The organism is Pontibacter liquoris (genome assembly GCF_022758235.1).
Lineage (GTDB): Bacteria > Bacteroidota > Bacteroidia > Cytophagales > Hymenobacteraceae > Pontibacter > Pontibacter liquoris.
On sequence record NZ_JALEBG010000001.1, the window covers coordinates 1324383 to 1555068 of the forward strand.

Genomic DNA, 230686 nt, shown 5'->3' on the forward strand with positions numbered 1-230686 from the left:
TCTGGTCGTCCAGGATGATCATCGTGCCCGTACCTAGCCGGCTTCCGGCTGCCTGAATGGCGCCATAATCCATGGGCAGGTCGAGGTGTTCAGCAACCAGGAAGTCGGTGGAGGCGCCGCCTGGCAGCAAACCTTTGAAGAGGTAACCGTCCTGCATGCCGCCGGCATAATCTTCGAGCAACTCGCGGATGGTAATGCCCATGGGCAGCTCCCAGCAGCCGGGCGTTTTCACGCGGCCGCTTACACCGTAGAGCTTGGTGCCGGCATCTTCGGTTAAGCCCAGCTTTTTAAACCATTCGGCACCCTTGTTCACAATATGAGGTAGGTTGCAAAGCGTCTCCACGTTGTTGACGATGGTGGGCTTGCCAAAAAGCCCGCTGACTTGCGGGAAGGGCGGTTTGGCTCTGGGGTTAGCGCGCTTGCCTTCCAGGGCATTGAGCAGGGCCGTTTCCTCGCCGCACATGTAGCGGCCCACGCCGGTATGCAAATGCATTTCCAGGTCGAAGCCGGAGCCAAGTATGTTTTTGCCCAGGTAGCCTGCTTCGTAGGCCTCGTGTATAGCTTTTGTAATTTCCTGAGCGGCCAGTTTGTAAGCCCAGCGCAGAAACACGTAGCTTATACTTGCCTGAATGGCATACGCCGCCACGATCATCCCTTCGATGAGCTGATGAGGATTGCCCTCCAGCAGCAGGCGGTCTTTAAAGGTGCCGGGCTCCATTTCGTCGGCGTTCGCGACCAGGTATTTTGGTGTGGCTGCGTCCGGCCCCATGGGCACAAAGCTCCATTTTAGGCCCGTGTTGAAGCCCGCACCACCACGGCCGCGCAGGTTCGAGTCTTTCACCAGCGTCTGCACCTCGGCAGGCGTCATTTCTTTGAATACCTTACGCACCGACTGGTAGCCGCCCACCTGCTCATACTCTTTTAAGCTGAGGGGCTGGCGGCCCGGTACAATGTGTTGGGTAAGGGGCTTCTCCATAGGCGCCCGCTTTGGTTTTTAGGTATACTTGTTCAGGATCTCATCCAGTTGTTCCACCGTCAGGTTACGGTACAGGTCGTTGTCGATCATAAGGGCAGGAGCACAGTCGCAGGTGCCCAGGCAGCAGTTGGGGAGCAGGGTGAAGCGGCCATCCGCAGTGGTCTGTCCATATTGAATGCTGAGTTTGTTGTATAGGTGATCGCGGAGGTCTTCGTAGCCCATTACGTAGCAACTGATACTGTCGCAAAGAAGTATGACATGGCGGCCCACCGGTTGCCGGAAGATCAGGTTGTAAAACGTCGCTACGCTGTCGAGCTCTGCTGTAGACATGCCCACGTACGCGGCCACGTCCTGCAGGCGCTCATCTGATACCCAGCCGTCGTTTTGCTGCACGATCTTCAGGGCCTCAATGCAGGCGTTCTTCGGCGAAGGCACCTGGCTGATCTCGTGGTTGATCTTTTGTATTTCCTCGGTGGTCAGCATACTTTAGATGTTAGTATCAAGACGTTAGACGCTAGACTTTTTAGTTTTTTCAACTCAGAACTCGGCACTCAGAATTCGTGCGCTTATCACCGGTCAATATCGGCCAGCACATAGTCCATGGCGCCCAGTATGGAGAGCAGGTCGGCTACCGAATAGCCTTTGCTGATGTAGGGCAGCATCTGCATATGCGGGAAGGAAGGCGTGCGGATGCGTACCCGGTAGGGCGACGTGTTGCCGTCGCTGGTTAGGTAATAGCCGTTAGCGCCTTTGGTGGCTTCGATGCAGCTCATGGCCTCGCCGGGCGGAATGACCGGCCCCCAGCTCACGCCCAGAAAATGGGTGATCAGCGTTTCAATATCGTGCATGGTCTGTTGTTTGGCAGGTGGTGTGGCCAGCGGGTGCGTGGCTTTATAAGATCCTTCGGGCATGTTGTGAAGGCACTGGTCGATGATACGCAGGCTCTGGCGCATTTCCTCCACCCGCACCAGCGCCCGGTCGTAACAGTCGCCGTTCGCAGCCACAGGCACTTCAAAGTCAAACTGCTCGTAGCCAGAGTAGGGACGTTGTTTACGGAAATCCCATTCAAAGCCGCAGGCGCGCAGGTTCGGGCCGGTTACACCCCATTCAATGGCCTCGTCTTTCGTGAAAATGCCGATGCCTTTGGTGCGTGCCTTAAAGATGCTGTTCTTCATCACCAGGCCATCATACTCTTTCAGGCGCTTAGGGAAGTAGTCGAGAAAGCTTTGCACCAGCGTCTCCCAGCCCTTGGGCAGGTCTTGCGACAAGCCCCCAATGCGGAACCAGTTGGGGTGCATGCGCCCGCCCGTGACGGCCTCCACAATATCGAAGATCTTTTCGCGGTCGGTGAACATGTAAAACACCGGCGAGAGCTGGCCCACGTCCTGGGCAAAGGTGCCATACCATACCAGGTGACTGGCAATCCGGAAAAGTTCACAGAGCATCACCCGGATCACCTTCACGCGTTCGGGCACCTCGATGCCGGCCAGTTTTTCCACGGCCAACAGGTAGGCCAGGTTGTTCATCACGCCGCCCAGGTAATCCACCCGGTCGGTATAAGGAATGTACGTATGCCAGGATTGCCGCTCGCCCATTTTCTCGGCTCCACGGTGGTGGAATCCGATGTCGGGTACAGCATCCACAATATCTTCGCCGTCCAGCTGCAAAATGATGCGCAGCACGCCGTGTGTGCCGGGGTGTTGTGGCCCGATGTTGAGGAACATGAAATCGCTGTCCTCGCTCTGCCGCTGCAGGCCCCATTCCTCGGGGTGAAACTGCAGGGCGGCCTGTTCCAGGTCTAGTTTGTCGTCGTAAAGCTGGAAAGGACCCATTTCGGTGGCGCGCGCCGGATGCTCTTTGCGCAGCGGGTGGCCTACCCAGGTGCGTGGCATCAGAATGCGCGCCAGGTGCGGGTGGCCTTCAAAACGGATGCCGAACATGTCGTATACTTCGCGCTCGTACCAGTTGGCATTGGCCCACAGGCTGCTGATGCTGGGCACAGTCGGGAACTCATGGCGGAAACCCACCTTTAACCGGATAAAGCTGTTGCGCTCAAAAGAGAAGAGATGGTAGATGATGGTAAACGCGTAGGGAGCGTGGCCGTTCTCTCTTTTGCGGGTCCGCTCGTCTATGGCCGTCAGGTCGAAAAGCAGGAGGAAAGGCTGCGGGATCTCTTTTTTAAGGTAGGTGAGCACCTCCATGATTTTTTCATGAGGCATCCAGAGGGTGAGGATCTCATCCCGGGTCGTTTGTGGGGTAAACGTATCTGCCCCGAACCGCGACTGCAATTGTTCAACAATGCCGCTTCCGTTTTCCATTGGTAGGAATTAGTAAATGCCCGTAAAATGCTAACTCATGCTACACTTTCCTGTATTTGATAATTTATGATAAGTAGAGTAAAGTAATCTAAGGCAGCTATTCAGCCGTTGTTGGATCAATGATGGCCTTTACCTGGCTGACGCTGTTGGCCGGAAATCCCCCTTGCCGGGCATGTTCCTTCACCATCTCTTCATTGGGTGCGTTGTAAATGCAATAGATCTTATCGCCGGTCACATAGCTTTGTACCCACTGAATCTGAGGACCCATGTTGCTGAGCACGCCACACGAAGTTTGCGAAATACCTTTTAACTGGTCGGCTGTCAATTTGCCCGCGTCGGGAATTTCCCGTTCAATTACATACTTTGGCATACTTGATTTATAGTTTAAATATTGCCTTAAAAACTACTGTTATTAGTGATTTGCAGATTCCCTTTTTACTTTGAGCGCTTGCTTTTGCTCTTGCGGATCACAGATCCGCGGTTACTTTACTTTCGGATTGCAAATCCAAAAGAGCAGTGAACCAAGTAGAACGGAACCCTTCACTCTTAACTTTTAACTCTCAACTCTTAACTGATTTCAAATTTCGTCCGGGGAGCGAAAATCGGTCATACTGTCCCAGCGTTCGCGTTTGCGGGCTTTTACTTCTTCTTTCTCCGGCCGTATCACGCCTTGCTCACCAATGGTCCAGCTGAGCGGGCGTCGCTCTTTGCCTACCCGTTCAGCTAACAGCATCAGGCCTTCCATAAAGGCATCGGGTCGGGGCGGACAGCCGGGCACGTACACATCTACCGGCAGAAATTTGTCCACGCCCTGCACCACGCTGTAGATATCATACATGCCGCCGGAGTTGGCGCAGGAGCCCATCGAGATCACCCATTTTGGTTCCATCATCTGCTCGTGCAGGCGTTTGATGATGGGGGCCATTTTAATGAACACCGTGCCGGCGATGATCATCACGTCGGCCTCGCGCGGGGTGCCGCGAATTACTTCGGCTCCAAAACGGGCCAGGTCATACTTGGGCGTCATGCTGGTGGCCATTTCCACAAAGCAGCACGAAAGGCCAAAATGGAAGGGCCACATCGAGTTCTTCCGGCCCCATGCCAGCAGATCCTGCACGGTGCTCAGCATCACGCTCTGCTGCACCGTTTCCTCGTAAGAGCTGGTGCCGGTTACCGGGGTTACCGGTTCATTGGGTTTGGTGAGCCACCATTTCATGGTTTTTCGTTGTTAGGTGTTCGTTATTAGTCCAGACAAAATAAAACCAGTGGAATTCTGTCCTATGTCAAATCGTCTTTTTTCAAACTTAGGCCGTCGGCTTTTGCATCAGCTTCTTATAGGCCTGCAGGATCTTTTGCCCGTCCGGGCCGAAATCCAAGGCGCCGTTGCGCCACTCATAGACCAGCACCACACCCAGCAGCAGGATAAAGGCCAGCACGCCCAGGTAGCCGTACCAGCCCAGGTCGCGGAATGCGATAGCCCAGGAAACGATAAAGATCGTCTCGACATCAAATATGACAAAGAGCATGGCGACCAGGTAAAACTGCGAGGAGAAGCGCAGGCGTGCCCCGCCGGTGCTCAGGATGCCGCCCTCGTAAGGCTCGCCGGTGGCGCGCGCATTGTGGCGCTGGCCCAACACGTAGGAGAGGCCCAGTATAACCAGCACCAGGCTCAGCACAATAGCCCCATACACCAGCAGGGGCCACAATACCGTCGTATTTTGAATGGCAGCATACATCACTTCTCCGCCTCCCGCGGGATAGATTTAACGAAACTGAATGAAAGGTTTTACAGCAGTGCGAACGTGTATTACTGGCCTGATATGTAGTGCTCCAGGTTCTCGATAATATACTTCTGTTCGTCAATGATATATTTTACAATGTCGCCGATAGAGACCAGGCCGACAAGGTTGTCATTTTCCAGAACGGGTAAGTGGCGGATGAACTTGTTTGTCATCAGCTGCATGCATTTCTCTACCGTGTCGGCAGGTGAGACGGCGAGGGGATGCTCGCTCATGATCTCTTTCACCAGGGTCTCCCGGGAGGCTTTGCCCTTTAGGATCACTTTGCGGGCGTAGTCGCGTTCCGTGAAGATGCCCACAAACCGGCCGGCATCTACCACCAGCAAGGCGCCCACATTATTTTCCACCATCGTTTCAAGTGCTTGATAAACAGTTGAAACCGGTTCAACAGAAACAATCCTGTTGTTCTTCATTTGCAAAATGCTCCTGACGGTGCCCATTTTTCCTCCCTTCCGGCTAAAAAAGTGGTGTATTCAAATAATTTAATTTTGTATACGGATAATTATTTTAAGTAGGTAATGAATTTTGGTAAAATTTTATATTTTTATTTAATTATTTACATATGAAAATGCCTGGATGTGAATGGGATAGGTGCAGTAAGCGCCGTCTGAACAGGATAGGAGAGAAGCAGAACCGGGGTTTATACGTCTGTAGCTAATGTACAAAAGTATAAACCCCGGCTTATTAGGGGTACTGCTACAAGTATGGAACTGGCTTAATCCAGCAGCGGTTGCCGGGCATCCATCAGTTTTTCGGCCCGGAACACGTCGTCGGCAGCCTGCAGTATTTTGGCTTTTAGCTTCGGGTTATAAGCCGGGTGCTCCTGCAAAAACGTACGCACCACCTGCGCGGCAGCCGGACTTTGGTACGCGCCCAGCGTTGCCTGCAGCCAGCTATAGGGAAAGAAGATGTCGCCGGTGAGCTGTATCTCTTCGAGCACGTCGAGGCTCTGGCGCAGGTATTTTTCCGAAGTGGCCGTGCGTAGCGGGTGGTGCAGATACGCCAGCGCGCCTAGCACCCATGATTCTTTCTCCCGGTTACGGGCGTCCAGCAGCGAAGCAAAAAAAGCATCGCGCACCTGTTCATCGGACGAGAGTGCAGGCAGCATAAATTCCAGCCGCTTTTTACGGTCCGGGTTTTTGATGCGCGCCAGCTGCGTTTCAAGTATGGCTTTGGAGTCCGGGTAGTCCCGCACGGCCAGCGTCAGGGCCAGCGAGGTATAATCGTCTTCGGCAAGCTTTACGCCGGCGGGTGCTTCCTGCTTTTGCCATACCAGGTAAAGGCGCTGCTGGGCCTTTGGCGTCAGCGCGATACTCTGGTAAGTTTTAAACAGCAGCTTTTTAGCGTTGGCGGAGGTGGTGTGCTGCAGGGCGTTCCAGAGATCCTGCTCCAGGCCGGCAGCCAGCTGTTGCCGTTGCGCGGGCAACAGCAGCTTCCAGTAAATATCACTAAGCTGGCCGGTGAGCAGTTTGAGGTTTAGTTCTTCAGTTTCTTTGGCTAAGCCGCCCCGGTACAGTTGCAGCAACTGCGCAGGTTTGATGTAGCGGCCATTGAGCATGTTCTCATAAAAGCTAATATACGCCGATGCGCGCGCCACCGGGTCTTGCAGTGCGTAGAGGCCCCTGGTAAGCTGCGCATCTACCGGAAAAACGCCATAACCCTGCCCTGACGAATTAAAAAGGATGAATTGCGGCGCCGGGGCTCCTGTCGCTTCCGCCAGGTGCACAGTTTGCTGGTTCATGTTCACGGTCAACTCCCGGGTGTGGTCGGGGTACACAAGAGAAACTTCAAAGAACTGCGGCCACAGGCGCGGCGCCCCGGCCTCGGGCTGCTGCGAGAGGGTAAGGTCCGCAATTTTGCCATCCTTCAGCACAAGCTTATAGTCAAACACAGGCCGGCCGGGCTCGTTCACCCATACCTGGTTCCAGGCCTGCAGGTCAGCGGGCGTGTTGGCATCTAGTATCCCGATCAGGTCGGGCCAGGTGGCATTGCCATAGGAATACGTTTGTAAGTATTGCTGCAATCCTTTCCGGAAAGCCTCCTGGCCCATGAGCCGCTCCAGCTGCCGCATCATCACGGGTGCTTTGTGGTAGATGATGTTGCCATACATGGAGCCTGCATCCTGCAGGTTGTCAAGCGGCTGGCGGATGGGGTTGGCACCAGTAGTGCGGTCCACGCCGTAAGCAGCCGGAAAATGATCAACCAGGAACTTAAGGTCATAGTTGGCATCGGCCATTGACACCTGCGTGATCTTGTCGGCCATAAAATTGGCAAACACCTCTTTGGTCCATACATCATTGAACCACTGCATCGTCACCAGGTCGCCGAACCACATGTGCGCCGTTTCGTGCGAGATGAGATTGGAGCGGGCTATTTTCTGATCCTGCGTCGCGCCTTCGTCCAGGAAAAGCGAGGAGGCCCTGTACTGGATAGCGCCCACATGCTCCATGCCGCCGTACTGGAAATCAGGTATGGCTACAAAGTCGAATTTTTTGAACGGGTACGGAATGCCGGTATAATCGCCCATAAACCTGAGCGCATCCCGGTGAATCCGGAAGATAGGCGTTATACTTTGCGCGATCTTAGCAGAGTCAGTTTCGCGGTGGTAAAAGTGCATGGTGCTGCCCTTTTCCGTCTGTGTCAGCTGGCTGAATTTGCCTGCTGCAAACGAAAAAAGGTAGGTGCTAATGGTGTCGGACGGGGCGAAGTGGTAGGTTTTACTTTGCGCCTGCACCACCGAGTCCTGCAGCGGTCCGTTGGCTAGCGCGTGCCAGTTCCTGGGCAGCGTGAGCGAAAAGGTGAAGGTCGCTTTCAGGTTCGGCTGATCGAAGCAAGGGAATACCGTGCGTGCGCGGTCGGGTACGAGCAAAGTATAAAGATAGTCGTCGCTGCGGTTGAGCGACAGATCGCCGGCTACAAACCGGATAGCGACCTGGTTGGTGCCCTTTTTTAGGTACTGCGCCGGAATAAGCAGGTGCTCCTGCTGGTGCACAATAGCGATCGCTTTGTTGTTGACAACCACTTGCTGCAGGTGGTCGGTCTTTTCTTTAAAGTCCAGTTGGAGCGGCCTTTTGTTATCCAGCAAAGTGAAGGTGATGGTTTCGGTGGCCGGAATAGGGGCTTCTTTATTTTCCGGAACCGTGAAGGCCAAAGTATAGGCCACGTGGCGCAGCCGTTCTTTGCGGTCTGCGGCCAGTTGCTCCGAAACGCCTGCTACCACCGGCACGGGGCTGGCAGCCGGCATCTTGTTTGTGCAGGAAGCAAAAGAAGCGACACCAAGCGCCAGCAGACCTATCGAAATCGATTTACAAAAGCTGTTTATCATACCTGGCTAAAGTACGAAGTTATACTTATATCTTGCAAGCACTGGCGGACCCGCGCCGCCACGAAACCGTACAATAGGGAGGCGGTTCCGGGAGCAGCAATTTTATGTGCGGTACTTTAAAATAAATTGCTTTATTTAAACTTTGCCTGAATACGTACTACGTTATGAATAGAAAGACGCTCCACGTGGTGGTTGCCTCCACCAACCCGGTGAAAGTTAAAGCGGCCCTAGGTGGTTTTGAAAAGATGTTTGCTGACAGAACAGTTGACGTAGTGCCGCTTTCGGTTCCATCCGGTGTGGCCGACCAGCCCATGACGGATGCCGAGACGCTGGAAGGCGCCCTGAACAGGGTGCAGCAGGCCCGTTATATTTACCCGGAAGCAGATTTCTGGGTGGGCATCGAAGGGGGCGTGGAAGTAATGGGAAACGAGCTGGCTGCATTTGCCTGGATAGTAGTTCGCTCTGCCACGGGTATACTGGGCAAAGCCCGCTCAGGCACTTTCTTTTTGCCTCCTGCCGTGGCAGGGCTTGTGGCGCAGGGAATGGAACTGGGGCATGCTAATGATAAGGTTTTCAGCCGCCATAATTCCAAGCAGCAGGGCGGCGCTATCGGTAGCCTGACCGATCAGGTGCTGGACCGCCGCCAGTTGTATGAGCCCGCGGTAGTGTTGGCCCTGGTGCCGTTTAAGAATCAGGCCTTATATGCTGCTCCTGCCGGTTACGCGCTTCCTGCCTGCCCGGAGAAGGAGTGATTTGTAAAACAGAGAGAAGCTGTGTATGAAACAAAGTGACCTGCGTCCGATCCAGTTATACCCTTTAGGAGATTCCGCTATTACGGTGCAGTTCGGCGATGCTGTTTCGGAACACACGCTGAGCCTTGTCCGCAACTATACTGCGCACCTGGAGCAGCAGCCTTTCGCCGGGCTTATCGAATTTGTGCCGGCTTATACCACGGTTACCCTCTACTACGACCCCTGGGTGGTAAGCGAAAAAGGCAAGTATAACCCCTATGAGCGGGTAGTGGCCATTATTGAGCAGGCGCTGCCCCGCACCGGGACGAGTAAGGAAAAGCAGCCCCCGAAAATACTGGAAGTGCCCGTTTGCTACGGTGGGGAGTTTGGCCCCGACCTGGCCTTTGTTGCCAGCCATACCCGCTTATCCGAAAAAAAGGTGATCGCCCTGCACAGCAGTGTGGAGTATCTGGTGTATATGATCGGGTTTGTGCCGGGTTTTCCGTACCTGGGCGGGATGAAGGAGGAAATTGCCGTGCCGCGTAAAGAAACGCCTGGCCCCTGCATTCCCGGTGGCTCGGTGGGGATAGCAGGTGTGCAGACAGGCATTTACCCCATGGAAACGCCCGGTGGCTGGCAACTTATCGGCCGCACACCACTTTCGCTCTTTAATCCTTATCGTACACCGCCCGGTCTGCTGAAAGCGGGAGATCTGGTCCGGTTCCGGCCCATTACCAAAGCAGAGTTCCACAAGCAAAAGGAGCTGGCGTATGAGTCTTAGCATCGAGAGCCCCGGCCTGCTGACCACCATCCAGGATGCGGGCAGGCTGGGCTACCAGAAAGATGGCATGGTTGTGAGCGGCGCGATGGATGCTTACGCCCTGCGGCTAGCGAATATGCTGGTAGGCAATCCGGAATCGGCAGCAGCCCTGGAAATAACGCTGCTGGGCCCAACCATCCGTTTCAATACTGACCTGCTTATTTCGCTGACAGGCGCCGATCTGTCGCCCACCATAAACAATGAGCCTGTAAAAATGTGGCGCCCGGTGTTTGTGGCTGCGGGAAGTATACTGGCCTTTGGCGCGCCGCGGGCGGGTTGCCGGAGCTACCTGGCTGTGGCCGGCGGCTTTGCTATACCCAGCGTGATGGGCAGCCACGCCACGTTTCTGCGTGCCGGCATCGGCGGGTGGCAAGGCCGGGCCCTGCAGTCCGGTGATTTGCTTCCTGTAAAAGGGATTCCGGCGGAGATCACTTCCTTTGTGGAGATCTTGCGCGCAGACGCTGCAGCCGGCGGCTGGCAGCAGGCAGACTGGTCGGCCATACCGGATTTTTACCTGAACGGAGTACCAGAAAATGTTATCCGGGTGGTGAAAGGGCCCGAGTATGACTTGTTTGCCGGCAGCAGCACGGAAGATTTCTGGCAGTCTGATTACAAAGTATCATCACATTCCGACCGGATGGGCTACCGCCTGAACGGGCCGACGCTGGCACTGGCTACGCCGGCAGAGCTGTTGTCGGGGGCTGTGACGTTTGGCACCATCCAGGTGCCTCCGGATGGCAATCCCATCGTGCTGCTTGCCGATCATCAGACCACCGGGGGCTATCCGCGCATTGCGCAGGTCGTCACGGCCGATTTCCCGAAACTAGCGCAGGTTCCCCCCGGCCGGGATATTCGCTTCGAAGAAATTTCATTGGAAGAAGCCCATTTGCTGTATATTCAGCGCGAAAAAGCGATCGAATCGCTCAGAAGTGCGCTACACCTTAAGCTCACCCGTTAACATGCACTACACCGTGGACCTAAACTGCGATTTAGGAGAAAGTTTCGGCGCCTATTCGATCGGCAACGACGAAGCCATTCTGCCTTATGTGACTTCGGCCAATATTGCCTGCGGCTTTCATGCCGGCGACCCTGCCGTGATGCGCAAAACAGTACAACTGGCGCTGGCACAGGGCGTCGCGATAGGCGCGCACCCCGGCTTGCCCGACCTGGCAGGCTTCGGCCGCCGCGAAATGGCTATTACCCCGCAGGAAGCCTATGACATGGTGGTTTACCAGGTCGGTGCTTTGGCTGGCTTTGTGCAGGCGCAGGGCGGCACCCTGCATCATGTAAAACCCCATGGCGCTCTCTACAACATGGCGGCTGTACGTCCGGCATTAGCTGCTGCCATTGCCGAGGCGGTGTACAAGGTATGGCCGGAGGCCGTGCTGTATGGCTTGGCAGGCAGCGAGTTGATCAAAGCAGGAAAGGAAGTTGGCCTGCAGACGGCCGGCGAAGTATTTGCTGACCGCACGTACCAGCAGGATGGTACCCTCACACCTCGCAGGCAGGTGGATGCCCTGATCTCCAATCCGGCAAAGGCAGTGCAGCAGGTAGTGCGCCTGGTAAAAGAAGGCCGGGTGCGCTCGCAGCAAGGCCCCGACGTCGTGCTTACGGCCGATACCATTTGCATCCACGGCGACGGGCCGCATGCGGCGGAATATGCCCGTTTGATCCGGGAGGCGCTGGCCGAAGCCGGGATTACAGTTCAGCCTGTAAACGGCCGCAGCGCATGAGGCTAAAACGCAACGTGAGTATCCTGCTGGGCGCTGCTTTCCTGATGGCCACCTCGGCCGTGGGGCCCGGCTTTCTGATGCAGACCACCGTTTTTACCCAAACGCTTGGTGCCAGCTTTGGATTTGTGATCTTGCTTTCCATCCTGCTCGATATCGGGGTGCAACTGAATGTTTGGCGCGTGATTGCCGTGTCGGAAAAGCGGGCGCAGGATATTGCCAATGCCGTGCTGCCGGGCCTCGGTGTTCTGATCGCGGTGCTGATTGTGCTGGGCGGGTTGGCGTTCAATATCGGCAACGTGGGGGGCGCCGGACTCGGGTTCAACGTCTTGCTGGGCCTCTCAGCCGAAGCGGGTGCCGTGGTAGCAGCCCTGATCTCCATTGCCATTTTTATGGTGCGGGAGGCCGGCAAAGTGATGGACCGGTTTGCCCAGGTCATGGGCCTGCTCATGATCCTGCTTATTGTGTATGTGGCCATCACCTCGGCCCCGCCACTGGGTGAGGCGGCCGTTAAAACCATTCTGCCTGATAAAGTAGACCTGATTGCCATCATTACGCTGGTGGGCGGAACAGTAGGAGGCTATATTACCTTTTCGGGTGGTCACCGCCTGCTGGATGCCGGCATAAAAGGACCTGAGGCTTTGCCGCAGGTAACCACCAGTGCCGTTTCGGGCATTACGATCGCTTCCGTTATCCGCATTTTCCTGTTCCTGGCTGCATTGGGTGTGATCAGCAAAGGGCTGGCGTTGGATGAAAGTAACCCGCCGGCTTCGGTCTTTCAGCTGGCAGCAGGGCAGGTGGGCTACAAGCTTTTTGGTATTGTGATGCTGTCTGCGGCGATTACTTCTGTGATCGGCTCGGCTTATACTTCGGTTTCGTTCATCAAATCCTTTCATCCGGTTATTGCCCGAAACGAGAACAGGGTCATCATCGGCTTCATTGTGTTATCCACGCTTATTTTCATCACGATCGGCAAACCTGTGCGGCTGCTCATCCTGGCCGGTGCACTCAATGGCTTGATCCTGCCTGTTACGCTGGGTACTATCCTGGTGGCTGCCTACAATCGTAAAGTGGTGGGTACCTACCGGCACCCGCTGTGGCTGACCATTTTTGGCGCGCTGGTGGTACTGATAATGGCCTGGTTGGGCGCCTACACGCTATGGCAGCAGCTACCACAGTTGTTTATCTAAGTAGGGAGCTTTTCCGAAGTCAGGGTCAAACTATAGTTGTTATACTTGCTGTGGCAGGTAGATTTCTCCTTTGAGGTAAGTTACGGCCTGTCCACTGATGTATACCCGGTCTTTGGCCAGTTCGCATTGCAGCGTACCCACCCGCCGAGAGACCTGCCGGGCAATTAGTTTTGTTTTCTGCAGGCGTTCGGCCCAGTAGGGGATAAGCGAACAGTGCGCCGAGCCCGTCACCGGGTCTTCGAAAATACTGGCCTGCGGCGTAAAGAAACGGGAAACAAAATCCACCTCCCGGCCTGGCGCCGTCACCACAATACCGCCAGGATCCAGGTTGATGGTATGAAGCAGGCTAGTGTCAGGGGCTAGATTCACTACGTCTTCCTCGGTTTCATATACCAGCACATAATCCCGGGCTTTCAGCACTTCTTTCGGCAGCTTCCCAATGCCTTGGCGGATTACCTCGGGCAATGCGGCCGGCAGCGGCTTGCGGGCCGGGAAATCCAGCGTCAGCAACTCCCCGGTTTTGGTTACGGTAAGCGGGCCACTCTGGCTCTGAAAGGTGATCTGCTCGCTACCGTAACCCAGGTGCCGGAAAAGTACGTGCGCAGCGGCCAAGGTAGCATGGCCGCACAAATCCATTTCCAGCTCCGGCGTAAACCAACGCAAACGGAAACCCTCGCCCTCCGGCACAAAAAAAGCCGTTTCAGATAGATTGTTCTCGATCGCGATCAGCTGCAGGGTCTTATCCGGAAGCCAGGATTGCAGCGGGCACACGGCGGCCGGGTTGCCTCCGAAGATGTTGCCGGTAAAAGCGTCGATCTGGTATAAGGGTATGGTCATTCTGTTGTAGGGTTAATAGTTGGTCAGGTAGGTTTTCCTGACTCAAGTATCTTTTATTGCTTTAGAGTAGGGCTACTATACGTAGGCCTTCACGCTGCTACTATCTTTTGTTCTCTGTTAGTTCCTGCAGCCGTTAAAAGGCCAACACAGTTTTCAGAAATCAGATAAATATTTGACCACTCTTTAGCGATACTTTAGCATTCTTCCTACCCCACTTACTTAAAAGTACTTGTTATAGAAGGCTAAATTCCTGAATTAGTTATATTTGTTATATCCAAGCCTATATAATACAAGTATAATAAAATAGGTAGGCCGGCCATCCGTATCCTTATGTAGCCGTCCCTTCTTTCTCACCCTGCTGCTGCCAATATACTTACGTTTGCTGAAAATATTTAACATACTTTAATATAAGTATTTGAATTTCAGGCCTACACCGTTCTGCGCTACGCTTCAAAAGCAAGCATATAGGTCAGGTTTTAAGCGACATGCGCCATTGCTTATTCCTTTGATCATACTAACGCCACACCTATGAAAATAAAATTATCTCCATGTTTATTCCGGTCAGCGCCTTCCGGCACTTTTAATACTGCACTGCAGTGCACAATGCTTGTTTTCTTCTTCCTTTTTCTCCTGAGTTTTCAGGCACCGGCAGTTGCTCAGAACCCGGCGTGGGCACACCAAATGGGTGGTGAATTTGCCGACCGTGCCGCAGCTGTTGCTGTCGGGCCGCAAGGCAGTGCTTTTGTAGCGGGCAGCTTTCGCGGCACCGCCAGTTTTGGAGCTACCTCCCTCACCAGCAGTGGTGATCTGGATGGCTTTATTGCCAGGTACACGCCTGAAGGCACTTTAAAATGGGTAAAAAACCTGGGGAGCAGCGGTGCGGACCAGGCCAGCGCAGTAGCTGCCGACAGCAACGGAAACGTGTATGTGGCCGGTAGTTTCAGCGGCACCGTCAACTTCGGGAGCAGCAGTCTGACCAGTAACGGAGCCGAGGATATTTTCCTGGTTAAGTATGACGCCGACGGGGAGTTATTATGGGCAGGGTGGAGTGGCGGTGCAGATAGCGAGCAGGTGTTGCAACTTTTTCTGGATGCTTCCGGCAAGGTGCACCTTGCCTTCTTATCGAGCAGCGTTCAGAATGGCTCCGCTTTCGCCAATACTTTTGTAGCCATCTGGGATTCCTCCGGCAGTTTCCATGGGGCCCTGAATGCAGGTGGCATAGGCGGCCACGTTTCAGATATTTCCTTTGATGCGGGCGGCAATACCTACGTTACAGGAGATTTCACCGGAACGATGACGATTGGGGATCAGGACCTGATTTTAAAAGGTCCAACCTCTCCTTATCTGACTTACTCCTCCATCTTTACGGCCAAGTTCAATCCGGAAGGTGGGCTAGATTGGGCCAGGGAAGCGTATGGCTTAGAGAAGTACACCCAGGAGGGGTATCCCGCATCTGTTGAATCACCCCAAATAGCTACGGATAAAGCTGGAAACGTCTACATTTCAGGCATTTTTTATAGCGGTATCCTGCTTGGTGATGTTATACTTGATGATGGTTTTGATACACAAGGTGAAATGCCAGAAAAAATCTTTCTGGCTCAGTATGATAATGCCGGTAATCCGGTATGGGCCAAGTGGGTTGCCAGCAAAAATGGCGGCGTTGATATAGTTGATCTAGTGCCCGATGCGGAGGATAACCTTTACCTGGCCTATCATCCGCTGGGTTTTATGGCTACAGACCCAACTGCCAATATCAATAAATACGACACAGAGGGGAACCTGATCTGGCAAATAGTAGAAGATGCCGATTATGACAACCCTACGCCCATCCATCATATTGCGGTGGATGAAATGAGCCGGCTTTATATGACTTTTTCTTTGATCGGAGAACTTTACCTAATCGGCACTACCGGAACCGAGGAGAATACCACCCCCATCACCAGCGACGATCTGACTAACCGCTTTACAGCCGTATACGACAACAATGGAAGCCCGCTGTGGGTGAAGCAGGTGGAGACCACAAGTGTAGCCAGTTCGGAAAAGGGCGCTTATGTAGCTGGTTCTTTTAAAGACACGGTTACCTTGGGCAATATTAGCCTAAGGAGCAAGGGCGAAACGGATGCATTCCTGACGAAAGTAATGTATGAGCCGGACCAGGTAGCCGCGCCCGTCTTTACCACCTTTTCACCACGCGAGGGCTTGCCCGGTGATACCGTGCGACTGCGTGGCACCGCACTCGCTACCACCCACACGGTACTCTTCAACGGCGTGGAGGCTAATTTCGAGGTCATCAGCGACACACAGCTGCGGGCGGTGGTACCAGCTACGACTACTACGGGCCGGATCACGATCCAAACTGCCGGTGGGAAAGATGTGAGCGGCAAGCTTTTTACTGTGCTGCAGCCCCAGATCGCTTTCTTTGCGCCCTGGTGGGGACACGCAGGCTCCGCTGTCTACATTGCCGGCCGGTACTTATCTACGACCAAAGCGGTGCGTTTTAACGGCGTAAAAGCTAAAAATTTCAGCGTGTACAATGATTACCTGGTGCGGGCAGAAGTACCGGCCGGAGCCACCACCGGCAGGATCAGCCTAGAACTGGAAGGAGGAGCAACAGCTACCAGCGCCTGGAATTTCCAGGTAACAGGCAACCCTTGGGCGCTGATCGCCTTCCGCGCCACAGCGGATAGTACGGCAATTATACCAGGCGCCTTAGCGCAGGAAGAGGCGCCGCTGGCCTATCCTAACCCGTTCACCGGCAGCGTTCGCATTACGGCTAATCTGGGCAAAGCCGCGCCGGTGCGATTGGTGATTTACTCGGAAGTGGGGCAGGTGGTGCGCGAGATCAGCTTTGGCCAATTGCCCGCCGGGCAGCATGACTTGCTCTGGGATGGCAATAATAGCCAGCACACGCCGGTAGCGCCCGGTTTATACTTCTATCATGTGCTGGTGGGAGATAAGCAACTTCGCGGAAAACTGCTTAAGGCAGGCAGCACCCTCAGGTAAGCACCATGAAATATTATTTCGTAGCTGCATTAAGAAGAGGGCCGGGCTACTATTCCCGGCCTTCCTTTATAATTGGATATTCCGTGGGGCTTATGCCACAGCGAACATTACACGGAAGCCAATTACTCTTCTTTCTGTTGCCTACGGAACTGAAGCCGGCTTTCGAAAACTCTAATACGTGCAATCGTACTTCTACCTATAGTGGGACGCAACTATACATGTCTTCCGCTGGCAGCCAAAAGCTCTGGTTCAGCAGACAGCATACCCTTATTACTTCAATCCTATTTTAATAAATCATCCACTTTTAATATTTCTAAAATTATGAAAACAAATCTATTATTTCCTCAAGCGTGTACTATTTCCTTATCCAGCTGGCTTCGGTTGTTTTGTATACTTCTCTGTTGGTATAGTTTTATACCGCCGGCACAGGCCCAGACAAAAGTATGGGACCAGACGTATGGCGGCATTGTTTCTTCGGTAGATCCCGAAGTACCGGTAGATGGAGTGGACGATGAAGAATTTAAACTCGGCAGGTCTGCCTTTGGGGCCATGGTAGCGCTACCGGATGGCGGTTACCTGCTGGGTGGCTCCTCCGACTCAGATAAAGGGAATGATAAGAGCCAAAGTTGGATCGGAGATCGCGGTAGCACCAGTTTCTGGCTCGTGCGAATTGATGCTGGTGGCAACAAGCTTTGGGACAAAGCCATTGCAGGTAGTAATCTAAACGCCATGATTCCCACATCAGATGGTGGTTTTTTACTGGGCGGCCGTGCAAGTGCCGATTACCTGATCGTTAAAATTGATGCTGATGGGAATGAGCTTTGGCGCAAAAGTTATGGAGGCAATGGCAACGATCAGTTGAACGCGCTGGTAGCTACTGCCGATGGCGGGTATCTGTTAGGAGGCCAGTCGTCGTCAGGCAAAAGCGGGGATAAAAGCGAGCCGGTGCGGGGGCCTGCCAACGACTCCGATTTCTGGGTGGTAAAGATCAACGCAACAGGTGACAAAGTATGGGATAAAACTTTTGGCAGTTCGGATGTAGATGTACTGACAGCTGTGGCCGTAACCGAAGACGGCGACTACCTGCTGGGTGGCTGGGCGAGAGGGGAAAGTATAAGCGGGGACAAAACCCAGGCTAACAGAGGACAAGACGATTATTGGGTGATCCGGATCAATGCAAGGGGTAACAAAGTATGGGACAAACGGTATGGCGGGAAATCAAGCGACCACCTGGAGGCGATGCTGGTTACCCCCAATGGCGGGATTTTGCTGGGCGGAACTTCCGGGTCCGGAAAGGAAGGAGACAGAAGCGAGGCAAGTAAAGGAAGCTTCGATTACTGGGTTATTATGCTGGATGCGCAGGGAAGCAAAGTAGGGGACAAGGCCTATGGCAGCGAAAGCTTTGACACCTTTCAAGACTTGGTCGCCACGCCCGACGGAGGCTATTTGCTGGGAGGGTATGCGGGGTTCGGAAGGAGCAGCGGGGATAAAAGTGAAGGCAGCAGAGGGGAATTAGATTTTTGGATCATAAAAGTAACAGAAAGCGGAGAGAAAGTATGGGACAAGACCTTTGGAGGCGGGGCAGTGGATGTGCTTCGGGATATCGTTGTCTCTCCGGATGGAAACTACCTCTTGGGCGGTACCTCTAACTCCTATGCCAGCGGCGATAAAACTGCTGCTAAAAAGGGACTGGAAGATTATTGGGTTGTAAAAGTACACGACCAGGGGAAACCCTATTGCATTCCGGCTATGACCCAGGGCTGCGCCGATGATCATTATATCGCGAACTTCAAATTTGGAGAGGTGTACTATAATGCGCCGGGGCAAGGCTGCAAGAATGAGGACGGTTATACCCTTTTTAGACCATTCTTTGATATTTACAGCGATGCACGATATACGACCACCCTCAGGCAGGGACAAAGCTATCCTGTTAGTTTCGCGTCCGAGTCGCCAAGCGGCTATGTAGCCAAAGAACAGGCCTACGGGGTTTGGATCGACTATAATGATGACAAAGACTTTGAGGACGCCGGGGAGTTTGTGTATGGTTCACCGGCTGTTGGCGCCGCCTTTTCCGGCACCGTAGTTATACCTGCCGATGCTGCCGCCGGCGTGAGGCGCATGCGGGTGAGGAGCAGGCCAGACGGTGCATTCGCCGCCTCTGAGTCCTGCTCCGCTGGCAGGTATGGCGAAACACAGGATTATACCCTGGCCATCGGCTACTGTGCCTCCTTTGCGGCAGACGGCTGCGGTAATGGTGCGTATATCGATAATTTCAGCTTCCATACCCTTGTCAACGAGGGCTCCGGCTGCAATGGCAACCTTGGCGGCTACATCAGTTATGATACCACTGGTACCCTGACCACTACCGTGAAGAAAGGCCAAAAATATGATATCAGCGTGCAGGCGGGTTCGGTGGCACAAACCTTTGGCGTGTGGATAGATTTTAACAACGACCAGGATTTTGAGGATGAAGGAGAATTTGTGTACCGCTCTCCCCTTGTGGAAGGTGAAAATTACAATAATGGCAACGGCTTCTTCTCGCCGTCCGCCAGCACCGATCGGTTTACAGGAAAAGTAAGCATACCGTCTTCTGCTATCACCGGGCCTGTGCGGATGCGGGTGCGGTCCAACAAGTTTAATTTTTATCAGAGTGGAGCATGCGCAGAGTTCTTCCCGGATGATGCGACTGATCAGGAAGACGCCTTTGCCAATGGCGAAACAGAGGATTATACCATTACCATCGAAGCCCCGGACCAAGTAGCCGTGCCCACGTTTACCTCCTTTTCACCACGCGAGGGCTTGCCCGGTGATACCGTGCGACTGCGTGGCACCGCACTCGCTACCACCCACACAGTGCTCTTCAATGGTGTGGAGGCTAATTTCAAGGTCATCAGCGACAAGGAACTGCGGGCGGTGGTCCCGGCCTCGGCCACTACGGGCCGAATCACGATCCAAACCACGGGCGGCAAAGATGTGAGCGGCAAACTTTTTACCGTGCTGCAGCCCCAGATCGCTTTCTTTGCGCCCTGGTGGGGACACGCAGGCTCCGCTGTCTACATTGCTGGTCGGTACTTGTCCACCACAAAGAATGTTAGTTTCAATGGCGTAGAGGCAAAAAGCTTTAGCGTGTACAACGATTACCTGGTACGGGCAGTAGTGCCGGCCGGAGCCACCACCGGCAGGATCATGCTCGAACTGGAAGGAGGAGCAACAGCTACCAGCGCCTGGAATTTCCAGGTAACAGGCAACCCATGGGCACTGATCGCCTTCCGCGCCACAGCGGATAGTGCGGCAGCCATAACAGGCGCCTTGGCGCAGGAAGAGGCGCTGCTGGCCTATCCTAACCCGTTCACCGGCAGTGCCCATATTGCGGCTAATCTGGGCAAAGCCGCGCCGGTGCGGCTGGTGATTTACTCGGAAGTGGGGCAGGTGGTGCGCGAGATCAGCTTTGGCCAGCTGCCCGCCGGGCAGCATGACTTGCTCTGGGATGGCAATGACAGCCAGCACACGCCGGTAGCGCCCGGTTTATACTTCTATCATGTGCTGGTGGGAGATAAGCGGCTAAGCGGAAAACTGCTTAAGGCAGGCAGCCCTGCCCGGTAAGCGGCGCATGGCAGCAATGCATTGGAACTTCAAAAGCAAAGGCCCGGCAAACTAACCGGGCCTTTACTTTTCCGGAGGCTTCCGCGGCTCTTATACCCTGGGACCCGCACTGCCAGGCGCATTGGCTGGAAAACCCAACTATTTGTTTGCTTTGAAGTATAACAAGGCATTTGCCGGCTGCCTGCAAATTGGTAGAACTGCTTGCGTTTTTTGTGCAGAGCGGCAGCCGGGATCCTCATTTAATCGCTTTTTATTAGCCATACATAAGATTTATGAAAGTAACAACATACCTGGGCAGCCCATACCCTTTAGGCGCTACCTGGGACGGGAAAGGAGTGAATTTTGCATTGTATGCGGACAACGCAACGGGCGTGGAGCTTTGCCTGTTTCATTCGACCGATGACAAGAAAGAATATGCGCGCGTGAAGATGGCCGAACGCACTCATCAGGTATGGCACGTATACCTGCCTGATGCAAAGCCTGGCCTGCTCTACGGCTACCGCGTGCAAGGCCCTTATAACCCGGAAAATGGCGAGCGCTATAACCCGCATAAGCTGCTCATCGATCCCTATGCCCGGGCCATATCAGGTACTATCGAATGGCACGATGCCCTCTTCGGGTATAAAATGGGCGATAAGAAACAGGATTTGACCTTCTCCAAAACCGATAGCGCGCCCTTTATTCCCAAATCCGTAGTAATTGACCCTGCTTTTGATTGGGAGGGAGATGTGGCTCCCAAAATACCTTACCATAAATCGATTATTTATGAAACGCATGTAAAGGGCTTTACGCAGCTGCACCCCGATATTCCGGAAGAGATCCGGGGCACATACCAGGCGCTGGCCCATCCGGTTACCATCAACTACCTGCAGGAACTCGGTATCACAGCCGTCGAGCTGTTGCCGGTGCATCATTTTGTGACCGACCGCTACCTGCTGGACAAAGGCCTGACCAATTACTGGGGCTATAACTCGATCGGCTTTTTTGCCCCTGATGTGCGGTATGCCAAAAGCAACAAGATCGGAAGCCAGGTGCAGGAGTTCAAGCAAATGGTGAAGGAACTGCACAAAGCAGGCATCGAAGTGATTTTGGATGTGGTGTATAACCACACGGGCGAAGGCAATCAGATGGGCCCCACGCTCTCGTTCCGGGGCATTGATAATGCGTCGTACTACCGGCTGGTAGAAGACAACAAGCGCTATTACATGGATTATACCGGTACCGGCAATACGCTGAACGCCAACCTGCCCAGTGTGCTGCGCCTGATCATGGACAGCCTCCGCTACTGGATCCTGGAGATGCACGTGGATGGTTTCCGGTTTGACCTGGCCTCGACGCTTGCCCGCGAGCTGCACGAGGTAGACCGGTTGAGCTCCTTCTTTGACATCATTCACCAGGACCCGGTTATCTCGCAGGTAAAGCTTATTGCCGAGCCTTGGGATGTGGGCGAAGGCGGTTACCAGGTGGGCAACTTCCCGCCCGGATGGACGGAATGGAATGGCAAGTACCGCGACTGCATCCGGGATTACTGGCGCGGGGCAGATAGTATGCTGGCCGAATTTGCCGAGCGCTTTACCGGCAGCTCCGACCTCTACCGCGACGACTACCGCAGGCCTACCGCCAGCATTAACTTTGTGACGGCGCATGACGGCTTTACCCTGAATGACCTGGTCTCTTATAACGAAAAGCACAACGAGGCCAACGGCGAAAACAACAACGACGGGGAGAGCCACAACCGCTCCTGGAACTGCGGGGTTGAGGGGCCAACCGATGATCCGGCTATTCTGGAACTGCGGCAACGGCAGAAGCGGAATTTACTTACCACGCTTTTCCTGAGCCAGGGAGTGCCCATGCTGGTGGCAGGCGACGAGATAAGCCGCACCCAGGGCGGCAATAACAACGCCTACTGCCAGGACAATGAAATATCGTGGCTCAACTGGGCTGCCGCCGACAAAGAGCTGCTGGCCTTTACCCAAAAGCTGATACAGTTGCGCAAAAGTCACCCGATGTTCTGCCGCCGCCGCTGGTTTCAGGGGCAGCCGATAAAAGGCGTTGGGGTAGAAGATATTGCCTGGTTTTTACCGGAAGGCACCGAAATGACGGACGAGAACTGGAGCCATGATTTTGCCAAATCGCTGGGCGTATACCTCAACGGCCGTGGGGTGCATGCCCTGGGGCCAAAAGGGGAGCAGATCCTGGACGATAGCTTCTACATTATTTTTAATGCCTATTACGGCGAGCTGGAGTATACCTTGCCACCCGAAAAGTATGGCACTAAATGGACCAAGGTGCTGGACACTACCTGGAACCTGATCGAAGATGGCGAAACGTATAAGGCCGGTGATGTGGTGAAGGTACAAGGAAATTCGGTCGTGCTGCTGCACCACCCGCTTGCAGCCCACCATAAAGCAAAAGCCAGTTAACAAAAAAGACCTCCGGTTACGAATAGCCGGAGGTCTTTTTTGTTAGGTATACTTGCCAGCCCAGGTTATCTCCCTGATAGGAAGTATAAAGGGCCGGGATATACTTGTTTTGGCACAATCATAACTGCGCTACCTGGTAGTGGCGTGCTTCCGTATCGTAGCGCACCATCATTTTGCGGGCTTCTTCCGGAATAACCGCCTTGTCCGGGTCATCGCCTGCAAATTGCCGGATCGCCTCCATGGATGTCCAGTGGGTTATTACCAGAAACTCCACCGCATCTGTCACCTGACGCCGGTAAACGGTAGTGCTTATATATCCTGGCAGCTGCTTTAGCTCGGGGAACAGGTGTTGGGTCAGGTGCTGTTCATAGTTGGCTACCTCCCCGGGTTTGAGCCAGCCCGTCCAGTGTCTTGCAATCATAAACTGATTTCTTAGGTAAGATCAAAATAAAAGCGCCCGGGCAATGTACCCGGGCGCTCTTTAAGTATAAGCCTTTTAAACAACGCTGCGGCTGTTTAAAGGATACGTTACCAAAGTCTGATACGGTCCTCCGGTTTCTTATACAGCTTGTCGCCAGGCTTCACATCAAAGGCCTGGTACCAGGCATCCATGTTTACCGGCGCGCCAATGGTTCTGTACTGGCCCGGCGAGTGTGGGTCTGTAACCACCTGCTGGGCAGCTGCCTCTGGAAGGATGTTGGTTCGCCATACCTGTGCCCAGGCCAGGAAGAAGCGCTGATCCGGCGTGAAGCCATCGATCTTCTCGTTCGACTTGCCTTGCTTCGTCATCTTAAAGGCTTCGTAAGCCGCGTTCAGGCCACCCAGGTCACCAATGTTTTCACCCATCGTCAATTTGCCGTTCACGTGTACCGTGTCCAGGATAGTATAAGCGTCATATTGCGCCTGCAGGGCATTGGCTTTCTTCTGGAACTGCGTACGGTCTTCTTCGGTCCACCAGTTGCGCAGGGTACCGTCTTTATCATACTGACTGCCGGAGTCATCGAAACCGTGGGAGATCTCGTGGCCGATCACGGCACCGATACCACCATAATTCACGGCATCATCCGCATTCGGGTCAAAGAACGGGAACTGCAGGATACCGGCCGGGAACACGATCTCGTTCATTACCGGGCTGTAGTAGGCGTTCACCGTTGGAGCAGACATACCCCATTTGGTTCTGTCAACCGGTTTGCCCAGCTGGCTCACCATGTCGTTATACGCCCATAAATCAGCGTTGCGTAGGTTCTGGAAGAATGACTTGCGGCTGATCTCCAGGCCGTCGTAGTTTTTCCAGTTGTCCGGGTAAGCGATCTTTGGAGTGAAAGCGTGGAGTTTATCCAAAGCTTTTTGCTTGGTTGTAGCGCTCATCCACTCCAGGTTGTTAATACGGATCTCGTACGCTTTGATCAGGTTACCGATCAGCTCCTGCATGCGGGCTTTCGCCTCAGGCTTAAAGTATTTCTGCACATACAACTGGCCCAGCAATTCGCCAATGGTGCCGTCGGTGAGCGACGACATACGCTGCCAGCGCGGCGTCTGTACTTTCTGGCCGCTCAGTGCCTGCGAGTAAGCAAAGTTGGCATCTACAAAAGGCTGGCTCAGGTATGGGGCCGACGATTTGAGCACGCTCCACTGCAGGTATGTCTGCCAGTCGGCAACCGGAACGCTCTTTACCAGGCTGTTAAGCTCTTTAAAGAAAGCAGGGTTGTTTACCAGCACCGTGTCCTGTCCGGTTACTTTCATTTTGGCCATTAGCGGCTGCCAGTCAATGTTCGGCGTGGTTTTGCTCAGGTCCGCAACAGCAAATTTATTGTAAGTTTTATACGGATCACGCATTTCCACGCGGCTCATTTGCGCAGCAGCCAGTTTTTTCTCCAGGTTGAAGATGGTTTCGGCATTTTTCTCGGCAACGGCCGGCTTGGCACCGGTTAAGGTGAAGAGCGTGGTGATATACTTTTTATAGGCTTCCTGAATTTTGGTGCTGCGGGCATCATTTTTCAGATAGTAATCGCGGTCAGGCAGCGTAGTGCCGCCCTGGCTAAGCTGGGGCACCATGTTCTCCACGTTCTTGCGGTCCTGGCCCACATAGAATCCGAACATCGGCGAGCTGTAACCCACGGTACGCAGGTAAGCGGCCTCGTTGAGCACGTCCTGTACATTCTTTACTTTACCGGCTCTTTTCAGGTCGGCTTTGATCGGCTTGTAACCAAGTTTGTCGATGGCAGCGCTGTCCATGGCCGCTGCGTAAAAATCACCTACGCGCTTTTCAATAGAGCCGGTAGCGGCGCTTTTGTTGCCAGCCGCTTCGTTCAGAATGGATTTAACAGCATTGATGTTAAAGTCGCGCAGCTCGTTAAAGCTTCCCCAGCGGGTTTCCTTTGCCGGAACAGGGTTGTTCTTCAGCCAGGTGCCGTTGGCATACTCGTAAAAGTCGTTGCCGGGCTTCACCGACAGGTTCATGTTCGTCTTATCGATGAAAGGAGTTTTTCGGGCACCAGATGGGTCAAACTGCGCCGAGGCCTGTACGGCATACAGCGAAGCCGCACCAAACAAAAGGATTTTGAGGTGGTTCTTCCAGTTCGACACCGGAGCTTTAGCGTTTTGGTTAGTCATAGAGTTGTTAAAGTTGATAAAGTAATTCAGGGTAGTAGGTTTTTAACTCTTAAAGATAATGATAACATGCAATAAAAGTAAAACTTTCTGGGGAATACAAATTTATTGTTTGAACTTTAATGCAAGGAGAAACGGGCGCTCCAAAAGGTGTTTTGATCTGACTGCCCCAGCAAGACAGCTTGCTTGTTTCGGGCTCTGAAACTGCCTGGATAATCGTCCTCACCAGACTCAGGGGAGGTTGCCGGCAGAGGCGCTTTTTGCTTGCCGCACAAAAAAAGTTGTTTGATGCTGAAATAGTGTAAAGACATGCCTAAATTTGAGACTTCACAAAACGTACTTCCAGGGTGTGCCGCAAGGCGATCGTAAAATGGCCAAAACAAAAAAAGACCTTATATTAGAATCAGCCTTAATCCTGTTTGCAGAGAATGGCTACAATGCAACGCCAACCAGCATGATAGCGCGCAAAGCCGGTGTTTCGGAAGGCTTGATCTTTAAGCACTGCGCAAGCAAAGAAAATCTGCTCGACATGGTGGTGAAGGCAGGCTACCGTCGCATTATGGAACGGAGCAAGGGACTGATGATGGAGGACGATCCGCAGAAGCTGCTGGCCAATGTGCTGGACATGCCCCTGAAACTGGTAGAGGAAGAGCGTGTTTTCTGGCGCATGCAGTTTAAGTTAACCAACGAGGAGATCGCCCAGAAACATCACCTGCGGTATTCCAATTCTATTTCTACAAAATTGGTCGAAGCCTTTTCGAAACTAGGGTATAAAGAGCCGGAGCTGGAAGCCGAATTTCTGCTGCTGACAGTAGAAGGGTTGTGGCGCCTGTTTTCCGTAAACGACGACAAAGACCGGTTTGTCCGCCTGCTGGACCTGATCAAATCAAAGTATTAAGAACAGGCTGTTTTTTGCAGCTGCCTGCACTCAGGAGGTTTTATACTTTACCACCGACGCAGCTGTAGCCGCCCGGATGGATTGCATGGTCTTTGGGTTGAGCAGCTCGATCTTTCCCCGGTCGCGCAGCAGCTTAAAAGCCTCCACGTAATTGAGCAGGATGTAGGTCGTGCCGATGTGGTGCTCTTCGTATATTTTCTCGATCGCTTTATACTTGTACAGGCTGCTTTTGTCTTCCAACTCCGCGGCCAGGTTTAAGACCGTATACTTGGGTGCTTCGATAAACAAAGCAAGTTGGTCGGGCTGTTGCTGGTTGGTGTGGAGCAACGGCACGCCATCCTCCTGAAAAACCGAGTAGGGGAGCAGCATTTCTTTAAAACTCCGGTACACAGCTTTTTGCCTGGAAGCAAGCAGCAGGTAGTAGCTGGCTTCGGCGCTGTTAGGGGCATTGATGTCGAATTTGAGGGCGAGATAATCTCTTTCGGCAAGCACTTCCTGCAAAACAAGCAAGGTATACCTCACCCGGCGGCAGGGTGCTTTCTCCCGTTTAAAATAGCCGCGCACCTGCGTAAGCCGCTCTCCGAACAAATCTTTCATACTTTGGCTGGCTTTCCCGCTCATTGCGCGCAGCAGTGTTTGTGGCTGCAGCAGCAGCACCAGGTCCACCCCGGCTGCCAACAGCTGTTCCTGTCGCAGCCCGCCGGTATGGCTCAGGTTAAAAGGATCCAGAAAGGCAAGGGCCGGCACGGGGCTGGCAAGCATGTCGGCCACATCGGCCTGTGCCTGCGGCGAAGAGAGGAAAGCCGGTTGATGGATAAGCTTCTCGTAAAAGGCAAGCGCGCTCAACTGCTCTTGCAGATGCCCGAGTGCCGGCGCATCAGGGTCGCTGAAAAAAGTATGGATGATTTGATTCAGGTCCGTCCGGCTGCCTGTGCTGCGGTAGAGCTGCTGCAACAGTATGGCCTGCGGTACGTATTCGCCGGCAACAGGGGCGGCGTTCAGATCAAGGAGCAGCGCTTTTTCGGGCAGCCCGGGTAGTGTGAATGTGGCGGCGCACCATGCCTCGAAGCACTTGCCCAGCAATTCATACTTTGTCTCTGCTGGGGTGCGCTCCTGTTTAAAGAAATTACTCGGTACAATGGCCGTCATATATTGTAATTGTTCAATTTACTCTTGGCGCCGGGGCCGGGCTCCAAAGATAAGGCATCTGGGTTAATGTTTTGCACGGAAATGGCTTATCAAGTCCTGGTTAGGCGATACTATACCATGACTGAAACGGCCGGTCGCTAGAATAGGCAGGGAAAAAGTATAACACCACAGGATTTCTTTTTTGCACTGGCGCAGCGGATCAAATCTGCTTTGTGCGGCCGTCCCCGGAACGGCACAGGAAGTTAGTCGCCCAGTCCGGGATTATTCTCGTAAATCAAAAAGGGAAGCTGGCTTTGTCACTGCCACAGGGTAGTTACTTTCCCACGTTGCGGCGTGCCGTCGCTATACTCCTTAAAATTAAAATACAACTAAGTATGGAAGATAAACAAGAACTGACCGCCCTGGTGACCGTTTTGTCGCAGCTTCGCCAGGAAGGGTATACGGAGGATTTTACCGTATCAGACGATGGCTTTTTATGCACGATAGAGGGCGATGGACGGTTTACCCCGGAGCAGGTGCAGATCGTGAACTTTTACCGGTTCGAAGGTGAATCGAACCCGGACGATATGGCCATACTCTATGTGGTGGAAACTGCCGACGGGCGTAAAGGAACCATCTCGGATGCCTTTGGAACATATTCGGACGAAACGGTCTCAAATTTTATGAAGCAGGTAGAAGACCTGGGCAAAGACCTTGACAAAGCTGGGAAAAAGTAAACTCTGGGTGCGCCCTGCTTTTGCATCCGTTTGGCTCTGCTCGGAATTTGGCGATAAAAAAGAAGCGCTTCTGCAGCATACGTATGCTGCAGAAGCGCTTCTTTACTGTTCATCATTGCTGGAGTTAAGCAGCCCCGGGGGCACTGAGAGCTTCCCGGTTTTGGGGTCGATCAGCCCATTCCGCTCATCTTCAATATCCGTGGCCTGGGTATACACGTCGCCGGCTATGGGGCGTTTGCGCAACTCCTTTTTATACTGGCGGATGCGCTCGGCCCGTTCATCCAGACTCTGCGGGCCGCCATAGTCTGAGAAGCCAAACCCTCCCCATTCGCTCACGATCAGTGGGGTTTGCCCACGGTAGAAATAGGGATCGCCTACTACCAGCGGAAAGGCCGCCACGCCCACCATTTGGCCTGCCGCCAGCTGATCGAGCAGTTCCTTCCATCGCGCCAGATCGGGGGTATAGAGGTGGGCGGTCAGCAGGTCGGATTTTAGTTTTCCCTCATAGGAAATATGCTGCCAGCCATCGTTGTCCACTACCAGGAATTGCGGGTGCCGTATTTTCATGTAGTGGTAGGCATCCATAATGTACTGGCGGGTTTCGGGGTTTACGGCAATGTCCTGCGCGCCCCAGTCCTCGTTATACAGGCTCCAGATCACCACCGAGGGGTTTGTTTCGATCAGGGCCAGCATGCGGCGCAGTTCGGCGGCATGGTTCTCGCGGCTTCTGGGAGTAGAACTATGCGGGCTGGGGACCTCCACCCACAAGAGCATGCCTATTTCATCAGCCAGGTTGTAAATGCGCGGGTCTACGCCAGCAATGTGTACGCGCACCAGGTTGCAGCCCAGATCCTTCATGGCAAACATGTGGCGCCGCATTTCCTCGTAGGTAGCTGTGCCCGGCTGGTAAAGTATGCCGTCGATGTATATTTCCTTGTTGTTGAGATACAGGTGGCGGCCCCTGGACTCAAACTTCCGTAATCCGAAGTGCGCTTCAATCTCAGCTGCGTACCCGTTGGCATCCACCAGTTGGGCGACCAGCCGGTAGAGGTGCGGGTTCTCCGGGCACCACAGCTCCGGGTCTGGCATCTTGACCACCACATACTGGCGCCGCTGCCCTGCTTCTAGGTGCAGGGGGAAATCCGAAACGCAGAGGGGCTCGTCCTGCGGGGTGTCAAGTTCGAATATTTTCAGCTTCAGGGTATATTGGCCGGGGTCGTGGATGCGGGATGTGAGCACAAATCGCACCAGGGCGTCTTCTATCTCGCTGATCACACCCACCCTGGAACGTAAGCGGTTGCGCTCTACAACTTCCAGCCATACACTTCGTGTGGCGCCGGTATAGGTCTGATACCAGATGCCGCCCCGCTTAAACACATGCGATTCCTGCTTGCCCCGCGTGGTTTCGGCGTCCATGGTATCGGCAATGCGCACGGTCAGGTAATTTACCGGGAGCAGGTGCTCCTCGTCGAGCTCGTAGGAAAATGAGGTATACTCCCCAAAATGCACGTCTTCGCCCTCGATGGTGCGCAGCAGCCGGCCGTTCAGCCACACACGGGTCTCGTAGCCGCAGGCACCAAACGTGATCTGAAAGATAGAAGGCGCTGATTGGGTATTGCGTTCAGGGCGCGGAAATTCCCGCTCATACCAGGCAATGACATTATCCTGCCAGGCAGGCCCTTGCTTGCCCCGGGAGTTGGCCATGTGCTCTTCCACAGAGCCGGGCCAGTGGGCCGTATGAGTATAGCGGTGGCCCAGGTACCAGGCTTCGCGAAGGCCGCGGTCATTCGGGTCATGTTCAAATTGCCATTCCCCATCCAGCAGATAATGCATGTTTGGCCGCAGCACGGCCCTTGGCAAGGGGTTTTCCTGTTCTTTGCCGTTGTGAAGTTCCTGGGTGCCTTCAGTAGAACTGAAATTCTGATGTGTTGTTCCCATAAATGGCCTGTTAGGTAGCGCTGATAAATTAAGTTTTCAATGTATAACGGTAAAACGCAGCTTACAGATAAGAATTGTTGCCGGAAGCCCGCTGCCATAAGCCCATTTTATAAGACTAACTGCCGGCACCGGCATCGCCCAATATGCGGTTGGCTGCCTGCAGGCCGCTGGCCAGCGCTGCCTCCACGGTACCCATGGCGTGCCCCTGGTAGAGTGCCTCTCCGGCAAAGTATACGGTTTCCTGCACAGGTTGGCAAAGCACTTTCATCGCTTCTGTGGCGTTTACAGTGGCGTAGGCATAAGCTCCCCGGGCATAAGGATCCGCCACCCAGTTCACCACTTTTTTTGCGACCAGTTGTTCGTTAAGAAAATCCCGGCTGGTGGCAAAAATATACGCCAGCGACGCCAGGGCCTGCTCAACAAGGGCATCTTCTGCCAAATGATGCAGGTGTAGCGCCTGCGGCCCGGCAAGCCAGCCGGTCAGCAGCGGCGTGTTGTCAGGAAGGTGCGTCCACCAGGTCGGCACCGGTGTGGCATCGGAGAGCAGGAAGCTAAGCGCTGGCAACTGGCGTGCCTGCGCCTGCAGAGCTTCGTTTTGCCAGAAGGCGTGCCGAAACTCGAGTATAATTTTTATCACCGGGCCAAAGCCCAGCTGTTGCAAGGCTGCAGCATGCTCGGGCAGGGCAGGAGCGAAGCGGATGTACCCTTCGCTGCCAGGCTCGGAAAGCAGCACCCCCAGGGGTACGGTGACCAGCACCCTGGCGGCAGTGAACTGTTGCCCTGAACGGCAGCTGATCCGTACCTGGCCTGCCTGCCAGTGCACTGCCTCCACCACCTGCGCAAGGTGAAAAGTAGCGCCCGCGGCTTTTGCGCGTTGGTACAGGAAATCAAAGGCCTGCCCATACCCACCATGCGGAAAGGAGGAATTAAGGGCGCCTCCGCCCAGCCATTCTTCCCGGAAAGCCATCGCACTCAGTTTCTGTATGTCGGCGGCATCGTAGCCCTCAGCAAATTTTGTGACTGACTCCCGGAGCGCTGCATAAGTTTCTCCCTGAAAGTACTGTGCCAGGAATGCCGCTAGCGACATGTCCTGCGTTAGTTCCTGCAACCGGGCGAGCATCTCATCGAAGCCAGCTAGAAAGGCTTCTGATTCCAGCACCATGCCCTGCTGCACCTCGTAAGTGCTGCCAGCCATGGCTTGAAACGTCATGTGGGCTTCCTGCAACAGGGCATTGGTCAGGGGCAGGTCGCCATGTATAAATTCCGCTCCAGCTTCTATCGGGACAGAGAATCCATCAGGCTTAAAGGTATAAACGCGGCCCCCGATCCGGTGACGGGCTTCGAGCACAGCTACCTGCCGGCCTGCTGCTGCCAGCGTACGGGCCGCCTGCAGGCCTGCAGCGCCGGCTCCGATAATAAGGATATCCGCTTGTATCATAGGTTATACTTTGCCGGCAACCCATTAAAGCCGCCGGGTGGTTTAATGGAGCTAAAATTATTCTTATCTCGAAGCTTGTGTTACGATAAACAGGCAGGGGAAGGCCGCCGGGATAGTGCCGGGCGAAATGGAAGCAGAAGGAAAGTGGTTTGTAACGATCAGCATGTGAGTTGATTAATTGACCTAAGAGCGTGTTAAAAAGAAACAGCCGCTATACCTGAAGTATAGCGGCTGTCCTGGCAAGGAACATCCTTTAATCCCGCAGGTTATTAATCAGTCCAGCGCCACTCGCCGGCAATTCTCAGCGGCTCTTCCAGCTTATTTTCGATCAGGAAGGCTCTTGTTTCTGCATCGTTGCGGCGCTTGGCCGGCAGTTGGGGCGTATCGGCCAGGCCGTACAGCAGCATGGCACTAAACCGGACAGTATTTTTCAATCCAGCTTCGTCTACCAGGTTAAACGCGTCGCAATCGGCGTGGTAGCAGCCACCGCTGTTATTGGGCAGCTTACCGCCAAACGAGCCGCCTGTTGGCACGCCATGCAGCATAAAAGGCTGATGGTCGGAGTGCAGGCCGGCACGCGAGGAGAACTCATTCTTAAAGGTCGTATCGATTTTGGCAGCAATGGCCCCGATCGACTTGAACAACTCCTTACAGGATGCATCGCTGGCATTATACCCCTTCGGATCGTTCGTCATATCGTAGTTGAGCATGAAAGCCACGTTCTCGATCGACTTGTTTTTGATAGCATCCGCGATATAGGCTTTGGAGCCCAGCAGGCCTTCTTCTTCGCCCATAAACATTACAAACTCGATGGTGCGGCTGGGCTGCAGCTTCAGGGTTTTAAACGTACGCGCCATGTCCAGCACCGAGAAAGAGCCGATGCCGTTGTCGATCGCGCCGGAAGCCAGGTCCCAGGAGTCGAGGTGGCCGCCTACTACTATCTTTTCATTCGGCTTCGATTTGCCTTTCAGCGTGGCCACCACATTGCGTGCCTTGATCATGCCCGATGTGTTGGTCATGGCGATATGGGCCTGCAGGGGAGCGGCTTTTAGTTGCTCTTTCAGCTTAAAACCATCTTCCTTGCCAATGCAAACCGCCGGGATCGGGATCAGCTTGCCCGTCACGGAGGCAGTACCTGTCAGCAGCGTGCCCCCTTCCACAGTATTGATAATGATGATACCAGCTGCGCCATACTTGATGGCAATCGCTGTTTTCTCGGAACGGTGCAGCGAACCGGTGCCTTCCGGCGAGCCGGGCAGCACACCCAGGTATACGAGCGCTATTTTGCCTTTTACGGCAGCAGGCCGGGCAGCATAATCAACTTCCAACCCATTGCCCATGTCTACTACTGCTGCTGTCAGGTCGGCTTTCACCGGCGAGTGCGCCAGCGAAACGGATTTAACCGGGGCAAGCTGGCCGGCCTTTGTGCCAACTTCGACTTGCAGGGTGCCGCGGCTCCAGCTTTCTACTTCAAATGGTTGGTAACGCACGTCTTTAAAGCCATACGAACGGAGCAGGTTGTAGGCATATTCTTCCGCTTTCTTGCCGTTTTCTGAACCCGTGAGGCGGTGACCGATCGTAGACGTGGCATCTCCGAGGGTACTATAGGCTTTAGAGTTTTGCTGTACTTCGGTGTTGATCTTTTTAAAGATAACGGGCCAGGTAGGGTTTACTTGGGCAAAGCCCGTGCAGGCTAACAACAGGGCGCACGCACTGGCAATTAGTTTTCTGTGCATAAGATTGGAATAGTTGTACGCCTCCAAAATAAGCATTAAATGCGGAAAGTTGCGCCTTGCCGGCTAATTATCTGTTACATAGCCTATGCAAGTATAAAACATCTCGTGCTGGTTACCGGCTTCTTGCTGTGGGAGTGGATTACAAGTGTAGGTAAGTATAAGGTGATGATGACTACTTCAGAGGGCAGTAGCGCTTCGGCAGGTATGGGAGCAATTAAGTCGTATCTTTGCAGGGGCTACTGCCCCGTTTACTTTTAAAATTCAGTCATTCTTATGTCGTTTTACTCTCTAGGTTTATCCAAACCGCTTTTAAAAGCGATCGAAGCGAACCACTATACGCAGCCATACCCCATCCAGCAGGAAGCGATTCCGGCCATTCTGAAGGGGAAGGATGTTCTGGGCATTGCGCAGACCGGCTCCGGTAAAACGGCTAGCTTTGCGCTGCCTATTCTGGAGCTGTTTCAGCAGGCTAAGCCTGCCCGCAGCCGCAACGTGAAAGCGCTGGTACTGGTGCCTACCCGGGAGCTGGCCTTGCAGATAGGAGAGGTGATGCAGGCATTTGGGAAAGCACTACCCCGCCCGGTAAAAACCCTGGCTGTGTATGGCGGGGTTTCCATTAACCCGCAGATGATGCAGCTGAATGGCACGGATGTGCTGGTCGCCACGCCGGGCCGCCTGCTCGACCTGGTTTCGAACAATGCCGTGCGGCTGTCGGAAGTAGAGATATTGGTGCTGGACGAGGCCGATAAGATCCTGCACCTGGGCTTTAAGGAAGAAATGGACAAAGTGCTGGCGCTGCTGCCCGCCAGGCGTCAGCATATTTTATTGTCGGCTACGCTGGGAGCGGATGTTGAAAAATTGGTAGCCGATCTGTTGCAGGACCCGGTAGTGATCAGGGTGGAGGAGGAAGCGTCGGTGCCTGACCTGATCACGCAGGTAGCCTACCAGGTCGGGCCCGAGAAAAAAGGCCCTTTGCTCCGGTACCTGATCCGGGAGAAAGATATGCAGCAGGTGCTGGTCTTTACCTCTTCGATCCGGACAGCGGACAATGTAACAGGAAAACTGCTGAAACACGGCATACAGGCGGCCGCCCTGCATGGTGATAAAAGTCAGGGCGCCCGCACGGATGCACTTACAAAATTTAAAGCAGGCAAGCTGCGGGTGTTGGTTGCCACCGATCTTGCCTCCCGGGGCATCGATATCAAATTTTTGCCCTACGTGATCAACTACGAGCTGCCGCGCTCCCCGAAAGATTATGTGCACCGTATTGGCCGCACGGGCCGTGCGGCTGCGCAGGGCGAAGCCATTTCGCTCATTTGCCCTGAGGATGCGCATCATTTCAAGATCATCCAGAAAAAAATGGGCAAACAAGTGCCCCTGCTCCCGACAGACGAGCTGGACCTGGCGGGTCAGTAAGAAGGGCGCGGTTGCTGCCCAGTGGAGGCATGTCTAAGTATAAGTATAAGAATTCCTACCAACCTTTGGGGCAGGCAAAAAAAGAGGAAGCGAAAGCTTCCTCTTTTTTATTTCATACTTTATACGTTCATCCTTAAAAAGCTGTCGGGCCTTTGTCTTTATAGTAGCCCTGCTCTTTTACGATTTTGTTGTAAACTCCTAAGATCAGGAAAGAAGGTGCCCACTGGCCGACAAACAAAGCTGTTTTGCTGTTATTCATGATCTTTAAAGTGGCAGAAACTGCCATGGAACCAAGTGCGGCCCACAGGTATACATCAGATGGTATTTTAGAAGTATACTTCTCGATAGCGGCTGCTACCGGTCCTTCTTTATGTTGGGGATTATAGTTATCCGCTTTTGTTTTTAGGTCTTTTAAGTCTTTTGTTTCCATAGTTATATGTTAGTTTATTAAAAGCATAACGCTCCTATGAAAACGTAGAGACGAATTTTAATGTTTGCTTAATCTTCAAAAAATTTGAATTCCAGCTTTTTCTGCCGCTGCCACAATGCGAAACCCTGGGTAGGATTAGCCTTATTGCGCTTTGTTATACTTCCGGAAAAGGGCAGCATTATACCCTGGGCACAGCCCTGTTTCGAGCACTGTGCTCTCGTGCCTCAACAAACCCTACTGCGGTCTTTTCTTTGTGCCGCGGGTAGGCGGGGCGGAGAGCGGATCGTCGGGCCAGTGGTGTTTGGGGTAGCGGCCGCGCAGATCTTTGCGCACCTCAAAATACCCGTTGCTCCAGAAACTCCGCAAATCGCGGGTTACCTGCACCGGCCGGGAAGCAGGGGAGAGCAAATGCAGCAGCAACGGCACCTTGCCCCCGGCAATGCGCGGGGTATCCAGCAGGCCGAATACTTCCTGCAGCCGGACGGCCAGCACCGGCGTAGTTACTTCGGAATAGTCCAGGGCAATGCGGGAGCCGCTGGGGACCTGCAGGTGCGTCGGGGCCAGCCGGTCCATTTCCTGCCGCTGCTCCCAGGATAGGCCTCCCAGCAGCATCTCCTCAAAATCGAGCCGGCTGACCTGCTCCAGAGATGAAAGCCCTATGAGGTGGGGTCTCAGCCATTCGGGCATAGTGGCTGCTAACACTTCATCCGAAACATCAGGCCACTGCCCGGGTGCCAGCTGGTGCAGAAAGGCCAGCCGCTCGCGGGTTTTCAGGGCCTGCTCCGGCCACGGCAGTTGCCTGATGCCTTTGTCCTGCAAGGCCTGCAGCAGCGCTTCTGCTACTAGCGCCAGGTCGGGTTTTGGCAGGGTTGCTTCCTCCAGCAGCAGCGCGCCCAGCCGCATAATTTGTCGGGAATTAACACGGCCTTGGGCGGCATTCCAGCGCACTTCCTGCAGCTGTTCCAGTTGTTCCGAAAAATAGGTCAGGATGTCGTTTTTGGACAGGGGTGCCGCCAGCATGACCCGGGCCTGGTTGCCTGCCTCCAGGTGCGCTACGCCATAAAACTCCGCTTCGGTAAATAGTTCTGTGGCTAATGCTGCCCGCTGCCCGGTTATCAGCCTCACCCGCCCCGACGATTCGCGCTGCGCCAGCCGGTCGGGGTAGGCCAGCGCCGTGAGCAAACCCGCCATCTCCGGCAAAATAGTGCTCTCGTTGACGCGTATCCGCTGCTTTAAGTTGTTGGCTTGTTCCCGCACCCGGCGCAGGGCATTTTCGTCAAGTACAAAACCCGGCATAGGCGGGCGCTTGCCGGCAAGAATTTCCAGGCGCAGCTGCAGGTCCGGCAGGGGCGCTCCGAAAGGCACCTGCATAGGTTTTAAAATATCGCGTTCGGAAAGCAGCGCAGCCAGCGCACAGGCAGTGGCCCCAGCGCCCATCTCATGGCCGCACATGACAAGGTGGCCTAGCCTGGGGTGAATGCCCAGCGAAGCCAATGCTTTGCCGTGGGGCGTGGGGTTAAACGTTGCATCGATCGCCTGCAGGCGCACCAGCAGGTCACGGGCAAGGGCAAGCGCAGCGGCCGGCGGGGCATCCATCCAATGGAGTGCGGCAGCATCTTTTACGCCCCAAATGGCAAGCTCCAGGGCCAGGCCGGTCAGGTCGGCTTCACAGATCTCGGGGGATTGCCGTGCCTGCAGCTGCAGTTGGTCGGCCGAAGACCATAAGCGGTAGCACACACCGGGGCCTAAGCGGCCGGCACGTCCGCGGCGCTGGTCGGCAGCCGCCAGCGATACAGGGATGGTGACTAAGGTAGTGAGGCCGGTGCGGGGAACAAACTTGGGAACCCGGGCAAAGCCGCCGTCCACGACCACTTTTATACCTTCTATGGTTAAGCTGGTTTCGGCAATGCTGGTAGCCAGTACAACCTTGCGTTTGCCGCGGGGTGCCGGTTGAATGGCAGCCAGCTGCCGCGACAGAGCCAGCTCGCCATGCAGCAGGTGCAGGTCGGTGGCGGGTGGCAAAGTGCCGTCCAGGTGCTGGGCAACTTTGCGCATTTCGCCCATACCGGGCAGAAAAACAAGGACATCGCCCTCCGGCTCTTTTTGCAAAGCCTGCCGGATGGCCTTAGGGACCAGGTTTGCCAGTCGTTCGGCCGGGCGGTGACCGGCAGCGGCTACAGCTGCAGGCGTGAGGTAATGCGTCTCGACCGGGAACTGACGGCCTTCGCTCCGGATAACGGGTGCGTCGAGCCATTGCCCCACCGCCGTGGCATCCAGCGTGGCACTCATCACAAGCAGGCGCAGGTTGGGCCTTAAAACATCCTGCGCATCCAATGCCAACGCCAGTCCCAGGTCTGCCGCCAGGCTACGCTCATGAAATTCGTCGAAGATAACGGCGGCCACGCCTTCCAGCGCCGGGTCTTCCTGCAGCAACCGGGTAAGGATGCCTTCGGTCACCACCTCGATCTTTGTTTTAGCGGAAGCCACATGCTCCATCCGCACCCAGTAGCCTACGGTCTGGCCCACAGCCTCGCCCAGCAGGTCAGCCATGCGCTGGGCGGCGGCTCTTGCAGCCAGGCGCCGGGGCTCCAGTACAATGATCTTGCCCTTGGCTCGCCAGGATGCCTGCAGCAGCGCCAGCGGAACAAGGGTAGTTTTACCTGCGCCGGGCGGCGCTTCCAGCACCGCCCGCGAACCGGCCTCAAAAGCAGCCAGTAACCGGGGGAGCGCTTCTTTAACCGGCAAAACAGGCAATTCGGAAAACATTTCAGTGGAAGACATAGCGCCGCAAAGGTCGGTATTCTAATCGAAAGAATGTATGCGGACACAGGTGTTTTCGTGTTTTCAACCGCATGCCTCAGCCAGGTAAATTCTTTAGGGAAGAATGCAGCAAGAGACAGGCAAAGGCAAGTATGCGCCGACTTTTGTAGCCGGCACAAAGGTCAAAATAATTATTTAGAGGGGATGGAGGGTTTATTCTTTGTAAGGCGTGATTTTGCCATCCTTCACTAGGAAGGCTTTGGTCGCTTCCTTCAGGATGGCTTCCTTGCTGTCGGAGTAAGCTTCCTGCAAATGGAAGGGTTTACCGTGGAAGTGTTCGTTTATCCTTTTCAGTTTCTCTTCTTCTTTGCAGGCTTTGCCTTCCACTTTGTAAGTATGCTGCACGTAAGTAGCTTTTGTGCCCGCAAAGCCGTCCACGGGGTATAACTCAAACAAAGGCTTTACATATACTTCCAGGGCGCCGGTGGCGCAAAAAAGCTGCGTACCCTGGGCTTTCAGCGCATCAAAATGGCTTTTTAGTTCCTGGTTAAAATTCTCGGGGTATTCCTTGTTCCAGAACTCTACGGCATAGGCTTCTACCTGCTCGGGGGGCAGGTTGTCGAGGTAATTGAAAAAGTTCTCTTTAAATTCGGTTTGCCTGATCTTGTGCAGTTTCAGCAAGAGCTTATAGTAGGCCATCTGAAAAAAGAACAAAGCGTTCTGAGGTTTTTTAGTGCAAACAAATTTAAAGAATTCATCCTTGGAACTCTTGTTATAAAAAGTGCCGTTCAGATCGAAGACAACAACATTTATTTCTCCTGCAGTATCAGCCATCAGTTTGTTTTGCCTAAATTATCACCGTGGGGCCCACCGGCCGCTGCGTGTTTGCAAAGAATAGGTACGGATAACGGTGAGAATGGGTAAGCAGGGTTGTTAGATAAATTTCTGTAAAGGTGAAAAAGGAACTGAAGTGGCTGGTGCTGCGGGGCCTGGTGCTTTGCCAGGCTTACGGCCTGCCAACAGAGCTACTTGCTGATGGAATGCTTTTGTTATGATAGAGTCGTCATTGTTTGCCCGCCTGCCCTCCTGGAGCCAGGCGGAGGTTTTGATGAAAGATGGGATTTTGCTCTCGCAACGGCAACAGAGCGACTGGACGGTCACGCTCTATTCTTTCCAGCACGAGTTTTTCGAACGCTGGGAAAAGAACGGCATGCAGGTAATCGGGCAATTCGCTAAAACGGCCAGTACGCTGCAAATTGCAGAGCCATACTTCGATATGATCGACATGGGAAGTATGCTGGACGCTTAAACGGCACACCAGGTCTTTAATAGGCGTGGCTTGCGCCTGAAAAGACTGGTGTGCCGCTTTGCAGCCGGAAAGTAGCGCGATTATTTCTGCACAAGCACTTTTGCCGTTTTCACGCCCGATCCGGTTGAGAGCCGCACAATGTATAAGCCACCGGGTAAATTGCGGCTGTCAAAATCATACTTGTATTCATTTCCGGCTATGCCCATCCCCTCGCTGATGCGGCGAATTCTTGCGCCACTTATTGTATAAACGTCCAGCTCGTACGGCTCATGTTTTGTCATCCAAAAAGTGATGGCCGCTTTTTCGCTGACCGGGTTCGGGTAAACGGCAACCTGCAGCGCCTTTGCGGCGCCCGGATCAGGCACTTCACTGGCAAGCAGGGTGGCAGCCGTGTTGGGCTGGTGTGCCCCGATGCTGAAGCTTGTCAGCAGCGTGATGTTATTGCCAAAGAAATCCTGAGATCCCACGCTGATGCCGAGCAGGGTTTTCAGATCAAGTCCTTTTCCAATGAGCGCCGAAGTGGATTTTAGTTTATAGCCGCTCAGGGTATAAAGCAGTTTGGGGTTGCCGATGGTTACGCCTTTGCCCGGGTCAGTCAGGCCCGGATCAAGCGAATAGCCGGTATTTACGCCGCTGCGCTTTTCCTGGCCAGTAGCCGTGCGCCAGGTGCTCAGCGAAGTATAGGTCTTTCCGAGCCAGAGAATCCGGAACGTGCCGCCTGTCGGCCAGTAGTCATTCCCTTCAAAGCGCACGTCGGTGGAATAATTGAAGCGGATGAGCTGCACCCCACCGGTTGCCTGCACAATGTTGTTTCGGAACCGTACATTCCGGAACCCGGCGCTTCGGACCATGATGGCTTTGGGAGAGGCATTGAGAGAAGGAGTGATATAGACGGTGTTGTTGTAAATGTGCGCATCCTGAATGCCGCCGTTCGAGCCCGAGGACCAGATGTGAATGCCGCCGTAATCATTTTTGCGACCATCATTTTCAGTGATATTGTAGCGCACGGTCAGCCCTTTCATAGTGGGTGCCCCCACATACTGTCCCAGCAAAAAGCCGGCGCCATCGTTGTTGTGGGAATAGTTATACTGCATGGTGCTGTTGGTGCAGCCACCATCCAGGTCAAAGCCGCCGCCATCTTTGGTGGTGCCCGTCTTGTTGTGGTGCGACTCGTTGCGCTGGATAACCAGGTTGTTGCAGCGGTAGCCCCAGATGCCGATCGGCCCGTTGCCGGTCGAGGCATTCAGCCAGCCATTGTTATAGGCCTCGCAGTACTCGATGGTGGCGCCATCCACATCGCTGAGCAGGATGCCGCTACCTGTTTGCTCGGTGGTGATGTCCGGCCGGCCGGCATTGTTATATACTTTGGTATTGCGGACGATGACGTTCTTATGAACCAGTCCTAACTGGCCATACACCGTAATGCCTACCTCTGCGTTATCATGCACCCTGCTGTCGCTGATGGTTACGCTCCCGAAACCGGCTGTCAGGCTGGACCAACTCCCGATGATAATGCCTGCGCCCCGGTAACCGGACACGTCTACATTAACGATATTGATATAAGTGAGCACTGTACTGGGGACATCGGTATAAAACTCGATCCCATTCTGGCTGGTCAGCGTGCGGCCGGGGCCTTTAAAAATGAGGTTGTTGATCTTAAAACCGGCTGTGTTGTAGCCTTTAAACCCACTGACTGTTCCGCTGCTGATAATGGCCCGGCCGGTGCCATACGAGCCGAATACGATGGGTTTGGTGGAGGTGCCCTTTACTTTGCCAGCAACACCTGCGGAAGAGCCAAAGTATAGCCCGCCTGTAAACGTTTTACCACCCTCGAACAAAATAATATCGCCGGGCAGGAACACGGTGCGGTTAACCTTCGCTATACTTCGCCAGGCACTGGTCATGGAAGTTCCGGAATTGGTGTCTTTTCCTAAAGTGCTTACATAATAAGTAGCCGCCTTCAGGGAGCCGGTTGCGAGTACCAGCAGTAGCCATAAGGTAAGTAAAAATCGGCGCATGGTAAGTGGGGTTAAGCGTATTTCACATCAGCAGAAAGGGAGAGGGTTGATGCAGGGATCGCTTGGGATCAGGGAAAGTGAGGAAAGGCTTTTAGACGCCAGCACAAAAGTTGCTTTTTGAGAGAATTTCTGCCCTTTCAGATTGGGCAGGCAAAGAAGGTAGTATAAATTGCTCCCCGGGCAGTAAAGTTAAGCTAGTAAGTATAAGAAGTATAAAACAGTAAGCACGGTCCGCAGGAAAAGCCTGCCACACAATGTCAAACGGAGGCTTCATGACCTCAAGCGCACGGAATACGTAAGTCATTTACCTGCAACACTATACTAAGAGTATACTCGCTTTAAAGTAAGGGGTTGCTGGCATTTGAATCCTGCCAATAAACAACGTAACTTTAAGTGGAACCACAAAGAGCAACTATAACAAAAAGATAAAATGATGAAAAAATTACTAGTAACTGCGGTTATGGCCCTGGCCGGTTTCTGGGCACAGGCACAATCAGGTGTTCCTTCGACGGAAGCACAGATAAAAGCGGCTGTTTTAGCTGCGCCGGCAGAGCTTCGGGACGGCGCGGCTGTGCTCGGGTATAATGCGAAAGGCGAATTGATAGAGCTGCGCAAAGGCACCAACGAGCTGATCTGCCTGGCCGATGATCCTAATCAGAAAGGATTTTCAGTGGCTTGCTACCACAAAGACCTCGAGCCTTTTATGGCGCGGGGGCGGGAGCTGAAAAAGGCCGGTAAAACATCGGAAGAGGTTTTTGAGGCCCGCGAGCAGGAGGCAAAAAGCGGTAAGTTGCCCATGCCCAAACAGCCGGCGGCCCTGTATGTGTTCTCTGCGCCCGCCGAAAACTATAACGCCGGCACCGGTGTGGTAAAAAATGGCTACCTGCGGTATGTGGTGTATGTACCCTACGCCACAGCCGAAACAACCGGCCTATCGCTCAAGCCCGAGGCAGAAGGCATGCCTTGGCTCATGCATCCGGGTACTGCTGCTGCCCACATCATGATTAGCCCACCCATGGAAAAAGCGAAGCCGGCGGCTAAAAGCAAGCCCTAAAGCAACAACCCTGCCCCGGTAAAGGGCAGGGTTGTTGCTTTAGGGCCGCAGGGCGATAATGCTTGATTCATACTTGCGTATGGGTTAGCGCTTTCCTTTTTTTGATTTGCCGGCCTTGGCCCGATCGGTTTTAAGCTGCTTGAATTCTTCGTTCGAAATCGTCACCACGTACGAAACAGAGGAGAGGATTGTCAGCTGCTCATCAAAATCATAGGCTGTCGTAATGGCAAGCGCTTTGTTTTCGTTGAGCACATACGCATCGCCTGTTTTGTCGAATACCTGGAATTCATATTCCCCTTCCTCCAGGTAGGTGTTGGGGATGCGTGCCAGACAATCGCCGGTGATAACAAGCGGGGCAGGCAGTTCATCCTCAAATTCAAAAGGCTGGTAATACTTGCCATCCTTTTTATGCGTCACGTAGGCGATCTTATTTATGGCAAGGGCGATGTCCTGGTTTGAGTTATCGCGCTTCTGCTTGATGGCAGTAATATTTCCTGTTAGTTTCATACTTTATCTACTAGACCTGCTCTCTTATACTTCACTTTAAAAGGAGGGCGGTACTGTTTTGCCTGCGAAGATAAGCAGGATATCGCTAATGCCGCACGCTATTCCCAATGCGGCAGGGCGCAACCGGGTACACTTTAAGAACTGCAGGACAGCATCGAACAGCCCGCTTTCTGCGAGGCCCAGCCGGGCCGGGCCTGGAAGAACTCCTCAAAGTTTTTGGAATACGGATCTTTCAGGGCTTGCTGCAGCTTTCGGAACAAGTCCTCTTTTCCGCTTTCCAGCTCCTCAATGGCCTGGTGCAGCAGGTAGTTGCGAAGTATAAATCGCGGGTTTGCCTGGCGCATCAGCTGCTGGGAATCGTCCCGACGGATCGTATTTTTATTCAGCCGCGCCAGGTAGTTTGTCAGCAAGGTATAAAGGCGGGTGCGTTCTTCGGGTTTCAGTTCGTCATATAAAGCGTCCTTAAAATGCGATTCCGCGGCCTGCTCGTTTTCCAGGCTGAGCGGCAGCTCAATGAGCAGCTGGTAGAAGATGGTCATGTCGGGCTTGATCGTGGCCAGCGTTTCTTCCAGCTGTTTGATCAAGGGGATATCAGTCGCAGTAACCTGGTCGAGCCCGAGTTTTTGGCCCATCATGGCATAATATTTCGTCCAGTAAAGGGTGTTATAAGTTTCCAGGGCTTCCAGCAAAGCATCCTTCCCGATAACCGGCAGCAAGGCCCCTGCCAGGCAACCCAAATTCCATTGCGCAATGGCCGGCTGCCTGCCAAAAGCATACCTTCTGCCGGGCAGGTCGGTGGTGTTTGGCGTAAAATCCAGGTCGTAATCATCCAGGAAGGAGTAGGGGCCATAGTCGATGGTGAGGCCAAGTATAGACATGTTGTCGGTGTTCATTACGCCATGCACAAATCCCACCCGTTGCCAGGCCACCATCAGCGTGGCCGTGCGCTCGATCACTTCTTTAAACCAGGTCAGCACCTTGTCTTCGCCCGTAATATGTGGGAAGTACCGGGCAATGGTCCAATCGAGGAGCTGCTGCAGGTTGTCAGTTTCTTTGCGGGCGTTGAGCAGTTCAAAGTTGCCGAAGCGCAGGAAACTGGGCGCTGCCCGCAGCACTACGGCACCGGGCTCGTGGGCCGCATTGCCGTTATAAAACATGTCGCGCAGTACCGGCTCGCCTGTCGTTACAAGGCTCAGGGCCCGGGTGGTGGGCACGCCCAGGTAATGCATGGCCTCGCTCATCAGGTATTCCCGCACCGAAGAGCGAAGCACTGCCCGGCCATCGGCCCGGCGGGAGTAAGGCGTAGGCCCGGCCCCTTTCAGTTGCAGTTCCCATACCTGGCCTTCGGTAATTACCCACTCGCCCAAGGTCATGGCACGGCCGTCGCCCAGCTGGCCGGCCCAGCTACCAAACTGATGTCCGCCATACCGGGCCGCATACGGCTGCATGGACTCCGTTACAAAATTGCCGCCCAGCACATCTATTTCCTGTTGCGTAATTGGTTTGAGGATGCCTAGCTGCTGGGCCAGCTCCTCGGACCAGGCCAGCAGCGCAGGCTTGCTGACCGGAGTGGGGGCGACGGTACTGTATAAAACGCCGGGTGTCTGGCGCGGCGTCAGATCGCCGGTTTTATCTCCAGCAAAGGTGGTTACAAAGTCGTTCTTATAGGTTTTCGAGATAAGGCTCTCCATAGGTATACTTGCAGTTTCGTGTTTATGCCGGTAAAAGAATCCGTGGGATTGAATTTCCAGTGCAATTCATCAACATAAACAAGGGGAGAAAAGTTGATTTTGGCAAAGGTGGTTAAAAGGCAGCAGCAATTGGAATTTTTACCTTATTTTGTTCCCTGCTTCGGCCTATGCGCCGGGGTGGGTTGGCCAGGTATAAACGGCTGCAATATGCCTGCTCCGTAGCTTGAGAAACCACTGTTATAGTCATAATACAGAAACGATAGTCAATCCTTTAAAGGCGTTACGCCGCAAAAAATGCAAGAGGTAAAACTTTTTATGCTGATGCTCGGCTGCCGTCCGGCGGGCAGAAACACAGAGCAACACGACATGTTCTTTGGCATTGCGCCTGCGCTAAGAGACCTGGTGCCGGCCATAAAAGACTTCTGGCCCGAAGCGAAAGGCAACATCCATGTGGATGCCTGGCGGGAAGTAACGGCTGTGGACGGTTACCGCGTGCAGGTGGTTCCCAGAGAAGAAGCGGTTGCAGAAGCAGAAGGCCCGAAACTGTTTTTCCTGAACCTGGGCGGTTATAGAGCCGGCGAGTTTGATGAGTTTCATTATAAAATGCTGGCCGTGGCGCCCGATAATGCCACCGCTATCAAGCAGGCCAAGCAAACGGCTTTTTATCAGCACACGGGCTTTGCGGGGGCTACGTCGCATATCGATGATAAATTCGGGGTAGATGTGGACGAGCTCTACCAGGTAAAAGACATCCTGCCGGAAGCCGACAAGCGTAAGTATAGCCTTCTCCTCACCGCCGCCGAAACAAACGAGGACGAGCTGCACCTGGGATATTTCCAGCTGCACAAGCTCTAAGCCATTTTCTTTGCCAGGTATACGTTGCTGCAGGTAAGCCACAGCCCATCTTTTAACTAGCCGGTAGCGGCGCCGTACACTAAATGAATCAATATCATTTAAACAAACTTAAGTATATGGCAGACGCAACAGCAACTACATTTGAGAAGAACTATACGCTTGGCGGCGACCTGACCGTGAACAGGATGGGGTTTGGCGCCATGCGCATCACAGGCGAAGGCATCTGGGGGCCACCCAAAGACCACGACGAAGCGATCCGGGTGCTGCAACGGACCGTGGAACTAGGAATCAATTTCATCGATACGGCCGACAGCTATGGCCCCAACGTGTCGGAGGAGCTTATTGCCGAGGCGCTCTATCCCTATCCCAAGGGCCTGGTGATTGCTACAAAGGGGGGGCTGACCCGTACAGGTCCTAATGTATGGCCCATCAATGCCGACCCCGACTACCTGCAGCGGGCGCTGGAGGGAAGTATGAAACGCTTAAAACAGGATAGGATTGACCTCTACCAGTTGCACCGCGTCGACCCGAATGTGCCTTACGAGAAAACCCTGGAATTTTTACAGCGGGTGCAGGAGGAGGGCCTGGTGCGACACATCGGCCTTTCGGAAGTAACGGTAGACCAGATCAAAAAGGCGCAGGAATATTTTGAAGTGGTATCGGTGCAGAACAAGTATAGCGTGGATTTTAGGAAGTGGGAAGAGGAACTGGTGTACTGCCGGGAGCAGAACATGGCCTTTATCCCCTGGAACCCTATTAACGCCGGCAATGTGGGCGCTGTGGAAACGCTGCAGCAGGTGGGCCGGAAGTATAACGCCACCGCACACCAGGTAGCGCTGAGCTGGCTTTTGCATCATGCCGCCAATATCCTGCTCATCCCGGGCACATCCAAAGTAAAGCACCTGGAAGAGAATTATAAGGCGGCTTCAATTCCTTTGTCAGACGAAGACATGAAACTGCTGGATAAGGTAAAGCAAGCCGCCAAATAACCATAGCCATACTTGCAGAAACAGCAAACGCCCCGGGAGTGCCGGGGCGTTTGCTGTTTCTGCGGTTACGTATTAAAAGTATAACCGGTAAAGCTTAGTCTTTTTTATTTCCCAGCCCTTTGCTGTTATTTGTGGTGCTGGCGTTTGGCTGGTTGTTGCGGAACTCTTTGTCGCTGCTGTCAGCACCGCGCGAGGTGGTTTTATTTGCATGCGAGCCCTGCGGACTGTTATTGTCGGGAGTGTTTTTTCCTTTTTTAGCACCGGCGCTCGATCCTTCGTGGCTGGGTTTGTTTTCACCGCGTGTATTGTCGGCGCCTCCGGCTACAGGTCCGGAGTTGGTGCCCTGCGGACGGCCGCTTACATTCTTATTCTCGTCAAAATTTCCTTCGTTCTCGATATTTCTGTTATTCGTGCTCATCGTTTGTCTCCTTTTGGTTTGTAGAACATTCACTTTCTTTACCCCGGGCAGTGCCATGGGGGGAATTACTTTTTACGGGGAAAGCGCCATTTCGATCAAATAAAAAGCAGTCGATCCTGTACAATTTTGTCTTCCCGAAGCTCCTCCATATGCTAACCGGCAGTTGCTGCACGTGCGCTTACCCGCCCAGCAAAGCAGGATCAAAGTATAGCAAAGCCTGGACTTCTAAACTGCCCGGCATGCTGTTAACACAAGGTCCGTGATCTATGCCATAATAATGGTGAACGGCGCTGCCCGGCAACAACCAGGTAAGAATCGGGAAGAGTCTGTTATCGCTTTTAAGGCCGGCGCAGGCAAAATTACGGGTTGTCAGTTAGCCGTTTGAGATAGCTATGCGGAGCAGAATCAGTGTTATTTGGCGCTGACGGCAACTTCAGCAAGCAGGCTGCTTACCTCCTGTTATACCGGTAAAAGGGCGTTGCAGCTCGACGCGGCGGGAACGGGGCACCAAGCTTTTAAACTTGCCGGCCTGAAGTTTAGAAAAGTAGTCTGGCGCTAGGTGCAGGTATTTCCTTTGTTCATGATCAGGATGGTGGAGACTATTTTCTGCGCCAGGTCCGCTTCCAGCTCCAGGGCAGAGTAGAGGTACGTGATCAGTTCCTTTTCCTGATCAGTGATTACGCAGTCGGAAAGCACCAGCTGGATGGTCAGGGCAAAAAGCGTCGCCCTGTTCTCAGGGGCAATTTTGTCTACCGAGTTATCGATCAATACTTTACTGCCATATTGGGCATGCGCATAGAAAACCGTTCGGCTGTAGGCCATGATATCATGTCCTTCAAAAAGCTTCTTAGTGGCTAAGGTTTGTGCCAACACGTCGAGTTCTTCATCGGCTACATGATCATCCACGGCGATGCAGGCCTGCATGATCGCTATCCAGGCCTCCTGCTCATTTTGTGGGACATAGGCCTGTGAAGGGGTTGCCACAGACCTGCCTTTTGTATTGAAAATACCTTCCATTGCTTTCGGTTTATACGTCAAAGGTAAGTACTTTATCTTCCGCGCATTTGTTATTCTTGTTCCATTTTTTCGAACGAAGGAAGAAAAAAATTGAAAAATACACTTCTTAAATACTAAAAATAATAGCATTATGAGCTGTTAATTGAAATATTATCCAACTTATAAGTATAAAATGCGTATAAAATTAGCAAAACTAACGATAAAACATATGAAGCTGAAGATAGATGAAAAACCATTCTTGCCGGAAGGACGACATGTGGTCAAGATCACGGAAGTGGAAGAAGGCAAAAGTGAAAACAAGGATATTCCATTTATAAACTGCCGCCTCGAAAATGAAGAGGGCTTTGTGAACCAGCGGTTTTACCTGAGCGAACCCGGGCAGCCTATCCTGGCGGCTTTCCTCAAAGCGGTCGGAATTGCCAAAACTGAGGTAGATTCGAAAGAGCTGAAAGGAAAGTCGCTATCTGTGGAAGTGGAAGAGCGCTCTTACGAGGATGCAGAAGGCAAAGAAAAGACCATCAAGCAGGCCACGCATTTCGAGGCAGTAGGCAAATCAGAAATCTCCGACAGGATTTAAGGGAAGCATACTGATCAAAAAAGGGAGCCTTTTGGCTCCTTTTTTGATTTAAAAGTGGGTAGTAAGTATAAAGCCATCCGGGACTTTGCCGTAAGTATACTTTAAGCGTGATCCTTAAAACGAAGCCAGGGCATGATGGCAGAAAGACACAGGTATGATACTGGTAGGTTAACGGCAACACTCGGAAAACCAGCCAGCAAGAAAGCAGGAGCCAGGGGCACACAACCGCTGGGCCTCGACAAAGAGAAGGATGGGCTCATGTATGTTCCGCAGGGCTATCACAGCGGCCAACCCGCTGCACTGGCTGTTATGTTGCATGGGGCCGGCGGTAGTGCCGGGCAGGGCCTGCTGTTACTGTAGCGCTACGCAGATGAAAAGAATATCATTCTGGTAGCACCTGCTTCCAGGTTATACTCCTGGGATATTATTGCCAGCAATGCGTTTGGACCGGACGCACGCTATATTGATCAGGCGCTTGCCTATACCTTTGATAACTACGCTGTTGATCCGACGCGCGTAGCCATTGGCGGGTTTTCAGATGGCGCTTCCTATGCGTTTAGTCTGGGCTTAACGAATGGCGATCTGTTCACCCACATCATTGCCTTTTCACCAGGTTTTGCCTTTACACACGAAACGAAAGGAAGTCCTGCCATTTTTATCTCGCATGGTTTGCACGACACGGTATTGCCCATCAATGCCTGCAGCAGGCGTATTGTGCCGCAGCTACAACAGCAGGGCCTAAGTTATAACGTACATTAAGTTTGAAGGCGGCCACGAAGTTCCGGTTGCTGTTGCTGATCGTGCAGTGGCCTGGTTCATGACATAAAGCGCACATCCGGCAAGTATATCCAGTCTCTTTCTGATGCTGAATTTACAACGATTTCATATGCATTGCCCGGTAAGAATACCCGCTACCTGCTGGTCTCAGCTTTCTTATTAATGGGTGTGCCAACCTATCGAAACTTTGCCTAAAAGCCCTCTGTTTCGCTACTATGACCGGATTGATGAGCATAATGATGATAGCAGCCTTGCTCGCCTCGGTGGATAGCCAGGAGGCGGAGATTACCAGGTTCCGTTTTTACAAAGAGCCCCACGGTACCTGGTATATTGACCTGCCCGACTGGGCCCAAAGGAGACCTGGCCATGGTTGCCGGCGCCGACGACATGCTGGGTTACCTGGCCAGGGGCAGCCATGATGTGGTAGTAGAGATGCGTGAGCAGCCGTTTGCCGGGGCACTGGTGATGAAGCGCATAACAGTGGGAGAGCCCGGCAGTGGTGCCTACTACCAACCTATCGGGCACCACATAACATCTGTGTGGCTCTGCGATGTGACCTTGTATGCCCTGGGCAAGTTTCCGGATATAATCTACTTCCGGGCCGTAGAATAGGTGTGAAGGAGGAATGGTCGGGCGGACCCGCAAAGGGAGCCTGGAAGTATAAATTTTAGACAGGTGCGCGTTCAATCTTCCGGACCTGACTAAGAATGCATCTGCAATGCCTTTACACCTATAAATCAATGAAAGCTGGAACAAAACTGCTGTTGCTGGTCATTTTACTGGCCATAAGTCCGCGCCTTTTCAGCCAGGCCAAACAAATCCGCTATGCCGACCTGGTGAGCAGGCTCACCGATCTGAAAGCCTTAGCCGTGTCGCCGGAGCCGGGCGAGAAAAGTGCCATGTGGTCGAGCTACGACCGCCGCAGCAAGGTAAACGCCAACGGAAAGTTTATCTTCTGGGATGCCAACGACGATGGCCTCAACCCACAGTACATTCGCAAGGAAGGCAAGAACATGGTGCTGGCCGAAATGGAAGGCCCCGGTGTCATTGTGCGCATGTGGTCGGCCAGCCCGGGCAAAGGCTATGTCAAGATCTACCTCGATGGGCAGCCAACGCCTGTATTGGACCTGCCGTTCATTCAATATTTCGACACTACAGCTACGCCGGCCTTCGGCTACTCCCAACTGGTGTATGAAACAAAAGCGCGCGGCTTCAATAACTACGTGCCTATTACCTACCAGAAATCCTGCAAGATCGTGGCCGAGCCGGAATGGGGGCAGTACTACCATTTCAATTATATCACTTTCCCGAAAGACACCAAGGTTGAAGCCTTTAACCCCAAGCCCTCTCCAGATAACAAGGCAGCCTTAGCTACGGCAAACCGTTTTTTTGCTAGCCGGCTCGGTGAGCTGCCTTATCCGGTGAAAGCTACGGAGACAAAAGAAGTAGTTGAAACCATTCCCGCAGGCGGGGCTAAAACCATCACGATTAGCGGCCCAAAGGCCATCCATACTTTGCGGGCGCAACTGCAGGTGGAAAATAAGAGCCGGCTGGACGAAGCGCTTCGCAAACTGACTTTGCAGATAAATTGGGATGACGAAAAAGAGGCTGCCGTGTGGTCGCCCATCGGAGACTTTTTTGGTTCGGCACCAGGCTACAATCTTTACCGAACTTTGCCGATGGGGATGACGAAGGAGGCCATGTACAGCTACTGGTACATGCCTTTCCAACAATCGGCCACCATCACGCTTACTAATAATTTTGATCAGCCGGTTACCGTGAATTTAGTTATCGGGTTGGAGAAACTGAGCGGCACCGGGCAGAACATGAGTCGTTTCCATGCCAAATGGCACCGCAACCTGGCTCCGCCCGCTGATACAGCTCGCTGGCCTGACTGGACCGTTTTGGAAACCGCAGGCAAAGGCCGTTTCCTGGGCATGTCGCTGCTGGTCTGGAATCCGAAAGGCGGATCTAACAAGCAGTATGGCGGCGAAGGCAGCTGGTGGTGGGGCGAAGGCGACGAGAAGTTCTTTGTAGATGGCGAGAAGTTTCCGTCCACGTTTGGCACCGGAACCGAGGACTATTTTGGCTATGCCTGGTGCATGCCCGACTATTTTACGCGAGCCTTCCACAGCCAGAACCACACCGAGGGCAACATGGGCTACCAGTCGCTCAACCGCTGGCAGGTCATCGACAATGTGCCGTTTCAGACATCCTTCAAAGGCTACCTCGAAAAATACTTCCCGGATAAGTGGCCCACGCAGTATGCCGTAACCACCTACTGGTACCTCGACAAAGGCGGCAAAGACCCCATCCAATCAACGCCTGTGGCCGAACTCTATGGCTATGAAACGCCATTTGAAGCGTACCGCGTACCCGGTGTGATAGAAGGGGAAAATATGAAAGTGGAGAAGAACACGGGTGGCTGGGAAAACACGGATTGGTTTGTAGATGAACGCCTGTTTGATCAGGTAAGCGGGCATAAGGTGCTGATCTGGAACGGAGAGCCCAAAAAGGAAAACAAACTGGCAGCTTCCTTCCATATTCAGAAGCCGGGTAAGTATAAACTGGTGATGCAGGTGGTCCGGTCTCCGGAAGGCGGCCGGTTTCAGACGGCCGTGAACGGCCAACCCGTAAAGCAGGAGCTCAACTTCAAAAGCGACGTAAAGCCCGGAAAAGCCGAACCGATCGAACTGGGCACATTTGAGCTGAAGCCGGGGAAACAGGTGCTGGAATTTAAGTGGCTGCCGACGGAAGGATACGGGCAGAACATGATGATCGACTTCGTAAACCTGGAAGCCATCTAAGCCGGAGGTATACTATCAAAGCCACTGCCATACTTACTATGCAGCAGGTATGGCGGTGGCTTTAATGGCTTCTATATAAAAGATCCGGCGGTTCCTGCAGCGAGCTCCTGTTCCGTTTAGCAGTGTTGGAATTACTACTCATACCTCTTTTTTACAGGGTCGACTATTTTTGTAAAAGCTCTATATATACAAATTTAAGTATAATGGGTGATGCAGCGGATATGCCTGTTTTCTCCTGTTAAGCGGCTGTCCTTATACTTTGACAACTGCGCGTGTCTGCGTTGCAAATGCTTTTAATCCTATTTGCTTTGCCTCTTCCTGTAACTTTGATCGTGCAGATAAGTATCTACATAAATGTGATACAAAAACTGTACAGGTCCAGGATTTCATACTTGCCTCCCTGCCCCGTCGCTGTATCAGACGCAATGTGTAACTATAACTGAAAACAACCTTATGCTGGCAATGAATTATAGAGGACCCAAGCGGGTCCGTATCGACAATAAACCTATCCCAGAAATATTGCATCCCCAGGATGCGATCGTGCGGGTGACGCGCTCCTGCATTTGCGGGTCCGATCTTCATTTATACAACGGCAACGTGCCCGATACCCGGGTAGGCTCTACTTTCGGGCATGAGTTTGTTGGAATAGTAGAAGAAATAGGCCCTGAGGTAACGAAGGTAAAAGTGGGCGACCAGGTGATCGTACCCTTCAATATTGCCTGCGGACAATGTGCTTTCTGCAAGCAGGAACTATACGGCAACTGCCATGAGTCTAACCCGGAGGCTACCGCTGTTGGCGGCATTTTCGGCTATTCGCATACGGCCGGCGGCTACAATGGCGGACAGGCCGAGTACGCCCGTGTCCCGTACGCCAACGTGGGCCCGACCGTCATTCCGGAAGGCATGGACCTGGATGATGCCGTTTTGCTCACCGACGTGGTGCCCACCGGCTACCAGGCCGCTGAAATGGCGGGCATCCAGAAAGGCGATACGGTGGTAGTTTTTGGTGCCGGTCCTATCGGCATTATGGCGGCCAAGTGTTCGTGGCTGTTCGGGGCAGGCCGTGTGATCGTAATTGACCAGGAAGAATATCGCCTGGAGTTTGCCCGCAACTACTCGAACTGCGAAGCCTATAACTTCCGGGAAATGGAAGATCCGGTAGTCTTTATAAAGAAAACGACTGACTGGATGGGAGCCGATGTCTGCATAGATGCGGTAGGGGCCGAAGCAGCCGGCAACGTGATGCAGACCATTACCGGCCGGAAAGCGCTGCTGCAGGCCGGCTCGGCCACTGCACTGCACTGGGCCATCAACTCAGTGAAAAAGGGCGGCATCGTTTCGATTGTCGGGATCTACGGACCGACAGATAACCTGGTGCCGATCGGCAACGTGGTAAACAAAGGCATTACGATTCGGGCCAACCAGGCCTCTGTAAAGCGCCTGCTGCCGCGCATGATCGAACATGTGCAGAATGGGGTGATCAACCCGAAAGGGCTTATCACGCACCGCATTCCGCTGGAAGAGGTAGCGGATGGCTATCGTATGTTTGCAAACAAGCTGGATAACTGCATTAAAACTGTTCTTATTCCACCGTCAGCCAGATAGAAAAAGCAGAAACATTATGGAAAATAACATTCAGGATTATACTAAAATAAAAGGGTGGGGCATTGATGCGGATCCGAAGAACGATCCGACATACCCCATGAAACGCCGTACCGACGAAGAGCAGAAAGGCTATAGCTGGCCGCGGCCCACGCTGCAACATGAAAGCGTAGAAGTGCTGCACTCCATCGAACGCCCGAATCTATCGGCCGTTTTCGGAACGTCCGTGCCGCCATCAGGTTTAAGTGGCATGATCCGGCGTTTTGCCTTTAAGTACAGCGAGAACAGCTACCTGCATTGGTTGCCGCTTTTGCTGGCTGACCGGGTAAATGTGGTGGAAGGCATTATTGAAGACATTTCCCATGGCACGGCTCCCAATATTTTTGCTGAGAAGGGCTATGGATCAGAATGGAAGTATAACCGCCTCAACTTCATAACCAAGATGACAGTTATTGCTGCTGTCACCACTGCGGCGGTCCTGTTGCTGACCCGCGATTCGGATGAAGAATAGCAGCGGAGTTGCCTAACGGAAAGGAAAGCCAGCAACGTTGTTGTAGCTGGCTTTCCTTTTTTGTAGCGGCTACTGGCCTCAGTCCTGTAAAACATTCGGTGCTGTGCTTTTCACTTGCCGGCGCTTTCAAAGGCATCCGCATCTGCCGGCATACTTTGCAGGCAGGTATAAATCTATTGCACCGGAAGGCACGTAATTACACACAACTAATTAAGACAAACATATGGAAAATACGGCTGAAGTTTCGATTAAGAGCCTGTTTCAGAACCCTTCGCACCTGACTGATATCCTGAAGGACCCAAGCAAAAAAGGCCTTGAATTCTATAACGGGCTTTCGGTAAAAGAGCAGCAGTATATCGTTTTTGCCGCCGCCGCAGGTCTTATCGCCTACGGTATTTACCTGAACCGCAAAGGCGCTTAGCACCCGTTTTACAGGCAATTGCTGCAAGGAAGCCTGTACAAAGCATCCGGCCATTCTGCCCTTACTTTCTGATTCAGACCAGAAAGCAAGGGCAGAATGGTTTTTTTATGAAGCGCGCAGTAACCGCTTTAAAAAAGGAGCTGTTTTACTTCCTGGCGCTTTGGCAACCTGGGCCGGGGTGCCTGCCGCCACCACCTGACCGCCTTCCTCTCCGGCGCCAGGCCCAATATCGATCACCCAGTCGCTGCCAGCCGCTACCCGCATGGTATGTTCTACCACAATCACTGTGTTGCCTGCTTCTACCAGGTTGTCGAGCTGCACCAGCAGTTTTTCTACATCAGCAGGATGCAGACCGGTGGTGGGTTCGTCAAGGATGTAGAGCGTGTTGCCGCGCTGGGCACGTTGCAGCTCGGTAGCCAGTTTGATGCGCTGCGCTTCGCCTCCCGATAGCTCAGTAGCAGGCTGGCCCAGCCGCAGGTATCCCAGGCCTACTTCCCGCAATACCGTCAGGGCCCGGTAAATAACAGGTTCTTCGTCAAAGAACGCCCAGGCGGCATCTACTGTCAGGGCCAGCACCTCGGCAATGTTCTTGTCGCGGTAGGTTACCTCCAGGGTTTTCGGGTTGTAGCGGGCGCCATGGCACATCGGGCAAGGCGCATAAACGCTGGGCAAAAAGAGCAGCTCTACCATCACAAACCCTTCTCCCTGGCAATTTTCGCAACGCCCTTTAGCTACGTTAAACGAGAAACGGCCGGCATCATACCTGCGTTTCCGGGCCAGGGGTGTAGCCGCAAACAGTTTGCGCACATGGTCAAACAGCCCGGTATAGGTAGCCATGTTGGAACGGGGCGTGCGGCCTATCGGCTTCTGGTCTACCCGCACCAAGCGTTTTATACGTTCCATTCCCTCCGTGATCTGCCCACCCACCGGCAGGGGAGCAGCTCGTGCCAGTTCTTCGGTTTCCTCTTCTTCGGGTGGCAGGGCATGGCCCAGGTGTTCCGCCACCAGCTCTACGAGTACCTGGCTAACCAAACTCGATTTGCCCGAGCCGGATACACCTGTTACCGTTGTGAAAACACCCAGCGGGAAGGCCACTTCCAGTTGGTGTAGGTTGTTGCGCGTCACCCCGCTCAGGCGCAGCCACCCGGCCGGCGTGCGCGGCACGCGGTCCGGAAGCGCTGCCTGCCCGAACAGGTAAGCGGCTGTTTGTGAATTGGCGACCTGCTGCAACCCTTCGGGCGGGCCACTGTAAAGTATACGGCCGCCTTTTTCACCTGCCTCGGGCCCCACATCTACCAGCCAGTCGGCATGCGCGATCACATCCAGGTTGTGCTCTACCACAAAGAGCGAATTGCCTGCCTTTTTCAACCCTTCGAGCGCCGTCAGCAGCGCCAGCGTGTCCGCAGGATGCAGGCCCGCCGATGGTTCGTCGAGCACATACACTACCCCAAACAGGTGGGAGTAGAGTTGCGTGGCGAGCCGTAGCCGCTGCAGCTCGCCCGGCGACAAAGTTGGCGTGCTGCGCTCCAGCGATAAGTAGCCCAGCCCCAGGTCGAGGAGCACGTGGATGCGCGCGCATAGGTCTTCTGCAATGCGTTGCGCCACAATGGTTTGCTCGGGGTGTTCGGCTTCCTGTTTTTGCTGGCCCTTTGCTTTTCCTTCGGCGTAAGGCTGCAGGATACTTGCTACCCGTTTTAAGGGCAATCTGGAAAGTTCGGTGATATCGTATCCCGCAAATTTGACGGACAGTGACTCGGGACGCAGGCGCTTTCCGTGGCAGGTGGGGCAGTCGGTGCTCAGCATGTACTGCATCACCCGTTTTTTCATTTGGGGGCTGTTGGTGTTGGCGAATGTATGGAACACGTGGCGCCGCGCGCTGCTGAAAGTGCCCATGTAGTTGGGCTCTTCCTTCCGCTTAAGGGCGCGTTGCGTTTGCTCCGGCGTATAGCCCGGGTATACCGGCACCACCGGCTGCTCGTCGGTAAACAGGATCCAGTCGCGGTCTTTTTTTGGCAGCTCGCGCCACGGCCGGTCCACATCATATCCCAGCGTCACGAGTATGTCGCGCTGGTTTTGTCCGCCCCAGGCCATAGGCCAGGCCGCAATGGCCCGTTCCCGTATCGTGAGCGAGTCGTCGGGCACCATCGATTGCTCCGTTACGTCATAGATCCGGCCCAGGCCGTGGCAGGTAGGGCAGGCGCCTTCGGCAGTGTTCGGCGAGAACGCTTCGGCATAGATGATGCCTTGGCCCGGCGGGTACTCGCCGGCCCGGGAGTACAGCATGCGCACCAGGTTCGAGAGCGTGGTTACGCTGCCGACCGAGGAACGCGTGGTGGGCGTGCCCCGTTGCTGCTGCAGGGCCACTGCCGGCGGCAACCCTTCGATCGCATCCACTTCCGGCACGGCCATCTGGTGAAACAAGCGCCGGGCATAGGGTGAAACAGACTCCAGGTAACGCCGTTGCGCTTCGGCATAGAGTGTGCCAAACGCCAGCGATGATTTACCCGAGCCGGACACGCCCGTAAACACCACCAGCGCATCGCGTGGAATGGTAAGGTCCACATTCTTCAGGTTATGCTCCCGGGCCCCGCGTACGGTCACAAAGCCGGTAAATGGTGTGGGTAAGGTCTTGTCTGTTTTGTTTGCCATGTGCCAATTTAAGCAGATTTATACTTGGCCCGGGATTTATACTTCCGCGAGCAGTTATAATCCGACTATTTACTGCTTCAGGCCCGGAATGTTTTGGAAAGAGGCGCCGCTACAGCGTTACCGGCCATTTACCATGCGTTTTACTTGTATGGTACAAGCCAGCAGCGAAAATGTCACTTCGGTTTGCCTGAGAAGGAGAGATGCCGGTACAAAATAATCCCTCGGGGCAGCCGGCCATAGGCGTTAAGGCAAAAGCCTAAACAAATACGGCTGCCTGTTGCTTTTGTTAGGAAGGAAAACCAGGTGTCTGGCATGCATTCATTCGTTGAATATCTTACATTTGAAGCATCATCTGGAAGCGGGCAGATCAGGTTTTCAGAAACGTATACTATAACCCGTAGCACCCCAATTAGCACATTTATGAAACGACACGTTGCCCTGGCCCTGCTGTTATTGTTGCTGGCGTCCTGCTCGGACAAGGATAAGACCACTACGCCTACAGTAGAGAATATTACGGAGTCGGTGTATGCCTCGGGCGTGGTAAAGAGCAAAGACCAGTACCAGCTTTTCCCGATGGTGAGCGGCGTCATTCAGCAGATACTGGTTACGGAAGGCGATGTGGTGAAAAAGGGCGATGCGCTGATGAAAATAGACAACGAAGCGGCCAAGTTAAGCACCGAAAATGCCCGCATTGCAGCTGAGTATGCCCGGGTAGGTGCCAATTCCGAAAAGCTTCGTGAGCTGCAGGAAGCCATCGACCTGGCCCGCAGCAAAAAGCACAGCGACTCGCTCCTGCTCGTCAGGCAGCGTAACCTGTGGGCCAAGGAGATCGGCACGCAGGTGGAGCTGGAGCAGCGGGAGCTCAGTTACCAGAATTCGCTGGCAAGTTACCGCTCGGCCATACTTCGTTTTAACGATCTTAAAAAGCAACTCAACTTTGCCGCCGCCCAGTCGCAGAAAAACCTGCAGATCAGCCAGACCCTGTCCAATGATTATACCGTTAAAAGTGAGACCGACGGCAAGGTATACAGTGTGCTGAAAGAAGAAGGGGAGATGGTGAGCCCGCAGACGCCGGTGGCGGTGATCGGCGCTGCCAACGATTTTATACTTGAATTGCAGGTAGATGAGTATGATATTGCCCGCATCAAGCTTGGCCAGCAGGTGCTGCTGCACATGGACAGCTACAAAGGGCAGGTGTTTGAAGCCAAAGTATACAAGATTAATCCGGCCATGAACGAGCGGACGCGCTCCTTTACTGTGGAAGCCAGCTTTGTGACCAGGCCGCCCGCGCTGTACCCCAACCTGACCACCGAGGCGAACATCGTGATACAGACCAAAAAAAATGCCCTGACCATCCCGCGCGAATACCTGATTGATGGCACCTATGTGATGACGGAGGACGAAGAGAAAGTAAAGGTGAAAACGGGCCTGAAAGATTACCGGAAAGTGGAGATCGTGGCCGGCCTGCCGAAAGATGCTGTGATCGTAAAACCCGCCCCATGAACGTAAAGCTCATTTTCAGTATTGCCAGATCAATGCTATTGGCCCGTTTGGGACAGACGCTGGTGGCGGCTGTAGGCGTTACCTTCAGTATTGCCATGTTCATTACGCTGCTCAGTTTTATGAACGGCCTCAACGATATGCTCGACGGTCTGATCCTAAACCGCACCCCCCATGTGCGCCTCTACAACGAGATAAAGCCCAGCGCGAACCAACCGGTAAATGCGTCGCCGGCCTATCAGGATTCCTACAACTTTATCAGCTCCGTAAAATCAGGTATAACCCGACAGGAGATCTACAACAGCGGCCCCATTATGCAGGCGGTAAAGGCGGACCCGCGGGTGCTGGGCGCCGGACCCAAAGTAACGGCCCAGGTGTTTTTTAACCAAGGCACTATCGATATTACCGGCGTGATAAACGGGGTGGATGTGGAAGAAGAAATGCGCCTCTTCCGGTTCAGCGATTATGTGACGTCGGGTTCGGCCATCGATGCCAAAAACGTAGCCAACAGCATTATACTTGGCAAAGGCCTAGCCGAAATACTGGCCGCCGATATTGGCGATGTGGTGCAGGTCACTACGGTGCAGGGGGAGCGATTCCCGCTCAAAGTGGTCGGTTATTTTCAGTCGGGTATTCAGGAGATCGATAAGGTGCAGAGCTTTGCTTCTATTTCCACAGTGCAGAAGTTGCTGGGTAAACCCGGCAATTACATCACCGACATCCAGATAAAACTATATGACCTGCAGCAGGCGCCGGCTGTTGCAGCGGAGTACCGGCAAAAATTCAACACTGATGCAGAAGATATCCAGACGGCCAATGCGCAGTTTGAAACGGGCAGCAATGTGCGGTCCATTATTTCGTATGCGGTGGGCATTACGTTGCTGGTGGTGGCGGGCTTCGGCATTTTCAATATTCTCAACATGATGATCTATGAGAAGATGGACTCCATTGCCATCCTGAAAGCCACTGGTTTTTCGGGCAGCGATGTGAATCGGGTTTTTCTGGTGATTGCGCTAAGTATAGGGTTCTTCGGAGGCATGGTGGGGCTGGTATTCGGCTTTCTTTTTTCTTCCATCATCGACAACATTCCGTTCAACACGGCCGCCCTGCCCACCATCAAAACCTACCCGGTCAACTATAGCCCGGTGTTTTATTTTATCGGTGGCTTCTTTTCACTTATCACAACGTATTTTGCCGGTTTCTTCCCAGCCCGCAAAGCCAGCAGAGTCGATCCGGTCGAAATTATAAGGGGTAAATAACATGCAGGAGATCATACTCGAGGCAAGGCACATCAACAAGCGTTTTCATGACCCGGTGACGGTACAGGTGCTCACTGATATCACCTTTTCCATCAACAAAGGCGAGTTCGTGTCGGTGATCGGTAAATCGGGCTGTGGCAAGTCCACGCTGCTCTATATTCTTTCTACCATGGATACGGACTATGAGGGCGAGCTGCTGATAGACCGGGAACTGATGACTGGCAAGAAAGACATCGCCCTGGCCCGCATCCGCAACGAGAAAATTGGTTTTGTATTCCAGTTCCATTACCTGCTCAACGAGTTCACGGTGCTGCGTAACGTGATGCTGCCGGGGATAAAGCTCAACAAGTATAGCGAGGAAGAAGTAGAGCACCGGGCCATGGAGCGGCTCAAGATGCTGGGGATCGGGCACCTGGCTACACAAATGGCATTCCGCATTTCGGGAGGCGAGAAGCAGCGGGTGGCCATCGCCCGCGCTCTGATCAATGATCCGCACATCATCATGGGCGATGAGCCTACCGGCAACCTGGACAGCAAAAACAGCGAAATGGTGTTCGACATTTTTAAAGAACTGGCCCAGGTGCACAACCAAACCCTGCTCATTGTTACCCACGACCAGGGTTTTGCCGAAAGCAGCGGCCGCATCATCGAGATGGAAGACGGCCGCATTATCAGGCATTGATCGGGCCTTTATCCTTATAAAGTTATCACTGGCAGGTGTATACGGAGGATAAAGTTTGGAGCCATAGCGGATATTTAAAACTAGCGCCTAACTTTGCGGCCTGATTCCGATTGTTTCACTCAAACTTACATTTCATGCATCTAAGTGCTGATAAGCCAGGGCTTTCCTCCCTTAAAAAACTTTTTGTGTTGCTGTTTGCCTGTGTCGCACTGCTGGCACATAGCCAGGCGCAGGCCCAGGTCGTTTACAACGGCGGCTCCAATGTGCAGTTTCTTTACGGGCGCAATCTGAAGCAAACCGGCGATTTGGCCACCATCACGCTGGAGCACTTTGGCGGGTATGGCGCTTTTGAGCATTTCGGCTTCATGGATCTGTCGAACGACGTAAGTCTGAAAAGCCCGGACATGTACCTGGAGTGGTACCCCAAGGTAAGCCTGAGCCGCGCAACAGGGAAGCAAATTGGTTTCGGCCCGATCAGCGATGTGTTGCTGGCGGGCGGCATCAACGTGCTGTTTGGTGGCCCTGAAGACTTTTTCGTGTACACGGCCGGTCCGGCTTTCAAATTCAGCATCCCCGGTTCAGGCCTGCTGCAGCTCGAAACATACTACTACAAGGAAACGAAAGCCGTCCTGCATGGAACCTACCAGATCACGCCCAGCTGGGATATCCCGTTGCCGGTTTCGGAAAAGGTGAGCCTGCGTTTTCGGGGCTTCATGGACTTCATCGGTGACCGCGGGCCGGGCAGCACGCAGTATTTAACCCAGCCACAGCTTTTTCTGGACCTGGGCAATTTAAAGGGCAAGCCCGGCAAAGTATACCTGGGTTCCGAGTGGCGCTACTGGCACAATGTGGCCGGCATACCGGACCTGGAAGAATCGGTGCTGCAGGCCAACCTGATGTTCAACCTGTAAACAACGCGTAAGCCCTCTCGGGCATTAGCGCATAACCGGCCGTGGTGCGCCAGCTATACTTTGCTGGTGCACCACGGCCGGTTTTATTTGCTATAAAAGCAACAATCCTTTCGACACAGCTCCCGGAAAAGACTGATAAAAAGCAGCTTATTCCCCGGTGAAGGATGGCGAAGATCACTGATAACCTGTTGGTTAGCCACGTATAAATAATTGGAGCGCTGCGCAACGGATCAGGTTTCTACCGTGTTATCAGACCCGGTATGCGTCGCCCGCTATAATCAGATCATGAACATTTAAACAGCTATAGTATGAAAAAGAATATGGGAAATACCGATAGGATCATTCGTTTGATCGTGGCGGGCATCATCGCGGTAATATATGCGGCAGGCATTTTAACCGGCACCGTGGCAATCGTGCTGCTGATATTGGCGGCCGTTCTTGTGCTGACCAGCCTGGTTGGTTTCTGTCCGCTGTATGCCCTTTTGGGCGTAAATTCCTGCCCCAGAACCACCGGCCATCATCACTAATTTTCTTCCCTTTTACAGCAGGTGTTGAGCGCTGAAGAGCAGGCACAGCACAGCCTTTGGGCAGGCGGAAAATCTTTCAGCAGATGAAAGTATAAGCCGCCTGCAATTAATTTCACCGGGCAAAAGAGCTTAGGAATACGACCGCTCCAGTTGAAAAAATCTTTGGGAGATCGGGATCAGCATAACGCCGGCCAGGGCAAAGGCCACAAAGGAAACCTTCAGGTTAAAAGCGTGGGCCAGGTAGCCGATCATCGGCGGACCGATCAGCATCCCTACAATGCTAAAGGTGGCGATGAGGGAGATGGCTATGCCGGGCGAGTATGTTTTGGAAGCACCGGCCAGGGTATAGGTCATCGGAACGACCGCTGCCGTGCCGAACCCTACCAGCGAGAAGCCCACCATGGCGGGCCAGAAGCTTGGGAAAAAGATCGATAAGCTGATGCCCGAAAAAATTAGCACTGCGCTCATCACGTAGGTGGCGGCCATGCCGATCCGCTCAATGATCCTGTCGGACACGAACCGGGACAGCGCCATAAAGGACATAAAGATCAGGTAGCCGGCCGTAAACACCTCCTCACGCACCACCTGCTGAAAGTAAATGCCGCTCCAGTCGAACATGCCGCCTTCGCAGACAGCGGCAAAAAACACCATCAGCCCCAGGTATAAAATGTAAGGATCAGGCTTGCTGAAGGCCAGCTTGTTGCCTGAGGTAGACTGGTCGTTGCGCAGCAGGAACCGGTAGGCGGCCAAGCCTGCTAAAACCGTGATAGTGGAAACCGTGACCAGGTGCGGCACCATAGCCACATCCAGCGAGATGAGCAACGTTGTAAAGCCCACGCCTATAATGCCGCCCGTGCTCCAGAGCCCATGAAACGAGCCATTGATTTTCCGGTCGTACTGCTTCTGCAGTGTGATGGCCTGCGTGTTAACGGAGATGTTAAAGATGCGCATACTCAGCGAGAAGAGAAACAGCGCAACCACCAGCGCCAGGGGTGTGGTAGCAAACCCGATCAAAGTCAGGCAAAGGGAGTTTAGCAGGAAGGCTGCTGTTAACGGCACCCGGGTCTCGAATTTGGCTACCAGCCAGCCTGACAAAGGGAGGCCTATCAGCGAGCTGACGGGCATGGTGAGCAGAATGGTGCCGAGTTCGGCTTCGTTCAGGTTTAAAGCCGATTTAATGGTTGGTATCCGCGAGGCCCAGCTGGAGAAGTTAAACCCCGATAAGAAAAAGAACAAACTAAGCGAAATCCGCTGCTTATTGATCAACTGCATTTTGGTATTGTAAGGGTAAAGAGCTAAGTATAATAACGGTGTTTTAGGAATGTTTCCGGCCGGCTCCTGTGCAGAATGCTTAAACAGAAGGCAAGGCCGCAATAATTCCCCTTTGCCGGCTTAAACAAGTTGCTCATGGTCGGCTGCAAAAATAACACTAACAGGCTATGATATACCTGGTTTGATAAAATTTGACCTTAGCAAGTATAAACCAGCTCATTACCAGCTGTCACAGTGAAGGATGCAACTGAAGTATAGCCCGAATTTTTTACCTTAGGTTTATGGGCTTACCAGCTTTGTGAAAAAAGGCAGTAGTTCTTCGGCCAGCAGCGCATGATCTTCCACGTTGGGGTGGCCGGAGCAGCCGCGCGCCTGCATGGCCCGGAAAAAGTGCAGGGCTACGGGCTGCGCAGCAGGGTAGGCCTCGTCGATCTCACGTTTAACCGCTGTCAGGCAGTTTTCTAGCGTTTGCTTGCTGTTGCCCTGCAGCATGGGGCTGCTCAGCAGCGCAATGCGGGCCTTCGGGTATTTTGATTTCACCAGCTTTACAAAACCCACATAGCTCGTCACAAATCGGGTGCTGTCGAACGGCAGCCGTTCCGTTTTGCCATCGCCGTTGCTGAAATCGTTGGTGCCCAGGGCAATGCTCACAACCTGCGGCCTGAAGGTCTCAAAATCCCAGTGGCGGGAGCTGTTTTCCTGGAAATCCGTTTTCTCATACACTTCCGGCATGGTGGGCCCGTTGCTGTTCCAGTTGCGGTAGGCGCCGATGCCGCTCACGCTGCTCAGCATAAATTCTGTTCCCAGCGCCCGGGCAACCCGGGGGCCGTAGGCCATATAGGCGTTGTGGTGGTCGTGGTAATCGCCGGTGCCGCAAGCCACTTCCGACGGATCGGCTGCTGCGCCGCACGTAATGCTATTGCCGATAAACTCGATGATAAGGCCGGCCGGTTTTTGCAGCGGCTGCACCTTTTTGCCGGTCACTTTGGCTAAGAATATAGGGCCCGTATGCGCTTCGGTGGCTTTGTACACCCACACGGTATGCCTGCCTCCGCTTGGCGCCGTGATCACGAGGGGCTCGTGCGTGTTGCCGCTGATCTTGATGCGTTTCTGGTATACGCCGTCCAGTTCGTATTGCAGGTAATTGTGCCCACCGGCATCCGGAATAGAAGCGAAGAGGCGGGCTTCCGTTCCCTCAAAGCTGAACCCGAAATGCACGGCAGAGCTGATCAGCTCGAGTTGCTGCTCCTCGTTATAGGCAAACCGGCCATAGGGGTGCAGCGCGGTTGCTTCCAGTTCGCTGGTGTTGGTGCTGGTTTTTATAGCCGTGCAGCTCAAACAAAGCAGCAGGAGGGCGGCCATCAGGTAAGTATAAGTATATTTCATCACAGGGTTTTCAGGAGATAAACAGCAGGTGCAAGATGCATTCCTTTTCTTGTGGATACAATTGGCCAGGATTGAATTTGCAGAGCAAATATTAGTCCGCCAGGTCTTCTTCCGCCAGGTCATCCTCTTCTTCTTCCACTTCCTCCAAAACAGCGCCCGCCGCGCGCAGCAGCCCTTCGATCATACTTTGCTGGGCTTCTTCGTAGCGCAACTCGCCCCTTTGCAAAAACCTGTTCGCATCCAGCAGTATCTGGTAAATGGGCGTATGGATGTGTTTGGGTATTTTAAATACGCGCGGATCGTTCTTGGCAAAGGGTGTGACAACCTTTGAACCGAAAAGGTAGGGGATCAGGATTTTGGAACAGCTCAGGGCGATGCGGTGGATCTCATGTTCCTGGAAATAGGCCTGCAGGCGCTCGTTGATGTTCTCAAAAAACTCCACTGTTTCGCCCAGCCGCACGCGAGAGCCCGCCCGCGATTTGCCTTTGGTCTTGAGGTATTTGATTTGACTTTTGCCCTGCTTTTTGCGCACCATGTAGGAGCGGAACACCTTGTGGTCCAGGTTAATGCCGTTCTCGAAGTAGCCCAGCGCGCAGTTCCCCGATTGGATGAGCAGGATCACGTAGTTTACCTGTTCCTCAACGGCAGGCAGGCCTGCACCCGGGAAAAAAACCGTAAGTGGCAGGCGGAAGTATACCTGCTCCTCGCTATCCTTTTCCGGAAGCAGCAGCCGGTGCTTTTCCGGCTCATATACCACAGGCACCGAGGCAGCCTGCAGGTGGCGGAGCAATTGAAGTGCGGCAGCGTGGGATAAGAAACGGTTCATAAAGAAAGTATAGCGCCCTACATGGAGGAAGGCTTGTAAACCTGCGGCAACATAGCAAAGCTGCGGTAATTTTGCTAATTTAACCAGAGCTAAGCCACATGGGCCCGTGCTGCGTAGCACCTGCTGGACCCTGGTGCCGCAAGCGATGCCTAACGGCCGCTTACCATACCTTGCCTGGCGGCTTTTGAGGCAAAGCCGCTGCGGGACAAAGATACCGATTAGCCTGTTAAAATGAGACTGAAACCACTGCTCCTTTTCCTGCTGCTGTTATGCTCCTGCGCCACAGAACGCATGGCGGAGAAGTTTTTTGACGAAAACACAGCAAAGCTGGCCGAGTATGTAGACAAGGATACGGCCTATACCCGCAAGTATGGCGCCGCTTATGCCGCCAAACACTTCCCTTCCAGATTACAGGCACCGGCCATTCCGCAGCGCCTGCAGCTTACGCCCGAAAGGCTTGCCCCCGGACCGCTGCTGATTAGGGTGCCCGTCGCCGGCTATGCCCGGGGTGCGGGCAACTGCCCCACATGCCAGCCCACATACGTTACCAAAACTGTTTTCCTACGCGACACTACCCAACTGCTTGCCCTGCAAACCAGACTGGCCCGCGAGCGCACGACTGGCAAGGTGATCCGCCAGCAACTGAAAAAAACAGAAGGCGAGCGCGACTACTGGCGCGACATGAACCGGAAAAAATTATGGGCCTTGATCGCTATGGCCATCTTCGCACTCCTGTATATCCTTTTTAAAGTGCTGGCCAGCCGGGTGCGGGAATTTGATGAAGAGAAAGATGAACCCGGCAATGGTTAAGCTCCTGCACCAGTAGCAATGAACCAAAGCAAGTCCCACCGGCAGTGCCTGCAAAATGAATCCGGAATTCCTGACTTAAGTAGCCTGATTAGTTGTAAATTTCAGGCTTGATAAAGTATAGGAATGTCGAAATCAAAAAAACTTCAGAACGTTACGCTGGCCCAGGTATTCAAAACCATTATCTGGCCCCGGAAAAAATACCTCTCCATCGGGCTTGTCCTGATCTTAATCAGTCGCCTAGCCGGGCTGGTGTTGCCGGGCGCAAGCAAGTACCTGATCGATGATGTGATCCCGCACGGGGACATGCACATGCTCCGGTGGCTTATTCTGGCTATTGTCGCTTCCATCGTCATCCAGGCGGTTACCTCTTTTGCCCTTACCCAGATCCTGAGCGTGGAGGCGCAACATCTTATTTCGCAGTTGCGGGCCAGGGTGCAGCGCCACATCATCCAGCTGCCCATCCGCTTTTTTGACAACACCAAGACCGGCGAACTCGTGTCGCGCATCATGACGGACGTGGAAGGGGTGCGTAACCTTGTAGGTACCGGCTTTGCACAGATGGTAGGTGGCGTGCTGACTTCTGTGATCTGCCTGGGGCTGCTCATTTACATCAGCCCGCTAATGACGGGTTTTGTGCTAATTCCGGTCGCTATTTTCGGGGTTATCTCGCTGAAGGCCTTCGGCAGGATACGGCCTATTTTCAGGGAGCGTGGCGTGATCAATGCCGAAGTAACCGGCCGCCTGACAGAGACGCTGGGCGGCGTGCGCGTGATCAAAGGCTTTAATGCCGAAGAGCAGGAGATAAAAACCTTTGAGGCGGGCGTGACGCGGCTTTTCCTTAATGTGAAGCAGAGTCTGGTAACAACCAGTATGGTGACTTCGGCGGCTACCCTGCTGCTGGGCCTGGCTTCGGCGGGCATTATGGGCATTGGCGGTTACCTGATCATACAAGGGCAACTGACCTTTGGCGACTTCCTGGCCTTTACCTTATACTTAGGCTTTATGATCGCGCCCATCCTGCAGATGAGCAACATCGGCAGCCAGTTTACCGAAGCCTTTGCCGGCCTCGACCGGACTGAAGAGATCCTGAACATGCCCCTGGAAAGTGCCGGTGGCCACCGGACCCGGACGCTGGAGAACATCCACGGCGACATCGTATTTGACCGGGTATCTTTTGCCTATGAATCGGGGAAAGATGTGGTAAAGGAGATCAGCTTTAAGGCACCGGCCGGCTCGGTTACCGCGCTGGTGGGCACCTCCGGTTCCGGAAAAACCACCATTGCCGGGCTGGCCGCCTCATTCCTCAATCCCGACAGCGGCACTATTACCGTAGACGGTTATGACCTGCAATCGATCAGCCTGCAAAGCTACCGCAGCCAGTTGGGCGTGGTGCTGCAGGACGATTTTTTATTCGAAGGCACCATCCGCCAGAACATCCTTTTCCCAAGGCCAAACGCCACTGAAGCCCAGCTGCAGCAGGCCGTGCAGGCCGCTCATGTGCAGGAATTTACCAACCGTTTTGCCGATGGCCTGGATACGATGATCGGGGAGCGGGGCGTGAAGCTTTCCGGCGGGCAGCGGCAGCGCATTGCAATTGCCCGGGCCATATTGGCCGACCCGCGCATCCTGATCCTGGACGAAGCCACTTCTAACCTCGACACAGAGAGCGAAAGCCTGATCCAGGCCAGCCTCAAAAACCTGATGCAGGGCCGCACCACTTTTGTGATCGCCCACCGCCTGAGCACCATCCGCCAGGCCGACCAGATCCTGGTGATCGAGCAGGGCCACATTGCCGAGCAGGGCCGCCACGAAGAACTTCTCGATAAGCAGGGCAGATATTACCAGCTTTATACTTATCAGGCGAGAATTTAAGAGTTTAACTGCTACTGCTTTGGCGGGTTTTTAGCCTTCATTAAAGCAGGTGGATTAGTAGGTTTCCTTTCATTTCAGCTATCATTTGCATGAGGTTATTGTTAAGTTGCCTGTTCTCGCTTTTTCTTTCTTTTCCGGTTGCGGCCCAAAACCTGTCGTTGCGGAAACTGCATGCTTTACGAAGTATGGAACCTGCCAGGATAGACCGAATGCTTTCCAGAAAAGGATGGACGTTTATATCAGATAGTAAGCCAACTGGCAGTCTTATGGGGAAAACTGTTTGGGCTTATAAACCAGCAGGAGAAAATGCGATTGCCTGGTGTGTGTTATACTATAATGATACCAGCCCTTCCCGACTTCTCTATAATAGGTATGGCTAGGTATGGCGCAAAAGATATTTATAAGCTGCAGAAGAAAATCAGGAGGCGTTACCCAAACTTCGTTGATGAAGGACATTTTCTGGAAGACGTGCAGTACCTGGATTCTTATGCTGATTACACTGGTAATAAGCTTGTGATGCGCCTGCTGAAGTATAGTCAGCCAAATTCGTATGGTATCAAAATATTTGATAAGAACGACTATCTTAAAGCAACAGAAAATGGCCGCTTGTAGAGCTGGTGGCACGGGTTTGTAGCTCTTTTTATTGCTAACGCATTATTGCTAACGCAGCCTTAAAACTGTGCAGGAAAAGGCTTGGGCGTGCGCCTGAAGTATGCAGGGCAAAGCAGCCTCTCTAATTCGCCATTTATACTATACATCTGGCCTTTAGCAGCAGAGGCAGCTTGTAAGTTGCTAAACCGTGTCACTGATTCGTCGTTTAAAAGGAAACAAAATTTTCTAAAACCTAAGCTACAACTATGGACAGACGAGACAGAGATCGCAACGACTTCGGAACTGATTACGGCAGATACGAAGGCTATCGAAACGATGAGCATTACCACAGCGCCCGAAATTTAACTGACGAGTTTGAGCGGGACTATGAGCGCCACAGAGGCCTCCGTGATTCGGACCGTGACAGCCAAAGCATACCGCGCACATACCATGAAGGCAGCTCGGGCGGTGATTACGATCAGAACCGCACCCAAGGCCGCAGTTACCGGCAGCATTCAGCTAACCAGTGGAGCAACCGTGACCAGGAACACTACCCCGAATCCTACAACCGTGCCCGCGACCGATTCAGCAATTACCAGGACGATTACAGAAGCTACCAGGGTTCAGACCGCGACAGAAACCGGGAGCAACGTAGCACCATGAACCAGGACAGCATCCGCCAGGGCTACGGCATTTCCAACTACGGCGGAACCTTCGACCGGTATAACACCCTGAACAGCGACCAGAACAGGAGAAGCAACTACAACGAGCGCTCATATTACGGCAGATCCGGAAGCAATTACAGCAATTCCGACTACGGCAGCGGCGGGTCGTTCCCGGGCTCCGATCGTGGCGTTCCGGATACGTCCTATGGCCTTGGCAACTATGGCGATAACGAGGGTAGTGGCATGGGCAGCTCGTACGGCGGCAGCAACTATGGCGGTGGCTCAGGCTATTCAAGTGGCAATCACGGCGGCTCGTTCGGCAACAGTTCCTATGGCAGTTCCTCCGGAAATTACGGCGGCTCCGGTTCCATGAGCGGCAACAATTATGGCACCCGAAGCAGCAGCGACCGCAGCAATACCGGGTACAACTCAGACCGTAATGCCAGTGACCGGAATTATTAAACCCCGATGGGAGGATGCAGTCATTTCGATTATCTGGAGAAACAGGAAGCCTTAGGGGCGATTTCTTCCCATTTCTCCTGGCATCAAAAGGATAGTGAGACTTATACTTTTATAAAGCGCAATAGGCGTTATAAAGTATAACTGCTCTTAAAGTATAAACAGCCGTTGCCTTTTCGCAGCGGCTGTTTTGTTTTATGAGCTGACATCAAAAGCAATATTCTGTCACCAAAGATACCCGATCATCCCCACAAGGAAACGTTACTTTCATTTTGTCAAGGTCAGGGCTATCACAGAAAAGGTAAGGAAGCACAAGCGGACGCTTGCGGCAGCAGGTGATCAGGGTTGTGGCGCTCTCCGGCGCGAATTTTCAACCTGGCAGATAAATCTTGTTTAAGCCCTTAGATCTGATCAGCTGCCAATACATCAGGTTCTCTCAACTCAACCTCATATTATCAAGTATGAGGAAAGACAAGGCAACGCTATGGAACACGACAAACAACTGCGGGAACAACTGGTAAAACTGATGCGCGGCGGGCAGGCCTTCCGGACGCAAAACGAATTGCTGGCTGGCATTACGCTGGAGGAAGCCGGTAAAAAAGTGGAAGGATTGCCTTATACTATCTGGCAACTGCTGGAACACCTGCGCTTCACCCAACACGATATTTTGGACTTCAGTCGCAACCCCGGATACCAGGAGCCTGCCTGGCCCGACGATTACTGGCCCGGCCAGACCGCCCCGAAAAACGAAGCCGAGCTGCATCATACCCTGAATGCCCTTACCAACGACCTGGAAGAAATGATCGGACTCGTGCAGGACCCGGCAAACGATCTCTTCAAACCATTCCGGCACGGCACCGGGCAAACGCTGCTGCGCGAAGCCATGCTGGTAGCCGAGCACAACGGCTATCATCTGGGTCAGGTGGTGGTGCTGCGCAGGTTGCTGAACGGGCGCTAGTTGCTGTTCTTCAAGTATAATCACATGCAGAACGCGCTTCCTGCTAAAACCAAAACAGCCGTTACGATCATCGCAACGGCTGTTCTGGTTTTAGGCTTATTTGCTTACTGCCTCAGGAAGCTCAGCAGCGAACTGTTCACCTGGTCTTTGTGCGTTAGGAACAGGCCGTGCGGACCATCCTTTATCACCACATACTTGTTATTGCGGATCACTTTCGAGGCCTGGTCGCTGCTGGTCTTGATCGGCACGATCTGGTCGGCATCGCCGTGAATAAGAAGCGTAGGCACCGTTACATTCCGTAATTCCGGGCGGAAGTCGGTGTTTGCCCAGGCTTTGGCGGTTTCGATGGTGGCGCGGGGAGAAGCCGCCGCAGCAATGGCCCAATCATACGCGAGCAGTTCTTCGCTAACGGTATCTTTGTTATCAGTATAGTTGTAGAACTGCTTGCCGAACTCCGCCAAAAACGCGACCCTTTTTGTCCGGAGCGCCTCCATTATCTCGTTCAACTTGTCTTCCGGCACGCCGTCCGGGTTGTCGTCTTTCTTTTTAACGATCGGGATAACCGAGCTGATGAGCACCGCCTTGGCAATGCGGTCGTTGCCAAACATGCTCAGGTAGCGCACCACTTCGCCGCCCCCCATCGAGAAACCAACCAGCACGCAAGAGCGCAAATCCAGTTGCTCGATCAGGGCACGCAGGTCCTGGGCCAGTGAAGTATAATCGTAATGCAGCCACGGCCGGTCAGAGTCGCCGAAGCCCCTGCGGTCGTACGTAATGCAACGGAAACCGGCCTCGACGATGGCCTGTACCTGGCTTTCCCACATCTTGTGGCTCAGTGGCCAGCCGTGGATCAGGATCACCGGCTGCCCATCGCCGTTGTCCTGGTAATGGAGGTAAACGTTTTCACCCCGCTGGATGTCTTCTGTTTCAATAAATGGCATATTAAGTTTGTTTTAGGTGTGGAACGTGAGACAGTATGTTGTTCTCTTTTAAACTGAATGAAGACTTAAATGTTTAGCCAAGGGCCGGGCAGCAGGGTGTAGGGGATAGCTGCCGTGGTTTACTTCCGCTGGTTCCCGCTGTATTGCAATTGCCCGATCTGCAAGCAAGCGCCGCCAACAAAATGCCTTCCGCCGAAGTATAATTTGCCCTGCCATCCATCTCTGCTTACCTTTATACTTGCTGATACCGGCGCAGCGGGATTTACCGCGCGTTTCCGGCCACAATTCCGGCACTTAAACAGGCTGCTGCGTATCTTGCTCTTAAACCCGACTTCTATGGATAAACCTGTACAACTGAATGTGCCTGTCTCTGTTTCTTATGCTGCCCTGGAAGGTGTGATGCAGCAGCAACTGGTCGGCATGTATATTCCCCAGCCCGAAGAAGGCGCCCCAACAAACCCTTATGCCCGGGTGCTGGATGTCCGGATTGCAGGAAGTAAGGCAGGAGCCAATATCGTGTTGCTGCGGGTGCAGCTTCAAATTCTGCGGACGGTGCTGAAGCGGGACAAGGTGGCTATAAATGCTTCGGTTGCGTTAGGCTATGACAATGCCAAACAGCAAGTATACGTGCAGCAGTTTTCGATGGCATCGGTTACGTCCAGTAGTTTTTACAATACCGCGCTGGAGGTGCTGATCAACAAGGTCGCCTACCACCAGATCATAGACAAAGCCCGGGTAGACCTGCGCCCGATCATTTCGGCAGAACTGGAAAAAGTGAACGATCAGCTAGCGCAAGGCTGGGACCTGAAAGGCCTAACCCTGACAGGAACTGTAGAGGTGGTGGATGTGCAGGACATTGCCCCGAAGCCGGACTACCTTTCGCTTCGCTTGCTTGTGCAAGGCAACCTGGAAGTAGCCGTACAGGATCTTTCCAGCTTCTTACCACCGACTGCAACGGAAGTATAAAGCGGTTATACTTTAATGGTTTTGCTGGTAGGAAAGGCAGGAGTGCCTATAAGTTAGGCTAGCAGTCAGGAACAAGACCTCGCAGTGTGCGCAGTTCCTGCGAGTGTCTGGGTAGATGCTTTGTAGTTGCTGTAGTCTAACCACCCCCCCCTTATACCTTATCAGCCAAAGCGTTATTCTGATTTAAGCTGCTCCATGGTGCTTTGGTCTACTTTTATGATGCCGCGCCTGGGGCGGTCCAGGTCGAGGATGATGAACATCATCAGGCAGATCAGGAAGCTCAGGAGGGCCGAGGGCAGCAAGGTGCGTTTGTGACCAAGTCCGCTGCCATACCCGATCAGAGCACCCGACATAATAAACACGGTAAACAGCAAGTATAAAATGACTTCGGGCACATGGGCGGCCAGCAAAGCATTTCGTTCGCCGTATCTATCTACCACGTTGTTGTAGGCGGTAATAAAGTTACCGGTGGTAACAGGGCTGGGATCGATGCGTGCTGCCTGCACGGTCTGGTCCCAGATGGTGCGCTGCAGTGCCAAGGTTCTGTCGGTAAGGGCCTCGCGCTCCGTTACCATGGCATAGTTAGTATTGCTCAGCGCAAGGCGTAGGTCGATGTATTGCTGCAGCAGGCTGTGGATCTGCGCGCCATAAGGAGCGGGGAGCAGGTGCGTCCGCATCAGGGCGGTACCAATGGCATTGGCTTCTCTTATAACCGCTTCGCTGCGGCTATTAAAGCGTTGCAGGGCCAGATTAAACGTAAAACCAAGTATAAGCGCAAGCAAACCCAGCGTGCCGGCCTGTATGGTGTTGGTCTGTACTTTTACGTCCTGGTCGGATTTGCGCTGGTGGTAGCGGCCAACCCGGAAGCCGGCTTCTTCGGCCGCCATTAGCAGCACGAACAGGATCGCCACGATCAGGATGCTGTTATGGTCGTACATGTATTCCTTTGCCATGCTTTTTATACTTCCGTGAGCCGCTTCCGCCAGCCGCAGGCACTCTAAAGGCGGTTAAGTCCTATACGTATTTTCTGTTGGTTAGAAGTATGGCTGCGTGGAAGTATGAATTTAGCCAGGCAGAAGTAGGACACTTACACCTCCCGCTTAAACACAGCCATCCTCTACACCACCGCAAAGCTGACAAAGTATAGCCCTGCTTGGTTATGAAATTTATACTTCCTGCTGAGTAGCAGCAACCGAATCGAATAGCAGCTTTCAAATTTTAGTATATTGTTGGCTCGTACCGGCGGTAAGTGCCCCAAGAACAAAAAAGCAGCTTTACCGTGTTGGTAAAGCTGCTTTTGAGTAAGCATGCAGATGTACGGTTACTACTGGTATAGATAAGTTGTGACTAAAGGCGGCATACTAGGGTGTGACTGCAACCTGGTGTATCGTTGGCTCGGCATTCCTGACTCGTGGTAGGTATAGGTGAAGAGCTCCTCATCGCGATAACCCGGGTTATTTTCGAACAGTTTCACCCCGGGCAGGTATAGGTCACTTTCGGCATAAGGCGTCGGGTTGGGTTTGTTATCATAGCTGCCCCAGCTGATCACATACGGACGGCCCATATCCTCTGGTTTGTTACTCGTCGACCAGGCCACCACGATTTCGGTCAGGTTGCCGTTTGCATCATACGTATACGTTTCAATACCCAACCTTCCCTCAGGATCAGCTGTATAGCTCATTGTCGTCTTTTTGACAAGCTTGTTGCCGCTGTACTCCAATTTGTAGCGGTAGTTTACCAAATTCTCCCCGTAGTAGCGAACAGCCTCCACCACTTTGTCGCCATCATACGTGTAGATCAGGTAATTGCCACCCGTTTTAAAATTGAGCCGCACAGGTTTATCTCCCTCATATGCGACCGTATAGCCCAGGTGCGTCAGATCAGAATAACTTAACTCTACCAGCCGGTTTTGCGCATCGTACCTGAAATTCTTCGTCCCCAACTGCTTCAGCAAGCTGTTTGTGCTAACAGGTGGAGGAGTAGTGTTGGGGGGCGGCGTGCCGGGCGGATTGGTTACAGGCGGCGGCGTACCCGGTGATGGGGTTGTCGGAGTAGTTGGTGCGCCTGGTGTGGCAGGCAGAATGTTTTCTTTGTCGCAGGAGGACAAAGTGAGTGCGGACAAACTGAGGCCTGTCAGTAGCACATAGCGATTTACAGCAGATATAAAGTTTTTCATAGGTTTATTTGTACTTTGTGAATCTGTGCAAAACAATTTATATGCCAAACTTCTATATAGCTTCATACTATGTTTAAACCCACAGGTGTGCTTTTTACCTGCTTCAAAGTTGTCCATTACCGGACATGCTGTTCTCCCCTGATGTACTATTTTGATACATCCTGCATGCCTTTGCTCCGGATTTAGTAGAGGCGGGAGGTAACGGAAAATTTTTCGTGAGATCAGGAAATAATTTGGAAAATAATTTGCGCAACCGATTAATTGCGCGTATATTAGCAATCAAACGGTTGCATATTTTAAGAGAGAAATGAGAAGAGACGTTTTCCAGGCGATAGCAGACCCAACCCGAAGAGCCATTATTGCTTTAATCGCCTTGCAGGCCATGACGCCGAATGCCATTGCCGAACATTTTGATACCAGCAGGCAAGCTATATCAAAGCACTTGCAGATCCTGACTGAGTGCCAGCTTGTAAAACAGGAGCAGCAGGGGCGCGAAATTTACTACCAGCTGGAAGTTGCTAAAATGAAAGAAATCGACAAATGGCTGGAACAGTTCAGGAGGATCTGGGAAGACCGTTTTAACCAACTTGACACTATCTTTTCTAACATAAAACAAAATGAGCCATGAAAAAAGACCTTGCATTCGAGTTTTCCGTGAACAAAGAAGCCAAAACGATCACAGTTAAAAGAGAGTTTGCAGCAGAACTCCCGCTTGTGTGGGATGCTTATACAAAAAGCGAGATCCTGGACCAATGGTGGGCACCGAAACCATGGAAAGCCCGCACCAAAACAATGGACTTCAGCGAGGGTGGCCACTGGCACTATGCCATGGTTGGTCCGGCAGGTGAGGAGCATTGGGCTTTAGCCAAGTATAAGACCATCGATCCGAAAAGGCGCTTTACCGCACTGGATGGCTTTGCAGATGCCGAAGGCGTGGTAAACACACAAATGCCGCAATCGAAGTGGGAGGTAAGCTTTACTCCTAAAGAGGCTGTTACCCTGGTAGAAAACCTGATCACATTTGATGACCTGGCACAGCTCGAAACCACCATCCAGATGGGCTTTAAAGAAGGCCTGACAATGGCCATGGAAGGCCTGGATGCCTTATTGGCTGCCCAGAAACAGGAGGCCTAAAGTCTGTAAGTTGCAGAAAGTAATGACATTTAAGAGCATACTATAAAAGCGGGGCTGGTGTATCACCTTAAAGCCCCGCTTTTTATACTTTAGAGTACCTTTCAAGGGCTGCTGGTGCAAACGGGCAGCACTTATGGTTACGCATGCCGGAGGAACAGGTATAAAGGCATTAGCTGCAAACCCGTGCCAGGAGGCTCATGATCCATAAGCGTACGCCCGAAAATTTATATATTGCGTCAAAGTGATCGTATAGGATACAAAGCACACAGCAGAGGTATGAACTTGACAGTTGGTTGTAAAGTGGAGTGGACAGAGTCGGTGTATACGCCTTATACAGAAGGCGCGGCATCAGACTTCATCGGGGAGCGGACGATTACCGGCCGGATAACGGCTGAAGGATATGCGAAGAAAACGAACTACCATTTCTTCACGATTCATGTCTATGGGGCGGAAGGGGTAAACGCGCACGAGATAGAAACCAACAGCAAGATCGTGCGGCGGGGCGTGGTGATTTACCCGAAGTGCAGGATCTTGGCTATGCCGGAAAACTACGAGGAACTGGTAAAGGAAAAAGCAGAGCGGAAGGAAAACAGCAGCCCCGTATGTTACGCCCACCTCAAAGGATTGCGCGAAGGCTTCGAAGACTAACTTCGTAACAATGGTTTATAGCCATAAAAATGGCTACCGCTGGCGCGAGCTTGCAGCTCGTGCTTTACGCTACACGAGATTAATTTAGCCGCCATACTTCAGGCAATAGCAATCTCCTCCCATCTTTGCCGCCGCTAAAGTCCAGGGCGCGGTTATACTTACAATGTGTCAGCTGCAATACAAAACAGCCGCCACGGGGTTGTGAAGGATGTAGTCGATCTTCTGATTTATTACGGTAAGGATGCATAGCGCAATGGGCTTATTGTGCTGCTGCCAGTATGGAATGGCTGAGGCTCAGAAGACCTCGCGGTGTCCGAAGGTCCCGCGAGCGTCTGACGCCATGCAGCAATAGCCTCTGAAAACCAGTCGCTCGCAGGAGCCCCCCAATGCTTCGGGGCAGGTGTGCACGCAGCTAGGTTTTAGCATCCACTCTTTTCTTTCCTGCTTGTGCGTCCATATGTAAAGTTTCCCTTTAAAGGCAGGGCTGTTAAGTCCTAAAAAGATAAGCACAACAAACACTGTCATTCTGTTAAGAATCTTGGTAGAAAAAGAGGGCCCCTACCCCGGAGGTTAAGCTTTTGCAGCTTGCGGGGGTAGGGGGCCCTCTTCTAACAAGATTCTTTCAGGATGACAAAAAGTAGCACATAACAGTCCTACCCCCTTTAAAGAGGGTATGGTATGTTTACAGCTTGCAAGTATACCTTTTCAGCTCCTTCTGCAGCATGCTCGGGTTGTTGAGCTTGGCCCGGAAAATATAGATCACATGGCTGGGCCTGATGCACCATACTTTTGTCCTTCCGTTTTAGTGCAAGCTATAAATATTCCAAGGAATTACTCCTCCCGTGTGGACACGTTAGGGCATACTTTCTCTGGTTTTAAACAGACATTCTGGCGGAGCGAAAACAATCTTGCTGTGTAATTGTGTATCTTACAACATTACTTATCAGTTACAGCATGCATCAAGCAAATTCGGTCGGGGAGAGTGTTCCGGCATCGGACTTTCAGCTAGTTTTTAACACCCTATCCGGCAACTTCTTGTTGCTGCAACCCAATCCACCCCAATTTACCATATTAGCTGCCAGCGACGAACAGCTACACCTTACGGGGCAGGAAAGACACGAAGTAGTGGGCAAAAGTGTGTTTGAAGCATATCCTGAGAACCCGAATGCGACCGAAACATCAGGTCCCGCGGCCTTACGGGAGTCTTTAGCGCAGGTACTGCAGGACAAAGCGCCCGACCAGTTGCCAGTGGTGCGATATGATGTGATGAACGTAGCCGGCGAATTTGAAGAGCGGTACTGGAAAGCAAGCAACAGGCCGGTTTTAGACGCGGAAGGCAATGTGCGCTACATCCTGCACACCCAAACAGAAATAACACAGCAGGTAATAGCAGAGAAAAAGGTAACTGCTATCCGGGAAATAGAAAAAAAGTACAGCTTGTTTATGCAGGCGCCGGTGGCCGTTTACATTGTAACCGGCCCTGAAAATATCGTGGAGCTCGTCAATGATGAAATGCTTAAACTGCTAAGCAGAACATCCGACATCATTGGCAAACCTTTGTTTGTATCCATTCCGGAGATCACAACCTACGGATTTCCGGAATTACTGGATCAGGTGCGTGAAACAGGCCAGCCTTTTTATGCGGAAGCATATCCCTCAAAACTAAATAAGGATGGGCAGGAGGCGCTTTGCTACTACAATTTTGTCTACCAGCCTTATTATGCAAATGCCGGAGACACGATAGCTACCGGCGTGTTTTGCGTGGCGCATGACGTAACAGAGCAGGTGCGAGCCCGCCAGAAGGTAGAGGAAAGTGAACTGCAGTTACGTTCTTTCATCGAAAGCTCGCACCACCCCATCGGGGTATACATGGGCAGCGAGATGCGGATCCAGTTTGCCAACCAGGCGCTCAAAGACGGCCTGGGCAAAGGAAACGACATTGTAGGCAAGCTGTACAAAAATGTGTTGCCTGAGCTGGAGAACCAGCAGGTGTTCGAGCAGCTTGAAGCCGTTTATACTACGGGCATCCCTTTCCATGCCAAAAACCACAAGCTGGACCTGGTAGTTGGCGGAGAGCTGCGGACGCATTATTTTGATATGAGCATGACGCCCCTGTTTAATACAGCCGGAGAGGTATACGGAGTCATCAACACGGGGGCAGATGTGACCGAGCTAAACCTGGCGCGCGAAAGGATAGCGGAAAGTGAGTGGCGCTACCGAACCCTGATCGAGGAAGCCCCGGTTGCTACCGCCCTTTACCTGAACAAAGACAACAAAATACAATATGCCAACGACATCATGCTGGGCTATTGGGGGAAAGACACCTCGGTTGTAGGGAAACCCTTGCGTGAAGCATTGCCGGAGTTAGCGGGTCAGCCATTTCTTGATCGGCTGGAAAAGGTGTATGCAAGTGGTGAAACCTGCATTGGCGTAAAAGAAAAAGCGGAGCTGAAACGGGACGGCCAGGTAGTACCCGCTTATTTTAATTATACTTACAAGCCGCTTTTCAACAAAGAAGGGGAGGTATACGGCATCCACCATACCGCCATCGATGTAACAGAAGAGGTACTGGTTCAAAAACGCTTAGAGGAAAGCGAAGCGCGTTTCCGGAATATGATCGAGCAGGCGCCTGTGGCTATTGCCTTAACATGGGGCGAGGACATGGTGATTGAGAACGTAAACGCGCCTATGCTGCAGATCATGGGCAGAGCGACGGCTGACGAAGTGAACGGTAAAAAGCTGGTGGAAGCATTGCCCGAGGTGAAAGACCAGCCTGTGCTGGAAATCGTTAGGGAAGTGCTGAAAACAGGAAAGACCATCACCGCAGACGAGCAGCTGGTCTATTTACTGAAAAAGGGGAACGTAGAACCGTATTATTTAAATCTGTCTTACACTCCGCTGAAAGAAGAAGGAGAAGTGACTGGCGTGATACATGTAGCCCTTGATGTGACAGAGCAGGTACAGGCACGAAAAAAAATTGAGCAAAGCGCCCGCGACCTGCAGAACCTGGCCAACGCCATGCCGCAGATTGTGTGGATGGCCACACCAGACGGAAAAGTAACCTACTACAACGAACGGGTAGCTGCGTTTTCAGGAGCCAGGCAGCTACCAGACGGTAACTGGCACTGGGAGAGCATCCTCATAGGCGAGGACGAGCAGCCAACCATAGAAGCCTGGGACAAGGCGGTCCGGACGGGTACGCCCTATGAAATAGAGCACAGGCTGCGGATGCAGGATGGCACCCACCGCTGGCACCTGAGCCGCGCACTTCCGCAACGCGATAACGAAGGCAAGATAACAAGTTGGTTTGGAACAGGTACTGATGTGCACGACCGCAAAGAACACCAGGAGGCATTAGAGGTAAATAACAGGTACCTGGTCAGCATCAACAACGACCTGGATAATTTTATCTACACAGCTTCCCACGACCTGAAGGCGCCCATCCTCAACATTGAGGGCCTGCTGGCACTGCTGCCGGAAGGGTACACCGCCACAGGCGCTATGAGCAGCGACACGCAGGAGATACTGCAAATGATGAAAGGCTCCGTAGAACGCTTCAAGAAAACCATCGACAGTCTGACCGAGGTGGCCAAGCTGCAGCAGGAAAATAAATTCAATACCGAGTCAGTTAATGTGGCGGAGGTGATTGGGGAAGTGACCCTGGATTTGGCGCCTTTGCTAAAATCCACACAGGCTGTGCTGGAAGTAAATGTAGCGCCTGATACGGCTATTCGCTTTTCTGCCAAGAACCTACGGAGCGTCATTTACAACCTGCTCTCCAATGCCATCAAGTACCGCACAGCAGATCAGGTGCCGCGGGTGCAGATCAGTTGCCAGGTAGCTGATCAATACCATGTGCTGACTTTTACCGATAATGGGCTTGGCATGACACCCAGCCAGAGAAGAGGCCTTTTCACGATGTTCAAACGCTTCCATGACCATGTGGAAGGCACGGGCATCGGACTTTACATGGTGAAGAAGATTGTAGAGAATGCAGATGGAAAGATAGAGGTGGAAAGTAAGGAGAAGGAAGGGACCACCTTTCGGGTGTACCTACCTGTTTAGGTTAGTTAGATGGAAAAGCGGTATAACGCAGCAAAAAGCATATGGGCCGGCGGGACTTTGAGAAGGCTCCCGCTGGCACAAACTTGCAGCGCGTGCCGCCATACTTCAGGCAACGTCAATCTCCGGCACACCTTTGCCGCCGCTAAAGCCTACCGAACTGCCATACTTCCAATGGTATAGTCATTAAGCAAAGGCCGCCTGAAAAAGTCAACTTTATAGTGATTCTACGTTAGCCGATAAGTCCCCCTTGGGGGTAGGGCCCTCGACAAAGACGGGGGTTGGGAGATAACAACTGTGTGAAAAATACACCAGCCCAAACTTATGGAACACAACAACCACTACAAAAAAGAATATAAACCATTGGCCAGGAGCCTCCGCACCAATTCCACCAAAGCCGAAGTCAGGTTGTGGTGCGAGTTGCTGAGTAAAGGTAAAACAGGCTATTCATTCCTGCGCCAGCGCTCCATTGGCAACTACATCGCTGATTTTATGTGCAAAGAGCTGAAGCTGGTTATTGAAGTAGATGGCTACTCGCACAATTTTAAAACTGCCGAAGACCAGCAACGGGACAAGGATCTGTCTGATTTAGGCTTTACCACGATCCGATTTTCAGATGAAGAGGTAATGAAAGACCTACCGAATATGGAGAGGGTGATTCAGGCGTACATTGATCGTTTTCTGGAAAATCATTGTGCTAGGTAAGTCCAGCAAGTAAAAATTCAGCATAAGATTACTTATTCAGCACACGATTGTCATCCCCCTACCCCCTTCAAAGGGGGACTTTTTTAGCCTTCCTATTTTTATACTTTATGCTTTGTAGTGGCTACTGTTGCAAGTATAAACAAGTATAAAATGTAGTACTAAAGTACCCGTGCTGAATGTCCCCCTTTGAAGGGGGTAGGGGGATGACTTACACCTGCGAACAAGTATAAGTCTTCAGCTCCTTCAGCAGCACGCCCAGGTTGTTGCCCGGAAGATGAGTTGCACGTGGCTGGGCATGATGCACCAGGCATAGATCTCCATACCTTTGTTTTTGCGGCAGCAGTCCAGGCTGTTGGTAAGTATAGCAAAGTATTCCTCCCGCGTAAACACGTCTATCCAGTACACCACCGCAAAGCTGACAAAGTATAGCCCTTCCTGGTTATGAAATTTATACTTCCGGCTCATGAAAAGCTTATACTGCTACGGCACTACTTCAGGTTCAGCGCTGCGCATAGTTGGTTAGTAGTGCTCCGCTAGTGTGTTTCTGCGCTAGTGCGAGCTTGTAGCTCGTACTTTTACCTTTGCTGAAGGTATAGCAGGGTGGAAAAGAAAAGGCACGAGCTACAAGCTCGCGCCAGCGGGAGTTAGAAAAAAAGGCCCGAACTTCTAGCTTGGGTTAGTAGTAGCAGGAAGTAGAATAATAGCTAATATAAACAATATCGGTGGTACAAGAATAAGTAATAGGTATAGCCATCTTGGTTGTAAGAATGCCAATACTCTTATTTGTAATATTTTCCAGTATTTGACATTTAATGATTTTATATCTAGTGCATCTGTGGAATACTCTTTTAAGAACTCATCTGGAAAGTCATATGGGTAATTAGCTTTGAAGGCTTTGTAATGAATTGAGCTGTGATTGTCAGAATATCTTTGTATGATTATATCATATTGATCTGATATACTTTTAATATGATGTTCTGATGCGTAAGAGGAGATATTATTTTTAGATAATAGAAAGTTTAATTCATTTAACAATTTAGATATTTCTCTTGAGCAGTCATGGAATCTTTCTGCTTTCAGTTTATAGTCATTAGCCGATTCTAACTGAGCGAATGCTAGAATCAATACTGATAATGTCATTGTTGAAAACTGAATCAAAGAATCGAAATTAGAGGAAATTACATCATATATGGTAAGGAAATTTATAATAATAACATAAGCTGAAAAGAAGCTAATAGCAAAATTTGAAAGAGCGTGCTTTCCTAAGTAGTGATTATATGCTTCAAACCTTGCTCCCCTTGTAATCCACATCTTTCTTTTTAATGCGTTACTATAATTGCCTAAGTTATTATCAATCTCCATTCTTGAAATTTAAAATTATAAGTGTCTTTGAAAAAAGAATTAGGGGCTGCCTATAATGATAATGATAAACACTCTTTAGGTAAAGAGTTTAGAACCCGCTAAGCGAGAAGATTACAACCACATCATACAACAGTATGAGTTACCTGCACACGATAAAATTGCACAGGGAGACAGCCCCTAATAAAGTTCACCTAAATCTAGGTCAAGCTCATAAATGTTTTCAAATTTAAGCTTATTAAAAGCAATATTAATTTCAGTTTCTGAATAGCTAAGTGAGGGGTTAAGTAGGCCATACCTACGTAAAAGATTTTCTTTTTTAATTTCAGTATCGTAACTGTTGTAGTTATGAATATAACCTGTTGTAGGATAATGCCTTGCGTGATAGTATGATTTAACAAAAGATTTTAGTTCTATAGGACTTTCAAAATTGAAAGCTGCTTGCCTTCTAAAGAAACCCTTAATTATTTCATCAAGATGATATAATAACCGCAGATCATTAATTTCTAAAAAGTAAAAAATCCATCCATATCTCTTTTTCTCATCAATTGCACCAGTAATCTTCTCATTGATTATATCGACGAATCTATTTTTGAGATAGGAATTATCTTTAATTAACCAAGGCTGTAGATTTGGATCCTTTAACTTATAATTGAACCAGGTAAATTTAGCTGCTATTTTTTGAATAAATATATTTATTGTCGATTGTCTTATAGTAATAATATCATTCTTAAATTTATAGCCTAAATATTCGTATTCCTCATTAAGATAACCTTTCTCAATTTTGTCAGTGTTCAAATTTAAGCCCAATACACTTAACTCTTTTGATACACTTTCTAGTAATTGAACATGAGTTAATGCAGATGACATTAACAAAATATCATCTACATATCTAATATATTTAAAGCTACTTTTTGATAATTTCTTATCAACTTCTGAAATGTATATGTTAGCTAATATACTTGATATTGATAAGCCTTGAGGTACACCAATTTTATTTTTTAGCTTTTCCCTTTCTTCCCTCTTATATCCTATACCTACAGTAGGATTTTGTATTGCCGTTTCAATCAAGTATAAAATTTTCTTAGATTTTATTTTCTTTCTTAATGCTTTTAGTAGCTCATCATGTTTTATAGTGTCAAAAAACTTCTCAATATCTACTTTTAGAAACCTTACCTTATCATGTGTAGTTGGGAATATAAAGCTGTTTATTTCACGTATGTAGCTATTCGGTAACTTGCTATTGATACATTCAGGGAATGCATGATGAAGAGTTTCCTTTAATATTGATAAAACAACTTTGTCTCGGAGTGTAGCAATAGAAATTACCCTTGGATGCTTGTTTTTGCCTTTAACCTTTAATTTTTCTAAATATGGAGAAAAATTATAAGTGCTATTCAGGCACTTCTTGTTTATGACTTTAAAATGTTCACCCTTCTTTTGTTCAAATTTAGCTAGTCCAATCTTATCTATACCTTTACTATCCTTAAGCGCATGTTTGAGGTTATAAACCTTTTCTATAGACTTTAATCTAAAGCTCCTTTCGAAAAATTTACTAACAGGTAATGCTATAACTTCCTTTTCCAAAACAGCTTGATTAGAATATAAAGATAAATATATAATAAAAAATTATACTATTAAATTGTGTAAATATATCTAGTGGATTTACTAGATTACTATTTTTATTCAGCACCTTAAAATTTAAAGCTTAAATTAAATTTCTCAAATCCTATTTACATAAAGTTGTATTAGATTCAGTACTATTTACCACTAAGATTTAAGTTATAAACATATCCCTTGCCCTTTAACCCATTTACAATAGACTTACCCGTTCGGGAAATCATACCTGCTGTTAGGGAGCACCTGGCGGCGCAGAACACACGGATCGTAAACGCTCCTCCGGGAGCCGGTAAATGCACCTTGCTGCCGCTGGCTATACTTGATGAAGTATGGCTCTTGTTAAGTCTAAGATAGTCTATTAAAAAGACTGCTCCTGCTAAGTAACGATAGCAGGAGCAGCAAGAAGTCTCACAGTACTTATTTTGGTTTTTACTTACTTGAACGTCTTAGTAATAAACCGGGATTGACTTGCACCACTTACTGAACTGGTAAGGGCTTTTTCTGAATAGACATTCTTGGGCCTGAACAAGGAGAGGTCTTTGCCTGCCAAAGATTTAGTTTTCAGATTCTCAAGGAAAGTCTTTGGCTTCAGGGCTGTATCATCAGTTGGAAAATAAATGTACCATTGCGCACGGAGTGCATCCTGTTCTGCCTGCCAGAATGTAAAATACCTATCAGGTTTATCTTTCCCAATTTGAATTTGAAAATCATCAATTTCTGATTTAATGACTGTAAAATCAGATGTAGCAGCAAAATCCATAGCGGTAGGTATAGTTTGTCCTATGTGATGATAGGAGTGAAAATAACCTCCAGCGTCAGTATAGCCTATGTAAAGATCAAACTGTTCGATGACTGTTGACGGGAATTGAAGATCGTACTCCTTGGAAGGCAAAAATGGGAAGTAAAGTAACAATTTGCTGTTAGGATCACCTGCTTTCGTGTAGCCAAATAATGTGACACCAAGGTTGGTCACTCCGGCAGGCCTGACAAACTTCCGTACTTCGGCTACATTAGCTTTCGAGAAGTCGACATATGTTTCGGCTGACGTGACTTCGGTAAACATGTACTTCTTATAGCCAGGCACCCACATGTAAACCAGGTCATTAGGGAGTAATCTTCGGTATTTGATCGTCTGGGTATCAGTATCCCAGATGGCTACCCAAGAGCCCGGTTGTTTTGATTCGAAGTGATACAAGGCATCATTAGGCATGTTGGAGTAATAGATGGTAGCCGGTTCTGTTGCACCACGTACAACAGGCTTCGATGTTTCATCTATATGCCATTGGTTCTTATTTACCTGAATGTATGTAGCCACAGAGTATCTGCCTAGGGCGGGGTTAAAATAAATGGTGGTAAAATCAAATTTAGCATCCTTTGATTTTACCTTTAGCGCATGATCTTTACCAGTTGCAAGCAAAGTATCCAAGAGCACTTTCCCATCTTTCTGTGAAATAGCCAATTCAAATTCTTTTATCTCCGGTGAGTCCGGATCATAGCGGTAGCTAAAGTCGAATGTTTTTGTGGTTGGGGTAGGCTCAGGAACAGGTGCTGATTCCTTTTCAGTGTCGCAACCCAGTAATAAAGTAAGTAACAGAATACTTAAAAATGGTTTTAAACGCATAAGTTAGAGAGGGCAGGTTAGAATTTTGTTAGTATAATACCTTGCTAGATATTTAGCGTTTCCAATATACGTGATGTTTAATATAAGGATATAACAAGATAGTTTAATTCAAATTACATCTTTGTAGCATTTTTCATCTGATAAGAATGTAGCTTTATTGGCTCCTGAAAACATCCTGTACCTTTGTGATTAGGTATAGAGGTGTACCTGTTTTAGTTTATCATTAAAGCTTACCAATCTTGCCCTTCAACCCATTTACCATAGACTTACCCGTTCGGGAAATTATACCTGCCGTTAGGGAGCACCTGGCGGCGCAGAACACGCTGATCGTAAACGCCCCTCCCGGAGCCGGTAAAAGTACCTTGCTGCCGCTGGCTATACTCGATGAAGTATGGCTGACAGGCCAGAAGATCATCATGTTGGAGCCCCGGCGTCTGGCGGCCAAAACCATTGCCGAGCGCCTGGCGCAGCTGCTGGGCGAGGAGGTAGGCCAGACGGTCGGTTACCGCATCCGTTTCGAGACCCGCATTTCCGATAAAACCCGCATCGAGGTCGTCACCGAAGGAATCCTCACCCGCATGATCCACAGCGACCGCGGGCTTACGGGCGTGGGCATCGTGATCTTCGACGAGTTTCATGAGCGCAGCATCCATGCTGATGTCGCCATGGCCCTGAGCCGGGAAGCGCAGCAAACGCTTCGACCGGACCTGCGCATCATGGTGATGTCGGCCACCCTGGATATGCCGCATCTCACCAAAATGCTGCAGGCCCCGGTGGCGCAAAGTATGGGGCGGCAATACCCCGTCGAAACCTTTTATACCGGCGACGCCGATGACCGCATGCTGCCCGAAATGACGGCCAAAGTAGTGCAGCAGGCAGCGCAGGAGCGGGAAGGGGATATACTCGTGTTCCTGCCCGGCGAAAACGACATCCGGAAAGTGGAAGAATTGCTGCGCAGGCAAATGCGCGGCGTCATGATCCACCCGCTGTTCGGTATGCTGCCCTTCGGCAAGCAGTACGCTGCCATCATGCCCAACCGCGAAGGCAAACGCAAAGTGGTGCTCGCCACAAGTATAGCCGAGACCAGCTTAACCATAGAAGGCGTGTCGGTGGTAGTGGATACGGGCTTTGGCAAAACCTCCCGCTTCGATCCGAAGTCCGGGTTGTCGCGCCTCGAAACGGTGCGCATCTCCAAAGACGCCGCCGACCAGCGTGCCGGTCGCGCCGGTCGCCTGGGCCCGGGTACGGCCTACCGCATGTGGAGCAAAACAACGCAGGAGCGCATGGCACCGCACCGCACCCCCGAAATCCTGGAAGCCGACCTGTCTTCGCTGGTGCTCGACATGGCGCAGTGGTGCATTATGGATATCCGTGGCCTGACCTGGCTCAACCCGCCGCCGCGCGCTGCCCTGCAATCGGCCACCGGCATGCTGCACCAGCTGCAGGCGCTGGAGCACGGCCGCATTACGGAGCACGGCAAGAAAATGCACGCGCTGCCGTGTCACCCGCGCATCGCGCACATGCTGCTCAAAGCCGAAGAAACCGGCCAGGTGGCGCTGGCAAGCGATATTGCCGCCGTACTGGAAGAGCGCGATCCGCTGGACCGCAACGCCGGCATCGACATTAATTTAAGAATTGAAGCCCTCCGCAGGTATCGGAAAGAGCAGGGGCAGGGCAAGCGTTTCGGCAAGATCGAGAAGGTCGCCCGCTCGTACCGCCAGCTGTTCAGTATAGAAGCCGACAACGGCAAATTTGACGAGTATGAAACCGGTGTGCTGCTGACGCATTGCTACCCCGAGCGCATCGCCTACGCACGCCCCGGCAACAACGCCCAGTTCCAGTTGGCAAGCGGCCAATACGCCTCTGCCGGTCACCGCGACGACCTGGCGCACGAGCCCTGGCTGGCCATCGCGCACCTGCACGCCGGTACGGGCGACAACCCGGGCCGCATTTTCCTGGCATCGCCACTCAATCCCCGCGACCTGGCCCCGCTCGTGAAGCAGCAGGAAGTATACCACTGGGACGTAAACGACGGCGAACTCACCGCCTCCATGGACACGCGCATCGGCAGCATCGTGCTGCAAAGCAAACCGCTGCCACCTCCCGACGAGAAGCACCGCGTACCCGCCATGTCCGAAGCCATCAAACAGGAAGGAGACCACCTGCTGGACTTTAACCACGAGGTAACCCAATGGCAAAACCGCGTGCTGAGCCTGCGCAAATGGCGCCCCTCCGAAGCCTGGCCTGACGTGAGCACCTCCACGCTTCTCATGACCAACTGGGACTGGCTGAAGCCCTACCTCTTCGACATCGAGCACCCGGACGAGCTGATGGAGCTGGAGCTGCTGCCCATACTTCAGAAGTTTTTAGACACAGAGAAACTGGCGCGCATGGACGTGCTGGCTCCCCAAAGTATAAACCTGCCCGATGGATCAGGTATCGAGCTGGAGTATAAACCCGATGGTTCTCAGCCCAAACTGGAGATCAGATTGCAGGATGTGCTGGGCTGGGAGGAAAGCCCAACGGTAGATGAAGGCGAAATGACGGTAGAGCTGGCTTTGCTATCGCCCGATCTGAAGCCGATCACCACCGTGTCAGATCTGGCCAGTTTCTGGAAAGGGAATTACCGGGTGATCAAGCGGCAGCTGGAAGTGGTTTTTCCGGAAGTGAATTGGAGTAGGGGAGTTTAGGAGTTTGAGAGTTAGAGGGGTAGAAAGTTAAAAAGTTTCCTGGACCTCGCAGTGTCCGAAGGTCCTGCGAGCGTCTGGCTAGCCTAAGCAGTAGCTGTGTAGCAACTACCCTAGTTCGCTACCGGCTGTAGTATAAGCCTCTGCCCCAGCCGGATTATAAATCCGGCAGCATATGTATGACACGGGTTACATACCTGCGCCAGCAAAAGAAGTATAAAACGGTATTTTACAGAGCCAGAATGATCTGCTGCCGGGCCACGTTATAAACCCGCGCTAGCGGGAGGCCAGCAAATGAAATATAAACGGCCTTGCTTTTAATGGGGCCGTTTCATACTTCTCTATACCCAGCATAGCCCCTGCCACGTGCGCATCGAGCCTGAAGCAAACCGTGGCTCCAGATAGCCCATGGCAGCGGCGAAGTTATCCGATCATCACAATTTGTCATCACAAACACCCTTCCGGTAACAGTTTTCTGAAATTCAGCGGCTTTTCTTCCTCCTTTTGTGTACGTTCTTTCGTAGAAAAGGAAAATGAAATATTAGAATAATTGTATAGTGATAAAGAAATTCCTTTGTCGCATACGTAGCTGTCTGGTATCCCCCTTTTTTAGGCCTTTAACTGTAGCTCTATGTTTCGAACGTTAGCGCGGCTGCTTAATATCAGGTATGGCGAAGTGAAACTGGTCCGGGCGCTGTTCCTGATCGAGTTCTTACTGGGCGCTGCGGTGGCTTTTTTTTCCACGGCGAGCCTGGCCCTGTTCCTTTCTTCGTTTGAGATCAGGGTGCTGCCCTTGGTTTACATCCTTGCTGCGGCCTGCCTGTTCGTGTTCATCCTGCTGTATGCCCGTTTTGAGGCCCGCTTTACCCCGGGCAGGTTATTGCAGCTGGTGATCCTCTTTTCGGCCGTTTCAGTGCTGGTCTGCTGGCTGGTCATGGCTTTTACCACCGTCCGGTGGCTGCCACCACTGCTCGTTATCTGGAACCTGGTTATCTATATGCTGGTCGGGGATGCATTCTGGGGTATGGTGGCCATGCGGTTTAATGTGCGGGAAGGGAAGCGGCTGGCTGCCATTGTAGGGGCCGGCGACCTGCCGGCCAAGATGCTGGGCTATCTTTCTGTTACGGCCCTGGTGCCTTTTATCGGGGTGGTAAACCTGTTATGGGTTTCCATTGCCTGTTTTATACTTGCTTACGTGCTGTTGTCCGCTTTTAACGTTGCGGCAGTTCCCGAAACCGAGGAGCCCGCTGCCACGCATGCGCATCGGCCGCATCCCCACAAAAACGAATCGTTCTGGGCGTATTACTTTCAGAATAACCTGATCGGCAGCATCGCGGTCTGGGCGCTGATCGGCTATACGATCTTCTTTGTGCTCGATTTTACTTTTCTCTCCGAAATAAAACTGGAAACGTCGGGCAGCCATGAGGTGGCCACTTTCCTGTCCGTCTTTTTTGCTGCCGGGCGCCTGCTGGCCATTCTCTTCAAGCTGATCTTCAGCAGCAAAGTGATCGCCCGGTTCGGGCTGGCCAATTCGCTGCTGGTGGCGCCTGTGCTCCTGTTTTTAGTTAACCTGTTTATTCTGGCCTCAGCCGAAGGGCTGCCCACTTATATGTATGTTTTTGGCATGATGGTGCTGCTGGCGGAGGTGTTGCGCGCTACCCTGCAGGACCCGGTGGCCTTTGTGCTGTTCCAGCCGTTGTCGCCGCACAGCCGCCTGAAAGGCCATACCATCAAAGGCTATACTTTGCCGCTGGCCCTGTTCCTGGTTGGCGCGTGCCTCACGTATAACCTGCAGCAGTATGGCGGGCTTACCATCACAGGCGTTTCGGAGGTGTTGTTTTTCTTGCTCCTGCTCTGGGCAGGCAGTGTGTTCCTGATCCGGAAGGCCTACCTGCATACCTTGGTAAAGACCCTGCAGAAAGGTTTTTTCTCGGGCACGAGCTTATTTCTGAATGATGCTGCCGTTACGGAACTGCTGGTGCAGAAAACCGCCAGCGCCAAACCCCAGGAGGTCCTGGAGGCGCTTAACCTGCTGGAACGATCCGGCTATCCCGCCATCCATACACTGCTGATGCGGCATTTAAAAAGCGATTCCCGGGAAGTAAAGGAGTATACGTTGGCCCGGATCATCGAAAACAACATGGTGGGGGCGTTGCCTTTGATCGAACATCAACTGGAACACCAGCCCGACCCCCGGCTGCGGCCCCTGCTGATCAGGGCGCAGTTCTACCTGCAAAAAGGGGAGGGCAGTTTGCAGGCACTACAGCGCCTGGACCCGGCCTGTAAGAAAGAAGCCATGATCGGCCTGCTCAACCACCCCGGTGCAGCCAGCAAGCCTGCTTTGCAAGAGCTGTCGGCTATGGCTGCGGGCAACACAGAAGAAAAGCTGCTGGCGCTGGATATCATGGCAGCAGCAAGGGAGGGCAAGTATGAGCACCTGGTAGCCGCCCTCTTGCAGGATGCCGAACCCAGGGTGTATACCAGCGCCATAACTGTGGCGGGCAAGGTAAAATATTACCCGCTTTTTAAAACAGCCGCCGCGGTAGCCGTAAAAACAGGGGCTTACCCGGCGTTGCAAAAAGCTTTGCTTGCTTATGGCGACCTGATTTACAAGGCCGAATACATGGGCCTGGAGGAGCTGCCCGAGCCGCTGCTCCCCATACTGCTGAAAGCGGCCGGCAAAATAAAAGGTACCCATACCACCCTTTTCCTGGAAACGGCCCTGAAACGCTACCCGGCGCACAGCGACTTGGTAGTAGAAGCCCTCTGTGAAAAGAAAGCAGCCTTATCAGGCGAGACCAGAAAGCTGCTGGAAGCCTGGGTGGCCCAGAAACTGGAACAGAATCAGCTGAAAAAGAACTACTGCCAGCAGCTGTTCCCCGACAAGGCCGCGGCGCTTCTGCAGCAAGCCATCTGCTCCGAGATCAACCAGGATATACTCCGAATCCTAAAAGGGCTTTCGCTTGTTTATGATCAGGAGCGTATAGAAAGGGTAATAACACTGTATAAACTGGGCTACAGGCACAAACTATCGAATGCCGTGGAAATGCTTGAGCTGCTTATTCCGAACCGGTACTTTACCAGCCTGGATGGCCTGATTGAGTTTATGCAGGATGTCGCGCGCAACCAGGTAGAGGCGCCGCCGGGCAAACGCAGGACTACCGGGGCCATCATCCGGGAGATCCTCCTCGATAATATGGCCGGCTGCACGTCCTGGACGCGGTCGGTGGCCTGTTACCTGATCCCCCGGCTCCAGGATAAAAGCTTTCCGCTTCAACTCCTGGAGAAGGACGCTGGGAAAGAAGACCCGCTTTTCCGCGAAACCCGGAATTATGTTGTATCCATGTTAAGCTAAACCCGTGCTTATGCTGCTGATAGAGAAGGTACTCATGTTAAAGGCTTCGGAGATATTCAGAAACATACCCGAGCAGGAACTGGTAGGCCTGGCCGGCATACTGGAGGAAGTATACCTAGAATCGGACGTGTGTGTGTTCTCGAAGGGCGATGTGGGCAAAGGCATGTACTTTATCTTTAAAGGCCGCATCCGCATCCACGACGGCGGGCTGACCCTGGCCCTGCTGGAAGAGAACGATATTGTGGGCGAACTCTCGGTGCTGGATGCCGAAAAGCGGTCTGCCAGCGCCACCACCACCGAAGAAACCATCCTGCTGAAACTGGAGCAGGAGCCTTTTTACGAGATCATGCTCAACAATCCCGAGGTGCTCAAGGGCATCCTGAAAACCCTCTGCCGCCGCCTGCGCATCATGGACAGCAAAAGCGCCACCCTGCAGCAGCCTGCTGCAGCCATGAGTCACCCTGCTGTAAAGTAATAACAGCAGGTAGACAGCAGGCCAAACGTAGTATGATGATTTAAGAAAGAAAGCCGGTGTAAAAGCCGGATTAAAGTGCCTGATACAAACAAGCTATGAAAATACTGGTAGTGGACGACGAAGCCGACGTGCAGCCGCTTTTTGTGCAGCGTTTCCGCAAAGAGGTGCGTACGGGAGAAGTAGAGCTGGCTTTTGCATTGTCCGGCGAGGAAGCGTATACCTACATCGAGCAGCATCCTTTTGAGGTCGTCCTGATCTTGTCGGACATCAACATGCCCGGCATGAGCGGCCTGGAACTGCTGCGGTTACTGCGGGAGAAGTATGCCGTGGCCCCGCCCGTCATCATGATGATCACCGCCTACAGCGACGCGGAGAATTATCAGCAGGCCATGCAGTACGGAGCCGATGATTTCCTGACCAAACCCCTCGACTTCCCTAAGCTGAAAGATAAACTTAAAGTGCTGACGTTTGATGGCAAAGATACTGGTGGTTGATGATGAGGCCGATATGGAACTTCTGATCAAGCAGAAATTCAGGCGCAAGATACGGGATAACACTTATGAGTTTGTTTTTGCCCAGAATGGCGCGGAGGCGCTGGAGAAATTACACGATCATCCGGACCTGGATATTGTGCTGACCGATATCAACATGCCGGTAATGGACGGCCTGACCTTGCTCACAAAGCTTCCGGAAACAAACCCCATCATCAAAACCGTGATTGTATCGGCGTACGGCGACATGGAAAACATCCGCACGGCCATGAACCGGGGCGCCTACGATTTTGTGTGCAAGCCCGTGGATTTTGAAGACCTGGAGCTGACCGTGAATAAAACGCTGCAGCATGTAACCCAGATGCGCAACACGCTGCAGGCCATAAAGGAAAATAACATCCTGAAGATGTATGTAGACGAGTCGGTGCTGAGCTTTATGACCCACCAGGAATTTGAAAATAGCCTGCTGGTAAATGAGTCGGTGGAGGCCACTGTGATGTTCATCGATATTTGCGGGTTTACAGCCATTGCAGAGCAGGTGTCGGCCAATGAGGTGGTGAACCTGCTCAACAGTATGTTCGACCTGATGGTGCACGAGATCATTGAGCAGGGCGGTCGCATCGACAAGTTTCTGGGAGATGCGGTAATGGCTGTTTTCCGGGGCAACTATCACCTGGACAGGTGCGTGGAAGCGGCGCTGGCCGTTCGGAAAAAGCTGGGATCGTTCGAACAAAAACTGGCGGGTGGTACCGTCTATAAACCCCAGGTGTCGATCGGGATCAATGCCGGCGATGTGATCTCGGGGAATATCGGCTCTGCTTCGCTCCGGCGGCTGGATTATACAGTGATCGGCGATGCCGTAAATGTGGCGCAGCGGCTGCAGTCGATGGCCCAGCCCGGGCAAATTGTGATCACCAATACCTCCTGCGAAAAAATTAAAGAATCTTTTATTTGCAAACCAATAGGGGAATTGAAGCTCAAAAACAAAGAGAAGCCTGTAATGACGTATGAAGTGCTGGAATAGGCATGCTGCCCAATATAAGGCTAGCGTCTGAAAAAGGCCCAGGCAAGTACATAACTAACGAATACAAGCCCAAGGCCGATCACAAAGACAGTATAAGACAATTTCAGGAGGCGATATTTCCGGGCCAGGACTTTCCCCTGCAAGTATATATTGTCGATCATGGTGGTATACAACTTGTCCGGGTCCTGCATCATTTCTTTCATACTTTGCTGATAAGCATCCCGGCTTAAGGTGATATAATCCCCGAAAAAGAGCAGGTCTCTTTTGCCTGCCGCTTCCCGGGAAGGAGCAATATGGGGGCGGGTAGCCAGCACAGCGAAGCTGGTCGTCAGCATGCACACCCCCGTCAGCAAAATAGAAGGAAACAGCAAATGCGGAACACTCGCAAAATTCCTGACAAAAGACGAGATCATGATCGAAGCAATGATCGCGTTGATAGAGATCATCAGGTTCGCTTTGCTGTCTGCGATGGAACTCAGCTGTAAATGGCTGCCCATGGTGGTCCGGAACATGGTTTCCACGCCCTTAGCGGATTTCTTTTCCTTTGCTTTCTGAAGTGCTTTCCGGAGCTTTTTGTTCTCCTCCAAAAGTTCTTCCAGTGTTGCGTTTGCTTCCATACTTCTCCTCCGTTTTTCTCTATTGCGGCTTGCCGTTCTTCCGGTAACTGGCTACGGCACCCTACCTTTATACTTCCTGGCCCGCGTAGGACTGATGCGTAAAACAGGTTGCTTTTATACTTTACTGTTTCTTCGTGATTCCGCCTTCTGTTAATCCGCGCTTGACCAATTCATAGCCCGCTTAAACAGGAAGGGCATCAGCTGCTACTTGTTACAGGCAGGGTATGCAGGAAGCCCTCCGGTTAGCTATACTTAGATACTGACTATATGCAAAAGTAGAAGCAGGTTAATTCCCTGTGGGCAGGCTGATCCTGAATTCCGAGTATTCTCCTTCCTTTGTTTCTACCTGCAGCTGTCCCCCATGCCCTTTGGTGATGATGTCGTAGCTGAGGGACAGTCCCAGGCCGGTGCCCTGGCCGGTGGGCTTGGTGGTAAAGAACGGCTGGAACACTTTGCTTCTGACCTGCTCGGGTATGCCCGTGCCGTTGTCACGGATCGTAATCTCCAGTTGGCCATTCTGCTGGCAGGTGGTCACTTTAAGTTCGGGCTCATACTGGCCATTCAGCTGTGTTTTCTTTTGCTGGGTCGCATAAAAGGCATTGTTAAACAGGTTGAGCAGCACCCGACCTAGTTCCTGCGGCACCACGCCGATCTTCTTTGCCTGGCTGTCGTAGTTGGTGACCAGCGAGGCGTTAAAACTTTTGTCTTTTGCCCGCAGTCCGTGGTAGGCCAGGCGCAGGTACTCGTCCACAAGCGCATTGACGTCGGTTGGCTGCTTTTCGCCGGAGGAGCTGCCCGAGTGCTGGAGCATGTCTTTGACAATAGAATCGGCCCGTTTGCCATGTTGCGTGATCTTTTCCAGGTTTTGTTCCAGGTCAGCCAGTAAGGTTTCGACCGGCGCTGCTTTACCTGACTGTAGTTCTTCCCGAAGCTCCTGCAGGATCTCGACTGATACCTCCGAGAAGTTATTCACAAAGTTGAGCGGGTTCTGGATTTCGTGGGCGATACCGGCGGTTACTTCTCCCAGTGAGGCCATCTTTTCGCGCTGCACCAGTTGTTCCTGTGTGATCTTGAGTTCGTGTAACGTTCCTTCCAGGTGGTCGCGCTGCTCCGTGATCGTTTCTTTTTGATGCAGCAGTTCTTCGTTCGTTTTGTTCAGCTCGCCGTTAAGCTGGTGCAGGCGTTGTGCCTGGTCGTCGATCTCGGCTTTCTGCTGCCTGAGCAGGCGGTTGGTACGCTGCTGCTTCCGGTTGTAGCCTACCAGTATACCGGCGATGAGCACCAGCAGGCCAAGTACGGCCAGCAGGGCATACTTCTGCTGCCGTTGCCGGCTGGCCCGTTCTTCTTGCAATTGCCTGTCTTTGGTGAGCATGGCAATCTCCGACTGCTTTTTATCCAGCTCGTACTGAAACTTTAGCCCGGCTACCGTATTTTGCTTGTCTTCGCCGGTCAGGCTGTCTTTGTAGGCCAGGTATAGCTGTTGCGCCTGGTAGGCCTTCGGATAATTTTTTTTAGCCGCGTAGGCCTGCGCCAGTACTTCGTAGGTGTTGTGGATGTTGCGTTTAAAGCCGATCTCTTCGGCCAGCGCCAGCGCCCGGTTGGCATAGTATAGCGCACTATCAGGGTGGCCGGCATCCAGCTGAACGGCCGCTACCTGGTAACAGGCATCGGCCACGCCTTCTTTCTCGCCCAGCGCCTGGAAGAGGGAGATGGCGCGGGAACCATAAGCCAGCGCCTGGTCGTATTGCTGCTGCTTGCCTTTTACCTCTACCAGGTTGCGCAGCACCAGGGCTTCCAGTTCCTTGTTTTCGGTTTCCCTGCTCAGGGTCAGGCTTCGGTTGTAAGCCGTTTCGGCCTGCGCATACTGCTGCTGGTCGCTGTAAACGCCGCCTATGTTATTCAGGAAACGGGCCACCTCACTTTTATCGCCTAATTGTTCCTGCAGTTTTAACCCGCGTTGGAAATACGTAAGCGCCGACCTGAGTTCACCCATCTCTTTGTAAAGCACACCCACATTGCCCATAATGGAAGCTGCTTCCTTGTTCTTGCCTGTTTTTTCAAATACCTGCACCGCTTGCAGGTAAAACTGTAGCGCGCGGGGGTAATCGGACTGGCTGTGGTAAATTGTGCCTTTGCCATTAAGCGCCCAGGCAATGGTGGTACTATCACCGATCCGGGTAGCTACCTGCCGGGCTTCTTCAAAGGCGCTGAGTGCGGCGGTATAATCGGCTTGCTGGTAGTAATAACTTCCAATGCGGCGTAAAGCCGTGGCTTCTACTTTCCTATACTTTAGTTTGCGGGCGAGCTGCAGGGCTTGCGAGGCCATCGTGTAGCTTTGCTCCGGGTCGGTTGCCTTTAGTTCGTAGGCCAGGTCGTTTAATAATTGCGCGCGGGTGGTGTCGGGCTGGGGATGCTGGGCTAAAAGCGTTTTCAGGCTGTCGGCCGCACCCTCCTGTGCATGCAGGGGCATGGCAGCCAGCAGCAACCCAAATAAAAGCAGGCAGAGGGCTTTTTTCATGGTGGCAGTACTATTCCTAATGACGGGTAATCAGCGCAACAGGTAGTTCTTTCTATAACTATAAAGCCAGTAAAAAGGCTTATTTAAAGCAGGGTGATATCTTAAAGAATATGGTGCCGCAGGTATACTTCGCTTTTAAAGTATAAAGCTTCGGCAGGCAAAGCAGGCGCGGTCTCGCTCCTGTTAAAAGTTCAGAATGATAGCTTTTCTCTGTTATAGTAATTTAACGATTAAGCTGGATAAGAGTTAATTAAATGTGGTGTAAGTGCAATTTGTATTTACCCTTATGTACAAACCATTTCCTTTTGTGCGTAAGCGGTGCCAACAGTTATACTTTGGGGTATCAATTGTATATCCTTAAATACTGGCATGGGCTGGCAGCGCTTGACCAGAACGTAATTGTTATTGCTGTTTGAAAGTGCTATAAATTATGAGTTGGGTCATACTTAAATTTCATAAGATCGTACATAGTATTCGAATATAGCCTATTAGCCTCCCCGTTCAGCTGCTTTGCTTCCAAAGCCGCTGTTTTCCTTTGTTAATAGTTTTTCCTTAACGCAGTAGTATAAGCCTATTCACATCATACCCGGCAGAGGTAAGGGCGCAAGTTCAGGATAGCTGTCTTTTTCTACCTGCTGCGATGATCTTAGCCCTTTACAAGTGAGTTTTAACCTACCGGATTTCCTGCTTGCGGCCCTACGAAAGCAGGCGTTTATAATTCTTTCATTCAGGGATCACACAACTTGAAGGATATGCTGCACTTCGTCACCCGCCACCTTGCTGCCTTGCTGCTTTTATGGGGCATTTCCTGCTGCTGCCTGCAGGCGCAGAACCTGATCTTTAACAAAGTTGCCGTAGAAAAAGACGGCGGCCTGGGGCTGATAGCCGGCATTACGCAGGATAAACAGGGCTTTCTCTGGGTAGCTACCCATACCGGCCTCTATAAGTATGACGGCTATACGTTAACTTCCTATACAAACAAACGCTTTGACCATAATTCGTTAGCCGATAACCGGTTAGAGTGTATTACGACCGGCCAGGACGGCATGATCTGGATAGGCGTGTGGGCCACGGGACTGGACAGGCTGGATCCCCGGACAGGGACGTTTACGCATTACCGGCATGATCCTAAAGACCCCAATAGCCTGAGTGATGACCTGGTAACGGCACTGCTGCAGGATCGGGAGGGCAATCTGTGGGTGGGCACGCATAAAGGGCTTAACTTGTTTCACCCCGAAACAGGCACTTTCACCCACTATCAGTACGACCCGGCCAATGCAGCAAGTATAAGCGATAACAAAGTCAGGGCACTTTACCAGGACCGGCAGGGGAGTATCTGGGTCGGAACAGGCAGCCCCTGGGAATCGAAACCCGAAGAAGGCGGCCTGAACCGCTTTAACCCAAAGACCGGCACCTTTACACGCTACAAGCATGATCCTAACAAGAACAACACCCTGGTCTCAAATTGGGTACGTGCCATCTATGAAGACAAGAGCGGTACCTTCTGGGTAGGCACTCACGGGGATGGCCTGCACCGGATGGACCGGGAAAAAGGCACATTCGAACGGCTGCCCTATGATGCCGCGCACCCCAGTAAATTAAGCCGTCCTTATGTAGACAAGGAAAAGCAAAATGATGGCGTAAACATTATCCTGCAGGATGATGCAGGTGCAATCTGGATCGGTACCTACGACAGCGGATTAAACCGCTACGACCCTGGCACAGGGAAGGTGACGACTTACCAGAAAAGCACTGCTCAGCAAACAGGTTTAGATGATAATAATATCTGGGCTGCTTATACCACCCAAGAGGGCACGTTGTGGTTTGGTACGGCCAATGGCAACCTGTTCCGGCTTGACCCGCACCGGCAAAGTATACCGCATGTTGTAACCAATACTGATGTCTACAGTTTTTACGAGGATGCGGCCGGTTTTCTGTTAATCGGAACCTCCAAAGGATTGCGCCGCCAGGATTTGCGGAGTGGCGCGGTAAAGCAGTTTAGACATGATCCGGCTAATCCGGCAAGTATAAGCGCGGATACCGTTTATTCCATCTATAAAGACCACAAGGGCGACATATGGCTGGGAAATGCCAGCGGCGACCTGAACAAGTATAACGCCCGCACCGGCACCTTTACCAGCTACCAGCATGATGAGAAAGACTTGACCACTTTAAGCGGTGGCCCGGTATACGCCATGCTGGAAGATAGCCATGGCAGTTTCTGGCTGGCAACCGGTTTCGGCCTCGATAAAATGGACAAGGAGAAAGGCACCTTCGCGCATCATCAAAGTGATCCGAACGATCCGGGAAGTATCAGCCATAACATGATCGTGTCTGTGCTGGAAGACAGAAATGGGTATCTGTGGCTGGGCACCCGCTATGGTGGCGGCGTGAACCTGTACGACATTCAGCGAAACCGTTCGAAGAAGTATTTACTGGGCACTAATGTATCGGCTATTATAAAGGATGACCAAAATGTTGTTTGGGTGGCGACCGAATCATCCGGTATTTTCAGGTTCGACCGGGCAGCCGATGCGTTCATCCCTTTTAAAACAGACCTCAATGAGGAGGTGATCAACATCAAAAGCATTGTGCCCGATGAGGAGGGCAACCTTTGGTTCGGTACAAAAAAAGGGCTGCTTAAAGTAGATAAAACCCGGGAAAAAATAACCCTGCTCAAGGAGCCTTATGGGATAACACCCAAAACCCTCACTTTCCGGGCGGGCTACAAAGGCCGCGATGGCAAACTTTATTTTGGCAACAACACCGGGTATTATGCCTTTTATCCGCAGCAGTGGGTGCCAAACGATTATCCTCCGCTGATCACGTTTACCGGTTTGCGCATCTTCAATACGCCTGTGCTGCCTGGTAAAGGCGGCCCGCTGAACGCACCCCTGAGCGAAACAGGTAAAATTGCGCTGGGACCCGATCAAAAAGTTTTCTCAGTTGATTTTACCGGCATCCATTTCAGCAATCCGGAGCAAAATAAGTTCTTGTTCAAGCTCGAGAACTATGACCACGACTGGCGCCAATCAACTGACCGCACGGCCGCTTATTATAACGTGCCTTCGGGTAACTATGTGCTGCGGGTACGGGCCGCTAACAGCGACAACGTATGGGCGGAGAAAGCGCTGGCGATTCGTGTCAGGCCGCATTGGTGGAATACCTGGTGGGCCTACCTGTTGTATGGGGTATTGCTGGCAGGCACCGTGCTGAAAGTGAACCGCCTGCAGCGCCGCCGGCTGATCAGGAGAGAGCGCCACCGCGCACGGGAACGGGAGCTTGTGCAGGCCCGCGAAATAGAAAAGGCCTATCATAAAATGAAGCGCACGCAGGCAAAGCTGATCCAGGCAGAAAAAATGGCTTCGCTGGGAGAGCTAACCGCCGGTATTGCGCACGAGATCCAGAACCCGCTCAACTTTGTGAATAACTTCTCGGAAGTATCGGAAGAGTTGATAGAAGAGCTGGAGCAGGAAGCCACGGCCGATAACAAAAATCAGGTGCTGGCGCTTGCTGCCGACCTGAAAGAAAACCTGCATAAAATTCGGGAGCACGGCAAGCGGGCCGCCTCGATCGTGAAGAGCATGCTGCAGCATTCCAAAACAACCACAGGCGAAAAAGAACCGACCGACATCAATACCTTGGTAGACGAATACCTGCGTCTGGCTTACCACGGGCTGCGGGCAAAAGACAAAACCTTTAACGCCTCGCTGGTCACCAACCTGGATGCTGAACTAGAGAAAGTAGATGTGGTGCCCCAGGAGCTGGGCCGCGTGCTATTGAACCTGTTTAACAATGCCTTTTATGCAACCCAGCAAAAGAAAAAGCATACTACGGCAGGGCAGGTGTACGAACCTAAAGTAGAAGTATACACCAGCCACAGTCAGGAGCATGTGGAAATCAAGATCAGAGACAATGGAACCGGCATTCCGGAGGCTTTAAGGAGCAAGGTGTTTCAGCCGTTCTTCACGACCAAACCTACCGGGCAGGGCACGGGGCTGGGCTTGTCGATCAGCTACGACATCATTACCAAAGGGCATGGCGGAGAACTGCTGGTTGATTCGGTGGAAGGGGAGTATACCGAGTTTACCATTGTGTTACCCATCACAGTAGCCGCCCCGGCAGCACCCGTAGTCCTGACAAGCAACTCCTGATCCTCTTAAGAAATTTGAGAATACGGGAAAGAGAGCAAGGGAGGATGCTTTACACCGGTAAAACGAAGAAGTGCTATTTAACAAGTATAAAAGCCGTTTTGCAAATATAGGAGCCTGAGGGGAACGGGCGGCTGGCTTTCTTTCGGAGGCGGGCTATTGTTTTGCCATTAAGGTAAACCGGCATTCAAACGGGCATACTTTTATCCGGTGCCGCTATACTTTCAATTCCCAATCCCTGAGATATATACGGTGATTTCCTCTTCCTTCTCCTGCAGGTGCTCATAGGCAAACGTCTGGATCACCTCGCAGGCAACATTGTTAAGCACGCCAAAGATACGCGCCTGGCTGATGACTTCCTCGTTCCAGGCCGAGGCAATCACCATGATGGAAGAACCGTTATAGGGCGTCAGGTCCATCAGGTCGGCTGTGCTTCCGGGCGATGGCCATTTGCCGGAGGCTAGCCTGTAGCTGCCCTGTTCCCAGCGGGGCGGCGTTTGCTTTTTATCAGGCGCAGGTATAAAATAGTTGTTTACCACAGGGCCTATAAACAACACATTCACTTCTTTTAGGGCACTTGGCACAAGGGCCATCGGGTCGGGCAGGAGTGTGCCGGCTTTTTCCAGGGCTTCTTCCGGGTTTTCCATGGTCGGGGTAGATATACTTACTTGTTTGTACTGCTGTGTCGCAAGATAAGTTTACTGCCTGCGCCTGCTGACTATTACAAACCAACTTGTTATCACCTAAATATTACGACCATTTTAGGCTCCGGAAAGTATCTGAGAATCATGTGAGGATTTTATGGATTTATACATTCACACCGGTATACCTCTGGAATAGACAAGCAAGTATGGCTATGCACGCCAGGCTTTTGAACGCCAGTCAGGCAATCTGAAGTTTTGTTGTGGATAGGATTAAACGAAGTATGGATTTGTATATATAGATAAAGCAGGATTTTTTTTGCGATTGTGAAAGCAATCCGATATACTTGTTTCAAGGGACCTGGATATACTTCTTACTGAAAGCAGCAAACGCTTCTGAATACCAGTCCAAAACTAAAACAGCATCTATTTACGAGCAATTAAATTTCTGTAACCAGGTATGGAAAAGCTACAGGCAATCCTCAGGCTGATGGAGTCTGACGAATACTTACTTGTGACAACATCGAAAGAAAAAGAGGAGATCTTTTTTAACCGGGATATGTCTAATACCAACGTGAAGCGGTATTTCAAGCAGGTGTATGACTATGTCAGAAACAGCGAGAAGACCCTGAAAGCCTTTAAAAAGCTTTTATAAACCTTTTGCCGGTGGCCATGCGGAGCATCCTGCCTGTTGAATTCAACAACCGGAAAACCAGGGTTGCTGCAGCCAGTTAGGATAGGCACCCAGTGTCTGTTGCGCGGGCATAACACAAGGTATAAGTTTAAACAACTAGCCATTGCGGCTAGGCAACAGCGCCGGTTAGGCATATAATCCCAAGAGAGAAGGAGTGTGAACGGAAGGAGGGAAGTAGGACTATAGCGGTGCCTGGTAATAAGTTAAATTATCCTATTAAAAAACCTCAGGGCTGTTAAGTTCTAAAAAGATAAGCACAAAAAAGTAGAACTTAACGGCTCTACCTTTAAACCGGGCTTTTCCCTGTTTTCCTGCTCATTGGTGGACTTACGTCCATGCAGGTATATTTTCCTCTTTTCGCGCCCTTGTGTGCTCCCTGCTGCACACTTATCCGTCTTTTGGTTATTGCTGCGCTGATTTCCTGAATTTTGTCCTTACTTTCACGGAAGCTTCCGCCAGCAGCACGTCAAGTGTAGCCGTTTGCAGGAGCGACTAGAGTCAAAACAGGTTTTATGAATGAGAGACAACCGCAGCTTCGGACCGTTGAGGTGATCCGCTATGTTACTCCTTTGCGGGAGGGCGGCTCTTTGCCGGCCATTGTGGAGGCTGATGATGAGTTTATGTATGTGCTCAAGTTCCGGGGAGCCGGACAGGGCATCAAAGCACTGATTGCGGAACTATTGGGCGGGGAGATTGCCCGCCTGCTGGGCTTGCGGGTGCCCGAGATCGTGTTCATTGAGCTGGATGAGGCCTTCGGGCGCACCGAACCGGACGAGGAAATACAGGACCTGCTGCGCGCCAGCGAAGGCCTGAACCTGGGATTGCATTACCTGTCGGGCGCCATCACTTTCGATGCGCTGGTCACAACCGTAGCGCCGCAGCTTGCTTCGCAGATCGTGTGGCTGGATTGCGTGCTGATCAACGTAGACCGCACACCCCGCAATACCAACATGCTGATGTGGCACAAGGAACTATGGCTCATCGACCATGGGGCTGCTTTATACTTTCATCACTCCTGGCAAAACTGGGAGGAGCAGGCCAAGCGGCCGTTTGTGCAGGTAAAAGACCATGTGCTGCTGCCCCAGGCTTCGGAGCTAGAGGCGGTGGATGCTGCGTTCCGCGCCATACTTACCCCCGAACGAATTCAAGCGATTGTCGGACTTATTCCAGAGGAATGGTTATCGGTAGAGTCGCCGTTTGCTACCGCCGAAGAACACCGCCAGGCCTATGCTCGGTTTTTAGAGATCCGCTTAGCCCATTCAGAAATTTTTGTCAAAGAAGCGCAGGATGCAAGAAAAGCACTTATTTGAGTATGCCGTTATCCGGGTGGTACCCCGGGTAGAGCGCGAGGAATTTCTGAACGTGGGCGTGATCATGTACTGTGCCGCCAAAGGCTTTCTGCAAACCCGTTTTGCGCTGAACGAAGCCCGCCTGCGCGCTTTTTCTGCGGATCTGGACCTGGAGGAAGTAATGGAGCGGTTGCACGCCTTCGAGCGCATATGCGGGGGCCGCGCCACAGGCGGCACAATCGGGCAGTTGCCGGTCGCCTCGCGATTCCGCTGGCTCACGGCTACGCGCAGCACGATCGTACAAACATCGCCTGTACACCCGGGCCTCTGCACAGATGCCCCGGAAACGCTCGAGCGGCTATATGCCCAGCTAGTGTTGTAGCCCAACTGAGCGAAAGGCTGGCGTAAAAGCAAAAAAGCCGCTCAGATCTGGTATCGGAGCAGCATTTTAAAGCTGGGGTATAACATGGTAGCAGGGAGGGGCAGCCTGGTCATTAGGCCGCTAAGATCCCTGCATGTGGTTACAGAAGGTGCAGGTAAATGCTATTTAAACGAACGTTTACCTGCACCTTCGGCACTGATATGTAAAAGGCGCAGTAAACATGTTCAAGCCCAAAGAAGCTTACAGTTTTGGAGCGCCAATGTGCTTAGCTGGCCAGGTGTACGTTAATGGCATTCAGGCCTTTCTGGCCTTTCTCTACCTCAAACGTTACCTTGTCGTTTTCCTTGATCACACTTGTCAGGGCATTCTGGTGCACAAAAATGCTTTCCTGGGTTTCGTGATCTTTGATAAAGCCGTAGCCTTTCGACGTGTTAAAGAAGGTAACCGTGCCTTTCCGGATCAGGTCTGCCGGGTCCGGCTCTGCCTGCTTGGATACGCCGATCTGGATATCCTCCTGCTTGATTTCTTTCTTCTTCTTGGTCGGGTCCGGAGGGGTAGAGGTTATGTTACCGTTCTCATCCACGTAGGCCAGCATTTCATCAATTCCTTTGCCCTTGCTGGAAGTGGCATTCCGCTCTTCCTTCTTCTGTTCTTTGTCCTGCCTTTTCTTCAGCTTTTTCTTTTCTTTTTCTTTTTTACTAAATGTTTCTTGTGATCTACCCATAATGTGTTCTTGTTCGTTGGTCTTTTATGCTATATAATGTGTACGATATAGAGAGCTTTTCCGGCTAGTAACGGAAAAGAAAGTTTGTGCCGTTGCGAATCCACTTTTCGAAAAAGGAATTGTCGTTGTATTCGCCCTGCACCAGCTCAAAGTCTGCCTCGTCTTTGTTGGGGCAGGATTCCATAAATTCAGGAAGCGACTCCTGGTTTACCGGTGACCAGTCCTGTCCTTTTTGCAAAGCAACGCAAAGGTAATTGCGTGTGGTTGTGTCTACTATATATTTTCTGTTCATGGGAGTAGGTTTAGGTTATCGTATGATACTCTGAGTTAGCGCAGTAAGTATAAAACAGACTCGCGCAAGCAAATAAAAAAGCCTTACAGACGTAAGGCTTTTTTATAGTAACTTATATGTTAAAACTAAGCACGCTTTACGTTCACCGCGTTTAGTCCTTTTCTGCCTTCCTGCAGATCAAAAGTTACGTCATCATTTTCTCTGATCTCATCTACCAGGCCAGAAACGTGTACGAAGTACTCCTGATCTGAATTTGTTTCTTTGATGAACCCAAACCCTTTCAGGTCATTAAAGAATTTTACTGTTCCGTTATTCATGTTGTGTTGTTTAATCTATACCTACTACAAGCGCAGCGGCATATTTGTTCAATATTTCTACAATATACGATTTAATATTGAGAATGCCACCATCCTGTTGCGCATCCGCCAGGGTTTACTCCGAAAGATTTACAAATATAGCCAACTGGGCTTTAGAACAGGTGTTTTGCTGTTGCCCCTTTTTCAGTCATACTTCCGGCCGGGTATGCTCAACGCATCGGACCGCCAAGCTGCCGGTACTCAATGTATGGCTATATTCCTTCGGCCTGCGCTGGGGCAAGAAAACCAAAACCTAAACCAGATGTTCTTAAAGGGAATGCTGCTGCCTGCGGCGGTGCCAGCCGGCAAGAAAATAAAATAACTATATAATAGTTAGAACGAATTATTTATAAGACCGTTCTAAATCAATATTGGAAATGTTATAGGGGATTTAAGTATAAACAGATGAGTAATTTACTACGCAAGAAAATTCTCACCCGTGAGAAGAGTGCCGCTCATCTGGCGGCAGACAGAGCGCAGGCGCAGGGGGCATATCCTTATTTCCGGTCCATTAAGTCGGCACAGGACACTGAGGTAATCATTGAGGGGAAGAAGGTGTTGATGTTCGGGTCAAATGCTTATCTGGGACTTACCAATCATCCGAAAGTAAAAGAAGCCGCCATCAAGGCCATCGAGCAGTATGGCACCGGTTGCGCCGGCTCCCGGTTTCTGAACGGCACGCTGGACATCCACCTGGAACTGGAAAAAAGGCTGGCCGAGCACGTGGGCAAAGCGGCCGCCCTGGTATTCAGCACGGGTTTTCAGGTGAACCTGGGGGTTATCTCCAGTCTTACGGGCCGTAATGATTACATCATTCTGGACGAGTATAACCATGCCTCCATCATTGATGGCAGCCGGCTTTCCTTTTCCCGCGTGATCAAATACCACCACAACGACATGCAGGACCTGGAGCAGAAACTAAGCAGGCTGCCGGCCGATGCCATCAAGCTAATTGTGGTGGATGGTGTCTTTAGTATGGAAGGCGATATCGTGAAATTACCGGAGCTGGTAACACTGGCCGAACGCTACGGCGGCAGCGTGATGGTAGACGACGCCCATGCGCTGGGCGTGATCGGCGAAATGGGGGCCGGCACGGCCTCGCACTTCGGCCTGACCCACCAGGTAGACCTGATCATGGGCACCTTTAGCAAATCACTGGCCTCCTTGGGCGGCTTTATTGCCAGCGACAGCGATACTATCCTGTACCTCAAACATCACGCCCGCTCGCTGATCTTCAGCGCCAGCATGTCGCCGGCTTCGGTGGCCAGTACGCTGGCCGCGCTGGACATTGTGCAGTCGGAGCCGGAGCGCATTGCGCGCCTGTGGGCCAATACCCGGTATGCCAACACCTTGCTGCGGGCAGCCGGGCTGGACCTGGGCCCCACCGAAACCCCGATCATACCAATCTACGTGCGGGATAACGATCATACCTTTCTGGTAACGAAGGTGCTGCAGGACAACGGTATTTTTGTGAACCCGGTCGTTGCGCCTGCTGTGCCGGCTAACGCCACCCTGCTGCGGCTTTCGATCATGGCCACGCATACCTTCGGCCAGATCGAGGAAGCGGTAACCAAAATTGCCGAAGCTTTTAAGTATGTGGGCATCAACACCAGGGATACCTCTTATGAAGCAAGTACTGCCTGTTAATACCGCCCGGCAACTGAAGGCCTTCATCGACTTTCCGCATGCCCTGTATCAGGATGACCCCTACTATGTGCCGGAGCTGTTTATTGCACAGAAAGATCTGCTCACGCCCGGCAAACACCCCTTTCACGAGCACTCCTCCCTGCAACCTTTTCTGGCGTACCACGACGGCAAGGTGGTAGGAAGGGTAGCCGCGATCCTGAATAACAACCATAATGCTTTTAACAACAGCCAGGACGGCTTCTTTGGCTTTTTTGACGCGGTGGAGGATGCGGAAGTAGTGGATCTGCTCTTCGGGGAAGTGCGGCGCTGGCTGCTGGCCCGGGAGGCGAAAACCATGATCGGGCCGGTGAATTTCTCTACAAACGAAACCTGCGGGCTGCTGGTAGAAGGCTTCGACAGCTCGCCGGTCGTAATGATGCCCTACAATTATACTTACTATGTGGATTTGCTTGAGCAGCAGGGGTTTATGAAAAAGGTGGACCTGATCGCTTACCAGTTCCTGGCCGAAAACTTCAACGACAAAGCTTACCGCTTATCCCAGGTGTTCCGGGAAAGGCTCGAAAAGAAAGGCATCATCATCCGGCCGATCAACCTAAAAAAGTATAAAGAGGAAGCTGCCAGGCTCCGCGAGATCTATAACGCGGCCTGGGACAAGAACCTGGGCTTTGTGCCCATGACGGCCAAAGAATTTGACTACCTGGCCAAAGATCTTAAAATGATCGTAGACCCGGATTTCTGCCTGGTAGCCGAGCACCAGGGCCGGATGGTGGGTTTCTCCCTGGCCATTCCGGACATTAACCAGATCCAGAAACAAATAAAACGAGGCCGCCTTTTGCCCACCGGCATCTTCAAATTGCTCACGCAACGCAGCAAGATCAATGCCGTGCGCATCCTGGCGCTGGGCGTGGTAGAGGGGTACCGGAAAATGGGCATCGAAGCTGTTTTTTATGGCGCTGCCATGCAGAAGTACCGGGAAAAGAACATGAAAATGGCCGAAGCCTCGTGGATATTGGAAAATAACGTCATGATGAACCAGGGGCTGCTGAACATGGCGGCCAAACCATATAAGCGCTACCGCATCTACGAAAAGGCCCTATGAACGAACGGGTACTAATAACGGGTGCAAGCGGCTTTATAGGCTTTCACCTGGTAGCGGCAGCTGTACAGGCCGGCCTGGAAGTATACGCTGCTGTGCGCCCCACCTCCGAGGTGGCGCAGCTGGAGGCATTCCCCATCAAGTATGCGGCGCTGGATTTTACCGACAGCCAAGCGCTGCAAAAAGCGCTGGAGGAAAAGCAGTACCATTATATCATCCATGCGGCAGGGACCACCAGGGCCCGCTCAGAACAGGAATATACCCTAATAAACGCCGGCTTCACAAAGAACCTGGCTATGGCAGCCGCTGCTGCAGCTATGCCGCTCCGCAAGTTCGTTTTTATCAGCAGCCTGGCTGCGCTCGGTCCCATCGCCTACCAGGATACGAGCCCCATTCACGAACAAAGCGCCCCGCAGCCTGTTACAGCCTATGGCCGAAGCAAGTTGCTGGCCGAGCAGCTCCTAGCGGAAGTAGAAGGATTGCCTATGGTGGTGTTGCGGCCCACGGCGGTCTATGGCCCCCGGGAGCGGGACATTTTTATACTATTGAAAATACTAAGCAGCGGCCTGGATCCGTATATAAGCCGGCAGCCGCAACGGTTAAGCTTTGTGCACGCAACCGACCTGGCAAGGGCCGTGATGCTGGCGCTACAGGCTGAAGCCCTGCCTGCGAGCTACAATATTTCCGACGGACAAAGCTACGACCGCTATGCGCTGGCTGATATGACCAGGCAGGTGCTGGGCAAAAAAGCTTTTCGGTTTTACCTGCCTCTGGGTCTAGTAAAAGTGGTGGCTGGCGTGCTGGAGGCAGCATATGCCGGCCAGGACAAAGCGCCGGCCCTGAACCGGGAAAAGCTTCGGGAACTGACGGCTGAGAACTGGTATTGCAGCATCGACCGGATCAGAAAAGAGTTGGGGTTTGTGCCGAAGTATGACCTGGCCACCGGGCTTGCGCAGACGTTACAGTGGTACAAGGAAAACAAGTGGTTATAGGCGTGCGCTCCGGCACCGTGTCTGGTAGAAAAGCAGCACCCGCTACCCTTTGAACAGGACCTTCGCAGGCGACGTTAACAGCACAGAAAGCCGCAGCCTGCGTATTTAAGTTTGGGCGCTGAAATTGGCTTCGTATGATAAACGTATATAAACTTGTTTCTACCAGCCTCGGCATTGGCTACCTGGGCAAGGGCGGCGGTACGGCAGCAGCAGCAGCGACCAGCCTGTGCCTGTATGCCCTCGCGCAGGCAGGCGGAGAGCAGGTGGTGCGCGGGCTGCCCACAGCAACGCTGCTGCTGACAGCCCTGGGAGTATGGGCAGCAGGCAAAGTTGAGCCGCTCTGGGGCAAGGACGACAAAAAAGTGGTGATTGATGAGGTGGCCGGTATGTGCATCAGCCTGTTGTTTATACCTGTTACCGGCGCCACTCTGCTGGCGGGCCTGGTGCTGTTTCGCTTCTTTGATATTGTAAAGCCCTTATACATCAGGCGACTGGAGAAATTGCGGGGCGGCTGGGGCGTGATGCTGGACGACGTAGCCGCGGGCATTTATGCCAATATCATTTTACAACTGTTTTTAATGCTGGAGGATACCTTAGATGTTCACCTTCCTTAAAGCGCAGGCCGCTTCTTTGCTTGCCTCGTTTGTAGACTTTTTAGTCACGATCTTGGCGGTGGAATACTTCGGGTTCTGGTACCTGGCCGGCACGGTGATCGGCACGATCTCAGGAGGCGTAACGCACTTTTCGCTGGGCCGGACCTGGGTTTTCAACGCTTCAGGAAGAACCATGCCTACCCAGGCCTTTAAATACCTAATGGTGTGGAACGGCAGCCTGCTGCTGAATGCAACGGGTGTATTTGCTGTCACGCATTATAGCGGCGTGAATTATATGTACTCCAAAGCCTTTACGTCCTTGTTTGTCGGTTTCTTTTACAACTACATCATCCACAAGCGCTATGTATTCCGGTAAAGAAACCTTGCCTTGCGGTACAAAACGCGCAAATCAGGATGTAAATCCATGCATTCCCTTCTACGGAGGAAACATGTTGCCAGGCTGAATAATCCAAATGTATCTAAAATAGGTATAAGGACTAAAGTTGCATGTGATATTTAATCAGCCGATACGTTATGGACAGAACAGTACTTCGTGACACGCTGCAGCAGGGCATCTACAAAGTGATCAACCCTGTTGTGAGGCTCCTGATCCGGATGGGATTTACGCCCAATGCGGTGACTACCACTGGCCTGTTCCTCAACATCGGGGTGGCGGCCATCTTTATCTGGGGTGGGGAGAGCAGCAACCGGGGCGAGCTGCAATATGTGGGCTGGGCCGGGGCCCTTGTGCTGTTTGCCGGCGTTTTCGACATGCTCGACGGGCAGGTGGCCCGGCTGGGTAACATGGGCTCCCGGTTCGGTGCTATGTATGATTCGGTGCTGGACCGTTACAGCGAAATGATCATGTTCATGGGCATCTGCTACTACCTGATCGCTCACCATTACCTGCTTAGCTCCCTGTTCGCTTTTATAGCTTTGATCGGGTCGATGATGGTGAGCTATACCCGCGCCCGGGCTGAGGGGCTGGGCGTGGAGTGCAGAGGCGGCCTGATGCAGCGGCCGGAACGCATTGTGCTGATCGGCTTGTCGGCCATTGCCTGCGGCATTACGGATTACTTTGTGGGACCCGACTATAAAGTATACATTCCCGGCATCCCATTCCATATATTCGAAACTATGTCAGTATTTACCTTGCCGATTACGGTCATGGCCGTGCTCACCAATATCACGGCCATTAACAGGCTGATGGATGCGCGAAAAGCCATGGAACAGAAAGAATTTATCACCCATTAAGCAGGCAGGTACTCCCGTGAAAAGCATTTTACTCCTGGCATTTATACTTGTGCAGTTGGTCCACGTAAGTGCCGCTTCCCCGGCAACCGGCTTTGTTGCCGCACCCGATTCGCTGCCGGTGCCAAAGAACATCCGCCACATGAAATTTTATGTGCAGCGCGATCCTAATGCCAACACGGTCATTTATCAACTCAACACTACCCCGCAGGGAAAACTAAATGAGAAGGAGCCCATCCATGTGTTCTGGATCAGGTATGCCGAAGGCGGAGAGCGGCGGGAACTCAATTATGTGCAGCGCAGATTTGCCTATGGCCTGCAAACCAGGAAGCTGGCCCAGGACCATTATGAGCTCAAATTTGTGTGCTACAACAAGCTGCCACTCTACCTGCGCAAAGCCAATGATGGCCACCACTATGTTTACACCACCATCAACCAAAAAGAAGCTATTCTGGACAGCATTTTTGTCCGGATCAAGGGCGGCACGTTCTGGGTACCGAACGTTTTGTATGTGGAACTGAAGGGGAGGGATGCGGCAACCGGCAAGGCCCTCACCGGGCGCTTTAAACCGTAAGCATATGAAGAAGCAGTACGTTTCAACTTCGCAGGAGTCGGTCAGGATGTTCCGCTACGGCTGGATGGAGGCGCTGTCGAAGGTGCATTTTACGGTGCCGCTTTACATTTATATGCCGGTCATCTTTTTCCTGATATGGCGGGCGCTGTTTGTGGCGCAGCTTTCCTTGCCAGCTTTTTTGGGCTATGTTGTGGCCGGGCTGCTTTTCTGGACGCTTACCGAGTATGTGCTGCACCGCTTTGTATTTCATTTCGAGCCGAAAGCGGCCTGGGGCCAGCGGCTGCATTTTATCTTCCATGGTGTGCACCACGATTATCCCAACGATGCCAAACGGCTGGTGATGCCGCCTTCGGCCAGCATCCCCATGGCAGCGGCTTTATACCTGCTTTTCTCGCTGGTGCTTTCGGGAGGACCACTTTATACCTTCTTTGCAGCTTTCCTAACGGGCTACCTGTGCTACGACATGGCGCATTATGCCCTGCACCACGCAAACTTTAAAAGCGCGTTCTGGAAAAACCTGAAAAAGCACCACATGCAGCACCATTATGCCGATGCCACCCGGGGCTATGGCGTCAGTTCCGCGTTATGGGACAAAATTTTCAACTCTGATTTTAACAGGCAGTAACATGGCGGCTACCACTGCAGCGGCAGGAGAGAAGAAGGGCGTGTCGCGAACGGAAATACTGGTTTTAGCAGCGTTGTCGCTTGGATACCTGGTGCTCTCATACTTCCTGTTGGGTTTCAAAACCGATCAGCTGGTGCTGGTGGGGCTCGTTAACCTGCTATACTATCTTTCTGCGGTTACACGCAAATTCATCACCGGGTTTTCTGTCTTTGTGGTGTTCTGGGTGCTTTATGACTACATGAAAGCCTTTCCCAATTACTGGTTTAACCCCGTTCACATACAAGCCTTGTACCACGCCGAGAAAACGCTCTTCGGCATCAGCAGCGGCCAGGTGATCCTGACGCCAAACGAGTTCTGGCAGCTACACTACAACGTGTTCCTGGATGTGATCTGCGGGGCGTTTTACCTGACCTGGATTCCGGTGCCGCTGGCCTTTGCCGGGTTTCTGTTCTTTAGGAACAGGCGGCAGTTTGTATACTTCTCCCTCACTTTCCTGCTGGTAAATCTGCTGGGCTTTGTGGTATACTACCTGTACCCGGCCGCCCCGCCCTGGTATGTGCAGCAGCATGGCTTTGAGTTTATCGCGAACACGCCCGGCAGCACGGCAGGGCTGGCGCGCTTCGATGCCTTTTTTGGTACAAGCGTTTTTAAATCGCTTTATGCCAAAGGGTCCAATGTTTTTGCTGCCATGCCCTCGCTACATTCGGCTTACCCGCTCCTTGTTTTTTACTATGCGCTGCGAACCCGCTTAGGCCTGGTGAACATCCTGTTCGGGATCATTACCGTCGGTATCTGGTTTGCGGCCGTTTATACTTCGCACCATTATGTGCTCGATGTGCTGGCCGGCATTTTATGCGCTGTCTGTGGCATCCTGCTATTTAACTGGTTTGTAGCCACCAACAACCTGGCGCGGAAAGGCGTTGAAAAGCTGGTGGCGGCCGTTTCATGAGATGGACCCGTAGCCCGATTATACTTATAAAACTTGTGATGAAATTGACGAAAAAGGAATACCCGGCCGGCACGACCGCCCTGCAACTGCTAACTGCCCGCTCGCAGGGGCCGTACCAGGCTTTTCTGTACGATTGTGATGGGACGCTGGCAGATAATATGCAGGCCCACAAAGAAACCTATGTAAAGGTAGCAGCAAGCGAAGGTGTGGCGATCGATCCGGCCATTATTGATGAGTTTGCCGGGCTGCCCATTCCGGCAGTGGTGGAAGAGATCAACAAACGGGATCAATGCAATTTTGAACCGGTGACCTTTGTGGCCCGCAAATCTGCCTTGTTCTACGATGAGTTTATACTTCACACCAGGCCCATTCCGTTCGTTGTAGACCACCTGAGGCTGCATGCCGGAAAGATGCGCATTGGGGTGGTATCAGGCGGAGCCCGCAAGATGATTCAAAAAACACTGCAAGTGCTGGGAATTGCCAGTCTGGTGGAGGTGCTGGTTTGTGCCGAAGATACGCTGAACGGAAAGCCTCACCCGGCCCCGTTCCTGCTGGCGGCAGAAAAGTTTGGCGTAGCGCCCGAAGCCTGCCTTGTGTTTGAAGACGGCGCTCCCGGTGTGAAAGCGGCCGAAGCGGCAGGCATGAGATGGATCCGGGTAGATCATATCCTGCAGCAGCTAGCAGTCCGTTGAGGCACGCGGCCAAATACATCCTACTCTTATCCAAGATAGGTGTCGGCAAGTATAAATTTTACGCGCAGGCTCTGCTTTTTGCAGGTATAAAAACAGCCTGCCGCTACACTGGAATGAGGTAGGGGTGAAGGGGCTTTTGCATTATACTACCCGGCCATAACGCATGTATTATTATTAAAGGCGCATAAAAAAGGTATCTTTGCAATTTAGTTACATGATATAGATGAGCAAGAGACAAGACATACTTGATGCTGCCTTACGGCTGTTCACTGAAAATGGCGTTCGTGCAACTTCAACAAAATCCATCGCACAGGAGGCCGAATCGTCTGAAGGTTTGATCTTCAAACACTTCGTGACGAAAGATAACCTGCTGGAAGAGATCATCAAAAAAGGCTACCAGGCCGCTGCCAAAACTACCAGCCCTTACCTGATCGGGCAAACCCCGCAGGAATACGTGGCCAACATGATTGAGCTGCCCATTATACTTACCCGCTCTAACCCGGATTTCTGGCAGATGCAGTATAAGATCATGCCGCTCAACCCGATCTCTTCGCGCTACCACGAAAACTTTATGCGCCCCTGCTTCGAACGCTTAACCGAATGTTTTGAAAGCCTGGATTACCCGGAGCCTGATCTGGAAGCCGAACTGCTGTTAATTCATATCGACGGCGTGTGGAAGTACTTTGCGGCCAACCAGCTGGATCTGGAAAAAGAAAACGCACTGGTTGCTACCATGAAAAAGAAGTATAACCTCTAGGGTTTGGTTTCTTTCAGGTGGTAACAAGCAGTGCGTTTCTTAGGAAGAAAGTATAAAATAGCGGCGCTGTTTATTTTTTATAAAGCGCATCCAGCAGCAGGTAACGGGCGCGGGTCTGGTCCGGTTTTGCTCCTGTCTGCACATCGATGTGCATCACTTGTCCTGGCGCGGCTTGGGAAAATTTGGGCCATACCGGCAGGCCATTTCCATTCGGGTCGCCGGTCTTGATAAAGTTCGCAAAGTAGTTCTGCATCACCTCTGATACCTTGTAGTCGTCCGGCGTCCAGGCGTATACTTTATTTGATGCCAGGTTTCCCATGGCGTATTCTATTTCGGCCGAATGCACAGCTCCGCGGGCTTGCGGCATTTTAACAGCATCGGGTTTGCTCTCTTTCACCACGCCTCCGGCAAGCCCGGCCGAGGCATTTCCCATTTCTGCGGTCATTGGTGGGCGGGGTCTGGAGAAAAGGTACCGGTACACCGGCTGGCCGCCTGTCTGGCTGTGCAGGTCGAGCCACTTCCAGGTGCTGTAGGCAATAAACCGATCGCCTGCCAGGTCGGTGGCCGCCTGCAAGGCTTCCTCATCGGTTGTGGCCGGGTATACTTTCAGAACCTCTGCTGCATTTTCGCCATACAATTTTTGCACCGCTTTTCTGTAATTTTCCACGGTGGGTTTTTCCTGCCCCATCAGAAACATATAGGTCATTTCTTCGGAGTTCCAGCCGGCCAGCAAAGGTACTTTGGCTTGTTCTCCGGCAGCAAAAATAGCAGCCGGCGTTTTAGGGAAGAAGTAGCCGTCGATGGTCGGTAAAAAACGTCCATTACCTGGTTTGCCGCTCGCTTCCAATAGTTGCTGCGCGGGAATGGCCCGGAGGGCTTCCAGGGTAGTGGCCCCCAGGCTTTGGGCAAATTTTACCCCATTTTCTTCTGCTTCCGCAAGCGGGATAGGATCCAGGGAGGAGTTGACCAGCGCGCCACTCTCGCCAATGGCACCGGCAATCAGGTTTTTGGATAATGGAGAGGCCATCTGAGCGCTCACGGAAATGGATCCCGCCGACTCACCCGCAATGGTCACCCGGGATGGGTCGCCCCCAAAAGCCGCAATGTTCTGCTGCACCCAGCGCAGGGCGGCTTGCTGGTCCAGATAACCATAGTTGCCCGACGAATGGTGGGTTGATTCCTGGGTCAGGGCAGGATGCGCCATAAAGCCAAAAGCGCCCAGCCGGTAATTGACCGTAACCGCTACAATGCTTTTCTGAGCCATACTCTCCCCGTCATAGCGGGCTTCGGAACCGTCGCCGGCAACAAAGCCGCCGCCATAAAAATATACGAGCACCGGCAGTTTCTCTTTTTCAGCTTTTGCGGGTGTCCATACATTCAGGTAAAGGCAATCTTCGCTCATGCCATCAGAGCGGAAGCCCATATCGCCGAACACCGCCAGTTGCATGGCCCGCGGACCGAATTGGGTCGTTTTCCGAACACCTTCCCAGTTCTGAACGGGCTGCGGCTCCTGCCAGCGGAGGTTCCCGACCGGTGGCGCAGCAAAAGGAATTCCCTTAAAAGCACGGATGCCGCTTTGTTCAATTGTCCCCTCTACCAGGCCGTTTACTGTGCTGGCCTGCGGTGCGCCGGGTGCTTCCGGGCTTTTCGTTGAAGTGGTGGTTTTTGTTTGCGTACAAGCCATAGGCAACAGCTGAATGGCTGATAACAACGAGATCGCTAGCATTTTATAGGGCCGTATCATCCGGTATGGTTTAGGTTGGTTGGTTTCTTAAATTTATATAATAGTAGGATATTATTGAATTCCATCAAAGTATCGCTTGTACGAATTTTGCTTCCAGCAGGAGAAGGTCCGAGACTTTTACGTAAATTTCACCTGGAAACAGCAGAGTCTTTTTCGCTTCAATTGTTTTTCGCAGTCTTTTTTGCCGGCAAACCCGAAATATCCGTTTATCTAACAGAAAGAAAATTGTTATGCTCGATATTGTGATTGAAGCCCGCAAAGCAGCTCTGGCTCCCGGCATGAATGTGCGCCGCATTCTTCCTTTCCGCCTGCGCCGCATGGTAGGGCCCTTTATTTTCATGGATCATGCCGGTCCGGTAGATGTACAGCCTCCCTTGCAGCATACAATGGATGTGCTGCCGCATCCCCACATCGGCTTGTCCACGGTCAGTTATCTGTTTGGCGGGCAGGTTACCCACCGCGACAGCCTGGGCGTGGAGCAGGTCATACGGCCGGGAGAAGTAAACTGGATGACGGCTGGCAGTGGCATTGCCCACTCGGAGCGCTTCGAAGACCCAGCTGCCCTGGCCGGCGGCACCCTGGAAATGATCCAGACCTGGGTGGCCCTTCCGGAGCAGGCGGAAGAAGCATTTCCTTCCTTCACAAACTATAAACCCGACCAGTTACCCATCTTTACCGATACCGGCGTATGGATGCGGCTGATAGCAGGAGATGCTTACGGCCTTCAAAATGCTGTCCGAACGCATTCTCCTTTGTTTTATGTGCACGTGGTGCTGGCGCAGGGCGCAAGATTCGGGCTACCCAAAGAGCATTCGGAGCGGGGCGTTTACGTGGCAAAAGGAAGTATTGAAGTTTCAGGCAGAACCTATACGAGTGGGCAAATGCTCGTGTTTAACAAAGGCGCTGATCCTGTGATCCTGGCCAGGGAAGCAACCACCCTGATGCTGTTAGGCGGCGAACCCCTGGGTGAGCGCTTTATCTGGTGGAATTTTGTCTCTTCCCGCAAAGAGCGGATCGAACAAGCCAAAGCAGATTGGAAGGAGGGCCGGATCAAGTTGCCACCTGCCGATAACCTGGAATATGTGCCGCTGCCCGAAGACCGCTCCCGGCCTGCCGGTAACCCACAACCGCAGGCGCTTTCCTGAAAACCAAGTATGAAATACAGGTCCGGCTCATTACTGCAAAACAACAGCAGCGGCTAAGACCTACAAAAAGACCTCCGAAGGCATTGCTCCGGAGGTCTCTTCTGTTAAGTTATTCTATTTAAAGTATAGCTTGCCTGTAACGCTACCCACCTGTTCCGGGAAGTATAGCGTTGAGGATGTGAGCAGCCTTACTCAAGCGTGATGGCGCCCAGGTCTTTGATCTGGTTTTGAGTGACGCTCACATTTTCAACCGTCTTGTTGTGGGCATCGCCTTCGGTAAAGAACTTCAAGGTGTAGGTACCAGCCGGCACGCCTTTGATCAGGAAGTCGCCACCATCATTTGCAAAACCAGTGATGGTGTCGGTGGCAGAGATCACGTAAATGCCTGGCTTGTATTCAGCTGGTGTCACGGTTCCTTTTATACCACCGGCCACAGCCTGGGTAATGGTCCGCACCACCGGCTTGAGGTTATACTGGCCGTTGCCCCGGGCTACCACTGATTTGCCGGCGTCAAAGTCTAACAGCAGCACATAGGTCACATCGCTTTCCAGCGTGGCATTGATGGCCAGCTTCACACCGGACTGCTGCCCGCTGGGCGTTTTAAGTGGCACTACGGTTCCGTCTTTCAGCTTCAGGGTGTTGTTATCGCCCAGTATAAGCCTGATCTGGGAAATGTTGCCGGCCGGCAGGGTGGCGCTGGCCAGCAGGGTGTCCCGGCCATTGGCAAAATCCAGCAGGTTGTAAACGCCGGGGTTTATTTCGTCCAGCGTGATCCAGTCCGCATCCTTGCCATCAGCTTCTTTGCTCACCTGCACCGATTGCACGTCAATATTTACTTCGGCATAGTCGCCGGGGGCGTCCGTCATGCGCACCTCCATTTTTGTGGTGCCGGTCGTGTCGTTGTCGTTGTCACAGGCGCTGAACCAAACCAGGCAGCCAAGCATCAGGGGGATCAAGTGTTTTCTTTTCATTTCGGGTTTATTGTTTAAGTTATCTGCCAAATATCAGACCCGAACATGAAGACAAAATGAAGAAACAGAAATATGCTATATTTTTAGAAATAAATTTTCTGATTCACCCCGGAGCGATGCGCCAGGTGAATGGCTTGAAAGAGAGGCAGGTGCTGGTAGTTTAAAGCAAAGTATAGAGACCCGTGAGCGAAGGCACAAGCGAGCAGTAGGTCAGGGCTGCTGCTAAAGCGGCCTTCCGAGTAAAGAGGCAAGTATAAAGAAACGATTGCGGGTGTGAAAAGCCGGGAAAGATGAAATTTTACCTTTATGTTTGAGGTTAAAGGTATGGTAGCAAGTATAATCAAAGGAGCAACATGACAGAGAAAGAATTTGATCAGGGGTTTGTAGAAGCCCTGGATGCGGTGCTGGAAGCCATGGCGGAGAATGCGGAAATTGCGCCGGAAAAGTTTTACTCCGTGGCCTGTATACTGGAAAACCTGCGGTTCTTTAGCCCGGTGTTGTACGGCGCCTTGCTAAAAGGCAAGCCGTAATGGCAGCTTTTTACTTCAATTTATACTTCCATAGAAAGCCCGCTCCGGCCACATCCCGGGCGGGCTTTTCAATTTGGGTCAGGCATAAACCCAGCTATTGGGTTGTGGAGGAGCAATTATAGGAGCTGCCAAGGTACGAGAATGCTTCTAAGCAGCCAGTTCTTTATGCCGGTGTAATTTTTATACATCTTTTCGTAAATCTGGCTACCTTGGAGATTGGTATACCTCTACAAAACAGCCCATGCACTATACTATCCGAAACACCGCTTCCTTCCTGCTGTTCCTCGCTTTTATTTTCTCCTGCTCTCCTTCCCATAAAGTTACTACCTCCGGCGAGGTCAGTAAATGGGAGCAGCAGGCTGCGCGCGTTACCATTATCCGCGATGATTTTGGCGTGCCCCACGTGTATGGCAAAACCGATGCCGATGCCGTATTCGGGCTCCTGTATGCGCAGTGCGAAGATGATTTTAACCGGGTGGAACGCAATTACCTGTGGGCCATAGGGCGCCTGGCCGAGGCCGAAGGCAAAGACATGCTCTACAGCGATCTTCGGGCACGCTTGTATATGAGCAAAGAGGAAGCCATTGCCAACTATGAAAAGAGCCCGCAGTGGCTAAAAGAACTTTGCCAGGCCTTTGCCGATGGCATCAACTATTACCTCTATACCCACCCCGAGGTGAAGCCGAAGCTGCTGACCCATTTCGAACCCTGGATGCCAATGTATTTCAGCGAAGGCTCCATTGGCGGCGATATCGAAAGTGTGTCGACCGACAGGATCAAAGCGTTTTATGAATCCGGGAAATCTCTGGGGCTGAACAAGTATGGTGATGGGCTGGTGCATCCTGCCTTGCTAGAAGAGCCCAAAGGCTCTAATGGCTTTACCATTTCCGGCAAACATACGGCCTCCGGCAACGCTATGCTGCTCATCAACCCGCATACGTCGTTCTTTTTCCGCGGCGAAGTGCATGCCGTGAGCGAAGAAGGGCTGAACGCCTACGGTGCTGTTACCTGGGGACAATTCTTCATTTATCAGGGCTTTAATGCCAAAACCGGCTGGATGCATACATCCGCGTATGCCGACGTGATCGATGAATTTGAAGAAACGATCGTGAAGCAGGACGGCAAACTCTTCTACAAGTATGGCGCCGAGCTGCGGCCTGTCACCACGTCGCAGGTAACCTTGTCTTACAAAGAAGGCGACGAACTGAAACAAAAGACCTTTACCACCTACCGCACGCACCACGGCCCCATCACGCACCAGAACGGCGACAAATGGGTAGCCACCGCGTTGATGTGGAAACCTGTGGATGCGTTGATCCAGTCGTACACCCGCACTAAAAAGAGCAACCTGAAAGAGTTTAACGAGATGATGCAGCTGCGCACCAACTCTTCTAACGGCACTGTGTATGCCGATGCGGACGGCAACATTGCTTACTATCACGGCAATTTTTTTCCGGTGCGCGATGCCGCCTTCGATTATACCAAACCGGTAGATGGCAGCAATCCCAAAACAGACTGGCACGGGCTGCACCCCCTGGAAGAAACTATCCGGGTGATCAATCCGCCAAATGGCTGGATACAGAACTGCAATTCCACGCCCTTTACCAGTGCCGGCGAGTATAGCCCCAAAAAGGAAGATTACCCGGTATACATGGGCCAGTCGCCTGAAAATTTCCGTGGCATCCACGCCGTGCGGTTACTCAAAAAAGCCGAGAACCTGACGCTGGATAAGCTCATCAAGCTGGCCTATGATCCGTACCTGCCGGGCATGGAAGTGCTCATTCCGGGATTGATAAAAGCGTATGATGCGCAAAAGCCAACCGATCCGAAGCTGAAGGCCGCTATTGACGTGCTGCGCAACTGGGACTTTGCAGTATCCAAAGAATCGGTGGCCATGTCGCTGGCACATTTTTATGCAACCAACGCGTTTAAAAACGGCAGCGCCCCCAAAGGGCTGGGCCTGATGGACCGCATCACGTACTATGCGCAAACCGCCCCGGAAAAAGAGCGGCTGGATCTTTTCAGCCAGACCGTAACGCAGCTCGAACAGGATTTTGGCCAGTGGAATACGCCCTGGGGAGAGATCAACCGATACCAGCGCATCAATGGCGCCATTCAGCAGCCCTTTAACGATACGCTTCCCAGTTTGCCGATCGGGATGGCTTCCGGCAACTGGGGGGCGCTGGCATCGTTTGGGGCCAACTCCTACAACACCAAGCGGCTTTACGGCACTTCCGGCAACAGCTTTGTGGCGGTCGTGGAGTTCGGCGACAAAGTGAAGGCCAAAACGCTGCTTGCCGGCGGCGAGAGCGGTGATCCGAACTCGCCCCATTTCGACGATCAGGCCCAGCGCTATGCCGTTGTGCAATTTAAAGATGTGGCCTACTACCGCGAAGATGTGGAGAAACGTGCCACAGCAACCTATCACCCCGGCGAGAAGGTAAATGCCAAAAAGTAACTTTTCAAATAGCCTGCGCAGCTGATGCTCCGCCTTCTCATCGTAAAACACATCCTTTCAGGCAGGCTGCCCCGATCATATCGGGACGGTCTGCTTGCTTTTAAAGGCTATGCACAATTTGGGAAATAGACGATCACGACACAGGCAAGAACCTATACTGTACTGTCACGTTTTGCTTAAAAAACTACAGCATCCCCAACCAAACCAAGTATAAGCTATGATCAACCGCCAGGTTTACCGCATGCCCAAAGCAGGCTCCATCAAAGAACTGCAACTGCAAACCGAGGAACTCGGGCCACCCGCTGCCGACGAAGTATGCGTGAAAGTCAGGGCGATCGGGCTCAATTTTGCCGATATCTTTGCCATGCAGGGCCTCTACAGCGCCACCCCGAAAGGCCCGTTTATACCCGGCCTGGAGTTCGCCGGTGAGATCGTAGCAGTAGGTGAGCAGGTAACGGAATGGCAGGTAGGCGACAGGGTAATGGGCGCGACCAAATTTGGCGGGTACGTGTCCCATATCAACAGCCACCATCGCTACGTCATTCCTTTGCCAAATGAATGGAGTTTTGAAGAAGGCGCCGGCTTTCTGGTGCAGGGGCTTACCGCCTATTATGCTCTTACGGCCTTAGGCGATCTGCAGCAGGGTATGAGCGTGCTCATCCACAGCGCCGCAGGAGGTGTGGGCATCCTGGCAAACCGCATCTGTAAAAAGTATAATGCCTATACCATCGGGAGTGTGGGGGATGCCCGCAAAGTGGATTTCCTGTTGCAGCAGGAAGGCTATGACCAGGTGCTAGTCCGGGATAATGCTTTTTATGATAAGCTAATGCAGGCGCTGGATGGCCGGCCTTTACGATTGATCATGGAATGTATCGGCGGCAAGATTCTGATGCAGGGCTGGAAAGCCATGGCACCCATGGGGCGGATGGTCGTGTACGGCAATGCCAGTTTCTCCAGCCACGGCGACAAACCCAATTACCCGAAACTGATCTGGAAGTATTTCAAACGCCCCAAGATCGATCCCTTGCGCCTGCCTACCCAGAATAAATCGCTCATGGGCTTTAACCTCATCTACCTCTACGAGCAAACAGATATGATGCACCGGATGCTAGACCAGTTGCAGGCTCTTGCGCTAAAGCCCCAGCATGTGGGCCAGGTTTTCCCGTTCGAAAAGATGCACGAGGCCATCCACCTCTTCCAGCAGGGCAAAACAGTCGGTAAGGTGGTTGTCACCGTTGGAAAATAAAAAAAAACGCGGCTGGCAAGTATAAAGCACCGGTTTGCTTTCCGGCATTATGCTTTGAAATTGAATTGAAAAGCACCAGTTTAAGGAACCCTGGCCATACTTCCCTTTATACTTTACTGCCATACATCAGGCATTATACAGCTTTTCGTAATATTCCTGCGCCAGCCGATTCGAGTCGAAGTATGGCAGGATATCGTGCATGCTGTTCTTGATTATGCTGAGCCATTTATCTTGCTGCGTGTAGTATAGCGGCAGTATTTCCTGCTGCAAAACATCATAGATATGCCGCGCATCCAGGTCGTTCTGCTCATGCACCGGTAGAGTAACATCTACCGGGGGCACCATAAACCCATTGATGCCATGTTGCACAAACTCGGGTACCCAGCCATCGGCTGTGGAAAGTATAACCGTACCGTTCATCGCGGCCGTCATGCCACTGGTGCCGGAAGCTTCGTGGGTAACCAGGGGGGGCTGAGCCAGAGGTCGGCCCCCTGCTTGAGCAACTTGGAAAGCTTGAGTTCATACCCTACCAGTACGGAACAGTTGGGGTATTGCGCGCTTAAATGCACCAGCTGGTTAAAGACTGAAATTGCGTCATAATCCATGGGGTAGGGTTTGCCGGCCCAGATGATCTGGACGGGATGGTTTAGATCCGTCAGCAAACTGTGGAACCGGTTCATATCTTCCAGCAGCAGATCGGCTCGTTTGTAAGAAGCAAACCGGCGGGCCCATACAATGGTGAACACGTTTTCATCATACAAGTCGCCGGTCTGGTCGGCAACTTCCTCAAACAGCCGCCGCTTCAATTTCTTTTTACGGGCTACCAGCTTCTCGTCTCTCCCGTTCTGCAGGTAATTGTACAGGTACTGATCTGCCCAATAAGCATAGTTCTGGGCGTTAGTAATATACAGCAGCGGACTAATATCGGAATAGGTGCTCCACTTTTGCACAATGGTGCTGCCATGCAGCCGCGAAACGCCGTTAGAGCGCCGGGCCAGCCGCAGGGCCGCCAACGTATGGTTAAAGGTATCGCCTTCTGTTTTGGTAATGGTTTTTACCTGCTCCACCGGCACGTTCGAAAAGAAGCTCATGTCGCTCAGCAGCCGGATGTCGGATTTTTCATTGCCGGCCTCTTCAGGCGTGTGCGTTGTAAAAACAAAGCGTCTTTTTACTTCTTCCACGTTGCCATACTTCTCATACAAGGCAAATACCAGCGGCAGGGCATGGGCTTCATTCAGGTGGTAGGTTTCGGGGGCGTAGCCTAATAGTTCGAGCAGTTTAAAGCCGCCTATGCCCAGCAAAATGTTGCTTGCCACTTTCGTGGATTTATCGGCATTGTAAAGTTTGTGCGTGATGGACTGTGCAATATAACTGTTCTCGGGCAGGTCGGTGGAGAGCAGGAACAGCGGGGCCGTGCCGAACAGCTGGGGTGGCAGGTAATAGACGGCCACCTGCACCGGGGCACGGTTTACGGTGATCTCGAACCGGATATCGGTTTTCTCCACAAAGCTGTAGATCTTCTCCTGGAACAGCACACCCATGGTCTGGTCCGGCTGGCGCACCTGGTCGTAGTAGCCATACTTCCACAGAATGCCGATACCGATCAGGTTCTGTTTTAAAGCATACGCACTGCGCATATGAGAGCCCGCCAGAAAACCCAGGCCCCCGGCATAGATCTTCAGCGCCTGGGCGATGGCATACTCCATACAAAAATATGCCACCCGCTTCTGGTAGGCAGGCGCATAGGCATAAGGGTGCAGGTACTTCGCTACATTATCCATGGGCAGAACTAGTTTCGTTCAACAGAATTTGCAACTAACCAGAGGGGGTATGTTGCTAGTACGTAGCAGGTTAAATAAGTCTTAGTAAAATTTAATTGCGGGAAGCTGAAAAATTTGCTGGCAGCCATTACAAGTATAGCTTGCCTGTAATAATCAGGCGCAGGTATAAGCAAGCTCAGGCACTTTTCCGGATCGATGTGCCTGGAAAAAGGAATAGAATGCATGGTCATGGCAACGTGTTTAGGCAGTTTCCCAGGCAAAGAATTACATACATGGTTATCAGCCTGTACGTACTTAAGAGAAAGAGCTCAGCTGTTGCCGGCTGCCTTTCAAATTTATCTCATACTCGAAAAGCTGTGGTAGTATGAATGCAGAACTCCGAAGCGAGCGTCGTACTGAAGCGGATAGCATAAGGTTTGTGAAACCCTCCACAAGCCTTTTTACCCTCGTGCTGAGTCTGGTAAAGCCCTACCGGATGTGGCTGATTATTGTATTTATTGCGATGCTGGCCGAGACAGGTATGAGCCTGGCTACGCCCTGGCCGCTTAAGGTGATCATTGACAATGTGATTGCCAATGAGCCACTGCCGCATTGGCTGGCATGGATCGAAAAGCTGCCACTGGGCACGCATAACATGGAACTAGCCGTAGTAGCCGCTTTTGCAATGATCTTGTTGACGATCCTGGGCGGGCTGGCCAGCTATATCAATAATTATTTTACCGAAAGTGTAGCCCAGTATGTCGCCAACGACCTCCGCCGGCGCATATACCACCACCTGCTGCGCCTTTCGCTTTCATATTACGACAACCACCAGGTAGGTAAACTGCTCAGTACCATTACTTCGGATGTGTCTACCATCCAGGATTTCGCTTCCGAAACACTGCTTAATATCCTGATCGATGCCCTAACCATTATCGGTATACTTGGTTTAATGTTTTACCTGAACTGGGACTTTACTCTGATGGCTGTGGCAGTGGCTCCGTTTCTGCTGCTGTTTGTGATGCGCTTTAAAAAAGCCGTGAAAATGGCTACGCATGAAGTGCGGAAAGACCAGGCGCAAATGGTAGCTGTGCTACAGCAGGGCCTGGAATCGATACGCGCAATCAATGCCTACGGCCGCCAGGACCTGGAAGAGGACCGGCTGAAGCGTGTCAGCTATGAAACAGTGGAAGCAGCGTTGAAGGCCCGCAAGATCAAATCGATGGTTTCGCCGGTAGTGACCATAATCGTGTCGCTCTGCACTGCCTTTGTACTGTGGCGCGGAGCCCACCTGGTGCTGGCTGGCGCCATGACGATAGGAGCCCTGACTGTTTTTCTGTCGTACCTGAACAAATTCTTCAGCCCGGTGAAGGACCTGGCTAAAATGACCACCAACATTGCCCAGGCCATGGTGGCTTTAGAGCGTATCCAGCAGATCCTTGACACCGACACCATCATCCGGCAAAAGCCGGATGCACGCAACCCGGGCAAGCTGAAAGGGGATATTGCCTTTGAGAGCGTTACGTTTGCTTATGTAGAGAACCTGCCTGTGCTGCACAACATCAGCCTCTCCATTCAGGCAGGGCAACATGTTGGGGTTTGTGGGCCCACAGGCAGTGGCAAGTCTACAATCGCCAGCCTCATTCCCCGCTTCTATGACCCGAATGCCGGCCGCATATTGATCGACGGCACCAATATCCGTGACTTTACGTTGGAAGGGCTGCGCATGCAGATTGGGTTTGTGCTGCAGGAAACGGTGCTGATCTACGGTACCATTCAGGAAAACATTGCTTACGGAAGACCAGAAGCCACGCCGGAGGAAATTGTGAAAGCCGCCAAACAAGCTTATGCACATGAGTTCATTATCCGGTTGCCAAAGGGGTACGATACTTTGGTGGGGGAACGCGGCATGACCCTTTCAGGAGGCGAACGCCAGCGCATTGGTATTGCCCGGGCCATCGTACGTAATTCGCCTATCCTTATACTGGATGAACCTACCGCTTCGCTCGATACAGAATCGGAGAGAAGCGTGCTCGATGCGCTGGAAAATCTGATGGCAGGGCGCACGGTTATTACCATCACCCACCGGCTGCGCACCATCTGCAAGGCAGATAAAATCATCGTCATCAAAGCCGGTACGGTAGCAGAAGAAGGCAGGCATGCGGAACTGCTAAAGCAAGGAGGGCTGTATGCTGAACTCTATCATTTGCAGGATCAGGAAACCTATGCGAACAGCTTGTCGCCGGAAAAACAGTAACACATCTCATCTTAATAACTATTTACTCCTTTTCGAGGATCTATCTTACCGGCATAAGGATAGTTCCTGTATTTTGCTTCACTATCCATTACGCAAGGAGGTACCATACAAATAAGTATAACTTTCCTGGCCTCACAGTAACCAACGGGTACATGCGTACCTTAAACAGGACCTTTGAACATACGCAGCAGTCATGAAGAAACTGCTCTGAACGAGCGGAAGAACCAAAGCTTCAGCAGCTCGGCTGTAACAGCATAGGCTAATAGAATGCATCCGATGGCCAGCGCCTGTGGCTGATGTAGACTTGTTAGGCTGAGCGCACCGGCAAGCGGGGAGAATGGCAACCAGACGGTAACGAGTAGTGCCAGCAGCGCAATGAGCAACAGCAGCCTGCCGGGATTGCTCCGGAAAAGGGGCTTATGTGTCCGGATAATGAATACAATGAGCAGCTCGGTGATAATGGACTCCAGAAACCAGCCTGTCTGGAAGGGAGTCTCGCGGAGGCCAAAATAAGTATGTAACGTATAAAAGGTGGCAAAGTCAAATACAGAACTATGCAGGCCAAAGACCAGCATAAACCTTCGGATGAGCCGGATGTCCCACCGGAGGGGAAGGCGTAGCTGTTCTTCATCTACACGGTCGGAAGCTACGGCCAGGTATGGGAAATCGGTGAGCAGGTTAGTGAGCAGGATTTGTTTGGGCAGCATGGGCAGAAACGGGAGCAGCAGCGAAGCGCCGGCCACGCTGAACATATTGCCGAAGGTAGCGCCGGTGGTGGCAAAAATATACTTCATGGAGTTGGCAAACGACTTGCGCCCTTCCAATACGCCGGCTGCGAGCACTACCAGGTTTTTTTCCAGCAGCACAAAATCAGCGGCTTCTTTGGCTACGTCCACAGCGTTGTTGGTCGAAATACCCGTATCGGCGGCATGGATGGCGGCCACATCGTTGATGCCATCGCCCAGGTAAGCCACCCGGAACTTCGATTTCTGCAGCGCCCGCACGATCTGTTCTTTCTGATGAGGTTCTATTTCAGAGAACACATCCGTTTTGGCCGCATTCACGATAAGTGCTTCCGGCGACATTTTGCTTAACTCTTCTCCACTGAGGATGTTGGAGGAGGCCATGCCCAGGGCCTTGGCGGCGTGCATGGCTGCATAACGGTTGTCGCCCGTAATTATCTTTACCGCAATACCCATCTTCTCCAGCCTTGCTATCGAATCTACCGCGTCAGCTTTTAGCTTATCTTCCAGCAGTATAAAACCCAGAAAGACCATTTCCTGCTCATCTTCATACACAATGTCGGTTTTGGAAGTTTGTTTATAGGCAATGCCGAGTACGCGGTAGCCTTCCTTGCTGTAGTGCTCCAACTGGGTCTTTACCTGCTGGCGCTGCTGCTCCTCAAGGGCTGGTTCCGTGCCGGCCTCATCGGCATAAAAGGTGCATACGTCCAGCACATTTAGCAGCGCCCCCTTGGTAATGATGATGTTACCTGAGGCGCTCTTTACGCCAATGCTCAGCCGCTTACGGATAAAATCATACGGTATCTCGTCGTACTTTTCATAACCGGCCGGCTTCAAAGGCAGTGATCCGATCTCCTGGTCAATGGGGTTGGTAAAGCCGTTCTGGAAGGTAGCATTGAGAAAAGCAAAGAGCTGCGCTTTGGGATCGGGCTTCCCGGCAATATTCACAATACCGTGCACGGTTACGGAGCCTTCGGTAATAGTGCCGGTTTTGTCGGTGCACAGCACGTTTACCTCTCCAAAATTAAAGATGGAGGAGAGGCGCTTCACAATAACTTTCCGGTCCATCATGCGGCGGGCACCGGCCGACATGGCAAAGGTCATGATGGCGGGCAGCAGCTCGGGCGCCATACCTATTGCCAGCGCCAGGGAAAACAGCAGGGAGTTAAAGAAAGGCTTGTGGAAGTATAAGTTGGTGACAAGTATGAAAACCGACAGCAGCACCGTGATCCGGAGCAGGAAATAGCCAAATCCCTTCAGCCCCTCTTCAAAAGCAGTAGGGGATACCTGGGTGAGGCTGTGCGCCATTTGGCCGAAAACGGTTTCCGGGCCGGTGTATACCACCAGCGCCTTTGCCGTACCACTCACCACGCTGGTGCCCTGCCACAGGCAATTGCTTTTTTGGTTCAGCGGCGTATCTTCCGGCAGTATCCCCGGCGCTTTGGCAACCGGAAAGCTTTCCCCGGTCAGGGAACTCTCGTTCACGTGCAGTTCGTTGCTCTCCACAATGCGGCAATCCGCCGGTATCAGGTCGCCGGCATTCAGCAGCAGCACGTCGCCGGGCACCACCTCCTTCGTACGCACGTCTACTTTTTTGCCCTGCCGGACAACCTGGTGCTTTACCGCGATTATCTGCAGGAGCTTTTCTACCGCTCTGCCCGCGTGCAGCTCCTGGAAAAAGCTTAATAAACCCGAAACCAGCAGGATAAACAGCACGATAATCGTATCTGAGGTTTCTCCCAGGATGGCAGACAAAATCACGACAATGATGAGCAGCAGCATTAGCGGGCTGCTGAACTGGCGGAGCAGGAGCTTTAACTCGCGTTGCGACCTGCTCTTTACCCGGGCTTTTCTTTTTTGAGCTACTATCCGGCGCCTTGCAATAGGGGCAGAGAGGCCGTCTGCACCGGAGTGTAGTTGCTTGTAGAGTTGCTCGGTAGTAGCTGCGGCAAGGGTCACCTATACATATGTTTTTGAGGACTGCCAGTCTGGCGAAGCAAATGGTTACAGAACACCGGCAACTGGAGTTTCTCTGGCGGGTGTAAGCCGTTTGCCAAGTATAGCCTCAAGGTCTTCTTTAAACACCACTTCTTTCTGTAACAGCAACTCGGCCAGCTTTATGAGCTGCTCCTGGTGGCGCGACAGCAGCTCTTTGGCTTTCAGGTAAGCCTCGTTGAGCAGCTTGATGACTTCGGCATCTATCATTTTACCGGTTTCCTCGCTATAGGGCTTCGAGAGTCGGGTGTCTTGCTGCCCGGTAGAGTCGTAAAAGCTGATGTTACCGATCTTCTTGTCGAAGCCATAGTAGGCCACCATCATATAAGCTTCTTTGGTGGCTTTCTCCAGGTCGTCCAGCGCGCCGGAGGTTATTTCGCCAAAGGTGATTTCTTCTGCGGCTCTGCCCGCCAGCATGGCGCTCAGGTGTTCTGTAAAGGCGGTGGCCGATTTCAGCTGCCGTTCTTCGGGCAGGTACCAGGCAGCGCCCAGGGCCTTGCCTCTCGGGATGATGGATACTTTGATCAGGGGATCTACATGCTTCAGCAGCCAACTCACCAGCGCATGGCCCGCTTCGTGGTAGGCAATGATCTTTTTCTCTTCCGGCGCAATGATGCGGCTCTTCCGTTCCAGTCCGGCCACAATCCTGTCCAGGGCGTCCATAAAATCCTGCCGGTTTATACTTTCCCGCTTTCTGCGGGCGGCAATCAGGGCCGCTTCGTTGCAGACGTTGGCAATGTCGGCGCCGGAGAAGCCGGGTGTCTGAGCTGCCAGGAAAGCCACATCCAGTGTGTCATCGGTTTTAAGCGGGCGCAGGTGCACCTTAAAGATCTCTTCCCGCTCGCGGATGTTGGGGAGCTCCAGGTAAATGTGCCTGTCAAAGCGGCCGGGGCGGAGCAGCGCCGGGTCCAGCAGGTCGGCCCGGTTGGTAGCGGCCAGCACAATCACGCCGCTGTTCGTTTCAAAGCCATCCATTTCGGTCAGCAACTGGTTCAATGTGCTTTCCCGTTCGTCATTCGAGCCCGAGTAAATCGTGTTCATGCCCCTGGACTGGCCAATGCTGTCTATTTCATCTATAAAAATGATGCAGGGCGCTTTATCCTTGGCTTGCTTGAACAGGTCGCGCACCCGCGACGCGCCTACTCCCACAAACATCTCCACAAACTCCGATCCGGACATGGAAAAGAAAGGCACCTGGGCTTCGCCGGCCATGGCTTTGGCGAGCAAGGTTTTGCCTGTGCCCGGAGGACCCACCAGGATAACGCCCTTCGGGATCTTGGCGCCCAGTTTGGTGAAGGCCTCCGGGCTTCGGAGGAAATCCACCACCTCCTTTACCTCCATGGAAGCCTCTTCCAACCCCGCCACATCGGCAAAGGTAATCTTGCTTTTCCGGCCTTTATCAAAGAGCATGGCCTTTGACTTTCCGAAACTGAAAATGGAAGTACCCCCGGCGCCTCCTGCACCAGCGCGCAGCAGGTAACGCCAGAAAAGCAGGAAAAGCAACAGCGGAAACAACCATACTAAAATTTTACTCAGCCAGTTCTCCCGCTTCACATACACCACGTCTATCTGCTGATCCAGCGGCGTGCCTTTCTGCGCTTCTTCCAGCTTCCGCTCAAAGGTTTCCACAGAGCCAATAGTTAACGTATACTGCGGCCCGGGCATGACTGCTTTGCTCTTACCAGGCTTCATTTCCTCGTTGAAAGGCGGAGTATCGGCAAAGGCTTCCTTGATGTAAATATCGGCTTCTTCGTTGTTGATGACCTCAATTTTAGCAATAGCCTTTTTGGGGAGCATGTCTTTTTCCACTTCCAGCCACGAGGTCGTTTTACGGGGAGCAATGTCTGCTTTATAGATCGTGAACAGCACAATAACCCCTATCAGCAGCAGGTAAGTCAGCAGTGTAGGTCCTGTTGCAGGGGGCGTACTGTTGGGCGTTTCTTTCTGAGAAGGAGTTGCAGCCACGAGAAGTTGTATAAACTTCCTCTTTTTTACTTAGAATAGTGCTGTTTGGATTTGTATTTACCTGTTTAAATAAAATTTATACTTGTGTGGCAGCGCCGGTCTCAACTGTGTGGCTTTGGGGCAGGGCGTAGAGTTTCCGCATCTGTTCGTCCTGATTGGGTATGAAGGGCGCAAGTGGCTTTTATAAAAGTCACTCATACTGCTGCATATTATCTCATTCCTGATATATTTACCGGGGCAACAAGGCACCTACATGAAACGACCTTTTATACTGCTGCTTATGGTGGGGATTACCTCGCTGGCTATGGGCCAGGAGCGCATGCGGGCCAGAGACTATGGCCTGAAAGTGGGCGTGCTGCCCACAGGCAAGTATAATGCCATTACGGATGTGGCCGGCGTTGCCGTGGGCCATACGACCTTGGTCAAAGGCAAGGATGTACGCACCGGCGTAACGGCGATTCTACCGCATGGCGGCAACATTTTCCAGGACAAAGTGCCCGCTGCCGTTTATGTCGGGAATGGGTTTGGGAAGCTGGCCGGCAGCACGCAGGTGCAGGAACTGGGCAACCTGGAAACGCCCATCGTGCTGACCAACACACTCAGTGTGGGCACTGCCCTGGAGGCGGTGGTTACGTATGTGCTGGACCAGGAAGGCAACGAGAAGGTACAGTCGGTGAATGCGGTAGTGGGAGAAACTAACGACAGCTATTTGAATGATATCCGGAGCAGGCCGGTCACGCAAAAGCATGTGCTGGCCGCCATCCGGCAGGCAAAAGGCGGCGTTGTGCCCGAAGGCAATGTGGGCGCCGGCACTGGGACGGTGTGTTTTGGTTTTAAGGGCGGCATTGGCACTTCGTCGCGTTTGCTGCCAGCCGAAGCGGGCGGCTATACGGTGGGCGTGCTGGTGCAGACAAATTTTGGCGGCGTGCTGCAAATAGCCGGCGTGCCGGTGGGGCGGGAACTGGGCCAGTTTTACATGAGCGAGTATGCGCAAGATAAAGCTGACGGCTCCTGCATGATCGTGGTGGCCACAGATGCCCCGGTAGATGCCCGCAATCTGGAACGCATGGCCAAACGCGCCATGATGGGGCTTGCCCGAACCGGCGGCATCGCCTCGAACGGCAGTGGGGATTACGTGATCGCATTCTCCTCAAATGCAGGGCTGCGCATTCCTTACTATTCCGAAGAAAAAACACAAACCGTGCGGCTGCTGCGCAACGAGGAAATGTCGCCGCTGTTTATGGCCACTATCGAGGCTACCGAAGAAGCGATCCTGAACGCGCTGTTTAAGGCTGAAACAATGGAAGGAAAAGAGCAGCATAAAGCGTTAGCGCTGCCCCTGGATAAAGTATTGAACCTATTGGAAAAACATCATGCAATCAACCCCTGATCTTTATGCCTATGTGTGTGGCGAGGTGCTGCCGCTGAAGAATGCCTTTCTGCATGTGAGCGACCTTGCCATACAGCGGGGCTACGGTATATTCGATTATTTTAAAGTGCAGCACGGGCAACCGGTGTTCCTGTCCGATTACCTGAGCCGCTTTCGTAAATCGGCCGAACTCATGGCCTTGCCTGTTCCATTGTCAGACCTCGAACTGCAGGCAGTTATCCGGGAGCTCATCCAGCGAAACGGTCTGGAACTTTCGGGCATGAAGATGATCCTCACCGGCGGCTATTCCGCCAACGGCTATGATATTGCCACTCCCAACCTGCTCCTTCTCCAGCAGCCACTTGCTTTGCCCAGCGTGGACGCGCAGGAACAAGGTATCCGGGTGATCACCCACGAATTTATGCGGGAAATTCCACAGGCCAAAACCATCAACTATACCATGGGCATCCGGCTGAACAGGCAGCTGCAGGAGCAGGGCGCAGCCGACGTGCTTTACCACCAGCAGGGTGTGGTTTCGGAGTTTCCACGGTCCAACCTGCTTATCGTAAAGCAGGACGGCACGGTTTGCACGCCTGCTGATAATGTGTTGCTGGGCATTACACGCAAAAACGTGCTGGCGCTGGCCCGCAAAAAGTATCCTGTAGCAGAGGGTGTGGTTACCCTGGAGGATGTTTACCAGGCAAAGGAAGTGTTCATGACCAGCACCACCAAAAGGGTGCTCCCCATTGTGCAGGTAGACGATCAAGTGATCGGAACGGGCAGGCCCGGCGACGTAGCCCGCGGGTTGCTAAACGAACTGATCGCCCTGGAAGCGAAAGAAGCCGCCGCTGTTTAAGCAGGGTTTTCCCAGCAGGTGCCTTTTAAGGCCGGTTGCAAAGTATAAGTATAAGTATAAGTATAAGTATAAGTATAAGTATAAGTATAAGTATAAGTATAAGTATAAGTATAAGTATAAGTATAAGTATAAGTGGCTGGCTTATGTATAGCGCTTATTCTTCTATCCACTCCACGGCCTCGCGGTAGGTCTTAAACTGCTGCACTTCTATGGCAGTATTGAGCAACACCGCCGACTTATCCGCCAGGGCCATAAAAGTGGCGATGTTTTCTTCGTCGGTGGTGATGCGGGCCAGCTTTTTGAGGGGAGAGGCAGCGGCAATTGGTACCAGTTCCTGCAGTAAATGCAGCAGGTCCTCCTCCGATACTTTCGCCAGGTGATTGGTGTCCTGAATCCAATACCTAATGGTTTTCTCCCGCAGATAGTAGGCAAAGATGCGGGCAGCCTCCCGGTATTCTTTACTACTGGGCTTGCGCAACCATTCGGAGTACATTAGCCCCATGGCCTCATCAATGATCAGGTGCAGGTAGTCGTTTTGGAACTCCGGCATACTTTCCAATAGTGAATTCTGTCTTTGCATGGGAGAGCGTTTTCGGATCATCAACAAACCAGGCCGGATAATGTTAAGGCCAGGTACGGCATCTAATACCTGATTTACAATCCTCTCAAGCAAGCATTACTATCTGGCTGCACTTAATAACAGTTGGGCACCTTGTATACGTTTTCGCGCGCCAGTAGCGACAGTTTTGGGCACATTATTTCTACAGCCGGAACCAGGCTGGAAGCGGCTGCAGCGCCTGTTTGTTCCCGGAAGGCGCTTAAGTAGCAAAGCAAGTGGGAACAAACAGGTTATTTGCTACACGCTGACGGCAGCCTGGCGGAGGCAGCTTACTCTGGCTGCATCGGCAGCCAGCAGTTCATATTCGCTCAGCTCCTGTGTGCCGGACATGGAAACATCCGCTCTGCGGAAAATCATGGCGCTTTCGGACCTGCTTCGGGCAGATGTATGAATTTCTGTTACCCCTGTGTTGCTAACGATCTCCCGGATATTCTGCTCGTTTACGCCTCCGCCTGGCATGATCACCAGCTGGTCGCCGGCTCTGCGGACGAGCTCCGCAATCAGAGGAGTTCCTTCAAAGGCCGTTGCTTTTTGTCCTGAGGTTAGTAAACGGGGTATTTTCAGAGCCAGCAGGTCATCCAGGGCTTTGTAAGGATCAGCAGCCAGGTCGAAGGCCCGGTGAAAGGTTACGCTCATCGGCGCGGCAAGCGCCACCAGTTCCTGCATGCGCGGCATGTCGATGTGGCCGTCTGCCTGCAAAATGCCGGTCACCACGCCGTCTGCTCCCAGTTGCCTGGCTACCCGGATGTCCTGTTTCATGATCTCAAACTCAAGATCCGTATACAGAAAGTCTCCTCTTCGGGGGCGGATGAGCACGTGTAGCCCGATCGTTATACTTTGGCGGGTAAGCGCAATCAGGCCGGCAGAGGGTGTCGTGCCGCCCTCCACCAGGCCGGCACAAAGCTCCACGCGCCTAGCACCTCCCTGCTGGGCAGCTACTGCCGCCTGGGCAGCATCAACACAGATTTCGATTAATACTTGCTCCGGCATACGTTACATGCTGCTTTTGGCGTCGATAAGTTTGTTCACCCGCTTGTCGCGCACCGCATAGTTAAAGCCTTTCTGGATACAGTAACCGCCATACTCGCCTTGTTTGTTCAGGGCAATAAAGCCGACCTGCAGGTCCTTGACATTCTTTTGCTTCGAAACGATGCGTTCAACTGCCAGCCGGCAGGCTTTCTCGGGGGCGTGGCCCTGTCGCATGAGCTCTACAACCAGGTGGCTGCCCACCATGCGCACCACAGCTTCACCAAGCCCGGTGGCCGTTGCGCCACCCACTTCGTTGTCGACAAACAAACCGGCCCCGATGATGGGTGAGTCGCCCACGCGGCCGTGCATTTTGTAAGCAGCGCCGCTGGTGGTGCAGGCGCCGGCCAGGTTGCCATGGGCATCCAGCGCCAGCATCCCGATGGTGTCATGGTTTTCGATGTTGATGACCGGCTTATACTTTGATTCCTTCAGCCAGTTCTGCCAGTCTTTTTCAGATTCCGGGGTAAGCAGGTTCTCTTTCTCAAACCCCTGAGCAAGGGCAAACTGCAGCGCGCCTTCGCCTACGAGCATCACGTGAGGCGTCTCTTCCATTACCTTGCGGGCCACCGAAATAGGGTGCTTGATGTGTTCCAGAAAAGCGACCGAGCCGCAGTTCCCTTCTTTGTCCATTATGCAGGCATCCAGCGTAACGTGTCCCTCGCGGTCAGGATAGCCGCCGTAGCCTACGGTGCGTACCTTGGGGTCTGCCTCCGGAATCCGGACACCGGCCTCCACTGCATCCAAGGCGTGGCCCTGTGCTGCCAGCACCTGCCAGGCGGCATCGTTGGCGGGCATGCCATGGTCCCAGGTAGAGATCACGATGGGCTGGTTGGATTTGCCTTTGAAGCTGCTGGCAAATGCCTGGCCGATCGGATAAAGACCACTTAAGGCGGTGGTGCCCAGGGCGGATAATTTAAGGAACCTGCGTCTGCTATTCATGAATTTATACTTAGTTTATACTTTGTTGATGCTTGGTTTATACTTGTCTGAAAAAATAAGAAGCTGGACCGGCCGCACTTCCTGCCGCCATCACAGGAGTTTATACCTGCAGCGGAGCAGTATGCGGCCCTACATCGCTCACAGGTCCGCGACGGATGCTGTTCCCCATAAGTTGGCTGGGTATACCCCCGCCTGGATCAGGTTTGCCAGGTTCCGGATAACTTCGGTTTTGTCTTCCGGATAGGTAACCCCGAACCATTTTTCAGGTGTGGGCAGCACTTTTACGCGCGCATCGCCTGCCTGTATCAGCGCATTCACCACTTTCGGCAGGTAAAGCTCTGCTTTGGGGTTGTCGCTGTTCTCTTGCAGAAATGTTTCGAGATGCTGGGTTAAATAAGGGAACAGCGTGGGTTTAAAGGCCATCAGGTTCATCGATACAATCTCATCGCCCTGCAGGCGAATTGGCGTGCTGCCGGGGTCCTGCACCATAATACCAGTAGGTGTCCGGGCAATATGGGTATACTCGGATAAAGCCGTCAGGTAACCAGCCTCGTCCAGGGCGCAGATGCCCCTGGAAACCGGGCCGTTCTCCGACAGGGTATTCGCCAGTTGGTAACCGGCCAGAGCATATTCATGCTCATTTTTATTTTTCAGCAGGAAATCAGCGGCTAGCTGGAAAGATTCATAGCCGTAAAAATCATCGCCATTTAGCACGGCAAAAGGCTCCTGCACTTTCGGGGCCGCTACCCACACGGCATGGCCCGTTCCCCAGGGCTTCAGCCGGTTTGGGGGTACAGAATAGCCCGGCGGCAGTACGTCCAGCTCCTGAAAAACATAGGTAACAGGCAGATTGGCGGGGAGCCGGTGAAGCAGTCCTTTTTTAAATTCCGCTTCCATCGCTTCCCTGATCACGAGAATAACCTTGCCGAACCCAGCTCTTAACGCGTCATAAACCGAGTAGTCGATAATGGTCTCTCCGTTCGGGCCAAAGGGCTCCAGTTGCTTTAAGCCGCCATAGCGGGTGGCCATTCCGGCAGCCAGAATAAGTAAGCTGGGTTTTTGCATATACCGATGTTTCTTGGGTTCAGGTATTGTTATTGGCGCTTAAGGTAGCAAAGATAATCTGCCAGGGCAATTTATTACATGCCGTTGCGGGAGATTTGTACCTTATCAGCCAAATGGAAAGGAGAAGTTCGGGATGGTAGATGGCTACTTTTCAAGCCAGAAGATACGATTTTATACTTGCCCGATGGGGTATGCTTCGCAAGGGGAAGTATACCCGTTATTTGCCCGGCTCATGCACGTCCGCTTCCTCCACGTCATGTTCGTCCATCTTCTGCTCGGCCCATTCCAGGTCTTCCTCATCGGCTTCCAGTCCTTCCTGGTCCGCGCCATGGGGCACATCGTACACGAGCTCTACCAGCATCGGAAAATGATCGGAACCGAAATAAGGCAGCCGCTGGATGGAGGCCAGGGTAAAATGTTCGCTATGGAAAAGATGGTCCAGGGGCCAGCGGGCAAACCAGTAACGGGCATGAAAGGTATTGAACATGCCCCGGCCAATGCGGGGATCCAGTAGGCCGCTTATTTTCCGGAAAAGCCGCGTGGTGGAAGACCACGCCACGTCGTTCAGATCGCCGGTAATGATGATGGGCACCACTTCGTCGGACACGCTTTTTGCAACCACCAGGAGCTCTGCGTCGCGCTCCGAGGAAGCTAAATTCTCGGTTGGGCTTGGCGGCGCCGGATGCAAAAAGTGCATCCGCACCCGCACGCCGGAGCGCAGCACCACCAGCGCATGCATAGAGGGCACATCGTGCTCTACCAGAAACTGCACTGCTGTATCTTCCAGGGGCAGTCTGGAATAAACATGCATGCCATACAGGTTTTCCAGGGGGCACTTGATCGTATAGCGGTAATCTGATTCCAGCACTTGCAGTTTTTCCTGCCACCAGCTATTCGTTTCGAGGGTGACCAGCACATCGGGCTGGTGTTGGGATACTAGTTGCAGCAGTCCTTCGTAATTCCGGTTGGGCATGAGCACATTCGCCGTCATAATGCGGATTTGATCCCGCTTTTTGTGGCGCCGTGCTGTTTTTACCTCCTTCCGGAAAAGCTTGGTATAAGGAAGGATCCAACCCGAATGGAAACAGAAGCAACCTAAGGCCAGGCTTTCGACAAACCAGGTATTATACTGCGAGAAGTCCAGGGTTACGGCATCGGCCAGCATAATAAAAAGGGCCACAACCATAAACTGCAATCGTGGAAAATCGAGCCCCCGTACCCACCAGGCCTCGTAGCGCCAAAGGGGCAGCAACGTTACAACGACAAGGAAATAGGTAAGTAGAATCTGTATATCTTGGATCATCTGCCAGGGCTTGCGCTAACGTTTTGCTTCAGTAAAAGATAATACGTTACAATGGCCGCAGGGGAGATTTTACCTGGAAAGATTTCTGCTACCGCATGGCCGAAAGCCGGAAGTATAGCGCCATAGTCAGCAGCTTTTCATACTGCTTTAACTTTTGGAGTAGTTTCCATTTCTTCCAGTTTTTAGCAGGTATAATGCGCCGCGCTATGCTTATAGGTGTGTAATAGTGCTCAGCATTTTAGCTGCGAATTCGGTCTCACAGGTAGTGCCGGTGTGGGCGAGCGCTTTGAGCGTGAGGGCGGCACAGGCATGGGAATCGGATGCGGCACGGTGGTGGTGGAACTGTATCCGGTGCATGTTGCAGAGCGATTTCAGGTCATAAGCAGACAGGCCTTTCCAGATTTTGCGGGAGAATTTAAGGCTGCAGGCAAAGCGGGCTTTGGGCAGTGGCAACTGGTAGGTGGCCAGGGTTTTGCGCAGCACGCTGAAGTCGAAGCTGGCATTGTGGGCAATGAGCAGGTGGCCATCCAGGTAGGGTTTTATCGCCGGCCATAATTCCTCAAACGTGGGCTGCTGCGCTACATCGGCGGGTCTGATGCCATGCACAGCCACATTAAAGGGATTGAAGTGCGGGTAGTATAAAGGTTTGATGAGCCAGGATTTTGTTTCCACAATCTGGCGGTCGCGCACAATGGTCACCCCAAGTTCGCAGGGGCTGTCGCGCTGGGGCGTCGCCGTTTCAAAATCAAGCGTAATAAAATCCATGTAAAAGGCAGCAGTATGAATGGCTACAAAGATAAGCGCAAAGTATGGCTTTGGAAGCAAAATATTCCCGGGCTGTCCTTAGCCCGGGTTAAATGCAGCCTTACCGCACATCGGCCATCCATCTGCGGATAAGCGGCACCAGCAAAATAAGCACCACGCCAATGCCGATCGAATACAGCCCGATCTTACTGATGATGTCGGCATAATAAGGTAGGGAGAGCACCGGGTTTGCCACTACGTTTTGCGGTACGCTCATCAGGGCGCCGATCTTACCGGCCAGGAACTCGCCAATAGCGCTGGCAAAAAACCAGATGCCCATCATCATAGCCACAATGTTGGCAGGCGAGAGCTTGGTGATCATCGACAAACCGATGGGAGAGAGGCATAGCTCGCCGCAAATGATAAAGAAGTAACCAAGTATAAAGGCAGACAGGGCGATCAGGCCATTATCAGCCTGGAGGCAGGCGGCATAAAAAACGCAGAAACCTAACCCCAGGAAAATAAAGGAGAGCCCGAATTTCAGGGGCGTAGAAGGCTCCCAGCCTTTGCGGCTGAGGGCGGGCCACAGCCAGGCAAAAAAGAAACTGAGCACAATAACCCAGGCAGGCGGCAGAAAGTTGTTTACCGACAAGGCGGGCAGGTGTATGCCAGCTACCTGCATGTCCACATTGCGCATGGCAAACAGGTTGAGCGAGCCGGCGTTCTGTTCGTAAAAGGCCCAGAACAGCGTGGAGAAAACAATGAGCACCAGGGCGGCAAAGAGCTTATACCGCGCCACGCGCTCCAACTGAAAGGCAATATAGAGGATGTAGGCAAACGAAAGTGCCCCAAGCCCGAACATGATGTAATCCATCACTTCATACCTGTGAAACAAGGCCACCACCATAGGGATCACCAGCAAGGTGCCGCCATAGATCACGATCTCGGTTGGGATGCCAGAAAACAGCGGCTTTCTGAGGGCAGCAGGGTTGGGTGGCAACCCTTTTTCCTGCAGTGAATCTTTGCCGATGTAAAAAACTACCAGGCCCAGCAGCATAAAGATGCCCGCCAGCCCGAAGCCGTAATGCCAGTTGATTTTCTGCCCCACATACCCGCAAAGCAAGCCGCCTAATGCCGCCCCAATGTTGATGCCCATGTAAAAGATAGAAAAGGCACTGTCTTTTCGCGGATCGTTATCGGCGTATAAGGTGCCCACCAGGCTCGAAACATTGGGCTTGAAAAAGCCATTGCCACAAATGATAAAGGCCATGCCATAAAAAAAGCTCCAGCCCGCCGGAATAGCTAGCACCATGTGCCCGATGGTCATCAGAATGCCCCCAAAAAGCACAGCCCGGCGGTAGCCCAGGAAGCGGTCGGCAATAACGCCGCCAAACATGGGCATGGTATACACCAGCGCGGCATAGGAGCCAAGTATGGCATAGCCTTTCGGCTCGTCAAACTTCAGCTGGGTCACCATATAGGCCAGCAGGAGGGCTTTCATGCCATAAAAAGAGAAACGCTCCCACATCTCGGCAAAAAACAGCATGTAAAGCTGCTTCGGGTGGCCGGTTGCAGCAGGGGCTTCGGGGATCTTCGGTTCTATTAAATCCATAGGTTCTTCTGATGAGGCAATTGTTTCTATTGGTATGGTAATGGGGACCAAAAAGCAGCAAACGCGCAGGACAGCACGCTTTACATCATTGCAAACACGGTAAAATAAAACTAAAATAAAAGAGGCGAGGCAAGGAAAACCTTTTCCCGGCTACACATCAGGTGTTGCGCCTTGTAAATTGCTATCCTTTTCCCCTTTCAGCCTGCTGGAGCGGGTATTTTCAAACGAATATTGCGGCAGCCACGGCACTTTTATACTATCATTTTTACAGCGCAGCCCTGCTGATATATTTATTTCCTATTATATTTCTTATTTTACCTGCCTTATTAAGGCAGCTTCTTGCCCGGAAAACCCCGGATCCGGGAAGTGACCCGCTGTTTTGACCTGAATCAGCGCCTGCGCTTAAAACAATAATCTATGAAACGCATGATACCCTGTTTTGCACTCACCCCAAAAGCCAACAGTTTTTGGCTGGCCTTGTTTCTTTTGCTGGCCGCCCCAGCCTTTGCGCAAAAGAAAGTAACCATCCCGATCACTACTGAAAAAAATGTTCTGGTGCTGCAGGTTGGGGAAGACAAACGCGTGGGCATTATCTACTTTGGTCCGAAACTGAAAAACGCTTCCGAATACGAGCAGATCCCAGGCATGTACCGCAAGGGCGATGATTACTCGGGCGTGCTGAATGCGGCCTACACAACCGCCGGTTCCCGTAACCTGGTGGAGCCCGCCATTCAGGTGACCCATGCCGATGGCAACACCTCGCTTGCCCTGGAATATGTAAGCCACCAGGAAAAGAAGGAAAACGACAACGTAACCCTTACCAGCATCCTGCTCAAAGACCCCGCATACGATTTAAATGTGACGCTATACTATAAAGTATACCACCAGGAAAATGTGGTGGAGCAATGGTCGGCTATCCGCAACAACGAGAAAGGGGCTGTTACGCTGCACAAGTATGCCTCTGCCAATTTATACCTGTCGGCACCGGAATACTGGCTCAACCACTACCACGGCGACTGGGCCCGCGAAATGCAGCCCGACGAAGAACAACTGACCGCCGGCATTAAAGTGCTGGACTCCAAACTTGGCACGCGGGCTAACCTTTACCAGCCGCCTACCTTTATGGTGTCGCTGGGCAAGCCGGCTACCGAAGAAGAAGGCAACGTATTATATGGCTCGCTGGAGTGGACCGGCAACTTTAAGTTCGACCTGGAACTGGATCCGCTCCATAACCTGCGCATCATAGCCGGTATAAACCCCTACGCGTCGGAGTATGCCCTGGCGCCGGCCAAAGAATTCAGCACGCCCCCTTTTGTGTATACTTTTTCGGATAAGGGCAAGGGCGAAGCCAGCCGGAACATGCACCGCTGGGCCCGCAAGTATAAACTGCTCAATGGCACCGGTAAGCGCCTGACGCTGCTCAACAACTGGGAGGCAACCTATTTCGACTTTAACGAAACCAAACTCACCGCCCTGATCAAGGATACCAAAAAGCTGGGCGTGGATATGTTTCTGCTCGACGATGGCTGGTTTGCAAACAAATACCCCCGCAACAGCGACAAAGCCGGCCTGGGCGATTGGCAGGAAAATGTGAAGAAGTTGCCGCACGGCATTGGCTACCTGGTAAAGCAGGCGCAGAAAAATGACGTGAAGTTTGGCATCTGGGTAGAACCGGAAATGGTGAACCCCAAAAGCGCGCTCTATGAACAACACCCCGAATGGGTGATCCGGCAGCCCACCCGCCCGGAGCACCTCTACCGTAACCAGCTGGTGCTGGACTTGAGCAACCCACAGGTGCAGGATTTTGTATTTGGCGTGCTCGACAAGATCATGACCGAAAACCCGCGAGTAGCTTTCTTTAAATGGGATTGCAACGCGGTGATCTACAATGCCCATTCCGCTTATCTTTCCAAGCAGTCGCACCTGTACGTGGATTATGTAAAAGGCTTTTATAACGTGTTGGAGCGGTTTCGGGCTAAATACCCCAAACTGCCCATGATGCTCTGCTCGGGCGGAGGTGGCCGCGTAGATTACGGCGCCCTGCAGTATTTTACCGAATTCTGGCTCAGCGACAACACCGATCCGCTGGAGCGTATCTTTATCCAGTGGGAGTACTCCTACTTTTTTCCGGCCATTGCCCACGACAATCACGTAACGGACTGGGGCAAACAGCCACTCAAATTCCGAACCGATGTGGCCATGATGGGCAAACTGGGCTTTGATATCGTGGTGAGCAAGCTGGGCAAGGAAGACCTGCAATTTGCCCAGGATGCCGTGAAAACGTATGACTCTTTCAGCGATGTAGTATGGCACGGCGATCTTTACCGGTTGGTAAACCCCCGCCAAAATGATTTTGCCGCGCTCATGTATGTCGATGCCGCGCAAAGCAAAGCTATTATGTTCAATTACCTGGTCAGCAACCGCTACAATGCCGGCAGCCCCTCGCCTGTAAAGCTGAGCGGCCTGGACCCAAATAAAAAGTATAAGGTAAAAGAGCTTAACCTGTATCCGGGCACCCGGTCTGCTTTGCCTGCAGATGCGGTTTACTCCGGAAATTACCTGATGAACATCGGTGTGAATCCCCTGGTAAATGCCCAACGCACCAGCGTCATTCTGGAGCTGACCGAGACAAAGTAATAAGCCTGGTATAAACCAGGTACATGCCAGGTATAAGCCTTTTGCTTCGTTGCGGGCAAAGGGTTTATACCTGGCTTTTGTTTTTAGTTTCGGCCGGGAAGGCAAGGCCGGCTAGTCATCCACCTGATAGCCGGACTAAAAAAGCCCTGAAGCTGGTTTCATGGGGAACAGTCGGTTCGAGAGGCTGCTGGAGGCTTGATTTTTCTTCACATGTAAAAGGGTAGGGAACAGGTGCGAATTTTTTCGGATAAATATATCCCGCCCTGTTTGCAAAAAACAAGTCCGTGCAGCAGGCTGCCTCCGGGTTCATATTCAGATGCTTAGAAGCTGCTGAAAGGTACAGTTACCTATCCATAAAGTAGGGTGTAGCAACCCAGTAAAGGCTGGCTACCAGTGTTTGCATCAATCAAAAGTTAATATTCTTTCCGATATTTAGGCTATGCCAGGTGCTTCTTGGTGAGCTGAGCAGTTCCGGGCCATTCCGTTTAAAGCGCAAAAATAGCTTGTTCAACACGTCGGGTACGTGCGTTATACTTGTTTGAACAAGGCCAAATTTTAATACTACATGACTCATTTACCGCATTTAATAACTGATCTGGGATTGATACTGGGGGCAGCCGGTGTCACCACCCTGCTCTTTAAAAAGCTGAAGCAGCCGCTGGTACTGGGCTATATCATTGCCGGGCTGTTGGTCGGCCCGAATGTGGCGCTCTTCCCCACGATCTTCGAGATCGAAAGCATTACCATCTGGGCCGAAATTGGCGTAATTTTCCTGCTCTTCAGCCTGGGGCTGGAGTTCAGCTTTAAGAAGCTGGTAAAAGTAGGAGGTGCCTCCTCGGTGATGGCCTTTACCGAAGTGGTGGTGATGTTGCTGCTGGGCTATTTGACAGGCAAGCTACTGGGTTGGTCCACCATGGATAGTGTGTTCCTGGGCGGTATACTGTCCATTTCGTCTACCACCATCATTATCCGGGCATTTGAGGAATTGGGTGTCAAGTCGCAGCGGTTTGCAGGGCTCGTGTTTGGCGTTTTAATCGTGGAGGACTTGGTCGCCATCCTGCTGCTGGTGTTGCTCTCCACGCTGGCTGTGAGCCAGCAGTTTGCAGGCTCCGAAATGCTGACCGAAGTCTTAAAACTGGCTTTCTTCCTGATGGTCTGGTTTCTGGCAGGTATTTTCCTGATCCCTACTTTTCTGCGGAAAGCGGGCAAGCTGATGAACGATGAAACCCTGCTGATCGTGTCGCTGGCCCTGTGCCTGCTGATGGTAATGCTGGCGGCACGGGTAGGCTTTTCGCCGGCACTGGGCGCCTTTATTATGGGTTCCATTCTGGCAGAAACAACCAAGGCCGAGAAGATCGAGCACCTGATCTCCTCCGTAAAAGATCTGTTTGGTGCCATCTTTTTTGTGTCAGTGGGCATGCTCATCAACCCGGCTATGATCCTGACCTATGCCGGCCCCATTGCCGTGATCACGCTGGTAACGCTGGTGGGGAAGTTCGTCAGCATTTCCGGCGGCGGCCTGATCTCGGGGCAGGGGCTTAAAACTTCCATTCAGTCGGGTATGAGCGTTTCTCAGATCGGGGAGTTTTCCTTCATCATTGCCACGCTGGGGCTTACCCTGAAAGTGACAAGCGATTTCCTTTACCCGGTGGCGGTGGCGGTTTCTGCCATTACCACATTTACCACCCCCTACATGATCCGGTACTCAGAGCCCTTCTACAGAAAGGTAGAAGGACTGCTGCCTGCCCGGTGGAAAGCCGGACTGGATGAGTATAGCTCGGGCACGCAAACGGTAAGCGTCACCAGCGATTGGCAGCAGGTACTAAAGTCATATGCCATGGACCTGGCCATGTTCACCGCTATCAGTGCGGCCATTATCGTGCTGGCCGCCAAATACCTGCACCCCGTTATTGCTGCCAATGTGGTAGAGGGTACCGCCGGCGACATTATCACCACGGTCCTGACGATGGTTGTTCTGGCCCCGTTCCTGTGGGCGCTGGCCGTACGCCATGCCAAGGGAGAGGCCCCTGCCCGCCTGTGGGCAAACCACAATTACCGCAGCCTGATCATTGTCATGAAATTTGCCCGCATCGGGGTGGCCATCCTGCTGATCGGCTTGCTGCTGATCCAGTTCTTTAGCGTGCAGGTCACGATCCTGGTTTCGCTGGCTATCCTCGCGCTGCTGTTCATCTTCACTAAAAGAATACAGCAATTTTATACCCGTATCGAGAACCGGTTTATGAACAACCTGAATGCCCGCGAGATCAGCGAGGCAGCCCGGATGCACCATAGCCTGGTGCCCTGGAACGTGCACCTGACCAGCTTAGACGTGTTGCCGGAAGCAGCCGTGGTTGGCAAAAGCTTACTTGAACTGCAGGTTCGGGAGAAGTATGGCGTCAATATCGCCCTGATAGAACGGGGAGAGCGGACCATTATGCCACCTACCAGCCATGAGCGGATCTTTCCGGGCGACAAGCTCTACGTGTTTGGCGCTGACGAACAGATCCAGACCTTCCGGGATTTTATAGAGGCGACCATGCTACCTGAAACCGATGGGGAAGGTGGCAAAGAAGAGGTAAGTCTACAAAAGCTCCTGGTGAAAAATGACTCCGTGCTGCTGCACAACTCCATCCGGGAGTCCGGTGTGCGGGAGAAGACCAAGGGCCTGATCGTGGGCATAGAACGGAACGGGGAAAGGCTCCTTAACCCTGATTCGCACTTTGTTTTTGAAGAAGGGGATATTGTCTGGATCGTGGGAAGCCCGTGGCGCATCAAAGGCCTGGAAGTTGCCCGGCAGGAAAGCAGCAGCGTTAGCTGAAACTGCAGCCCGGTTAATTTCGCTATTTAACTCGCAGTCTTTAGAGTTAAAGGCAAGTATACGTAAGCCTGCATAAGCTTTCTGGTAGCAGTGCACGTGCGGCCCAACAATTCATGGGAACAAACTACACGCCACAACTGCCCGCCCCAAGTATAACAAGAAAGGATGTGCCAATGCCTGCTAACCCAGTGTTTAGACGATGGAAATATTCATTTTGCTGCTTCTGACGATGTTGAACGGGTTCTTTGCCCTTTCCGAACTCTCCATCATATCTGTTAACAAGAACCGGATGGCGCAGCGGGCCAAACAGGGAAGCCGGAAGGCACAGACCGTCCTATACCTGCTCGAATCACCGGAGGATTTCCTTTCCGCCATACAGGTCGGTATCACCCTTATCGGAATCATTTCAGGAGCTTATGGCGGGGCAGCCCTGTCGGATGATGTGAGCGGCCTGTTGGCAAATACCCCCTTTCTGGCACCTTATGCCGACACGCTTTCCATTATTTTGGTCATCGGTTTGATCACGTATTTCTCTATTGTGATCGGGGAACTGATTCCCAAAACCATTGCCTTGGGTAATGCAGACAACATCGCCCTGGCCGTGGCGCCCGTCATCAAAGGATTTACCCTCCTGACCATGCCTTTGGTCAAGTTACTGGCTGGCTCTACCAATCTGGTTATCAAAGTGCTGGGTGTGCGTGAAGCAACGGAGGAGAAACTATCGGAAGAGGAGCTGCGGCAGATTATCAAGACGGCGGGCAAGCAAGGTGTTTTGGCGAAAGAGGAAATCCAACTGCACCAGAACATCTTCACCTACGCAGAGCAAAAGGCAAAGAACCTGCGCACCCACCGCAAAGAAGTGGAATTTATCGACATCAACCAACCTATCGAAGCCATCAAAGCAGCAATACAGCGCAGCGAACATTCCAAATTTCCTGCTTCGGATGGTCCTTTGGATAATCTTGTTGGAATACTTACGGCCAAGGATTTTTATGAATACCTGCTCGATAGCAAAGGGGCGCCGCTTACAGGTATACTGCAAAAACCTACCTACATTCCGGAGACCATGCTGGCAAGCGCCGTGCTGAACATCTTTAAAAAGGAAAAACAATATATCGGCATTGTCATTGATGAGTATGGCACTATCGAAGGGATTATTACCCTGCACGATATTCTGGAAGCCATTGTGGGCGAGCTGCCCGCCCTTAATGAAGAAGGGGAGCCAGCGTTTATCCGGCGCGGCAATGACTCGTATCTGGTAAGCGGCGCTATGGAAGTGGGGCAGCTGAACCGGGAACTGAAAGAGGAGTTCATCCGGCGTGATCCGGACAATTTCTCCACGCTGGCTGGCTTCATAGCCCTTGCGCTGGGCAGGTTTCCTGCCACCGGCGATAAGTTTGAGCACAACGGGTTTGAAGTGGAAATTGTGGACATGGACGGATTCAAAGTTGACAAGGTGCTCCTGGAACGCATTAACAAAGCGGAGAAATCCTGAGGGAAACCTATCATCTTCATCACCTTCGTGGCAAGGCGCAAAAGGGAGGCCCATCACCAGTGTCACTGAAATTATAATGCTTCTGCCGTTTTGCTGCGGGCACGCAGCACGATTTTGATCACTTCGTTTAACAGCAGGGGCACAATCCCTAAGAAAATCACCATCGCCCAACCTTCCAGGTCCAGCATCCGCAACTTAAAAGCGTGCTGCATAAATGGCACCACCACCAGTAACAGTTGCAGCAACAGCCCCAGGGCAAGGGCCCCAAGCAAGTATAAATTAGAGAAAAGCCCCAGCTGGAAGATGGATTTTGTCGGGTGCCGCATGGCCAGCGAGAAGTATAACTGGCAGGCTACAAGCGTCATGAAGGCCATGGTGCGGGCGTTTTCTACGATGTTAGTGGGCACCGCTTTGTCGAAGGGGCTGAAGCCATACTCAAAATAGCCGTACCAGAAAGCCACGATTGTCAGCGCCCCGATCAGGATGCCGCCGCTGATGGCGCGCCAGCCTGCCCCGCCGGCAAAAAAGCTTTCTTTCTGATTCCGGGGCTTCTCCTTCATCACATCGGGGTCGCCGGGGTCCATACCCAGCGCTACGGCCGGCAAGGTGTCGGTGAGCAGGTTGATCCACAATAACTGCGTGGCGATCAGCGGTGCTTCCCAGCCGGCGAGCAGCGTCACAAACATGGCAATTACCTCGCCCAGGTTACAGGTAAGCAGGAAAAGCACCGCTTTTTTGATGTTGTTGTAAATATTGCGGCCCTGCTCAATTGCCGAAACGATGGTGGCAAAGTTGTCATCGGTCAAAATCATGTCGGCTGCCCCTTTGGCTACGTCTGTGCCTGTAATGCCCATGGCTACACCGATGTCGGCCGCATGCAGCGAAGGCGCGTCGTTCACTCCGTCGCCCGTCATCGATACCACGTTGCCGTTCGCTTTCAGCCCCCGCACGATCTGTACTTTATGTTCCGGCGAAACCCGGGCAAACACCCGGTAGCCCGAAATACGGGTGTTAAATTCATCCTCCGTGAGCTCGTCCAGCTCCTGGCCCGTAATTGCCTGTTCCATACCTTGGGCTATACTTAGCTCGTGGGCAATGGCAAAGGCCGTGTTCTTGTGGTCGCCAGTGATCATGATGGTGGTGATGCCGGCTTGTTTTGCTTTTTCTACCGAAGGCTTCACTTCCGTTCTGGGCGGATCGATCATGCCGACCAGGCCTAAAAGGATGAGGTCCTTTTCCATTTCGGAAGTGGCAATAATGCTGTCTACGGGCCGGTAGGCGGCTCCCAGCGTGCGGAGCGCCTGGCGCGACATGCGTTCGGTGGCGTCAGAGAATTGCTGCCGGTGGGCGTCGGTGAGCGGCACTACCTGCCCATTTTCCAGTACATGGGTGGCGCGCATCACCAGGTTATCAATGGCCCCTTTGGTATAGACCGTATACGTGCCTTGCCCGACCACCAGCGTGGACATGAGCTTGCGGTCCGAATCGAAGGAGAATTCTCCGACCCGTTTGTTCTCCGCATGCAGCGCTTTGCGGTCCAGGCCCAACGCATCGCCCAAAAGCAGCAAGGCAATTTCGGTCGGGTCCCCGGTGGCTTTCTCGTTTTCGTAAGTGGCATCAGAGCACAGGATCATGGCTTGGGCCAGTAGCCGGGCAGCTTCAGTGGTGTTCTGGTGCCGGTGCTGCGCCACGGCGGCTTCCCCATCCAGGGTAAAGTAGCGGACAACGGCCATCTTGTTTTGCGTCAGGGTGCCGGTTTTATCAGAGCAGATGATCGTAACAGAGCCAAGGGTTTCCACGGCCGGTAATTGCCGGATAATGGCATTGCGGCGCGACATTTTGGTAACACCGATCGAGAGCACAATGGCTACAATGGCCGCAAGCCCTTCGGGGATGGAGGCGACCGCCAGGGAAACAGCCAGCAGGAACATGTCGGCCATGTTGCGGCCCTGCAGGTAGGCCACAAAAAAGATCAGCACACAAATGCCGATGGCCACAAGCCCCAGTATTTTTCCTAACTCATTCAGCCGGATCTCCAGGGGCGTTTTAGTTGTTTTTTCGGAGTCGATGATGTTAGCAATTTTTCCTACTTCCGTCTGCATGCCGGTGCCCACCACTACGCCCACGCCCCGGCCATAAGTCACCAACGTAGACAGAAAGGCCGAATTTTCGCGGTCGCCAAGCGGGGTCAGCGGATTGGCATGCACCGCCGCAGCATCTTTCACGGAAGGAACAGACTCGCCGGTGAGCGCCGATTCCTCGATCTGCAAGTTGGCCGATTCGATCAGGCGAAGGTCTGCGGCTACAAAGCGTCCGGCATCCAAAATCAGCAGGTCGCCGGGCACCAGCTCTTCCGAATTCACTTCTTTTACCATGCCCTCACGGCGCACGAGCGCCTTGGGAGTCGCAATTTTCTGGAGTGCATCAATGGCATTGCCGGCCTTCACTTCCTGCACCACGCCCAGCAGCGCATTCAGAAAGATAACGATCAGAATGATGAGGGCATCCACATACTCTCCCATGAACAGGGTGATCACCACGGCCACAAAAAGCACGTAGATCAGCCAGTCGCGGAGCTGTTCCACGAAGAGGCGGAAGATGCTCTTGCGCTTTTTGCCTGCCAGTTTGTTCGGGCCATAGGTGGTCAACCTTTCGGCTGCTTCCGCTTCCGAAAGCCCTAGGGCCGGGTCCACCTTATACTCGTGCAGGACCTCATCGATCGACTTTGAAAACCACATGCGGTAAAGTAGGAAATCTAAATGAAAATTGCGTTCCTTTCAGGCGCCCGTTCGAAAAGGAAGCCGCTGATTACTATGGCTGTATACTTATACTTGCATATGCTATGCAGCAGCCAACCAGATATGCAGAAAGTATAAACGGATCTGACATTATCCGTGGAATAGCCTTGGTTTCGACATCATTACGCTAAAGCAGGGCTGGACATTTCTTGATCTATATCAATGGAGCAAAGCCCCTTACCGGCGTACCTTTGTATCATAAGAATTTTCCGGCTTTGCTGCAATCAGCAGGTCGGCACAGGCTTAAAACCATAGATGCCTGAATTATGAACCGAAAGAATTTTATCAAGACGTTAGCAATAGGAGCAGCAGGTATGACCACCTTATCAGCATTCAATAAATTTACCACCGACCTGACAGAAGACGGGCACTTGATGCCGGTTCTGTTTATGGGACACGGCTCACCGATGAACGGCATCGAAGACAATGCCTTCAGCCAGAAATGGAGCACACTGGCCAAAGAGATCCCGACGCCCAAAGCCGTTTTGGTGGTGTCGGCCCACTGGCTAAGCAAAGGCACCCGGATCACGGCAATGGATTTCCCGAAAACGATCCATGATTTTGGCGGCTTTCCGAAAGAGCTGTTTGCAGTGCAGTATCCTGCACCTGGCAGCCCCGACCTGGCCAAAGAAACGGCCGCCCTGCTTAAATCTACGGCCGTAGAACTGGACCACGACTGGGGCCTGGACCACGGTGCCTGGACGGTGATCCGGCACATGTACCCGGAAGCCAACGTGCCGGTACTGCAGCTGAGCATCGATTATACCAAAGGGCCGCAGTACCATTACGATCTGGCTAAAGAGCTTTACAATTTGCGCAAAAAAGGCGTGCTTATCATCGGAAGTGGCAACATGGTGCACAACCTGCGCATGGTAGCCTGGGAGAAAATAAACGAGCCGGAATATGGCTACGACTGGGCCCATCAGATGAACACCACCTTTAAAGACCTGATCCGCAACGGGCACCACGATAAGCTCATCAAGTATGAGTCGCTGGGTAAAGATGCTTTGCTTTCCATCCCGACACCGGAGCACTACTGGCCTTTGCTTTATACCCTGGGCCTGAAAGGCAGCAAGGATGAGATCGCCTTTCTCAACGACAAAGTAGTTGGCGGCTCGCTTACCATGACTTCCGTTAAAATCGGGTAACGGCTTAAACGGGCTTGCTGCGGAAGTATCCCGCTCTAAAGTATGGGATTGCCCGGTAAGAGGTAATTGGCTATAAATCAAGTATAAATATAAGTTCCCTTGCCCGTTCCGATCTGCAAAAAAGCAGGACTTGTAAAAAGTGCCGGACGGGTAAAAAGGGAATTGGTAAAGTTTGCCTTACCTTTGCAGCCAGAAACCAGGAGCACAGCTGCCGATTTTAGTGATGAGGGATTCCTCCCGGTTCAACAGCAAATGGAAGACATACTAGCAGGATTAAACAATATCATCTGGAGCAATGCACTTATCCTGCTTTGCCTGGGTGCAGGCATTTACTTTTCAGTTGTTACCCGCTTTCTGCAGGTGCGCTATGTGCGGGAAATGCTTCGCTTGCTTTTTAAAGGCCATTCTTCCGAAAGAGGCGTGAGCTCCTTCCAGGCCTTTACTATTGCCATTGCCGGCCGGGTTGGGACCGGCAACATTGCCGGGGTGGCTACGGCCATTGCCATTGGTGGGCCGGGTGCCGTGTTCTGGATGTGGGTAATGGCGCTGCTGGGAAGTGCCACAGCGTTTATTGAAGCGACCCTGGGCCAGATCTACAAAGAAGTGCAGGACGGGCAGTACCGCGGCGGGCCGGCCTATTATATCGGGAAGGGGCTGGGGATGAAAACGTATGCAGCCATCTTTGCCGGAGTCACGGCGTTCAGTTCCGCTTTGTTTTTCCCGGGAGTGCAAAGCAACAGCATTGCCACCAGTATGGAGAATGCCTTTGCCGTGCCGCCTGTAATCTCCGGCATCGTCATTACGGTGCTGCTAGCCTTTATTATTTTTGGCGGGGTTAAACGCATTGGCAAAGCAGCCGAGATCATTGTGCCATTCATGGCTGGGGCATACATTCTGATGGCGATGATTATCATGGTCCTGAATTTTACCGAAATTCCAGCTATACTGGGCCTGATTGTCCGGTCGGCCTTTCACCTGGAGCCTGCCTTTGCCGGCATCTTTGGCCTGGCTGTTTCCTGGGGCGTGAAACGGGGGATCTATTCGAACGAAGCCGGTATGGGGTCGGCCCCGCACGCGGCGGCGGCGGCCGAAACAAGCCACCCGGTAAAACAGGGCCTGGTGCAGGCTTTTTCGGTATACGTAGATACCCTTTTCGTTTGCACGGCCACGGCTTTTATGATCCTGTTCACCGGGCAATACAACATCGAAAATCCGGCGGGCGGTTTCCTGGTAGAAAATCTGCCGGGGGCAGCCATCGGGCCTACCTATACGCAGGCAGCCGTGGATGTGCATTTTCCTGCTTTTGGGGCTGGATTTGTGGCCATTTCGCTTTTCTTTTTTGCCTTTACCACCATCATGGCCTATTACTACATCGGCGAAACGAACCTGAGCTATTTAACCACCCGGACAAATAAATGGCTCCTGGCCCTGCAGCGTATCCTGACCCTGGCAGCTACTTTTTATGGCGCCATCCGGGCAGCAGAAATCGTGTGGGGATTGGCTGATATTGGCGTGGGCATTATGGCCTGGCTAAACGTTATTGCCGTGTTCATTTTGCAGAAACCTGCTCTGAAAGCGCTTAAAGATTACCAGGCGCAACGCAAAGCCGGGCTGGACCCTGTTTTTGATCCCGAGAAACTGGGAATCAAAAATGCCGATGTATGGGAGAAGATCCCGCTGGTGGCCGAAGCCCCCGCAGACGAACTCCAGGCCAGGTAAGTATAAATATTGATATCTCTTAGGGGCAGCATTGTTCCTGTGGTTTAAGCCCCGGGAGCCTTACTAAGTATAAACATACATTAAAAGAGGCAGGCCTGCTTCGCTCATGTGCGAAGCAGGCCTGCCTCTTTTTGAAGCTGCTTAGCTGGTTATTTTCCGCCGGTGCGGTTTAGCTCTTCCAGGTTGGTGTTACGCTTGCGGGCTTCGAAGGCAGCGCCCCTGCTGAAGCGGTAGCGCAGGTTAAGGCGCACGCTTTGCTGGCCCTGGTACTGGTCAATGGCATTCACGTTGCCATTCAGTTCTGTCTGCACTTTCAGCACCTGGGTTTTAAAGATATCGTTCACGTTGAGCGACAAACTTAGCTTATCATTCAGGAAACTGCGCTTCAGGCCGGCATCCACCCACCACTGGTCCTGCACCTGGTAAATGCCGTACACCAACGGTCCCTGGTAATTAGCGTTCACTTCCAGGCGCATGCCATGCGGCAGCAGCACCGTGTGGCCGGTAGCGGCAATAACCGAGAACTGATCCAGCACCACGACGCTTCCCTGGGTCAGGGTGGTATACTGCTGGTACAAGCCGGTTACGTTGTTGCTGATCTCCCATTTATCAGAGACGTGGATGGGAGCTACCAGCGTGGCCGTGGCGGTTTGCAGGTTTTTCACATTTTGCTTTTGATACACGGTGGTATTGGTTTCAGCGTTTTGCGCCGGTACCTCGGCAATATAGTTTTTGGTATAAGCATAGCCCAGCACCAGGTTATACTTCTGTTTCAGGGTATGTGTCATCTCCACCGAGTTGATGTATTGTGGTTTCAGCAGCGGGTTACCCTGGGCAGAGGTATAGGGATCGAGGAAGAACAGAAACGGATTCAGGTGCCCATAATAGGGCCGGTTAATGCGGCGGCTATACTTGTAGCTGAGCTGGTAATCGTCGTTCACTTTCTGTTGCACAAACAGGGTCGGAAACAGGTCGAGGTAGCTGCGGTCGGTCTTTTCGTTTTTGGTCAGTGATTTGCCGCTCGATTCCGTCTGTTCGGCACGCAGGCCCGCCTGCAGGCTCCATTTAGCGCTGAGCGTGGCCGAGAGGCTGGCATAAGCTGCCACGATATTCTCGGTGTAAACAAAGTGGTTGCTGCGCCGGGCGTCCGGCACACTTACAGCGTCCTGCACTTCAAAAAAGCGCAGCTCGTTGTCTGAGCGTACATGACTTGCTTTGGCGCCCAGTTCCAGTTTTGTTTTGCTGCCCAGCTGTCTGGTAAAATCCAATTTGCCCGAGTAGATGTCGTAGTTGGTCGGGTTTTTGTTTCGCAGCTGTTCCACAGAGTCCGGCCTGCTGGTGTTCAGGTAAATGTAGCGGTTCCTGAACGAAGCCTCGTCGGTGTTGCTGATGTGCACGAAGTCCAGGTCCGCAGACAGCGTGGTGCCGGTCGTATCGAGTTTGCCCAGGTAATGGACGTTAAACGTGCCGTTGCCATACTTGCTGTCGCTTTGGTTCCGGGCGTCGATGAACAGGTTGTTTTCGTTCCGCAGAAAGGATTCGGTGTTAAAGGACATGCGTTCACGGTTGGCTGTTACGTTGGCCATCATGCCCACGCTGTGGCGCTTGTTCAGGTCGTAATCCGTGCCCAGGCGCAGCGATGGCTCCAGCAGGTCGCCTTCCTCGTAGCCATCCTGGTTAAAGAGCGTGGTGCCGCTTTCGTTCATAAATACGCGGTCCATTTTCATGTTGCGGTAATTCATGCGGCGGTTCAGGTTTATACTTCCGAAGGAATTCCAGTTACCGGCTTTATGGCTGATCTCAGCCCCGGAGGTAAACGTGCTCAGCCTGTTATACTGGTAGCCGCCGTAAACGCTGCCGTTCAGGCCGGAGGTCTGTGCTTTCTTCAGGTTGATGTTGATGATGCCCGAAGCGCCTTCTGCATCAAAACGGGCAGATGGGTTAGTGATGATCTCGAGGTCTTTCAGGTTCTCGGCCGACATGCTTTGCAGCAGATTCTGCAGTTCCTTACCCGAGAGGTAGGAGCGGCGGCCGTTCAGCATCACCTGTACGCCCCCTTTGCCGTTGAGCTGGATGTTGCCATCCTTATCTACCCACACGCCCGGCGATTTGGTGAGCACGTCGTAGGCTGTGCTGCCTTCGGCCATGGCCGTATTTTCCACGCTGACCACCATCTTATCAGGGGCAGTGGTAACCGTAGGGCGAAGCGTCTGTATCTGCACTTCTCTGAGCGTTTTCACATCGGCTTTCAGCTGCAGCGGGCCAAAGTCTTTGCTGAAGGCAACGCCTGTTACTTCAAAAACGGGTGTCAGCGTTTCGAGGTAGCCCAGGCCGTTAAGCTTTAGTTTATACTTGCCTACTGCCGGCGTTTTGATCTGAAACCGGCCTTCCAGGTCGGCAATGGCGCCGGTTACTACGTTGCCGGTAGCTGCATCCAGCACGGCCACATTGGCAAAGCCCACCGGCTCGCCACTTTCCGCTATGGCCTTTCCGCGCAGCATAACGTCGGATTGGGCCTGAACCAGTGTACTGCAGCAGACCAGCAGAAGTGCAAAGAGGAAGTACATTTTTTTCATAGAGGTATTTTGTATGGTGTTAGAAGTATAAATGATGCGTGCAAATATATTATAAGGTACTATGTATAGCAAGGTACTATTTAAATTTTCTTTCATCTTTTCGACGAACTCCCCTAAAACATCTTTGAACCGGTGCCGGCGGGCTGTTGCCAGCGAAAGCGACGTGCTGTTAGGAGAGGAGATGTCACCTGGAAGGATCAGGTTGCCTGGCAGCTGAAAAAATTTTTTACAGCAGTATAAAAGGGGAGGAGCAAGTATGGGTGATCGTATGCCCTGAATGCTACAACACCTGCCAGCCCCGAATGGGATTGGCAGGTGTTGCACTTGATTAATCAGGACTGTGGTTCAGCTTTATACTTCTGCAGTTACATACGCTGCAAAGGCTGGCCGGCGCATGCGCAGCTGCGTAAACAGGGCCGCACCAATGGTTAGCAGCCCGGCACATAGCACAACGGTATCCATCCCGAACAAGTCGCTGAAAAGCCCGGCTGCCACGGCACCGGCCACATAACCGAAATCGCGCCAGAACCTGAAAATGCCCATACTTTGTGAGCGCTGGCTGGGATGGGTGTTGTCGGCCACCAGGGTAAGAAAAGTAGGGTATACCATGGCGGTACCGATCCCCACCGCAGCCAGGGCCAGCAGCAGGGGCGTGTAGGAGGCGGCAAAGTAGAGCGCCACAATAGCGACGCCCTGCACCAGCATGCCCAGGCACAGCAACAGCTTGCGGGAAAAGGTATCGCCCAGCTTTCCTGTAAAAAGCTGCCCGATGCCCCACACTGCCGGGTAAACGCCCGCCAGGAAGCCGGTTTCCACCAAGGAGTAGCCTTTGGCAGCCAGCACCAGGGGCAATAAACCCCAGAGCACGCCATCATTGATCTTGGATACAAAGCCGTTTAACGTTACCGGCCCCAGGTTGCTATGCCGCCACGAAGTATAATGCCAGACGCTTGAGAGCAGAGGCACCCTACTCGTAGCTGCTTCTGCCTGCACGTGGGCCTGCGTGTCGCGCACTACCAGGAGCGTGAGCAGCACACCGGCCACCGAGAAGGCAATGCCCGGCAAAAAGGCATAAAGTACCTGGCCGGTTGAGGAGGCAATATAGCCCGCCAGAAAAGAAGCCAGCCCTACGGCCACGTAGCCCGAAAATTCGTTGATGCCCATGGCCAATCCGCGATTCTTTTCGCCCACAAGGTCCAGCGTCATCACAATGCTGGTACTCCAGCACAAGCCCTGGTTTATACCCAGCAGCAGGTTAGCTGCAATCACCAACCACCAACTGGAAGCATAGAACAGGAGCCAGGGAACAGGCAGTGCAAAAAGCCAGCCGGCCAGCAGCAACTGCCTGCGCGTGAAATGCACCGAAAGTTGCCCCATCACCAGGTTGGCCACCGATTTTGCCAGCCCAAAGGCAACGATAAAAGAAAGGATGGCTGTGTGGCCGTTCATACCGAAAACAGTTTCGGCGAAGGTGGGGATCACCGCCCGTTCCAGCCCAACCATTGCCCCTACAAACGCGGTCATCACCATCAACAGCCAGAACTGCCCGGCATTCTCCTTCAACCCCGCCTGCGTGTGTAATTTTGTCATCTTGTACTCTTTGATTTTACTTGTTTATACTTGCTTGCTTATACTTGCGCAAAGATACGGCAAGGGGATAGAAGTACGGGGAATTAAAGTATAAACCTGCTGCCTGTTGTACCTGATCAGTTGCAGAATTTTAAGCGGGAAGGTGTAAGCGAAGAAACCGGGAGAAGCGAAACGTTAAAGGTATATTTTGCAACGGCAAGTACCTGTGTGGGGGTGATTTCTGAAGTCTTGCGCTGCTGATCCTGAATTTTAGGCAAAGAAGCATCTTACAGGTGTAGCTGCCGTTTAAAGTTTAATTTTGATATTGTGCAAGCGCAACATAAAATGCTGTAGCTGGTGCCGGCAGCACGGGCTGTCTTGCCAGCTAACTGCTCAATTCAAAACATTTATGTTCACGATCTGATCCGTTTACCTGACCGCCTATGCAACGCACGTTTACAACTGTTTTATACTTGCTCATTTCGCTGCTGCTGTTCAACAGCTGCAAACAAAAAGCTTCCTCCACGGCCTCAGGTAGCGGGGCGTTAAAGCTGGAAGAAGCCACCATCGCCGATGTGCAGCAGGCATTAAAGAACGGCACCTGTAGCTGCGAACAGCTGGTAACTGCTTACCTGCAACGCATCCAAAAGTATGATCAGCCTACCCGGCTCAATGCCATTGTGGTGACCAACCCCGAAGCGATCAGCACGGCCCGCGCCCTCGACCAGGAGTATAAGCAAACCGGAAAGCTCCGCAGGCTGCATTGTGTGCCCCTGATCGTGAAGGATAACTATAACACAGCCGGCCTGCAAACCACGGCTGGCTCGCTGGCCCTGAAAGGTTTTGCCCCCAAAGAAGATGCTTACCAGGTAGAAGTGTTGAAAAAAGCCGGCGCAGTCGTGCTGGCCAAATCAAATATGGCCGAGTGGGCCTTCAGCCCGATGGTCAGCATCAGCTCCATTGCCGGTGAAACGCTGAATCCCTACAACCTGGCCCATGTACCGGCCGGCTCCAGCGGTGGCACCGCCGCTGCCGTGGCAGCCAACATGGGGCTTGTGGGACTTGGCTCCGATACGGGCAACTCCATTCGCGGCCCTTCTTCGCATAATGCGCTGGTCGGTTTCCGAACCACCATGGGCCTGACCAGCCGCCACGGGATTGTGCCGCTCTACCTGCGCAACGATGTGGGCGGCCCAATGGCGCGTACCGTTACAGATGCCACCAAAATACTGGAAGTAACCGCCGGCTACGACCCGGCGGACCCCCTGACAAAGTATGGGCAAGGCAAAGTGCTCCAAAACTACAGCCAGTACCTGGACAAGAACGGACTGAAAGGCGCCCGCATCGGGGTGCTCCGAACGCTGAGCAACAAAGACCCTGATCCGCAGGTAAAGGCCTTGTTCGAACAGGCCCTGGCGGACCTGAAGAAGTTAGGGGCTGTGATCGTGGACTCTGTGGTGATAGCCGATTTTGATACGTTACGCAAAGACCAGTGGTGCGATGTTTTCCAGGAGGATATCAACGCCTACCTGGCCGCTATGGGACCTAATGTGCCGGTAAAGAATCTGCAGGAAATTGTGGCCTCTGGCAAGTATGCACCCTACATTGAAGAGAACCTGAAGTACTTCCTGACCCATCAGGATAATCAGCATAACCCTGCCCATACTTGCTCCGACGCATTTACCGACCCCCGGCGCATTGCCTTCCGCAAGGCCGTGGAGCAGGCCATGGACCGCCGGCAGCTGGGCGCCATCATCTACCCGACCTGGAACAACCCGCCCGCCCGGGTAGGCGACTTTGAAGGCTACAAAGGCGATAACAGCCAGATCATTGCCCCGCATACCGGCCAGCCAGCTTTTACCGTACCTATGGGCTATACCTACGATAACCTGCCTGCCGGCCTTCAGTTCCTGGGCCGCATGTTCGATGAGCCAACGCTGATCAGGTATACGTATGCCTATGAGCAGGGCACCAAGCACCGAAAGCCCCCGGTAAAATTTACAGACGGCGAAACAGTAGGCGGGAAGCGTAAATAAAGCAATCATGCAAAAGCATCGGAATCACCTTCAAGTATAGGGCCGGATTTCTGGTTTGCTTTTGGACTATAATTAAAGGAGCGCTCTTGTTGGATAACTAAGAAAAGAGAAGGGACTCAGCCAATCGCTCGAGTCCCTTCTCTTTTTAGGTAGTATAGCCCATCCGTGCTTCTATAAGTATAAAAGCTGATCGGTTTTTTACTTCTTGAGGTAAATCGCGATGCCCTGCTGTCTGGCGCTTGTTTTCCAGCCGCGGTGCATGCGCTCGCTGTTAAAAACCAGGGCGATATTCCCCTGCGGGTCCACGCCGATCACACCTACATCGCCCTCTTCGGCTTTTACACGTTCCAGCACAACGGTTTCACAGGCTTGCTGCAGCGTCATTCCTTTGTATTCCATCAGCGCTGATATGTCGTAGGCAATGATATTTTTCATCAACAGCTCCCCGTCACCAGTACCTGAAATAGCGCAGGTTTTGTTATTGGCATAGCAGCCAACCCCCACAATGCAGCTGTCGCCAATGCGGCCTATTTTCTTGTTTTCGATGCCACCTGTCGAGGTCGCGGCCGCTACCATCCCTTCCCGGTCAAGGGCCACAGCCCCAACGGTGCCATGCATGCGGGCATTGAGCTCATCTAAACCAATCCGGTCGCTGCTGGTAAATTCCTCTTCCCGTTTTTTAGAGAACAGGTCAAACTGGTGTTCGGTGATAAAATAGGAGGCAGGCTCCATGCGGATATCGATCTTTTTGGCGTATTCCAACGCGCCCATATCGCCCAGAAAACGGTACTTGGTATTCAGCATCACGGCTTTTGCCAGCGAGATCGGGTTTCGGATATTGCGGACCAGCGCCACAGCCCCCGACGACTGATCGCTGCCGCGCATAATGGCTGCATCCATTTCCACTTCGCCATTCGCGTTCAGCGCGGAGCCCCGGCCGGCATTAAATAGCGGGTTGTCTTCCAGTTTTTTCACCGCGGCATCTACCGCATCTACTGCTGTTCCGCCTTCTTCCAGTACCAGGTAGCCGGCATCCACGGCATCCTGTAAGCCTTTTTCATATGCTTTTTTATTTTCATGGATATGATCCGAGTCAGGACCTGCACCACCGTGTACCACAATGGCAATCGAGTTTTTCTTCGCCATAAAGTTTCTTTTCAGTATTCTGAGGTTGATTAAAAGTGGGAGCTCCCCAGTAGTACGTTAATCCCTTTTATGTGTTAAACCATCACTTTTAACAGAACAGCGAACAGACTGGCACCCGGACGGGCAAACAGCAACGGCCTCTCGACATTATTTAGTAACTTGTGGTTTGATCAGGACAAATGATCAATTCCGACTATTTCAATTACAAAGAAAATCAGATGAAAAATAACATATTAGCGACGGGCAGGAAATCAGGGTTATTTGTTTTTCTGGCGCTGGCAAGCTGCACAACCACGCATACCACCGAGCAATCGCAACAAACACAAGCCGCCATGGAGCAGAAAAAAGAGGAAACCAATCCGCTGTTAGTTAAATGGAGCGGTCCTTACGGTGGTGTGCCGGCTTTTGACAAGATGAACCTGGCGGACCTAAAGCCTGCCGTGGAAAGGGGTATGGCCCTGCAGCTGGCCGAGATTGAGGCGATTGCAGCAAACCCAGCGCCGGCTACCTTCGAGAACACCATCGAGGCGATGGAAAAAGCCGGCAAGGAACTGAACAGCGCCCTGACATACTATGGCATCTGGAGCTCGAACATGTCTACGCCAGAGTTCCGGGCTGTGCAGGCAGCGCTCGCTCCTGAGCTGTCGGATTTCAGATCGAAGATCTCGCAAAATGCAAAGCTATTCCAGCGTATCAAGACCGTGTATGAGAACGCTCAGAAAACCCCGTTGCCGGCCGACCAGCAGCGCGTGGTGCAACTGGTGTATGAAGATTTTGCCATGGAAGGCGCCAACCTGGATGCCGCAGCCAAAGCACGCTATGCTGCCATCAACAAAGAGCTCTCGTCATTGTATACCACCTTCTCTAATAACATACTGGCCGACGAAGAGAAGTATATAACCTACCTGACCAAAGACCAGCTGAGCGGTTTGCCTGAGTCGTTTATCAAAGCAGCTGCCAAAGCTGCTACTGACAATGGCCAGTCCGGCAAGTATGCCGTAACTAATACACGCTCGTCCATGGACCAGTTCCTGACCTACTCCGATGAGCGGGCGCTGCGGGAGAAAGTATGGAACACGTACTATTCCCGCGCCGACAATGGCGATGAGTATGACAATAACGCTAATATTGCCAAGATCCTGCAGCTGCGCGATGAGCGCGTGGCCCTGTTAGGGTATGATAACTATGCCGAGTGGCGCCTGCAAAACCGCATGGCCAAAACACCCGAACGCGCCATGGATCTGATGAATGCCGTATGGCCAGCCGCCCTGGCCCGGGTGAAAGAGGAAGTAGCCGACATGCAGAAAGTAGCCAACGCTACGAGCAAAACCAAAATCACCATTGCCCCTTGGGATTACCGCTATTATGCCGAAAAGGTGCGCAAGCAGAAGTATGACCTCAACTCGGATGAGGTGAAGCAATACTTGCAGCTCGACAATCTGACGCAGGCGTTGTTCTTTACAGCCGGTGAGCTGTTCAACTATAAGTTTACGCCCGTGCCGGAAGGATCGGTGCCTGTATTCCAGGAGGATGTGAAAGTATGGGAAGTAACGGATAAAACCACCGGCGAGCACATTGGCCTGTGGTACCTGGACCCTTACGCGCGGCAGGGCAAACGCTCCGGTGCCTGGGCAACCACCTACCGCAGCCATACGACCTTTAATGGCAAAGAAACTGTGCTGGCCTCCAACAACTCTAACTTTGTGAAGCCTGCGCCCGGCGAGCCCCTGCTGGTTTCGTGGGACGATGCTACTACGTTTTTCCATGAGTTCGGCCACGCGCTGCATTTCTTCTCCTCAAACGTAAAATATCCGACGCTCAACAGCGGCGTGCGCGATTATACCGAGTTTCATTCGCAGTTGCTGGAGCGCTGGCTGTCTACCGACAAGGTAATCAACCAGTTCCTGAAGCACAATAAAACAGGTGCGGTGATGCCGGCCTCGCTGGTAGCCAAGATCAAGAAGGCCGCTACTTTTAACCAGGGGTTTGAAACCACCGAGTTCCTGGCCTCTGCGCTGATGGATATGAAGTATCATACCGTAGACCCGACAGGCATTGACCCGGACAAGTTTGAACGCGAGACGCTGGCTGCCTTGAACATGCCGAAAGAAATTGTGATGCGCCACCGTTCACCGCATTTCGGGCATGTGTTCTCCGGCGAGGGCTATGCTACAGGGTATTATGGCTATTTGTGGGCCGATGTATTAACGTCTGACGCAGCGGAAGCGTTTGAAGAGGCGCCAGGCGGGTTTTACGACAAAGACGTAGCTGCTAAACTGGTGAAGTACTTGTTTGCTCCACGTAACTCCATGGATCCTGCGGAAGCATACCGTTTGTTCCGTGGCCGCGATGCGAAAATAGATGCCCTGATGCGCGACCGTGGTTTCCCGGTGCCGGCGCAGAAAGCAAAGTAGTGGACGCTTTTAGCGTGTACACAAAAAGGGCTGCCAACGGGCAGCTCTTTTTGTTTTATACCTTTTCGTCTGCCACTTCAATCCAGACCGGAGCATGGTCACTTGACTTGTCCCACCCCCGGACATCGCGGTTTACACCAGCGGCAACCAGGCGGCTTTCCAGGTGCGGGCTGAGCAGGAAATGATCGATGCGTAAGCCGGCGTTGCGTCCGTAGGAGTTGCGGAAATAATCCCAGAAAGTATAGATGTGCTCATCCGGGTGAAGTTTGCGGAGGGCATCCGTCCAGCCTTGTGCCAGCAGGTTTTGGAAAGCCGCCCGTGACTCGGGCCGGAACAGGGCATCGTCGAGCCAGCGCTCCGGCTTGTAGGCATCGGCTTCGGTCGGGATCACGTTGTAGTCCCCGGTCAAAACCACCGGCGCATCCGAGGCGAGCAGGCCGGCCGCATGCGCTATCAGCCGATCAAACCAGCGGAGCTTGTAATCAAACTTCGGGCCGGGAGCGGGGTTGCCGTTGGGCAGGTATATACAGCCGATGTGAATGCCGTTGACCCTCGCCTCAAGGTAGCGGCTCTGCTCATCTTCCGGATCACCTGGTAAACCTTGCCGTACCAATTCTGGTTGCGTATTACGAGCAAGTATGGCTACGCCGTTCCAGCTTTTCTGGCCTTGCCACACCGCCTGATAACCGGCATCCTTCAGGGCTTCTTCTGGAAAGTTTTCCTGGGGAGCCTTTAACTCCTGCAGGCAAACCACATCCGGGGTTGTTTCCTGAAGCCAGCGGAGGAGCACTGGCAGGCGTGCTTTGATCCCATTCACGTTATAGGTCGCTATTTTCATGTCATCCTGTTTATACTTGCTGCAGCTGTGGGCATCCGTTTCGCAGTAGCCCCACACCAACACGCAAAACGATCATTTTGCCAGTCAGGATACACGGAAAGGAAATCTTTACTTGTTAGAGCTTGTACTTTCTTTCTAAGATTATGCCTGAAGCTTTAAAAGAGTAAAATGTAACAAAAGTAAGTAGTTGATTATTATATGTCGCTCCTAGCAGTATGGGCAAGTTGGTTTGAGTGATGATCTATGTAGAACCGTGTTTTGCCGCTTTATGGCATAAATAGCAGGAGTTGTTTTAGACAAATAAGTTGCCTTTAACCAAGTTGCATCATTTATCTGAAGTTAAAAAACGACGATAACTTATTGATTATATGAATATAAATAAATATGTTTACTTATCCTGAAAAGGAATATACTATTGAAGTTATAGAAGCGAATAGGGCCGGATGCGGTGAGTAATAGGGCATTTATAGCTTTGTGTTAGCGGCAGGAAAAGAATTAAGAGTTTTGTTATTGGAATAATTGCTTAATAAAGTGGATCAATCACAGCCATTAATCTACTTTATGCGTACTCAGAAAAATACGTAGCTATATTTTGATATGTAATTAATCGCTCATCAGGGTTCTCTTTTTATTGTTCAACCAATAAACAATGGTATATGACAAATTCTTTACGCAAGCTATCACTACTTACGCCGGTATTGCTATGCGCAGGCCTGCAGGTGCCCCTTCGGGCGGCGGCCAGTGCTCCTCCTTCCTTCAGCAGTTCGCTCAGCGTTTCGAATAGCCCAGAAATTTTTGCTATTGAGTTGACAGGAAAAGTGACGGACGAAAAGGGGCAAGGGTTGCCGGGCGTTACAGTGCTCCTGAAAGGCACAACCATCGGTACTGCTACGGATATGAACGGCAGCTATGCGCTCAGCATACCCGACGGGCAACAAAACCCTACCCTTGTCATATCCTTTATTGGCTACCAAACCCAGGAAATCCCGGTTGGCAGCCAAACCGTGGTAAATGTGCAAATGCAGCCGGACATTAAGGCGTTACAGGAGGTGGTCGTGACGGGATACGGCACACAACGGAAAGCAGACGTAACCGGCGCGACAGCTACCGTAACTTCGAAAGATCTGAATGCCGGCGTGATCAACAACCCGATGCAGGCGGTGCAGGGTAAGGTAGCCGGCCTGAACGTAGTGTCGGGTGGCGGGGACCCCACCAGCAACCGACCAGTTATCCGCTTACGGGGCACGTCTTCGCTGAGTGCCAACAGCGAGCCGCTGATCGTGATTGACGGAGTAGCAGGCGCTGACCTGAACACGGTGGCACCTGAGGATATCGCCTCGATGGATATCCTGAAAGATGCTTCTGCTTCTGCCATTTACGGCTCCCGTGGTTCGAACGGGGTTATCATCATTACCACTAAAAAAGGCCAGGCTGGTAAAACTACCGTTGAACTGAGCAGCTATGTAGGGTTGGAAGAGGTATCGAATACCATTCCGTTCTTATCACCTGATGAGTACATCTCAAAATTAGACGAGGAAGGGTTGGACCGCGCTGCAAATGATTATGGCGCCCGCACAGATTGGTTCGACGAGATCACGCGCAAGGCATACAGCCAAAACTATAATGTGGCCATATCCGGCGGAACTGACAAGTTCAACTACCGTGGCTCTGTCGTATACTTAGATCAACCAGGTATAGCTATTAACTCCGGATTCGACCGCCTGAACGCCCGTTTGAACCTCTCGCAAAAAGCCCTGGATGATAAACTTGAAGTGCAGTTGCTGTTGTCGCAGCAGGTGAGCAACAAGGATTACATAGACTATTTCTCCTTCCTGTCGGCCGGCCAGCTAAACCCCACGTTTCCCGTCTATAATGATGAAGGTACGTATTTGCAGCCGGGCGTTCCGGGCTTTGATATGTTTAACGGGAAGTCAATTCCTGGCGGCTTCCGCGTAGAGAACCCAGTGGCCCGGATGAAGCAGATCACAAACGAGGCGCGTGAAAAACAGACACTGGCAAACCTGAAGGTCTTTTTAGAACCGGTACAAGGGCTTAGATTCGGTGTGAACACGTCTATTAATAACTTTAACAGGCTGTACGGTTTCTTTCAGCCAAGCACTTTTAAGGCCGGCGGTAACAACACCGCCTCTGCCCGAAGGGAGCAGCGGGAGGTAATTGACCGACTCACAGAACTCACCGCACAATATACAGGCGACTTTGACGACCACCAGTTTACTGTGCTGGGAGGTTATACTTATCAGAAGCTCTCGAACGAAGGCTTTAACGCGGGCAACAGTAGGTTTCCGGACGTATTTGGATACAATAACTTGGGAGCGGGTAATGCAAACATCGATGACACCAACTCAACAAACCGGGAAGTTGGATCTTATAAATCAGAAGCGATCCTGATCGGTTTTCTCGGTCGCATTAACTACTCTTACAAAGATAGGTATCTGCTGACGTCCAACATCCGCCGCGACGGTTCTTCCCGCTTTGGACAGAACAACCGCTGGGGCTGGTTCCCGTCAATATCCGTGGGATGGCGAATCTCGCAGGAAGCATTTATGGAAGACGCCACATTCGTAGATGACCTCAAGCTTCGGGTCGGCTACGGCGTCACTGGTAACCAGGAAGGTATTGCGGATTATGCTTCCCGCCTGTTGTATGGCCAGAGCGGCTCATATTTCACCAACGGTGGTTTCCAGACAGCATACAACTTCAGCCAGAATGCCAATCCTGACCTGAAGTGGGAAACTTCGGCCATGACCAACGTGGGTATTGACTTTGCCTTTCTAGATGGCCGCTTAAGTGGTTCGTTAGAGGTATACAACAAAGACACCAAGGACCTGCTGTTCGACTACCCCATCGCTATCGGTACAAAATATGGCAGCGACCAGTTAACAGCGGTAACAAACTCGATCCTGGCAAACGTGGGTGAGATCAACAACAAAGGAATTGAGCTGGCCCTTGATTACCTGGTGATCGACCACACAGATTTCCAGTGGAGAACCAATGTGAACCTGGCGCACAACAAAAACAAGATCGTCTCGCTCAGCTCAGGCATCTTTACCTACAACACCGGATCACCCCGTGTTTACGGCGATTTTGGTAGCCCACAGGGTGGTTTAGCGCAGCCGGTTGTTTTGCAGGAAGGCAAGCCGATCGGGCAGTTTTACGGGCCTGTGTTCGAGGGTTTCAGCGCCGATAACAAATACATTTTTAAAGATATAAACGGTGACGGCACGATTGATCCGTTTGGTGCGGACCGTACCTACCTGGGCGATGCGAACCCGGATCTAACCTTTGGATGGGGAAATAGCTTAAGCTATAAAAATTTCGATCTTAATTTCCTGTTCAGAGGCGCTATCGGGCATCAAATTGCCAACGGCCCTTATATCGCTTTCGCAAATCCAAATCTTTTCCCAAGTAGCAATGTGATTGACTATGCCTTTAAAACAGGCATTCCGGACGACTTGTCGCCTGCTTTCTCCAGCCTTTGGGTAGAAGATGCAGACTTCGTGCGCCTCGACAACTGGCGCTTGTCTTACAGGCTGCCAACTTTCTGGAAGTATATGAGCAATGCCTCGGTATTTGTAGCCGGCAACAACACCTTTGTAATTACGGGGTACCGTGGCATAGATCCTGAGCCACGGTTGGGAGCCTCGCGTGATATCTATGGTGGTTCTGACATTGCCGTAAACCTTTCTCCGGGTGTTGAGCCAATTCTTTTCTATCCAAGAACACGTTCCTTCTCTTTAGGATTCTCCCTCACCTTGTAATGGGTAAGAAGTTAGCATGCATTGGAAACTAAAAAGCGAAACGTATGAAAAATAACCGATACAAATATATAGTAACTGCTGCCTTTCTTGCCAGCATAGTAGCTGGAGGACAAGCTTGTACCGACCTGGATGCAGAGGTGTTTGACAAGGCCGAAGCCAGTAAATTCCCGACAAATGAAAACGAGCTTTTATCAACGGTAGGATCTACTTACGGGCAGCTTCGTGGATTTTTAGATCCTGTTTTCAACCTTTTGGAGGCTACCACTGACGAGCTGGTTGTTCCAACCCGCGGGCCTGACTGGTACGACAATGGCTCCTGGCAGCAATTGGCGCAGCATGAGTGGTCGCCGGTTTCCCCTGGCCAGATCAACGGGTCCTGGGAATGGGGATACCGGGTGGTTGCCGGTGCCAACACAAACTTACAAGGATTAAAAAACAGCTCCCTGGAGGTGCAGGGGAAAGAGGCAGTAGTGAGTGAGGTGCGGTTGCTTCGTGCTTTTGCCTATTTCTGGCTGATGGATATGTTCGGGGGGGTACCTATTATCACCGAGGATACGCCGGCCGGTAATCCGCCGCAGAACAGCCGCGAGGAAGTTTTCAATTTTGTGGAAAGCGAAATATTAGCCGCACTGCCTGACCTGCGCGAAGAAGCGACCATCGAAACCTATGGCCGTTTTACAAAAGGCGCTGCTAACGCACTGCTGGCTAAGCTATACCTGAATGCGGAAGTATTTACAGGTACACCACAGTGGCAGAAAGCCCTGGACGCTACAACAGCAATCATCAACTCACCGGCAGGCTACAGCCTTAACCCCAACTTTCTGCAGAACTTTGCCATCAACAATGTTGGGGATGAACAGACCTACAAAGAGAACATCTTCGTGATTCCGTATGATAAGGTGCTGGCAGGAGGTATGAACTTTCAGATGCGTACCCTGAATTATGCGCAGGCAGCGGAGTATGGCTTGACGAACAACCCGTGGAATGGTTTTGCCACCAGAGCCGAGTTTTACAATACCTTCTCGGAAAATGATGCTCGCAAGGCCATGTGGATGGTAGGGCCGCAGACCAACAACGGTGAGATCATCACTTTTGTAGATCCGGTAGATAATAAGAAGAAAGAGCTTGTATTTACGCCGGAGATCACATCGTTGGAGCGGGCTTTTGGAAACGAGGGTATTCGTAGTCAGAAGTATGAAATCCAGACGAACAATACCCGTACCGATCAGGATAATGACTTTGCTGTTTTCAGATTTGCCGATGTGCTGCTGATGCATGCTGAAGCGCTCGTTCGCTTAGGTAGAGCCGGGGAGGCCGTTGAATTCGTGAATCAGGTGCGTGCCCGAGCCGGAGTTGACCCTGTATCCTCTGTTACATTGGCCTCGATCCTGGAAGAGCGTGGCCGCGAACTTGCCTGGGAAGGCTGGCGCCGGAACGACCTGATCCGCTTCGGAAAGTATAGCGGAAGCACCTGGCAATTCAAAAGTAACACAGACCCAACGCGCAATTTGTTTCCGATACCATCGCAACAGCTTTCTAACAACCCCAATCTGAAACAGAACCCGGGTTATTAGCACCTGCCACTCCTGTTTTGCCTTATTCAGGGGAGTTGACTGCCACGCCAACTCTCCTGAATTTAGCATTTAGAAGCGCCACACCCTTGCTTTACGCCTATGCAGCAACAGCACCCAATTTCAACTCTTATCAGCGTGGTCGTGCTGGCCACCTGTTTTGCCTGCAGTAAGGTATCGCCACAGAAAGAGGATACCTTGTTTGTGGTACTGCCCGCCACCCACACCCATGTAGATTTTGTGAACAAGGTGGAGAGCACGCCGGAGATGAACATCTTTAACTACCGCAACTTCTATAATGGCGGCGGTGTGGCCATTGGCGACATAAATGGTGACAATCTCCCTGACCTTTACCTGACCGCTAATACCGGCCGGAATCACCTTTACCTGAACAAAGGTAATTTCGTGTTTGAAGATGTAACTGCCAAAGCGGGAGTGGGAGGCAGCCAGGCCTGGAGCACCGGCGTGACCATGGCCGATGTGAACAGCGACGGACGGCTTGATATCTACGTTTGCAACGCCGGCGATGTGAACGGCGACAATCGCCGCAACGAGCTGTTTATTAACAAGGGCCTTTCAGGGGACAGTATTCCTGTTTTTCAGGAGCAGGCCACGAACTTTGGGCTCGACGACCAGGGCTATTCCACCCATGCTACTTTTTTCGACTACGACCGCGATGGTGACCTGGATGTATACCTGCTCAACAACAGCTCTTACCCGGTAAGCAGCCTGGGCTTTACCAATTTGCGTGAGAAGCGTGATGAACTTGGGGGCGACAAACTGCTTCGCAACGATGGCAGTCGTTTTACCGATGTTAGCGAGCAAGCCGGCATCTATGGCAGCCTCATCGGCTTTGGGCTGGGCATTACCATTGGGGATGTGGACAACGACAATTGGCCCGATATTTTTATCTCTAATGATTTTTACGAGCGCGATTACCTCTACTTGAATAACCATAATGGCACTTTTACCGAGACCAGCAAAGCCTGGATGCAGCATGAGAGCCTTTCCTCGATGGGCGCTGACATTGCTGACATCGATAACGATGGCAACCAGGATATTTTTGTGACCGATATGTTGCCTGCCGACGACAGCCGCCTGAAGCGCACTACCATTTTTGAGAACTACGACCTGCAGCAGTTCAAGCTGGCCCGCGATTTTCACCAGCAGTACATGCAGAATATGCTGCACCTCAACAATGGTGACAATACCTTCAGTGAAGTAGCCCGGCTGGCAGGTGTTGCCGCCACCGACTGGAGCTGGGGCGCGTTGCTCTTTGACATGGACAACGATGGACTAAAGGATATTTTCGTAGCCAACGGCATTTACCAGGACCTGACGGACCAGGATTTTGTGAACTTCCTGGGAGCGGAGGAAACCATGCGCAAGGCCGTAGAAAGGGGCGGCGGCTACAACTATAACAAGGAGCTCATCTCAAAAATGACCTCCACGCCCATCCCGAATTATGCTTTTCAGAACACCGGGAACCTGCAGTTTGTAAACAAAGCCAAAGACTGGGGGCTGGGTAAACCCGGTTTCTCCAACGGCGCCGCTTATGGTGACATGGATAACGATGGTGACCTCGACCTGGTGGTGAACAACGAAAACATGCCCGTATCCATCTATAAAAACAGAACCTCTGAAAAAGAGCAAAATCATTTTCTGCGGGTGCAGCTGCAGGGAGCCGGGAAAAATAGAAATGGAATCGGAGCCAAAGTTTATGTGCACCAGCCGGCTAAAACCATCTACCTGCAGCAGATGCCCAACCGGGGCTTTCAGTCTTCAGTCGATCTTACGCTGGTGTTCGGGCTGGGCAAGGAGAAGGTGATCGATTCTGTAACGGTAGTATGGCCGGATGATAAAATGCAAACGCTGCAGCAGGTAAAGCCCGACCAGCAACTGACGCTGAAATATTCGCAGGCAAACAAGGTATACAGCGCGCCCAAGCACAAAGCACCCGGTTTGTTTTTTGATGCCACGCAGCAGGTAAAACTCAACTACACCCACCAGGAGAGCGATTTTGTAGACTATAACCGCGATGTGTTGCTCAAGCAGATGTTCTCTACCCAGGGGCCGGCGCTGGCGGTGGGCGACGTGAATGGGGACGGGCTAGAGGATGTATATGCGGGCGGGGTTGCCGGAAGCGTGCGCAAGCTTTTTTTGCAGCAGAAGGACGGCACCTTTGCTGAAACCTCCCCGCAGGCGTTTGCGCAAGACCAGGACTCCGAAGAAGTGGCCGCCATACTTGTGGACCTTGATAAGGACAAGGATCTGGATTTGTTTGTAGTGACCGGCAGCAACGAGTTTGAAAGCAATGCCCCGCAGCTGCTCGACCGGCTATACCTGAACGACGGCAAAGGCCATTTTACAAAAGACAACCGCCTACCAAACCTGGCCACGGACGGCTCCTGTGTGGCAGCAGCTGATTTTGACCTGGACGGCGATGTGGATCTATTTGTCGGCAGCCGCATGGTGCCGGGCAGCTACGGCTACGATCCGCCAAGTTACCTGTTTCAAAACGACGGTACCGGCAACTTTAAGAACTATACCAAGCGCTTCCTGCCCCGAAACGAGCTGGGCATGGTCACTGATGCTGCCTGGGTAGATCTGAATGGCGACCGCTACCCCGAACTGGTGCTGGTGGGCGATTGGATGCCGGTCACGATCTATACGAATAACAAAGGCCGCGATCTGCAGCAAAAGACGGAGATTGCCCATTCAGCTGGCTGGTGGAACAGCGTGAAAGCCGCTGACCTGGACAGTGACGGCGATCCGGACCTTATACTTGGCAACCTGGGCCGCAATACCCGGCTCACCGCCAGTGTGCAGAAGCCGGTAGAATTGTATGTGCATGATTTTGAAGGAAACGGCACCGTAGAACAGATCATCAACTGCTACGCCGAAGACGGCAAGGCGTATCCGATGGTATTGAAACAGGACCTGCAGAAACGGGTGCCCAGCATCAAGAAAAAATTTGTGAAGTATGCCAGTTATGCCGGCAAGCAAATGCAGGACATTTTTCCGGCGCAGGAGCTGAAAGAGGCCGTGGTGAAGCGGGTCGAGAACGCAAACTCCTCCTTGCTGCTAAACAAAGGCAACCTGCAGTTTGCTTTGCAGCCCATGCCGCTGGAGGCGCAGTTCTCACCCATCTATGGCATCGAAACTCTGGACTATAACCACGACGGCAACTTGGATATTCTGCTGGCCGGAAACTTCTTTGATGTGCTGCCCGAGCTGGGGCAATACGATGCCAGCTACGGGCTGGTGCTGCAGGGCACAGGCAAGGGGCAGTTCAGGGCACGCAAGCCTAAAGATACCGGCTTTTTTACGCAGGGGCAGGTGCGCCGCATGCAGCAGCTCAAAGGCGCGGATGGTATGCCCTACTTCCTGCTGGCTAAAAACAACGCGACGCTGCAGGTTTTCGGCTGCCGCGAGTAAAAGTATACCTGGCTGTAAACTGGCGCTACGTTAACCCTTACGATTTACGATTAGCTATGACCCGACCTACCGACCTTTCTTTTTCCCTAAAAGCCGGCCTATACCCCTGCCTGCTGCTGGCGCTGCTTTCGCTTACCTGCTGGGGCTGCCGCTCCGGGGCCAAGGGTGCCGAGCAGCCACTTTTCGAAGCGATGGATTCCACGGCTACCGGTGTGCAGTTTGTGAATGAACTGGATGATAAAGGGGAGCTGAACATCCTCACTTACCTGTATTTCTACAATGGGGCGGGTGTAGCGGCCGGCGACCTGAACAAAGACGGCCTACCCGATCTATACTTTGTATCGAACCAGGGCAAAAATAAATTATACCTTAACAAAGGCAACTTTACCTTTAAAGAGGTGGCAGCACAGGCGGGTGTGGAAGGCTACTCCGATTGGCAAACCGGTGTAACCATGGCCGATGTGAACGGCGACGGCTGGCTGGATATTTTCGTGTGTGCCGTAGGCAACTACAAAGGGCTGGAGGGAGCCAACGAGCTTTACATCAGCAACGGGGTAGGGGCTGACGGGCAGCTGACCTTTACCGAAAAAGCCGCCGACTACGGGCTGGATTTCACGGGCTTCTCTACGCAGGCTGCCTTCTTTGATTACGACCGCGATGGCGACCTGGATCTATACTTGCTCAATCATGCCGTGCATACCTCACGCAGCTACGACCGCGTAACAGCCCGCAACCTTCGCAACAACGAAGCAGGCGATGTACTCTACGAAAATCAGCTGGTTTCTGCCTCCGGTAATGCGTCTGCTGGCCAGCCGGTCAGGTTCAAAAATGTAAGCGAAAAGGCCGGTATTTATGGGGCAGCCATGGGGTATGGCCTTGGGGTGGTAGTCACGGATTTTAACAACGATGGCTGGGATGATATTTACGTTTCCAACGACTTCCATGAGGACGATTATTATTACCTCAACAATGGGAATGGCACGTTTACCGAAGCCGTGAAGAACCATTTTCGCCACCTCAGCCGCTTTTCCATGGGCTGCGATGCAGCGGATGTAAACAACGACGGCTACCCTGATATCATGACGCTGGACATGTACCCGGAGGAAGAAACGATTGAAAAGTCGTCGATGGGAGAGGACCCGCTGGATATTTTCCTCTACAAGCTGCAATTCGGTTACTACAACCAGTATAGCCGCAATTGCCTGCAGCTGAACTACTCGGGGCAGCAGTTTGCCGACGTGGCGCTGATGTCGGGTGTGGCAGCTACCGACTGGAGTTGGAGCCCCCTGCTAGCCGATTATGATAACGACGGTATCAAGGACATTTTCATCACCAATGGCATCGTGCGCCGGCCCAACAACATGGACTACATCAAATTCGCATCTTCTGACTCGATGATGTGGGCGCCCGAAACTTCTAAAAACCTGAACCAACGGGCCATCCGGATGATGCCAGAAGGAAAGGTGCACAACTACCTCTACAAAGGTACGAAAGGTATGCAGTACGAGGATAAGTCGGTTGCCTGGGGCTTTTCGCAACCCACCATTTCGAACGGGGCTGCTTATGCCGACCTCGACAACGACGGCGACCTGGATTTGATCACCAACAATATCAACGAAAAAGCAGGCCTATACCGGAACAGCAGCAGCAAAGCGCTCCAGCATACCTATCTGAAAGTACAGCTCAAAGGAAACGATGCGAACACCTATGGCTACGGCGCAAAGGTGCTGTTAAAGGGCCGCAACGGTATCCAGGTGCAGCAGCTTATGCCTACGCGCGGCTTCATGTCGTCGGTGGAGCCGGTGCTGCATTTCGGCTTGGGGGGCCAGCAACGTATAGATACTCTGGTGGTGCTCTGGGGAGATCAGCGGGCGGAGATCTTAACGAATGTGAAAGGCAACCTGACGTTGGTGCTGGATCAGTCGAATGCCAAAAAAGAGGCAGCAAGCTACTACGCCGGTTTCTTTAAAAAGCCTGCGCCTTTCTTTGAAGAAGTGACCGGCACGGCTGCAGTGGCTTATAAGCACGAGGAAAACGACTATCTTGATTTCTACCGGGAAAGTCTGATGCCTTTTCAGGTATCGACGGAAGGGCCGAAGCTGGCGGTGGGTGATGTGAACGGTGACGGGTTGGATGACTTTTTTGTGGGAGGAGCCAAATGGCAGCCCGGCGCGCTAATGGTGCAGCAGGCCAACGGTACGTTTAAGCGTACCAATCAACCACTGTTTCTGGCCGATTCGGTGTACGAGGATGTGGATGCCGTGTTCTTTGATGCCAACAACGACCATTTCCCGGACCTGTATGTGGTGAGCGGAGGCAACGAATTCTATGGCGATATGAAAGAGCAGTTCGACCGGTTGTACCTCAACGATGGCAAAGGCAACTTTACTCGCAGCAACGGCCTGCCGCCCATGTATGCCAACAAAAGCTGCGCCCGCCCCTTTGATTATGACCACGACGGTGATCTGGACCTGTTTGTGGGGGGCCGGGTGCTGGGCTATAAGTATGGGCAGGTGCCGGACTCCTACCTGCTCATCAACAACGGGCAGGGACAGTTTACTGACCAAACAGCACAACTGGCGCCTGCTTTACGCAAAGTCGGCATGGTAACGGATGCCGTCTGGACAGATTACAACAATGATAACCAAACGGATCTGGTGGTGGTAGGCGACTGGATGCCTGTAAAGGTATTTGAAAATCACCAGGGCAAGTTGGTGGAAGCAACAGGCAATAACGGGCTGAATCAGGCAAAAGGATTCTGGCAGACCATCAAAGCGGCCGATTTTGACCAGGACGGCGACATGGACCTGATTGCCGGCAACCTGGGTACCAACACCAAGCTGCGGAAAAGCGAAGGCGGGGGGCTGAAAATGTTTGTAAAAGACATAGATGGCAACGGTAGCCTGGAGCACCTGCTGGCTTACCAGCGCGGCGACAAGTGGTACCCGGTTGCTACGAAAGAAGAACTCGGCAAGCAGCTTCCGCTCATCAACAAAAAGTTTACGGATTACCAAAGCTACGCCGGCAAATCCATCGACGCGTTGTTTAATCACGATGAGCTGAAAGACGCTGCCGTGCCGGAAGTCAATACGTTTTCCTCCGCATACTTTGAGAATCAGGGCAAAGGAACATTCCGGATGCAGCCCCTGCCACAGGAGGCGCAGGTGTCCAAGATCTTTGCGTTCCAGGTGCAGGATGTAAATAAGGATGGTTTCCTGGATGTGGTGCTGGGAGGCAATTTCTACGGCGTAAGTACTTACCAGGGGCGCTACGATGCCAGTTACGGACTGCTGCTGCAAGGCAACGGCAAGGGAAAGTTTAAGCCTATACTTCCCACCGAAACCGGGATGCTGCTGCAGGGCCAGGTGCGCGACATTAAAACCCTGCAAACAGCTGCCGGCCAGCAACTATGGCTTGTTGCCCGAAACAATCTGCCGCTGCAGCTCTTCCGGGTAAGAAACGCTTCGGTAGCAAGTATAGCCAGCGGCAGCGCTGCTAAAACGCCAAAACCAGTAGCGGCGCTAAAACGGAACTGACACCAAGTATAAAGTAATTATAAACTATTAGGTAGCAGTTGCTACAATCACGAACTGGTTTTAACCCAAAGGTCATGAAGCAATTCATCTCTTACACTTTCCTTTTGCTGTGGCTGGCTACTTTTTTGGGCTGCGAACAAAAAAAGGTGGATTACAAGGCTGCGGCCGCCAACCCGGCGTTGCTGCATCAGGCTGTATCTAATCTTACCGACGTTATCACCCATGATATTTTCTCTCCGCCTGTAGCCAGCCGCATTTATGCCTATGCCAACCTGGCGGCCTATGAGGCGCTGGTGCATGACTATCCGGATTATCAGTCGTTGCAGGGGCAGTTGCAGGGTTTTAAGGGCGTGCCGCAGCCGGCAAAAGATTCGGTGTACTGCTTTCCGGTGGCTAGCCTGAGCGCCTTTACCACCATTGCCCGCAACATGACCTTTTCGGCCGACATGATGGACAGTTATGAAGAAAGCCTGCTGCGCAAGTATAAGCAGTTGGGTGTACCCGAAGAAGTATACCAGCGGTCGGTCGGGTATGGCAAACGGGTGGCACAAGCGGTGATGATCTATGCAAATGAAGACGGCTACCGGCAGACGCGCGGCTTCCGGCATACGGTTTCCAAAACGGAGGGCCGTTGGGAGCCCACGCCGCCGGCTTACATGGATGCCGTGGAACCTTACTGGTTTAAGCTGCGGCCCTTCGTGCTGGACTCCTGCAGCCAGTTTACACCACCTCAGCCTGTCGGGTTCGATGCCCGGCCGGGGAGTGGATTTTATACCGAGATGATGGAGGTGTATGAGGCGGTAAATAACCTGACAGACGAGCAGCGGCAGATCGCCAGCTTCTGGGACTGCAACCCGTTTGTGATGCACACGACCGGCCATGTTATGTATGCTACCAAAAAGATTACCCCAGGCGGCCATTGGATGGCTATTGCCGGGCAGGCCAGCCGCCAGGCAGGTGCCGACCTGATGGGGACGCTGGAGGCCTATACCCGGGTAGCCTTCAGTTTAGCCGACGGCTTTATCAGTTGCTGGGACGAAAAATACCGCAGCGACCGCATCCGGCCGGAAACGGCCATCAACAGGCTGGTCGATAACAACTGGGTGCCCCTGCTGCAAACCCCGCCTTTCCCGGAATATCCCAGTGGGCACAGCGTGGTTTCCAATGCCGCTGCCGTTGTACTGACAGACCTTTACGGTCCGTCCTTCCAGTTTGCCGATTCATCGGAAGTGAAGTATAACCTGCCGGTGCGGCGGTTCGATTCCTTTCAGGCGGCAGCCGATGAAGCGGCCATCAGCCGGCTTTACGGCGGTATTCATTTTATGTCGGCTGTAAAGAACGGCGCCGAAGAAGGGAAGCAGGTAGGAATGCTGGTGGTATCCAGGCTAAAGCTTCGTAAAGGCAAGCCGGATACAGCAGCAGTTGCCGTGCTCAAATAGCTTTATTGGTTTAGATAAAATCCCCCGGAAGTTTATACCTGGCATAAACTTCCGCGCGGTTTTAAGGTGCTCTTTCTTAACTTTTTGTATATTGAAGTATGGACAAGTCGAAATCAATTATAACCGCAGTTGCCTGCTTTCTGCTGCTGGCGCTGCTTGGCTGCAAATTCGTAGAAAACGGTGCGGAAAGGCAGCAGCTCTTTAATGGCAAAGACCTGACCGGATGGGAACATGTCGGCGACGGTTCTGTGGTGGTCGAAGATGGGATGCTCAAAACGCAGGGCGGGATGGGCTTGCTGTGGTATACGCCTCAAATGTTGGGCAATGTGAAGATCAGGGTGGTGTATAAAGGTGCGGCAAAGAATAATGCCGGCGTGTTCATTCGCATCCCTGAAAAGCCCACCGAAGCCTGGATGCCGGTAAACAAAGGCTATGAAGTACAGATAGACGACCGGGGGAAGACGATTACCACAAAACAGGCGTGCTTTACTCGCTGACAAAAGCAAAAGCTACGCCGGGCAAAGCCGATGACTGGAATACGATGGATATTACGCTGGACGGAAAACGGACGCTGGTGGAGGTAAACGGGGTGCTGGTAACCGACTATACTGAAGGGAGCCCTGTGCCGGAAAAGAAGCATGATTATGAACCCGATCGGGGGCCCCGGCCCGACAAAGGCTATTTCGGGCTGCAGAACCATGGTGGCGACGATGTGATCTATTTCAAAGAAGTAAGTATAACACCCCTTCGGAAATAACGCCCTGCCCGTGCTGACAGCTGCCGGGCTTGACGCCGGATGTAAAAGTATAAGCCTTATGGAAAATGAATTTGATGCCATTGTTGTGGGTTCCGGCATTTCGGGGGGGTGGGCGGCCAAAGAGCTTTGCGAGCAGGGACTAAAAACCCTGGTCCTGGAGCGCGGCCGGAACGTTGAACACCTGAAAGATTACCCTACCGCCACGATGGACCCCTGGGAATTTAAGCACCGGGGAAGTATGACCCGGGAGTTTTACGAGAAGAACCCGCTGATCTCCAAAGCAGCAGGTTTCGGTGAGGATACGGCGCATTTTTTTATCCGCGATGCCGACCACCCCTATGTTCAGAGACGGCCCTTCGACTGGATCCGGGGCTATCAGGTGGGCGGTAAGTCGCTGATCTGGGGGCGCGCCTGCCAGCGCTGGAGTGATTATGAGTTTAAAGCGCCTGCTAAGTATGGCTATGGCATCGCATGGCCAATTGATTACAAGGAGATCGCCCCCTGGTATGCGCATGTAGAGAAGTTTATCGGGGTGTGCGGCAACAAAGATGGCATCGAAGCCATGCCCGATGGCGAGTTCCTGCCGCCCTTTGAGCTGAGTTGTGTGGAGCAGCACATGCAGCAAACGCTGAACAAGCACTTTCCGGACAGGTACCTGGTGCAGGGCAGGTGGGCACACCTAAGTGAACCCAACCAGATCCATTTAGACCAGGACCGGGGCAAGTGCCAGTGCCGCAACCTGTGCATGCGCGGATGTCCTTACGGCGGCTATTTCAGTTCGGTTTCTTCCACCTTGCCTTGGGCAAAAAAAACCGGTAACCTGACAATAAGACCCTTTTCGGTGGTGCATTCGGTTATCTACGATGAAGCCACCGGAAAAGCCTCGGGTGTGAAGGTGATCGATGCCAACACCAAGGAAGAAATCATTTACAAAGCCCGCGTTATTTTTTTAAACGCTTCGGCTCTAAACAGCACGCTCGTGCTCCTCAACTCGAAATCGCAGCGCTTCCCGAATGGTCTGGGGAATGATCATGATGTGCTGGGCCGCTATATCGGTTTTCATCTTTACCGCGGATGGGCCAACGGAAAGGTTACCGGTTTTGAAGATAAGTATGTGTATGGCAAAAATCCCACCGAATGCATCATTGCCAATTACCGCAACCTGAAAGAGCGGGATACGGACTTTGTGGGCGGCTATACTATTTTTACCGGTGGCTACAGGAGCAGAACAAACGAAGTGCCTGATAACGAGCCGCAGCTCGGAGCAGACTTCAAGGAAAAACTGACCCAGCCCGGCAGCTGGTACGCCTACATGTACATGCAGGGCGAAACCATCCCCAAAGCTACGAACCGGGTAACGCTTAGCCCCGATAAGAAAGATCAGTGGGGCATTCCGCTGCTGGTAACCGATGTGGGCTACGATGAAAACGATGAGAAAATGGTGCAGGACTTTCTGACGGAAAGCAGGCGGATGCTGGAGAAAATAGGCTGCACCGAAATTCAGGCCCACGATAATAAACAAGCCCCCGGCCTGGATATACACGAAATGGGCGGTGCACGCATGGGCCTCGATCCGAAAACCTCCATGCTTAATGCCCATAACCAATTGCACGCCTGCAAAAATGTGTTTGTAACCGATGGCGCCTGCATGGCCAGCACCGGTAACCAGAGTCCTTCTATTTTATACATGGCGCTAACGGCCCGGGCAGCCACCTACGCGGCAGAACAGTTTAAAACAGGAGCCCTTTAAAAACAGATCTTTATGGAAAAGAAAGTCGGTGTCGGCCTGATAGGGTCGCAGTTTATCTCTACGATCCATGCCGAAGCCTTAAAACGTGTGGCCGATGCGCAGGTTTTGGCTGTGATGTCTCCCACGGAAGGGCATGCCCGCAGTTTTGCCGAAAAATTCAATATTCCCCATTATTTTACCAGCCTGGATGAAATGCTGGCCATGGACGAGCTGGACATGATCGTGATTGGCGCGCCCAATTACTTGCACTGCGAGATCACTGTAAAAATTGCCGAAGCCGGAAAGCATGTGGTGGTGGAAAAACCGCTTTGCATGAACCTGGAAGAAGCCGACCGGATGATAGCTGCTTGCCAGAAAGCTAATGTGAAGCTGATGTATGCCGAAGAGCTTTGCTTCACACCAAAGTATGTGCGCCTGAAGGCGCTGCTTGATGAAGGCGCACTGGGCCTGCCTGTCTTATTTAAACAGGCCGAAAAACACGATGGTCCCCATGCCGACCATTTCTGGGATGTGGAGCGGTCGGGTGGCGGCGTGACAATGGACATGGGGTGCCACGGCATCCAGTTTTTCCGCTGGCTGCATCCGGGCGTGCCCATCACCTCGGTGTATGCGCAGATGAGCACCACGGTGCACCAGGCCAAAACCAAAGGCGACGATAACGCCATTGTCATTCTGGAGTTTGCAGATGGGGTAGTGGCCATGATGGAGGAAAGCTGGACAAAGTTGGGCGGCATGGACGACAGGGCCGAGATACACGGCTCGGAAGGCGTGGCCTACGCCGATGTGCTGCAGGGAAATTCCATCCTGACCTACAGCACCAAAGGTGTCGGGTATGCCGTTGAAAAAGCAGGGAATACCGTGGGGTGGAGCTTTACGATGTATGAGGAAATGTGGAACTATGGCTTCCCCCAGGAGTTTGAGCATTTTGTGGACTGCGTGAAAAACAACAGGCAGCCATTGGTAACCGGCGAGGACGGAAAAGCGGTGCTGGAAATCATCTTTGCTGCCTACGAATCGGCGGGTACCGGCCGGAAAGTGGCCTTGCCTTTTAAAACCGAGGCGGAAAAACCCATCAGGCTCTGGAAAAAATAAAACGCACTACTGTCCGTATACCCGCTGAAACTGCCCGATGAATATTCAGTATTTTGATACCTACGATGCCATGAGCCTGGCCGCGGCGCAAATGGTTTATACTTCGGTGCAGGCCAGGCCCGATCTGTTGCTTTGCGCGGCAACCGGCAACTCGCCCACGGGTTTATACTTGCAGCTGCAAACCCTGAAGGCAGAAGAGAAAGGGGACTTCAGCAAACTACGCGTGGTGAAACTCGATGAATGGGGCGGCCTCAGTTCCGAACACCCGGCTACCTGCGAATATTATTTGCAGCACTACCTGATCAAGCCGCTGGGTATAGCCAAGGCCCGCTATTTCGGGTTTAATGCCGACACGCAAGCCCCCGAGCAGGAATGTACCCGCATGCAGGCGCAGCTGGCGGCGATTGGCCCGATCGATTGCTGCATTCTGGGGATGGGCGTGAATGGGCATATCGGGCTGAACGAACCGGCTGAAAAGTTGGTGGATCACTGCCATATGGCGCAGCTGGCTGCCTCCACCCTCAATCATACGATGGTAAATGGCCTGGAATCGAAACCGCGCTATGGCATGACGTTGGGGATGCAGGATATTCTGGCAGCACGGCATCTCATCCTTATAGTAGTAGGCGCCGGCAAGGAAAAGGCCACCCGGCAGCTGACCGCCGGAAAGATCACAAACCAATACCCGGCTACGCACCTCTGGGCACACCCCAGGGTAGATTGTCTGATAGTAGGTTAGTTTACATCATGTTGCCGGTTTATACTTCAGGTGAAAGTATAAAAGCCGGTTTGCATGTAAGCCCGGATAACAGGGTTTAGGAGGACCGGCGCTAGAGGCTTAGCTGATCAGGTATCCTGCTGCCAGTTGCCTGAATTCCACGATCTCCCGTTGCGCCCAGGCCTCATCTTTCCCCAACGCTGCCCGCATGATCCCGGCTACGGAAGGGGCCATTTCCTGCGCAGCCCGCGCGTCCAGGAATAAGATGCGCATTCTCCGGGCCAGTACATCTTCCACCTTCATCGCCATTTCTTCTTGCACCATCCATACTACTTCTGCCCGGGTATGTGGGTAGCGTGGGTGTAGCAGTTGTGCCAGGGCGGGTTGCTGCGCAATGAGTTGCTTGATGCCGGCAGCGTCGCTACCGTATACTGCCAGGTGCCCTTCTTCGCTGCTTTCTGCCGGGTAGCCATGCAGCCGGATGGATGAGGAGCGGCTGGGCGGTAAGCGCAGGTGCTGCAGCTTGATCAGTGCATCTACCGTGTCCTGGCCCATCTGCCGGAAGGTGGTCCATTTGCCGCCGATGATCGAAATAAGGTGACTTTGGCTTACAAGTACCTGGTGACTGCGGGATATTTCTTTTGTTTTGCGGCCATTTGCATAAACAGCTGCCAGCGGGCGAAGGCCGGCAAATGCCGCCAGCACATCGCTGCGGGAAGGAGGCTTTATGAGGTAGGCAGCGCAATTAGCAAGTATAAAATCGATCTCCAGCGCCAGCGGTCTGGGCTCTAGCTGCGGTTGTTTGAGCGGGATGTCGGTAGTGCCCAGCAACAGCTTGCCCTCCCAGGGTATGCCAAAGAGCACGCGGCCATCGGTGGTTTCCGGAATCAGAAGCGCCTCCTCTGACCCGAGAAAGGAAAGGTCCACCACCAGGTGCGTGCCCTGGCTGGGCGTAATGGAGGGGGTGGCAGCGGGGTTATCCATTTGCAGGATACTGTCAGCAAACACGCCTGTCGCATTTACTACGGCCTTCGCTTTGATGGTATACTGCTCTTGGCTGAGCTGGTCCCGGGCGGTAACGCCGTTCACAAGGCCGCTTTCTTCATGGGTCAGGGCCGTTACTTTCATGTAATTCAGCAGGCATCCGCCCAGCTCATCGCAGGTACGGGCTACGCTCAGGGCCAGGCGTGCATCATCGAACTGGCCGTCGTAGTAGCGCACGCCTCCTTTCAGCCCCTGCTGCCGGATAGTAGGAAGCGTTTGGATGACCTTTTCTTTCAAAAGCCATACCGACCTACCGATACCCAAGCTGCCGGCCATCAGATCATACAGCTTTAGACCCAGCGTATACATCAGCTTCTCCCGGAAGGTATAAATGGGGATGATGAAGGCCTGTTTGTGGCACACGTGCGGGGCATTCCGCAAAAGAAGGCCGCGTTCGCGCAGCGCTTCCCGCACCAACCGTACGCGGCCCTGCGCCAGGTAGCGCACGCCGCCGTGTAAAAGCTTGGTGCTCCGGCTGGAGGTGCCTTTAGCAAAGTCCGCTTCCTCCAGCAGCACCACCGACAATCCCCTGGAAAGTGCATCCAGGGCCACGCCTAAGCCGGAAGCACCACCCCCGATCACTGCCACGTCCCAGACCCGATGGTTACGTAACGCAAGCAAGCCCTTGTTCCTGTTCACAGTGGTAATGGGTGCGTATTAAGTAGCTTTCAGAGATTTGTATTTTAAAGCTTAAAATCAAGAATTTGCATACAAAGTCCTGATTTACTATGGGTAGTGTAGGTTATGACAGCACCTTGTCTTCAGCGGGTATCTGCGGCTGAGGATGCTTCTTTTTAAACCACCAGTACATTGGCACGCCGGTTAACATCAGCACCATACCGATGCCTGCCTCCCGTGGTCGGACAAAGATCGTATTAAAGAAAAGGGCAGCGCAGAAAAGCACCATGATAGCAGGCACGACCGGGTAGCCCCATACTTTGTAGGGCCGGTGCGCGTCAGGCATTTTCCTGCGAAGGATGAATACACCCAGCGTGGTGGCGCCATAAAAAATAAACACGGCAAAGATGATCATATCGGTCAGCTGGTCGAACGTACCGGATAGCACGAGCAGGCAGGCCCAGATGCCCTGGTAGCGGAGGGAGGTAGCCGGCGCCTTCGCCTGGTTTAAGTCAGCTGCTTTGGAAAAGAACAAGCCTTCGCGCGCCATGGCAAAGTAGGTGCGGCAACTTGCCAGGATCGTGGCGTTGGTACAGCCCAACGTGGTGACAAGAATGAGCAAAGAAATAAAAACCGCACCTCCCTGTCCCCAGAAACTTTTAACGGCTTCTACTGCTGCGATCTGGTTTCCTGCTTTATGCACCTGCTCCAGCACCGAGGTGGGCAGCAACGACAGGTAAGTTAAATTCACCAGCAGGTAGATGGCCACAACCGTCAGCACCCCAATGGTGATGCCCTTTGGAATGGTATGGTTGGCATCTTTGATCTCGCCGCCCATATACCCGATGGCCGCCCAGCCCTGGTAAGCCCAGAAGGCCGACAGCATGGCCGTGAAAATAGCGCTGAACGTGATGGGAGCAGCAGCGGCAGGCGCAAGCTCGAAGGCTGTAGCTACATCGGCCTGCGGGCTGCCAAGCCCAAAAAAGATGATGATACCGATGCCGGCGAACACCAGCAACAGAATAGCGGTGCTGAGCCAGGCACTGGTTTTAACACCTTTGGCATTGATCCACGTCAGCAGCACGATCAGGAGGATGGCGACCAGCTTGACAGGAAGATCGGCAAAAGGATAGAAGATGCCCCCGATAGAGACATCAGCCAGCGACCCTAAAACGGTAGGCAGCGGCACAATGCTATTCAGGGACTGGGCAAAAATATAGGCCAATGACGAAATGGCGGCCGTTTGTATAACCGTGAACAAAGACCAACCAAAAAGGAAGGCAAAAAACCGGTTATAGATGCGTTTGTAATAGGTATACTCGCCGCCCGTATCGGCCAGCAGCCCGGCCACTTCGGCATTGCTTAATGCTCCGAACAGGGAGATGATGCCCGCCAGCAGCCAGCAGATCAGCACCCAACCAGGCGAATGAAGTTCCGCGGCCATTGGGGCCACTTTCTTATACACCCCCGAGCCGATAATATTACCTATCACCACCACTATCACCAGGCGCAAGCCCAGGGACCGGCTAAGTTGACTGTTCTTGCTCATATGCTATTCTCTTTGGGGTATACTTGTTAAAAGCCCAATAAGATAGAACAGAAATAAACGAAATCATACCGGCAGCCCTGGAAATTATATTTACAAGCACATAAAAATTAGCAGCAAACGGGGAGAAGCGTAGTGGAGCAAGTATACGCTGCTAGTGGAAATGGTAAAAAGGAGATGGAAGCGTTCTGAAATGCGGCCGTTTTTAAACTTGCCCGGAACGGGCAGGCAAGTATAAAAGCTGCCGCTACTGTTCTTTTATAGTGCCTGCAGCTGGTTAATGGCCCTGATCTCGTTCTCATTTAACGGGCGCCATTCCCCGGCCTTAAGGTCACCTAGTTCGAGGCTTGCCATGCGCAGGCGCACGAGCCGCTCTACCTGGTAGCCCAGCTTGTAGCACATTCTCCTGATCTGGCGGTTAAGGCCTTGGGTAAGGATGATTTTAAAGCTGGTGGCGTCTACCTGCGCTACAACGGCGGGGCGTGTTCTTTGGCCCATGATCACGATGCCGGCAGCCAGCCGGGCAATTGCTTCCTCGGTTAAAGGTTTATCTACCGTCACGAGGTATTCTTTTTCCTGGTGCCTTTCCGGGTGGCTGATCAAATCAAAGATCTTCCCGTTGTTGGTCAGCAGCATCAATCCTTCCGATTCTTTGTCGAGCCTGCCCACGGGGTAAACGCGCTCCGCCAGATTTAAAGCATGCAGCAGGTTATCCGCGATCTGCGGGTTGAGGGTTGACTCGATGCCACGGGGTTTGTAATAGGCCAGGTAAATAAAGGCTGTAGGCTCCTTGATGATTTTATCCGCTACACTTACCCTGTCTTCGGGCTGCAGTACCTGGTGCAGCCTGCCTATTTCACCGTTTACCAGCACCTTTCCTGCCAGTATAGCCTGGATCGCTTCTTTGTTCGAAACCCGCATCTGCTGCACAACAAAATATTTAAGCGAAGAGGTAAGGACTGTCATGGGAAGCGGGAGAGGAGATTAAAAGCGGCCGTTTTTCTGCAAAAGCAAATTTAAGGGAAGTAAAGGAGAATACAGCTGCTGTCGTGGTTTATACGATCTTCTAAGAAGTAATCCAGGACTTTAGGATGCATGCTTACTAAAAAGAGCTTTTGAAGTATAACTAAACCCACCGGTTGAGAAACTGGTTAAAAGCTTCCTTGTACTGGTCGCTAACGGCAATGTTGGTATCGCCCAGCTGTACTTTGTTGCGCGAAACAGCGGTGATCTTATCCAGCGCCACAATGAATGAGCGGTGAATACGCATGAACCTGCGGGCCGGTAGCTTCTCCTCGAGTGCTTTCAGGCTGGTGAGCGACAAAACGGCTTTGGGACTGCTTTCCAGGTGCACTTTCACATAATCCTTCAATCCTTCGATGTATAGAATATCGTTAAAAGCAATGCGCACTAGCTGGTACTCCACTTTCAGGAAAAGGTATTCTTCTTCCGGGGCTGCTGCCGGCGCGGCCAGGGCCGGCGCCGGTTTTCGGGTGAGTTCGGCATAGGCCTGTGCCTTGGTGGCCGCTTTCAGAAAGTCCGCATAGTTGAAAGGTTTTACCAGGTAATCCAGGGCGGCCACCTTATATCCTTCCAGGGCATACTGGCTGAAGGCGGTGGTGAAGATGATGCGGGGGCCGCTGCCATAGGCGCCTTTGTCCAGTACCCGCGAGAGTTCGATCCCGCTCAGGTCCGGCATCTGAATATCCAGAAAGACCACATCCACCGGCTGCTCATACATCCCTCGTAAGGCTTCTACCGCACTGGCAAAACGCCCCACCAGCCGCAGGAAAGGCGTCTGCTGGATAAAGGTAGCGATCAGGCCCAGGGCCAGCGGTTCATCATCTACGGCAATGCAGTTCAGTATCATGCCAGGTGCAGCGTTAAGTTTACCAGGTATTCCTTTTCGGGTGTTCTTTCGGTTATAGCCAAGGTATAACGGCCCGGGTAAAGCAGGGCCAGGCGCCTGTTGGTGTTGGCAAGCCCGATGCCGCTGCTCTCTTCCAGCACTACGCGCTTATCGGGCAAAAGCGTGTTCCGAACCTCCAGGGCCACCACCTGCTCCTGCTGCGTAATTACAATGTGAATGTTGCTGGGCAGCAGTGCGCTTACCCCGTGTTTGAACGCATTCTCGACAAACGGCAGAAACAGCATGGGCGCTACGGGTACGTCATGCAGGGGGCAGGGCTGCTGAAAGGTGACCGTCACTTTATCGGTCAGGCGCAGTTTCATCAGGTGCACATAGTCCTGCAGGAACTCTATTTCTTTGCTCAGCAGCGCGGTGCCCGCCTGTGTTTCATAAAGTACATAGCGCATCATCCGCGACAAAGTATGCAGCGCTTCGCGCGACGATTCGATGTTGATCATCGTGAGCGCATAAATGCTGTGGAGGGTATTAAAAAAGAAGTGCGGGTTTATCTGCGCCTTCAAAAAGGAGAGTTCGGTGTTGATCCGTTGCTGCTCGAGTTCCTGCCTGGCTTCGGTGTCTTTCTGCCATTTCTGTACGGTTTTGATGCTGGTACTGATCCCCAGCACCAGCAAGGTGGCCAGCAACATGACCGGGTTCACAAACGAGCCACCCGGATGAGAGCCCTTGAGCTTACCCGGGTTAAAGGCCTGGAACATCAGTTCGGGGAGGTTCAGCCACTCGTCGATGAGCGTACTTGCCAGCATAACGGTCGCAAAAGCGCCTAGCATAGCGGCCGTAAACCATCCTACATGGTTCTGAAACAACAGGCGGGGCACCAGCACCAGCGTGTTGAGGTAAAAAAGGCCCGCCCAGAGCATAAACACCAGGCTTTGCTTAACCCAGAACTGCGGCGGGAGCCGGATATCCCAGGCAAGCGGCTGGCACAGAAGCAGCAACAGCCCCAGAAGGACCAGTAGCTGAATCAGAAGGTACCCGTTGCGATATAAGAAAGAGTTTGCCATTAGCGCCATTAATATAGCATAATAAGGTCATAAAGCTACGGGTATACTTTTACTAATTCCTTTCTGATCTACAGGTTACGTGGTTTTGCCGATCGCTGCCCGCTGTTTTACCGATGACTTAGATAGCCTGCCAGTTGGAAAGCTGCCGGCGCCGGGTCATCGGCTAATATTTGCCGCCGGTCGGTGTTTGGCAGTAGCCAGTCTATTCTGTTTTTTTGTCTGAAAGGAAAGAAGTTGTTTTGTTCAGTTTTGCAGATTAAATGTAACTGACATGAAGAACTTTCTTTCCTTACTCATACTTGCCGGCTTCTGCCAGGTAGCCCAGGCCCAGTCTCCCATAGGAGGGGCACTCGTGGTTACTGCTGGCTCAGCCAGCCCTGCCGCAGCAGCGCAGCGGGTAGCCAGTGGCCGTATTGTGGGCACCGTGGTGGATGCTGCCACGCAACAGCCCGTTCCCTATGCCACCATCGCCCTGGTAAACCCCACGACTAGCAAGCCCGTGGATGGTACCATGGCCGATGAAAAGGGGAATTTTACACTGGAGAAAGTGGCCGAGGGTACTTACCGCCTGGCTATTTCCTTTATCGGCTACGAGGCAAAAACGATCGACATTGCAGTATCCGCCAGTAAGTCTTCTGTGGACCTGGGTAAAATAGCCATCAGCGGCACGGCGCAGGCCCTTAAAGAAGTTAAAATTGAAGGGCAGCGCGCCATGATCGAGGAGAAAGTGGACCGCACGGTGTATAATGCAGAAAACGACGAATCGAACAAAGGCGGGGATGCGGCAGACGTGTTGCGCAAAGTGCCCATGCTCTCCGTGGACCTGGACGGCAACGTGTCGATGCGCGGCAGCCAGAATATCAAGGTGCTGATCAACAACCGGCCCTCTACCATCACTGCCGGCAGCGTGGCCGATGCCCTGAAGCAGATCCCGGCCGACATGATCAAATCGGTGGAGGTGATCACCTCGCCTTCCTCCAAGTATGATGCGGAAGGTTCTGCCGGTATCATCAACATCGTGACCAAAAAGAATACCTTGCAGGGAGGCACGCTCAATATTGATACCGGCATTGGCCTGCGCGGCACCAACCTGGGCCTGAACGGCAGCTACCGCGTGGGTAAAATGGGCTTCTCGCTAGGCGGTTTTGGCCGCGCAGGCTATAATACGCCCGGTAGTTTTGAGAACGTGCAGCGTACCCAGTCCGGTAACACGCAGAATGAGATCCGCCAGTCGGCCGATACGCGCAATAACATGATGTTTGGCCGCTACTCGTTTGGCTGGGACTACGACATCAATGAAAAGAACTACCTGAACGCTTCGGTGCAGTATGGCGTGCGCAACTGGCAAAGCGACCAGGACCCGCTGCTCACGCAAACCTACCAGAACAATGCCCTGGTGAGCAGTACGCTCCGCGATGTGGCATCGACGGACAATTCCGGTACGGTGGACGTGAACCTCAACTATACCCATACGTTCAAGCCACAGCAGGAATTCAGCATCCTGACGCAGTATAGCCGCAATAACCGCACAAACGATTTCCTAAACGAGATCTTCAACAACGAAGGCACCGGTATCGACAGCAAGCTGAAAAACATCAACCAGAGCTTTAATCAGGAGTCCACCATTCAGCTGGACTATTCCGACCCAATCGGGAAAAACCAGTTGCTTGAGTTTGGCGGAAAGCAGATCATGCGCCAGGTAACCAGCGATTATGAGACCCTCACGGCCGACGGCACCGGGCCTTTCACCAAATCGGAAAGTACCAACCTGAGCAATGTCTTCAACTATGACCAGAATGTATCGGCCGGTTATGTGTCGTATACGCTGAGCACGGCCAGTAACTACAGCCTGAAGGTTGGGACGCGCTACGAATATACCACCATCAACGCCGACTTTAAGAACAGCGAAGAAGCGGTGCATATACCGTCCTACGGGGTGCTGGTGCCAAGTATAAACCTGTCTAAAAAGCTAAAGGATGGCAATACGGTGAAGCTGGCCTACAACCGCCGCATTCAGCGCCCCTCGCTGGAGTTCCTGAACCCAAATGTGCAGAAAGCGAACCAGGCTTTGCCAACGGTCGGTAACCCGGAACTGGACCCGGAATATACCAACAACTATGAGCTGTCATACAACACCTACTTCAATACCACGTCCCTGAACTTCTCAACTTTCGTGCGGACAACCAACAACTCGATTCAGGCGGTCCGGGAACCGGCGGAAGATGGGGTGCTGGTGACAACCTACTCAAATATCGGGCAGGAAGAGGCATACGGCGGCAGCGTGTTCGGAAGCATCAACCTGAGCAACAAACTGACCCTGAACGGGGGCACTGATGTATACTATGCCGTACTGAACAATAACGTGGCGGACCCTACCCAATCGGCAAGCAATACGGGCTTTGTGTACAATATCCGCGGCATGGGCAACTATAACCTGGGCCAGGGCTGGGGCATACAGGGCTTTGGTTTTTACCGTGGCCGCCAGGTGCAGCTGCAGGGGTACCGCGGCGGTTTTGGCATCTACAGCCTGAACTTGAAGAAAGACTTTAACGAGAAGCGGGGCAGCATCGGGTTCGGTGCCGAGAACTTCCTCTCGCCGACCACCAAAACGCGTAGCGAACTGAATGCAACGTCCTTTAGCCAGGCAAGCACCAACGTGATGCACAATTTGAATTTCAAAGTGAATTTCAGTTACCGCATTGGTAAGATGAACGCGGCTGCGCCGGCCCGTAAAAAGAAAGCCGTAAACAACGATGACCTGAAAGGTGGTGGCGAAAGTGGCGGACAGGACGCTGGCACCCCGCAGTCAGGAGCAGGGCAGGGCGGCGCTCCACAACAGGGCGGAAGGCCTGGTGGAGCTCCCATGCAGGGCGCAAGACCTGGCGCAGCGCCAGTGCAGGGGCAGCAACAGCAGCCGGCACAGCAGCCAACAGGAGCAACGACAACAGATCAGCCAGCCGATACAACGCAGCAACATACGCTGACAGGCCGTTGGCAGGGCAAACTAGGAGAGCGGGAGCTTACACTGGACCTGGTAGCCAATGGGACCGCCTTAACGGGTTTTGTGGTGACGCCAATGGGGCAGGTGCCTGTTTCTGATGGCGTGATCACGGGAGACGCATTTACCTTTACACTTTCATTTGGCGGAAAGAAGGTGATCTATAACGGGAAATTAGCCGGCGATAAAATCACCCTGACAACGGATTCCGAGGGTCAGCTACAGGAGGCTACGTTGCTCCGGGTGCAGTAAGTTTCCGGGCTTGGACAATCAACTATTTTTATTATCTTCACCTGATAGCGAGACTGTTGAGGGGCGTCAGGATAAGTATACGCAGAGAAAAAATCTAAACCCATAAATCCACCGATCATGAAAAACTATCCTGTACTTGTAAGCGCCCTGGCGCTGGCCACTTTACTTTGCAGCGCATATGTGCCTGCAACAGACACGCCTGCCAAAAAAGCGGTTGCTACGGCCGTGGCCGTAACGAGTTTGCCCGTAAACACGGCCGGCAGCACCATAACCTGGAATGCCAAGAAATTTGGCGGCGAGCACACAGGCACCGTGCAACTGGCTAAGGGCAACCTGGAGGTGAACGGACGCAAGCTTCAGGGTGGCAGTTTTGAGATCGATATGACCTCGATCACGGATACGGATATTACCAACCCGGATTTCAATGCTAAACTGACCAATCACCTGAAGTCGGAAGACTTTTTCTCGGTAGAAAAGTATCCTGTTTCCACCTTCAAGATCACAAAAGTAAGCCCGGTAGCAAAGGCTGCGGCAGGTGCCCCCAACTATACCATTACAGGCGACCTGACGATCAAGGGAATCACCAATGCGATTACATTTCCAGCTACGGTCAAAATTGACGGCAACATGGCCGATGCCACCGCGAAAATAGCGCTTGACCGTATTAAGTGGGACATTAAATATCGTTCCGGCTTACTGGGTACGGCAGCAGACAAAGTAATCGAGGATACCTTTACCATCGACCTCCACCTGAAAGCAGGTGCCGCTCAGCCATCACTCGGCTCCAATTAGTATGATAAGGTTTTAGCTGAAACACAATTAAACAGCTGCATTCCCCTGAATTCCGGATCAAACAGATCCCGGCGTTCAGGGGAATTGTTATTATAGGACTCTCCATAACCAGAAAGCACCCGCTGCACTGCTTTTCCGGTGAAAATTTCTGAAAACAGCCAGGACATTTTCCGCCGTAAATTCCTGGCTAGATCAGCTCATGAGGCCATACTTAGAAAAAACAGGACCAGTAACGCAAACAGGGGGCAATAGATTGGGTACCTTTGGGGCTAGAATCACGAAGTATATTTTTGGTAACCGGCTGACGGGAAGAGCGCGATTTGACAATGGTCGAAACTGCCGCCAAAGGATTAAAAGCAAAGCATTACGTTTGAAAAAGAAATTGTTGCCGCTGGCATTAGGCGGATTAGGAATAGGAACAACGGAGTTTGTGATGATGGGCTTGCTGCCCGACATTGCCGCTGATTTTAATATCAGCATTCCGGAAGCGGGGCATATGATCTCGGCCTACGCGCTGGGTGTGGTTATCGGAGCGCCTTTGCTGGTGGTAGCCAGCCGTAATTTTGCACCGAAGAAGATATTGTGGACCCTGATGGTGGTGTTTACGGTCTTCAATGCATGCTCGGCCTTTGCGCCCACCAGTATGACGCTGCTTTTCTCGCGCCTGCTGGCAGGGCTACCGCACGGAGCGTTTTTTGGGGTGGGCTCTGTTGTGGCGAGCCGACTGGCTGAGAAAGGCAAAGAAGCGCAGGCCATTTCGCTGATGTTTGCCGGCCTTACCATTGCCAACCTGCTCACCGTGCCGCTGGGCACCTACATCGGGCATCATTATTCCTGGCGTTATACCTTTGGCCTTATCACCGCAATCGGGTTGGTTACGCTGCTGCTAATCCAGCTTTGGTTGCCGACACTGCCGGTGAGCAAGACCGGTAACCTGCGCACTGAACTGGGCTTTTTTAAGAACAGGGAAGCCTGGATCATCCTTTTGATTACGGCTATCGGCACAGGCGGGCTGTTTGCCTGGATCAGTTACATTGCTCCTTTGATGACGGAAGTTTCCGGGTTCTCTGCGGACCAGGTGCCGTATATCCTCATCCTGGCTGGCTTCGGCATGGTGGTCGGCAATTTTGTGGGCGGCAGGCTGGCCGATAAAATAAGCCCTGTAAAAGCGTGCCTGCTGTTGCTGCTATGCATGGCCGTGTCGCTGCTCGTTATTTACGTGGGCTCCGGAAGTAAAGCAGTGTCGCTGACGATGACGTTTGTGGCAGGCGGCCTTTCGCTGGCCATTGCAGCGCCTATTCAGATCTTGATGATCAAGACGGCCAGCGAAGCAGAAATGCTGGGCGCCGCTACCACCCAGGCTGCTTTTAACATTGGCAATGCCTTGGGCGCATTTTTTGGTGGCCTTCCGATTGCCATGGGGTATGGGTATACTTCTCCGGAACTGGTGGGAGCAAGTATGGCCATCACCGGGGCGCTTTTAGCCGGGTTGCTGATAAAAAGGCGGCGCGCATACAGCGCCGAAACGGTGCCGGGCAGTCAACAGGAAGCACTTGTAGAATTTTGAGTTAATAGCCTTTAAGTCGTTCTGAAAAGCGGAACACGGAAAAGAAATACAGTTTTCCGGTCTGTTCGTACCTCTAAATCGGCAAAAAGTAAGTATGCAGATGCTGTATCACGGCCTGGCAGCTTGCGGCAGCGGCGTGAGTTGGCGCAAAGCTTATACCTGTAGCCTGTTGTCCGGTATGGTGCCTTCTTAAGCTACTACGCTGCCGGGAGGTTTTCACAAGAAAAGAAATTTATGGAGACAACGAGCATCATTGAATGGGGAGGTTTTCTGATCATCATCCTGCTGGTTTTTGCTGAAACCGGACTGTTGATAGGGCTGGTGGTACCCGGTGGCGAAACGCTTGTCTTTACAGCCGGGCTGCTGGTAAGTACCAGCACTTTAAATGTCTCCTTACCCTGGCTCCTTGTTTCGCTGGTGCTGGCAAGTATAGCCGGCGATACGTCCGGGTATCTGATAGGAAAAAAATTCGGGGGCAGGCTATACCACAAAGAAGATACCTGGTATTTCAAACAAAAATACCTGCACATGGTGTCCGATTTCTTTAAGAAGCACAGCAAAGCCGCGTTGATTTTCGGGAAGTTCCTGCCAGTTTTCCGACCATTCTGCCCGCTCTTTTCGGGTATATCCAATCTGAAGTTTCCGCACTTTCTGGCCTTGACCGTAGTGGCCAGCACGATCTATATGAGCGCGTATGTGCTGGCGGGGTATTATCTGGCCAGGCAGTTCCCTGTTATCAAAGACTATCTTGGCTGGATCTTGCCTATCAGTATCGCGGTCGCGCTAATCCCTGTCATTCTCCAGGTGCGCAAACAAAAAAAGAAGGTGTCTTAAAATGCGCAGGGTAACCCTGGTGGTCTATCGCTAATACGCACCCTGTAGGGCATTCCTGCTGCCTAAAATTATAATGAAGTATAACCGGCTGGCTTTAAGCGGTAGAACAGCCCCTGCTATGCGAAGCGCAACGAAATAATCACGCAAAGGCCGCCTGAATAAAAGGGAGGTATATGTGAAGTAAATAACGGCCCCCTTAGCTTTTCAGGTTTCGGGCTGATGGTTCGCTATGTTGGCTAGCGCTGTTTACAATTCTTCGACCCATAATTTGCGGGCAATCCCGATCCCGACCATATTCCCGTGGCCGCCGCTTCGTAACAGAACGGCAACATTCTGCCCCTGGCTTAATTCGCTCAGGCTGATAGTTTGCCCATCGGAGTTGATGATCTGGGTAGTAGGCAACACAAGCACATACGCCCGGTTATAGCGCGAATCTGGTGAAGGGAAGCCTTCAATTTCCAGCATCACCTGCCCCTGGTCGTAGTGTCTGGTGATAATAGCACCTCTGATGTCCACTCTGTTGGGAGCCAGGCTTTTATGTGCCGCGTTTGCCGTTGTGGCCGTACTAGCAGGTGCGTTGCCGGTTTGGCAACCCGACAGACCTACCGCACCTAGTATGCAAAAGCTTATAGCCAGTTGTTGTATTGTCCTCATACTTCGTTATCTAACTAAAATCATGCCTTTTTATAATGAAGCATAATAGAAAGCGGCTGTACCTGCTGGCCAGCCTTTTTGCAAGTGCTGAGGCATGGGCTGGTTTTTCTAAATCAGTAAGTGGATGCCGGTAAAGTTGTATGAAACGGGATTTCTGATAGCTGGGAATAACGTTTAGCTGACCAGCGGAGATCGTTCATAATGGTTGTTTTCCTGTAGCAGTTGTTGGGCCAGCTCTTTTGCCTGTTGCCGTATTTCCTGCAGGGCAGTCGATTCGTAAAGCATTGCTTTACGGGGAGGCCCTAAGGTATAAAGGCCTTCTATGGCCAATCTTTCTTTGCTTACTAAAGTGCCGTCCGGGGCGGTTACCAGTCCCATCTTTAGTTCATCGGGTAAAAGCAGGCCTGACGCTAACAGGTGTTCCACCAAGGGCAACTTTACTTTAGTGAAATCGCCCTGCGGCCCTGTACAATTGATCACCCGGCTTACGGTTAAGGTTTGCATACCAGCCTGCTTTCTTCTTTTAATAGTGACACAAGCCATTTCCTCTTCCACTTTCATGTTCTCTATACTTGCCGCGATTACTTCCAGCTGCCCTTGTTGCTGTAGCGCTTTGAGCATTTCCGCTGAACCGGCAGGCATCCGGTGCCGGTGAATTTCCCAGTAAGGGCGGACGTGCCGCAGAAAGCGTTTCTTTTCCGGCAAAGACAACGCGTGCCAGATAGCTGGTATCGCTTCGCGCAGGGCATCTAGCACGCTTCGCCAGGTATAGCCCTGTGCGGTGGCTGCCTTAACCTCTTTCCTGATAAAACGGAGCAATGCTAGGGCTGACGATGAAGCGGGGAGAGGAAGGCTAAGCTTGGAGTATGGTTCTGTGGCAAGATCAACAGGTTGGGGCAGCAGCCCATGGCGGGATACCACGTAGATTTTTCCTTTATGGCCGCAGGCCTGCAGGCTACCCACCAGGTCCACCATCGTAAGGCTGGATCCGATCAGCAACAGCGATGCCTCAGGGGGTAAATCCGCAAGCCCTTTTGCTGCCCAGGGAGAAGCAACATAGGCAGGGTTTTGGTAAAACGCCGCATTGGGAATAGGTAAGTTGCCGGGCGGCAAATTGCCCAGCGCCAACACTACTTTATGTGCTGTTATAGGCTGGTGATCACGAAAAGCAACCTGGAAAGTTGCCTCTTGTCGATCGACCGCCACAGCCTCGTCATATACCTTTATAAAGGAGATGTTTTTAGGTGCAAGGATTTCTGCTTCCTGTAAACGGGCTTTCAGATAATCTCCGAAGATGAACCGGGGGATAAAGTCGTTTTTGCTGACAGGCTGCTGTAAATGCTGTTGATACCGGTGTTGCTGCGCTGTAAGCCACTGAAAAAAGTCATGTGGCTCCTCCGGAAAAAGGCTCATGGCCGATGCCGGCACGTTTAAGGGTTGAAATGGCAACTGACTGGAGTAGGCAACCCCGCGGTTCATTCTGTACCTGTCCTGCTCTATGAGGTAGATGGTAGTAGGGCTTGCGGCGTTGCGCAGCAGCTGAATAGCCGTTAAAGTGCCGCTTAGGCCTCCTCCTATAATAGCAATAGTCATAGATGCGTATACTTAGGTAAACTGAGGTATCACAATCAGCCAGCTAGGTCAGCCTTTTGCGGGGGCTTTCGCACAGGAACATCGCGCGGCCGGGCCAGCCCACAAGCTCTGATGTTTGATGTAAAAGTACCTGATAGTACGCTAGGTTGGGGGTAGGGTTGGGCCTGTAACCGCTCATCTGATCAGCCTAGATACCAGACTCACTTTGTATTGTTAAAACAACGTAGGCGGTCTCGCTTCCGGCAGTGCTTAATCGGTTGCTTTGCGAATTATTTTTGGTATGGTATTAGCACAAAGGCTTTCCTTTAGCAGATAGGGATTAAGTTAGATGCTGCAAGTTGGGCAGGCGGTCCTTAAAATTACTTCCTGTGCAGAAATATTTCAGGTAGAATAACTAGAATTTCTAATAAAGATACGAACTTGCACATTCAAGTGCGGGAAGGTTGTTAAAATGTATTTGAGAACTTAAAAGTATAAAGATACAGTGATGTGCTCAGATGTAATAGTAAGCAACTTCTGCAGGATATGCTAACAAATTATGCAAATAATTTCTTCCGAATAGCATTATATAAGATGATATCAGGATTTAAACTGGGCAAGCCATTTAAGCGCGCTGCTTTTATCGGTGAACATGCGCGTCGGGTTTGTGGGCTTGTTTACGCTGATGTAAAAATTCGCCATCATTTTAGTAACCGTAGAGCCCGATAAAATGGCATTCGCAATGATCCCTTCATTCCCTTCTTTTGCAAAATAATCGCGCGCCTCTTTGGAAAAATTCTTCAGCTCAATGACATCTACTAGGCAGGGATAGGCCTTATGTTCTGTAAACTCCAACCGGTCTCTCACGCAGGCTTCCGCTATGGTAAGATCCATTGTTTCGATCTTCTTGTAATAAAAATGCAATATTCCGTTTTGCAGGAACATTTCAACATAAGGTGTTTCCTTCACCTTTTGTATACTTTCTTCACCCGACTTCATCAAAATAACCTTTTATAACACGTTTTTATACAGCATCGTTTTACAATAATAGCAAAAATAAGTGGCAAAAATCAGACATAATAATATCCTGGATACAGTAGATTCAGTATTAGCCGTATCAAAGAAAAAGGGAATTATTCATTTACATGCAGAGGATCAATCACTAAATGGCCGCTCGCTTACGCTTAACGGAAACAAGGTGCTGCATTTTGGTACGTGTGGTTATCTGGGCCTGGAGCACCACCCGGAGGTAAAACGGGGCGCGATCGAGGCAATTGAGCGCTTCGGTACCCAGTTTCCGATGTCGCGTACCTACATCTCCAACCCCCTGTACAGCGAATTGGAGGGCCTGATCCGAGAGATGTACCAGGCACCAGTGGTGATTTCAAAAAATTGCACCCTGGCGCATTTGACCACAATCCCCAGCATTATCCGGCAAACAGACCTTGTTATCCTCGATCATCAGGCGCATGCCAGTATTCAGGAAGCCGTTAAAAAAATGCTAAGTCAGGGGGTAGCCGTTGAAATGATTCGCCACAACAACCTGGAGATGCTGGAAGACCGCATCAAAAAACAGCGCAACAAGTACGAGCGCATCTGGTACATGGCCGACGGGGTTTACTCGATGTATGGAGATTATGCGCCGATAAAAGAAATGATCGCGCTTGCCGAGAAGTATGAACAGCTATACCTGTATGTGGATGATGCCCATGGCATGAGCTGGGCCGGCAAGCACGGCACCGGGTATGTGATGAGCCAAATGGAGGGCGGCTTATACCGCAAAATGGTGCTTACCGCCAACCTGGGCAAAGGCTTTGGCGCCTGTGGGGGCCTGTCGCTGTTCCCTAATGAGGAATGGTACCATAAAGTAAACAACTTTGGCGGGCCGCTTACCTTTTCGGTGCAGATAGAGCCTGGCACGCTTGGTGCAGCCCTGGCGTCGGCCAGAATTCACCTGAGCAACGAGATTTATACTTACCAGGAAGAACTGCAGCAAAAGATAGCGTACTGCAACAAGCTGCTGAATGCTACCGGCCTGCCGCTGGTGCATGAAAATAACAGTCCGATCTTCTTTATCGGGACCGGTACCATGGAGATGGGCAATTACCTGGTACAGGAGCTGATCCGGGCCGGCATATACGTGAACCTGGCCACTTTCCCGGCGGTGCCTGCCAAGAACATTGGCATCCGGATCACGATCTCGCTCAAAAATGCTTTTGAAGACATCGCCTTGATGGTGAACATACTTCAGGCAAAATTTAACGAAGCACTGGCGGCAACAAACCAAACGGACGCTAACATACGGAAAGCCTTCAAAATGGCGGTTGCCCCTGCGGAGCCATTGGCTGTTGCGGCCCCTGCAACAAGCAACCTAACACTTCAAAGCTATACTTCCATCGAAAGTATAAACGAAGTGGTGTGGAACAACTACCTGGGCAACAGGGCCATGTTCGACTGGCAGGGTATGAAGTTTCTGGAAGCGTCGTTTAGGGAAAACGAGCAGCAGGAGAATAACTGGGACTTCCGGTATTACGTGGTAACGGATGCTGCCGGTAAAATTCTCCTGATGACCTATACGGCCATCGCGCTACACAAAGAGGACATGTTCTCGCAGGCTTCTATCTCGCAGGCGATCGAAAAAGAAAGACTAATCAATCCGTATTATCTTACGTCGAAAGGCATCATCATGGGCGGCCTGTTTACGGAAGGCAGCCATTTATACCTTGACAGGGAAAGCCCTTACTGGAAGGAAGCCCTGCAGGCTTTGCTCAAAGAGCTGCAGGCTGATCAGGAAAAGGAGCAGGTCAGCAACATCTTACTTCGTGACTTTGATGCCGATGACCAGGAAATGCACGAGTTTATGATCGATGAGGGTTTTATAAAAATAGAACTGCCCGAATCCTGCGTGATCGAACACCTGAACGGCCAGAGCGAAGAGGAGTATGTGAGCGCGCTCTCGCAGAAAAACAGGAGACATTTTGTACAAAAGATAAAACGCAACCAGCACTATTTTGATGTACAGATCAAAAGCAGCTTACCGGAGGACGAACTGGCCTATGCCATCCGTTTATTCCGTAATGTGAAGAACAATAATTTCGCCATCAACTCTTTCCATTTTCCTGAAAAGCTTTTCCGTTTAATAAATGAAAGCAAGGACTGGGAATTTGTCGTGCTGACGATCAAAGAAGAATATGCGTCGATCAGAACGCCGGTTGCTATTTGTTTCTGCCATATAAATGCAGACCAGGTATACAGCCCGATGCTGATCGGCATGGATTATGATTACTTGATGGAATTCGGTATTTACAGGCAAACGCTGTTTGAGGTGATTAAAAGAGCCAATGCGCGCGGATGCCGGCAGGTGAATTTTGGCATATCGGCTTCTATCGAGAAAAAGCGGATTGGGGCCGTTTTATACCCGAAAGTGGGCTACTACCAGGCCAAAGACAATTTTGCAATGGAAATGATAGGGGCTACTTATACCATCGAAAGAGAGTAGCATGTGCGCACCTGTACGAGTAAAAAGAAGATTACGTGAAAGTACTTAAAGATAGAATTGAAGAAATTATTACGCTGATCGCGGAAGTGGCCAACGGTAATTTCGATTATCAACTAGAGATTTCAGAAACAGGCGATGAATTAGATGCTGTAATTGCGGGGGTAAGTATGCTGGGGCAGGAATTGAAGAATTCGACCGTGTCCCGCGATTTTATGCAAAGCATTTACCAGGGGGTAGTGGATATGTTGCTGGTCCTGAATACGGATCTGACCATACGGCATGCAAATGCAGCCTTTGAGGAAATATCCGGCTACAGGGAAGCGGCTATTGTGGGGCGCTCGCTTTCAGAATTTTTCCAATCCGATGCCAATCCCGAATTAGGAGCAGTGCTGGACCGGTTTGCTGCAAAAGGAAAATGCCTGAATGTGGAGTTGCTGCTGCAGGATGTCGCATGCCGTGAGGTTTCCACTTCCTGTTCTTTTTCATACCTGCTCAATAATCAGCACGAAAAGGAGGGAATTCTCATCATTGCCAAAGATATTACGGAGCTCAAGCAAAAAGAGCAGGAGCTGAAAGAAGCCAAGAACAAAGCCGAAGCCGCTAACGAAGCAAAGAGCGAGTTTCTCTCCAGCATGAGCCACGAAATCCGGACACCGCTTAATGGCATCCTGGGCTTCACTAACTTATTGATGGGTACGCCGATGAACAGTGTCCAGGCCGAATATGTCGATCTGATCAAAACATCGGGCTCAAACCTGACCATTCTGCTCAATGATATACTTGACCTGCACCGGATAGAGCAGGACAGAATTACCATTGAAGCCGTTCCTTTTGATATCCGGGATATTATTTCGTCGCACCTGCAGCCTTACGGCCACCTGGCGGAAAGTAAGGGGCTGGCGTTTTCCTGTACATTCGGGGAGAACGTACCCCAGTTCGTGATCGGCGATCCAACCCGCATCAATCAGGTGCTGATCAATCTGGTCAGCAATGCAGTCAAATTTACGGAAACAGGCAGTATAGCAGTGCACTGCACACTTGCTGCTTTAAAGGAGAACGATGTTGCAGCAAAATTAAAGTTTACCGTAACAGACACCGGCATCGGCATTCCGGCAGAAAAGCAGGGGCTTATCTTCGAATCCTTTACACAATCAGACCAATCCATGTCGCGGAAGTATGGCGGTTCCGGGTTGGGGCTCACTATCTCTAAAAAGCTGGCGAATCTGATGGCGGGCAATATTGGCTTAACTAGCCCTCCGGCAAGTATAGCGCAGGGTACGTGTTTCTGGTTTGATATCGAAGTGAAATTGGTTGCAGCTAAAACCATCCTGCCGGAGGAAGACAAAGACGACTTGTCTTTTGCTTTAGCGCCAGGCGTACAGATTCTGATCGTGGATGATAATCCAATCAATGTGTTGCTGATGCAGGAGGTGCTCAGAATTTTAGGTGCCGTGGTAACGACGGCACATAGCGGCGAAGAAGCGGTGGAGAAAGTTTTATCCGGTTCTTTTGCGCTTATTTTTATGGATATCCAGATGCCTGGTATGGATGGGCTGGAGGCGGCCCGCCGAATAAGAGCAGAAAGTATAGCCACCCCTATTGTTGCTTTCTCGGCGAACGCCTACCAGGAGGACATTGAAAAAAGTATAGAGGCCGGTATGAACGATCATTTATGCAAACCCTTTACAAACCAGGATGTAATAGAAACGCTGAAAAAATGGGTGTAGAAATCCTTGTAAACGAGTATGGGAAGTATAAACCAGCATCTAAGGGGACAGGGGAGGCACGTAGGAGTGGGGCTTACTTGCTGTTTATACCTGCGATTACGAATCCACTTACGCGGAAAAACTTTCTAACGGAAGCGCATACTATACCTGCCCCGGATAAGCCTGCCTTACTTTATAAGGCTTCTAATCGGAACACGTTGCTTTTCCAGGGAGCCATCGCAACGTATAAGCCGGGTTCAACCATCTGGCTCCCGTTCCGGAAGTAGGCTTCTGCTGATAACAGATCCTGCAGGTGCCATTCCTTTTCGCGCAGGTCGGGTAAGGGTACCTGTACAAGCGCCTGGGCCGGTTCCGGGCTGTAGTTGATGACAACGAGGTAGCGCGCTTCTTCTTTCACCCAGCACCAGGCCAGCACCTGGGTATAAGTAGTATTATCAGGCCAACCGCTCCTTTCGCAAACAACCCACTGCCCGGTACGAAAGACATCCTGCCCAACTGCTTGTAGCAGGCGCTTATAAAAGGCATGTAGGTCCGAATCGGTAAGCTCCTCCGGACGGCGGCCCAGGAACACGGGCAAGCGCACATTGCGCCCCTCCAACTGCCCCTCGTGCAGTAGTTTTGCTCCTGGCAGGGTAAGCATCAGGGTAGCAGCCGCATAGCCTTTGCCATCTGCAAAAGTGCTGGCAGCCCGCGGTTCATCATGGTTTTCGATAAAGCGCACACTTTTATCCTGAAAGAAACGATTTCCCAGCAGGTGCTGGCGCACGCTATCGGCGTTCTGATGTGCCATCCGGTCATACAGCCTTTTATCATAGCAAAAGTCGAAACCCAATTGGAGCAGCTCCCGCTCCAGGTCCCAGTACGCTTCAGCTATAAATATAAAATCCGGCTGTAAGGCCTTCACGGCCCTGATGACCGCCCAGAATTCCTCCGGCGGCTCCGGGCCGGCACGGTCTGGCCAGGTACGCATGAAAATGTGGTTGAGAACAAGCATCGCCATATCGCAGCGGACGCCGTCACATTGCGACGTAATAGTTAGGAGCGTTTCGAACGCTGCCTGCCGCAGGCCGGTATGGAAGGCGTTAAGCTGGACCACATCCGGCCATGCCGGGAAGTAGGGATCACGCCCACGGGCAAATACCTTTCCATTCTTCGCTATGTAGGAAGCAGGATCGTTTCTGGCATCGTCCGGGGTGCCCTGCACAAAGTAGGCCGGGTGTTCGGTTAACCAGGGATGGTCCGGCGCCACATGGTTGGGCACAAAATCAAGTATCAGCCGGATGCCCCGGTCCCGAAGCATCCGGCGGGCTGTAGCAAGGCCGGCCGAGCCACCGAGTTTTGCATCTACCTCGTAGCGGCGCACGCAGTAAGGCGACCCGGCAATATCTTTCAGGTCAAAGCCGGGCAACGCGCGTTTAAAATCGGCTAGTAGCTGCGTATTGTGTCTGGCAATTTCAATGCCGGCGGGGCTCCTTTCCCAAACGCCCATCAGCCACACGGCATCAAACTTTAATGCAGCGATCTCGTCCCATACTTCCGAAGGAATGGTGGCCAGTTGGATGGTTCGATTATACTTGCTGCTGAGTTCCGTTAGCCATACCAAGGTATTGATCTCATAGATAACAGGATGCGCAGGCCAGGGGGACATTGCTTCTTCGTGCTGTTTTGCCATAGTTGCCGGATTACCGTTTACTGATCTGTACTGTTGCTTTGTTATACTTCCCTGGTTGCTTTCACTCTGCTTGCAGTTTTTAGAAGAAAACGAAGGGCGCTCCTCACAAGGTTATAGGAAAGGGCTAACAAGTTGACATACGGTTTCCGGAACCAAGGTTTTATACCTACTTTTCAGGCCTTTGATTAAAACTGCCGGGCACTTAGGTTGTGATCCGGCTGCTTTCACGTAACTTTAAGCTGGTAAAAACGATAAAAGCTGCTCCTGTAGCTTTTAATCAAGCATAGTAGTGCCTGCAGTAAAGTACTGCAGAATTCATTGCCCAAAGGGGCGCTATGAATTTGTGAAGCACGATGGAATGAAAATGAAATGAATCTCAACCCTAAAAAATAACGAATGGCGTCAGGACTTCTCGCTCTTTTAGATGATGTGGCAGCTTTAGTAAAAGTAAGTGCGGCAAGCCTTGATGATGTGCCCACGCAGGTGGCCAAAACAACAACCAAAGTGTCCGGTGTTGTGATCGATGATACAGCCGTAACGCCCAAGTATGTTGTCGGCCTCGACCCCTCCCGCGAGCTTTCCATTATTTACCAGATCGCTAAGAAATCACTCATAAACAAGGTCGTTTTTTTAGGACCAGCAATACTAGTTTTGGGTTTTTTTATCCCTTGGATCATCGATCCGCTTTTAATGCTGGGTGGTGCTTTTTTATGTTTTGAGGGTTATGAGAAAGTACACTCCATGTTTAGCAAGCACGATGAAGCGCACAGCAAACCAGAAGCAGAAATGGCGCAGATTACACCAGAGGAACTGGAGAAAGAGCGTGTAACAAGTGCAGTTCGCACCGACTTTATACTTTCTGCTGAAATAATCACGATAACCTACTATACAGTAGCTGACAAACCTTTGCTGAACCAGATCGTCGTGATGCTCGCTGTAGCTGTTTTCATAACGATAGCAGTTTATGGATTTGTTGGGTTAATTGTTAAAGCCGATGATATAGGGCTACATATGGCGCAGGAAAAATTCCGCCCAGCCATCCGTAAATTTGGCAGGAGCCTTGTAAAGTTTATGCCTGCTTTTTTATCTATACTAGGCTATGTTGGTACTGTCGCCATGTTATGGGTGGGTGCCGAAATTATTGCACATCGAATTCCTTTTTTAGGCCACAGACTGGAGGCGTTGGAACACGCCCTGGCCGATGTGCCCGTGCTTGCCTGGTTTGCCAAAGTAATTGTTAGTGCTGTGGGAGGTGTGATATTGGGCTTCTTTATTGAGAAAGTGGTGACACTGGTGCGCAGCTTGTTTAAAGGTTCTGCTAAAGAGAGTCATTAACTTATCAACCTGTTTTAACAACGCTTCCGTGATACTGTAAACCTGGAGCGTGTAGCGGCTGTTGGAGCCTGATGCGCCTGGCCACTTTGGAACAGAATCACGAGAGGTACACTGTAGCCGCCGCTTACCTGTTCAGGAAGCGGTAGAAGATCATTCCGCCAGCGGCGTAGAGCGCTGCGTCTACCCAGTCGCCGGTATATCGGGGCAGGAACCTGGGGAAGAAAACTTCGAAGGCCAGCGAAAAATAGAGCACTGTAAAAGCCACGTGGTACCAGCAGAGCCGCAGCTGAGCGCCGTAAAAGTAGCGCAGCACAAATAAGGTAATAGTGAGAACGAGCGGCAGACATAGCAGATCATCCAGGTAATGCTGCATCCACTCAGGCCTGGGCAAGGCCAGCCAGCGCCAGCTCCGATGCCCCAGGTAAATGGCTGCCAGCGCCCAAAACAGAGGACTAAGGGTGCGCCAACTTAGCCGGCCAGCAAGGCGATGAGCCATAGTATAAGCGAGATAATAGACGCAAAGGCAATCTGGAATCCCAGCCCGATTCGTTTGTAGAACCTGGTAAACCAGGGCTCATCCGGGTTAATTTGGATGAATTCAATGGAGAAGCGCTTTTCCTCTTCTTCCTTGCGTTCCTGCCGCGCTTGCAGCCGGGCAACGGCAACGGGGTCAAGTATACTTTGGCAATGTTCGCAGCGGTCAGCGGGGTTCTGGGTCCAGCGCGACCACTGTCCGCAGTGAGGGCATTTTTTGCTGGCGTTCATAGGAATGAAAATTAGCTTTCCACAATGGCAAACTGCTGCCATGCATAATAGTATAACAGCTTACATAAAACTTCACGGACTGAAATAAAGTAGCCCGCTCCGTTAAGCTCCTGCAAAGATAACGATCATCGGCCGGGCAAGACAGGTTTTTAACAGAAAAGACATACGCCGGGTTTTCCTATGGAATAATGTCCGGGAGTTAGCCGGCAAGCTACGCGGATCAGCTGTCGTTATGCACAGCCAGGGAAAACAAACAGGTCCGATATCTATTATTTTCACCAGGGATAACTCAAAATATACGCTCTGTAAACCACCACTCCCTACTGGCTTGCCGTAACAAGTAGAATCATGTTTGGCATAGACGACATCCCGAAGTTCATCCTGGCCTTTTTTCTTGTGCTTCCAGTCATATCTTTTCTGCACGAAGCAGGGCATGTGTTTTTTGCCTGGCTGATGGGCGGCAAGAACATCAAAGTAACCGTTGGCACCGGCGATGTGCTTTTCCGCCTGGGCATGCTGGAAGTACGGAAATACTATTTCTGGTACGGCCTCTGCTCATTCGATAACCTGAAGCATAACCAGCGTTTCCCCCACATTTTTATTTTCTCAGGAGGAGTGCTGTTCAACGCGATATCAGCCCTTGCTGTGATGTACCTGGTGGAAGCAGGAACAGTGGAGGCAAGTATGCTTACCTACCAGTTCACATACTTCTCGATGTATTACATCTTCTTTGCGCTGCTACCCATGCCTTATCCGGACGGCAGCTACAGCGACGGAAAAGTTATACTTGACCTGATTCGTCACAAGCCCCACCTTGCTGAACGTATTTACCGCATACAATGGAACAAAATAAAAGAGGAGTGGCAAGTGCTGGATAACAAAACGATCGTGGAGACCTTTAAAGAGGAGGATAAAGCCCTTGCCCGGGCGCACCAATTAGCAAAAGACAACCGCCCGAGCCGCTTGCTTCATACCCTGCATGGCAAAGAGATGGAGGTTTCTAATTATCCCAAGGTGCCTTTATAAAACAAGCTGTTCATGCTTCATTCACTACCTGCTACTTCCTGATTTCCCCGTCGGCGTATACCAGCCACAGCGGTACGTCAATGTCTGAGTTGTATACTTCGGTAGGCACGCTGCCCAGGCTTAGTGCCGGCAGGGCGTTGTTCCCTCTCAAGCCAAGTACCAACAGGTCGTGGTGCCCCTTTTCCAGGTGCAGGGCAATGCGTTCGGCAATGCTTTTGTTGGCCGCGCGCACCAGCGTATAAGGCACACCGGCAATCTCCGGATGGCGCTTCTGCAGGTCGGCGAATTTTCCTCTTACCACTTCCACTGCTTTCCGAACCGCTTCTTCTTCCGATATGAGCGGAAAAAACTGTGTTGGCAACCGGTATACGTGCAGGATCTCCAGCGCTAGCCCCAGCTGGTCCGAGAGCGTTTTGCTGAGCCGGAGCGCATGTAGCGAAGTATCTGAAAAGTCGATCGGCACAAGTACTTTCCGGATGTTGAAACTGGCTGTTTCGGGGCAGACCAACACGCTGCAGGGAAGTATACGCAGTAATTTTGTGCCTTGCGCGCCGGTTCTATTTCCGCTCATGGTCTTACCCAATAGTGTCAGCTTTATGCGATAGCGCCGCACCAGGTCGGCCAGTATTACCTCAGTGTTGGGCTCCTGGCTAATCAGTATTTCGTAATCGGTGATGTTATCGAATTGCTCTGCTACTATATCGTCGATATTCCCTTCTACCTCTTTACTCAGATCCAGATCTCCCAGCATTTCCCGAAAATCATCAGCCAGTTCGTAGAGTTTGATGTTGTGTACGAAGTATACTTTCTGAACCTGCAGGCGTTCGCAGACGGAGCGGGAGAAGGCAACGAGTTTTTCGTCCAGGTCGGTCAGATCGAGACAGACCATCATGGCATCTATTGGGATCATAGCTCATCTGGGTTTGGTGATTTGGGTAAAATTGGAGTGTCTTTTATACTTTCAGCTGTTCTGGCGTCCTGTTTCCGGGCCCGTTTGGCCAGCATTTCGGCTAAAAGTTGCTGGTACGCCTTGCGCTGTTGAGCCTTTCCGAGCCTTTCTTCCTCATCGGCCTCTTCGCTCAGGCCACGGTACAGGCTGATGCACATCAGCAAAAGTATAATGGCAAAGGGCAGGCCCGTGATGATGACAGCAGTTTGAAGCGCCTGCAGGCCGCCGCCGATCAGTAGCACTGCCGCGATAGCGCCGCCTGCCAACGCCCAGAAAATACGTATGCCGACCGGTGGATTGAGCTTGCCGCCGGAGGTCAGGCTCACCACTACCAGCGAACCGGAGTCGGAAGAAGTGACAAAGAAGCCTGCTACAAGTATAACGCCGATCACGGAAAGCGTGGTGGAGAAAGGCAGCTGCTCAAAGAACACGAACAAGGCGGTGGACATATCGGCTGCGACGGCATTTGCAATGGTGGGATCGCCGGCCAGGGTGTATCGCAGGGCAGTGCTGCCAAAGGCCGTCATCCACAGGAAGCAGAGCAGGGAGGGGGCGATGAGCACGCCAAGTATAAATTCCTTGATGGTTCGCCCTTTGGAAACCCGGGCAATAAAAATGCCCACAAACGGCGCCCAGGAAATCCACCAGGCCCAGTAAAACACCGTCCAGGAACCTTGCCAGTTTCGGGTGGAGTAGGCCTCGTTCCAGAACGAGAGCTGCATGAAGTTGCCGATGTAGGAACCGGTGTTCTGCACGTAGGAGCCAAGTATAAAAACAGTCGGACCCAGCACCATCACGGCCACCAGTATAAACAGCGCCACCCGGATGTTCCATTCGCTCAGGATTCGCACCCCTTTGTCTACCCCTGTTACGACCGATATTGTTGCAATGCCGGTAATCACAATTATAAGAATGATTTGGGTGGTGATATCGTTCACAATGGCGGGAAATACGTGGTGTAACCCAGCGCCTACCTGTTGCACACCCAGCCCCAGCGAAGTGGCTAGTCCGAAAAGCGTCGCGATCACAGCCAGAATATCGATCACATGCCCCACCACGCCATGGATGCGCTCTCCCAGAAAAGGGTAGAAGGCTGAACGCACGGTAAGTGGCAGCTGCCGGTTATAGGTAAAGAAGGCCAGTGCCAATGCTACCAGCGCATAAATAGCCCAGGCATGCAGCCCCCAATGCAGGAACGTGAAGTTCATGGCCTGCCGGGCGGCGGCAGGTGTGCCGGGCTCCCCCAGCGGAGGCGTCTGGAAGTGGTTGATCGGCTCAGCAATGCTCCAGAACAGCAGGCCTATGCCCATACCGGCGCTAAAGAGCATGGCAAACCAGGCCGAGGTGGTGAACTCCGGTTTGGCATCTTTGCCACCCAATCTTATTTTGCCAAACCGGCTGAAAGCCATGTACAGGCAGTACGCTACAAAGATGTTAACGCTGAGGATGAACAGCCAGCCCATGCTGGATGTAATGGCTGCCTGGGTGGCGCTGAAAAACTCCTCCGCATCCTTCCTGAAAATAAGTACAAGGGCAATGCTTACTACCAGGAACACGATGGATGACCAGAACACAGGGCCGTTTACATCCAGACCAAACGATTTCTTTGTATCACTTTTTATTTTACTCATGCATCGGGTTTTTATGGTTAGAAATAGTACCCCATGTTAATGTTGAAGCGCATGTGCCATCTGGTGTCGCCGGGTGTGCCTGCAGCCAGGGCATTCGTCCATTCGGGGCCCAGCCAGGGGTGATTGTATCCGAAAGCAGCGTCGGTGTAGATATACATGGGGCCGGCGGTAAAGAGCGCACCAAGTACATTCATATGGGCATTTTCGTAACTGTTGATACGCTTGTTGTAAAAGCCGTAGTTGTTGTAAACATCTATACTTTGTACGAGGCGGGTTTGCAAAGGAATATGGTAGGCGATACTTGCCGTATAAATTTCTCCTTTGTTGGCTACGTTGTAGTTGGCCCCGTAAGCGCCCATTTCCAGAAAGTTTAGGTTAGCTTCGGCAGGATACTTAGGTTGAAAACGGTAGAGCATGGCTTGCAGCTTGATGTTCCAGGGGCTGTGGTCGGTTTTGTACTCATAGTGCAGGGCCCCGGCGTAGCGGGTGCCGTTTTGCCCTGTGTCGAGGTTGTAGAGCAGCCCGCCCTGCAGCGAAACCCCCAGTTCATGGGCCAGGCTATCTCCCAGGCGCCCTATTACTTTAAAGTCGAGCTGGTTGTTTTCCTTGTTTCGCCCGGTTACATCGTAAGAATAGCGGTTGGGGCTGGGGTCAGTCAACGCAAAGACAAATTCCTCCGCGCTTTTATAGTAGGCCGCCTGCCACTGCCAGCGGCCGGTGTCGTGAATATACTTTACCCCCATGTCATGGTCGTCCTCAAAGCCAACATAATAGGTAATGTTAAAGAACCAGTTGTTGGAGTTGTATTGCTGAATACCAAAGGGCACCTGATTCAGCCCGACCTGTAGCTGCGATTTCTCTGAAAAATCATACTGGAACCACGCTTGTTTTAGGAATGAGCCGCCGAAAGCCTGGGAGTAGTGGCGGAACTCTGCGTTGAGCTTGATGCCTTTGTAGGCGGATTCTACATTGATGCGGAACATGTCAAAGCCAAAATCACCGCCACGGTCCAATTGGTCCTGCTTCCAGGTAGAGAGATTATAGTTAAAGCGCACGGCACCACCCAGCTTCAGGTAGGGCTTCTCCTCCGGCTTCGCTTCGGGGGCTTGTGCCTGGCATATACTACTGATCAGGAGAAGAATCGCGGAGATATATAATCTTACCATAAAAAGCAGCACAAAAATTAAAGTAATCCCTTATTAGGTTGGACGGTTCTATAGCAGAAACGTTGCTCAAAAGGGATGAGTGTGATCATTGGTACATAGGCCCGAAAGGTGCTAAAGACTTGATAAAGAAAGATAAAGGGTTAACGGGCTAAACTTCTGTAATTGGCAGGTTACATCCTGGTAAAGGAGGTCTTGCTACAGGAAGCGGCCTATTTTTATACTTGTAACCGTGCCTTGGTTTGCCGTCTGAACACCTAAAAGGAAATCTACCTGGTAAGAGTAGGGGATACGATATTGCCAGAAAGCAATGGTCGTTAAAAGGATTAGTGAGCAGCGGGTTCTTCTTCGTCTTCCAGCAGCCAGGCTTCTGCATCCACCACCGCATTATGCGTGGAGAGCCCAAGCTCAGGCGACACCTTAAAGGCTTTTACCGGCCCGTTGATGCGCAATTTGTAGGAGTGCTTCACCTCTCTGTATACTTCATCACTAACTCCTGTCAGGTAGAGTTTGCCCTTCACATCCTGCAACATGGCAGCATAGCTGGCTAGCACCGAAATCAGGGTAGCGCCCAGATGCGTGCGGCCTCGCAGGCGCAGTATCACCACGGGGTTCTGGACATTTCCTGGTTTGGGTAACAGATGCTCTAATGTGCGGGCCCCGGCATAGAATAAATTGCCATACACATTGAGTACGGTTACCTGGTTCCCTTTCAGGGTTTTGGGTGGCTTGTGCTCTTCTATTTTACCATCTTCCCGCTTGCGGAGCTCCACCAGCGATATTTCGGTGGAGGTACGTGTAATAAATAGAAAGGCAGAAAGAAGTACGCCGATGCCTACCGCAGTAGGTATAGGTAAGACCAGGGTCGCTCCGAAAGTAACCCCTCCAGCCAGCAACGAAGGCCATGATTTCCAGCCCGAATTCCAGGTAGAAGCAATATCAGAAAGCTTGATGCTCCGGGTGCCGGCCAGGATGAGCATGGCGCCCAGCGAAGGCATGGCCGTATGCGCCACAATACCCGAAAACACAACAACGATCAGGGCCATTGCCAGCCCCGAAAGAATGACGGACCACCTGGTTTGTGCCCTGGCCAGCACATTAACAGCCGTGGTGCCTAGAGATCCCCCTACCGGAAGGCCCTGAAAGAAACCGCAGGCAATATTAGCAGCTCCCTGCGCTACAAAATCCCGGGAGGTGCTGGTAGCCGTCCCATTTTTGTTAGGCACATTCTGGCTTACCCCCGCCCCTTGTATGAGAATGACGATGGCTACCGCCAACGCCCCGGTTATGATCTCGATGCTGATAGCGGAAAACGGCGGCACAAGCAGGCTAGGAAAACCGCCGGTAATGTCGCCGACATCCTGCACGACTTTTACTTCTTCCAGCCCAGCAAAAAAAACGATAATTGACGGAATGGCGATGGCAATTAAAGCAAAGAACTTTTTAAGCGGGGTTTTCTGCAGGAAGATTGCCAGCAGAATGGTTAAGGCAGCCATACTTACCGAAGCTAAATGCACCTGGTTGATATGCCTGAACAGGTTAAAGGTCCGGATGATGCTGTTACTCCCTTCCGGGGAATAGCCGGTAGCCGTAGGGAGCTGGCTCATCACTAATAAGACTGAAATGCCGGTCAGAAAACCTGTCATCACCGAAAAGGAAACAAACCGGGTCAAGCGCCCCATCTTCAAGAGCCCCATGATAACCTGGAAAACACCAATGAGCACCACCAGCAGAAAAAATACCTTCCCGCGCTCTTCCGCCGGCAAGCTACCGATGGTCTGGCCCGCCATGATGGCCGAAGCACTCGTGGCGGTGATCATCATCAAATGGGTACTGGAAAAAAGTCCGCCAACCAACGGGCCCGATATACAGGCATATAGGCCGTAGATAGGGCTAACGCCTGCCAACAGGCCGTTCGCCATACCATCCGGCAGACTGCTGACAGCAGTTGTCAGCGCGGCAATGCCATCCTGCTGTAGCTTGTTGCGCGGCGGTACTTTCCGGGCTGCATTTTGTACCGCATCACGCAGCACCGAAAGCCCGGGCAGGTGAAACTCCTCGTCTGGCGTCGTTGCTTTTTCCTCAGTAGTAACTTCTGGCATTGTTTATACTTTTAGGGGGACCTGCTATTTCTTACTTGTGTTCCCGACTGAGAATCGTAGGAGGGAGGCAGCGTATAGACCTTGCCCCGATACCGGCATTAAGTTCTGTCATTGGTTTCTGCACAGGTTCAACTGATATTTTTGCCAGTAGTTTGTTTACTTTCCATAGCTGATGTTTTATTTGGTGATTTCTTGCAGGGTATAGGCCAGGCCCGCAGAAAGCATGCTGAGCACCAAGAATACCGGTACAACGATGTTGAGAAACTTTGGCAGCATACTCTCCATTCCGTTCAGAACCATGATTTTAAAGCTTCTCAGACGATAATCCAGGCGATCTGCGCGAGCATCTGCCCTTGCTATACTTCCGATAGGTTATTGAAATAAACCACTTTAAGATTAACGTATAGGTATGCTGCGAGTTGATGCAAAGCTATGTTGATGTGCCTTAGCAAATGCTTCCTGGCATTAACATAACAAAGGAGGAGACTGAAAGTAGCAAAAGCACTGAAGCGAACTCTTGGATCAACAGCTAGCCAGGAGGTGAGTTGTAGTGGACTGCCAGCTATCAAACCAAAAGCCTCTTAGCATTAACTAAGAGGCTTTTGGTTTATATATAAATGCTTTTAAAGTGATTTCAGATATTCTTCCAGATTGCTCTTTTCTGCTGCAGTCAGGTGCAATAACATATGCTCATCGTAATGATCGATCACGTCAGCAAGCGTCGCATACCTGCCATCGTGATAAAAGCCTCCTTTCGCTCTTGTAAATAGCCCGCCTAAAGGCGTAGTCCGGTATTTGCCAGTGGGAGATCGCATCGCGGCAAAATCATCTATACCTAGTTCTTCAGCCGTATGAAGCACATTATCAGCCAGCAAGGGAGGGATGTGGCACGAGGCGCATTTTGCTTTCGTTAAAAATAAGGCTTTTCCCTTACCTGCTTTCTGGTGATCGTAACTACCGGTCGGAGGTTTAGGCGCAGGGAGTGAATGCTGATAAGCACGCAAAGCCGCTAATTTGGGCGTGATCAGATCCGGACTATGCATCACATTGTAAAACTGATTTTCAACAGCAATCTGGTACTTTTCGGGGTCATTTAAACGGGGATCTGAAAAATTACCCTTGCCATGCATCTCCAGATTGGCAACAAACGAATTCCAGTACGTGATGTCTCCCCACCCGGTGTATGTTGTCAGCTCGATTCCTTTTAATCCGAAGGCAGCAGGAAGTAAATTGGCGGCTACTTTTCCATCCGGGCGCAGGGCTTTACCATCCACAAACAGAACAGCATCATATTTGCCGGGTCCCCACTTGCTCAGCACTGATCTGAGCGTTCCTTCGTCTACATGCAGCATATCGGCTATGGGCTTCGCATTATCGGTAAGCGAAATAATGGCTCCTACATTCAGGTCCCGGTTAGGCCAGCCGTCAAGCCGCTTTCCAATGCCAGGAGCAAAAGAGTTATCGACGGTCGAATGGCAGGAGGCACATGTAATACCTATCGCTTTGATATTCCCACTTTCATCCAGGATTCCCTTAACACCAACTACCGCATTGAGTTTAACAAGTGCAAGTGTGGTAGCCGGATCATTGAGATCGATGGTGCCGGATTTTATGCCTGCAACTACTTCCGCCGGCAGGGCGTCCGCATCTACTTTTAACCCCACCGCCAAGGCCGTTGCAGGACTAACGCCTGCTCCAAACCCCCCGTTTTTTTCACCGGCTATGGCTTTATCCAGGTGCAGCAGGCCACTCCAGAAATCCTCGTCCCCAAAGGTATCATACCGAAAGATTTCTTTCCCCTGGACTTCTTCTCCTATAGGAACCGGAGTATCCGAATCTTTAGAGCACTGTACAAAAGCGATGGAACCGGTAAATAAAATGGACGCCAAAACAAGCCCAGTCATTTTGTTTTTCATAAGCGTATTTTTTAATGGTTTATAATCCTGTTCCGGGATAAATCCGGTTTAGCTGCTTGTTTTATCATGAAATCCGATCTTGTACTCCTCCCATATTTCCCGTTCCACTATCCTGTGGGAAGGACGTTTGGAGCGCTGATTACCCGGGTGATCGATCAGGTAGTGGTCAAGCTGTTTGAATGCTGTGCAGCCATACCCTTCCCTGATGCTAGGTATCTGCTTTTGTATTAGATGTTTAGGACAGGGAATGGTTACAAATGATCGTTGCAAATTTTCCCTTTTTTTGTGACAGGAAATTTATTGCAATAGTATAGCGCTAGCTTAGTGCAAGAGGCTTAACAAGAGCCACTTGCAGCAGGAGAAGAGGAGGGGCAGCCAAACAGCCTGAACATCATTATCTATTGCCTTACAAAGTCGGAGTGGTTATACTTAACAGCGGGAGGACAAGTATGGCAGCGGCACGTAAAACGGAATAAGGCTATTGGTAGCGGCCGGGCAGCACAACAGTAGTGGGAGAGGGCTTTGAAAAATTAATTCCTTTAGTAAAGAGGAGTGTAAATGAGAAGGAGTTTACCTATTTTAGGAAAATAGAAACAATTTCAAAAATAAGTTTGTTGTTTAACTATTATACCTTTAACTTTGCAGCCCAATAAAAGATGACGCCTAACCAAAACGCAAATTTCGCAAACTTCCTGCACGAGTTATCCAAAGTAACATCGGCTATGAAGGGGTTTATGCGTCAAAAATTTAAGGCGTATGACGTTAATATTACCTTTGAAATGCTGGAGGTGCTCCGGTTTTTGTGGAAGAAGGACGGCATCAACCAACAGGAAATAGCCGATGCGATCCTCAAAGACAAAGCCAGCCTGACTTACCTGCTCGATAACCTGGTACGCCGCAAACTGGTGCAGCGCACAGAAGACAGCCGGGACCGCCGTAACAAGATCATCACCTTAACCAAAGAAGGCCAGCAAATGAAGGACCTGATCCTGCCCTGGATCACGGAGATGTATGAGATTGCCGGCCGGGAAATACCCAACGAACTGATTGGCAGCGGGCTGCTCTTGTTCGAATCGATCTACCGGAATTTCGAGCAGCAGCATAAATAAAAATTTTTTATATTATTAGTTAAATATTTAACTGTTTAGAACTTTATGAATTATAAGCCTTTAGCGCTGTACTTTATACTTATAAGCTTTGCTTCCGGCGCTTTTGCCCGGCAGCAGGAACCGAAGGTGGTCACCATACAGGAGCTCTTTACCATGGCAGAGGAGAACAGCCAGCAGTTGCAGGTGTCGCGGACGGGGATCGAAATAGCCAACCAGCGCCGCGAAGTAGCCAAAACACAGAAAAGACCCAATCTCACAGCAAGCCTTACCGGAAATTACATTGGCAACGCCCGCATACTGGATACCAACCTGGAGGAAGTAGCCAGTGTGGAGATGCCGCACTTTGGCAATTCTTTTGCCGTGCAGGCCAGCCAGGTTATTTTTAAAGGAGGCGCCATCAACAAGGCCGTAGAAGCCGCAGAACTAAGCCAGCAGGTAGCCCAGCTCACCTTTGAGAAGAACAGAGCCGATATAAAACTGCTGCTCGTGGGCCGCTACGCCGATATGTACCGCCTGCTCAACCAGCGCCAAGTATACCAACGCAACATCGATCTGGCCCGGCTGCGGCTGCAGAACATCCAAAACCTGTATAAGGAAGGCATGTTGACGCGCAACGACGTGATCCGAAGCGAGCTGCAGATCACCAACCTGAAGATGGCCCTGCAGGAAGTAAACAACAACCTGGCCATTGCCAACCAGCAGCTGCGCCAGATCGTGGGCCTGCCGGAAAACACGTTCCTTGTTCCCGACTCTTCCTTTATCCAACACTTGCCGCAGGTGCAGCCTTATAATGCTTATCTGGACCAGGCGCTCCACAACTTCCCCGATATAAAGGCCGGGGAGGTAAACACCGAAATTGCCCGAAAGAACCTGCAGATAGCCAAAGCCGACAAACTGCCAACCATCAGCCTGCAGGCAGGCAACTCTGTTATCAGGCCCATCACCAGTTCCAGTCCCGTGCTGGATATGTATGCGCAGGGCTGGAATGCCGGCGTGGGGATTAATTTCAACATCGCCTCGCTCTATAATGCCAGATATAGCATCGGGGTGGCCCGTGCCCAGGAGCAGCAGCAGCAGGAACTCTTAACGCTGCAACGCCAGAACATCGAAAATGAAGTGCAAAGTGCCTTTATCAAGCACAACGAGGCCCGGGAACGGAGCGTGAGTTTTGAGCAGGGCGTGCGCCTGGCCAACGAGAACTACCGCATCGTGGAAAAGAAATACCTGGCCAACCTGGCCCTGCTGGCAGACATGCTCGACGCCACCAACGCCAAGCTGGATGCCGAGCTGCAGAAGGCCAACGCCGATGCAACCATTATCTATACTTATTACCAATTAGAACGCTTAGCCGGAAACCTTTAATAGAAATCACTAAACCACTATGTCACAGGACACTACCGCTCACAAAACACATTCAAAACCTAAAAAGAGAAAAACCGGCCAGCTTATACTTAACGCTCTGTTGCTGGTAGCCATTGCCGGCGCTTTGCTTTGGGTCGCCGGTTTATACTTCGATTTCAGCAAAAACGAGATCACAAACGATGCTCAGGTAGAGCAGTTCATCAACCCGCTTAATGCCCGGGTAGGTGGCTACATCGACGAGATCCGCTTTACCGAGCACCAGCCGGTGAAAAAGGGCGATACGCTGGTAATCATCAACGACAACGAAATACGCATCCAACTGGCACAGGCCGAAGCCGCCTACCTCGATGCGCAGGCCACCAAAACCGTCACCAGCTCGAGCGTGAACACCGTGAGCAACAGTATTGCGGTTTCGGAAGCCAACATTGCCGAAGCCCGGGCCCGGCTCTGGAGCGTGGAGCAGAACTACAAGCGCTACGAAACTCTGCTGAAAGACGAGGCCGTGACGCGCCAGCAATACGAGCAGATGAAAACGGAGTACGATGCGGCCAGGGCCCGCCTGGCTGCGCTGGAGCGCCAGAAGCAGACTTCGCAGCTTTCTACCAAAGAAGTAAAATCCAGGCTGGCCGTGAACGATGCCAACATCAAACGGGCTGAGGCTGCCCTGGACATGGCTAAACTGAACCTGAAGTATACCGTCATCACGGCGCCTTATGATGGGGTTATGGGGCGCCGCACCATCCAGGAAGGCCAGCTGATACAGCCGGGCCAGGCGCTTGCCAGCATCGTGCGTAGCAACCAGGTATGGGTGGTGGCCAACTACAAGGAAACCCAAACCGGCAACCTGTATGTAGGTCAGCCCATCGAGATCACGGTGGATGCCATCGAAGGGAAAGTTTTTAAAGGCACGATCAGCGCCATTTCGGAAGCCACGGGTGCCAGGTACTCGGCTGTTCCGGTAGATAACGCCACCGGTAATTTTGTGAAGGTGCAGCAGCGCATTCCGGTGCGCATTGAGTTTGCCGGAACAGACAAAAAAGACATGGAAATGCTGCGGGCAGGGATGAACGTAGAGGTAAAGGCCATTTTATAAGATGTCAGAACTAAGAAAAGGGCTTTTTAACGACTGGGTGACCAAGCCACTGGGACTGCTGGTGATCCTGATCATTACGATAACAGCGCTTACCACCAACGGCCTTTACACGGCCAACATCAACGACATGGTCAGCGGCATGGGCACCATGACCGAATACATGATGATGGCCAACTATGCCACTACTATCGGGATGATGGTAGTGTTTCCGCTCCTGATTCAAATAAAAGGTGCTTTTACCAGCCGCAACATTCTCTTTGTCACGCTGGGTGGTACCCTGCTGCTGTCGCTGTGGTGCGCCGTTACCACCTCGCCGCAGGTACTTATAGGTTGCAACCTGGTAATGGGCGGTTTTAAGATGTTCACCATGATGGAAGTGATCGTGCCGATCATGATGATGATCAGCCCGGATGGGAACCGGGGCCGTTTTTATGCCGTGTTTTACCCCGTCAGTATCGCGTTAGGGCAATTGGGGGCGTACTTCTCTGCCGAGCTTTCCTATGCCTTTGGCTGGCAGTATGTGTATTACTTTATGATGCCGGGCTTATTGCTAAGCTTGCTGCTGGTAACCGTGTTTTACCACAACGGGCGCACGTCACCGTATGCACCATTTAAAAGCATAGACTGGCAAAGCTTTCTGCTGCTCACTACCTCGCTGATGCTGCTGAACTATGTGCTGGTCTTTGCGAAGGTAGAAGATTACTTTAGCTATGTTCACATCCAGGGCGCCGCCCTTGGTTTTGTCATTACCTTGTTGCTCTTCATCAAGCGGCAACTTACTTCCGCGCAACCTTTTCTGAACCTGCGCATACTTCAAATCAGAAATGTATGGGCCAGCCAGGCGATGGTCTTTCTGACAGGGCTGTTTCTGGCGGCTGGTTCTATTCAAAGCGTGCTCACATCCGGAATTCTCAAGTATAGCGCGCAAACCAATGCCGAACTTAACCTGTGGATGATACCCGGGGTGATCGTAGGCGGGCTGCTACTGTTTTTCTGGAACAAGTACGAGCACAACCACAAAGGCATTATTCTGATCGGGTTCGGTGCCTTTGTACTTGGCTATCTGCTGCTCTACACCAACGTAAACCCGGGCGCAGGCATGCAGGATTTTTACCTGGCAGCGGCACTCCGGGGCTTTGGCATGGTGGTGTTATTTGCGGGGCTGGGCGTGTACAATGCAGTAGGCCTGCAGATGATGGACATGCTTTCTTCCGGAGCGGTGCTGGTGGTGTTCCGCTCCTTCCTGGGTCCAGCCTTCTTCTCGGCGCTCATCTCCTTTGGCATGTACCAGGGGCAGGTAGAACACCTCCACCAATTGGCCCAGCACATGGACGTGACCAATACGGCCGTGATGGCGCGGGCTGCTACTTCGGGCGGAACTCTGGGACTCTATGGCGCAGCAATGCCACAGGCCGTACTGGTGGCAGCCCGGGAGATGCTCGGTTATGTGGTGATGGCCGGCCTTTGGATCATGCTCATCGTGTGGTTATTCAGGTTTGGCAAAATGAACCGCCGCCGCCTGGTCAACTGGCGCAAGAAGTGGCGCAGTATTGTGGGCGCACCTGCTGTTGCAGGGTAGGGTATAGATTTTAGGCCCTTGATCAAAGGAAATAACCTAATCATACAAGCGTGATTGCCTTTAATTATAAACCTTGGTTAGTCAAATAATATAAGTATGAGGCTATTATTCAACATATAGTTAGGCTCAGGTAACTTTACTTCTGCAATGAATTTCAGGCACCTGTTAAAAAGTAGAACAACCGATAGGCATCCTTTCTGAAATAAAAAGCCGCACCATTTTACATTGGTGCGGCTTTTTGATTTTGTGGAACTGATGTATAAATGATGTTAATTTCCCCTGTAGGTGGCGTAACCGTAGGGCGACAACGTGATGGGAACGTGATAATGATCGTTGTCATTTATCTGGAAAACGACTTCGATAAAAGGATAGAAGCTTTCAGTTTTTTTGCTTTTGAAATAGTCGGCTACTAAAAAGCGAAGCCTGTAAACGCCTTCGTTTTCATTTTTAGTTGGCAGAAAATCTTTGATGCGCCCGTTCTCATCGGTTACCTTCTTGTCCACCTGCTTCCATACCTGGGTTTTCTTGTCCAGTTTCTCCAGTTCAACCGGAACACCTTTAGCTGGCATGCCTGTAGCAATATCCAGAATATGACTCGATAATTGGTAGGGGGTGGTCTGTGCATACGCAACAGTTGTTGCCAGCACAAGCAATACTGCAAAAGCTATTTTTCTCATAATCAAAGTATAAAGTTAGTGTATAAGTATGGCCGCGTCTTCTATAGCCGCAGCTAGTGCGATTTTATGATCATTCTCCGGTCCGCCGCCGCCGGCTATGCCAATGCCGCCGATCACATGCCCTTTGTACCAGATGGGGCAGCCACCTCCCAGCAGCAACAGCTCCGGGAGGTTAGCCAGGTTATAGGTATCGGCATTTTCCCGGGCACTGCGGGCCAGCAGCAGGGTGGATGTTTTAGTGGAAAGCGAAGTATACGCTTTTCTTCTGGCGGCTTCGGTGTTGTGCGGCCCTACGCCATTGCCCCGCGAAAGCATAATGACCTGGCCGGAGGCATCTACAATGGCAATGCTCACGTCTTTGTTCAGGGTCTTGGCAGCTGCCCGGGCGCGGTTTGTCAGTAACATAGCTGCTTCCAGTGTGAGCTGGTGCGCTTCGGCTACATAGCTGGCCTGCACCGGATCAGCATTGCCTTTTTGTTTTGTGTTCTCCTGCTTACTGGCCTGCGCCAGCGAAAGCATCGGCATGAACAGGAGTATAAACAGCGTCAGTTTGTAGCTCATTATTCTTTTTTACAAAGCTACCGGTGCTATTGGTGAAAAGTATTGCCCTAAGTCAACGTTTTCAGAGCCTGGCTTTTATTCTGCTTAGGGTAGAGGGAGAGAGGCCCAGGTAGGAGGCGGCCATTTTATTGGAAACACGCAACAAAAAATCAGGCTGGTGCTGAATAACCCATTTTACTTTTTCCAGCGCATCAAACCCCTGAAAACCGTAAATCCGCTTTTGAGCGGTAATAAAACCCAGTTCCAGAATCTGCCTGTAGATAAAGGCAAATGGCGGCACGGTATCCACCAGGTAGTAAAAGTTATCCCTGGAAATTTTGAGGAGCTCGGATCTTTCGATGGTTTGCATGCATTCGCCGGCGGGCGTTTGGTCGATGAGGCTGGGCAGAGCGGTACCGAAACCGCCTTCGAAGGCAAAGAACCGTGTCGCCTCAGTCCCTTCTTTATTGATTGTATAAAGCCGGATGCAGCCTTTATTTACAAAATAATAATGCTGGCAAACGTCGTTGTAATTCAGCAAGAGCTCGTTCCGTTTTGTTTTCAAGGGCTCGAAACGAGAGCAAATCAATTCCAGCGAGGCATTGTCTATCCTTGTTCTGCTTTTAATAAAGTTTTCTAAAAGGCTGTACATGGTATTGGTTAGCTCTCTACTTCTGAAAGCGATAGCTACTTTCTGTATTTGCTGGTAAACCGTATGCCGGCTTTAATGTTTAAGGATTTGTATAACATGGTGTGATAGCTACCAGATTTCCTTCCGGTAGCACCCGGATAGCAGCAACGTTACATATTAAAAGCCTTGCTACCTATAAAACGTATATTTAGCCACTAACAGAGCAGCTTTGTTAGCTGCGTGAACCATTACCTAACCCACGTTAATGAAAGATGGTGCTAGACGGGTACTTGCATCGTATAGACTTGTTTCTCCGAGTTAAGCATTTTGTTAAGTAGATATAGTATACCTTAAATCTATGAAGCAAAAAGATAATTTTCCGGTGCTCGGCATAGAGGAGTTTCAGCCTGGCCTGCAGCAAAATAATGCACTGCAGTTTCATCTGATACAAGGAAAGCAGCACATTGGAAAGCCGCACAAGCATGACTTTTTCATGCTGCTTCTGTTTGAGAAAGGGAGCGGAACGCATACCATAGATTTTAAGCAGTATCAGGTAGGGAATCATCAATTGCACCTGCTATTTCCGGGCCAGGTGCACAGCTGGACTTTAGGAGAAAACACGTTGGCCTATCAGCTCATGATCGACCGTCCCGTTTTCGATTTGTTCTCGTCTTCACTGGAGCTTACGTTTGTGCTGTACCAGTGGCAACCGGTCCTTGACCTTTCTCCCGAAACTTTCTCCAAGCTACAGTATGAGTTTCAGGCGATACAGGCAGAACTGAGTATAACGCCCATACACTGGGACATTGTCAGCCTGAGAAACCGATTGATCGCCCAACTGGTGAGCCGGGAGGCCGGAAACAGGCACGATTACCTGAAAGTATTCCGCGCTGTGCCGGCGCTTATGCGCTATCATCAGCTGGTAGATGAATATTTTAAAGTGCAGAAAACCGTAGCCTTCTATGCCGACCAGCTGCACATCTCGGCTAACTACCTGAATATACTTTGCAAAAGGCATCTCCAGGTGCCTGCCCTATTTCTGATACATAACCGCATCATTCTGGAAGCCAAACGATTGCTCCATGCATCAGAGATGCCCGTCAAAGAAATTGCTTTTGATCTTGGCTTCAGCGACCTGGCCCATTTTTCCAACTTTTTCAAGAGCAAAACAGGAGTTTCACCGCGGTCCTTCCGGGAACAGTTATAAAATTTGCAAGTTTTGGCAGGAACTGCACATCTGTTTTAAGGATAGGAGGGGCTACCTTTATACTTTAAAAAACTGTACTATGGCGCTACACCCGATAACGCGTAAAGATTTTATCAAAAATTCTGCTATGCTGCTTGCCGGCAGCAGCCTGGCCTCCTGCACCGGTATGCTGTCAATAGCACAATCGGAGCCTACTAAGCAAGATCAATATATGACTGCCGACAAGATACTTACATTTAAAAATGTACGACTTGAAACCGGGTTTGAGTATGAGGAAGGTGAAGTTGTTGCTACCAAAACAGGATTGTTCACCCTGGTGATCAGCGATGGTAAGATAAAAGCTGTTTTGCCCAATAACCCAACTGCTGACGCCCTGGATGCCCAGGGGCTTCTGCTGCTGCCTTCCTTCAAAGACATGCACATTCACCTGGACAAGACCTTTTACGGCGGCCCGTGGCAGGCGCGGCGTAAGAAGAACAGAACGGTGCAGGATATGATCGCCTATGAGCAAGAGGTGCTACCGAAAATGCTGCAAACATCAACTGAGCGGGCAGAAAAACTGATCGAGCTGTTGCAATCGCATGGGGCAAACTTTGCCAGAAGCCACGTCAACATCGAACCTACTTCCAGACTCGACTCCCTTAAAAACCTACAGCAGGCCCTTGATACTAAAAAGGATAGCTTTGAAGCTGAGTTGGTCACCTTTCCGCAGCATGGCATCCTGCGTTCAAAATCTGAGCAACTGATGAAAGAAGCCGCTGCCATGGGCATTGATTATATAGGTGGCCTGGACCCGGGCGCAATCGACGGCGATATGAAGAAAAGTATGGATTTTGTGGTGCAGCTGGCATTGGATCACAAAAAAGGCATCGACATACACCTGCACGAAGGCGGAGACTCCGGTCTGAAAACGGTGGAATACCTCATTGATCGTGTAAATGAGAACCCTGTATTGAAAGGTAAAACCTTCATTAGCCACAGTTTTGTACTTGCCAGGCTTGAAAAGCAAAAGCTGGAAGAAGTGGCTGATAATCTAGCCGGCGCCAGAATAGGTATCATTTCCACCATCCCTTTCGGAAATCTGATCATGCCTATCCCGACGCTTTACAAGTATGGCGTAGACGTGCGCACCGGCAACGACTCTATCATTGACCACTGGAACACTTTTGGTACGGGCAGCATTCTGCAAAAAGCAACTCTGATGGCGCAGCTATATGGTTACTCTACCGAATTTGAGCTTTCCAGATGCCTGAAACTGGCTACCCACAATATCCTGCCACTCGATGACAAAGGAAACAGGCAATGGCCGCAGGCAGGGGACAAAGCCGACCTGATACTGGTAGACGCCAGTTGCTCGGCAGAAGCCGTTTCGCGTGTATCTCCCGTGAGAGCATTGATTCATAAAGGAAATATCGTGTACCAAACGACTACCGTATGAACACCTTGCTTCTAATACTTTCATTTTTACTGCTCAATTCCTGCCAAACAGAAACTGCTATGCATACTCCTGCCACACACAACTCCCTGGTGGAGGCCGTTAATAATAACAGGATAGATGCGGTAGCAGCTGCCCTGAAAAATGGAGCAGACGTGAACGCAACCGATTCACAGAAAAGGTCGCTACTCCTCCTGGCCACGCACCACAACAACCTGGAAATGGCACAGCTGCTTGTTAAGCACAGCGCTGATGTAAACCAACAGGACGAGATTAAAGATAGCCCTTTTTTATATGCCGGCGCAGCAGGCTATACGGATCTTGTGAAACTATACCTGGAGAACGGTGCCCGGTTTGATGTCTTTAACCGCTATAACGGCAGCGCCCTGATTCCGGCATGCGAGAGAGGGCATCTGGAGGTAGTAAAACTACTGGCTAACACCAAAGGCTTTCCTATTGACCACGTAAACCGCTTGGGTTGGACTGCGCTGATGGAGGCCGTTGTATTGGGAAATGGTACCAAAACCTATGTAGAGGTAGTACAAACGCTGGTGGATGCCGGCTGCGACATCAACATTCCGGATAAGGATGGGGTAACAGCATTGCAGCATGCCCGCAAAATGGGATTCACTGCTATTGCCAGGGTGCTGGAAGAAGCACGTTAAGACTGCTGATTATCCGGTTCAGAACGAACCTTTATTAGGTGCTGAAATTAAGAAAGGCCGCTATACCTCTTCAAGTATAGCGGCCTTTTATGCTAACTCAAACTGATGGCACAATACCCTTTCAGTGCTTTCTGTTCTTGCTGAAGAAACGCCACATGATTTCATTGATGTCAATATCCCTTGTGGTATTCCCCAAAGGGTAGCCAATGTTATAGGAAACACCTCCCGGCCAGGTATGGCCACCGTTTTCGACGGTAACAAGCGAAACCGTCACGCTTTTATCCGTTACTTCCTGCATCGTCACCGAGGTGTCATCCTTTTTATCAGCATTCAAAACCTTCTTGTTTTCTTTCTGGCCGGCTAATCCGTTACGTGTTACCCAGTAGTCATACGTAGTAGGAGCAGACGCATAAGCTTCAGTTTTCCCGTCATACTTTACAACCTCGTCGGCTGTGCCGTGCACCTGCATCACGCTCACTTTTTTATCCGATTGATGAAAGTATTTTACTGAATCGGGCAGTGGACCACCAATGGAAGCAATGGCGGCAAAAGCATCCGGCATTTCAGCTGCCAAGCGATGGCAGAAGAACCCGCCCCGTGATAGTCCTGTCGCAAAAACAGCCTTTTCATCTATGCGGTAGTCTTTTTTCAGGCTGTCAAGTATGGCTTTAACAAAGCCAATATCGTTGGTGCCCTTTTGATAGGCCATCTCAAAGCCAACGTTCCAATCCTGCTTTATGCCGGAGGGGTATACCACAATAAAATTGTGTTTATCGGCGGCCTCATTCATTCGGGTATAGAGCATTTGTTCTGCCACGGTCATGCCCCCGCCATGAAAGTTAAATACCAGGGGGTAGGATTGCTTTGTGTTGGAATGATAAGAAGCAGGAAGGTATAACAAGTACTTTCTCTTCACTCCCTCAAACTGGAACGATGTTATCTGGGCAGAGACGGTGATGGCGATAGTGAGTAATACGGCTGTAATGAAAAGTTTTAGCATAATCTTTTGGTTTAGTTTTGACACAAAGGAAGCGTTAGCTGGTGTCGGATTCCTCCAAAATGATCATTTGCCTATAGTAAATAACGAATTAATAGCCTGTTTTGCCAGAATTCGGAGCAGACTAGTGTTGCGCCAGTTTAAGAGTTAGAAATGATGCTCCCGTGAACATTTTCATTTGATGACCAGAAATCTGTCTCTAAAATCAAAAAGAAGAAGCGCTAGTATGGTGTGCAATTGGCAGGTGAACGAACAGAATTTCTATGCTGGTGTAATTTCCTTACGATAGGCCGAGGGAGTTTTCTGCAGTTGTTTTTTGAAAGCAGTATTAAAGCTGGTCAGGCTGTTAAACCCGACCTCGTACGCAATAGCCGCAATCGTCAGTTCGCTGGATGCAGGATCTTCCAATAAGGCCTGCGCATGCCTGATGCGGTATTGATTCACAAAACCATTGAAATTCGATTCTGACCGGCTATTGATTGCCATGGAGATTTTCTGAGGACTTACTTTTAACGCTTTGCTGAAGGTACTTAGCGTCAGATCCGGATTTTTGTGCAGCTGCTCCTCTGTTAAGAGTTTTTTCACCTCCTCGTAAATCTGGTTTATTTCAGTTTCGGAAAGTGGAGTGGTTTTATACTTTGCAGCATCGAGTGCATTGATATATCCTCTTTTAATGGCAAGCAGGCTGACCCCATAAGCAATTACAGAATAGAGTATAGGACCCAGAATGTAGGGAATATTATCCTCCAGCAAGTTGAGCACATACACAATCCAGAGGGCTGCCAACGCACACCAGAGAAGCCGCAACCACTGAACGGCAACATCAGCTCCTCCCAATTGGGTTTTATACTTATGTATCTGCCGGTAGCTTAAGTATAAATAAACCAGGTAGTGGCCGTAGTAGAGGCAGAAAAGTATAACAAACACTGGTATCGGCGTAGTTTTAACATTCGCTCTGTCAATCCAAAAACTGAAGGCTATACCAAAAAGAAAAGGAATAAAATGCAGGAGTATGGTCGTGGTGAATCGGATCGATTTTTCCAGAACCGATCTGGTGTAGAAGTAGAATAAGGGACCGATTAACAAGAGCGAGGCAAGCCCGGCAAATATCAACTGCAAGTATAAACCCTCCACAAATTCAAGGAAAACAGATTTCCCGATACGGAAGGAGAGTATAAGCAAGAGGATGCTCAGGATCTTATTCGAAGTGCTCAGCCCTTTTGCGTGATACCAAAGAAAAGCAGCTAAGAAGAGCCCGTGTAAGACACCTAATCCACTGAGAAGTATAAGCAGTACCTGGCTTGTTGACATGAGGGCAAATAAATAAATTATTTACATTCTAAAGCATTCCAGTTATTTTAAATCTTAAAAGGATAGCATAACAGGTTATCATATATCTGAATTGAAGTATAAGAAGCTGTCGTTTCTGTAATTGACTGCTGGCACTATTTTGTTAATTGAGGAAGATCATCAAAAGGCACTCTATACGAACTAGCACACCTTTTTAGTAGACGAAACGTGTGGGACGTCGAACTTTTTAGATTAAAGTTTATACCTTATATGCGTATAAATATGATTACAACGAGAAGCAAGGCTTAGCAAGGTTCAGAAATTTGTTATACCTAATTTAATTCAGAAAATGAGTACCAGAGCAAACGATCAACAAAAGAAGCAGCGCCAAAAAGAATTCAAGGAAAGGAAAGAACATCAGGAGGCACTTAAAGTTGCGGCAAGAAAAGCTAAACGCAATGCATCCGGTAAAGATGAAATAGAGAGAATGCCCAAGAGCGAAGACTAAGTTTACCGCTTCCTTTTTCAAAACATTATTAGTCGACTTTAAATAAAGTCAGCTTCCGGAAAATAGTATGCTTTTCTAAATTGATCCTCTCAGTTTCTTATAGAAACTATCGGTGTACGAATCACTGATTGGGATGACATGATTGGCTATTTGAATCCTGTTCTTTTCGATATGCTCTATCTTATCGATAGCAACCAGAAAGGACCGGTGAACGCGGGCAAAATCTCCGGCCGGCAGCAGTTCTTCCAGCTTAGCAAAACTCAGCAGGGTCATTATCTTTTCTTTGGCCGTGTGGATTCTCAGGTAGTCTTTCATGCCTTCTACAAAAAGTATATCGCGGGTGGTAATCTTTTGAATACGATGGCCCACTTTTAAAAAAATATAGTCCGGCTCCTGCTTCAGCCCGGCAACATGATCTTTCTTTTCCGGTTGCTGCCGGTTACCTTGTTCCTGGTAGAGGCGCAGCACGCCTTTATAGAAACGCTCGAAAGAAAAAGGCTTTACCAGGTAATCTTTCACTTCCAGATCAAAGGCTTTCAGCGCATATTGATCATAAGCTGTTGTGAGTATAACCATTGGCTTCGGGTTCAGCATCGGTATAAAGCTGAGTCCGTCCAGGTCCGGCATGTTGATATCCAGAAAAAGTAGGTCGGGTTTATCTTCCTCTAATTGCGCAGCTGCCTCCAGGGGGCTTATAAAAGTACCTTTCAGTTCCAGAAAAGGTACTTTCGATACATACTCTTCCAGAATCTCCTGAGCCAGGTGCTCGTCATCAATTATATAGCAGGTCAGCTTCTCTTTCATGGGCTTGTAGCTGTAGATTCTGTATTTCTAACGTTACTGTAAATAGCTCGTCTGTACTGCTTATCTCCAGGGTATGCTGGTTTGGGTAAAGTAAAGCCAGGCGTTTCTGCACATTAGGTAAGCCAATGCCGCCGGGTTCTTCTAACGCATTGCCCGGTCTGCTGCCAATAGGATTCTGAATACATAAGGTGAGGGTGTTTTCTTTTAAGGCAAGGTGCACTTTTATAGCGCCAGGTTCTAATCGGGCCGGACTGTGTTTGTAAGCATTTTCCAGGAAGTGAATAAACAAGAGCGGTGCAATGTGGCCGGATGCGATGTTACCTTCTACTATAAGCGCTACAACCGGGCTCTTCTTATACCGGAGTTGCTGCAAACTTACATAATCCTGCAGGTAATTGATCTCCCTGGAAAGGGGTACCGTTACGACGTTGGATTCATAGATCATGTAACGCATTAAGGAAGCCAATCGCATGACGGCTTCGGGCGCAGTTGGAGCTTGTTTGTAAACTAAGGTATGGATGTTATTTAGTGTATTGAATAAAAAATGCGGGTTTATCTGTGACTTCAGATAATGCAGTTCTGTCTCCACGGCTTGCTTTTCTAATTGCTCTTTTTTGATGGTATTCATCACTAGGTTCTCCGTGACCCTAGCCAGCCAGCTGAGAAAAATAAAGATGGGTACTATCGTGACAAGGGTCATGGCATAGTACTCAAAGAAAAAGTGCGGGGTAGTCAGTTTTTTGTAATGAAAAAACAAAAAAGGGAAAGGCCCGGTCAGCATGATCCCTACCAGCCTGAGAACATAAGCCCCCTTCTGATTTTTACCTAAGTACCGGGAAAGGAGATAGAAGTGGCTGTAGAATACATACAAACATGTTAAAATGAACCCTGTGGTTAAGGTAAGCCAGTAGGCATTATCCTGACTTAGTTGAAAGGCTATCAAGAGGCTGAACAGGCTCCAGACCAGGAGGTGAATCAGCCGGAAGATTCTTTTAATTCGGTTCATAGAACAAAGTTATTTTTTCCTGCCACACCCTGATAGCCTACTCGGCCAGTGCCTTATATCAATCTACGAACCAGCCAATAGCGCCTGCAACTACTTTGAGGGAAGCTATGCTGCCACTGGTCGATTATTTGGCAGCAGTAGCATATTGCTTTTTGCTTTTTGATGCGGTACCGGTTCTTTTATTCTGAAAATGAACAGGATTAGTTTAATGCTTTTCCTTTCATTAATAACATGGCCTAACGAAATGAAACTATGGAAAATCACCAGGAAAGCCTTTCCATCCGCAATGTGTCCAAAACATACACCAATGGGGTGCAGGCATTGCATAGTATTTCGCTGGACATCCCCGCGGGTATGTACGGATTGCTGGGGCCTAACGGCGCTGGCAAGTCTACTCTGATGCGAATACTGGCTACGCTGCAGGAGCCGGATGAAGGTCAGATATTTTTGGGTAAGTTAAATGTGCTGCACCAGAAGGATGAAGTACGCCAGACACTAGGCTACCTTCCGCAGGAGTTCGGGGTCTACCCAAAGTCGAGTGCAGAAGAGTTGCTGGACTACTTTGCCGTACTCAAAGGCATTACCAACCGGGCTGTTCGCAAAGAAACCACAGAAACCCTGCTCCGGCAAACGAACCTATGGGACAAACGCAAACAGAAGCTGGGCGGCTTTTCGGGTGGCATGAAGCAGCGGTTC

Annotated in this window: 181 protein-coding genes and 2 pseudogenes (2 of these 183 only partly in view); 100 read left to right on the forward strand and 83 right to left on the reverse strand. The window is 51.9% G+C overall.

The window, feature by feature from the left end; all coding sequences use genetic code 11:
• The 8 genes from nuoF to LWL52_RS05490 all read right to left on the reverse strand — a co-directional run.
• Positions 1-976: the 5' portion of an NADH-quinone oxidoreductase subunit NuoF gene (gene nuoF, locus LWL52_RS05455; RefSeq protein ID WP_242917681.1), read on the reverse strand. The gene continues 320 nt to the left of window position 1, outside the view; 976 of the gene's 1296 nt are visible here — the first part of the coding sequence; its start codon is at positions 974-976; its stop codon lies beyond the left edge, outside the window.
• An 18-nt stretch (positions 977-994) separates the two neighbouring features.
• Entirely contained in the window at positions 995-1459 is a 465-nt protein-coding gene (gene nuoE / locus LWL52_RS05460) for an NADH-quinone oxidoreductase subunit NuoE (protein ID WP_242917683.1), read from the reverse strand.
• Between the two features lie 86 nt (positions 1460-1545).
• Positions 1546-3294, reverse strand: a complete 1749-nt coding sequence (gene nuoC, locus LWL52_RS05465) for an NADH-quinone oxidoreductase subunit C/D (RefSeq protein ID WP_242917685.1) — start codon at positions 3292-3294, stop codon at positions 1546-1548.
• A gap of 97 nt (positions 3295-3391) precedes the next feature.
• Positions 3392-3664, reverse strand: coding sequence for a DUF4242 domain-containing protein (locus LWL52_RS05470; RefSeq protein ID WP_242917687.1), 273 nt, complete (start codon positions 3662-3664; stop codon positions 3392-3394).
• A 207-nt stretch (positions 3665-3871) separates the two neighbouring features.
• A complete protein-coding gene (locus tag LWL52_RS05475; RefSeq protein WP_242917689.1) occupies positions 3872-4510 on the reverse strand; it encodes an NADH-quinone oxidoreductase subunit B in 639 nt (212 codons plus the stop codon).
• Between the two features lie 88 nt (positions 4511-4598).
• The gene (locus LWL52_RS05480; RefSeq protein ID WP_242917691.1) at positions 4599-5030 is read right to left on the reverse strand and encodes an NADH-quinone oxidoreductase subunit A; all 432 of its coding nucleotides are present in this window, start codon (positions 5028-5030) and stop codon (positions 4599-4601) included.
• A gap of 71 nt (positions 5031-5101) precedes the next feature.
• Positions 5102-5533, reverse strand: coding sequence for a CBS domain-containing protein (locus LWL52_RS05485; RefSeq protein WP_255748475.1), 432 nt, complete (start codon positions 5531-5533; stop codon positions 5102-5104).
• 275 nt (positions 5534-5808) lie between these two features.
• On the reverse strand, positions 5809-8418 hold the full coding sequence (locus tag LWL52_RS05490; RefSeq protein WP_242917695.1) for a M1 family aminopeptidase: 2610 nt from the start codon (positions 8416-8418) through the stop codon (positions 5809-5811).
• A 164-nt stretch (positions 8419-8582) separates the two neighbouring features.
• Here LWL52_RS05490 and yjjX point away from each other — a divergent pair, with 164 nt between their 5' ends.
• Genes yjjX through LWL52_RS05515 form a run of 5 tightly spaced genes read left to right on the forward strand, consistent with a single transcriptional unit; the run spans position 8583 to position 12889 of the window.
• Entirely contained in the window at positions 8583-9170 is a 588-nt protein-coding gene (yjjX, locus tag LWL52_RS05495; RefSeq protein ID WP_242917697.1) for an inosine/xanthosine triphosphatase, read from the forward strand.
• A gap of 25 nt (positions 9171-9195) precedes the next feature.
• Positions 9196-9930: a 5-oxoprolinase subunit PxpB gene (pxpB, locus tag LWL52_RS05500; RefSeq protein WP_242917699.1), complete on the forward strand. Its 735-nt coding sequence runs from the start codon at positions 9196-9198 to the stop codon at positions 9928-9930.
• Positions 9920-10927 carry a 5-oxoprolinase subunit C family protein gene (locus tag LWL52_RS05505; RefSeq protein WP_242917701.1) on the forward strand — a complete coding sequence of 336 codons (1008 nt, stop codon included), beginning with the start codon at positions 9920-9922 and terminating at the stop codon, positions 10925-10927. The genes pxpB and LWL52_RS05505 overlap by 11 nt, the downstream gene beginning before the upstream one ends.
• Positions 10899-11702 (forward strand): LamB/YcsF family protein, encoded by an 804-nt coding sequence (locus tag LWL52_RS05510; protein WP_367615659.1) that lies wholly within the window; start codon positions 10899-10901, stop codon positions 11700-11702. Before LWL52_RS05505 ends, LWL52_RS05510 begins: the two co-directional genes overlap by 29 nt.
• Positions 11699-12889, forward strand: a complete 1191-nt coding sequence (locus LWL52_RS05515; protein WP_242917703.1) for an NRAMP family divalent metal transporter — start codon at positions 11699-11701, stop codon at positions 12887-12889. Before LWL52_RS05510 ends, LWL52_RS05515 begins: the two co-directional genes overlap by 4 nt.
• A gap of 39 nt (positions 12890-12928) precedes the next feature.
• On the opposite strand, the gene LWL52_RS05520 is transcribed toward LWL52_RS05515, so the two are convergent.
• Complete coding sequence (locus tag LWL52_RS05520; RefSeq protein ID WP_242917705.1) at positions 12929-13726, reverse strand: PhzF family phenazine biosynthesis protein; 798 nt, start codon at positions 13724-13726, stop codon at positions 12929-12931.
• A 603-nt stretch (positions 13727-14329) separates the two neighbouring features.
• Here LWL52_RS05520 and LWL52_RS05525 point away from each other — a divergent pair.
• The 3 genes from LWL52_RS05525 to glgX all read left to right on the forward strand — a co-directional run bounded on the left by LWL52_RS05525 (position 14330) and on the right by glgX (position 22755).
• The gene (locus tag LWL52_RS05525; protein WP_242917707.1) at positions 14330-16729 is read left to right on the forward strand and encodes an SBBP repeat-containing protein; all 2400 of its coding nucleotides are present in this window, start codon (positions 14330-14332) and stop codon (positions 16727-16729) included.
• Positions 16730-17110: 381 nt separating this feature from the next.
• On the forward strand, positions 17111-20332 hold the full coding sequence (locus tag LWL52_RS05530; RefSeq protein WP_242917709.1) for a GEVED domain-containing protein: 3222 nt from the start codon (positions 17111-17113) through the stop codon (positions 20330-20332).
• 272 nt (positions 20333-20604) lie between these two features.
• A complete protein-coding gene (gene glgX, locus LWL52_RS05535; protein WP_242917711.1) occupies positions 20605-22755 on the forward strand; it encodes a glycogen debranching protein GlgX in 2151 nt (716 codons plus the stop codon).
• A 118-nt stretch (positions 22756-22873) separates the two neighbouring features.
• Here glgX and LWL52_RS05540 read toward each other — a convergent pair whose 3' ends face one another.
• Both LWL52_RS05540 and LWL52_RS05545 read right to left on the reverse strand, forming a co-directional pair.
• Positions 22874-23176 carry an antibiotic biosynthesis monooxygenase family protein gene (locus LWL52_RS05540; protein ID WP_242917713.1) on the reverse strand — a complete coding sequence of 101 codons (303 nt, stop codon included), beginning with the start codon at positions 23174-23176 and terminating at the stop codon, positions 22874-22876.
• Between the two features lie 107 nt (positions 23177-23283).
• On the reverse strand, positions 23284-25215 hold the full coding sequence (locus LWL52_RS05545) for a M13 family metallopeptidase (protein WP_242920653.1): 1932 nt from the start codon (positions 25213-25215) through the stop codon (positions 23284-23286).
• A 469-nt stretch (positions 25216-25684) separates the two neighbouring features.
• On the opposite strand from LWL52_RS05545, the gene LWL52_RS05550 reads away from it, so the two are divergent.
• Complete coding sequence (locus LWL52_RS05550; protein WP_242917715.1) at positions 25685-26263, forward strand: TetR/AcrR family transcriptional regulator; 579 nt, start codon at positions 25685-25687, stop codon at positions 26261-26263.
• 30 nt (positions 26264-26293) lie between these two features.
• Here the strand turns inward: LWL52_RS05550 and LWL52_RS05555 are convergent, their stop codons facing one another.
• Complete coding sequence (locus LWL52_RS05555; protein WP_242917718.1) at positions 26294-27412, reverse strand: class I SAM-dependent methyltransferase; 1119 nt, start codon at positions 27410-27412, stop codon at positions 26294-26296.
• 374 nt (positions 27413-27786) lie between these two features.
• Here LWL52_RS05555 and LWL52_RS05560 point away from each other — a divergent pair, with 374 nt between their 5' ends.
• The gene (locus tag LWL52_RS05560) at positions 27787-28128 is read left to right on the forward strand and encodes a hypothetical protein (RefSeq protein WP_242917720.1); all 342 of its coding nucleotides are present in this window, start codon (positions 27787-27789) and stop codon (positions 28126-28128) included.
• 102 nt (positions 28129-28230) lie between these two features.
• On the opposite strand, the gene LWL52_RS05565 is transcribed toward LWL52_RS05560, so the two are convergent.
• From LWL52_RS05565 to LWL52_RS05575, 3 genes are all read right to left on the reverse strand, one after another.
• Positions 28231-30066, reverse strand: a complete 1836-nt coding sequence (locus tag LWL52_RS05565) for a glycoside hydrolase family 2 TIM barrel-domain containing protein (protein WP_242917722.1) — start codon at positions 30064-30066, stop codon at positions 28231-28233.
• A gap of 115 nt (positions 30067-30181) precedes the next feature.
• Positions 30182-31504: a flavin monoamine oxidase family protein gene (locus LWL52_RS05570; RefSeq protein ID WP_242917725.1), complete on the reverse strand. Its 1323-nt coding sequence runs from the start codon at positions 31502-31504 to the stop codon at positions 30182-30184.
• 269 nt (positions 31505-31773) lie between these two features.
• Complete coding sequence (locus tag LWL52_RS05575; protein WP_242917727.1) at positions 31774-33240, reverse strand: M28 family peptidase; 1467 nt, start codon at positions 33238-33240, stop codon at positions 31774-31776.
• A gap of 273 nt (positions 33241-33513) precedes the next feature.
• Here LWL52_RS05575 and LWL52_RS05580 point away from each other — a divergent pair, with 273 nt between their 5' ends.
• A complete protein-coding gene (locus tag LWL52_RS05580; RefSeq protein ID WP_242917729.1) occupies positions 33514-34656 on the forward strand; it encodes a DEAD/DEAH box helicase in 1143 nt (380 codons plus the stop codon).
• A 133-nt stretch (positions 34657-34789) separates the two neighbouring features.
• Here the strand turns inward: LWL52_RS05580 and LWL52_RS05585 are convergent, their stop codons facing one another.
• The 3 genes from LWL52_RS05585 to LWL52_RS05595 form a co-directional block, all read right to left on the reverse strand.
• Entirely contained in the window at positions 34790-35086 is a 297-nt protein-coding gene (locus LWL52_RS05585; protein ID WP_242917731.1) for a hypothetical protein, read from the reverse strand.
• A gap of 234 nt (positions 35087-35320) precedes the next feature.
• Complete coding sequence (gene hrpB / locus LWL52_RS05590; RefSeq protein ID WP_242917734.1) at positions 35321-37867, reverse strand: ATP-dependent helicase HrpB; 2547 nt, start codon at positions 37865-37867, stop codon at positions 35321-35323.
• Positions 37868-38059: 192 nt separating this feature from the next.
• Positions 38060-38680, reverse strand: a complete 621-nt coding sequence (locus tag LWL52_RS05595) for an HAD family hydrolase (RefSeq protein WP_242917737.1) — start codon at positions 38678-38680, stop codon at positions 38060-38062.
• Positions 38681-38897: 217 nt separating this feature from the next.
• Here LWL52_RS05595 and LWL52_RS05600 point away from each other — a divergent pair, with 217 nt between their 5' ends.
• Positions 38898-39155 (forward strand): hypothetical protein, encoded by a 258-nt coding sequence (locus LWL52_RS05600; protein ID WP_242917739.1) that lies wholly within the window; start codon positions 38898-38900, stop codon positions 39153-39155.
• An 80-nt stretch (positions 39156-39235) separates the two neighbouring features.
• On the opposite strand, the gene LWL52_RS05605 is transcribed toward LWL52_RS05600, so the two are convergent.
• A complete protein-coding gene (locus LWL52_RS05605; RefSeq protein WP_242917741.1) occupies positions 39236-41173 on the reverse strand; it encodes a right-handed parallel beta-helix repeat-containing protein in 1938 nt (645 codons plus the stop codon).
• A gap of 433 nt (positions 41174-41606) precedes the next feature.
• Between LWL52_RS05605 and LWL52_RS05610 the strand changes: the two genes are divergently transcribed.
• Positions 41607-42227: a hypothetical protein gene (locus LWL52_RS05610; protein ID WP_242920655.1), complete on the forward strand. Its 621-nt coding sequence runs from the start codon at positions 41607-41609 to the stop codon at positions 42225-42227.
• 84 nt (positions 42228-42311) lie between these two features.
• Here LWL52_RS05610 and LWL52_RS05615 read toward each other — a convergent pair whose 3' ends face one another.
• Both LWL52_RS05615 and LWL52_RS05620 read right to left on the reverse strand, forming a co-directional pair.
• Entirely contained in the window at positions 42312-42734 is a 423-nt protein-coding gene (locus LWL52_RS05615) for a hypothetical protein (protein ID WP_242917743.1), read from the reverse strand.
• A 134-nt stretch (positions 42735-42868) separates the two neighbouring features.
• Complete coding sequence (locus LWL52_RS05620; protein ID WP_242917745.1) at positions 42869-44425, reverse strand: protein adenylyltransferase SelO; 1557 nt, start codon at positions 44423-44425, stop codon at positions 42869-42871.
• A 294-nt stretch (positions 44426-44719) separates the two neighbouring features.
• Here LWL52_RS05620 and LWL52_RS05625 point away from each other — a divergent pair, with 294 nt between their 5' ends.
• Together LWL52_RS05625 and LWL52_RS05630 are read left to right on the forward strand one after the other, a co-directional pair.
• A complete protein-coding gene (locus LWL52_RS05625) occupies positions 44720-45280 on the forward strand; it encodes a DUF1543 domain-containing protein (protein WP_242917747.1) in 561 nt (186 codons plus the stop codon).
• A gap of 116 nt (positions 45281-45396) precedes the next feature.
• A complete protein-coding gene (locus tag LWL52_RS05630) occupies positions 45397-46269 on the forward strand; it encodes an aldo/keto reductase (protein ID WP_242917749.1) in 873 nt (290 codons plus the stop codon).
• 94 nt (positions 46270-46363) lie between these two features.
• Here the strand turns inward: LWL52_RS05630 and LWL52_RS05635 are convergent, their stop codons facing one another.
• Both LWL52_RS05635 and LWL52_RS05640 read right to left on the reverse strand, forming a co-directional pair.
• On the reverse strand, positions 46364-46687 hold the full coding sequence (locus tag LWL52_RS05635; protein ID WP_242917752.1) for a hypothetical protein: 324 nt from the start codon (positions 46685-46687) through the stop codon (positions 46364-46366).
• A gap of 555 nt (positions 46688-47242) precedes the next feature.
• Positions 47243-47671, reverse strand: coding sequence for a tellurite resistance TerB family protein (locus tag LWL52_RS05640; RefSeq protein ID WP_242917754.1), 429 nt, complete (start codon positions 47669-47671; stop codon positions 47243-47245).
• Between the two features lie 241 nt (positions 47672-47912).
• Between LWL52_RS05640 and LWL52_RS05645 the strand changes: the two genes are divergently transcribed.
• The 8 genes and pseudogenes from LWL52_RS05645 (at position 47913) to LWL52_RS05680 (ending at position 54399) form a co-directional block, all read left to right on the forward strand.
• Positions 47913-48281 carry a hypothetical protein gene (locus LWL52_RS05645; protein ID WP_242917756.1) on the forward strand — a complete coding sequence of 123 codons (369 nt, stop codon included), beginning with the start codon at positions 47913-47915 and terminating at the stop codon, positions 48279-48281.
• Between the two features lie 132 nt (positions 48282-48413).
• On the forward strand, positions 48414-48641 hold the full coding sequence (locus LWL52_RS05650; protein WP_242917758.1) for an alpha/beta hydrolase family protein: 228 nt from the start codon (positions 48414-48416) through the stop codon (positions 48639-48641).
• A 102-nt stretch (positions 48642-48743) separates the two neighbouring features.
• Positions 48744-49040: an alpha/beta hydrolase gene (locus LWL52_RS05655; RefSeq protein WP_242920657.1), complete on the forward strand. Its 297-nt coding sequence runs from the start codon at positions 48744-48746 to the stop codon at positions 49038-49040.
• Positions 49041-49402: 362 nt separating this feature from the next.
• Positions 49403-49670: pseudogene (locus LWL52_RS05660) on the forward strand (DUF6717 family protein); the annotation flags it as partial.
• A 128-nt stretch (positions 49671-49798) separates the two neighbouring features.
• Complete coding sequence (locus LWL52_RS05665; RefSeq protein WP_242917762.1) at positions 49799-51865, forward strand: glycoside hydrolase family 172 protein; 2067 nt, start codon at positions 49799-49801, stop codon at positions 51863-51865.
• Positions 51866-52318: 453 nt separating this feature from the next.
• On the forward strand, positions 52319-53470 hold the full coding sequence (locus LWL52_RS05670) for a zinc-dependent alcohol dehydrogenase (protein ID WP_242917765.1): 1152 nt from the start codon (positions 52319-52321) through the stop codon (positions 53468-53470).
• Between the two features lie 16 nt (positions 53471-53486).
• Complete coding sequence (locus LWL52_RS05675) at positions 53487-53978, forward strand: hypothetical protein (RefSeq protein WP_242917767.1); 492 nt, start codon at positions 53487-53489, stop codon at positions 53976-53978.
• Between the two features lie 223 nt (positions 53979-54201).
• Positions 54202-54399, forward strand: a complete 198-nt coding sequence (locus tag LWL52_RS05680; protein WP_242917768.1) for a hypothetical protein — start codon at positions 54202-54204, stop codon at positions 54397-54399.
• A gap of 105 nt (positions 54400-54504) precedes the next feature.
• On the opposite strand, the gene uvrA is transcribed toward LWL52_RS05680, so the two are convergent.
• On the reverse strand, positions 54505-57048 hold the full coding sequence (gene uvrA / locus LWL52_RS05685; protein ID WP_242917769.1) for an excinuclease ABC subunit UvrA: 2544 nt from the start codon (positions 57046-57048) through the stop codon (positions 54505-54507).
• A 420-nt stretch (positions 57049-57468) separates the two neighbouring features.
• On the opposite strand from uvrA, the gene LWL52_RS05690 reads away from it, so the two are divergent.
• The 5 genes from LWL52_RS05690 (at position 57469) to LWL52_RS05710 (ending at position 61927) form a co-directional block, all read left to right on the forward strand.
• Entirely contained in the window at positions 57469-58551 is a 1083-nt protein-coding gene (locus LWL52_RS05690) for an efflux RND transporter periplasmic adaptor subunit (RefSeq protein ID WP_242917770.1), read from the forward strand.
• The gene (locus LWL52_RS05695) at positions 58548-59807 is read left to right on the forward strand and encodes an ABC transporter permease (RefSeq protein ID WP_242917771.1); all 1260 of its coding nucleotides are present in this window, start codon (positions 58548-58550) and stop codon (positions 59805-59807) included. Before LWL52_RS05690 ends, LWL52_RS05695 begins: the two co-directional genes overlap by 4 nt.
• Before the next feature lies 1 nt (position 59808).
• Positions 59809-60489, forward strand: a complete 681-nt coding sequence (locus tag LWL52_RS05700) for an ABC transporter ATP-binding protein (protein ID WP_242917772.1) — start codon at positions 59809-59811, stop codon at positions 60487-60489.
• Between the two features lie 134 nt (positions 60490-60623).
• The gene (locus LWL52_RS05705) at positions 60624-61400 is read left to right on the forward strand and encodes an outer membrane protein OmpK (RefSeq protein ID WP_242917773.1); all 777 of its coding nucleotides are present in this window, start codon (positions 60624-60626) and stop codon (positions 61398-61400) included.
• Between the two features lie 308 nt (positions 61401-61708).
• The gene (locus LWL52_RS05710) at positions 61709-61927 is read left to right on the forward strand and encodes a YgaP family membrane protein (protein WP_242917775.1); all 219 of its coding nucleotides are present in this window, start codon (positions 61709-61711) and stop codon (positions 61925-61927) included.
• Positions 61928-62056: 129 nt separating this feature from the next.
• Here LWL52_RS05710 and LWL52_RS05715 read toward each other — a convergent pair whose 3' ends face one another.
• The 3 genes from LWL52_RS05715 to LWL52_RS05725 all read right to left on the reverse strand — a co-directional run bounded on the left by LWL52_RS05715 (position 62057) and on the right by LWL52_RS05725 (position 65411).
• On the reverse strand, positions 62057-63199 hold the full coding sequence (locus LWL52_RS05715) for an MFS transporter (protein WP_242917777.1): 1143 nt from the start codon (positions 63197-63199) through the stop codon (positions 62057-62059).
• A 279-nt stretch (positions 63200-63478) separates the two neighbouring features.
• On the reverse strand, positions 63479-64585 hold the full coding sequence (locus LWL52_RS05720; protein WP_242920659.1) for an SGNH/GDSL hydrolase family protein: 1107 nt from the start codon (positions 64583-64585) through the stop codon (positions 63479-63481).
• A gap of 91 nt (positions 64586-64676) precedes the next feature.
• Entirely contained in the window at positions 64677-65411 is a 735-nt protein-coding gene (locus LWL52_RS05725) for a hypothetical protein (RefSeq protein WP_242917779.1), read from the reverse strand.
• A gap of 231 nt (positions 65412-65642) precedes the next feature.
• Between LWL52_RS05725 and LWL52_RS05730 the strand changes: the two genes are divergently transcribed.
• From LWL52_RS05730 to LWL52_RS05750, 5 genes are all read left to right on the forward strand, one after another.
• Positions 65643-66221: a hypothetical protein gene (locus tag LWL52_RS05730; protein WP_242917781.1), complete on the forward strand. Its 579-nt coding sequence runs from the start codon at positions 65643-65645 to the stop codon at positions 66219-66221.
• Between the two features lie 123 nt (positions 66222-66344).
• Positions 66345-68093 (forward strand): ABC transporter ATP-binding protein, encoded by a 1749-nt coding sequence (locus LWL52_RS05735; RefSeq protein ID WP_242917783.1) that lies wholly within the window; start codon positions 66345-66347, stop codon positions 68091-68093.
• 336 nt (positions 68094-68429) lie between these two features.
• Positions 68430-68705 carry a hypothetical protein gene (locus tag LWL52_RS05740; protein WP_242917785.1) on the forward strand — a complete coding sequence of 92 codons (276 nt, stop codon included), beginning with the start codon at positions 68430-68432 and terminating at the stop codon, positions 68703-68705.
• A gap of 245 nt (positions 68706-68950) precedes the next feature.
• A complete protein-coding gene (locus LWL52_RS05745) occupies positions 68951-69811 on the forward strand; it encodes a hypothetical protein (RefSeq protein WP_242917787.1) in 861 nt (286 codons plus the stop codon).
• A gap of 481 nt (positions 69812-70292) precedes the next feature.
• Positions 70293-70766 carry a DinB family protein gene (locus LWL52_RS05750; protein WP_242917789.1) on the forward strand — a complete coding sequence of 158 codons (474 nt, stop codon included), beginning with the start codon at positions 70293-70295 and terminating at the stop codon, positions 70764-70766.
• 104 nt (positions 70767-70870) lie between these two features.
• On the opposite strand, the gene LWL52_RS05755 is transcribed toward LWL52_RS05750, so the two are convergent.
• The gene (locus tag LWL52_RS05755; RefSeq protein WP_242917791.1) at positions 70871-71707 is read right to left on the reverse strand and encodes an alpha/beta fold hydrolase; all 837 of its coding nucleotides are present in this window, start codon (positions 71705-71707) and stop codon (positions 70871-70873) included.
• A 336-nt stretch (positions 71708-72043) separates the two neighbouring features.
• Between LWL52_RS05755 and LWL52_RS05760 the strand changes: the two genes are divergently transcribed.
• Entirely contained in the window at positions 72044-72673 is a 630-nt protein-coding gene (locus LWL52_RS05760) for a DUF4403 family protein (RefSeq protein ID WP_242917792.1), read from the forward strand.
• Between the two features lie 173 nt (positions 72674-72846).
• Here LWL52_RS05760 and LWL52_RS05765 read toward each other — a convergent pair whose 3' ends face one another.
• Both LWL52_RS05765 and LWL52_RS05770 read right to left on the reverse strand, forming a co-directional pair.
• Positions 72847-73626, reverse strand: coding sequence for a bestrophin-like domain (locus tag LWL52_RS05765; protein ID WP_242917794.1), 780 nt, complete (start codon positions 73624-73626; stop codon positions 72847-72849).
• A 371-nt stretch (positions 73627-73997) separates the two neighbouring features.
• Positions 73998-74849, reverse strand: coding sequence for a hypothetical protein (locus LWL52_RS05770; protein ID WP_242917796.1), 852 nt, complete (start codon positions 74847-74849; stop codon positions 73998-74000).
• 307 nt (positions 74850-75156) lie between these two features.
• Between LWL52_RS05770 and LWL52_RS05775 the strand changes: the two genes are divergently transcribed.
• The 5 genes from LWL52_RS05775 (at position 75157) to LWL52_RS05795 (ending at position 81398) form a co-directional block, all read left to right on the forward strand.
• Positions 75157-75477, forward strand: a complete 321-nt coding sequence (locus LWL52_RS05775) for an ArsR/SmtB family transcription factor (protein ID WP_242917798.1) — start codon at positions 75157-75159, stop codon at positions 75475-75477.
• Complete coding sequence (locus LWL52_RS05780) at positions 75474-75983, forward strand: SRPBCC family protein (protein WP_242917800.1); 510 nt, start codon at positions 75474-75476, stop codon at positions 75981-75983. The genes LWL52_RS05775 and LWL52_RS05780 overlap by 4 nt, the downstream gene beginning before the upstream one ends.
• A 276-nt stretch (positions 75984-76259) precedes the next feature.
• Positions 76260-76631 carry a hypothetical protein gene (locus tag LWL52_RS05785; protein ID WP_242917802.1) on the forward strand — a complete coding sequence of 124 codons (372 nt, stop codon included), beginning with the start codon at positions 76260-76262 and terminating at the stop codon, positions 76629-76631.
• Between the two features lie 954 nt (positions 76632-77585).
• On the forward strand, positions 77586-80696 hold the full coding sequence (locus LWL52_RS05790; protein ID WP_242917804.1) for a PAS domain-containing sensor histidine kinase: 3111 nt from the start codon (positions 77586-77588) through the stop codon (positions 80694-80696).
• A 321-nt stretch (positions 80697-81017) separates the two neighbouring features.
• Positions 81018-81398, forward strand: coding sequence for an endonuclease domain-containing protein (locus LWL52_RS05795; RefSeq protein WP_242917806.1), 381 nt, complete (start codon positions 81018-81020; stop codon positions 81396-81398).
• 243 nt (positions 81399-81641) lie between these two features.
• Here LWL52_RS05795 and LWL52_RS05800 read toward each other — a convergent pair whose 3' ends face one another.
• The 4 genes from LWL52_RS05800 to LWL52_RS05815 all read right to left on the reverse strand — a co-directional run bounded on the left by LWL52_RS05800 (position 81642) and on the right by LWL52_RS05815 (position 85998).
• A complete protein-coding gene (locus tag LWL52_RS05800) occupies positions 81642-81863 on the reverse strand; it encodes a hypothetical protein (protein WP_242917808.1) in 222 nt (73 codons plus the stop codon).
• Between the two features lie 201 nt (positions 81864-82064).
• Positions 82065-82760, reverse strand: a complete 696-nt coding sequence (locus tag LWL52_RS05805) for an SLATT domain-containing protein (RefSeq protein ID WP_242917810.1) — start codon at positions 82758-82760, stop codon at positions 82065-82067.
• Between the two features lie 177 nt (positions 82761-82937).
• The gene (locus LWL52_RS05810; RefSeq protein WP_242917812.1) at positions 82938-84344 is read right to left on the reverse strand and encodes a reverse transcriptase/maturase family protein; all 1407 of its coding nucleotides are present in this window, start codon (positions 84342-84344) and stop codon (positions 82938-82940) included.
• A gap of 466 nt (positions 84345-84810) precedes the next feature.
• Positions 84811-85998, reverse strand: coding sequence for a hypothetical protein (locus LWL52_RS05815; RefSeq protein WP_242917814.1), 1188 nt, complete (start codon positions 85996-85998; stop codon positions 84811-84813).
• 239 nt (positions 85999-86237) lie between these two features.
• On the opposite strand from LWL52_RS05815, the gene hrpB (LWL52_RS05820) reads away from it, so the two are divergent.
• The 5 genes from hrpB (LWL52_RS05820) (at position 86238) to LWL52_RS05840 (ending at position 94030) form a co-directional block, all read left to right on the forward strand.
• On the forward strand, positions 86238-88688 hold the full coding sequence (gene hrpB / locus LWL52_RS05820; RefSeq protein WP_242917816.1) for an ATP-dependent helicase HrpB: 2451 nt from the start codon (positions 86238-86240) through the stop codon (positions 88686-88688).
• Positions 88689-89316: 628 nt separating this feature from the next.
• Positions 89317-92040 carry an NTP/NDP exchange transporter gene (locus tag LWL52_RS05825; RefSeq protein ID WP_242917818.1) on the forward strand — a complete coding sequence of 908 codons (2724 nt, stop codon included), beginning with the start codon at positions 89317-89319 and terminating at the stop codon, positions 92038-92040.
• A 10-nt stretch (positions 92041-92050) separates the two neighbouring features.
• Positions 92051-92515: a Crp/Fnr family transcriptional regulator gene (locus LWL52_RS05830; protein WP_242917820.1), complete on the forward strand. Its 465-nt coding sequence runs from the start codon at positions 92051-92053 to the stop codon at positions 92513-92515.
• A 95-nt stretch (positions 92516-92610) separates the two neighbouring features.
• Positions 92611-93009 carry a response regulator gene (locus LWL52_RS05835; RefSeq protein ID WP_242917822.1) on the forward strand — a complete coding sequence of 133 codons (399 nt, stop codon included), beginning with the start codon at positions 92611-92613 and terminating at the stop codon, positions 93007-93009.
• Positions 92984-94030, forward strand: coding sequence for an adenylate/guanylate cyclase domain-containing protein (locus LWL52_RS05840; RefSeq protein WP_242917824.1), 1047 nt, complete (start codon positions 92984-92986; stop codon positions 94028-94030). Before LWL52_RS05835 ends, LWL52_RS05840 begins: the two co-directional genes overlap by 26 nt.
• 20 nt (positions 94031-94050) lie before the next feature.
• On the opposite strand, the gene LWL52_RS05845 is transcribed toward LWL52_RS05840, so the two are convergent.
• Both LWL52_RS05845 and LWL52_RS05850 read right to left on the reverse strand, forming a co-directional pair.
• Entirely contained in the window at positions 94051-94647 is a 597-nt protein-coding gene (locus LWL52_RS05845; RefSeq protein WP_242917826.1) for a Pycsar system effector family protein, read from the reverse strand.
• A gap of 286 nt (positions 94648-94933) precedes the next feature.
• The gene (locus LWL52_RS05850; protein ID WP_242917828.1) at positions 94934-97165 is read right to left on the reverse strand and encodes a tetratricopeptide repeat protein; all 2232 of its coding nucleotides are present in this window, start codon (positions 97163-97165) and stop codon (positions 94934-94936) included.
• 752 nt (positions 97166-97917) lie between these two features.
• On the opposite strand from LWL52_RS05850, the gene LWL52_RS05855 reads away from it, so the two are divergent.
• Complete coding sequence (locus tag LWL52_RS05855) at positions 97918-101319, forward strand: sensor histidine kinase (RefSeq protein WP_242917830.1); 3402 nt, start codon at positions 97918-97920, stop codon at positions 101317-101319.
• A 221-nt stretch (positions 101320-101540) separates the two neighbouring features.
• Here the strand turns inward: LWL52_RS05855 and LWL52_RS05860 are convergent, their stop codons facing one another.
• On the reverse strand, positions 101541-101963 hold the full coding sequence (locus LWL52_RS05860; RefSeq protein WP_242917832.1) for a hypothetical protein: 423 nt from the start codon (positions 101961-101963) through the stop codon (positions 101541-101543).
• Positions 101964-102417: 454 nt separating this feature from the next.
• On the opposite strand from LWL52_RS05860, the gene LWL52_RS05865 reads away from it, so the two are divergent.
• The 3 genes from LWL52_RS05865 to LWL52_RS05875 all read left to right on the forward strand — a co-directional run bounded on the left by LWL52_RS05865 (position 102418) and on the right by LWL52_RS05875 (position 104322).
• On the forward strand, positions 102418-102612 hold the full coding sequence (locus LWL52_RS05865; protein WP_242917834.1) for a hypothetical protein: 195 nt from the start codon (positions 102418-102420) through the stop codon (positions 102610-102612).
• 551 nt (positions 102613-103163) lie between these two features.
• A complete protein-coding gene (locus LWL52_RS05870; RefSeq protein WP_242917836.1) occupies positions 103164-103961 on the forward strand; it encodes a HipA family kinase in 798 nt (265 codons plus the stop codon).
• A complete protein-coding gene (locus LWL52_RS05875) occupies positions 103939-104322 on the forward strand; it encodes a DUF3037 domain-containing protein (protein ID WP_242917838.1) in 384 nt (127 codons plus the stop codon). The genes LWL52_RS05870 and LWL52_RS05875 overlap by 23 nt, the downstream gene beginning before the upstream one ends.
• Positions 104323-104587: 265 nt before the next feature.
• On the opposite strand, the gene LWL52_RS05880 is transcribed toward LWL52_RS05875, so the two are convergent.
• The 3 genes from LWL52_RS05880 to LWL52_RS05890 all read right to left on the reverse strand — a co-directional run bounded on the left by LWL52_RS05880 (position 104588) and on the right by LWL52_RS05890 (position 105655).
• Positions 104588-105046 carry a cold-shock protein gene (locus LWL52_RS05880; RefSeq protein ID WP_242917840.1) on the reverse strand — a complete coding sequence of 153 codons (459 nt, stop codon included), beginning with the start codon at positions 105044-105046 and terminating at the stop codon, positions 104588-104590.
• A 64-nt stretch (positions 105047-105110) separates the two neighbouring features.
• A complete protein-coding gene (locus LWL52_RS05885; protein WP_242917842.1) occupies positions 105111-105338 on the reverse strand; it encodes a hypothetical protein in 228 nt (75 codons plus the stop codon).
• A 125-nt stretch (positions 105339-105463) separates the two neighbouring features.
• The gene (locus LWL52_RS05890) at positions 105464-105655 is read right to left on the reverse strand and encodes a cold-shock protein (protein ID WP_242917844.1); all 192 of its coding nucleotides are present in this window, start codon (positions 105653-105655) and stop codon (positions 105464-105466) included.
• Between the two features lie 205 nt (positions 105656-105860).
• Between LWL52_RS05890 and LWL52_RS05895 the strand changes: the two genes are divergently transcribed.
• The 12 genes from LWL52_RS05895 to LWL52_RS05950 all read left to right on the forward strand — a co-directional run bounded on the left by LWL52_RS05895 (position 105861) and on the right by LWL52_RS05950 (position 114870).
• Positions 105861-106016, forward strand: coding sequence for a hypothetical protein (locus tag LWL52_RS05895; protein ID WP_242917846.1), 156 nt, complete (start codon positions 105861-105863; stop codon positions 106014-106016).
• Between the two features lie 83 nt (positions 106017-106099).
• Positions 106100-107341: a serine palmitoyltransferase gene (gene spt / locus LWL52_RS05900; protein WP_242917848.1), complete on the forward strand. Its 1242-nt coding sequence runs from the start codon at positions 106100-106102 to the stop codon at positions 107339-107341.
• Positions 107319-108440 carry a GNAT family N-acetyltransferase gene (locus tag LWL52_RS05905; protein WP_242917850.1) on the forward strand — a complete coding sequence of 374 codons (1122 nt, stop codon included), beginning with the start codon at positions 107319-107321 and terminating at the stop codon, positions 108438-108440. The genes spt and LWL52_RS05905 overlap by 23 nt, the downstream gene beginning before the upstream one ends.
• Positions 108437-109429, forward strand: coding sequence for an NAD-dependent epimerase/dehydratase family protein (locus tag LWL52_RS05910; RefSeq protein WP_242917852.1), 993 nt, complete (start codon positions 108437-108439; stop codon positions 109427-109429). The genes LWL52_RS05905 and LWL52_RS05910 overlap by 4 nt, the downstream gene beginning before the upstream one ends.
• A 134-nt stretch (positions 109430-109563) precedes the next feature.
• The gene (locus LWL52_RS05915) at positions 109564-110043 is read left to right on the forward strand and encodes a phosphatidylglycerophosphatase A family protein (RefSeq protein WP_242917854.1); all 480 of its coding nucleotides are present in this window, start codon (positions 109564-109566) and stop codon (positions 110041-110043) included.
• Entirely contained in the window at positions 110027-110398 is a 372-nt protein-coding gene (locus tag LWL52_RS05920; protein WP_242917856.1) for a GtrA family protein, read from the forward strand. Before LWL52_RS05915 ends, LWL52_RS05920 begins: the two co-directional genes overlap by 17 nt.
• Before the next feature lie 158 nt (positions 110399-110556).
• A complete protein-coding gene (locus LWL52_RS05925) occupies positions 110557-111276 on the forward strand; it encodes a CDP-alcohol phosphatidyltransferase family protein (protein ID WP_242917858.1) in 720 nt (239 codons plus the stop codon).
• Between the two features lie 16 nt (positions 111277-111292).
• Entirely contained in the window at positions 111293-111847 is a 555-nt protein-coding gene (locus LWL52_RS05930; protein ID WP_242917860.1) for a DUF4833 domain-containing protein, read from the forward strand.
• A 4-nt stretch (positions 111848-111851) separates the two neighbouring features.
• The gene (locus LWL52_RS05935) at positions 111852-112472 is read left to right on the forward strand and encodes a sterol desaturase family protein (protein WP_242917862.1); all 621 of its coding nucleotides are present in this window, start codon (positions 111852-111854) and stop codon (positions 112470-112472) included.
• Position 112473: 1 nt separating this feature from the next.
• Positions 112474-113421, forward strand: a complete 948-nt coding sequence (locus LWL52_RS05940) for a phosphatase PAP2 family protein (RefSeq protein WP_242917864.1) — start codon at positions 112474-112476, stop codon at positions 113419-113421.
• Positions 113422-113459: 38 nt separating this feature from the next.
• Positions 113460-114113: an HAD family hydrolase gene (locus LWL52_RS05945; RefSeq protein WP_242917866.1), complete on the forward strand. Its 654-nt coding sequence runs from the start codon at positions 113460-113462 to the stop codon at positions 114111-114113.
• A gap of 223 nt (positions 114114-114336) precedes the next feature.
• Positions 114337-114870, forward strand: coding sequence for a TetR/AcrR family transcriptional regulator (locus tag LWL52_RS05950; RefSeq protein ID WP_242917868.1), 534 nt, complete (start codon positions 114337-114339; stop codon positions 114868-114870).
• A gap of 70 nt (positions 114871-114940) precedes the next feature.
• On the opposite strand, the gene LWL52_RS05955 is transcribed toward LWL52_RS05950, so the two are convergent.
• A complete protein-coding gene (locus tag LWL52_RS05955) occupies positions 114941-116554 on the reverse strand; it encodes a carboxylesterase/lipase family protein (RefSeq protein WP_242920661.1) in 1614 nt (537 codons plus the stop codon).
• Between the two features lie 290 nt (positions 116555-116844).
• Here LWL52_RS05955 and LWL52_RS05960 point away from each other — a divergent pair, with 290 nt between their 5' ends.
• A complete protein-coding gene (locus LWL52_RS05960; protein WP_242917870.1) occupies positions 116845-117759 on the forward strand; it encodes a pirin family protein in 915 nt (304 codons plus the stop codon).
• A 188-nt stretch (positions 117760-117947) separates the two neighbouring features.
• On the opposite strand, the gene LWL52_RS05965 is transcribed toward LWL52_RS05960, so the two are convergent.
• Positions 117948-118730 (reverse strand): DUF4382 domain-containing protein, encoded by a 783-nt coding sequence (locus LWL52_RS05965; protein ID WP_242917872.1) that lies wholly within the window; start codon positions 118728-118730, stop codon positions 117948-117950.
• Between the two features lie 353 nt (positions 118731-119083).
• Here LWL52_RS05965 and LWL52_RS05970 point away from each other — a divergent pair, with 353 nt between their 5' ends.
• The 3 genes from LWL52_RS05970 (at position 119084) to LWL52_RS05980 (ending at position 122964) form a co-directional block, all read left to right on the forward strand.
• Positions 119084-119260 (forward strand): hypothetical protein, encoded by a 177-nt coding sequence (locus LWL52_RS05970; protein WP_242917874.1) that lies wholly within the window; start codon positions 119084-119086, stop codon positions 119258-119260.
• Positions 119261-119501: 241 nt separating this feature from the next.
• Positions 119502-121718 (forward strand): acylase, encoded by a 2217-nt coding sequence (locus LWL52_RS05975; protein ID WP_242917876.1) that lies wholly within the window; start codon positions 119502-119504, stop codon positions 121716-121718.
• A 217-nt stretch (positions 121719-121935) separates the two neighbouring features.
• The gene (locus tag LWL52_RS05980) at positions 121936-122964 is read left to right on the forward strand and encodes an alcohol dehydrogenase catalytic domain-containing protein (RefSeq protein WP_242917879.1); all 1029 of its coding nucleotides are present in this window, start codon (positions 121936-121938) and stop codon (positions 122962-122964) included.
• A gap of 126 nt (positions 122965-123090) precedes the next feature.
• Here the strand turns inward: LWL52_RS05980 and LWL52_RS20635 are convergent, their stop codons facing one another.
• Complete coding sequence (locus tag LWL52_RS20635; protein WP_367615663.1) at positions 123091-123396, reverse strand: hypothetical protein; 306 nt, start codon at positions 123394-123396, stop codon at positions 123091-123093.
• Positions 123393-124745 carry an alpha-glucan family phosphorylase gene (glgP, locus tag LWL52_RS05985; RefSeq protein WP_367615664.1) on the reverse strand — a complete coding sequence of 451 codons (1353 nt, stop codon included), beginning with the start codon at positions 124743-124745 and terminating at the stop codon, positions 123393-123395. Before glgP ends, LWL52_RS20635 begins: the two co-directional genes overlap by 4 nt.
• A gap of 418 nt (positions 124746-125163) precedes the next feature.
• On the opposite strand from glgP, the gene LWL52_RS05990 reads away from it, so the two are divergent.
• A complete protein-coding gene (locus tag LWL52_RS05990) occupies positions 125164-126981 on the forward strand; it encodes an ABC transporter ATP-binding protein (RefSeq protein ID WP_242917881.1) in 1818 nt (605 codons plus the stop codon).
• Positions 126982-127172: 191 nt separating this feature from the next.
• Here LWL52_RS05990 and mgtA read toward each other — a convergent pair whose 3' ends face one another.
• Both mgtA and ftsH read right to left on the reverse strand, forming a co-directional pair.
• Complete coding sequence (gene mgtA / locus LWL52_RS05995; RefSeq protein ID WP_242917883.1) at positions 127173-129683, reverse strand: magnesium-translocating P-type ATPase; 2511 nt, start codon at positions 129681-129683, stop codon at positions 127173-127175.
• Between the two features lie 45 nt (positions 129684-129728).
• Positions 129729-131684, reverse strand: a complete 1956-nt coding sequence (ftsH, locus tag LWL52_RS06000; protein ID WP_242917885.1) for an ATP-dependent zinc metalloprotease FtsH — start codon at positions 131682-131684, stop codon at positions 129729-129731.
• Positions 131685-131937: 253 nt separating this feature from the next.
• On the opposite strand from ftsH, the gene LWL52_RS06005 reads away from it, so the two are divergent.
• Together LWL52_RS06005 and LWL52_RS06010 are read left to right on the forward strand one after the other, a co-directional pair.
• Complete coding sequence (locus tag LWL52_RS06005) at positions 131938-133074, forward strand: DmpA family aminopeptidase (protein WP_242917887.1); 1137 nt, start codon at positions 131938-131940, stop codon at positions 133072-133074.
• Entirely contained in the window at positions 133058-133909 is an 852-nt protein-coding gene (locus LWL52_RS06010; RefSeq protein WP_242917889.1) for an aminotransferase class IV, read from the forward strand. Before LWL52_RS06005 ends, LWL52_RS06010 begins: the two co-directional genes overlap by 17 nt.
• On the opposite strand, the gene LWL52_RS06015 is transcribed toward LWL52_RS06010, so the two are convergent.
• The 8 genes from LWL52_RS06015 to LWL52_RS06050 all read right to left on the reverse strand — a co-directional run bounded on the left by LWL52_RS06015 (position 133906) and on the right by LWL52_RS06050 (position 141220).
• Positions 133906-134079: a hypothetical protein gene (locus LWL52_RS06015; protein ID WP_242917891.1), complete on the reverse strand. Its 174-nt coding sequence runs from the start codon at positions 134077-134079 to the stop codon at positions 133906-133908. The two genes, LWL52_RS06010 and LWL52_RS06015, sit on opposite strands and share 4 nt — an antisense overlap.
• The gene (locus LWL52_RS06020; RefSeq protein ID WP_242917893.1) at positions 134064-134489 is read right to left on the reverse strand and encodes a hypothetical protein; all 426 of its coding nucleotides are present in this window, start codon (positions 134487-134489) and stop codon (positions 134064-134066) included. The genes LWL52_RS06015 and LWL52_RS06020 overlap by 16 nt, the downstream gene beginning before the upstream one ends.
• A 276-nt stretch (positions 134490-134765) precedes the next feature.
• Positions 134766-135518: a copper homeostasis protein CutC gene (locus LWL52_RS06025; protein ID WP_242917895.1), complete on the reverse strand. Its 753-nt coding sequence runs from the start codon at positions 135516-135518 to the stop codon at positions 134766-134768.
• Between the two features lie 3 nt (positions 135519-135521).
• Positions 135522-136496 (reverse strand): isoaspartyl peptidase/L-asparaginase family protein, encoded by a 975-nt coding sequence (locus LWL52_RS06030; protein WP_242917897.1) that lies wholly within the window; start codon positions 136494-136496, stop codon positions 135522-135524.
• Positions 136497-136634: 138 nt separating this feature from the next.
• Positions 136635-137561 (reverse strand): nucleotidyltransferase family protein, encoded by a 927-nt coding sequence (locus LWL52_RS06035; RefSeq protein ID WP_242917899.1) that lies wholly within the window; start codon positions 137559-137561, stop codon positions 136635-136637.
• A gap of 217 nt (positions 137562-137778) precedes the next feature.
• Positions 137779-138864, reverse strand: coding sequence for an endonuclease/exonuclease/phosphatase family protein (locus LWL52_RS06040; protein WP_242917901.1), 1086 nt, complete (start codon positions 138862-138864; stop codon positions 137779-137781).
• A gap of 210 nt (positions 138865-139074) precedes the next feature.
• Positions 139075-139629: a 3'-5' exonuclease gene (locus tag LWL52_RS06045; RefSeq protein ID WP_242917903.1), complete on the reverse strand. Its 555-nt coding sequence runs from the start codon at positions 139627-139629 to the stop codon at positions 139075-139077.
• 100 nt (positions 139630-139729) lie between these two features.
• On the reverse strand, positions 139730-141220 hold the full coding sequence (locus tag LWL52_RS06050) for a peptide MFS transporter (protein ID WP_242917905.1): 1491 nt from the start codon (positions 141218-141220) through the stop codon (positions 139730-139732).
• A gap of 417 nt (positions 141221-141637) precedes the next feature.
• Here LWL52_RS06050 and LWL52_RS06055 point away from each other — a divergent pair, with 417 nt between their 5' ends.
• From LWL52_RS06055 to LWL52_RS06065, 3 genes are all read left to right on the forward strand, one after another.
• Entirely contained in the window at positions 141638-143857 is a 2220-nt protein-coding gene (locus LWL52_RS06055) for an alpha-galactosidase (RefSeq protein WP_242917907.1), read from the forward strand.
• Positions 143858-144422: 565 nt separating this feature from the next.
• Positions 144423-146675, forward strand: a complete 2253-nt coding sequence (locus LWL52_RS06060; RefSeq protein ID WP_242917909.1) for a monovalent cation:proton antiporter family protein — start codon at positions 144423-144425, stop codon at positions 146673-146675.
• 199 nt (positions 146676-146874) lie between these two features.
• Positions 146875-148170, forward strand: coding sequence for a hemolysin family protein (locus tag LWL52_RS06065; RefSeq protein WP_242917911.1), 1296 nt, complete (start codon positions 146875-146877; stop codon positions 148168-148170).
• 71 nt (positions 148171-148241) lie between these two features.
• On the opposite strand, the gene LWL52_RS06070 is transcribed toward LWL52_RS06065, so the two are convergent.
• A complete protein-coding gene (locus LWL52_RS06070; RefSeq protein WP_242917913.1) occupies positions 148242-150908 on the reverse strand; it encodes a cation-translocating P-type ATPase in 2667 nt (888 codons plus the stop codon).
• A gap of 374 nt (positions 150909-151282) precedes the next feature.
• Between LWL52_RS06070 and ygiD the strand changes: the two genes are divergently transcribed.
• Together ygiD and LWL52_RS06080 are read left to right on the forward strand one after the other, a co-directional pair.
• Complete coding sequence (ygiD, locus tag LWL52_RS06075) at positions 151283-152116, forward strand: 4,5-DOPA-extradiol-dioxygenase (protein WP_242920663.1); 834 nt, start codon at positions 151283-151285, stop codon at positions 152114-152116.
• Between the two features lie 252 nt (positions 152117-152368).
• Positions 152369-153835 (forward strand): alanine/glycine:cation symporter family protein, encoded by a 1467-nt coding sequence (locus tag LWL52_RS06080; protein WP_242917915.1) that lies wholly within the window; start codon positions 152369-152371, stop codon positions 153833-153835.
• Positions 153836-153984: 149 nt separating this feature from the next.
• Here LWL52_RS06080 and LWL52_RS06085 read toward each other — a convergent pair whose 3' ends face one another.
• Complete coding sequence (locus LWL52_RS06085) at positions 153985-156411, reverse strand: outer membrane beta-barrel family protein (protein ID WP_242917917.1); 2427 nt, start codon at positions 156409-156411, stop codon at positions 153985-153987.
• Between the two features lie 351 nt (positions 156412-156762).
• Positions 156763-158001 (reverse strand): MFS transporter, encoded by a 1239-nt coding sequence (locus tag LWL52_RS06090; protein ID WP_242917920.1) that lies wholly within the window; start codon positions 157999-158001, stop codon positions 156763-156765.
• A gap of 422 nt (positions 158002-158423) precedes the next feature.
• Here LWL52_RS06090 and LWL52_RS06095 point away from each other — a divergent pair, with 422 nt between their 5' ends.
• Complete coding sequence (locus LWL52_RS06095) at positions 158424-160016, forward strand: amidase family protein (protein ID WP_242917922.1); 1593 nt, start codon at positions 158424-158426, stop codon at positions 160014-160016.
• Between the two features lie 198 nt (positions 160017-160214).
• Here LWL52_RS06095 and LWL52_RS06100 read toward each other — a convergent pair whose 3' ends face one another.
• Positions 160215-161162, reverse strand: a complete 948-nt coding sequence (locus LWL52_RS06100; protein WP_242917924.1) for an isoaspartyl peptidase/L-asparaginase family protein — start codon at positions 161160-161162, stop codon at positions 160215-160217.
• A 218-nt stretch (positions 161163-161380) separates the two neighbouring features.
• On the opposite strand from LWL52_RS06100, the gene LWL52_RS06105 reads away from it, so the two are divergent.
• The gene (locus tag LWL52_RS06105) at positions 161381-163576 is read left to right on the forward strand and encodes a M3 family metallopeptidase (RefSeq protein WP_242917926.1); all 2196 of its coding nucleotides are present in this window, start codon (positions 161381-161383) and stop codon (positions 163574-163576) included.
• Positions 163577-163631: 55 nt separating this feature from the next.
• On the opposite strand, the gene xth is transcribed toward LWL52_RS06105, so the two are convergent.
• A complete protein-coding gene (xth, locus tag LWL52_RS06110; RefSeq protein WP_242917928.1) occupies positions 163632-164414 on the reverse strand; it encodes an exodeoxyribonuclease III in 783 nt (260 codons plus the stop codon).
• Positions 164415-165070: 656 nt separating this feature from the next.
• Here xth and LWL52_RS06115 point away from each other — a divergent pair.
• The 9 genes and pseudogenes from LWL52_RS06115 (at position 165071) to LWL52_RS06155 (ending at position 182515) form a co-directional block, all read left to right on the forward strand.
• Entirely contained in the window at positions 165071-168193 is a 3123-nt protein-coding gene (locus LWL52_RS06115; RefSeq protein ID WP_242917930.1) for a SusC/RagA family TonB-linked outer membrane protein, read from the forward strand.
• A gap of 44 nt (positions 168194-168237) precedes the next feature.
• On the forward strand, positions 168238-169767 hold the full coding sequence (locus LWL52_RS06120) for a RagB/SusD family nutrient uptake outer membrane protein (protein WP_242917932.1): 1530 nt from the start codon (positions 168238-168240) through the stop codon (positions 169765-169767).
• Between the two features lie 99 nt (positions 169768-169866).
• On the forward strand, positions 169867-173202 hold the full coding sequence (locus LWL52_RS06125; RefSeq protein WP_242917934.1) for a VCBS repeat-containing protein: 3336 nt from the start codon (positions 169867-169869) through the stop codon (positions 173200-173202).
• Positions 173203-173258: 56 nt separating this feature from the next.
• Entirely contained in the window at positions 173259-176738 is a 3480-nt protein-coding gene (locus LWL52_RS06130; protein WP_242917936.1) for a VCBS repeat-containing protein, read from the forward strand.
• A gap of 74 nt (positions 176739-176812) precedes the next feature.
• The gene (locus LWL52_RS06135) at positions 176813-178177 is read left to right on the forward strand and encodes a vanadium-dependent haloperoxidase (RefSeq protein ID WP_242917938.1); all 1365 of its coding nucleotides are present in this window, start codon (positions 176813-176815) and stop codon (positions 178175-178177) included.
• Between the two features lie 98 nt (positions 178178-178275).
• Positions 178276-178934, forward strand: a pseudogene (locus tag LWL52_RS06140) (3-keto-disaccharide hydrolase).
• Positions 178935-178992: 58 nt separating this feature from the next.
• Positions 178993-180684: a GMC oxidoreductase gene (locus LWL52_RS06145; RefSeq protein ID WP_242917940.1), complete on the forward strand. Its 1692-nt coding sequence runs from the start codon at positions 178993-178995 to the stop codon at positions 180682-180684.
• Between the two features lie 12 nt (positions 180685-180696).
• Complete coding sequence (locus LWL52_RS06150) at positions 180697-181776, forward strand: Gfo/Idh/MocA family protein (RefSeq protein WP_242917942.1); 1080 nt, start codon at positions 180697-180699, stop codon at positions 181774-181776.
• A 37-nt stretch (positions 181777-181813) separates the two neighbouring features.
• A complete protein-coding gene (locus tag LWL52_RS06155) occupies positions 181814-182515 on the forward strand; it encodes a galactosamine-6-phosphate isomerase (protein ID WP_242917944.1) in 702 nt (233 codons plus the stop codon).
• Positions 182516-182614: 99 nt separating this feature from the next.
• Here the strand turns inward: LWL52_RS06155 and LWL52_RS06160 are convergent, their stop codons facing one another.
• From LWL52_RS06160 to LWL52_RS06180, 5 genes are all read right to left on the reverse strand, one after another.
• Positions 182615-184177 carry a glycerol-3-phosphate dehydrogenase/oxidase gene (locus tag LWL52_RS06160; protein ID WP_242917946.1) on the reverse strand — a complete coding sequence of 521 codons (1563 nt, stop codon included), beginning with the start codon at positions 184175-184177 and terminating at the stop codon, positions 182615-182617.
• Positions 184178-184280: 103 nt separating this feature from the next.
• Positions 184281-185705: an APC family permease gene (locus LWL52_RS06165; RefSeq protein ID WP_242917948.1), complete on the reverse strand. Its 1425-nt coding sequence runs from the start codon at positions 185703-185705 to the stop codon at positions 184281-184283.
• A 255-nt stretch (positions 185706-185960) separates the two neighbouring features.
• Positions 185961-186668: an RNA pseudouridine synthase gene (locus tag LWL52_RS06170; protein WP_242917950.1), complete on the reverse strand. Its 708-nt coding sequence runs from the start codon at positions 186666-186668 to the stop codon at positions 185961-185963.
• A gap of 160 nt (positions 186669-186828) precedes the next feature.
• Positions 186829-187572, reverse strand: a complete 744-nt coding sequence (locus tag LWL52_RS06175; RefSeq protein ID WP_242917952.1) for a LytR/AlgR family response regulator transcription factor — start codon at positions 187570-187572, stop codon at positions 186829-186831.
• Entirely contained in the window at positions 187569-188633 is a 1065-nt protein-coding gene (locus tag LWL52_RS06180; protein ID WP_242917954.1) for a sensor histidine kinase, read from the reverse strand. The genes LWL52_RS06175 and LWL52_RS06180 overlap by 4 nt, the downstream gene beginning before the upstream one ends.
• A 271-nt stretch (positions 188634-188904) precedes the next feature.
• Between LWL52_RS06180 and LWL52_RS06185 the strand changes: the two genes are divergently transcribed.
• The 4 genes from LWL52_RS06185 to LWL52_RS06200 all read left to right on the forward strand — a co-directional run bounded on the left by LWL52_RS06185 (position 188905) and on the right by LWL52_RS06200 (position 195076).
• A complete protein-coding gene (locus tag LWL52_RS06185) occupies positions 188905-191883 on the forward strand; it encodes a TonB-dependent receptor (RefSeq protein WP_242917956.1) in 2979 nt (992 codons plus the stop codon).
• Positions 191884-192000: 117 nt separating this feature from the next.
• Positions 192001-192675: a YceI family protein gene (locus tag LWL52_RS06190; protein WP_242917958.1), complete on the forward strand. Its 675-nt coding sequence runs from the start codon at positions 192001-192003 to the stop codon at positions 192673-192675.
• A gap of 370 nt (positions 192676-193045) precedes the next feature.
• Positions 193046-194242, forward strand: coding sequence for an MFS transporter (locus LWL52_RS06195; RefSeq protein ID WP_242917961.1), 1197 nt, complete (start codon positions 193046-193048; stop codon positions 194240-194242).
• A gap of 234 nt (positions 194243-194476) precedes the next feature.
• Positions 194477-195076, forward strand: coding sequence for a DedA family protein (locus tag LWL52_RS06200; RefSeq protein WP_242917963.1), 600 nt, complete (start codon positions 194477-194479; stop codon positions 195074-195076).
• A 246-nt stretch (positions 195077-195322) separates the two neighbouring features.
• Here the strand turns inward: LWL52_RS06200 and LWL52_RS06205 are convergent, their stop codons facing one another.
• The 3 genes from LWL52_RS06205 to LWL52_RS06215 form a co-directional block, all read right to left on the reverse strand.
• Positions 195323-195730 carry a hypothetical protein gene (locus LWL52_RS06205; protein WP_242917965.1) on the reverse strand — a complete coding sequence of 136 codons (408 nt, stop codon included), beginning with the start codon at positions 195728-195730 and terminating at the stop codon, positions 195323-195325.
• 174 nt (positions 195731-195904) lie between these two features.
• Positions 195905-197323: an FAD/NAD(P)-binding protein gene (locus tag LWL52_RS06210; protein ID WP_242917968.1), complete on the reverse strand. Its 1419-nt coding sequence runs from the start codon at positions 197321-197323 to the stop codon at positions 195905-195907.
• 579 nt (positions 197324-197902) lie between these two features.
• Positions 197903-198301, reverse strand: coding sequence for a DUF7793 family protein (locus tag LWL52_RS06215; protein WP_242917970.1), 399 nt, complete (start codon positions 198299-198301; stop codon positions 197903-197905).
• Between the two features lie 61 nt (positions 198302-198362).
• On the opposite strand from LWL52_RS06215, the gene LWL52_RS20640 reads away from it, so the two are divergent.
• Complete coding sequence (locus LWL52_RS20640; RefSeq protein WP_242917972.1) at positions 198363-200801, forward strand: GNAT family N-acetyltransferase; 2439 nt, start codon at positions 198363-198365, stop codon at positions 200799-200801.
• 35 nt (positions 200802-200836) lie between these two features.
• Positions 200837-202528 (forward strand): PAS domain-containing hybrid sensor histidine kinase/response regulator, encoded by a 1692-nt coding sequence (locus LWL52_RS06225; RefSeq protein ID WP_242917974.1) that lies wholly within the window; start codon positions 200837-200839, stop codon positions 202526-202528.
• Between the two features lie 172 nt (positions 202529-202700).
• Here LWL52_RS06225 and LWL52_RS06230 read toward each other — a convergent pair whose 3' ends face one another.
• Complete coding sequence (locus LWL52_RS06230; protein WP_242917976.1) at positions 202701-204200, reverse strand: alpha-amylase family glycosyl hydrolase; 1500 nt, start codon at positions 204198-204200, stop codon at positions 202701-202703.
• A gap of 396 nt (positions 204201-204596) precedes the next feature.
• On the opposite strand from LWL52_RS06230, the gene LWL52_RS06235 reads away from it, so the two are divergent.
• Positions 204597-205535 (forward strand): DUF808 domain-containing protein, encoded by a 939-nt coding sequence (locus LWL52_RS06235; RefSeq protein ID WP_242917978.1) that lies wholly within the window; start codon positions 204597-204599, stop codon positions 205533-205535.
• 124 nt (positions 205536-205659) lie between these two features.
• Here the strand turns inward: LWL52_RS06235 and LWL52_RS06240 are convergent, their stop codons facing one another.
• Both LWL52_RS06240 and LWL52_RS06245 read right to left on the reverse strand, forming a co-directional pair.
• Positions 205660-206031 carry a hypothetical protein gene (locus LWL52_RS06240; RefSeq protein WP_242917980.1) on the reverse strand — a complete coding sequence of 124 codons (372 nt, stop codon included), beginning with the start codon at positions 206029-206031 and terminating at the stop codon, positions 205660-205662.
• On the reverse strand, positions 206004-206300 hold the full coding sequence (locus LWL52_RS06245; RefSeq protein ID WP_242917982.1) for a hypothetical protein: 297 nt from the start codon (positions 206298-206300) through the stop codon (positions 206004-206006). The genes LWL52_RS06240 and LWL52_RS06245 overlap by 28 nt, the downstream gene beginning before the upstream one ends.
• 348 nt (positions 206301-206648) lie before the next feature.
• Between LWL52_RS06245 and LWL52_RS06250 the strand changes: the two genes are divergently transcribed.
• Positions 206649-207326 (forward strand): site-2 protease family protein, encoded by a 678-nt coding sequence (locus LWL52_RS06250; protein WP_242917983.1) that lies wholly within the window; start codon positions 206649-206651, stop codon positions 207324-207326.
• 31 nt (positions 207327-207357) lie between these two features.
• On the opposite strand, the gene LWL52_RS06255 is transcribed toward LWL52_RS06250, so the two are convergent.
• The 6 genes from LWL52_RS06255 to LWL52_RS06275 all read right to left on the reverse strand — a co-directional run bounded on the left by LWL52_RS06255 (position 207358) and on the right by LWL52_RS06275 (position 215087).
• The gene (locus LWL52_RS06255; RefSeq protein ID WP_242917985.1) at positions 207358-208236 is read right to left on the reverse strand and encodes a universal stress protein; all 879 of its coding nucleotides are present in this window, start codon (positions 208234-208236) and stop codon (positions 207358-207360) included.
• A complete protein-coding gene (locus LWL52_RS06260; protein ID WP_242917987.1) occupies positions 208233-209906 on the reverse strand; it encodes a BCCT family transporter in 1674 nt (557 codons plus the stop codon). The genes LWL52_RS06255 and LWL52_RS06260 overlap by 4 nt, the downstream gene beginning before the upstream one ends.
• 17 nt (positions 209907-209923) lie before the next feature.
• The gene (locus LWL52_RS06265; protein WP_242917989.1) at positions 209924-211072 is read right to left on the reverse strand and encodes a porin; all 1149 of its coding nucleotides are present in this window, start codon (positions 211070-211072) and stop codon (positions 209924-209926) included.
• A gap of 323 nt (positions 211073-211395) precedes the next feature.
• Positions 211396-213171, reverse strand: a complete 1776-nt coding sequence (locus tag LWL52_RS06270; protein WP_242917991.1) for a SulP family inorganic anion transporter — start codon at positions 213169-213171, stop codon at positions 211396-211398.
• A 177-nt stretch (positions 213172-213348) separates the two neighbouring features.
• On the reverse strand, positions 213349-213471 hold the full coding sequence (locus LWL52_RS20510) for a hypothetical protein (RefSeq protein WP_255748576.1): 123 nt from the start codon (positions 213469-213471) through the stop codon (positions 213349-213351).
• 323 nt (positions 213472-213794) lie between these two features.
• Positions 213795-215087 (reverse strand): hypothetical protein, encoded by a 1293-nt coding sequence (locus LWL52_RS06275; RefSeq protein ID WP_242917993.1) that lies wholly within the window; start codon positions 215085-215087, stop codon positions 213795-213797.
• Between the two features lie 734 nt (positions 215088-215821).
• On the opposite strand from LWL52_RS06275, the gene LWL52_RS06280 reads away from it, so the two are divergent.
• Genes LWL52_RS06280 through LWL52_RS06295 form a run of 4 tightly spaced genes read left to right on the forward strand, consistent with a single transcriptional unit; the run spans position 215822 to position 220230 of the window.
• A complete protein-coding gene (locus tag LWL52_RS06280) occupies positions 215822-216196 on the forward strand; it encodes a MarR family winged helix-turn-helix transcriptional regulator (RefSeq protein ID WP_242917995.1) in 375 nt (124 codons plus the stop codon).
• A 45-nt stretch (positions 216197-216241) separates the two neighbouring features.
• Positions 216242-217558 carry a TolC family protein gene (locus LWL52_RS06285; RefSeq protein ID WP_242917997.1) on the forward strand — a complete coding sequence of 439 codons (1317 nt, stop codon included), beginning with the start codon at positions 216242-216244 and terminating at the stop codon, positions 217556-217558.
• A gap of 19 nt (positions 217559-217577) precedes the next feature.
• Positions 217578-218651, forward strand: coding sequence for an HlyD family secretion protein (locus LWL52_RS06290; RefSeq protein ID WP_242917999.1), 1074 nt, complete (start codon positions 217578-217580; stop codon positions 218649-218651).
• A 1-nt stretch (position 218652) separates the two neighbouring features.
• The gene (locus LWL52_RS06295) at positions 218653-220230 is read left to right on the forward strand and encodes an efflux MFS transporter permease (RefSeq protein ID WP_242918001.1); all 1578 of its coding nucleotides are present in this window, start codon (positions 218653-218655) and stop codon (positions 220228-220230) included.
• A 269-nt stretch (positions 220231-220499) separates the two neighbouring features.
• Here the strand turns inward: LWL52_RS06295 and uraH are convergent, their stop codons facing one another.
• From uraH to LWL52_RS06310, 3 genes are all read right to left on the reverse strand, one after another.
• Positions 220500-220907 carry a hydroxyisourate hydrolase gene (gene uraH / locus LWL52_RS06300; RefSeq protein ID WP_242918003.1) on the reverse strand — a complete coding sequence of 136 codons (408 nt, stop codon included), beginning with the start codon at positions 220905-220907 and terminating at the stop codon, positions 220500-220502.
• 15 nt (positions 220908-220922) lie between these two features.
• Positions 220923-221468: a heme-binding protein gene (locus LWL52_RS06305; protein ID WP_242918005.1), complete on the reverse strand. Its 546-nt coding sequence runs from the start codon at positions 221466-221468 to the stop codon at positions 220923-220925.
• Positions 221469-221529: 61 nt separating this feature from the next.
• Positions 221530-222099, reverse strand: a complete 570-nt coding sequence (locus tag LWL52_RS06310) for a Crp/Fnr family transcriptional regulator (protein ID WP_242918007.1) — start codon at positions 222097-222099, stop codon at positions 221530-221532.
• Positions 222100-222436: 337 nt separating this feature from the next.
• Here LWL52_RS06310 and LWL52_RS06315 point away from each other — a divergent pair, with 337 nt between their 5' ends.
• The 3 genes from LWL52_RS06315 (at position 222437) to LWL52_RS06325 (ending at position 225385) form a co-directional block, all read left to right on the forward strand.
• Positions 222437-223285, forward strand: a complete 849-nt coding sequence (locus LWL52_RS06315; RefSeq protein ID WP_242918009.1) for an AraC family transcriptional regulator — start codon at positions 222437-222439, stop codon at positions 223283-223285.
• Positions 223286-223496: 211 nt separating this feature from the next.
• Positions 223497-224723, forward strand: coding sequence for an amidohydrolase family protein (locus LWL52_RS06320; RefSeq protein ID WP_242918011.1), 1227 nt, complete (start codon positions 223497-223499; stop codon positions 224721-224723).
• Positions 224720-225385 carry an ankyrin repeat domain-containing protein gene (locus LWL52_RS06325; RefSeq protein ID WP_367615666.1) on the forward strand — a complete coding sequence of 222 codons (666 nt, stop codon included), beginning with the start codon at positions 224720-224722 and terminating at the stop codon, positions 225383-225385. Before LWL52_RS06320 ends, LWL52_RS06325 begins: the two co-directional genes overlap by 4 nt.
• Positions 225386-225506: 121 nt before the next feature.
• Here the strand turns inward: LWL52_RS06325 and LWL52_RS06330 are convergent, their stop codons facing one another.
• Both LWL52_RS06330 and LWL52_RS06335 read right to left on the reverse strand, forming a co-directional pair.
• The gene (locus LWL52_RS06330) at positions 225507-226385 is read right to left on the reverse strand and encodes an extracellular catalytic domain type 1 short-chain-length polyhydroxyalkanoate depolymerase (protein WP_242918015.1); all 879 of its coding nucleotides are present in this window, start codon (positions 226383-226385) and stop codon (positions 225507-225509) included.
• A 258-nt stretch (positions 226386-226643) separates the two neighbouring features.
• Positions 226644-227219, reverse strand: coding sequence for a helix-turn-helix domain-containing protein (locus LWL52_RS06335; protein ID WP_242918017.1), 576 nt, complete (start codon positions 227217-227219; stop codon positions 226644-226646).
• Between the two features lie 802 nt (positions 227220-228021).
• On the opposite strand from LWL52_RS06335, the gene LWL52_RS06340 reads away from it, so the two are divergent.
• Entirely contained in the window at positions 228022-228180 is a 159-nt protein-coding gene (locus LWL52_RS06340) for a hypothetical protein (RefSeq protein ID WP_242918019.1), read from the forward strand.
• A 75-nt stretch (positions 228181-228255) separates the two neighbouring features.
• Here LWL52_RS06340 and LWL52_RS06345 read toward each other — a convergent pair whose 3' ends face one another.
• A complete protein-coding gene (locus tag LWL52_RS06345; protein WP_242918021.1) occupies positions 228256-228984 on the reverse strand; it encodes a LytR/AlgR family response regulator transcription factor in 729 nt (242 codons plus the stop codon).
• Positions 228953-229612, reverse strand: a complete 660-nt coding sequence (locus LWL52_RS06350) for a sensor histidine kinase (protein WP_242918023.1) — start codon at positions 229610-229612, stop codon at positions 228953-228955. Before LWL52_RS06350 ends, LWL52_RS06345 begins: the two co-directional genes overlap by 32 nt.
• 630 nt (positions 229613-230242) lie before the next feature.
• On the opposite strand from LWL52_RS06350, the gene LWL52_RS06355 reads away from it, so the two are divergent.
• A protein-coding gene (locus LWL52_RS06355; protein ID WP_242918025.1) for an ABC transporter ATP-binding protein crosses the window boundary here: on the forward strand, positions 230243-230686 show its 5' end (the start). It continues 486 nt past the right edge of the window; 444 of the gene's 930 nt are visible here — the first part of the coding sequence; it begins with the start codon at positions 230243-230245; its stop codon lies off the right edge, out of view.

Excerpts from the sequence above, each read along its gene's own strand:
- LWL52_RS05925 (WP_242917858.1), top strand. The coding sequence starts at position 110,557 with ATGGACAGAACAGTACTTCGTGACACGCTGCAGCAGGGCATCTACAAA.
- LWL52_RS06175 (WP_242917952.1), bottom strand. The coding sequence starts at position 187,572 with ATGATACTGAACTGCATTGCCGTAGATGATGAACCGCTGGCCCTGGGC.
- yjjX (WP_242917697.1), top strand. The coding sequence starts at position 8,583 with ATGAATAGAAAGACGCTCCACGTGGTGGTTGCCTCCACCAACCCGGTG.
- LWL52_RS05815 (WP_242917814.1), bottom strand. The coding sequence starts at position 85,998 with ATGCGTTTAAAACCATTTTTAAGTATTCTGTTACTTACTTTATTACTG.
- LWL52_RS05675 (WP_242917767.1), top strand. The coding sequence starts at position 53,487 with ATGGAAAATAACATTCAGGATTATACTAAAATAAAAGGGTGGGGCATT.
- LWL52_RS05555 (WP_242917718.1), bottom strand. The coding sequence starts at position 27,412 with ATGACGGCCATTGTACCGAGTAATTTCTTTAAACAGGAGCGCACCCCA.
- LWL52_RS06040 (WP_242917901.1), bottom strand. The coding sequence starts at position 138,864 with ATGATCCAAGATATACAGATTCTACTTACCTATTTCCTTGTCGTTGTA.
- LWL52_RS06350 (WP_242918023.1), bottom strand. The coding sequence starts at position 229,612 with ATGAATACCATCAAAAAAGAGCAATTAGAAAAGCAAGCCGTGGAGACA.
- LWL52_RS06100 (WP_242917924.1), bottom strand. The coding sequence starts at position 161,162 with ATGGCGAAGAAAAACTCGATTGCCATTGTGGTACACGGTGGTGCAGGT.
- LWL52_RS05670 (WP_242917765.1), top strand. The coding sequence starts at position 52,319 with ATGCTGGCAATGAATTATAGAGGACCCAAGCGGGTCCGTATCGACAAT.
- LWL52_RS06285 (WP_242917997.1), top strand. The coding sequence starts at position 216,242 with ATGAATTATAAGCCTTTAGCGCTGTACTTTATACTTATAAGCTTTGCT.
- LWL52_RS05695 (WP_242917771.1), top strand. The coding sequence starts at position 58,548 with ATGAACGTAAAGCTCATTTTCAGTATTGCCAGATCAATGCTATTGGCC.
- LWL52_RS06275 (WP_242917993.1), bottom strand. The coding sequence starts at position 215,087 with ATGAAAAACAAAATGACTGGGCTTGTTTTGGCGTCCATTTTATTTACC.
- nuoC (WP_242917685.1), bottom strand. The coding sequence starts at position 3,294 with ATGGAAAACGGAAGCGGCATTGTTGAACAATTGCAGTCGCGGTTCGGG.
- LWL52_RS05710 (WP_242917775.1), top strand. The coding sequence starts at position 61,709 with ATGAAAAAGAATATGGGAAATACCGATAGGATCATTCGTTTGATCGTG.
- LWL52_RS05910 (WP_242917852.1), top strand. The coding sequence starts at position 108,437 with ATGAACGAACGGGTACTAATAACGGGTGCAAGCGGCTTTATAGGCTTT.
- LWL52_RS06270 (WP_242917991.1), bottom strand. The coding sequence starts at position 213,171 with ATGCCAGAAGTTACTACTGAGGAAAAAGCAACGACGCCAGACGAGGAG.
- LWL52_RS05575 (WP_242917727.1), bottom strand. The coding sequence starts at position 33,240 with ATGCACAGAAAACTAATTGCCAGTGCGTGCGCCCTGTTGTTAGCCTGC.
- LWL52_RS05740 (WP_242917785.1), top strand. The coding sequence starts at position 68,430 with ATGATACCAGCCCTTCCCGACTTCTCTATAATAGGTATGGCTAGGTAT.
- LWL52_RS06295 (WP_242918001.1), top strand. The coding sequence starts at position 218,653 with ATGTCAGAACTAAGAAAAGGGCTTTTTAACGACTGGGTGACCAAGCCA.
- LWL52_RS05950 (WP_242917868.1), top strand. The coding sequence starts at position 114,337 with ATGAGCAAGAGACAAGACATACTTGATGCTGCCTTACGGCTGTTCACT.
- LWL52_RS06235 (WP_242917978.1), top strand. The coding sequence starts at position 204,597 with ATGGCGTCAGGACTTCTCGCTCTTTTAGATGATGTGGCAGCTTTAGTA.
- LWL52_RS05750 (WP_242917789.1), top strand. The coding sequence starts at position 70,293 with ATGGAACACGACAAACAACTGCGGGAACAACTGGTAAAACTGATGCGC.
- LWL52_RS05565 (WP_242917722.1), bottom strand. The coding sequence starts at position 30,066 with ATGGGAACAACACATCAGAATTTCAGTTCTACTGAAGGCACCCAGGAA.
- LWL52_RS05915 (WP_242917854.1), top strand. The coding sequence starts at position 109,564 with ATGATAAACGTATATAAACTTGTTTCTACCAGCCTCGGCATTGGCTAC.
- LWL52_RS06245 (WP_242917982.1), bottom strand. The coding sequence starts at position 206,300 with ATGAACGCCAGCAAAAAATGCCCTCACTGCGGACAGTGGTCGCGCTGG.
- LWL52_RS06215 (WP_242917970.1), bottom strand. The coding sequence starts at position 198,301 with ATGAAGTCGGGTGAAGAAAGTATACAAAAGGTGAAGGAAACACCTTAT.
- LWL52_RS05770 (WP_242917796.1), bottom strand. The coding sequence starts at position 74,849 with ATGAAAAACTTTATATCTGCTGTAAATCGCTATGTGCTACTGACAGGC.
- LWL52_RS05805 (WP_242917810.1), bottom strand. The coding sequence starts at position 82,760 with ATGGAGATTGATAATAACTTAGGCAATTATAGTAACGCATTAAAAAGA.
- LWL52_RS06305 (WP_242918005.1), bottom strand. The coding sequence starts at position 221,468 with ATGAGCTACAAACTGACGCTGTTTATACTCCTGTTCATGCCGATGCTT.
- LWL52_RS06055 (WP_242917907.1), top strand. The coding sequence starts at position 141,638 with ATGAAACGCATGATACCCTGTTTTGCACTCACCCCAAAAGCCAACAGT.
- LWL52_RS05515 (WP_242917703.1), top strand. The coding sequence starts at position 11,699 with ATGAGGCTAAAACGCAACGTGAGTATCCTGCTGGGCGCTGCTTTCCTG.
- LWL52_RS06020 (WP_242917893.1), bottom strand. The coding sequence starts at position 134,489 with ATGCAAAGACAGAATTCACTATTGGAAAGTATGCCGGAGTTCCAAAAC.
- LWL52_RS06150 (WP_242917942.1), top strand. The coding sequence starts at position 180,697 with ATGGAAAAGAAAGTCGGTGTCGGCCTGATAGGGTCGCAGTTTATCTCT.
- LWL52_RS05975 (WP_242917876.1), top strand. The coding sequence starts at position 119,502 with ATGCACTATACTATCCGAAACACCGCTTCCTTCCTGCTGTTCCTCGCT.
- LWL52_RS05705 (WP_242917773.1), top strand. The coding sequence starts at position 60,624 with ATGCATCTAAGTGCTGATAAGCCAGGGCTTTCCTCCCTTAAAAAACTT.
- LWL52_RS05600 (WP_242917739.1), top strand. The coding sequence starts at position 38,898 with ATGATAGAGTCGTCATTGTTTGCCCGCCTGCCCTCCTGGAGCCAGGCG.
- LWL52_RS05650 (WP_242917758.1), top strand. The coding sequence starts at position 48,414 with ATGATGGCAGAAAGACACAGGTATGATACTGGTAGGTTAACGGCAACA.
- LWL52_RS06325 (WP_367615666.1), top strand. The coding sequence starts at position 224,720 with ATGAACACCTTGCTTCTAATACTTTCATTTTTACTGCTCAATTCCTGC.
- LWL52_RS05730 (WP_242917781.1), top strand. The coding sequence starts at position 65,643 with ATGAGACTGAAACCACTGCTCCTTTTCCTGCTGCTGTTATGCTCCTGC.
- ygiD (WP_242920663.1), top strand. The coding sequence starts at position 151,283 with ATGACCACCTTATCAGCATTCAATAAATTTACCACCGACCTGACAGAA.
- LWL52_RS05560 (WP_242917720.1), top strand. The coding sequence starts at position 27,787 with ATGGAAGATAAACAAGAACTGACCGCCCTGGTGACCGTTTTGTCGCAG.
- LWL52_RS06130 (WP_242917936.1), top strand. The coding sequence starts at position 173,259 with ATGACCCGACCTACCGACCTTTCTTTTTCCCTAAAAGCCGGCCTATAC.
- LWL52_RS06145 (WP_242917940.1), top strand. The coding sequence starts at position 178,993 with ATGGAAAATGAATTTGATGCCATTGTTGTGGGTTCCGGCATTTCGGGG.
- uraH (WP_242918003.1), bottom strand. The coding sequence starts at position 220,907 with ATGAGAAAAATAGCTTTTGCAGTATTGCTTGTGCTGGCAACAACTGTT.
- LWL52_RS06290 (WP_242917999.1), top strand. The coding sequence starts at position 217,578 with ATGTCACAGGACACTACCGCTCACAAAACACATTCAAAACCTAAAAAG.
- LWL52_RS06180 (WP_242917954.1), bottom strand. The coding sequence starts at position 188,633 with ATGGCAAACTCTTTCTTATATCGCAACGGGTACCTTCTGATTCAGCTA.
- LWL52_RS05700 (WP_242917772.1), top strand. The coding sequence starts at position 59,809 with ATGCAGGAGATCATACTCGAGGCAAGGCACATCAACAAGCGTTTTCAT.
- LWL52_RS05890 (WP_242917844.1), bottom strand. The coding sequence starts at position 105,655 with ATGAATAACGGAACAGTAAAATTCTTTAATGACCTGAAAGGGTTTGGG.
- LWL52_RS06105 (WP_242917926.1), top strand. The coding sequence starts at position 161,381 with ATGAAAAATAACATATTAGCGACGGGCAGGAAATCAGGGTTATTTGTT.
- LWL52_RS06205 (WP_242917965.1), bottom strand. The coding sequence starts at position 195,730 with ATGAGGACAATACAACAACTGGCTATAAGCTTTTGCATACTAGGTGCG.
- glgX (WP_242917711.1), top strand. The coding sequence starts at position 20,605 with ATGAAAGTAACAACATACCTGGGCAGCCCATACCCTTTAGGCGCTACC.
- LWL52_RS05645 (WP_242917756.1), top strand. The coding sequence starts at position 47,913 with ATGAAGCTGAAGATAGATGAAAAACCATTCTTGCCGGAAGGACGACAT.
- LWL52_RS05745 (WP_242917787.1), top strand. The coding sequence starts at position 68,951 with ATGGACAGACGAGACAGAGATCGCAACGACTTCGGAACTGATTACGGC.
- LWL52_RS05775 (WP_242917798.1), top strand. The coding sequence starts at position 75,157 with ATGAGAAGAGACGTTTTCCAGGCGATAGCAGACCCAACCCGAAGAGCC.
- LWL52_RS05875 (WP_242917838.1), top strand. The coding sequence starts at position 103,939 with ATGCAAGAAAAGCACTTATTTGAGTATGCCGTTATCCGGGTGGTACCC.
- LWL52_RS05780 (WP_242917800.1), top strand. The coding sequence starts at position 75,474 with ATGAAAAAAGACCTTGCATTCGAGTTTTCCGTGAACAAAGAAGCCAAA.
- LWL52_RS05980 (WP_242917879.1), top strand. The coding sequence starts at position 121,936 with ATGATCAACCGCCAGGTTTACCGCATGCCCAAAGCAGGCTCCATCAAA.
- LWL52_RS06190 (WP_242917958.1), top strand. The coding sequence starts at position 192,001 with ATGAAAAACTATCCTGTACTTGTAAGCGCCCTGGCGCTGGCCACTTTA.
- LWL52_RS05715 (WP_242917777.1), bottom strand. The coding sequence starts at position 63,199 with ATGCAGTTGATCAATAAGCAGCGGATTTCGCTTAGTTTGTTCTTTTTC.
- LWL52_RS05505 (WP_242917701.1), top strand. The coding sequence starts at position 9,920 with ATGAGTCTTAGCATCGAGAGCCCCGGCCTGCTGACCACCATCCAGGAT.
- LWL52_RS05725 (WP_242917779.1), bottom strand. The coding sequence starts at position 65,411 with ATGAACCGTTTCTTATCCCACGCTGCCGCACTTCAATTGCTCCGCCAC.
- LWL52_RS05965 (WP_242917872.1), bottom strand. The coding sequence starts at position 118,730 with ATGAAAAGAAAACACTTGATCCCCCTGATGCTTGGCTGCCTGGTTTGG.
- LWL52_RS05870 (WP_242917836.1), top strand. The coding sequence starts at position 103,164 with ATGAATGAGAGACAACCGCAGCTTCGGACCGTTGAGGTGATCCGCTAT.
- LWL52_RS05625 (WP_242917747.1), top strand. The coding sequence starts at position 44,720 with ATGCAAGAGGTAAAACTTTTTATGCTGATGCTCGGCTGCCGTCCGGCG.
- LWL52_RS05620 (WP_242917745.1), bottom strand. The coding sequence starts at position 44,425 with ATGGAGAGCCTTATCTCGAAAACCTATAAGAACGACTTTGTAACCACC.
- LWL52_RS05970 (WP_242917874.1), top strand. The coding sequence starts at position 119,084 with ATGACAGAGAAAGAATTTGATCAGGGGTTTGTAGAAGCCCTGGATGCG.
- LWL52_RS06060 (WP_242917909.1), top strand. The coding sequence starts at position 144,423 with ATGACTCATTTACCGCATTTAATAACTGATCTGGGATTGATACTGGGG.
- LWL52_RS05865 (WP_242917834.1), top strand. The coding sequence starts at position 102,418 with ATGGAAAAGCTACAGGCAATCCTCAGGCTGATGGAGTCTGACGAATAC.
- glgP (WP_367615664.1), bottom strand. The coding sequence starts at position 124,745 with ATGGATAATGTAGCGAAGTACCTGCACCCTTATGCCTATGCGCCTGCC.
- LWL52_RS05760 (WP_242917792.1), top strand. The coding sequence starts at position 72,044 with ATGGATAAACCTGTACAACTGAATGTGCCTGTCTCTGTTTCTTATGCT.
- LWL52_RS06330 (WP_242918015.1), bottom strand. The coding sequence starts at position 226,385 with ATGCTAAAACTTTTCATTACAGCCGTATTACTCACTATCGCCATCACC.
- LWL52_RS05785 (WP_242917802.1), top strand. The coding sequence starts at position 76,260 with ATGAACTTGACAGTTGGTTGTAAAGTGGAGTGGACAGAGTCGGTGTAT.
- LWL52_RS05585 (WP_242917731.1), bottom strand. The coding sequence starts at position 35,086 with ATGGAAACAAAAGACTTAAAAGACCTAAAAACAAAAGCGGATAACTAT.
- LWL52_RS06045 (WP_242917903.1), bottom strand. The coding sequence starts at position 139,629 with ATGGATTTTATTACGCTTGATTTTGAAACGGCGACGCCCCAGCGCGAC.
- LWL52_RS05630 (WP_242917749.1), top strand. The coding sequence starts at position 45,397 with ATGGCAGACGCAACAGCAACTACATTTGAGAAGAACTATACGCTTGGC.
- LWL52_RS05895 (WP_242917846.1), top strand. The coding sequence starts at position 105,861 with ATGCTCAACGCATCGGACCGCCAAGCTGCCGGTACTCAATGTATGGCT.
- nuoE (WP_242917683.1), bottom strand. The coding sequence starts at position 1,459 with ATGCTGACCACCGAGGAAATACAAAAGATCAACCACGAGATCAGCCAG.
- LWL52_RS05880 (WP_242917840.1), bottom strand. The coding sequence starts at position 105,046 with ATGGGTAGATCACAAGAAACATTTAGTAAAAAAGAAAAAGAAAAGAAA.
- LWL52_RS05580 (WP_242917729.1), top strand. The coding sequence starts at position 33,514 with ATGTCGTTTTACTCTCTAGGTTTATCCAAACCGCTTTTAAAAGCGATC.
- LWL52_RS06090 (WP_242917920.1), bottom strand. The coding sequence starts at position 158,001 with ATGACAAAATTACACACGCAGGCGGGGTTGAAGGAGAATGCCGGGCAG.
- LWL52_RS05850 (WP_242917828.1), bottom strand. The coding sequence starts at position 97,165 with ATGAAAAAAGCCCTCTGCCTGCTTTTATTTGGGTTGCTGCTGGCTGCC.
- LWL52_RS06030 (WP_242917897.1), bottom strand. The coding sequence starts at position 136,496 with ATGAATAGCAGACGCAGGTTCCTTAAATTATCCGCCCTGGGCACCACC.
- LWL52_RS06200 (WP_242917963.1), top strand. The coding sequence starts at position 194,477 with ATGGAGACAACGAGCATCATTGAATGGGGAGGTTTTCTGATCATCATC.
- LWL52_RS06005 (WP_242917887.1), top strand. The coding sequence starts at position 131,938 with ATGAAACGACCTTTTATACTGCTGCTTATGGTGGGGATTACCTCGCTG.
- LWL52_RS05635 (WP_242917752.1), bottom strand. The coding sequence starts at position 46,687 with ATGAGCACGAATAACAGAAATATCGAGAACGAAGGAAATTTTGACGAG.
- LWL52_RS05570 (WP_242917725.1), bottom strand. The coding sequence starts at position 31,504 with ATGATACAAGCGGATATCCTTATTATCGGAGCCGGCGCTGCAGGCCTG.
- LWL52_RS05490 (WP_242917695.1), bottom strand. The coding sequence starts at position 8,418 with ATGATAAACAGCTTTTGTAAATCGATTTCGATAGGTCTGCTGGCGCTT.
- LWL52_RS20510 (WP_255748576.1), bottom strand. The coding sequence starts at position 213,471 with ATGGTTCTGAACGGAATGGAGAGTATGCTGCCAAAGTTTCTCAACATC.
- LWL52_RS06165 (WP_242917948.1), bottom strand. The coding sequence starts at position 185,705 with ATGAGCAAGAACAGTCAACTTAGCCGGTCCCTGGGCTTGCGCCTGGTG.
- LWL52_RS06260 (WP_242917987.1), bottom strand. The coding sequence starts at position 209,906 with ATGAGTAAAATAAAAAGTGATACAAAGAAATCGTTTGGTCTGGATGTA.
- LWL52_RS05605 (WP_242917741.1), bottom strand. The coding sequence starts at position 41,173 with ATGCGCCGATTTTTACTTACCTTATGGCTACTGCTGGTACTCGCAACC.
- LWL52_RS06265 (WP_242917989.1), bottom strand. The coding sequence starts at position 211,072 with ATGGTAAGATTATATATCTCCGCGATTCTTCTCCTGATCAGTAGTATA.
- LWL52_RS05940 (WP_242917864.1), top strand. The coding sequence starts at position 112,474 with ATGGCGGCTACCACTGCAGCGGCAGGAGAGAAGAAGGGCGTGTCGCGA.
- LWL52_RS06230 (WP_242917976.1), bottom strand. The coding sequence starts at position 204,200 with ATGGCAAAACAGCACGAAGAAGCAATGTCCCCCTGGCCTGCGCATCCT.
- LWL52_RS06010 (WP_242917889.1), top strand. The coding sequence starts at position 133,058 with ATGCAATCAACCCCTGATCTTTATGCCTATGTGTGTGGCGAGGTGCTG.
- LWL52_RS05485 (WP_255748475.1), bottom strand. The coding sequence starts at position 5,533 with ATGGGCACCGTCAGGAGCATTTTGCAAATGAAGAACAACAGGATTGTT.
- LWL52_RS05790 (WP_242917804.1), top strand. The coding sequence starts at position 77,586 with ATGCATCAAGCAAATTCGGTCGGGGAGAGTGTTCCGGCATCGGACTTT.
- LWL52_RS05665 (WP_242917762.1), top strand. The coding sequence starts at position 49,799 with ATGAAAGCTGGAACAAAACTGCTGTTGCTGGTCATTTTACTGGCCATA.
- LWL52_RS06250 (WP_242917983.1), top strand. The coding sequence starts at position 206,649 with ATGTTTGGCATAGACGACATCCCGAAGTTCATCCTGGCCTTTTTTCTT.
- hrpB (WP_242917734.1), bottom strand. The coding sequence starts at position 37,867 with ATGTCTTCCACTGAAATGTTTTCCGAATTGCCTGTTTTGCCGGTTAAA.
- LWL52_RS05800 (WP_242917808.1), bottom strand. The coding sequence starts at position 81,863 with ATGAGCCGGAAGTATAAATTTCATAACCAGGAAGGGCTATACTTTGTC.
- LWL52_RS06255 (WP_242917985.1), bottom strand. The coding sequence starts at position 208,236 with ATGATCCCAATAGATGCCATGATGGTCTGTCTCGATCTGACCGACCTG.
- LWL52_RS05795 (WP_242917806.1), top strand. The coding sequence starts at position 81,018 with ATGGAACACAACAACCACTACAAAAAAGAATATAAACCATTGGCCAGG.
- LWL52_RS06185 (WP_242917956.1), top strand. The coding sequence starts at position 188,905 with ATGAAGAACTTTCTTTCCTTACTCATACTTGCCGGCTTCTGCCAGGTA.
- LWL52_RS06115 (WP_242917930.1), top strand. The coding sequence starts at position 165,071 with ATGACAAATTCTTTACGCAAGCTATCACTACTTACGCCGGTATTGCTA.
- LWL52_RS05690 (WP_242917770.1), top strand. The coding sequence starts at position 57,469 with ATGAAACGACACGTTGCCCTGGCCCTGCTGTTATTGTTGCTGGCGTCC.
- LWL52_RS06280 (WP_242917995.1), top strand. The coding sequence starts at position 215,822 with ATGCGTCAAAAATTTAAGGCGTATGACGTTAATATTACCTTTGAAATG.
- LWL52_RS06050 (WP_242917905.1), bottom strand. The coding sequence starts at position 141,220 with ATGGATTTAATAGAACCGAAGATCCCCGAAGCCCCTGCTGCAACCGGC.
- xth (WP_242917928.1), bottom strand. The coding sequence starts at position 164,414 with ATGAAAATAGCGACCTATAACGTGAATGGGATCAAAGCACGCCTGCCA.
- LWL52_RS05545 (WP_242920653.1), bottom strand. The coding sequence starts at position 25,215 with ATGAACCTGTCGGTGAAGCCCGGCAACGACTTTTACGAGTATGCCAAC.
- LWL52_RS06320 (WP_242918011.1), top strand. The coding sequence starts at position 223,497 with ATGACTGCCGACAAGATACTTACATTTAAAAATGTACGACTTGAAACC.
- LWL52_RS05720 (WP_242920659.1), bottom strand. The coding sequence starts at position 64,585 with ATGAAATATACTTATACTTACCTGATGGCCGCCCTCCTGCTGCTTTGT.
- LWL52_RS06135 (WP_242917938.1), top strand. The coding sequence starts at position 176,813 with ATGAAGCAATTCATCTCTTACACTTTCCTTTTGCTGTGGCTGGCTACT.
- LWL52_RS05860 (WP_242917832.1), bottom strand. The coding sequence starts at position 101,963 with ATGGAAAACCCGGAAGAAGCCCTGGAAAAAGCCGGCACACTCCTGCCC.
- LWL52_RS05765 (WP_242917794.1), bottom strand. The coding sequence starts at position 73,626 with ATGGCAAAGGAATACATGTACGACCATAACAGCATCCTGATCGTGGCG.
- LWL52_RS06155 (WP_242917944.1), top strand. The coding sequence starts at position 181,814 with ATGAATATTCAGTATTTTGATACCTACGATGCCATGAGCCTGGCCGCG.
- pxpB (WP_242917699.1), top strand. The coding sequence starts at position 9,196 with ATGAAACAAAGTGACCTGCGTCCGATCCAGTTATACCCTTTAGGAGAT.
- LWL52_RS06210 (WP_242917968.1), bottom strand. The coding sequence starts at position 197,323 with ATGACTATTGCTATTATAGGAGGAGGCCTAAGCGGCACTTTAACGGCT.
- LWL52_RS05830 (WP_242917820.1), top strand. The coding sequence starts at position 92,051 with ATGCTGCTGATAGAGAAGGTACTCATGTTAAAGGCTTCGGAGATATTC.
- LWL52_RS06240 (WP_242917980.1), bottom strand. The coding sequence starts at position 206,031 with ATGGCTCATCGCCTTGCTGGCCGGCTAAGTTGGCGCACCCTTAGTCCT.
- LWL52_RS05470 (WP_242917687.1), bottom strand. The coding sequence starts at position 3,664 with ATGCCAAAGTATGTAATTGAACGGGAAATTCCCGACGCGGGCAAATTG.
- LWL52_RS05845 (WP_242917826.1), bottom strand. The coding sequence starts at position 94,647 with ATGGAAGCAAACGCAACACTGGAAGAACTTTTGGAGGAGAACAAAAAG.
- LWL52_RS06025 (WP_242917895.1), bottom strand. The coding sequence starts at position 135,518 with ATGCCGGAGCAAGTATTAATCGAAATCTGTGTTGATGCTGCCCAGGCG.
- LWL52_RS20635 (WP_367615663.1), bottom strand. The coding sequence starts at position 123,396 with ATGACGGCCGCGATGAACGGTACGGTTATACTTTCCACAGCCGATGGC.
- uvrA (WP_242917769.1), bottom strand. The coding sequence starts at position 57,048 with ATGGCAAACAAAACAGACAAGACCTTACCCACACCATTTACCGGCTTT.
- LWL52_RS05615 (WP_242917743.1), bottom strand. The coding sequence starts at position 42,734 with ATGAAACTAACAGGAAATATTACTGCCATCAAGCAGAAGCGCGATAAC.
- LWL52_RS06080 (WP_242917915.1), top strand. The coding sequence starts at position 152,369 with ATGGAAGACATACTAGCAGGATTAAACAATATCATCTGGAGCAATGCA.
- LWL52_RS05525 (WP_242917707.1), top strand. The coding sequence starts at position 14,330 with ATGCTTGTTTTCTTCTTCCTTTTTCTCCTGAGTTTTCAGGCACCGGCA.
- LWL52_RS05945 (WP_242917866.1), top strand. The coding sequence starts at position 113,460 with ATGAAATTGACGAAAAAGGAATACCCGGCCGGCACGACCGCCCTGCAA.
- LWL52_RS05955 (WP_242920661.1), bottom strand. The coding sequence starts at position 116,554 with ATGGCTTGTACGCAAACAAAAACCACCACTTCAACGAAAAGCCCGGAA.
- LWL52_RS06120 (WP_242917932.1), top strand. The coding sequence starts at position 168,238 with ATGAAAAATAACCGATACAAATATATAGTAACTGCTGCCTTTCTTGCC.
- LWL52_RS05755 (WP_242917791.1), bottom strand. The coding sequence starts at position 71,707 with ATGCCATTTATTGAAACAGAAGACATCCAGCGGGGTGAAAACGTTTAC.
- LWL52_RS05480 (WP_242917691.1), bottom strand. The coding sequence starts at position 5,030 with ATGTATGCTGCCATTCAAAATACGACGGTATTGTGGCCCCTGCTGGTG.
- LWL52_RS05885 (WP_242917842.1), bottom strand. The coding sequence starts at position 105,338 with ATGAACAGAAAATATATAGTAGACACAACCACACGCAATTACCTTTGC.
- LWL52_RS06170 (WP_242917950.1), bottom strand. The coding sequence starts at position 186,668 with ATGACAGTCCTTACCTCTTCGCTTAAATATTTTGTTGTGCAGCAGATG.
- LWL52_RS05835 (WP_242917822.1), top strand. The coding sequence starts at position 92,611 with ATGAAAATACTGGTAGTGGACGACGAAGCCGACGTGCAGCCGCTTTTT.
- LWL52_RS05595 (WP_242917737.1), bottom strand. The coding sequence starts at position 38,680 with ATGGCTGATACTGCAGGAGAAATAAATGTTGTTGTCTTCGATCTGAAC.
- LWL52_RS05905 (WP_242917850.1), top strand. The coding sequence starts at position 107,319 with ATGAAGCAAGTACTGCCTGTTAATACCGCCCGGCAACTGAAGGCCTTC.
- LWL52_RS05960 (WP_242917870.1), top strand. The coding sequence starts at position 116,845 with ATGCTCGATATTGTGATTGAAGCCCGCAAAGCAGCTCTGGCTCCCGGC.
- LWL52_RS06310 (WP_242918007.1), bottom strand. The coding sequence starts at position 222,099 with ATGTACAGCCTTTTAGAAAACTTTATTAAAAGCAGAACAAGGATAGAC.
- LWL52_RS06315 (WP_242918009.1), top strand. The coding sequence starts at position 222,437 with ATGAAGCAAAAAGATAATTTTCCGGTGCTCGGCATAGAGGAGTTTCAG.
- LWL52_RS05935 (WP_242917862.1), top strand. The coding sequence starts at position 111,852 with ATGAAGAAGCAGTACGTTTCAACTTCGCAGGAGTCGGTCAGGATGTTC.
- spt (WP_242917848.1), top strand. The coding sequence starts at position 106,100 with ATGAGTAATTTACTACGCAAGAAAATTCTCACCCGTGAGAAGAGTGCC.
- LWL52_RS05475 (WP_242917689.1), bottom strand. The coding sequence starts at position 4,510 with ATGAAATGGTGGCTCACCAAACCCAATGAACCGGTAACCCCGGTAACC.
- LWL52_RS05920 (WP_242917856.1), top strand. The coding sequence starts at position 110,027 with ATGTTCACCTTCCTTAAAGCGCAGGCCGCTTCTTTGCTTGCCTCGTTT.
- LWL52_RS05540 (WP_242917713.1), bottom strand. The coding sequence starts at position 23,176 with ATGATTGCAAGACACTGGACGGGCTGGCTCAAACCCGGGGAGGTAGCC.
- LWL52_RS06065 (WP_242917911.1), top strand. The coding sequence starts at position 146,875 with ATGGAAATATTCATTTTGCTGCTTCTGACGATGTTGAACGGGTTCTTT.
- LWL52_RS06085 (WP_242917917.1), bottom strand. The coding sequence starts at position 156,411 with ATGAAAAAAATGTACTTCCTCTTTGCACTTCTGCTGGTCTGCTGCAGT.
- LWL52_RS05610 (WP_242920655.1), top strand. The coding sequence starts at position 41,607 with ATGAAAAAATTACTAGTAACTGCGGTTATGGCCCTGGCCGGTTTCTGG.
- LWL52_RS06125 (WP_242917934.1), top strand. The coding sequence starts at position 169,867 with ATGCAGCAACAGCACCCAATTTCAACTCTTATCAGCGTGGTCGTGCTG.
- LWL52_RS05520 (WP_242917705.1), bottom strand. The coding sequence starts at position 13,726 with ATGACCATACCCTTATACCAGATCGACGCTTTTACCGGCAACATCTTC.
- LWL52_RS06070 (WP_242917913.1), bottom strand. The coding sequence starts at position 150,908 with ATGTGGTTTTCAAAGTCGATCGATGAGGTCCTGCACGAGTATAAGGTG.
- LWL52_RS06035 (WP_242917899.1), bottom strand. The coding sequence starts at position 137,561 with ATGCAAAAACCCAGCTTACTTATTCTGGCTGCCGGAATGGCCACCCGC.
- LWL52_RS06340 (WP_242918019.1), top strand. The coding sequence starts at position 228,022 with ATGAGTACCAGAGCAAACGATCAACAAAAGAAGCAGCGCCAAAAAGAA.
- LWL52_RS05735 (WP_242917783.1), top strand. The coding sequence starts at position 66,345 with ATGTCGAAATCAAAAAAACTTCAGAACGTTACGCTGGCCCAGGTATTC.
- LWL52_RS05855 (WP_242917830.1), top strand. The coding sequence starts at position 97,918 with ATGCTGCACTTCGTCACCCGCCACCTTGCTGCCTTGCTGCTTTTATGG.
- LWL52_RS06095 (WP_242917922.1), top strand. The coding sequence starts at position 158,424 with ATGCAACGCACGTTTACAACTGTTTTATACTTGCTCATTTCGCTGCTG.
- LWL52_RS06345 (WP_242918021.1), bottom strand. The coding sequence starts at position 228,984 with ATGAAAGAGAAGCTGACCTGCTATATAATTGATGACGAGCACCTGGCT.
- LWL52_RS05825 (WP_242917818.1), top strand. The coding sequence starts at position 89,317 with ATGTTTCGAACGTTAGCGCGGCTGCTTAATATCAGGTATGGCGAAGTG.
- LWL52_RS05680 (WP_242917768.1), top strand. The coding sequence starts at position 54,202 with ATGGAAAATACGGCTGAAGTTTCGATTAAGAGCCTGTTTCAGAACCCT.